The organism is Rappaport israeli, from assembly GCF_001888055.1.
Classification (GTDB): Bacteria; Pseudomonadota; Gammaproteobacteria; order Cardiobacteriales; family Cardiobacteriaceae; genus Rappaport; species Rappaport israeli.
The window spans coordinates 115343-286678 of the sequence record NZ_LXHZ01000022.1; the positions used below are offsets into that span (position 1 = coordinate 115343).

Genomic DNA, 171336 nt, shown 5'->3' on the forward strand with positions numbered 1-171336 from the left:
CTATCAGCCTCACCCGACGTCGCGGACGTCCATATCGACAGCCCGCGCGCGGGGCTAGTGCGTGTATCTGTGATTGCCAAAGATGGACAAGCAGACGCAACGCTGGTTGACACCGTGCGCGCGCATCTCATGCGCGACGATATCCGCGTGCTGACAGACACTCTCGACGTGCGCGCAGCAAGTGTGCAACGCGTTGACGTCTCTGCCACTATTTATTTGCTACCAGACGCAGCGGTAATCGACGTGGCACAAATTGAGACGAGGTTGCGCGAGGCGGTCGGCACCCAACTCGGCCTTGGTCGAGATCTGACCCGCTCATGGCTGATTAGTACCTTGCATACGCAAGGCGTGCAAAACGTGGTGCTACACGCACCAAGCAACGATATTGTCATCGACAATGATCAAGCAGCCGCCATCGGCGACGTCAATATAACCTTTGCCGAGCGAGGGTATTGATGAGTTTACTACCACCCAACAGCACCGAGCTTGAGCGCAAACTATCATTTACTCTACAAGGCGCGACGGTCGCGCAAGATGCCGACATCATCCGCGGACGTAAATTTGATCCGCCAGACAGCTGGCTGGATTTGCTGATTTGGGAGTATGGCCTCGGCGAGCTCAGTCCTTATATACAAGATAAGCGTCAGTTGATTGATGACGGTTTGCGTTGGAGTCGCATACGTGGCACGCCCGAGTCGCTACACATGGCGCTCAGCTGGGGTGGCTTGCGAGCGCGAATTGTTGAAAGTACGCCGTCGGCTGAGCGTAACGACGTCCTCGCCCAGCAAAATTATGTGCCATACAAGCATTTTGCCGAGTATGACCTCATTACCGACACACTGCCTAGCGTTGTAGACATTTGCAATTATGCTCACTTGGCTATCCTAGCCCAACCTGTGCGCTCGAGATTGTGGCGACTGGTCCACGGTTACGACAGAGGCGTTTTAAAGCTCAGCGATAGTGCGCTCGACGATGCATTTTTAGACGATGACTCAGGCGTGTACCCTACCCGGGCACAACTACCATGTTTGCCTACAGATGAGCAACAGGGGCAAATACCCAAACTGTCATTTAGGCAATTTTTTTCGGCGCGCGTTGAGCGAGCGCAAACAGACGTGATCATGGGGATGAGCATTACTTATGCCTATCACATCACTGCTTGGCAATCACACATGCCCTATCTCGACGACCTACCCGGCCCAAACGAGGTATGGACAGCGATAACCGGCGCAAGCACGCCATCAGCAGCAGCAATTTATTACGGGCAAGTTTGGGCAGACCAGCCGTGGACAAACGCGCAAGACTGGACAAACACACGCATAATGATAACCAAAGGACAACATTAATATGGCTATACTCACAACAAGCGGACGCGCGGCACTAGCAACCGCCGTTAAAAATAGTACATTGCATCTAGCATGGGGCCGCGGTGATGCAAGCTGGGATACATCACAACCGCGCGAGCCACGCGCCGCGACTGCGCTCACCGACGAAATCGGTAGACGCAAAATCACGCTCGCGCAATACTGCCGTCCTTTAGCCGATGGCAATATCGTCACACTTGGCGCACGGTTTGTACGCTCAGAGACACCAACACCAAACTTGCACGTTCGTGCTGAGTTTGATTTTAACGACGGTCTCGGCGAAACCATCAGAGAGCTCGGTGTATTTATCGACACACAAACTCGCGACGACTTACCCGCAGGGCAAACCTATTTAACGCCCAGTGACTTAACATCCCCAGGCATTTTGCTCACACTCGACTACATCACCGCTAATCAACGTGGCGTCGGCGCGCGCATTGCCTTTGATTTTGTCATTACATTTTAAGAGGATGACATGAGTAACATAAATTTAGCCAATTACTACAACCGCCACACCGCAGACAACCAAGACGAGACCCTACTCTTTAGAGCTGGACTCGGACTACAATCAGCGGAGCTCAACGAGCTGCAAGCGATACGCGAGCAACAAATCAAGCGCATTGCCGACCAATTTATGGTCGACGGCAGTATCCAATCTGGCGGCGCAATCGTCATCGACCAAGACACGGGGGCGACCACCTGCGCGACATCAGAGATTTACCTGCGCGGACGGGTACGCGACGTGCCTGAGCGTCAATTTACCATCCCAACAGATGGCAGTGTGCAAATCGGCGTGTGGCTGACTGAGAGCGTCATTACCGAGCTTGACGACCCAGGGTTACGCGATCCGGCAGAGGGCACGCGCAATTATGATGAGCCAGGCGCCGCGCGCCTGCGTATCAGCGCCGAATGGGGTCTCTCAACTGACAACCATACTGGCAACTTTTACCGCGTTTATGACGTGGAAAACGCGGTGCTTAAAATCAAATCTGCACCGCCAGATATGAGCGGATTTAACAACGCATTAGCCCGCTATGATCGCGACAACAACGGTGGGCACTACGTAATCAATGGTCTTGACGTCATCTATAACAGTCACGATGACAACGACGAAACGTATTCCTTGCGCGAGGGCAAGGCGCATGTGTTTGGCTATGAGATTGAGCTACCGACATCACTGCGCCTACGTTTCCCTCTCGACCCCGATTTGCAAACCGTGCTATCCGAGCCTCATCAATTTAGCGATGCCGGCAATGGCAAAATGCGCGTCAATGTTGACCGTGCCCCAATACATGAGATCCGCAAAATTGACATCACCAAGCAAAAAACTGAATCCATCTTGCACGGCAGTTACTCTGGCGTTGCCGATGCATTGCCAGATGCATCTGTCATCGAGATTGTCAGTGTCGAGCAAAGTGGCACAAGCTACCAAAAAACAACTGATTGGGTATTTAGCAGCGGCATGCTCGACTGGTCACCAAGTGGCGATGAGCCTGCCCCCGGTAGCACTTATAGCGTCACCTATAAATACATCACTCAAGTTGAGCCAATTGATGCAGACGAGCGCGGATTTAGCGTCGAGGGCGCAGTTGACGGCTCGTTAATTTTAATTGATTACCAATGGCGCTTACCGCGCGTTGACACCGTCACGATTGACCGCGAGGGCACGATTACGCGTATAAAAGGCATGCCCAGACGCTTTAACCCAAAAGCAATACCAGCCTCATCGGGGCAACTTGAGCTCGCGCAGTTATGGCACACATGGTTTACCGATAGACCAACTAAAGTCATTAATACCGCTATTACCGCGGTAAGTATGGGCACATTGCAGGACATGCGCCACGACATATTTGATCTATATGATTTGGTCGCGATTGAGCGTCTTAAATCCGACGCCATTGCGACAGCGCCAAGTGCGACTCGCGGCGTATTTGTCGACCCATTTTTAAACGACAATATGCGCGATCTCGGGCAATCGCAAAGCGCTAGCATTGTTGATGGCGAGCTAATGTTACCCATCGCCGCTGACGTTAAATTGCTCGACGAGCATCGCGCGCCCGTAACGCTACCATATCAAAAGGTATTACTCATCGAGCAAACAGCGCGCACAGGCAGACTCAAAATCAATCCTTACGCGGCATTTGACCCAATCCCTGCCACGGTTGAGCTTATGCCACCGGTAGACGTGTGGACCAAAACCAATACTGTTAATCATGCAGACGTGACACGCGTTTTTGGCAGTGGTGCACGCACACGCATTAGCGAGCATATCGAGCGGCGCACAACCGGCACAAAAACCGCCGAATACCTACGCCCAATCACCATTAAATTTAGGATTGAGGGATTTAAGCCCGACGAGCCACTGCCAAAAGTCATATTTGACGGCATCGAGCTCGCTGTCGAACCCACCTCATAATTAAGGAGGCATTATGATTACAGCAGATCACAGCGGTATCGTACGCGGACAATTTACCCTGCCAAGCGACATACCTGCAGGCACAAAACGCGTTGAATTTATCGGCAACCGAGGCAGCAGAGGCCTTGCACAATTTACCGGACGAGGCGAAATCACCATTGAGGAGCGTCGTCGCGTGCGCGTTATCCAGCGCTACGACCCATTAGCACAGACGTTTACCCTGCTAAATGAGGGACGACATATCGCGGCGGTCGGGCTTTGGTTTGAGGATATTGGCGCGCAGCCTGTCACGATACAAATAAGAGAGGTTAGCAACGGCGTCCCAACGGGCATCGTACTCGCCGAAAAGCGCATTGATGCCAGCGACATTGCCAGCGCTGGCTCGGAAACCATTATTGATTTTGTCACGCCTTTGTATCTAGACGCGCTACAAGAGTTTGCCATCGTCGTTTTGACCGACGACAACGCCCACAGCTTGGCCATCGCGAGGTGGGGCAATACGATGCGCGCGCCCAGCGCTACGTCACAGAGCAAGGCTACACGGTTGGCGTGTTGCTCTCATCGTCAAACGCAAGTACATGGACACCACACAATAACGCCGACCTCGCATTTAGGATTTACGCCGCCGAATTTAGCACAAGCACGCACACATTAGAGCTCAACACGGTAAGTACGACTAATGCGTCTGACGCATATTTAATGGCGGACGTTGAGCGGACAGGCGCAGAGACAGACGTCATCTTTACCTTAACCGACGCCGATGACAATAGCTACCGCTTACAAGATAACCAAACAGCCAGATTAGATGCACGCACCGACGACGACATCAAGACAAAAGTTACGCTGACAGGTAGTCGCAAACGATCGCCACTGCTTTACCCAGGCGTATTAATCGCGCTCGGCAATTTGCAAGAGACCGCCACTTATATCAGTAGGAGCGTCGTTGCAGGCAGTGGCGAGGCCATCGTTACATTAGAGAGCAACACGCCGTCGGGTAGTAGTGTCAAAGTAGAGATTGAGATTGACGGCAACTACCAGACCTGCACCCCCACAAACGGCGAGCCCATTGGCGATGGCTGGGTGCGTAATGAGTACAAACGAACCATTACTGGCGGCGACAGCGTGCGTTGTCGCATCACACTGACTGGGACAATACACGCCCGTCCGCGAGCGCGCCAGCTACGCATGATCACAACTTAGGAGGCATTATGATTGACGAGCGCACCCCACATAACAACTTACCTTTACCCAATCAACAAAATTTATTGAGTGAGGACGTCGAGCGTATCCGCACAGCGATTGGTGGCATTGATGAGGCATTACACAGCGCACAACAAACGTTAACCGATGCGTTGACAGAGGCGGCACAAGAGCGCGAGCAAGCCCTCGAAACATTTAGCGACACTATTGCCAAAAAGCAACGCAAAACCTATATTTTAGCATTGGCGGGGTTATAAAAATGAACACGTTACAATCCGCTGCCGCCGCCGCCGCATTGAGCGTTGATCTCGCAACCGTCAGCACCGACAGACTCATCGAGCTGTGTTTGCTCTATCGTGCTGCACCAGATGCGTTGGTGACCTTCCCCGCCGCCTTGCAAGCAGAGATTGAGCGGCGATTTACGCGCGAAGAAATCGCGCAAGAAGACGTCATGTTTAGCGTATTACAGCATTTTAGCAATCAATTTAAGTCGCCCATACCTTATGCACATCAACAGTTTATGAATTTGCTGGCGCAAACCAATCGCCACGTTTGGTTTGTGGATAACCGAGATTTTTATAGGACTGCTATTAATAATCCAACCATCGCACAATGGCTACTTACACGCCTCGACATATTAACTGTTTGCATCAATGACCCGGATATTGGTCTCAGCGAGATAGCCGACAGCGAGGTCATGACAACAGCCATTGTCACGCATACAGACGCCTACACGATTTGGCAAGAGGCGCGGGATTTATGGCGCATCTGGCCTCAGCACAGCGTTGGCATGACGGTCATTGCTAAATCTGAGCAAATTATGACTTGGGTATCATCATCCGCGACAGCAATGCAAGCCGTCGCCGCGTCCGCGACAGCAATGCAAGCAGTTGCCGCATCTGATACAGCAATGCAAGCTGTTGCCGCATCTGATACAGCAATGCAAGCAGTTGCCGCATCTGATACAGCGATGCAAGCAGTTATTGCGTCTGATACAGCAATGCAAGCAGTTGCCGCATCTGATACAGCGATGCAAGCAGTTATTGCGTCTGATACAGCAATGCAAGCTGTTGCTGGGTCAGGCGAGGCACTTGCATCTATTATTAATACCGCGGCCGCTCGTAACAAATTGATAGCGCATAACTCAAGGCTACAAGCATACAAAACGCAAATTTTTAATACTGTTAAAGCGACTTGGACACGTAAAAAAACATATAAGACAAAGGCAAATTACCAAGTAGATGCCGCAAGTGGCGTAGTTAGGGCACCAGCAGGGCTGGTTTTTGCTGTACTTGGTGGCCACAGTAGCAGGTATCCTGCGAACACGACCATGCGACACCCAAATGGGGCTATTGTAGCAGTTAATAATAGACACCTTGGCGATGATACTAACTCTATAACAAATAATTTAGACGGGGTGAGCTTTAATGGCGCGCAATTTAACGCTACAGCTCATTACGGTCGCTTATATATCGAGCTATGGGCGCCACAATAGGAGGATTTATGAGTTATCACATTATTAATAACAAAAACGAGATTGTCGGCTGGTCAGCGGATGAGTTTGACCCTGGCGGAGACCTGCGCTTAGTGCCAGAAGGAGAGCCTATTGAGCCGCTGAGCCTAGACGCCCTCAAAGCCGAGCGCGTTGAGGTTATCAAAACCGAGGCTCGCGAACGCATCGAGGCACTAGCTTGGCGCATCGAGCGCGCCAAAGAGCGCGATTTAATTGGTGCAGAGGGTGAGACAATTGCTGAGGTCTATGCCGAGCGCGAGGCAATTAGACAGGCGAGCGCGCGAGCTGAGGCAGATTTAATGACGCTCACCGAGGCCGAGAAAATCAGTGCTTTTACGTGGGATGTGCTTGAGCAAGACTATATCAAACCGAGCAAAATCACCAAGCTCGCGTTCGTGCGCAGATTTAGCGACGAGGAATATCACGCATTAGCACAAGCACGGTCGCAAAATCCCCAGCTCGCAGGCTGGTGGGAAAAGCTTAATTTTGCACTTAATATCAACTTAGCAGATCAAGAAACCATCACAGGCATCTATTTTTTAGAAAAAATGGGACTGATTGGCAAAGGCAGAGCCGCGCAAATATTAGCAATAGACAGCTCAGGCTAACGCCAATCGGCGTTACTAGTCGCGCGACTGCAAAAAACCAACCCCACCCGAAGAAGTTAAACCCAAGCGCCGACGCAAGTCGGCAGAGGCAAAAAAATGAATACCGAAAATACTATTTATATTGCATTTTATAAAGGCAAAGCACGTAAAAACGATCCAATCAAGGTCAAACTAGCGCATATGATGGACTTTCTGATCCGCGTCATTACCCGCTCGCCCTACTCGCACTGCGAAGTCGCAATACCCGATACCACGCGCAAAGGTGTCTACCATTGTTATAGCTCGTCGATAAGAGATAAGGGCGTACGTGACAAATGGATGTACTTACCAAATTACCGCTGGGATCTCGTCAAAGTCGATGCTGACGCGGCAAAGATCCGCGAACGCTTTGCGCGCACGCAAAAAGCTGGCTATGACTACGCTGGTCCGTTTTCATTCCTATTGCCAGTTATCCATCACAACCCTAAAAAATGGTTTTGCTCAGAGTTGTGCGCGTGGCTAATCAACTTGCCCAACTCGCGCCGCTACTCGCCTGCAAGCCTGCACAAACACTTAACCACAGGAGCCAAACATGCCTGATTATTTACACGGCGTCCGCGTCATCGAGCAAACCGACGGCGCGCGCCCAATCCGCACCATTGCCACCAGTATCATCGGCTTAATCGCGACCGCAGACGACGCCGACGCATCGCTATATCCACTCAATGAGCCAGTGCTACTCACAGACTTGGCTACCGCTATCGGCAAAGCTGGGCAATCTGGCACCCTTGCCAAAGCCCTCAATGCGATTTATCGACAAGCCAATGCGATGACCGTCGTCGTACGCGTTAGCGAGGATACAGACACCGACGCGCAAGACGCTAACGTCATCGGCGCATATACAGACGGCAAGTACACTGGCCTCAAAGCCCTGCTCACAGCACAAAGCAAACTGCGCGTCACCCCGCGCATACTCGGCGCCCCAGGGCTGGACTCACAAGCCGTCACCACCGAGATGGTCAGCATTGCTAAAAAATTGCGTGCGTTTGCTTATGCGCACGCCGTCGGTGATAGCAAAGAGAGTGCGGCGACATACGAGCAAAACTTTGCCGACCGCGAATTGATGTTGATATATGGCGACTGGCAGGGTTGGGACGAAACGCAGTCAGCGGTAAGCAATATTGACAGCGTCGCCACAGCTCTGGGATTGCGCGCAAAACTCGATAATGACATTGGCTGGCATAAGACGTTGTCAAACGTTGCTGTGTCAGGCGTCATGGGGATTGACCGCGACATCACGTTTAACATCAGCGATCCAAGCAATGATGCCAACTATCTCAACAGCAAAAACGTCACCGCGCTGGTGCATAGCGACGGCTATCGCTACTGGGGCAACCGTAGCGCTAGTGATGACCCCGCCTTTGCATTTGAGAGTTATGTTCGCACCGCGCAAGTCATCGCCGATACTATGGAGGAGGCGCATAACTGGGCAATTGATAAACCGCTTAGCCCAGGCCTTGCCAGCGATATCATTGCAGGCGTCAACGCCAAGTTGCGCGAGCTCACCGCGCGCGGATACTTGCTCGGCGGACAAGCGTGGTTTGACTCATCACTCAATCCCAAAGAGACGCTACGCGACGGCAAATTGACTATCAGTTACGACTACACGCCAGTGCCGCCGCTCGAACAGCTCGAATTTATCCAAAAAATCACCGACGTTTATCTAGTCGACTTTGCCCGCCGAATTGAAGCTGGCACCCATTTTTAAGGAGCGATTATGTTACCCAAACTCATTAAAGACGCGATTTTATCGGTCGACGGCCACGGCTACGCTGGTCGCATTAAGTCTATCCAATGGCCAAAGCTCGCGCGCAAATTTGAAGAGTACCGTGCAGGCGGTATGCACGGCCCCGTCGAGGTCGATCTCGGCGGCGAGAAAATGGAGATGGAGTTTGAGCTCGACGAGCAATCGGCTGAATTACTGCGCCTATGGGGTGCGTGTAGCGCGACCGCCGTGCGCTTTAGGATCAACGCCAGCGCGGAGAGCGACAATCCAGATTGCAATGGCAACGCCATCGAAGTGGTTTGCCTCGGACGCCTTCGCGAAATTGACCCAGGTCAATACCAGCCAGGTGAAATCCAAACCGCGAAATACGGCGTCGCAGTGACAACGCTCACCTATCGCCTAGACGGTGAGACGCTAATCGACATCGACAACGCCAACAATATTTTAGTTGTCAATGGCGTTGATCTGCTAGAGAAGCGCCGCGAACACCTGCGCATGTAATTAACAAAAGGAGCCAATTATGAACAAAACCATCACCCTAAACACGCCACTCAAATCAGGCAATAAAACCATCAGCGAATTTGAACTGCGCGAGCCCAAAGCGGGCGAGCTACGCAACATCAAGCTATTTGACGTTATGCAGATGGACAGTGCCGCTTATATTGAGCTACTGCCGCGCATCACCACCCCTACCTTGACCAAGGCGCAGGTCGCAGACATGAGCCTCGCCGACTTAATGCAAACCATGACAGCAGTCGCGGAATGGTTTGCGGGAAAGCCGAGCGACACGCAGGAGGATATCCCGCAGACGTAATGCAAGCCTGGGCAGATATCAATATTGTGTTTGGCGGCGGTTGGCCGCCAAGCGAAATGGACAATATGACCCTAGATGAGCTTGTGAGCTGGTGGTATATCGCACGCCAACGCCATAAAATGGATAATAGTTAATGTCAGATCTCAATATTAATGTACAACTGCGCGCGTTTGACCGCATGAGCAGGCAATTTGCAAATATCCGCCAAGCTAGCGACAAACTAACCCGCAAATTTGATCAGGCGCGAGGTAAATTAGGTGCGTTAAACCAGCATTTAAAAGACGTTGAGGCAATGCGCAAGCACCGCGCCGCACTGGCGCAGAACGGGCAAGCGCTGACCGAAATGCGCGAGCGCGCCCGACGCTCACGCACCAGATTATACGATTAGGAACCACTATGTTAATGATTTATGGTTTATTTGTGTTTAGCGTTGATACCGCCCCATTTGACCGTATCGAGCGCGACACAAGCTGGCGATGGCCAAGCAATAACCGCACCGGCGCAGATATCGTCTATCAATACACTGGGCGCGGCGAGGACACGATAAGCTTAAGCGGTGTATTAATGCCCGAGATAAGCGGCGGACCCGTTAATTTAGATATGCTACGGCGCATGGGCGATCGTGGCGAGCCTTACTTATTGATGGGCGGCAATGGCGATATTTATGGTTACTATATTATTGAGCAATTGCGCGAGGGCAGGTCATATTTACTCGCCGATGGCACCGCACAAAAAATAGAGTTTACCTTAACGCTCAAGCGCTACGCTGGCAATGAGCAATTTGGGTTGCTCGCCCCACTATTACCACTGCTCACGAGGCTATTTTAATGACGCTACTTACCAGCTGACAATCAATGGTAACCCCATCGAGCTACGCAACCGCTTGCTCAATATGCAAGTCGTCGACAAAGATGGCATGGAGGCCGACCAACTCACACTTGATATTGACGACGCCGACGGCAGCGTCGAAATCCCAAGCAAAGGCGTGGTTGTGGGCGTGACATTTGGCTATAACTGGCACTCGCGCTATATCGGCACATTTGTCGTTGACGAGGTTAGCCACCACGGGCCACCAGACGTCTTGACTATCCGTGCGAGTAGCGCAGATTTCCGCCGGTCCTTGCTTGAGGAGCGCGAGATCAGCTATCACGCCACCACCCTTGGCGCCATCATTGGATCAGTCGCTGCGCGCAATACACTTGAGTCCGCTATAAACGGTGATTTAGCATCAATAACTATTGAGCATTTAGACCAAACCAACGAGTCCGATGCTAATCTCATCTCACGCTTAGCTGTCGAGCATGACGCGGTCGGCACCGTCAAAGACGGGCGCCTTGTTTTTATCCCGCGCGCCAGTGGTAAAACCGCCAACGGCCAGGCACTGCCCGTAGTCACTATCGAGCGCAGCGCAGGCGACACGCACGAGTACAGCGATGCAGACCGCGACGAACGCGTCACGGGCGTCATTGCTTATTATCAAGACAAAAAAAAAGGTCGACGCAAAAAAGTCACGGTTGGCAGTGATGGTTACTGTCGCCACTTAAAACAAACATACAACAGCGAAAAAGAGGCGCGCGAAGCCGCCGCAGGCAAATTTAAACGCATCCAAACGCGCTCGCGCAAGCTCACCATCAACCTCGCCATCGGTCGCCCCGAGCTTATCGCAGAGCTGCCCATCATCACCCGTGGTTACAAGCCACAAATTGACCAAATACACTGGTTTGCCGCCGAAATCACCCACACGCTCAACGAAAAAGGCTTAACAACATCGATACGATGCGAAGAAATGCAAAAATAATGAGATTAGCCCTTAAAGTATTCAGCACGCGCGCTAATGACAGCGGATTATGGTCTGATAAGTTAATTGAGCGGCAATTGGACCACAGACCACGCGACGACGCTGGCGTCTATGACAAATCGGAGCAGATTGACGACAGACGCAGACTAATGGCCGGGTACGGGCAAACCTAAATTCGACTGGTCATCCGTGGATTGGCGCGATAATAACCGCGCCATCGCCGAGCAGCTCGGCCAATATATTATCTAAGTTTTATCAATAACATCAGGAAATTTAACACGAGCGTTAGCTTCCTCTTTATCTGCTAAATCACCATGCCACCATAGCGCAAATCCTATATACATCATTGAAAAAAGCACCAACATTGGCGTTAACGCATAGTATAAAAATAGTCTGTTTTTAACTTTAGATATATGTTTTTTGTCATCAGGTGATAATTCCTCGCCTGACTGATATTCTGTTTCCATCACGTTTTTAGATTCGGCGTCATAATGCATATCACGGTTTGCTGGATACGTGAAGGTGACTAAAAAAGCGCAGGCTAGAAAAAAAACAAATAAAAATTTATACCAAAGAGCATTCTTGCGCTTCTGAATATAATCTTTGCGCCGATAAACTACCAGCTCCTGTATCAACCCAACATCCTCCGATGTCATGTGATTTGAGATGATGATTTGATGAATCCCGCCCGAGATTGTTGAGTTATTTATATCGCCGACTTTATTGCCATATCCGTCTACCGTAATATTTCACCAGTATCTAAATCAACCAGACGTTGAATATTGCGTAGCTTAAATGTACGCATATCATCCGCTTTTTCGCACCATGATTGGAGTATCGTGTCACCGCGTTTATTTGTTTCCGTGTACAGCAGCTTAATCGTCCGCTCGGTGATGTTGCCGTGGAAATCCTCATACACCATCTGGTAGCGATGTCCAACCTCTAACGCTCCATTCAGATGCTCGTATGAAACGCGTTCAACATCATCGTCCAACAAGCCCTCAGCACGCAATTCTGCTTCCGCGATGCGATACTGCTCCTTCATCCATTCACTAGGTTCATCTGGCGTCTACTTAGGCGCAAATAGTGAGCCAATAATTGCCAATGCAACAAGCACAGCAAGCAGCGCCACCCACCAAGCTAAGATGCCTTCTGTCCATAAAATAACCCCTGCAACGATAACCAAAATGGAAATAACGCCACCGATAGTTTCTATCGTTTTATTTTTATTGTCGCGCTTTCCACCTGATGGGCTGTGTTGCTGATGGCTAACTGGTTTGGTTTTGTTTGAATGACTAGGCGACTCCGCGCTATATTTATTACTGCTAAGATGGACTTCATCTATGTATTGTCTTGCTTCGGTCTTGATGAGCACAATGCGTCGAATCACAAACCAGACGACCCATGGGATAACGATAAAAGCACCAGCAATAGCGATTATTGACTTTATGCTAATTTGTCCTTCTTCCATTGGAGGTGCAATTAACAATGCAAATACAACAAATAATGTCCACAACCACAGAATAAAATAAAGAGCTTTTTTAACGGCATTCATTTATCGTTTCCATTTTGTTTTATGCCGCCAATAAATGATCCTGAAATATTACCAATGCTATTTCCACCTTGTTTGATTTGACTATCACGGGTCATTAGTACGTTCAGCGCCGCATTGCGAACCAATAGTGGCGCGTTTTGCCACAGCTCGAGTAGTTCGCTCTGTTCTTGAGTCAGCCCGTTTTGCTGGCGACTTCCTGTCAACAATTCAATGATATTTTGCTTGAGGCGCAACTTTTCTCTAGGTTGCTCGCTAGATTGTTCGATCATAAACAAATCAAATACCGCCTGCCGATATGCTGGACTGGCTTTTTCAAAAAAATCTAATAAGTTGAGTTGATTATGATCCAAGTCAGTCCCGTCACGTTCACCAGTGATGAGGTATTTGATATCTGCGCCCATTCTGGAAATCTTCATCAAATATTCAGAATCTGGCCGTCTTTCTTCTTTTTCGTAGCTTCGTTGCGTTTTTCGTGTGACTCCCAATTCTGATGCAAGCCCTTCTTGTGTGAGGTTTTTTTTAACTCTAAACGCTTTTAACCGCTCTCCAAAAGACACTTTATTTACCCTTTTTCTTGACGGGTACAAAATTACCCTTTATAGTTACTCTCACGCTTACTAGTAAGCATAAATTTAAAGGCGGTGCAGTCGCCAGTCGCCAAACTTCAGACTGCACCTTTTGCGCTTAACGTAGCGCTAACTGTGAGGATTATATATGAATCTTAAAGATTTAACACCCCCACCGCCACGCATGGCACCGCCTGTGATGGTGCGCGTGACCGAACTTGACCGCGAGCAACTCAAGCAACTTGCCGATAAATACAATTTACCTATGTCGCGCATCGCTTACTTTGCTATTCGTCAACTCCTTAACGAGGAGTTTGACAGGGGTGGCGCACAATGAACAGCATAAAAGATTGTGACGCAACTAAAACGTTGCAACGCCATTTGCTCTGCATTGAGCCCAAGCAACTAGCAAGCGAGCTGGGCATTGATCAATCCGCTGTTTCGCGTATCCGCAACGGCGAGCGTGGTTTAAAAACTGATGAAATCATCAAGGTCCTGTCGATGCAGTCGTCTGCATTTGCGCGAGGACTATTGATTACGCCCGCAGGCGCGATGACTGTGTCACGCGATGAGCTCATCGCACTGCGCTCGCTTGCACGTAAATATTTGGCGTCAGAAGACGCAGGCGGTGACGCATGAAAATGACTCATCAACATTTGCTCTACCGTATGCGTCGGATAAGGAAAATATTGGCGATTATCTGTATGTATGGATTATTAGCATTAATCGCGATTGATGTTTTTGCCCCACAAGGTCAGTTGGCCTCGGTCAAGGTCGTTGTTGAACAGGGAGGTGGAAAATGAATTTAAACTATACTTTAGCCCTACCACCTACGCTTAAATCGCTGTCCGATGCTATTAAATTAACAAAATCACAATTCCGCCATCTAATGCCGGGATGGATTTATGTCCCATATACCATCGAATTATCAGATGAGAGTAATGCAAGATTTGCGCTAGTAAAGAGAAATATAGTTGGAAAATCTTGGGAAAAAATACCCACAATTGCAATTGAGTTTACCAGTAATACTTGCAAAGTATCAGCAGATGACTGCTACACCGATGATGATATAGCAAAGGCCCTAGACGCTTTTATTACTGCAATGGGCGATCTAATACAACGAGGTCATGATGAAGATTAAGCGTTTGCCCTGCCCTGCCTGTGGCGCGCCAACGCGTATACACGGCAGTCGTGCACAGCATCAACGATTACGGCGTGCTTATGCGCAATGCACTAATTATATGTGTAGCGCTAGTTGGTTGTTACAAATAGAAGTTACACGTGTAGCAAGCCCTAGTTCCGATTTATTTAAGACAACAATCCGCCCGAGCGTCCCTCAAAGCGACCCTTATGATTTAGCTAAAGATATGGCGCAGGAGTTTGTGTCAAGGGGTAATCCGAAGTGGACGCGAGATGAAACGTTGGCACAATGCGTCCAATATTTGCTCACGCACATTGACCTAATTAGTCGATCATCTGCTGAGATGATATCAGCGCAGGCTATCGCAAACTACGAGAGTCGTTTTATCAATCAATGGCATATTAATATTGATAATAGTACGAGTAATGTGCTGATTGTTAATCGTCATCCAACACCAAATGAACAGTTAAATGGACGTGGACACGAACAGCGTGTGATTAGTTTGCGCGAATTGGTTGAGTTTATCAATGCGCGTGATCAACAAGACGAGCAGGGTGATTTGATATGAGTATGCGCCCTGAGTTACTTAATCGTGTCGTCCCTCGCATCCTTGACGATTATGCTTTTAAAACAAGCGAGGATGGGCAATGGTTTAATCAAGGGAAATGCCCCGCTTGCAACAAGCGCAGCCTGTTTACCGCCGCTGATAATCCGTGGGTATTGCGTTGTGGGCGCGAGAATAAGTGCGGCGCGCAATACAGCATCCGTGACTTATACCCAGACGAGTTTGGTCAGTTTGATCAGCGCCACCCTGCCACATCATCAAACCCAATGGCGACTGCTGACGCATATATGAGCGAGGCGCGCGGATTGGACGTGGTGCACATGCGCAAGCATCAATACTACACCCAAGATAGCTGGTGGAGCAGGCAAGCAAATGCAGGCACAGCGACGGTTCGCTTTGCTATCCCCGGCACAGATGGCAGTTACATGGAGCGGTTTGTCGATCCAGTCGAGATAACAAATGCCGACGGCACCCGCGAAATCCGCAAGCAGAATTTTAGCGGTCCGCATCGAGGTTTGTGGTGGCAACCGCCAGAAATGCCAATCAACGCTGGCGATGAGGTGTGGATTGTCGAAGCGATCATCGATGCAATCAGCTTGTGGCAAAACGGCATTAAAGCCGTCGCGATTTTGTCTTGCTCAAATTACCCCTCAAAGTCATTAACAAAGCTCATACAAGCTAAACATGTTAAGTGGGTTTGGGCGCTGGATAATGACGATGCCGGCAAGCGCGTTATTAAAAAGTTTGTCAAACGCATGCGCGGAGATAACTTGCAATGCAATAGCGCTATTGCGCCACAAAAATCAAAATGCGATTGGAATGACCTGCACCGCCTCGGCCGACTACACAAAGACGACCTTAAAGACTATAAGTATTATGGTGCATTGCTGATTGCAAACTCGGCGCTAGACAAAGCGGCATTGATGTTTGCTCGCCGGCAAACCCCGTTTTTTGTCGTGGATTTTGACAACCGCTTGTATTGGTTTACGATTGAGCAAAAAGCAATAGCTGAGGCGCGCGACGATATCCACCAAAGCGATCTGAACCCACGCGATGAAGAGGAAATGCTGGCGCTGATCGCGAAAGACGCAGGCAAATTACAGCAAATCGCCAACGTTAGACCAGAATTCCTCTATTTCCAGCGCAACGAAATTACGGATGAGAGCTGGTTTTTTTGTCGCATTAATTTTCCCGATGGCCGTCCGCCAGTCAACCTGCCATTTACCCCAGGCCAAGTCACCGCTTGCGCCGAATTTAAAAAGCGCCTTGCCAGCGCCGAGGGCGCATGGTGGTCGGGTGAAGCAAAGCATTTGGATTGGATTGGCAGCCGATGGCTACAGAATCTCAAAAAGATAAACACGATTGAGTATATCGGTTATAGCCGAGAGCACAAAGCCTACATCTTGCCCGATTTTGCCGTCAAAGCAGGCAAAGTCTATCCCAAAAACAAAGATGATTATTTTGATCTACCGCGCGACTCTATTAAGACCCTGGCACAGGATAAGACGATAAAAATAGAGATGACTAACCAAAACTACCGCCAAGATTGGGCACAACTGGTGTGGCGCGCTTTTGGCACCGACGGCATTATCGCTTGCGTGTATTGGTTTGGCTCGCTCTTTGCCGAGCATTTGCGCCACACCCAAAGCTCTTATCCATTCCTAGAAATTATCGGCGAGCCCGGCGCGGGCAAGTCCACGCTCATCGAGTTTATTTGGAAAATATGGGGCCGTGAAGATTACGAGGGCATTGACCCGAATAAAAATACCTTTGCAGGCAACCAACGCAAGATGACGCAATACGCCGCCATGCCGACCGTATTTATTGAAGCCGACCGCGACGAGGACTCACATAGCAAAAAATTTGATTGGGAAGAGGTCAAGCCTTATTACAACGGTCGCGGATTGCGTGTTCGCGGGATGAAAAACTCGGGCAACGAAACCTACGAGCCCCCTTTCCGTGGCACCCTCGTCATCGCTCAAAATGAGCCCGTCAATGCGAGCGACGCCGTGCTTGAGCGTATTGTGCAACTACGGTTTAGCAAAGCAAACCACAATCATGACTCAAGAATGGCTATAGATGAGATGATGACCCTTGAGCCAAGCCAGCTCAGTTATTTTGTCACTCTCTCATGTCAGCGCGAGCAACAAATTATTGACCACGTCACGACAAGACAACATCTACATCAAGACTATTTGCTCAACAATACAGACATACAGACTTTACGTTTAGCCAAAAACCATGCACAACTAATCGCCCTCGCTGAAGCGTTTGCAGATTTAGTTGGGCTCTCAAGCGATCAGCGAGCACAGACTTGCAATGCATTGGCACATGCTTGCGCCGACCGACAATTGGCCATAGCCAAGGACCACCCAATCGTTGCCGAGTTTTGGGATATTTTTGATTATTTAGATAGTCAAGGCAATAACCCAGATGGCTCACCCAGACCATTACTTAATCATAGCCGCAACCCCAACGAAATAGCGGTCAATCTAAACGAATTTGTAGAGCAAGCAGGCATTGCAAAACAACAAATGCCGTTATTACGCGATTTAAAACGACTGCTAAAAACCTCAAAAAATCGCAAATTTATCGAATCAAGTCGGACGGTTTGCTCAGCAATAGATAGCAATAAATACGGCAAACCAAAAACACCCAGATGTTGGATATTCCAGCGCGCAGCAGGAGAAACAATATGACCATAGAACAATATCTAATAGATATAAAAAGCGCCCTTGAGCGCAGTATCCAGCGCGATGACGATCTCTGGACGACTGACGATGTTGCCGCTTACCTAAAAATGAGCAAGCGCAGCGTACAGAGCATCATGAAACACCCCAATTTCCCAAAAGCAATCCGCCTACCAACAGGCGATAACGGCAGCAAACCGCGCTGGATCGCAGGCGAAATACGCCAATTTTGTAAACGATTTAAAACACAGTAGGAAATACCCATGTTTAATTCAAATATAATTTTAAATGCAACTCAAAGAGCGTGGTTTAAAAGCGCAACCATAGAAGAAAAGCGCGCGTTTGTCGTAAAGGGCAAAGCATCATACGGCGAACTATTTAATTCCAATACCAGGAAAATATCATTTTGCCCAAGAATTAGAGGCGTGATTTTTGGAGGTGAATATACTTCCCCCAATAAAGCGATTACCGCAGCTCAAGAATTGCTCGCTGAAATGAAAGAAATGCCACTCGCTGATATCGATGAATCGTCCCTTGGTATCAGTACGGTTAATCAAGAACTTGCAGCATCAATAGAAGACCAATCCAATTTCAGCGTCGATGCAATTATTCATCTTGCCACGCTGGTTAATGACCGCCCTGCTTGGACAAATTCAGTCTCAGAGTTTATTGAATCAGCAATAGATGAAGGCTCTCATCTCTACGATTACCTTGCTAGCCATAAATTAAAGCACGTACAGCATTTTCATAAAAACCTAGTCAGTATAGATGAAGATGCTGACGAACTTTCTCAAATAATCATTGAGACAGGAACAGCGGGGTGGTTGGTCAATGGCCAATACATAGGCTCGGGTTATAGACAAATACGCTGGTTCTACGGTGAAACATACGAAGAAGCACTTGCCGAAGCAAGAGCATGGGCAGAATCTAAAGGTGCTGATGAGGATAAAACGAAATGATTGTATTAGACACCGAAACAACAGGGCTAGATAACGATGCAGAAATTGTCGAAATAGCCATTATCGACAGTTGGGGTACCCCTTTATTAAACACCCTAGTTAAACCAAAAACGCCCATTACCCCAGAAGTCACCGCAATAAATGGCATAACCAATGAGATGCTAAAAGACGCACCGTGCTGGGAAGTTATACGTCCTTTAGTCAAAACTATTTTTGAAGATAATTGCTTTGACTTACCACAGGATAAATCCGAATTCCACAAAGCGTATGCATATAACGCCAAGTTTGATCAACGAATGTTGATACAAAGTGGATGGGAAGGCAAGCCACCCGAAATAATTTGCGCAATGGAACGCGCTATCCACCACCTAAAAATTGATCAATCCAACTGCTAGACAGCAAAAGCGCACAGCAGCCAGCACGACAGCAAACAGCCGCGACCACGAGCAATGCCTACGCTGAAGCAAGCGGAGGCACAATGCGCAGTAAATACGATAATTTTGACGACGATCAAATCCCTTTTTAAAAGCCATATAAGTGTGCAGGCATTGCAAAAGAAGTGAGGGACGATGAGTAAGAACAATATTGAGCAGCAAATTATCAAAAAAGTAATCGATATATTTTTCCACCTTTGGGGTGAAAGACGTACCGCAAGCTTTCCAAGCTGCCGAGCATCAGTTTGTAACAACGAAGGCAGTTATTGCGTGTGGGCATCAAACACGAAAGGAACTGATTTTGAGGTTTTAGATGACAGCGAAGTAAGAGCACTAATCAGCGGCGTTGAGAATGGTTCTGTAGTGCAAAAGATTACGGATTTATACAACTGTGTTTCTCATGGGGTGTGGTAATGATTGAAGATTTAGAGCAGAAATATGAGCAAGAAAAATAGACAACAGTGGTTGCTCAACAAAGCACGCGGGCAACAATGCACCGCGCAGTAAAAACAATAATTTTGACGACGATCAAATCCCTTTTTAAAAGCCATATATGCCGATAAGGACGCGTTAAGCAGTGAGTGACGCGATGGAAAAAACCACTGCTACAAATGATTGTTAACCTATCAACAAGGCATTTGTCGTTGCCTCACGAGACGAGGCCCTTTTTTATTACCATTTTGGCTTTGATCTCACTGCATTAACTAATTCACTTGCATGCGGATTAAAATATATCATCAAAGACCGTGGGTCACGATGCCCGATTATTTTGCCAAGCGCCAAAGGGTCCATGCCTTCCAACTGCGCCATCCGCGAGCAAGCTTCGTGGCGCGCATCATGAAACCGTAGGTCAGTAATTTGTGCCAATTGTAGTGCCCGACGGAATAATGTCCCCGCGCTGGATTGGTTATAGGGAAATACTCGCTCGCCCTCTTTTGCCGTTTGCATTTGCTCAATTAATTCAACTGCACGCTCAGTAAGCGGCACATGCCGATCATCGCCATTTTTTGTAACTGGTAAATACACATAACCATCTTGCAAATTAACGTTGTCCCAAGTCAAACCATAGATTTCGCCCTGCCTCATACCAGTTTCGATTGCCAATAAAAATGCAACCGCCACAGCTTGCTGCGCTTTGCTAACTGATTTCTCTGGTGAGTATCCAAGCGCGTCACAAATCCGCATGATCTCATCATTGCTAATGCGACGATTACGCCCTTTGGGCTCTTTTGGTTTGCGCGCATCATTAACAGGGTTGGTTAAGCAATAACGCCAGCGGACGCATTCTCTAAATACCGAACGTAATATGGTGAGCTCTCGTAGGATTGATCCATCAGCTAACCCTTGATCCTTTCGTAATTTAATCCAGTGCTCGATATCATCGGAGGTAATTAAATCAACATAATCATCAGCAATAGCATCTCGCTGAAGTTTAGCTATTCTCATTTGTTCCCAGCGTTGGCCTTTGTGTTGTGGCGCAATCTCGTGGCTATATCGCTCTAACGCTTCCGCGAGCGTCCGCTTGATAACATGTTGCCCACTTTTGAGCAGTGCTTTTTGTTCGAGCTCAAATCTTTGCGCCTCAATTTTTGTCGAAAAAGATTTGTAAATCCCAGGCATCCCTTTGCGCCTGATCTCAACATGCCATTTACCATTTTTAGATACTATTGCCACAATGCATCCATCCGTAAAACCATCCGTAATTTATCCGTAAAAATTTGGATATCGTTGCGTTATTCTGCATGGTTTTGCAAAAAATGCAAAGGCTAATGGCTTGTTTTTCTACTTGTTTCGCGTTGTTGCGTTATTTTGCAAACTTGAGATGGTGCCCGGGGCCGGACTCGAACCGGCACGGATGTTTAGTCCGAGGGATTTTAAGTCCCTTGCGTCTACCAATTTCGCCACCCGGGCATTGAAAGAGAGCGCGCATAATATCCTTATTAAGGAGGCGCGTCAATTATTTTTTAAACTTTTTTATTTTTGTCTCCATTGAGCTTGCTGTGCGATTAATTTTGCATGCACTGGCGCATAGGTATACCGATTATACAACACGCAGAGAAAGGCAAAGGCAAGGCATAAAAAAACCTAAGCAAAGAGTAAGTATAAAGGGCGACAAACCGATATTGAGCAGTACAGACGCATTATCCCGACTTCTTAACTCTAACTCACAACGCACCCATGGACTATCAGCCATTTTGAGTTGCTTGCCTTTTTCATAAAACCTTAATAAACGTGAACTATCACGACTGCCGATATAAAGGGTGCGTCCTTTACTGGTTTCGTTAAACCAATCATCGCCTTCTTTGCGTAATTTTGGACGAGTATAGGCATTGGTAAATCCGCCTTCATAATAGGTTTTTAAAGCATCATCAACACTAAAGCGACCATCTAAAAAATCATGAGCAATATCTACACGAGTATAACGAAAGCGATACATTTGCTTTAGAAGACTAAAAGCATATAAACGGTGTTCCCAGCCATCTTTTGCTGCTGCTAAGCCTGTAGCGGTTAATTCTACGCAGATGGTGTCTGAGTTGCTTTTATTAATGATGCCGCCTAAACACACATAACTATAGCAGTTTTCTAAATCCCCTAAGTTAAAAGAATCACTGTAGAAATTTGCGCTTTTATGGCGATTATGCGAGCAAGCAAAGCCAAATATCTCATGCAAATAAGGATTAAGTGCATTGATATAGTCTTCACTATAGTCAAAATCCTGTGCATCTAATTCTGTTAAAGCGTGAAGGGTGTGTTTGTCAAACACAAAGATTAATTGATCAATAAATGCTTTATTGCCTTCGGTTGGAGTTCTAAACAATTGTTCAACTAATTTGCCATTACGAATAACGGGCAAAGAGACTTTTTTGGAGACAAATGCCTTCACGTCAAATTGAGGCAAATGATTACTGTCACCCCCTGTTAGCGTGGGGGTGTCGCTAACGCCCCAGCGCTCAATAAATTGACGTTCAAATAAAGCGCGCACCGACGCAGCAGCGGCACGCCCTGCTTGCCTGCCTTCTGCTTGCGTCTTGGTGCGCGCGCTAGTCTTTGTTGAGTAGTTGAGTTGGTCTTTGGTTGATAGCGACATGAAAACCCCGTTGATTAGTAATCATCGGGGTTTAAGACTGATAAATCAGATTAAATCAAGATACTGTTGTAAATCCCCGATTAGGGATAATATATAAGTTTTCTTCCCTTAGAAATATACCCTAATTTCTGGAGCCAAAACAGTAATTCATCATACTGTTTAGAGGTTAAATCACCTTGTAATTGTTCAATAATTTTAGTTGCTTCATTCGCCCTTTGTTGTAACTACATGCTATTGATTCGATGTGTTGCGCTATCTGCATAAACATTTTTTAGTTGCGTAATCAGATTGGCTATTTTTTAATTTTCTGTTTTATGCCAATAGGTTGGCATTTGTTTTTCCGCCAATGCTTTTAGATGGTTCACTTCTTGTTTAAGATTTTGATGATAAGAGGGTTCTTGCAAAGAGCGTTGCAATATTGGATGTTCTGCAATTGTTTGCTCTAGCGTTTTTGCCACAGAAGCTAGTGCATTTAAAGTATCACTCACACCTGCCAATCCCTCTTTTTGACTGATTGGCCATAGTGGTTTTGCGATTTCTTGCAGGGATTGTGCCCATGCTACGGGCGTTTGCAATTTTGCCGCCACTTCAGCTACAGACCCATCTTGTTGGGCGGTGAGTGCCAATAGTGCCTGTACACGCGCCAAATCAATTTGTCCCTGATGATCTGTAATTAGGGTCTGCAGTTGTTGTAACTGCTCTCGCGATAGTTGCGGTAGTGTATTCGCGCCAGCCTGTTCTTGTGTGTAGACCTGTAGCGCGCCGTTATACGCCCCTAATAAGACCTCCAGTGCGGAAATTTCCTCTGCCGCTTGGCTTTTCGAGGCAAGTAGCGCCATCGCCATCACTCCCCATTTATAAAACCGTTTCATTATTGTCTCTCCTCTAATCCTAATTCCATTTGTAGCGCTTTAATCTTAGAAAAATCAGCATGTTCACTGTAATGCGTGCTTAAACGTTGCAATAATGCCTGTGCCTGCGCGCGCTCACCCAACTGCGTTGCCATTACCTGCGCCACTAATAAATAATTATTCACCACATCTTTATGCCCAGCAAAGCGCTTACTAAAGCCCTCCACCAAAATCAGCACTTCTTCTCCTTTTTGCTCTGTTGCAAGATATTGCCCTAACGGATAGACCGCATCCGCTGGAAAATGCGACTTTGCTTGCGCTTGAGGCAATTGTTTATACACACGATAGGCGGTATAAGCCTCATTTGATTCAAGCGCCTGCATCAGCTCAGCTTGCCACGTTTTAATATCCACCGCATCAGTCGCCTTTAACGCTTCAGGCACAATCCCATCCTTATGCGCATCAAAAATAGACATTTATTCCTCCATCATTATTTTTGTCTCATCTACAACAACCTCATCAGCGTACTTTAACATCCTCACTACCAAACAAACCGATTCCCGCCAATATGTTTTCCGTCTAACAAAATCTTGCATCCCACCGCGCAAAAATGCCATGCCGACCCCCAGCACCACCTCAACTTCACGCCCCTCCACCTCAAAACACAGCTTCGCCGTATACATTCTAGACCCCGCCTTATCCCCTAGTTTTTTATGATGCACCAGCGCCCCATTAATCCAAATCATCTCCTCACTGAGCAACTTCGTCCCTGAAAAATCCCAAGCATTTTCCACTACCACCTCAATCCCTTGCGCTCGCCCTACAAATTGCTGTTTTTTCATCTATCCTCCTAACTCACACTAAAACTCGTCCCACAGCCACACGTTGCCGTCGCCTTAGGATTATCAAAGACAAAAAACTCATTCAACCCCTGTTTTTTACATCCAAAACCAACCCTTCAATCAACGCCAAATCCTCAGACGCCACCACCACCACAAATCCCTCATACGCCTGCGACAAATCCCCCTCACCTACCGCGTCAACAAAATCCAATTGATAGGAAAACCCTGAACACCCCCGAACGCACCACCCCCACCTTCACCCCAATACCAAAACCGCGTTGCGCTAATTGCTTCTTCACGCGTGAGACTGCCTTATCTGTTAAAACAATCATCCTAACCTCCAAAATCATGCAAAAAATTCAACAACCGCGCCAACTCATCCTCGCGCGTCAAATGCGACAAACTCACACGCACCGACTGATGCGCTGCAACATCCAACCCCATTGCTCTAAGCACATGCGAGCCCTCCGAAGACGCCGCCTGACAAGCCGACCCTGCAGATAATGCCAACCCCACCTCCGACGCCCTCGCCAACACCTCAGACGCCGAGCGCCCCGTATTCACACTCACAATATTTTCCACCACATTCTCCCCCACATTCACCGCCATCGACTGAGGCAACCCTGCCACTAAAGTCTGATAAAGCGCCCCCCACGCGCGCCTGATTCTCCCCCAGCGCCTCAACCGCCAATCTTACCGCCAACTCTAACGCACGCACCAACATCACAGGCGACGTCCCCGAACGCAACCCTCGCTCCTGCCCCCCTCCATGCAACAACGCCTGCAAACGCATCTTAGGCAAACGTCGCACATAAAGCATCCCAATCCCTTGAGGCGCATACACCTTATGCCCAGAAAAACTCACCAAATCTGCTTGCCACCGCGCCATCGACACCGCCACCTTCCCAAGCGCCTGCGCCGCATCCACATGCACCTTTGCCCCATAGCGATGCGCCAACGCCACTACCTCCTCCACAGGCACAACCACCCCCGTCTCATTATTAACCGCCATCACACTCACCAACGACACCCGCTCATTAGACAACACCGCCTCAAACGCTGTCAAATCCACCTGCCCATTTTCCAATACAGGCAACACCGACACCCCGCACCCCATTTTTTGCCAAAATCCCCGCACAATCCAACACCGACTTATGCTCACTTTGTAGCGTCAGCAAATGCCCATTGCGCCGCTCGCTGTGCGCAAACGCCCCCTTTAGCGCCAAATTATTTGCCTCCGTCGCCCCACTTGTAAACACCAACTCGCGCGCATCCGCCTCAAGAAGCGTCGCCAACTGCTCCCGCGCCGATTGCAATGCCACCCGCGCCTGCAACCCCAAGCCATGCGAAGCATTCGCATTACCCAGCAAAGCGCCAGAAGTCATATCCAAAAATACCTGTTCCGCCACCAAAGGATGCACAGGCGTAGTCGCTGCATAATCAAAATACCCCCATTCTTGCATTATTCCTCCCCTCGCAAACGCCGATTCTCCGCCTCCAAACGCCCTACCCGCTCCTGCAAATCCTCCAACATCGCCAATATCGGGTCAACACATTCTGGCGACTGCGCATAAGCGCGAAACTCCTGTTGCGCCTTTTGCGCCTCCTTCTTATCACCCACCACCTGCGCTGGCACACCCACCACAGTCGCCTTTGCAGGCACATCCTTTACCACAACCGCATTAGACCCTACCCGCGCCCCATCTCCCACCATAATCGCGCCAATAACCTTCGCACCCGCCCCAATAATCACATCATTTCCAATTGTTGGATGACGCTTTTGTGCCTGCCAAGACGTCCCACCCAACGTAACCCCCTGATAAATACTCACATCATCGCCAAGCACCGCCGTCTCCCCAATCACCACCCCCATCCCATGGTCAACAAACAACCGCCGCCCTGCCACCACAGCAGGATGAATCTCCACCCCAGTCAACCAACGCGAACCCAACGCCAAAAATCGCGCCAACCAACGCAACCCACAACCCCACAACGCATGTTGCACCCGATAAGCCACCACCGCCCAAAAACCCGTATGCAACGACACAATCGAAAAAAACCCTTTTGTAGCAGGGTCTCGCACCGCCACCACCTTATAATCCTCACACACCAACCGCCACCAACGCATAAGCCCTCCCACTCAAATCCTTAAAAAATAACCCCCATTCCCCACGCCCACAAGCCCCAACAAACGCCCAACCGCTTTATTAAACCACCACATAATCAAGAGCAATACGATAAACGCCAAAACCGCCCCTATCTCCTTTCTTACAGCGCCAAAATGAATTAAAAAACGCGCCATTATAAGCCACAACCCATATTGCGCCCAAAGCCAACGCTTGCTAAACTAGCCTGCATTCAACCCCTTAATCTTAAACAGCAAAAGGAAATTATGTCTAAAGAAGAAAATATTGAAATGATGGGAACCGTTATCGACACCCTCCCAAACACCACTTTCCGCGTTGAGCTTGAAAATGGTCATGAAATTAACGCCCATATCTCAGGACGCATGCGCAAACATTACATCCGCATTCTCACAGGCGACAAAGTCAAAGTAGAAATGACTCCTTATGATTTAACCAAAGGTCGAATCGTCTTTCGCGAAAAATAATTTTTCATTGCGATAAAATCATATGCGCCACGCTCAATAGCGTGGCTTTTTTGCATATTCTTAACTGCGAATCAAACTACAAATTACCTTATCTTGCAACCGCTTACGCCCACCAAGTGCTTCAATCTCTAGTAAAAAAGCACACCCAATCACCTGCGCACCCAAAGACTCCAACAGCTCAATACACGCCTGCATTGTCCCGCCTGTTGCCAACACATCATCCACCATCATAATCCGCATACCCTGACGCACATCCTCGCGATGCACCTCTAACGTATCTTGCCCATATTCCAAATCATACGTCGTACGCGCCACCTTACGTGGCAACTTCCCTGGTTTACGCAACGGAATAAACCCAATTTTCAACCGCTGCGCCAACGCTGAAGCAAAAATAAAGCCACGCGCCTCAGGACATGCCAACGCATCAGGCACCTGCCCCTCACGCTCACAAAAACTCGCCAACTCTTCAATAGCCTCATTAAACGCCTGACCATTTGCCAACAACGGCGTAATATCTTTAAAAACAATCCCTTTTTTTGGATAATCTTGAATATCGCAAACCAAATCTTGCCATTTCATGCTAACACTCCTTACAAATTAAAAATTAACTTGGCAAATACGCCAAAAAAAATCCTAATAAAACAAATGCTCCAACCCAATTATGCCCCACAAATGCAGCAAAACACCGCTCTCTATCTAAATGCCGTGTTTGCCAAGCATAAAATGCCATCACCAACGCCCCTGCCAAAAGCCCTAAATAATACCAGCCATTTAATCCTGCTAACATCCCCGTAAGCCCCCAAAACCCCAACGCCAAAACTGCCAAGAGCGCCAAAAACAGCTGTTCACGCCCCATAACCCAAATAGCGCTTGATAAAATCCCAATTATTAAATCATCTTCTCGGTCAACCAGCGCATAATAAGTATCATAAAGTACCACCCAACACAGCGTCCCTAAAAACAAACTCACACTCGCACCCGTCAAATGCCCCAAAATTGCCGTATGCGCCAATAAAATCGGACTTGCAAACGCCACCCCTAACACCAACTGCGGCACCTTAAAAAAACGCTTACAAAAAGGATATAACAACACCACCCCAGCAAGCACCACCGCCAACACTACACTCTGCCAATTCAATAAACAGACCAACAAAAAACTCAATAACAACAACACCACCGCCAAAACAAGCGCTTCAGCAACACAAACCTCCCCTGTTGCCAGCGGACGCCCAGCAGTTCGTCGAACCCGCCCATCAAAATGACGGTCTGCCAAATCATTACACACACACCCAGCCGAACGCATCAAAAAAGTTCCCAATAAAATAATCGCGCATACTCGCGCAGGCGGCTGCCCTTGCCCTGCCAACAATACACCCCACAAACCGCTCCACGCCAACAACACCGTCCCCACAGGACGCTCCAAACGCATCAAGCGCGCATACACCCACAACCGCTGCCAAGAAAAAAACCGCATAAAACCAGTCCAGAAAGTAGAAAACAAAGCAATGTTCCAATAGAATAACGCGATATTCATTTAATTTAAACTTTCATTTATAGGCGAACCATTCTATGAGTCAATACGTCTTTACCATGAACCGCGTCGGCAAAGTAGTGCCACCGGGCAAACACATTTTAAAAGATATCTCCCTCTCTTTTTTCCACGGCGCCAAAATTGGCATTCTTGGATTAAATGGTGCAGGTAAATCCACCCTCCTACGCATTATGGCAGGGGTAGACACTGATATTATTGGCGAAGCCAGAGCACAACCTAACCTTGATATTGGCTATCTCGCGCAAGAGCCTGTCCTTGACCCAGATAAGACCGTACGGGAAGTTATCGAAGAAGCGATGAGCGATTTAAAAAGCGTGCAAGAAGAGTTAGACGCCGTCTATGCCGCCTATGCCGACCCTGACGCTGATTTTGACGCCCTTGCTGCCAAACAAGCTGAACTTGAAAATAAACTTGCTGCCGCAGATGGGCATGATATGCAACGACGCATGGAAATTGCCGCCGACGCGCTACGCCTCCCCCCGTGGACACAAAAAATAGCCACACTTTCTGGTGGGGAAAAACGGCGCGTTGCCCTTTGTCGTCTTCTTTTATCCAATCCCGACATGTTATTACTTGATGAGCCTACCAACCATCTAGATGCTGAATCTGTTGCATGGCTTGAGCGCTATCTCGCTGAATTTAGCGGTACAGTCGTTGCCGTAACCCACGACCGCTACTTTTTAGATAACGTTGCAGGCTGGATACTCGAACTTGACCGTGGGGAAGGCATTCCTTGGCAAGGCAACTACTCCTCATGGCTTGAGCAAAAAGAAAAGCGCCTTGCTACTGAAGAAAAACAAGAGAGCGCCCACCGTCGCGCGCTCAAACAAGAACTGGAATGGGTGCGCAACAACCCCAAAGGTCGTCAAAGCAAAAACAAAGCTCGACTCCAGCGCTTTGATGAACTCTCTAGTCGCGAATTCCAAAAACGCAGCGAAACCCAAGAAATCTACATTCCACCGGGTGAGCGCCTAGGCGATAAAGTTGCTATTGCTGAGAACATCAGCAAAGGCTATGAGCATAAAATGCTTTACGAAGACCTCAACTTTAACATCCCTGCTGGCGCAATCGTTGGCATCATCGGGCCCAATGGCGCAGGAAAATCCACCCTGTTCAATCTATTAACAGGACGCGACACACCCGATAGCGGACAAATTGATATTGGAGAAACCGTGCAATTTGCCTTTGTTGACCAATCGCGCGAAGGACTAGACCCCAGCAAAACCGTTTGGGAAGAAGTTTCAGATGGGCTAGACAACATCACCGTTGGCAATTACACCATCCCCTCACGCGCCTATATTGGACGCTTTAACTTCAAAGGCGCCGACCAGCAAAAACGCGTTGGCGACCTTTCTGGTGGTGAGCGCAATCGCCTACATCTTGCCAAACTCCTCAAAAGCGGAGGCAACGTCTTACTCTTAGACGAACCAACCAACGACCTTGACATCGAAACCTTGCGCGCATTAGAAGAAGCCATTCTCGCTTTCCCTGGCAGCGCGCTTATCATCTCGCACGACCGCTGGTTTTTAGACCGCGTTGCCACCCACATTCTCGCTTTTGAAGGCGATTCCAAAGTTAATTTCTTCCATGGTACTTATTCCGAATACGAAGCAGACCGTAAAAAACGCCTTGGTGAAGAAGCCGACCAACCCACGCGCCTCAAATACAAGCGCATTCAATAACCCAACCCCGCCTACTTAGCTAGGCGGTTTTTTTAACTAAATCAGGATAAATCCATGCTCATCGTAACTGGACTGTCTGGCGCAGGAAAAAGCGTTGCTTTAAAAACCTTAGAAGATTTAGGTTATTACTGCGTTGACAACCTCCCTGCCATCTTATTAGACAATTTTGTACGCGAGTTTGCCAACCATGCCTCTTATCCCATTGCTGTCGCTATTGACGCACGCAGCACGGATAACCCCACCGCTTTAGCCGAAAGCATACAACAATTAAAAATCATCCGCCCCATTGAAACCCTCTTCCTAAACGCCAGCGACAGCATCTTAAATCAACGTTATAACGAATCGCGTCGCCCTCACCCCAAAAATCACACCACCCCCCTACCTCAAAGCATCGCCCAAGAGCGCCAACTCCTCACCCCTCTACTGAACACCGCTGACCTTATCATCGACACCAGCACCTACAACGCCCAATACCTCAAAGCACAACTCCAGCGCGTTTACTCCAATCAAAATCTAATCACCCTAACCCTGCAATCTTTTGGCTTTAAAAACGGGTTACCTATCAACGCTGATTATCTTTTTGACGTCCGCTTTCTACCCAACCCTCACTGGCACCCCGAACTACGCCCCTATAGTGGCAGCGAAACCCCTATCATCAAATTTTTAAACCAATACCCACAGACCCACGAATTTATTCAAGACACAACCCAGTTTCTGCAAAAATGGTTGCCCCAATTTCTTAAGCAAAACGACCGTAGTTACCTAACCATCGCCATAGGGTGTACTGGCGGACAACATCGCAGCGTTTATATCAGCGAACAACTCGCCCAAACCCTTAAACCCCACCTTCCCCCAACTCCAGCTCGAACACCGCGACCGCATCCCCTATCAACCCAACCCCTAACGACACAGTGAGCATAGAGTAACTTTAGGACAATATTTTTAATTAGCAACCCAATCTAGCGACATGGAGCCTTGTCAAAAATTATTATAAAAGTGCTATAATCCCCGCTTTTGACCTCACCGCTTAACAACTGCATGACCCAACACACCACCCCCATTCCCACCCGCTGGATTGGTCCTATCCATATCCACGGCAACACCGTCAACGAAGCTGTACAAGTTCCCCTTGCAACCTATGAAACCCCCGCTTTGGCCATCTACCGCCCGTGGGGCAAAAATCTCTCGCCTTTGTGATGGCATCCGCGTTACCCTCATAGACGAACGCATGACCCGCTCTGTTGTTCTACAAGCTCAGCACGCCCAACATGCCCTTGAAACCTATCAACGCCTGCAAACACAACTGCCACAACTGCAACATCTCGTCAGCCAAACCAGCCGCTTTGCAACCCTTGATAAACTCCACGCGCAAATTCTTGGCAATCTTCTCTTTTTGCGCTTAGAGTGTTTAACAGGCGACGCTTCAGGGCATAACATGGTTACCAAAGCCGCTGATGCTATCTTAAAATGGATTATAGAAAGCGATGAAACCCTCCAATACGCCAGCATCTCAGCCAACCTTTGCGTGGATAAAAAAGTAAGCGCCATCAATGGCATATTAGGGCGTGGTAAAAACGTTATTGCCGAAATCACCATCCCCGAAACCATTCTCAGCAAACACCTACGCACCACCGCCGCCAAAATGGTCGACCTCAACACACATAAAAATCACCTTGGAAGCAATCTTGCTGGCAGCATTCGTAGCGCCAACGCGCATTTTGCCAATATGTTGCTCGCCTTTTACCTTGCCACAGGACAAGATGCCGCTAATATCATTGAAGGCTCTCAAGGCATTGTTCACTGCCAAAATCAAGAAGGACAATTATATTTCTCCTGCACCCTTCCAAACCTCATTGTCGGCAGTGTCGGCAATGGCAAAGGACAGCACCTCAGCACCATCGAACAACACCTGCAAACCCTCGGTTGTCGCGAAGAGCGCCCAATAGGAGACAACGCCCGCCGTCTTGCCGCCATTTGCGCTGCAACCGTCTTATGTGGTGAGCTCTCTTTACTTGCTGCACAAACCAATCCAGGTGAACTCATGCGCTCTCATCTTGCTATGGAACGACACTCATGAACGACCTTATCGCCCAACGTAAACAACAACACCTCGATATTCTCGCCAACGACCCACAAGTTGAACGCCACGCTAGCGGTTTTGAGCGCATTCGCCTAACCCACCGCGCCCTTCCCGACCTCAACCTCGACGACATCGACACGCGGTGCGAATTTCTAGGCAAAACCCTCTCCTTCCCGCTGATTATCTCCTCTATGACAGGCGGGGGCGATGAGCAACAACATCTTATTAACCAACGCCTTGCTCAAGCTGCAGAGTTTTGTGGCGTAGGCATGGCGGTAGGCTCACAACGTATTATGTTTGGTCATAAAAAAGCCCAACAAAGTTTTGAACTACGCCCTCATGCCCCTGAAACCGTTTTACTCGCCAACCTAGGCGCTGTACAACTCAACAAAGGCTTTACCTTAGAGCATTGCCAAAGCGCTGTGGATATTCTTGAAGCAGACGGACTTTATTTGCATCTAAACCCCCTACAAGAGGCCATCCAACCCGAAGGCGACACCGACTTCAAGCACCTACATCATCTCATTAGCGCAACTTGCAAAAATCTTAGCGTTCCCGTCTTGCTTAAAGAAGTGGGCTGTGGACTTTCTCCTGCTGATATCGCGCTGGGCAAACAAGCTGGCGTTCATTATTTTGATGTGGCAGGACGTGGCGGAACCTCATGGAGTCGCATCGAACACCACCGCCGCGCCAACCCAGACGACACCCTAGGACTGCTCTTTCAAGATTGGGGACTCACCACCGTTGAAGCCCTCACTCTCGCCCAACAAACCCATCCTGATATCACCCTTATCGCTAGTGGCGGTATTAGAAATGGCATTGATATCGCCAAAGCCGTTATCCTCGGTGCACAAGTTTGTGGGATGGCCGCGCCACTTCTCAAGCCCGCGCAACAATCCACCCAAGCCGTCATTCACGCCATTGACACCTTACAAAGACAATATCAAACCGCATTATTTCTCCTAGGTTGTCAAAACCATCAAGACATCCACAACAACCGCACCCTCCTCCTAACTCCCTAAAGTACAAAATTATCATGAATATAGGCATCGACCAACTCCATTTTCACATCCCAAACTATTATCTTGACCTCGCCGTTCTCGCGGAGCATAACGGCGTTGATTTAAGCAAATACCACAAAGGCATCGGGCAAGAAAAAATGAGCGTAGCCAGCCACGATGAAGACATCGTAACCCTTGCCGCCAATGCCGCCGCCCCCCTACTCGCTGATTTAGAACAACGCAACAGCATCGACACCCTCTTATTTGCCACAGAAAGCGGTATTGACCAATCCAAAGCCGCAGGACTCTATCTCCACTCCCTTTTAGACCTACCAAGCAATTGCCGTATTCTCGAAGTTAAACAAGCCTGCTACAGCGCCACCGCCTCCCTACAGCTTGCCTGCGACCACATCGCCCGCCAGCCCAATAAAAAAGTCCTCGTTATTGCCAGCGATATAGCACGTTACGACCTCGGCACCCCCGCCGAAGCCACACAAGGCGCAGGCGCAGTCGCCCTACTAATTAGCGCCAATCCACGACTGGTTAGCATTGACCCCATTAGTGGTAAATACAGCGAAGACGTTATGGATTTTTGGCGTCCCAACTACCGAAAAACCGCCCTAGTAGATGGCAAATACTCCGCCCAAATGTATCTCAAAGCTTTAAAACACGCTTGGCAAGACTACCAAGATCAAGGCGGCTATCCCTTTAATCATTTCAGCCATTTTTGCTACCACCTCCCCTTTAGCAAAATGGGCGTCAAAGCGCATCAACAACTCGCCAAGCACAGCCAAAACCCCATTAACCCAGACCAAATCGAAGACGGCATGCGCTATAATCGCCTCATCGGCAACAGCTACACCGCCTCCCTCTATTTTGCGCTAAGCTCCCTATTAGACCACCGCGACGACCTCGCCAAGCAAAACATCGCATTTTTTAGCTATGGCTCAGGGTGTGTAGGTGAATTTTTCAGCGGACAAGTACAACCCAACTACCAACAACACCGCCACCGCCAAAGCCACCAACACCAACTCACCCACCGCCAAAGTCTCGACTACGCCACCTACCAACACTATTGGCACAACCCAGAACCAAGCGACGGCAGCACCATTGAGCTCCCCCAGCAAAACCACGCGCGCTATCGCCTTGCAAAACTCAGCCAACACAAACGCCACTATCAAAAAAATCCATGATTATTCGTGCCCAAGCACCAGGGAAAATCATTCTTAGTGGCGAACATTCCGTCGTCTACGGCGCCCCAGCCATTGTCGCTGCCGTAAGCGAATACACCCAAATCAGCTTCACCCCTCATCATCACAGCCACAGCATCAACACCGCCTTCCAAGGAATCTCCAAAGGCAAACCCTATCCATTAAAAGCGCTCAAAACCCTTAAAAGCAAACTCGACCAACGCTTTGAACAATTCATTCGTGGCGAACGCCCCGTCAACCACATCCTCCATCGCCCCGACGACCTCGCCATTTACACCCTCGCCACACTCCTCCAACATCTCCCCGCCCTAGGCACCAATCAACACCGCCCCACCGCAGGACGACTTAACAGCCACAGCACCCTCCCTCTTGGCGCAGGCATGGGCTCTTCCGCCGCCGCCATTGCCGCCACCCTTGTGCTATACGAACACATGCTCAACCTCCCACTCACCCCCAAACAACGCTTTGAGCATGTTCGATTTTGTGAGCGCCTCCAACACGGCAAAGGCAGCACCATTGACGCCACCGCCAGCGTTTATGGTGGTCTGCATTCCCTTCACAACCAACAGCCCACCCCCATCAACACGCCCCTCACCCAGCATTGGTATTGGGTCTTACACGGCATACCGCAAAGCTCAACAGGCGAATGCGTCCACCACGTGCGCAAACACCACAGCCACGACACCCCCCTCTGGCAAGCCTTTACCGACTGCAGCCAAAACCTACTCAACGCCCTAGAAAAGCAAAGCGACCCACAAGAAAGCCTAAGAGAAAACCATCAACTGCTTAATCGTATTGGCGTCGTCCCCCAAAGCGCCAATCACTTTCTAGACAGCCTAAACACCCATGGTGGCAGCGGCAAACTCAGTGGCGCAGGCAGCATCCGTGGCGAACAGGCAGGAATCCTCCTCATCTATCATCCCGACGCGCAACAATTCACCCACTTCATGCAACACCACCACCCAACGCTGCCCTACAAACCCCTAAAACTCACCTTTAATGGCGCACATATCCTCCCACACCCCTCCGCCCCCCCACAGCAACCATGAACACATTTCACTTCTCAGCACCCGCTAACATCATGCTTTGTGGCGAACATTCCGTCGTCTACGGCGCCCCAGCCATCGTTGCCGCCATTAACCAACGCCTCCACCTCCACCTCACCCCACGCAGCGACCGCGAAATCCACATTGACAGCAACCTTGCCCACTACCACAGCACGCTTGACACCCTCCCCACCCCACCCCAAACTCCACCCCCTACTCACCATCTTACGCCACGCACGCGACCAAAAAACCCTCACCCACGGACTGCATCTGCGCATCTACTCACAAATCAACCCCACCCTAGGACTTGGCTCATCAGCAGCCCTCACCATCGCCCTTACCGCCGCTCTAAACCGCCTACACAGCCCCAACCTCAACCTCACACACATTCACCAACAAGCCCTAGAACACACCCGACGCATCCAAACCCTTGCCAGTGGTGCAGACCTTGCCGCCAGCCTTCATGGCACCCTACACGCCTATCAAATCAACCCTACCCGCATTGACCCCCTTCCCATTAACCAACCCTTCCAATTAAGCTTACGTTACAGCGGCTACAAAACCCCCACCGCCGAAGTACTGGCAAAAATCGCGCACAACATGCAACAACAGCCCGAACATCATCAACACCTCTACCAACAAATGGCGCACACCACCCAAACCGCCATCAACGCCCTTAAAACCCACCAACCCCAAACGCTCTACCGCGCTCTCAATCACTACCAAACCCTATTAGTAGCCCTAGGCGTGAGCGACCCCACCCTAGAGCGCCTCATAAAAGAAGCCACCCCCCAAAGCTACGCCAGTAAAATTTCAGGCTCAGGACTAGGGGACTGCATCGTAAGCCTTAGCGCCACAAACGCCCCACCTCCCACACACCACATCCCCATCTCCCTTGCGCCACAAGGACTCATCCACCACACCCCCTAACAAACAGGACACATCATGACAGACCCCCTCATTGAGCAATACTTCGCACAAATCCTTCCCGAAACCCTCACCCCAATCCAAAGCGCCAGCGCCTACGCCCCCTGCAACATCGCCCTCTGCAAATATTGGGGCAAACGCCAATACAGCCTCAACCTCCCCAACAACAGCAGCCTCTCTATCTCGCTCGCCCACCACGGCACCCACACACAAATCCAACACAGCCCCGACGGCCAAGACCACATCCTCCTAAACCAACAAGAACAACCCCTAAATACCCCCTTCAGCCAACGCCTACTCACCTTCTGCAATCACTTTCGCCGTAACCAACCCCTTCCTCTACTCATTCACACCACCAACAACATCCCCACCGCCGCAGGACTTGCCTCCAGCGCCTCAGGCTTTGCCGCGCTCACCCTCGCCCTCAATCACTTCTTCCAACTCAACCTTACCACTAGAACACTCTCCGTCGTCGCGCGCATCGGTAGCGGTAGCGCCAGCCGCTCCCTATGGCATGGCTTTGTCTATTGGTTCAAAGGCTCACACCCCCTAGGCAATGACAGCTACGCCACCCCCATAGAATACTCATGGCCAGACCTGCGCATCGCCCTACTACAACTTGACCAACGCCCCAAACGCATAAGTTCCCGCAACGGCATGAATCACACCGTAGACACCAGCCCCTACTACAGCGCTTGGGCAGAACTTGCCGAAAAAGACATCAGCGCCCTATATCAAGCCATCAACGAACAAAACTTCCCCCGCTTTGGACAAATAGCCGAAGACAACGCGCTTGCCATGCACGCCAGCATGCACGCCGCACGTCCAAGCCTCATCTACTGGCAACCACAAACCCTAAGCCAACTCCACCACATCCACCACCTCCGCCAACAAGGACTCCCCGTCTACGCCACCATCGACGCTGGCGCAAACGTTAAAATCCTCTTCCTTGCACAACATCAACACGCCATCGAAACCGAACTCAACCCCAGCGCCATCATCAACCCCTTTTCCCCCAACAATCCCAAAATCCCCCTTTCTCTTTAATCCAATCCAAAAAAAAGCGGGGCAACTCCCCGCTAATTCAAGCCACAATTTATCCCCAAAGCAGTGAAATCCCTAACCTCGCGCATCCCCCCCTATCTCAATAATAACCACCTTCATCCAACGCGCCCCATAAATTACCACCCCCCTTATTTCAACCGCTCTTTAAGCGGCAAACGACAGGACTCATTCTCACAAACAGCATCATCCATCGCCTCCTTGCCCGCAAGCAAGCACTTTTGCCATTGGCAACCGTGCGGTTTGATATAAAAGGCGCACCGCTCCCATTCCTTTATGCATCTTCTTGTTATCATCTTGCACATAAAGATACGTCATCGCCTCCAACTCACTCACCCCAAAACCAGCAAGCTCATTAACCGCCTGCGATACAGCAACAATACGAATCTCATCTGGATTCTTAGCCTTTGTATGCCTTGCCAAAGCATAACAAATCGCGCATTTATCATCGTAATACATCGTAATCATCCTCTGCTCCAGATTTTAAAATCGGCTTTATTCCCCAATAACCATCCCCAACTAAAAAACCGCCACAATAAAAAAGCACCACCAGAAACCCAGTGATGCCCAAAAATACCCACCAAAAAACCTACTGACGCACAAACTGCGCATTAAAAGACACAGGCACTTGTTGCACAATAGAAGACAACGCCATCACCTTCACCAATTCCGCAACCCCATCTTTCATATTCACCGCTGACGTATCTACTATCACAGGAGACAAAGTACTGACCATCAACTTATCTTCCGCCACCTTCTGAATCGCTAGATCCGCCTGCAAATCAACCTGTTCACCATGAAGTTCCAACATCAAAGGCTGTTGCAACTTTAACACCTCCCCCACTGCCAACTGCTCAAGCGCTTTCACATCTAAAGTTGCACTCACTTTCGCCTGTGTAAATTTATCGGTTTGAAACACCCAATCGCGCAACCGCTCATCACGAATCTCAACATTGGTTTGCACACTATTTAAATCAATCTCTAATACAAAATTGCCCGACTCATCCAATCGCGCCTGAGAATTTTGAAAAGACGATTGCTCAGTAATACTCGCATTTTCTTGATTCACTTTTGTCGTTAAAAACGTAATCGCATTGTCATTAGACACCCATTGCGCTGCCTGCGCCCAAGAAGAAGACAGCAACACTGCCGATAAAATCATTTTTTTCATACTCACTCCTTAAAAATAAAACAATAAAAAAGCGCTTATCTCCAAGCGCCCAAACAGTTTAATCTAATCAGCATAACTTACTATTAAAGCCTGTAGAATATCCTCATCTGCCACCCCAGAAATCACCTCACAACGCCCAAACGCCACCATCAACACCAAACGCAATCGCCCACTAGCCACTTTCTTATCCAAATACATCAGCGACAAAATCTCCTCTGCCGCTAAATCCCTAGGCAAAGAATCTGGCAACCCCACATCCTGCAATAATGCCCGCAAACGCCCAACCTCTTCTACTGACACATATCCCAACAAACGCGACAACTCCGCTGCCAAACGCATCCCAATCGCCACCGCCTCACCATGCTTAAATCGCTCATAGCGCGTTAGCGTTTCAATGGCATGCGCAAAAGTATGCCCCAAATTCAACAAAGCCCGCGCCCCCGCCTCGCGCTCATCACTCGCCACAATCGCCGCCTTATGCCTACAACAGCGCGCAATCATCTCAATTAACCCCTCCGCCTGCTGTTGGACAATCGCTGACCGATTCCTTTCAAGCCAGGCAAAAAAATCCACATCCCCGATTAATGCATACTTAATCGCTTCTGCCAATCCTGCGCTAAACTCGCGCTTAGGCAAAGAGCGCAACGTCGCCACATCAATCATCACCGCCTGCGGTTGATAAAACGCCCCAATCATATTTTTCCCCAGCGGATGATTTACCCCCGTCTTCCCCCCCACAGACGAATCCACCTGCGCCAATAACGTCGTGGGCACCTGCACAAAAGGCACCCCCCGCTGATAACATGCCGCGGCAAAACCTGCCACATCCCCAACAATCCCCCCGCCAAGCGCCATAATTGTTGCATCACGATTAAAGCGCGCCTGCATCAACGCATCGCAAATCTGCATAATCGCCGCCATTGATTTAAACTGCTCCCCATCCTCAAGATAAACCGTCAACACCTGCTTATCAGGAAAATTTGCCAACAATGCCTCTAAATACAGCGCCCCCACCGCTTGATTAGTTACCACGCACAACTGCTGCCCACGCACCAAACCCGCCCACGCCTCACCTCGACTTAACAACCCCTCTGCCATCACAATCGGATAGCCTCGATTCTGTTGCGCCTCAAACTCCAACGACAACCGCACCAAATCCCCCATAAGTCCTCCTAAAAATTAACGTCCCAAAAGAACTGCCACAGAATCCTGCGACACAAACCCATCTGCCAACACCCCATTATCCAATTGCCACTGACGAAACGCCTCACGCGTCCGCCGTCCCAACACCCCATCAACCCCACCGACCTCATAGCCAAGCGCCGTCAAACGAGATTGCAACAATTCCACCTGCGCACGCGAAAGCCCCAACGCCTGCCGAGGCCATTTCGCCACAATCCCCCCACCACCGCCAATCCTATCTGCCAACAAACCAACCGCCAACGCATAACTAGACGACTGATTGTAAACCTTAATCACCTCATAATTATCCAACAATAAAAACACCGCACCTTGATGCCCAGCAGGCAACCACAACCGCGCCATCACCGCCCCATCCAAATCCTCATGCTCAACCGCCCTCACCCCCAAAGCACGCCAACGCGCCAACGGCAACCGCGCCTCCACCAACGCAAAATCAAATCCCGACGGCAAACGCACCTCCATCCCCCAAGGCAACCCAGCCTCCCACCCCGACTGTTGTAAATAAGACGCCGTTGACGCCAACGCATCCAATACATCCCAAGGGTCGCGCCGACCATCGCCATTCCCATCCACCCCATAGCGCACAAACGTCGCTGGAATAAACTGCGTATGCCCCCATCCCCGCCAGCCCACGACCCCTCCACCGCCAAATCATGCCAATCTTCCTGCCCAGCCAACGTCAACAACGCCAACAACTGCTCCTCAGCAAACTGCGCACGTCGACCATCATAAGCCAGCGTCGCCAACGCCGAGGGCAAATGCACCTTCCCCCATCGCCCCCCCAAATCCCGACTCCAACCCCCAAATCGCCAACACCACCTCCGCGGGCACACCAGAGCGCGCCTCAAGCCCTCGTAAAAAATCAGCATACTCACCCAACAGCTGCCGCCCCTTCCTAATCCGCGCCTCAGACACCGCCGAATCCAAATACTCCCACACCATCTTAGAAAACTCAGGTTGCCCACGATCTAGCGCCACCACCTTCTCACGATAATTGGCTTGTGCCAACAACGCCTCCACCAACGGCGGAGCAAACCCAAGCGCCACCGCCCGCGCGTAAAACCCCTCCTTCCACTGCGCAAAACTCCCTGCCTTAACCAAAGGCTCCGCCCCCTTCTTTGCCTCAGTCAACGCCTGCTCTTTTACCACTGCCACATCCGCCCCCAACGGCGAACTCACACTCGGATTAGACAACACCGACGAACACCCCATTATTGTTACCCCAGAAATCACCAACCCAAACCACTGACCCAACTGCATCGCCTTTCTCCTAAATAATTAATTACTCTAAATCCAACGCCCGAATCAACGCCGATGTATCCAAGCGCCCCAACCCCTTTCCTTGCAACGCTTGATAACGTACAAGCACCGCCCTATTCAAAAGCGCCACCGCCCCCACCCGCACACTCTCATCCAAAGCATAACCCAAATCCTTCACCATCCAATCCAGCGCAAAACCAAAATCAAACTCCCCTACCAACATCGAACGCGCCCGATGACTCAACTGCCACGACCCAGCCGCACCCCCCTCAATCGCCGAAATCACCGCCTCATCAGGCGAAAGCGCCAACCGCCCACCATACTGCGCCACCCAACTACGCGCCTTCTCCACATGACGATTAAACACACACCTCAAACCCCGCCTGATGCACATGCCCAGCCATAGGAAAGCCCATCACCCCCCAAACCCAAAAACGCCACCTGCATCATCCACCCCCTAATATTAAACGATTAAACAAATCCAACCATCAAACCATTACCTCAACGCAAACTGCTCATAACAGCGCAACGCCATCGGCGCAACCATATCCAACAAAGTCTTCTCACGTGAAGCCTTAGACAACAACGACAACTTCTGCGTCGCTGTCATATTCTCCGCCGCCCCACGACTTGCGCAAGCACACACCTGCGCCTCCACCTCAGACACTGCCAAATCCTGCGCTTCCAACGTCTTTTTTGCAAACTGCCAAATCTCCTGCTTCTCCAAATAACGATGACACGCCCCATCTAACCAAGATGCCGTCAAAGAAGGCGACAACGCCTCCTGCTTCTCCATCCCACCAGCACACCCCCACAACCCCAACATCAAACCCAAACCAAAACCAAAACCAAAACCCAAATTCTTACGCATATTTCCTCCTAGATAAATTCATACCTTAAAAATGAAAAACAATGTATCACATATCCAAACACTTCTCCCTAACCATAAAGCCTGCCATACCTCTCAATAAATCGCGCGCGCTTATCCAAATCAATCTCCTTCATCTGCTTAGGCTCAGACACCTCCACACTCAAAGGACATCCAACACGCTCACCAGAAACAGCCATTGCCGCCAAACGCGCTGCCCCTAAAGCGGCGCCAACAGGGGATTGCCTATAATAATGCAATGACTTACCACAAATATTTGCCAACAACTGACGCCAAAATGCACTTTTTGCCCCACCCCCAACCAATACCACCTCACGCGCCACAACGCCCGTCTGTTCAAGCGCCTCTATGCCATCAAGCAAAGCAAAACTCACCCCTTCTATCACCGCTCTTGCCAAAGTAGCTGAATTATCCTCATGCCCCAACCCTAAAAATGCCCCTCGTGCATATACATTATTATGAGGCGTGCGCTCCCCACTCAAATAAGGCAAAAAGACCACCTGAGAATCCTCACGCGCTTGACTCGCTGCTGCAAATAACTGCGCCACATTCGTAAAACCCAACGCCTTCACAGCCCAATCTATTGCAGATGCCGCACTCAAACTAACCGACATCAAATGCCAACGCTCAGGCAATGCATGGCAAAAACTATGTACCGCCTGCGCCGTATTGGTTAAAAAACCATCACTCACCACAAAATACACTCCCGACGTTCCTAAAGACAACATCGCCTGCCCCGCCTCATATAATCCCAAACCCACTGCTGAGGCGGCATTATCCCCACCGCCAGCGACCACAGCCACTGATTTCATTTTCCATTGCCGCGCCCATTTATCGCGTAAATAGCCCGTGATTTCATTGCCCTCAAATAATTTTGGCATCTGTGATTGTTCTAACTCACAGACGCTCAACATCTTGTCACTCCAACGACGTTTTCCCACCTCCAACCACATCGTCCCCGAAGCATCAGATACATCAGTGGCATATTCTCCCGTCAAGCATAACCGCAAATAATCTTTAGGCAACAACACCTTCGCCACCTGTTTAAAGATTAGACGATGATGCTCTGCCAACCATTTAAGCTTTGGCGCGGTAAAACCTGCCATCATCAAATTCCCCGTAATCTGGCGAGACTCTGGCACCTCTTTCTCTAATTGAACGCATTGCGCCTCACATCTACCATCATTCCATAAAATGGCTGGGAACAGCACCCTATCCTGCCGATCCAACACGGTTGCCCCATGCATTTGCCCACTCAACCCAATCGCTTGCACCGCACTCAAATCATACAAATAAGCCAATTCATCCATTGCCGCCTCTGTTGCCTGCCACCAATCAGAAGGATTTTGTTGTACCCATAATGGTTTAGGGCGCTCAATTGCTAAAGCGCGTGAAGTTGTCGCCAGTAGCTGTTGCGCCTCATCAAGCAACGCAACTTTAACGCTTGAAGTCCCCAAATCTATGCCGATATACATCTTTTCTCCTTATTTTAGGGGTAAATCCTTATTTGTATGCCTACGAGTGGCGCGCTGTATGTGTTCTAATAATTGTGCTGTTTTAAATGGTTTATGCAAAATCATAAACTCTTGCGCCTGTTTGGTGATATTGGTTTGATTGCCCGTCATCAATACAATTGCAATATGCGGATAATGCTCACGCACATAATGCGCAAGCGCTATGCCATCAATCTCAAGCAACCCAATATCAGACAATAAACACATAACCTTGCTTGCTGAATTTGCTAAATACACCATCGCCTCTTCTGCGCTAGACACTGCCACCACGCAATAATACTCTAGTTGCAATTGCTCAATTAATGTTGCCCTTAAAACAGCGTTATCTTCAACCAATAACAGCGTTTGTTTAGACATAAAAGTAATAGATGGATTTGGTAAAGACACAGAAGCAGGCGTTAACGCCCGAGCCAAAGGCAGTTGTAAATACACACTTGTCCCCACCCCCACACTAGACTCTATTTTAATTCGCCCCTTAGACTGGCGAATAAATCCATAAACCATTGACAACCCCAACCCACTGCCTTTATCAGTCTTTTTGGTGGTGAAAAAAAGGCTCAAATACCTGTTTTTTAGTCTGCTCATCAATCCCGCAACCATTATCAATTACCGCAATTTCAATCATTTGTTCTTGGCGATATTGCCGTTGCACTAATTTCTGTTGCGTTTGCAACACAATAACCCCACCCCCTTCTAATGCATCTTTAGCATTGACAATTAAATTAACCAACGCCGTCTGCAATTGATTTCGGTCAATATAGGCAGGCGGTAGGTTTTGCTCTAATTGCAATTTTAATTCAATATTTTGCGCTAAATTGTGTTTTAACAAATCCGCCACCTCGCTCACAAGCGCATTCACTGACAATGAAACGGGTTGTAATGGCTGTTTACGCGCATAGGCCAACAACCGCTGAATCAATACCGCGCTATTTTCCGCCGCTTTTAATGCTCGCTTTAGGCGATTAGCCTGTGCCTGCGGCAATAAGGTGGCATCAATCAAATCTAAATTGCCCATAATAACAAGCAAGAAATTATTAAAATCATGCGCAATACCGCCTGTTAAATGCCCAATACTGCGCATTTTTTGACTATGCGCCAAATCCATTTCAAGTTTTTTTCGCTGGGTGCGGTCAATTAAAAATGCCACCAAACCGCCATCTTGCAATCGACTAATCCGCCATTCTAAAATTTGCCCTGCGAATGCTAGCTCTAATGGCTCCTGCTCTAGACGTATTTCCTGCAAACATTGTGTATTTATCATCAAATCACTGCCATAAACTTTAGCGCCCTGCGTATGCAAATATTCTGCCAACTGTGATAAATCCCACTGGGACTGCATCGCAGTTGTTACTTTTAATAGACGTAAAAATTGCTTATTGCAAGAATATAAATTCATCTGCGCATCAAAAATCGCCAAACCATCGCGCATCGCTAAATAAGTTTGCGATAACAAATTATTCTTAACTTTTAATAGCGCATCAGTTTGTTCAAGAGTAAGCAATTGCTGATAAAACAACTGAAAAGCACGCGCCAACTCACCAATTTCATCTTGATATTGACGCTGTGGCACGCGCACTTGGTGATTGCCTCTCGCCAACTCAGTAAGCGCATAGGTAATCGAATACAATCTCTTGCCAATAATGGAATCAATATACCCCCCTAACACCATAATTAAGGCAATAGTAAAGATTGCTAGCAGCGCAATCACTTTTTGATAATCACGCAAATCTTGTTGCACTTGTTCTGAATGTGCCTGCACTATCGCCATCTCTTGCTGCGCCAAAATAGTGTAGCGCTCTTCTATCATTTTTGATAAGGCGTTAATTTTATAAATTAAATAATGTATTCGTTGAGACTGTTCTGCCAATACATTTGCTTGAGTAATGATTTGCTCAACAACTGTTTTCCCTTTTTGCCATTCTTCCATAAGCGCCCCTTGCGCTTTGGACGGCTCTAATGCCTCAAATAATCTGACGATTGTTGCAAAATCTTGCGCTGACAAAGCGCCTTGCATGGTTTGCTCAATTAAACGCTCCAACTGTAAAAATTGTAAATCCTCTTCCTCTGTTAGCTGAGCATGATGTGCTAAACGCTGCATATGGCGTAAATGCAAGATGGTTTGATTGAACTGGCTGAGTATCGTGGTATGCGTGATATGTCGCTGATGTGCCTGCCAAAGTAACTCTTTAACGCTTTGCTCTAATACTTGTAAAAACTGCGCCAGTTCTAAAAATTGCTCAGCAGGATTAGCGAGCGCGTGTTGGTGCGCGCTTTTTAATAACTCATGAATTTGGGAGAGATAATCTTCTAATTGTCGAGCCGATTCTTGATATTCCAGCGCTCGCGCGCTCTGACTAAGGCGCAATGCATAAGCAGAAATCTGTGTTGTTTTTACACCCAAAGTCATTGCAAATAGCATTTGTTGCTGGGTTTTTTGTTTTAAATCCGCCAAAGATTGATAAGTATGATTTAAACCAAACCATGCGCTAGCACTAATCAAACCAACCAAGAAAATTGCAAGGCATACAAATCCAACCAAACGCGCTCTAACACTACCGCGCATCTCCAACCAAGCATTTAAACGCTTCACTTAAATTCCATATCTAAAAAACACCATTGTAAAAACAACTGCGTACAAAATGATGACAATTATGAACAAAATGCCATCATCTTAGATTTATATAACTATGCTTTGATTAACCTAGAAACAAAATCACTCAGGGATAACCAATGAGTCAATCAAAAAAGCAAGCGCCATTATTAAAGATTGAGTCCGTTAGTAAAAAGTTTGGTGATTTTTATGCTTTGAAAGAGGTGAATTTAGAGTGCTATGCAGGAGAAATTCATGCACTTATGGGGGAAAATGGCGCGGGAAAATCTACTTTAATGAAAATTTTAGCAGGCGTTTACACCGCCTCTGCAGGACAAATCTCTATCGCAGGTCAAATTTGTCCTCTAAATTCACCCAAAGCAGCTATTGACGCTGGCATTAGTTTGATTTATCAAGAAATTCATCTCTCACCCAACCTCACGGTAGCGGAAAATATCTTTCTTGGAAGAGAAATTAAAAGCCTTTTTTCAATCAAACACAAACAAATGCTGCAAGAAACCCAACAAGTCTTAACACGATTAGGCGCACAATTTTCCCCCACGCAAAAAGTCTCTTCTTTAAGCATCGCCGAACAACAACAAGTTGAAATTGCTCGCGCATTACATCGCAAAAGTCGCATTTTAATTATGGATGAACCAACGGCGGCACTGTCTTCACGCGAAACCGAACAATTATTTGAGGTCATCAAAAAACTACGCCAAGAAGGTTTAGCGATTATCTATATTAGCCATCGTATGGCAGAAATTTATGAACTTGCTAATCGTGTAAGCGTATTGCGCGATGGCAGTTATATTGGCTCACTTACTAAAGAAGAAATTAACCCACAAACATTAGTGCAAATGATGGTTGGGCGTACATTAGATGATTTATTTCAAAAAGAGCAAGTTTCTGTTGGCGCTGAGGTCCTACGCGTTGAACAACTTGGTGATGGCGAGAAGGTAAAAGAAATTTCCTTAGTTGTCCGTGCAGGTGAGATTGTTGGACTGGCAGGCTTAGTAGGGGCTGGACGTTCTGAATTTGCGCATTTGCTTTTTGGAATCCGCCAGCCCAAATATGGCGCAATATATCTTAATGGGCAAAAATTTAATCCAAGCTCTCCTCGCCATGCGATTGCTCAAAATATCGCTTTATTACCAGAAAATCGTAAAGAAGAAGGACTGTTTTTAGAGCTCAATATTGCTAAAAATGCCGCTATGGCAACGCTTGAACGCGATGCAACGCTGGGAGTCATTCAACCTAAACAGATACAAAAACAAGCCGAACAAGCCATCTCAAAGCTCAATATTCGTGTCCCTAATGCTTTTGTCAGTCTAAGTGGTTTATCAGGCGGCAATCAGCAAAAAGTTCTGTTATCCCGTTGGATGGCAATTAATCCTAAGCTATTTATTTTAGATGAACCTACGCGCGGTGTAGACGTAGGCGCGAAAAGTGAGATTTATAAAATCATCACGCAGATGGCTAAACAAGGGGTTGCTATTTTAATGATTTCTAGCGAATTGCCCGAAATTATCGGTATGAGCGATAGAGTGTATGTCATGCAAGAAGGCACTATTGCTGGCGAACTAACTCAACAACAAATGAATCAAGAAAATATTATGGCGCTGGCATGTGGCGCTATGGTTTAACAAGGAGATATCCATGCAGTCTGTTTCAAAACCAACCTTTAAAAAAGCGCTATTGACCGACTCATTGCAAGCAATGGGTATTTTGCCAATTTTATTATTGATAATTATAGTTTTTTCTATTATTGCGCCTAACTTTATGAGTGAAGCCAATTTGATGAATATTGCGCGTCAGGCGTCTATTAATATTGTTCTAGCAGCAGGGATGACTTTTGTGATTTTAACAGGCGGTATTGATTTATCCGTTGGCTCTATTTTAGGCGTTACTGCGATTGTTACGCTCATTAGTTCCCTACAACCCGAATTGGCGGGTTTTTCTATAGCCATAGCGTTATTTACGGGTTTAGCAATGGGTATATTTAATGGCGCATTGGTTGCTTATGCTGGGTTACCACCTTTTATCGTAACTCTTGGAACTTATACCGCCCTACGTGGCATGGCTTATTTAGTTGCCGATGGCACAACCGTCATTAATTCTGATATTAACTTTGCATGGATTGGTAATGGCTATTTAGGCTCAGTCCCTTGGCTAGTTATTATTGCTTTTGCCGTGATTGCGCTGTGTTGGTTTATCTTACGTCGCACAACATTAGGGATACACATTTACGCTGTTGGCGGCAACTTACAAGCAGCGCGCTTAACAGGCATTCGTGTTTCATTAGTGCTTATTTTTGTATATGCCGTCAGTGGCTTATTATCTGCATTGGGTGGCGTTATGATGGCTTCTAGGCTTTATAGCGCCAATGGCAATTTAGGCACTGGTTATGAATTAGATGCCATCGCTGCCGTTATTTTAGGCGGAACAAGCTTTGTTGGTGGCATTGGCACTATCACTGGCACACTTATCGGCGCTTTAATCATCGCAACCTTAAACAACGGTATGACCTTAATGGGTGTGTCTTATTTTTGGCAATTGGTTATCAAAGGAGGCGTTATCATCATCGCTGTTTTAATTGATAAATATCGCACTAAACATCACTAATTTTAATAATCTTATCAAGAAGGAGAAACATCATGAACTTAAAACCCCTAGCTTTAGCCCTACTAATGGCAGCTCCATTGGTTCAGAGTAAAGATTTACAATCTATCGGCATTACTGTGGGAGATTTAGCCAATCCTTTTTTTGTGCAAATTGCTAAAGGAGCGGAGTTAAAAGCAAAAGAATTAGGAGGCGATAATGTCAATGTTACCGCCGTATCTAGTGGCTATGATTTAGGTCAACAAGTAGCGCAAATTGATAATTTTATCGCTGCCAAAACGGATTTAATTATCCTAAATGCTGCCGATTCTAAAGGTATTGGGCCTGCGGTTAAACGTGCGCGTGATGCAGGTATTGTCGTAGTTGCGGTTGATGTTGCCGCTGATGGCGCTAATGCAACCGTTACCTCCAACAACTATCAAGCTGGTGAAATTGCCTGCCAAACCATAGCTGAGCGTCTTAACCATAAAGGCAACGTTGTCATTATCAATGGTCCGCCCGTTTCTGCTGTACAAGACCGCGTTCAAGGATGCATGGATACTCTTGAAAAAGATAATGATATTAAAGTGTTATCACACAATCAAAATGCCAAAGGCAGTCGTGAAGGCGGTCTAGAGGTTATGACCGCTTTACTCACCGCACATCCTAAAATTGATGCCGTCTTTGCTATTAATGACCCATCAGCTATTGGGGCTGACCTAGCCGCCAAACAAGCCCAACGCAATGAATTCTTTATAATGGGTGTAGATGGTTCACCCGATGGCGAAGAGGCTTTAAAACGTGAAAGTAGCTTATTTATCGGCACTCCAGCACAAGACCCACAAGTTATGGCATCACAAGCAGTTAGCATCGGCTATGATATTTTACAAGGCAAAGAAGCGCCCAGTGAAGTAGTGCTTATTCCTGTCAAGTTAATTGACCGCGATAATGTCAGCGATTATCAAGGCTGGACAGTAAAATAACTTTTAAGTATTCACCTAGAATGAATTATAAAATTCTAATTTTAAGAAAAAGTTATTAAACCAAGATAGGGGGTAGTGCTAATTATCACGAACCCATAACGTTATAATCAATGAAATATCCCCTATCTATTTAAAATAAATACTCTCTTTTATTGCCATCAATATACTTAAATTCGAACATTCCAATTGAAATTAGATGAGCGATAAACCATCTAATTAACAAGTTAATTATAAAAATAATAAATAAAATAGATGGCTTTAAGCTTATCACAGGTTCTATCCCACCACTTCTACCGCACAAGCAAATAAATAACCTTCACCGCGTACGGTTTGGATAAAACTAGGCGCTTTAGGATTGATTTCAATTTTCTTACGCAAACGCATAATCAACACATCAATCGTACGATCAAAAATCTCCAATGTATCGCTATGGGTTAATGCTAATAACTGTTGACGGGATAACACTTTTTGCGCATTTTGCAATAAAGCGCGCAATAACACATACTCTCCATGCGTAAGTTCGACTTCCTGTTTTAAAGGATTGTATAAGCGGTTATTTTGTGTATTTAAAAACCACTGTCTAAAAGCAAATCCTTGTGTAAATGCTAAAGAAGGCACTGATTGCAAACGACGTAATGCCGCCTTAACTCTTGCCACTACCATGCGTGGATAAAAAGGCTTGCCAATATAATCATCTGCTCCCATTTCTAAACCTACTATCGCATCTAAATCCGAACCCAAACCGCTTAACATAATAATTGGCGCATCTGTCAAAGATTTAAGTTGCTGCAATAGCGTCAAGCCATTGATATCTGGCAAAATCAAATCTAATAAAATTAACGCCATCTCCTGTGAATCTTTTATCTTATGGAGTGCTTGCTCACCACTATGCGCCAAAATAGTGGTGTAATTATGCTCACTAAGAATATCTACCAATAACTCACAAACCTGTAAATCATCATCAACGATTAATATAGATTCTTTCATGCAATCCCTCATCCTTAAATTGTTATTAGCGTATAATATAACTACATTATTTTAATCATAACATAGGAGGTCGCATGCGCATCGGTATTGATTTAGGCGGTACAAAAATAGAAATTATTGCCTTATCCAATCAAGGCGAAGAATTATTTAGAAAACGCATTCCTACTCCTAAAGGTTCTTATTCACAAACTCTAACCGCCATACAAACGCTCATTCATGACGCTGAAAGTCATACCAAACAACAAGGGAGCATTGGGATTGGTATCCCAGGCACGCTTTCTCCTTTTAGCGGTAAGGTTAAAAATGCCAACTCTGTTTGGTTAAATGGACAACCTTTTGATAAAGATTTACAACAATTGCTAAAACGCCCCATACGCATTGCTAATGATGCCAATTGTATGGCGGTTTCTGAAGCTACCGATGGTGCAGGTCAAAATAAAAATATCGTCCTTGCTTTAATTTTAGGCACAGGGTGCGGTTCAGGGATTGTTCTTCATGGAAAAGTGCACAATGGCGCTAATGGTATTGCTGGAGAATGGGGACACAATCCGCTACCATGGCAAGATGCCGAAGAACAACACATCGCCCAAACCAATCCTTGCTACTGTGGCAAAAGAGGTTGTATTGAGCAATTTATTTCTGGCACAGGACTTTGTGATGATTATCAACGCCGCACTGGCGAGCGCTTAGCAGGAAATGAAATCGCTCAACTTGCCCTATTAGGCAATCCCATTGCTGAACAAACCTTGCAAGCCTATGAACGTCGCCTAGCCAAATCACTTGCCAGTTATACGAATATTCTCGATCCTGATGTGATTATTCTTGCAGGTGGTGTGTGTAATATTGATAGACTCTGTCAAACCATCCCCCTTTTAATGCCACAATATATTTTTGGCAAAGAATTCCATACCCCAATCAAAAAGGCTCATCATGGTGATTCTAGTGGCGTCCGTGGCGCGGCATGGCTATGGGGCATTGATGAATATCCCTACAACTAAACCTTTAACGCACACCATCAAAATAGAGATTAATTTATGATAGGAATAACTTTAATTATTTATTTTTAGCGCCATTTTTTTGATGATTTATACTAAATGGCGGACTCATCCCTTTTTAGCATCCATGACGATTGATACAGATACATGCCAATGATGGCTGGTGGTAACTAATTTTTCTGCCCCCTAACAAGGACATCGCACACAAACCGCCTTAACTTTTATTATGGCAGTAGTTTATGTTACGCATTTATCTATTTTTTTGCTCTTAGCTATAAAAACACCATGAATATACTCATTGCTCCTGATTCTTTTAAAGAAAGCCTGAGCGCCCTAGAAGTTGCGCAAGCCATCGCCACAGGTTTTAAAAAAGTCTTTCCCGACGCACAGTATCAACTATTACCAATGGCAGATGGTGGAGAAGGTACCGTGCAATCTATCATTGATGCCACCCAAGGCAAACGAATCTATAACACCGTTACCGACCCTCTAGGAAATCCAACTCAAGCTTTTTGGGGGATAACGGGAGATGGTAAAAGTGCCATTATCGAAATAGCACAAGCCTCAGGATTACATCTTGTGCCAAATGCGCAGCGCAATCCGCTTATTACCACCAGTTACGGCACGGGAGAACTTATTAAAGCCGCTTTAGATGAAGGGGTGCAACATATTATTTTAGGCATAGGCGGTAGTGCGACTAATGATGCTGGCGTTGGTCTATTGCAAGCTTTAGGCGCCCAATTTTTCGACGAACAAAACCAAAAACTTGATTATGGTGGCGCAGCATTAACCAAATTATCACGCATAAATCTCGGCAAACTCCATCCACGTTTACAACAAGTCCACATTGACGTAGCTTGTGATGTCAACAATCCATTATGTGGAGCGCAAGGCGCTTCAGCAATATTCGCACCGCAAAAAGGAGCCACAGAAGCACAAGTTAAACAACTTGACCGCGCCCTACTGCATTTTGCCCAAAAAGTACAACAACAATTTAATATCGATATCCAAACCCCAAAAGGAGCAGGTGCGGCAGGCGGTATGGGAAGCGGATTATTATTATTGCCTCACGCTACGCTCAAATCAGGCGTAACAATTGTTGCCGAAGCTCTAAATTTAGCCAAAAAAATCTCACAAGCAGATTTAATCATTACAGGTGAAGGTCGCATGGATGCACAAAGCATACAAGGCAAAACCCCCATCGGAGTAGCACAAATTGCCAAAACGGCAGGTAAACCCGTTATCGCTATTGTAGGCAGCCTACGCGCAGACTATTCCGCTGTATATAAGCATGGCATTGACGCTGTTTTTCCTATTATTACTCAAATAGATACCCCTGAAAACACCTTACAACAAGCGCACAATAACTTAAAATCTAGCGCAGAAAATATAGCGAGATTATGGCAACTTAAATCTTAAATTTATCATCAAGCCATCTCCTAAAACTTAAAAACGCAAACAGTTTGCACAACAAATACAACCTAGAACTATAACCACGCAATTCATTAATCAGTTTATGAAATTGCATAAGAGAAACAGACTCACCCCATAAATTCCATATATTTTTATTTATCAATGAGTTAATCATTAAGTGAAACAGATAATTTCTTTTTAACCATTCAATCCCACGCAGAGCATGGGTTTGAGGCATTGTTGGTATTTCTCCGCACCATAATAATAAATACCAACAAAAAGTCTTGCATACAGGAGAAGCTCAGTGCGCCCCCATGAGGTGAAAACCAAGCAATAACAAGGGTTTTAAAGACACAAAAAAAAGCACCATGACGGTGCTTGATGTTAGGTGTGGCGGAGAGAGAGGGATTCGAACCCTCGATAGGGCTATAAACCTATACTCCTTAGCAGGGGAGCGCCTTCAGCCACTCGGCCATCTCTCCAAAGAACGCGTATTATATTGAAAAAATTTTTATACGTAAAGTCTAATTTTCATATTTCTGCTGCTGCAATTTTTGATAAATCTCCTCACGATGCACTACGACTTCTTCAGGCGCTTTTATCCCAATACGTACTTGGTTTCCTTTAACCGCTAAAACGGTCACTTCAATATTATCATCGATAATAATACTTTCGCCTATTCGTCTAGTTAATATCAACATATTACATCCTTGCCATTTAAGCTAATAATTTTATAGCAATTTTTGAAAATACCGCTATAAATTTAGGCAATTTTTATAGGGAAATTAAATTCATTTTCAAAAATTTTTCATTATAAAAATAATACTTATTTTTGTTAGCTTTATTTCACCTTATCCAGTGCAAAAGCATCATGCAAGGTGCGCACGGCTAATTCTAAATATTTTTCATCAATTCCAACGGATATTTTTATCTCAGAGGTGCTAATCATGCGAATATTTACGCCTTCTTTGGCTAGGGCTTTAAACATGGTACTTGCCACTGCAGCATGAGAACGCATTCCTACACCGACAACGGACACTTTAGCAATATCTGAGCCTTCAATAATCACACCTTGTACATCATACAAATGCTGTTTAAGAATTTCTATCGTTTGCTCATATTCCGTACGCGGCACAGTAAAGGTAAAATCTGTTTTACCATTTTCGCCGATATTTTGAATAATCATATCCACGTTAATATTAGCATCGCCCACGGGGCCTAGAATTTTATACGCCACCCCTGGCTCATCAGGAACATCAATCACATTAATTTGCGCCTCATCCCGACTAAAGGCAATACCTGTAATAATAGCTGCTTCCATAATCTCTTCCTCTAATGAAATTAACGTTCCTTCGCCGTCTTCAAAACTTGATAACACTCTAAGCGGTACTTTATATTTTCCTGCAAATTCTACCGAACGAATTTGCAAAACTTTTGACCCTAGACTTGCCATTTCTAACATTTCTTCAAACGTAATGCGGTCAAGTTTGCGTGCCTTAGGTTCCATGCGCGGGTCGGTGGTATATACGCCATCAACATCGGTATAAATTTGGCATTCATCGGCTTTTAACGCCGCTGCTACTGCTACTGCTGTTGTATCTGAACCACCGCGACCAAGTGTTGTAATATTCCCATCTTCATCAACCCCTTGAAATCCTGCAATAATCACCACCTTACCAAGCGCAATCATTGCTCTAATTTTTTCATCATCAATATGGGTAATACGTGCTTTAGTATAGGATCTATCGGTTTGAATTTTCACCTGTGAGCCTGTGTAAGATAGCGCAGGATAGCCACGTTTATTGAGCGCCATCGCCAACAAAGCGATTGACACCTGCTCCCCTGTTGAAAGCAACATATCCAACTCTCGCGGTGTTGGGCGTTCTGAGATAGCCTTAGCCAAACCAAGCAAACGGTTAGTTTCGCCACTCATTGCAGAAACCACCACCACCACATCATCGCCTTGCTTGCGCGCACGAATTACTCTTTCTGCCACATTTTCTATGCGCTCCACCGAACCCATAGAAGTGCCACCATATTTTTGTACAATTAAAGCCACATCTATTCCTTTATTTTGTCTTGTAAAATCGAACTCACCGCCTGCAAAGCTTTGGGTAAGGCTTGTACATTTTTACCACCTGCTTGTGCAAAATCAGGGCGTCCCCCACCTTTACCATCAATTATTTTTGCCAAATGTGAAATGAATTCACCAGCATGCAAACCCAGCGTATTTTTTGCCACACTGACCACTAAACGCGCGGTTTGCCCATCTGCACTACCAATAACCACCATATTCACCTGATATTTATCACGCATTTGGTCGGCAACATCGCGCAATGTCGCATTATCTAGCCCATCTTTTTCTACAGCGATAAAGCGATAATCGCCCACTGTTTGGATAGCCACCTGCTCGCCATCTTGCCCAGAAGCCAACTGACGTTTTAATTGCTGCAACTCTTTTTCCAGCCCACGTACCTGCTGTTGCAAACCTTGAATCCTTTCGGGCAACTGCTTTATATCACTTCGCAACAGCGCCGTTGCTTCATGCAAATACGCCTCATTTTGTTGCCACTGCGCCAAAGCGCTCAATCCTGCTACTGCTTCTACTCGTCGAATTCCAGCAGACACGGAACTCTGCGCCATAATCTTCACCAAACCAATTTCACCGGTGCGCCCCACATGCGTCCCCCCACATAATTCCACCGAATAATCCTTCTCCCCCATTGAAACCACACGAACAACATCGCCATACTTCTCACCAAATAGCGCCATTGCACCTTTTTCTTTCGCTTCATCAATAGGCATTTGCTCAATTTCCACCACAGTATTTCCCAACACCGCCTGATTAATTGCCTGCTCAATTTCCTGCAACTGCTCAGGTGTTAGCATCGCATCATGTGAAAAATCAAAGCGCGTCATATGCTCATTAAGCAACGAACCTTTTTGCTGAACATGCTCACCCAGCGTCTCTCTAAGCGCCTTATGCAATAAATGCGTTGCCGAATGATGGCGTTTAATCGCCTGACGCCTTGCCTCATCCACCTCAGCCCACACCTTCGCATCAACGCCCAGCTCACCCTCAATTAACACCCCAAAATGCAAAAACACATCCCCTTGCTTTTGCGTATCCCTAACTCCAAACAGCCCAGAATCAGCACGAATCCAACCCGTATCTCCCACCTGACCCCCAGACTCTCCATAAAATGGCGTTTTATCCAACACCACCACAGCCTCATCCCCCACAGCCAGCTGCTCAACCGCCTCTGTGCCCATAAACAACTGCGTTATCTGAGAAGAGCAAGACAACGCCTCATAGCCTACAAACGCTGTTTTACCCGCCACCGACAACGCCACATCTGCTTTAAATCGTCCTGCAGATTGAGCACTCTCTCGTTGCAAGCGCATCGCCTCCTCATAGCCCTGCAAATCCAACGACAACCCACGCTCACGCGCAATATCTGCCGTCAAATCCACTGGAAAGCCATAAGTGTCGTATAATTTAAAAACCGTTTGCCCATCAATTACCGACCCAGACAACTCCGCCAACGCCTTCTCAAGCATTCCCATACCATCATCTAACGTCTTAGCAAAACGCTCCTCCTCCTTCAAAATTGCCTGCGCCACCTGTTGTTGCGCCTGCACCAATTCAGGATACGCCTCGCCCATCTGCGCCACCACCTCATCGACCAAACGATAGAAAAACGCCCCACTTTGCCCTAACTTATGCCCATGACGAATCGCTCTTCGCATAATCCGACGCAACACATAGCCGCGCCCCTCATTACTTGGCAACACCCCATCGACCATCAAAAAACCGTCGAACGAATATGATCAGCAATCACCTTCAGCGAATTTTCCTGCAAATTCTCACAACCCGTCGCCTGAGCCGCCGCCTTAATCAACGCTTGAAACACATCAATCTCATAATTGCTGTGCACCCCTTGAAGCACCGCAGCAATCCGCTCCAACCCCATTCCAGTATCAATTGAAGGCTTAGGCAATGGCTTTAAATTACCCTGAGCATCGCGCTCAAATTGCATAAAAACAATATTCCAAATCTCAATAAAGCGATCCCCATCTTCTTCTGCCGAACCAGGCGGGCCACCCCAAATATGCTCCCCATGGTCATAAAAAATCTCCGTACATGGCCCACAAGGACCTGTCTCCCCCATCGCCCAAAAATTATCCGACTCATAACGCGCCTTACCCGCCTTATCCCCAATACGAATAATCTTATCCTCCGAAAGCCCCACCACATCGCGCCAAATCGCATACGCCTCATCATCCTCCTGATAAACCGTAACCAGTAACTTATCAGCTGGCAACGCAAACACCTGTGTTAACAAATTCCATGCCAATACAATCGCACGCTCTTTGAAGTAATCCCCAAAACTAAAATTACCCAGCATTTCAAAAAACGTATGATGTCGCGCGGTATAACCCACATTCTCCAAATCATTATGCTTACCCCCAGCCCGCACACAACGTTGCGAACTCGTCGCACGCACATAATCGCGTCGCTCATTTCCTACAAACACATCCTTAAACGGCACCATCCCTGCATTAGTAAACAACAACGTCGGGTCATTACCTGGCACCAAAGAAGCCGAATGCACAATCTTATGCCCATTGCCTGCAAAATAATTTAAAAAAGCGCTACGAATCTGCGCACTTGATTTAGGAATTGTTAACGTCATTATTTATCACCGCATTAATATCATCAAAAGAAAAACCCCGTTGCAACAAAAAACGCTGGCGCTTAGCGCGCTCCTTCGCATCCATTGCTTGAGCATCATACTTACGCTTATAGATCGCATCAGCCACCGCCCGCCAATCTACAGCATCCAACAAATCCGCACACAGCGCCTGCGCAATATTATGTTGTTTTAACTCATATTCAACCTTAATTCGCCCCTGCCCACGCTCAACCTTTGCGCGCACAAACTGCTCTGCAAAACGCTCATCACTCTGCCAACCCTTTTGCGAATATTCAGCCAGCACCTCCGCCACCAAATCCTGCCCAAACATCTGCCCAAACTTATGACAAAGTTCCGCCTGACTGTATTCTCGTCGCGCCAAAGCCGCCAATAACTTTGCCTCAAGCGCTCGCCTTGCATCCACTTGCATCAACCAGCCTCATCCGCGCAATTATTCCGCCTCAAACTCAGAAAACTCCTCATCAGAAGAAGGCAAAAAACCCGTTGAATCATGATTAATATACTGCTCACGCAATTGCGCCTCAATACGCGTTGCCACATCAGGATTCTCTTCTAAAAATACGCGCACCTTCTCCTTACCCTGTCCAATTTTCTCCCCATTGTAGCTATACCACGCGCCTGATTTATCAATCAATCCCGCATCCACGCCCAAACTAATAATCTCTCCACTACGCGAAATACCGCTACCGTATAAAATCTCAAATTCCGCCTGTTTAAATGGCGGTGAAACCTTATTTTTCACCACTTTAACGCGCGTTTGATTCCCTAAAATCTCCTCACCATCTTTGACCGCCCCCGTCCGACGAATATCCAAACGAACCGAAGCATAAAATTTTAGCGCATTCCCCCCCGTCGTCGTCTCAGGCGAGCCAAACATCACGCCAATCTTCATCCGAATTTGGTTAATAAAAATCACCAACGTATTGGCTTTCTTAATATTTGCCGTCAACTTACGCAACGCCTGACTCATCAAACGTGCCTGCAAACCCATATGAGAATCCCCATATCCCCCTCAATCTCCGCCTTAGGCGTTAACGCCGCCACCGAATCCACCACAATCACATTAAACGCCCCACTGCGCACCAACGCATCACAAATCTCTAACGCCTGCTCACCCGTATCAGGCTGCGTAACATATAAATCCTCCGTATTGACGCCTAATTTTTTAGCATAAATCGGGTCAAGCGCATGCTCAGCATCAATAAACGCCGCCGTACCGCCATTTTTTTGCGCCTGCGCAATCACCTCTAGCGTCAGCGTTGTTTTACCAGAAGACTCAGGGCCATAAATCTCCACAATACGCCCCAACGGCAACCCACCAATCCCCAAAGCAATATCCAACCCCAATGAACCCGTTGAAATCGCAGGAATATTTGTTTGCGCAGGCTGATCCCCCAAACGCATCACCGTCCCCTTTCCATACTGTTTATCCAACTGCGCCAATACCGCACTCAACGCCTTCTTTTGGTCATCATTCATAATCACTATTCCCAAGGAAAATTATTTTTTAGAATCGCGCAACCCCTCTAAGGCACGCAAAGTGTTGGCAATCATAACATCATCAGGCGCATCTTTCAGCGCATTTTTCAATTCCAGCGCCGCCAAATCCAGATACACATTCACCAAATTCAAACGCGCATTTTGATGCTCAGGATGACGCAACAACAACTCCCGCAACACCGCCTCCGCCGCAGGCAAATCCTCTCTCGCCGCATAAATCACCGCCAACGCATTATAAGCCTGAGGATAATCAGGAAAATTACTCCGCATCATCAAAAACCACCGCTCCGCCTCCTGCGCGCGCCCAAGTTGCATCAACACCATCCCCTTCAAATACACCGCCCGCACATCGTCAGGCGCCAACACCAAACGCGCATTTAATTGCGCCAGCGCCCCTTGCGCATCACCTCCTACCGCCATCGCCTCCACCGCCGCATAACCAGACCAAGGTGCAACTGCCCCCACAACTCCAGATTTCTCCACAGCCCCCTGTTGGCTCAAAGCCACCTCAGGCGTCAAATATTCCTCCCCACCCCCCATAGGCAACAACGCCACAGGAACCTCCTGCGCACCCACCACTACCATCCCTAGAAAAATCATCCACCCTAAAAAAACCCTACACACCACAAACACCTCCACATAAACAAAACCAAACATTATACCCCCCAACCCCCAAAGCAAAACCACAACCAAATTATTGTCAGCGCCTAATTCGCGTGATAGGCTTAAGCCCTTTTCCCCAAATCTATAGAGAAAAGCAAACATGAACATCATCCTACTTGGCGCACCGGGTTCAGGCAAAGGCACCCAATCACAAAACCTCAGCACCCTTTACAACCTCAACCACCTCTCCACAGGCGACCTCCTACGCGCCGAAATCACCGCCAACACCCCATTAGGACAACAAGCCAAAACCATCATGGACAGTGGCAACCTTGTTTCTGACGACATCGTCATCGCCATGATTGCCAACCACCTCAACCAACAAGGCACATTATTTGACGGCTTCCCACGCACCCTCAACCAAGCACAAGCGCTTGATACCCTACTTGCCACCCACAACAACAGCCAAATCGACTACGTCATCGAACTTGACGTCGACCAAGAAGAAATCATCCAACGCATGCTCGCACGCGGACGCGCTGATGACAACGAACACACCATCCGCAACCGCCTAAACGTCTACAACCAACAAACCAAACCCCTAATCGACTACTACCAACAACAAAACAAACACCATAAAATTGATGGAAGTGGCGCAATAGAAGACATCACCGCCCGCATACAAACCATTATAGAGCCCACCTCATGAGCGGCAGCAGCATCGGCAAACTCCTAACCCTCACCACCTTTGGCGAAAGCCACGGCGTAGCCATAGGAGGCATTCTTGATGGTTGCCCTGCAGGCATCCCAATCGACCCAAACTACATCCAAAGCGAACTTGACCGCCGCAAACCTGGCACCTCTCGCCACGTTACCCCCCGCCAAGAAAGCGACCAAATCGAACTCCTCTCAGGCATATTTAACGGCAAAACCACAGGCACCCCCATAGGCCTACTCATTAAAAACCGCGACCAACGCTCACAAGACTACCAAAACATCGCCCAAGCCTACCGCCCTGGACATGCCGACTACACCTACCAAGCCAAATACGGCCATCGCGACCATCGTGGCGGTGGACGCGCCTCCGCACGTGAAACCGCCATCCGCGTAGCAGGCGGCGCCATTGCTAAAATTATCCTCCAAACCCACTGCCAAATCCAAATCCGCAGCTACCTCTCCCAACTTGGCGAACACCCCCTAGAATTTCACAGCTGGGAACACGTCTCACAAAACCCCTTCAACTGCCCCAACCAACACCAAGTCCCCCTCCTCGACCGCTACCTCTACGACATCCGCAAATCAGGCGACTCCATAGGTGCAGAAATCACCTGCATCGCCGAAAACATCCCCACAGGACTTGGCGACCCCATCTTTGACCGCCTAGATGCCGACCTAGCCAAAGCCCTCATGAGCATCAACGCCGTCAAAGGCGTATCCATCGGCGATGGCTTTGACGTCATCCAACAAAAAGGCAGCCAACACCGCGACGAACGCACCACAGCAGAAGGCTTTCTCAGCAACCACGCAGGCGGCATCCTAGGCGGCATAAGTAGCGGACAACCCATCATCACCAAAACCGCCTTCAAACCCACCTCCAGCATCCTCATCTCAGGACGCACCACCACAACCGACCACCAAGACACAGAAATCATCACCAAAGGACGCCACGACCCCTGCGTCGCCCTACGCGCCTGCCCAATCGTTGAAGCCATGGTTGCACTCACCCTATGCGACCACTGGTTACGACAACGCGCCCAAAACCACCCCCAACCCCTAACCCCATTGCGCCGACTCATCCTCATCCCCGCCCAAGACCTCCCCAGCCAAAACGTCTATGGGCGCGACCTCCCCATACACCACTACCGCCACCATCTAGGACTCACCCAACAACACCTCTATTGGGACGCCACAGCAGGACTCCACCCCACCGCCTTTAGCGCCATAGCAGGCAGCATCCAACACCCCTACCATCTCTACCTCCACCTCCCCCACCCACTACCCCAACGGCGACCCAGACCACCAACGCATGCTCGACTACGGACGCCCCCATCCACCTAGCCCAACCCAACTTCAACCAACGCCTCCGCCGCCTCATCACCCAGCACCCCCAACACCCCCACCCTCACACCCCCCAAACCCAAAACATCGACCTCAGCCCAAAAAACAAATCCTACTTGGCAAACGCGGACGGGGCAAATCCACCCAACTCGCGCTAAAAATCCAGCAATTCGCCAAGCAAAACATCCAACCCCAACTCCTCGTAACCACCTTCAAAGCCCATCGCCAACGCATCCTACAACTCCTCCCCCAAAACCCTCCCCCTCCTACTCCTCCCCCCCCGATGAAGCCTGCCGCCGCCTCCCCAAAGCCCAACACCTCATCATAGACGAAGCCGCCACACTCCCTGCACAACAACTCCACACCCTCACCCAACACTACCCCCATTTCACCCTAGCCACCAGCGAAGACGGCTACGAAGGCAGCGCCCGCCACTTCAGCCTCCACACCCTCCCAGCACTACAAAAACAACATCCCACCCTCATCATCACCCCCCTTTACAACGCCCAGCGCCACCCTGAAAACGACCCCCTAGAACAACTCATCGAACAAACCTTCTTCCCCCAGCGCCCCCCCTAAACGCCCCCACCCACCAACACCCCCCCAACCATCAAACACATCAACCCCCAAACCCTCGCCACCAACGAACCCCTCCTCCGCCAAATTACCCCTCCTCCACCAATCCCACTATCGCACCCGCCCCGACGACCTCAAACGCCTCCTCGACCTCCCCGACCAACACCTCCTCATCGCCCACCACTCCCAAACCCACACCCCCATAGGACTCCTCCACATCCTCATCGAACACCCCCCTCCCCCCCCGACCTCATCCCCCCAAATCATCCACAACCAACGCCGCCCTCAAGGACGCCTCCTTATGCAACAACTCCTCCTCCACACCCCAACAACCCCACCACGCCCACCACCCCATAGCCCGCATCCAACGCCTCGTCATACACCCCACCCATCGCCGCAAACACATCGCCAGCCAACTCATCACCCACGCCCGCCACCACATCCCCCACCAACTCGGCGTCAGCTACGCCCACACACCCGAACTCCACCAATTTTGGACAAACAAAACTTCCACACCCACCACATCAGCGCCAAAGCCAACCCCCGCACCAACAAACACAACATCATCCAACTGCAAGCGCCCTAAAAATCCAGTATCATAGCCCCACAAACCACAACAAAACTAGGAGAACCCATGAGCCAACAAACAGACATCCTTATCGTAGGCGCAGGACCAGCAGGACTAAGCATCAGCCGCGCCCTAGCCAACAGCACCCTCCGCCTTACCATCATTGACCCACAAAGCGCCGAAACCCTCGCTAACCCCCCATTTGACGGACGCGAAATCGCCCTCACCCACCCCTCCAAAAACCTCCTAGAAACCCTTGACATCTGGCAACGCATCCCAAAAGACCAAATCCACCCCCTCCGCCAAGCCAAAGTACAAAACGGCAACACCCCACCACAACTCCACTTCCCCACCCCCAAAAACCAACCGCAGCGGCCAACCCATCGACACCCTAGGCTATCTCGTCAGCAACCACCTCATCCGCCAAAGCGCCTACCAAGCCTGCCAACACCAACAAAACCTCCATTGGCACCTACAAGATAAAGTCATCCACGCCACCAGCACCGCCCAACAAGCCAGCGTAACCCTAGAAAGTGGCAAAACCCTCCACGCCAAACTCCTCATAGCCGCCGACAGCCGCCTCTCACAAGTCCGCCGCAGCCTAGGCATTGCCACCGACCTCCACGACTTCGGCCGCACCGTCATCGTCTTTCGCCTAAGCCACACCCAAACCAACCAACACACCGCCCAAGAATGCTTCTTCTACGGCTCCACCCTCGCCCTCCTCCCCCTCACCCCCCACCTCACCAACTGCGTCATCACCCTCGACAGCCGCCACGCCGCCACAATCCAAAACCTCACACCAGACCAACTCGCCCAACACGTCAGCGAACAAATCAACCACCGACTTGGACAAATGACCCTCGCCAGCACCATCCACCACTACCCACTACTAGGCGTTCACGCCCGCCAATTCCACGCCCAACGCAGCGCCCTCATAGGAGACGCCGCCTGCGGCATGCACCCAGTTACCGCCCACGGCTTCAACCTAGGACTCCAAAGCCAAGCCATCCTCAGCCGCCTCATCCTACGCCAACACGCCCAAGGCAAAGACATTGGACACCCAACCCTCCTAAACCAATACAACCGCCAACACCAACGCAACACCCGCCCCCTCTATCACGGCACCAACCTCCTAGTAAAACTCTTCACCAACGACACCCCCCCCGCCCAACACCTCCGCCACACCCTCCTAAACCTCAGCAACCACCTCTCCCCCCTAAAAAACTCATCACCCACCAACTCACAGGATAACCCCCACAATTACCGTTTACTAAAAACCCACCCAACCAACCAAACAATCCGCTAAACTACCCAACCGCGCCCACAAAAGCGCACCCAAACACAAGGAGCAAACCCATGAAACATAAACTACTCACCCTACTAACCCTAACCACCCTAAGCCTCACCAGCCAAGCCGCCATCCAAAACGGCAAAGCCTACGGCAACTGGCAAGGCGTCTGCGAAAACAACCAATGCGGCGTCTTACAAACCCAAAACAACACCCAAGGCGAACCCGTTGGACAAATCCTCATCAGCAAAACCCCCGATAACAGCATCATCGCCCAATTCACCCTCCCCCTAGGCGTCAACCTACTCGCAGGCATCGGACTCGCAGTAGACCACAACCAAATCGGCGTAACCCCCTACATCTTCTGCGACCCAACAGGTTGCCACAGCATCCTCCCCCTAGACCTCGACACACAAAACAAACTCAAAGCAGGCAAAAGCCTACAAGTCGCCGCCTTCCTAGGAGAAAGCCAACAAACCCTTAATTTTTCATTAATCGGCGCAACAGACGCTCTAAACAACCTATAATCCGAAAAAAACCAGCCCCCATGGCTGGTTCCCCCCAAACCACAACAACACACAACCAAACCCCACAACATGACCACACCAACCTACCATTTTGACGGCATACTCTTTGACTGCGACTCCACCCTAAGCAGCATCGAAGGCATCGACGAACTCGCAGCCCTAAACAACCAAAAACAAACCATCGCCCAACTAACCAACCAAGCCATGAACGGCGACCTCCCCCTACAAGCCATCTACGAAAAACGCCTCCAACACATCCAACCCACCCAACAACAAATCCAACAAATCGCCCAACAATACCTAAAAACCATCACCCAAGGCGCAGAAACACTCATCGCCACATTACAACGCCACAACATCCTAGTTGGCATCATCAGCGGAGGACTCTACGACGCCATCCTCCCACTAGCCCAACACCTCAACATCCCCACACAACACCTCCACGCCGTACACCTCAACTACACCCCCGAGGACACTACCACAGCATCCAACCCACCCCCTCACCACCACCAACGGCAAACACACCATCGCCCAACAATGGAAACAACAAAACCACCTTAACCGCATTGCCCTCATAGGAGACGGCATAAGCGACATCGCCGCTAAAGGCGCCGCAGACACCATCATAGGCTACGGCGGCATCATCGACCGCCCACAAGTCCGCCAACACGCCGACCACCACCACACAGACCCAAACCTCCTAAGCCTCCTCCCCTACCTACAAAACCCCAACAACATCTAAAAAATAACCTAAAATCATAAAAAACACCCAAACCACCAACCCAAAAAAAACAAAAAAAATTTGGCTCTTTAAAAACATGAAACAAAACAAAAGGGTTAAAAACCACGTTAAAAATTTGGGTCAAACCAACAAAAAACGGTTTAAATCCTTGTAAATAAAAACCAATCAGGCGTTGGGCTTGGTTAACCGTGGCATACACGGCTTAGAAATGCTTAGTTTTGCTGGATAGGGGCGGGTTCGCGTTAACCGTGGCATACACGGCTTAGAAAACAAGTAATAGAGACTGTGCCACTGACGAAGTTGTTAACCGTGGCATACACGGCTTAGAAAATAGTGTTCCTTTCACCCAACGCAACTGGGATGTTAACCGTGGCATACACGGCTTAGAAAGTGTACGTGTCTCGCCTTCGGTGATTACATCATGTTAACCGTGGCATACACGGCTTAGAAACTCTAACGCGCAGGGGTCGACGCGCTTATGCAGTTAACCGTGGCATACACGGCTTAGAAAACGTCAACGACGCGATTTTCGCGCTCAATGCTGTTAACCGTGGCATACACGGCTTAGAAATCGTCAGGGTCTATAATTCCACTAAATCCAAAGTTAACCGTGGCATACACGGCTTAGAAATTACCATCTTTCGCTGCGCTACCAGCCGAACTGTTAACCGTGGCATACACGGCTTAGAAATGTAGCGTTATAGAGCTGATGATAGACTCGCAGTTAACCGTGGCATACACGGCTTAGAAATCAGGAGCGCTCCACAACCCAGCGCGCGCCATGTTAACCGTGGCATACACGGCTTAGAAAGAAAATAAAATTACTGTCGGAAACTGGATATCGTTAACCGTGGCATACACGGCTTAGAAATTCCCATTAACACAAGTTGCTATAACGACTCCGTTAACCGTGGCATACACGGCTTAGAAAACAAAATAAAATGATTGTTGAGGCAGTGCGCTTGTTAACCGTGGCATACACGGCTTAGAAACAATGGAAGTAAATACAATTATTGCAGGTACAGTTAACCGTGGCATACACGGCTTAGAAAATCTATATCTCTCACGAGAAGGGAGAATTAAGGTTAACCGTGGCATACACGGCTTAGAAAAAGCCAAGCGTGAGAACACACAAGCTCAGAAAGTTAACCGTGGCATACACGGCTTAGAAATTCCGTTGAGTTGGGTTAGAGTGGAGGCTCAAGTTAAACGTGGCATACACGGCTTAGAAACAATTCTCACAGCATTGTGCTGCGAGAATATAGTTAACCGTGGCATACACGGCTTAGAAAACCAGCCGAACTGCCGCCCTTGTCATCTTTCGGTTAACCGTGGCATACACGGCTTAGAAAATCTCCACGGTATTGTGTTTTTCTCAGAAGATGTTAACCGTGGCATACACGGCTTAGAAAATGATACTTACAGATGATGGCGCTATTACCGAGTTAACCGTGGCATACACGGCTTAGAAATGAAAAGGTTCTGCGCGCTCAAGTCAATGCACGTTAACCGTGGCATACACGGCTTAGAAATACTGCCATCTTAAGCCGCTCGCAAAGCTACCAAGTACCCCAAGCCGACCCTGCGCAAGCTCGAGATTGGCTCATCACGCAAGACATAGACAGCGCAGAAGCCGAACAACTCTTAGCCCTCTATCGCAACAACCCCTTCCTTGCCTACGCACAACGCGAACAAGGCGCCGCCTTCCTGCGCCCCCAACCGCTACCAAGCCGCGCACAGCCAAGGCGCCACCCCCTATCAAGACCAAGAACAAATTGTCGCCCGCGAAGAACAAGGCTTTGAATTCATGATGAACGCCCTGCGTCTGAAAGACGGCGTCGCGCGTGCATACCTTCCACAACGTACCGCGCTGCAACACAGCGACCTCGCCCCCGTTCTCGAAACCCTCATCGCCAAAAAACTCATTGCCGACGACCCGCAGACATACCGCTGCACCGCGCAAGGCTATGCTTTTCTTAACGATGTGCTGACCGCCTTTTTATAAACAACCATTAAAAATACTTGTCCGTTTTTCGGTTGTAGCAACAGCAATCCCTATCTACAATAGCGCGCATCATATATTTGTAATGAAAAATGAAAAACTTAAGCCACGAAAGAATGTACCGAGCCATTTTAAATAAAGACAGCGCATTTGAAGGTATCTTTTTTACCGCCGTCAAAACCACCGGCATTTTTTGCCGCCCCTCCTGCACCGCCCGCAAACCCAAGCGCGAAAACGTAGAATTTTTTGCCACCAGCAAAGAATGCATCTTAAAAGGCTACCGCCCCTGCAAAGTATGCCGCCCCTAGAACATCTGCACCAAACCCCGCCCGAAATCCAAAACCTTCTTGATGAATTAGCCCACAATCCCGGTTTAAAATTAAAAGACGATGATTTACAGCACAGGGGAATTGAGCCTAAATTCATTCGCCGCTGGTTTTTAAAAAATCACGGCATGACATTTCACGCCTTTTGCCGCCTGCACCGCATCAACTCGGCATTTAAAAAAATCCAATCAGGCGAAGCCATTGCCCACACCGCCTTTGATGCGGGATTTGATTCATTAAGCGGATTTTCAGAATCCTTTAAAAAAATATTCGGCGTATCGCCTAAGCAAGGCAAACAGCAAAACATCATTGATTTAAAACGCATAGAAACACCGCTCGGTACCATGATCGCTTGCGCCAGCAATCAAGGCATTTGCTTATTGGAATTTAGCGATCGAAAAATGCTGGAAACCGAATTAAAAAACATCGCTAAACGCCAAAATGCACTCATTATTCAAGGCAACAATCCCTTCTTTCAGCCATTAGAAAAACAATTAAACGAATATTTTGCCAAACAACGCAGAAAATTTAGCGTACCCCTGCATTTTATCGGCACGGATTTTCAGCAACAAGTTTGGCATATCTTGCAAAGCATACCCTATGGCGAAACCCGTTCTTACGGCGAACAAGCCAAATTATTAGGCAAACCCAAAGCCGTTCGAGCGGTTGCCAATGCTAACGGCATGAACAGCATTTCCATATTAGTACCCTGCCACCGCGTCATTGGCGCCAACGGCGAATTAACCGGCTATGGCGGCGGACTATGGCGAAAACAGTATTTGCTTGATTTGGAAACATCAGAGGGCATTCAGAAATCTGTGTCAGTTCAATCAAAGGCTCATCACCTTATCTAAGCGTCCGGGGAAATGGATAGACAACTGCATCATAGCAGGCAATAAGAATATCTTCTACGCCACGATTGTGTAAATCCGTCAGCACAGACAGCCAATAATTGGCGCCCTCACTTTCAGAGCAGTAAAGTCCAATAAGCTCTTTATACCCCTCGGTATTGAGGGCTAACAGTTAAAGCTTCGTTAAAGTCAAAGTGTTGCATAATGTCATTCCTTGTTTTCTGGATAGTTTATGGGAGTGACACAGTTTTTTGAACACTACCTCTTTATCATTTTTTTAAAACTAATGGGATGTTATATTCGCTACAATCTCTATATAGCACACATAGTAAAGTAAATACTTTTACAATAAATAGTTACTATTAAATAGTTGTGTTAATTATTCGTACTGCTAGAATGACAGGTCGTTATCTATAAAACTAACCAGAGAAAATGATGAATAAACTTTTATCTATATTATTGACCTCTTTTTTGTTATACGGCTGCGATAACATTGAAACTCCATTCAAGAAAAGTAACGATAAATCCAATATTGACAAAGAAAGTCATATCGGTGTACTTATGAGTAATGCGATCGACAACCCTTTCTTTTCTAAAGCTTTTCAAGCCTTTCAAGCTTACGGCAATGACCACGAGAATATCAAAATTATCTCTAATGATGCACATGATAATCAGCAAAGTCAGTTTGAAGCTCTAGATAAAATGATTGCCTCAGGCGTTCAAGCTATCATTATTAACATGGTAGACACCACACAAAGTTCTGTTGTAATAGATAAAGCAAAATCAGCTGGAATACCTGTCGTATTTTTTAATCGTAATCCTGGGGAGAATATTTTATCAACTTACAACAAAGCTTTATTCATTGGAAGTGATGACGTTCAAGGGGGGTATTACAAGGATTAGATGTATTAAATAAATGGAAAACCCACTCTAATTGGGATAAAAATAACAACCGCTCTATTGAATATGCCATGCTTATGGGTATTCCCACCAACCCTGGCGCACAGGCAAGAACAAAATGGTCAACAAGTACAATGAAAAGCTATCCTCAACTCGGTGTGCCCATAAAAGAAGTAACCACTGAAACAGCAATGTTTAAAGAAGATCTTGCAACTGATATTGTTACTGATTGGATTAATGATGGCACCATTAATAACATTGAGGTCATTTTAGCGAATAATGACACAATGGCAATTGGCGCAATTAAGGCTTTAGAAGAGGCTCAACTGTCCATTCCTGTATTCGGTATTGATGCTATTCCAGCTGCATTAGAAATGTTAGAACAAGGTCGTTTATCAGGAACTGTTATTAATGACGCTACTGAGCAAGCAGAAGTTTCTATTTTAAGCGCCATTAATTTAGCTTACGACCAACCCACTACTCAAGGTTTAGATTATCATGTGGAATATCAAACCATTCTCGTGCCTTACAAATCATTAAATGATTAATTATCAGGGACTTAATCATGAAGAAATCAAGAAATCAAGAAATCAAGAAATCAAGAAATCAAGAAATCAAGAAATCAAGAAATCAAGAAATCAAGAAAAATAGAACAAAAATTAAAAAAAACAAGCCTAACCTAAGATTAGATAGCTTTAAGAAATATCGTGCTATTATTACTTCTGTTATTCTTTTTTTGATTTTTAACATTTCTATATTAGCTCTAAACTATTATCAGTCCTTGAGAATTGATGAATCTACCACTAAAATAAATTTATCAGCACAACAATCAGGACTACTTGAAGATATTGCTAAAAATATTATCGATATTGACCTGATAACTGAACGCTACGTAAATGAGAACAACTCATTACAATTAGAAGATATCAACGAAAAAATCTTCAAACAAATTGACTCACTGATACGCTCTTCTGATTTGTTTGGGCAAACATTAGAAGCATTTCAACGTGGTAAAGATATCAATATAAGCGATGGAAGCACGGTATATATAGAGCCTATTCAAATTGAAAGCGCAATTAAAAGCTTACAACGAATTCAAGATGTTTGGTCGCCTTACAATGGTCTACTTAATAACTTTTTTAATGACTATAATGCTGGAAATATTCAACTAGATAACATTCAATTTGCTGCCGACTATGCACGTATTTATACCACACGGCTTCTAAATGAAAATGATGATATCACTAATGCATTGCAAGATAATTCTAACGCTCAAACCAACTTAGTTCGTCTTATTCAAATTGTTGGGATAATTATTGCAATATCGATTTTCTTCTTTATTGTTTTCCGTGCATTGAGACAATTACTGCGTTCAGATGCAGAGCTTGCGAAATCGCGTCGTGAAACTACTGAAATCATGAATTCTATTCAAGAAGGATTATTCTTGATAGACCGTGACTATATTATTGGTGAACAACAGTCCAAACAGTTAGGTCATATTTTCCCTGTTAAGGATATTTCAGGTAAAAAACTTGATGAAGTATTAGAAGGCGTTGTTCCAGAAAAAAATATTGAAAATACAAAACGCTTTATAAATCAATTATTCAATCGAAAAGTACATGGAGACTTGATTAATGATTTGAATCCATTGCGTCGTGTAATGATTCAAAGAAAAAATGAAAATGGCTCTACAGAAACAATTTATTTGAGCTTCCAATTTGTCCGCTCATACGAAGGCAAGAAAATACATAATGTTTTGGTTAGCATTACTGACGTTACTTTAGCTGTTGAGTTGGAACAACGTCTAGAGAAAGAAAAAGAACAATCAGAAATGCAATTTAAAATGTTAGTTAAATTGTTACGCATAGAACCTACTATTTTGGATGGTTTAATGCGCAATGCATCTAAAATGGCAGAGCGTATCAATGATATTCTACGCGATAAAAAATGGAGCCAATCGGCATTAAAGCAAAAAGTTAATGATATTTTCCGTGAAGTACATAGCTTTAAAGGAGAGGCTTCTGCATTAGAGTTAGAAGGTTTTGTTGATATTGCTGAATCTATCGAAAATCAACTAAAAGCTCTACGTGAAAGAAATCAGTTAAGTGGGAATGACTTTTTAGGAATTGCTCTTTCTCTAGAGCAATTTTATAACCTAAATCAAGATATTGAGAACATGCGTAGTCGCTTGGTTAATCTTAATATGCAATTAGATTCTAATAGATCAGAAAATATCTCTGAATATTTTAAAAATTTTGCAGATAAAATTGCGCAAAGAAATCAAAAAGAAGTTCAATTGCAAGTTTTAGGATTTGATGATGTGTCATTAGATAATGAGACTCTTGATAAAATCAAAGAAGTTACTATTCAACTTCTTCGTAATGCGATTGTTCATGGTTGTGAATTGCCAGAAGTTCGTCAAAGATTAGGCAAACCTGCTTATGGCCGAGTAAGAATCAGACTAATAAAGAAAAATGATTTTTATGAGATTATTGTTGAAGATGATGGTGGTGGCATTCTTATTGAGGAAATTCGCAAAAAGTTAGTTAAAGAAGGTTTGTATACGCAGGAACAGGCTAATAATTTACAGCAACGCGATTTGTATCAGGCTATCTTTACCTCTGGCTTATCTACAGCAAAAGAAAGCAATGAAGATGCCGGTAGAGGTGTAGGCATGGATGTTGTAAAAGATAGAATCCAGCAGTTGCATGGAAAAATAAATATCCGCTCTGAAGTTGGAAAATATAGTCAATTTATTATTCGCTTTCCTGCTTAATTCATAATTTTATATTGGAGTATTCTTATGTATCGTTTGATGGTTGTTGATGATTCTACGATTATACGTAACAAAATTAGTCGCACTTCCACTGGTAATCAACAAAATCGCTTTAAAATTGTTTGCACTGCCACAAATGGGCAAGAAGCGATTGAGCAGTGTAAAAAATATTTGCCAGATATTGCCACAATGGATATTACCATGCCAGGCATGGACGGTTTAGAAACTATTCCCAAGCTACTCGAAATAAAACCTGATTTACAAATTTTGGTGGTCTCCGCCCTATCTGATGAAAGTACAGGACTTAAAGCGCTAGAATTGGGCGCTAGTGGATTTGTGATTAAACCTTTTACAGAAATTGAATTACAAAGGGCTCTAGAGTCTATTATAGATTTTATCGAAGAGGGTAATGATGAAGACTAAATTGTGACAAATTAAAACTCAAAAACCGTACTCTCCTATATAAGGGAAGTACGGTTTTATTTTAAGAAATAAAAATGAATAAAATTTCAAGTAACTTTATGGATTTGATCTTTGCTCAATACTTACCACAATATTAGCTGTATATTCTTTCCAAATTATTGGAATAACAAATGAGCGTGTTGTTTTAGGTAAGTAGACTTCATCAGGCTGTCCTTTAACTACTAATGGTGTAGAAATTACAAATTCTTCTCCATATTCTGCACGAGCATTTCCAGAAATGGTATTAGCAATTTCACCAATTAAATCCATCATTGTTTCTTCTGATTTATCAGGTTCTTTAATAGTTAAAAGAAGATTATGTAATAGAACTCTTGGCGCAGAAAAATATACGCTTCCTCGATAAGGTCCTGAAATACCAATAATTCCCGTATAATCATAAACTGAAGGTTTATTCCCTTCTATTAAGTAAGGAGAACCTACCTTAACACCAATATTATTCACTTCGTTAAAATATTTATTTACGCTATCAATAAATATTTGAATTCTCTTCTCTTCTAACATACTAATACCTCCACGTAACATGACACCTAATTAAGTATATAAATACGTAAAAACAGCTGTCAATAAAATTGACAACTCATATATGAAATAATAATAAATATTATTTTTGTGAGAATATAATAGCGCGTTCAAATAGTCAATTTACTCTGATTCTAATTTCTCACTTCGTTTACCAACATGTGAGCGCGTGTTGGGATTGTTATCATCTAGGAGTGGGTCATCATATTCATCTCCAATAGTGGTTCTATTTCCAGCCACCCATGGAATGGTTGTTCCTTGAATAATAATAGAAAACACAACTACTGCGTAGGTCATTAATAAAATGGTTTCACGATAGGCGCTATTTGGCAAAGTTAGTGCTAAAGCAATGGATAATCCACCACGTAACCCACCCCAAGTTAGGATGCGTACGGAACGTGGTGAAAAAAAGTAGCGCCGACTTAATAGCGCAACAGGAATTAATACACTAATCCAGCGCCCAAATAAAACAACGATAATGGCAAATATCCCTAATAATAGGCGGTGACTATCCATTGGAATAACGAGCAATAAAATTCCAATCATCACAAATAAGGTGCTATTTAATACTTCGTCAACCACTTCCCAGAAAGTATACATGGATTCTAGGGCTTTATGCGTCATCCCTTTGTAGCACAAATGCCCAAATACAATCCCTACAATCACTACAGCGATGGCGGCTGAAACTTCTATCCATTCTGCAAATTGAAAAGTGCCAAATACAAGCGCTAAAGTCAGCATGATTTCAATATGATAATCACGCGTCATGCGCATTAAAAGATACGCTCCCACACCAGCAACCGCTCCTAAAGCAATCCCACCAAACACATTACGCGCAAAAAAGAGTGAAACTTCTGCAAAGCTCATTGTTTCGGCATTGACCGCCAACGAGAAAAAGAATGTAAAGACCACCAAACCAATCCCATCATTAAACAATGATTCACCACAAACATCCATATCCAATCCTTTAGAGACACCAATAGAGCGCAAAATTGCGAGCACCGCGATTGGGTCAGTAGGAGAAATAAGCGCTGCAAAAGCAAAGCAATACATCAATGGTAACTCTACAGAACTCAACAAATGAATGGCGTAGTACATACCATAGCCAACCAAAAGGGTAGAAATTAAAACCCCACAAATTGCCAAGACAGTAATTGGAATCAGTCGCGGTTTTAAATCTTTAAACTCAATATTCATTGAACCCGCAAACAATAAAGCGCCTAACATGCCTTGGATTAAAGTATCGCTAAAATCAACTTGCATCACCAATGGCGTAACCCAATCATGCTCAATTAATCCTAAATATTTCGCCAGCAAAATACATAGAGAAAAGACCAATGCAATCAACATCACCCCAATTGTGCGATGCAATTTTATAAAACGGTCATTTATTACAGCGAAAATAGCGGTAATGACCAATACAATAGCCATTAAATTAAAAGCGCTCACACATTACCCCAAAGGAAGTTGAAAGAAAACGCGTCATTATACGCGTTTTACAACACTATCAATGGCTTATCCTATAATTTAGACCTGCTTTTTATCCTACCCATTATCCTACCCGTGATATAGTGCGCGATTTTTGTATATTTTATTTGTATCTTTCAAATGAAGAGATTGTCCATGAAATTAACCATTATTAGACTCTTCAGTAGCCTGCTGCTAATACTTCTAATGCCCTTAGCTTTAGCGCAAGGGTTTGGTTTTGACCAATCACAAATTGCTAGTGAGCTAGAAGGAGATTTTAATGAGGCGTATTACCCTATTAAAACGCTTAATGCTGGTCTACCCAAGCTCAATCCGCCAGCCAACCGACAATCCCCACAAGCATTAATTATTTTTTTTGAACAAGCCATTGCCGAACAAGATTATCTACGCGCCGCCCATGCGCTCAATCTTAATCTTATCAACCCAGAAGACCAACCCGAACAAGGTGCCAAACTTGCAAAAAAACTCGCATTTTTATTAGAAAATGGCAAAGTCATTAATTATAAAACCCTTTCTGATCGCCCCGATGCACTTATTGAATCCATCCCCGGAACCAGCCAATCCAATGCTGGAAAACCCCAACGCTCTATTAAGTTAGGCGAATTAGACCGCCAACACTACAAACAAACGATTCGCCTACAGCGCGTGCGCGTTAAAGAACTAGCCCCCATATGGGTTTTTTCTGCCAATACTGTCGATAGTATTGAACAGCTTTATCAAATTCATGCCCCCACCAAACTCGAACAAGCCTTACCTCAATGGATTAAAATAGAGCTTTTTTCTATCACCCTATGGGAATATATTCTCGTTGCCATCCTATTAGCGCTTGGTATTTTAATTGGGCGTTTAATTAGCTTAATCACCGAAAAAATAGCTGGTTATCTAAAAGAGGGCATTATTCAAAATCTAATTCGCACCCTCACGCGCCCCATCACTTTTACCATCGCCCTAGGGTTGCTCTATGGCATCACTTCTGGACTTATCATTGGCAACAAAGCTATCGCCTCCAGCCTACGCCCCATCATGTGGATAAGTTTTGTTATTGCCGCCATCTGGCTTGGCACTCATATTATTAATTTCTTTGCTGATCGCTACAAAAGTTTACAAATCACCCCTCTTGATGACGACCAAAGCAGCCAACATCGCTGTCGCATGACCTACCTCTCTATCGGCAGACGCGTCTTCACATTCAGCTTAATTTTAATTGGCATCGTCATTATGTTGTCTGAATTTATCAACATCAAACTTGTTGGCGCCAGTCTACTCACCTCTGCTGGCGTGTTAAGTATTATTTTAGGCGTTGCTGCCCAGCCCTTGCTAGCAAACATAGTCGCTGGCATACAAGTTGCAATTACCCGCCCCATTAGTATCGGAGATACCATTGTTATACACGACGAATGGGTAGTCGTTGAAGAACTCACCTACACCTACGCCATCTTGCTTACTTGGGATGAAAGACGCCTCATCGTCCCCATGCGTGATTTTGTAACCGAACCCCTCATCAACTGGTCACACACCAACCAACATATGCGCCATCCCGTTTTCTTATATGTCGATTACAGCATTGACCTAGAAGCTTTAAAAAAACACTTCATTGAACAAGCCAAAGCCCACGAAAACTGGTGTCAGAAAGTCGAACCCGACCTTCTCATCCTAGAATATCATCCCACCTATTTAAAACTCCGCGGACAAGTCAGCGCCAACACGCCCAACCTAGCTTGGGCCATGGCAAAAGACCTTCGAGAAATCATGCTCACCTACCTACAACAAAACGCCCCCGATGCCCTACCTCGTGAGCGTATCAGCACTCTTAACCCCTCTAATGCTTCATTCCCACCCCATTTAAACACCTCACAATAAAATCCTCCATGCTAGACTATGCCCCTTCTACATGTAAAATCACATACATTAAAACCCTCTATAAATTCTAAGGAGAAACCAACATGCATAACCACGCCGTATTTAACCTAGGCTTTCGCCTCTTTTTTCTATCCGCCACCTTTCTATCAGTCTGCACCATGACGATTTGGTTATTTCTCTTTGGGTTAGGCTTCCCCCTACATCTAACCGCACTCCCCCCACTCTATTGGCATGGACACGAAATGATATTTGGCTACGCATGGCAGTTGTTGCAGGATTCTTACTCACCGCCGTACAAAACTGGACGGGCATCGCCATGCCCCACGGAAAATCCCTCTTATTCATCTGGTTACCATGGTTTAGCGCTCGCCTCATCTTCACCCTATACCCCAACGCCCACATCCTCGCCGAATGTCTAGACACCTTATTTTTAATTCTTCTTATTCATCCCATCGCCCGCGCCATCTTCCAAGTCAAACAATACCGACAAATGGGCATCCTCTCCAAACTTTGTCTATTACTTATTGCCAACCTACTTTACCTCAGCGGCTCTCTCAACTGGCTCAACCAAGGACACCATTTAGCACTTCAACTCGGGTTCTTTTTAATCCTCTCACTTGTCCTTACCATCGGTCGTCGCATACTCCCCTTTTTCATAGAAAAAGGCGTTGGTTATCCCGTCACCCTTAAAAATTCCGCATTAAAAGACAAACTTTCTCTCATAACCTTCCTCTTGTTTTTTCTCACTGAAATATTTACCCCATGGCATACCTTCGCCAGTTTTCTCGCACTTAGTGCTGCCCTCACCCAAACTTGGCGACTCATCGGCTGGTATACCCAAGGCATTTGGAAAAAACCTCTTCTCTGGAGCCTTTATCTTGGCATGATTACCATCATCATTGGATTAACCTTATACTTCTTACGCCTCTTTTTCCCCATCACCAACTCACTCGCACTCCACGCCCTAGCCGTAGGTGGCATTGGCATCATCTCACTATCTATGATAGGACGGGTAAGTCTAGGACACACTGGGCGCAACATTCACCAACCTTCCAAATGGCTCATTTTTGCCTATACATCCTCTTCGCTGCATTTTTCTTTCGCGTTCTTATGCCATTAATCCTCCCCCAAAAATATCTTATCTGGATTATTCATGCGCAAGTTTGCTGGATTATTGCATTTTTAGCGCTCATCAAACCCTACCTACATATCTGGACAACTCCTAGACCCGACGGTAAACACGGCTAAAAACAACACTTGCAAAACCAAACCAACCCCACTATAATCCGCCCACCCTAGGCGCGTAGCTCAGTTGGTTAGAGCACCACCTTGACATGGTGGGGGTCGTTGGTTCGAGTCCAATCGTGCCTACCAAATACTTTAAAACCCACACGAGTGGGTTTTTATGTGTGATAATTTTAAAACGCATAGAATCGTTACTATAATTACACTTTAAACATCAAACATACTCCCATCACACTGGTATAATTCAAAACGATCGTTTTATTCAGTACGATTTTTTTTCCACTATCAAGAGAGGTTTTTATGAAAAAACTAGCTATTTTACTTCCTTTTGCTTTATTAACTGCTTGCGCTCCAGCAACTAACAATCAATCCAACGTGACCAATACTCAACATGAGCACACAACCCACCAACACAACCAAATGCAAAACAACGTAGTAGCACAAGCTCCCGTAGCATCTAATACTGTTGAACGTGCTTATGCTTGTGAAGGCAATGGACAAATCATTTCTAGAGCAAATGAAAATTCAGCGCGCATCTCTGCAACCATTCCACAACTGAATCTAATCAACCAAGAAATTGAACTTGAAATCACACGTTCAGGCAGTGGCGTACTTTATGTCAACAAACAAAATCCAGAAAATGTCATCCAGTGGTTCTTGAAAGGTGACCAATATGGTTTATTTGAAGTAAGCTTTGCAGATGGACGCAATCTAACCATCAATTGCGACGCTATTTAATGTAACCTAGCCCTTTTAAAGCAAAAAGCCCGTTTTAAACGGGCTTTTTTATAACCATATTACGGGGTAACACCAAAAACTAGCCACAAAAAAATCCCCGAACTTAGAGCTCAGGGATTTCTGCAGCAATCGCTATTAATCTTATCTAAATCTTTTTAAAATTTCATCAGGTACATAACGTAACCATTCATTGTCGCTGCGACGTACCAATAAAGTAGCAATTACGCCTGCGACTACGATACCCGTTACAGCAGCGCCAGTGATTAACCAATGATTTTCCACTGGACAATCATCTACCATATTGCGTACTTTACGAGCACCACGGCGCACGTAGTTTTGTGCATCGTCTGCAACATCCTCACCAAATTCACGCGCATCCTGTGCTTTCTCTTTAATGAACTTATCCATTTCTTTACTGCTACTCTCAAGAGATTTGCGCATTTCAGCCAATTCAGCTTCCAATTTTTCTACACGATCAGACATTTATTTCTCCTTAATATAAATCATCTAAAACAAAAAAACCTGCAACACTATACCAATTCACATAAATGACCAAGATAACATATTGGTCATTTATTTATAACCAATTATTATAAAAAAATATTTTTATTATTTTGACCCTAAGTTCATTGATTTAAGTCCATCTAATCTAATTGAGGAGATAAGAAAATAAACAGATAATTTGCTATGATTGGCAAAATTTTGCTCAATATTTCTCACGGAGTGCTCTATGCGCCAATTTTTAGCGTTTGTTTTATTATGGTTTATGCTGTTGCTTAGCCCAACACTGACTGCACAAACTCAATCACAAGCCATAGATAACAGCCAAGCTTTTGCCACTTTAGCTGATATTATCGACAACCCAGAACAACGCAAAGAACTTGTCCACATCTTACGCGAGCTAAGTCAATCCTCTAACGAACCAAATGCAGAAGATGAAAATAACGAGCAAACTACACCCTCCAGCACTATAGTGCCAGATGGTGAAGATGCCTTTAAAAGTGTTACCGAAGGAACCAAAGCAGCCGTCGCCTCCGCAGTCTCTTTACCTAGCAAACTAGCATTTCATACCAGCGAGATTGCCGCTCAGGTTGGCGAAAGTTTAACCAATGCTTGGCAATCTCTTATCGATATTACCCAAGGCAAAGACCTTCGTTTAAAATATCTCAACAAAGATATTTTTAAAACGGTTCTTATTAATTTAGCCATTATCATCGCTACAACCATCGTTTTATTTCAAACATTGTGCCGCCTATCCCGACCCCTTAAAAAGCGCCTAAGCTTTTGGGTGCAAAGTAGCGATAGTTATAAACCCATCATCCGAAATATTTTAGCTGTTGTTTTAACTGCACTGATGGATGCTTTATTGCTTGGCTTAACCTATTTAATTGCCAACTCGGTTGCCATTTACGTTATTGGGGAGTTTGGAGCGCCCTCAGTACAAATGGCTCTAGTTATCAACGCCTTCTTAATGATTGAAGCAATAAAAATCGCCACTCGGCTCGCTTTTTACCCCTACTATACTGGACTGCGCCTACTACCTAGCAAAAATGAAACAGCGCACTATTGGTATCGTTGGCTCGCCAACATGATAAACATCATTGGCTATGGCTATCTTGTCTGCGTTCCTCTTGTTAACCTTAATCTTTCTAAAGCATTAGGAAAAGCCTTATTGAGCATTATTGCTATTAGCGCTTTTATTTATGGCGCAACATTTGTTTGGCGCAACCGTCATCGCGTTTCACAAGCACTCATTAAAGTCAGCAGTAATGAGCACAAACAAACCTTAATTATTACCACCTTCCTTCGTATGCTTAGCCATATTTGGCATTGGTTAGCCATTGGCTATTTTATGGTCTTATTGATTGTCACACTTTTACAGCCCGAACGTGCGCTCCCATTTATTATGCATGCAACCATTGTAACCATTGCCTCTATTGGCGGTGGATTACTTCTCTCAACCTTACTAACGCAATTAATTGGACACCGCATTGAACTGTCCAGCGAGTTCAACCGCAAACTCCCAGGCATTGAAGCACGTCTAAATGCTTATATCCCTGTATTTTTACGCATCATCCGCCTAGTGCTTACTATTTTTGTAGTGCTTATAGCACTATCAGCATGGGGCATTTTTGACTTAAGCGCTTGGCTGCAATCTGATGCAGGGTCAATTTTTATCAGTCGCTGGGCAAGCGTCTTTATCATTATAATCATGGCATTTTTACTTTGGTTGATTGTCTCAGGCATTATCGAACATCGCCTAAGCGAAAACACCGGTTCAGGACGACCAACCGCTCGCGCACAAACCCTCTTATCATTATTTAAAAATGCATTAGCCATCAGCATCATCGCAGTTACTACTATGATAGTCCTCTCAGAAATTGGTATTAATATTGGGCCTTTAATTGCTGGTGCGGGGGTATTAGGTTTAGCAATTGGTTTTGGCGCTCAAACTCTTGTGCATGATGTTATTACTGGAATTTTCATCCAAATTGAAAACGCCATGAACACCGATGATATTGTCGATATCAATGGCACCATGGGAACCGTTGAAAATATCTCTATTCGCTCTGTTGGGCTACGCGATACCTCTGGAACCTACCATCTTATCCCCTTCTCAAGCGTAAGTATGATCTCTAACTACAACCGCGGCTACGCCTATCACCTAGAAGAATACGGCATCGCCTACCGTGAAGATATTGATGAAGCTATTGAAGTGCTCAAACAAGCCTTTGAAGAACTCAGCCAAAATGATAAAAAACGCGTCATACTAGAGCCAATGACCATTGCAGGAGTTACCAAGTTAGACAACAGCTCAGTAAATATCCGCATCAGCATCAAAACCGTTGCAGGAGAACAATGGCGCATAGGACGAGCCTTTAACCGTCTTGTGAAAATTCATTTTGACCGCGCAGGCATTGAAATGCCCTTCCCACACCTCACCATGTATTTTGGACAAGGCAAACAAGGCGAAGCAGCACCAGCCAACCTACGCCTTATGCGCCAAAGTTTTGATATAGACGGCAGTCCAAAACCTATCACGCAAAAAAACCTCTTTCATAAACAACCCTCTTTATCGCAACAACGCCCTAAGCCCCTTTTAGAATCAGATAAAGACAATCCAGAGACAACACAATCTCCAGACAAGAAAGAAAACAATATTGGTAATGTTTCAGAAATTCGTGTTGCTCCCAAACCACCTAAATCAGATTAACCTGCAAAACGAGCAAACCAGTAATTTAAATTAACTACAAAAACCAATTATTTAGAGAAAAAGCGCAAAAATTTAAAACATAATTTGCAATTTATTCTTGCCTTTTAAGTCTAAACATCCTAAAATGCGCGCTTGCTTAAGCAGTTCGGAGTATAGCGCAGTTTGGTAGCGCACTTGGTTTGGGACCAAGGGGTCGGGGGTTCGAGTCCCTCTACTCCGACCATTTTAGGCTTTATCTTGTGCCCGTAGCTCAACTGGATAGAGCAACGGCCTTCTAAGCCGTAGGTTACAGGTTCGAGTCCTGTCGGGTGCGCCAATAACTTGCATGGCATAAACCCTATCGGTATTAAAACTATGGTGGGTGTAGCTCAGTTGGTCAGAGCGCTGGATTGTGATTCCGGAGGTCGTGGGTTCGAACCCCATCATCCACCCCATTTAAATATCCTCTTTATCTTATTTTTCGAAATATTCTTAATTTCTAATCACTTATCGCCAATTAATTCATAGTTAATAATTATCTCCTCTACTGCTTTCTCCTTAAATATAACTCTCATCGCATACCACTCTTTAAATGGGAAGGTTTTAAGTCTTTTAATTAACATTTTGACTTATCTGTAATTTTTTAATTCTATTCTCTATTTATCTAGTTTACAAACCCAATAATCAAACATGCCAGCTTACTATCTCCAATTATCTGCGGACATAAAAAAGACCCAACAAGTTGGGTCTTTAAAAAACTTAAAAACCTAAAATCACTTGGTTTTTAAGTACTCTAGCATTGTATCAACATCACTGCATTCAAAAGGATCAGATTCACAATTATCTTGTTTGCCTTGCTCACTAAATACTTGCTTGATTTCTCCATTATCAACGAATATAGCATACCGCCAGCTTCTCTCACCAAAGCCTAAATTTTCTTTTTTAACCAACATACCCATTTCACGAGAAAAATCACCGTTTCCATCTGGAAGCATTTTTACTTTCTCAATATTTTGATGTTGCGCCCATTGATACATAGTAAAAGCATCATTTACACTTAAGCAATAAACCTCATCAACCCCTTGAGCCTTTAATTCATCATATTTTGCCTCAAAGCCTGGCAAATGTGTGCTTGAACAAGTTGGAGTGAAGGCTCCAGGAAGTGCAAAAAGTACAATTTTTTTGCCTGAAAAAATCTCACTACTTTTGACGTCCTGCCAACGGAATGGATTTTCTCCGCCAACTGATTCATCACGTACACGGGTTTTAAAAGTAACTTCTGGAACTTTTTTACCGATTAAATCATTCATTTTCTAACTCCTGTTTGATAGATTGAACCAAAAAGCTAGCATTATAAGCAAAACCGATTATCTATTCAATCCAAATCTATATCCACCATTGTTCATATTTAAGGGAAGGGGAGTTTTTGAAAACTGAGAAAGAAATTTTATAAAAAATTTTTAACTTTTCTCATCTTTAGTACGATATAGCAAGAAAAAATATTTATTTGCAGCTATAATCTGTGGCTTTCATTAATAGAGTCGTTTTTATGCGTGAGAATTTAGAACCACAACCTTTTGATTTACTCATTTTTGGTGGCACAGGCGATTTAGCCACGCGCAAACTTCTTCCCTCGCTTTTCAAGGCGCACGAGGCGCAAACACTACATCCTGATGGCAAAATTTGGGGAATCTCACGTCAGTCACTTTCACAAGATGATTATCGCAACCTAGCCAATCAACAAGCGCGCCAATTTATTACTGATATTGAAAAAGTCGATGAAGAAGTTTGGCAGGATTTTTGCAAACGCTTGGATTACATCCAATTAGATGCTAAAAATGCAGAAGATTTCAAAAAACTTGCTGAAAAAATCCCTCCCCAATGCCCACGGGTAACGATTAGTTATTTAGCAACTTCGCCTAATTTATTCGAAGACATTTGCCGTGGTTTAGATGCTGTTGGGTTAAATCATGCTTGCGCTCGTGTCGTCTTAGAAAAACCTTTAGGTACAGATTTAAAATCAAATATTGCCATTAATGAATCCGTTGCTAATTATTTTGATGAGTCGCAAATTTTTCGCATTGACCACTATCAAGGCAAAGAGTCTGTGCAAAATCTTTTAATGATGCGCTTTGCTAATATTTGGTTTGAACCACTTTGGCGACGCGAATGGATTTCTCATGTGCAAATTACCATTGCTGAATCGGTTGGTATTGAAGGCAGAGGGGCTTTTTACGACCATATCGGCGCGCTAAGAGATATGGTGCAAAATCATATCATTCAACTTATTTGTTCCATTGCGATGGAAGCCCCTTCTAGTATGGATGCCGATGCCATCCGTGATGAAAAACTTAAAGTCATTAATTCTTTAAAACCTTTCTCCGAAGCTGATGTCTCACTTTATACCGTGCGTGGTCAATACAAAAGTGGTGTTATTGATGGCAAGAAGGTCAAAGGATTTCATGAAGAAGATAATATTGCACCCAATAGCCAAACTGAGACTTTCGTTGCAATTAAAACCGAAATTGAAAACTGGCGCTGGGCAGGCGTGCCTTTTTTCCTTCGTACTGGGAAAAGAATGCAAGAACGACTCGCTGAAATTGTTATCCAATTTAGAGATGTTCCCCATCAACTCTTTCCACGGGTGGCAGGAAATTATGCACCCAATCAACTAGTTATACGCTTACAACCTGAAGACAGCATGACCTTACATCTATTTGCCAAACGCCTAGGCAATAATATGGTCGCGCGACCTGCTTCACTAAATCTAGATTTCTTTAAAGCTTTTGAGGGACGGCGTACCAGCGCTTATGAACGCCTATTATTAGATGCTATTGATGGCGACCAAACACTTTTTGTAAGACGGGATGAACAAGAAGCCGCTTGGCGTTGGGTCGCACCTATCATGAAAGTTTGGGATGAAAGTGAAGAACCCCCAAAACAATACACTGCTGGCACATGGGGACCTGCTAGTGCTAGTGCATTACTTGCCAGAGATGGTGTCGTTTGGCACGAGGAGCAATAATATGGAACTTATACAATTTAATAGTCATAAAGAGCGCGCGCAAGCGCTTGCAGAACAAGTAAAAGAAGACATCCAAAAACTACTGCGGCAAAAAGATATGGTTACGCTAGCCGTCTCTGGAGCAGTACGCCAAAAGATTTCTTTATTGCTTTGTCCAAGCAATCACTCGATTGGTCGCGTATTATCATCATGCTGGTTGATGAGCGCGTTGTTCCTAGCCATGATGAAGATAGTAACTCCAAACTCGTACACGATTATCTCTTACAAAATGATGCCGAAGGGGCGGTCTTTTGGTCTTATTTAGATGAAGATAATATTGATGATGAAGATGCGCTACAGCAATATGCCAATCGTCGCTTTGCCCAGCCAGACCTAGTCGTTCTTGGTATGGGTGAAGATGGGCATACCGCCTCCATCTTCCCTGAATCCCCACAATTTGACACGATACTCAGCGCGCCAAAAGGCATCATGCTGGTTGACCCAAAAACAGCCAACCATATGCGCCTAAGCCTAACTCTAAGCGCTATTTTAAATGCACAAACCATCTATGTTGAAATTGCTGGGCAATATAAAAACGAAGTATTGCACCAAGCCAAAGAAGGCAAGAATCCGCAATATCCTATCAGCTATGTACTAGACCAAAGCCAAACCCCTGTTTATGTCTACACAGCCTCTTAAACTCGTAGCAGATATTGGCGGGACTAATGCACGCTTTGCTCTATATGACGCCAAAAGTGGCGAACTCAACGCACCGCAAACATTAGCCACCGCCAATTATCCTAGTCTTGAACAGGCCATCTGCGCCTATCTTTCACAGACTCAAACACAGATTGATGAAGCAGCCATTGCCATCGCCACGCCCGTTTTAGGCGATAAAATCAAAATGACCAATCATCACTGGCAATTTTCTATCAGCGCCTTAAAGAAAACCTTAAATCTTAAGCATTTACAAGTTATCAATGACTTTGTAGCGCAAGCGCTTGCTATTTTAGACCTAAAAGACCATGAAATTCTCCCACTAGTCAATATAACGGCGCAAGCAGATGCTCATGCGCCAAAAGCGGTTATTGGACCGGGTACAGGTTTAGGCGTATCTGCGCTTATTTCACATCATGGAGATTGGCAAGCCCTTGCCAGTGAAGGCGGACATACCAGCTTTGCCCCGCGCAACGAACTTGAATATCAAATACTGCGCTATGCACAAACCCTCCACGGAGACCATATTTCCGCGGAACGGTTCATCAGTGGCGCAGGGCTTACCCTTATTGATAGCGCCCTCGCTCATCTTGAGCAAAAAACCCGCAAGCGCACCCCTGAAGAAATCACGCGCAACCTCCCCAACGATTCAACGGCTAGACAAACCGTCGACCTCTTTTGCCAAATTCTTGCCAGCGTCGCTTCCGACCTAGTGCTTACCTTAGGCGCGCGAGGAGGCGTTTATTTATGCGGCGGCATACTCCCCAAAATCCAAACCTACCTACAAACCCACAACCCTCTGCAATCACGGTTTAACGACAAAGGACGTTTTAGCGACTATCTTGCCAACGTTCCTGTCTATCTTGTCACCGCTCAAGAGCCTGGATTACGCGGCGCAACGGTTGTACTAAAACAGCACTCATGACACTTTGGATAGACGCCGACGCCTGCCCCGTCGTCGTAAAAGAACTCATCTGTCGCACCAGTATCCGCACCCAAATCCCTGCCATTTTTGTTGCCAACCATGGCATTACCCTACCCAAATCTGCATTTATTCGCCTTATCCTAGTAGCCAACAGTTTTGATGCCGCCGACCGCCATATCCTTGCCCACATTCAAACCAACGACCTACTCATTACCGCCGACCTTCTTTTAGCCGCCAGCGCCATCGAAATAGGCGCGCATGTTCTCACACCACACGGAAAACATCACCACAGCGATAACATCCACAATCTCATCGCCACCCGCACCCTTATAGACAGCCTACGCGCCAGCAATCCCCACGATCCACCCGCCCACAGCAAACAAAAACCCTACACCAACAAAGACAAGCATCAATTTGCCAACCAACTCGACTCCCTACTACGCCAATTCAACCCCTAATTGGGCAAGCGCATATCCCCCACCTTAATCCACCCCCAGCGTCGCAATACCATCGCCACTGCCACCGCAATCCCTGCTGGCAAAATAAACATCAACAATCCAATCGCCCCCCATAGCATTGGCACACTCAGCACCCCACCAGAGGCCTCCAACACCCCAAAAATTCCTACCAAACCAGCGGTTCCCATTCCTGCGCCACTTGGTGTACATAACAATCCAAATCCTACCGTCGCCAACGGCCCCACCACCGCACTCGCCACCACTGCTGGTAATAAAATCAAAGGATTACGCACCACATTGGGAATTTGCAACATACTCGTTCCCAGCCCCTGCGCCACTAATCCCCCCCAACCATTTTCTTTAAAACTCGCACAAGCAAACCCCACCATATGCGCTGCACACCCCACCACCGCCGCCCCCCCAGCAAGTCCTTGCAAACCAATAGCAATTGCAATCGCCGCGCTACTGGTTGGCAACGTCAACAACACCCCCATCACCACCGCAATCACCACCCCCATTAAAAATGGTTGCAACTGCGCCGCCTCATTAATCGCCGTACCCATCCAAGCCACCAACGCCACAAATGGCGGACACAACAACCAGCACGCCAACAACGCCCCCAAAGCCACCACAAGCGGCACCAATAAAATATCTAAACGCGTTTTCCCACTCACCCACAACGCCAAACGATACGCCACAACACTGGCCAAATACGCCCCTATAGGATTGCCTGATGTTGGCAAAACATAGTTAAAAGACCGCCCATCTAACGACTGCGACAGAAAAAACTCTCCTGCCATCAGCGCCTCACTATGCGCCCCCATCATCCCAGCCAGCGTACACCCCAACACCACCAACGTTGGCGCTTTTAAATAATACGCAATCCCAGCCCCAATCCCTGCCCCCATCAACATCCCAGCCAAACGCCCCACATCCACTAACAACGACCAATCCAGCCACCGCCCGATTTGACTCAAAATCAGCCCCGCAATCAACGTAACAAACAAGCCATAAGCCATCCCCGTCAGTGAATCAATCGCATATTTTTTTACAACCGCACGCACTTGCGCCATCCTCCACCTCCCACAATCCAATAAAAAAGAGTCCTCATAAGCTCAAACCTACGAGGACAATCTCTAACCTAACAATCCGCTTTTATGACTTCTTATCTGCCTGAGGCGCCAAACACTGATGCAAAAAGCCCATCATCGTCTGTTGCATTTCCAAACGATTTGCCTCCTTGGCAAAACCATGCCCCTCATCATATTTCACCATATAAGGCACCTCCACCCCACGAGCACGCAGATTTTCCACAATTTGGTCTGCCTCATTAATATTCACCCGTGGGTCATTCGCTCCCTGCACCACAAACAACGGCTTAGTAATTTTATCTGCATTTTGCAACGGCGACACCTCATTCATAATTGCCTGTTGCTTCTCATCGGTTGGGTCATACCAAATCGTGTATAACATCTTACGCGCAGACTCCCAATAAGGCGGAATACTATTCATGAATGTAAACAAATTCGACACCCCCACATAATCCACCCCACAGGCATATAAATCGGGCGTCTTAATCAACCCACGCAACACCGCAAATCCACCATGACTTGCGCCATAAATCGCAATCCGCTCAGGGTCAGCCCAGCCTTGCTCAATGATATACGCCACCCCATCTTCCACATCATCCATCGTCTTGCGCCCCACCTCACCAAGACCCGAATTAAAAAATTCCTTCCCATACCCCCCAGAAATACGGAAATTCACCTGCAACACCCCATAGCCATGGCTAGTAAACAGTTGCACCTGCGGATCAAATCCCCAACTATCGCGCACCCCTTGAGGCCCCCCATGCACATACACCACCACAGGCACTTTCTCCTCCTCTTTTGCCTGCACAGGACGACTAAAATATCCATGCAACGTCAACCCATCACGCGACTCAAACTCAATCGGCATCATCTCCGACATATCCTCGCGCTTTAAATGAGAAAACAACTGCGTCAACTGCGTTAATTTTTTCGTCTCACTATCATATAAATAATAGCTCCCTGGCTCTTTATCACTTGCAACCACCACAATCATCTGACGCTCATCATCATCTCTATCGACAATAGTAATCTTATTTTCCGAACCCAGCTGATTTTCCAAATCCTTCATCCACCCAGCGAACGTCTCACTTTTTATAATTATCTGCGGTTTTGCGCCATTGTAGAAAATCGCATCCAATTCATAATTGCGTTTGCGCGATAAACTCACCGACCCCATATCATAGACTTCATCACGGAAAATCTCTTCAATTACCTTATTTTCTTTTAAATCATAACGATAGATACGAGATTTATCGCTATCCTCACTACTGACCACATAAGCATCATCAGGATTATCACTGCGCTCATCAAACGCTAAAACATCAAACGTCTCACCAAAAGGCACATGCTTAATCTTTTTAAACTCCCCATCAATTTTGTAGTAAAAATCCGCATCCTGCCCATTAACTATCCGCGTAAGCATACGCAAATCGCCTCTTTTATCGAATAAAAACCCTTCGATAGGCTCCTCACTTTGCGGATTATCATATAACTTCTCCATCTCACCTGAGACCACATTCAACAAATAAGGCTCAAACAACTGCGCATCTTCCTTGTTCATTTGAATAATAATACGCGCCTTATCCTCTTTTAGCCCATTAATAATCGTCGCGCGCACATTTTCAAACGGCGTTAAATCGCGAGGCGCTTGCTCATCCAACCCAATGGCATAGATATGATAATTTTCATCCCCGCCATTATCCTGCATAAACACCAAATGGTCTTCATTTACCCAGCCATAGGCACGAATTACATCCTCACCCTCAGTGATAAACAAACGCTCCTCACCTGTTTTTATATCGCGCAACCAAATATCTCGCTTACCCTGCGCATTGCGCTTACGCCAACTCAAATACTTCCCATCGGGTGAAATTTGATAACTACTTACCTCAGGCAACGTAAAAAAATCCGCCACTTGATACGGCGCATCTGATTTTGCCAATTGCGCAATCTTAGCCAGCGCTTCATCAGAAGATGGCAACACCGTATTTCCAGGCAACATTTTCCCCTGAACCGCCTCACCACCAGAATGCATCTCCCCTGAATCCTCAGCAAAAGCCACCCCACCACAGACCATCAACGCGCTAAACAACAAACTCTTTTTCATCTTAAATTCTCCCTTCAACACTAAAAACCGCAAAGCTTAACCCACACCATGGCGCAAATAAAGTTACCCCCTTTTAAAAACCCAGCCCCCCACCTAACACACGATACACATCCACCCTGTTTTGCCATAAAAGCAACTGCGCCTGCAAAAGCGCCTGCTCTGCCTGCTCCACAGCCAACGCACGTTCTAACAACGACACCGCACTCCCCACACCACGCTCTAAGCGCACCCCCTCCAAACGCTGACCCTCCAACGCCGCCTCATATTGCCTTTTCACCGCCTCATATTGCGCCAACAACACCTGACGCGCGGAAAGCGCCTCCGCCACCTCATAAAACGCACTTTGCACCGTCTGTTGATAATGCACCAACGCCAACTCACGCTTTACCTGCGCTCCCTGAAAATACGCCCGCCGCTGACCGCCATCAAAAATCGGCAAAGACAACGACGGCGCCAAACGCCACACCACACTCTCAGGCGCTACCAAACTTTGTAACTCCCCACTTGCCAAACCTGCACTACCCGTTAAGCGAATACTTGGATAAAAAGCCGCCCGCGCCTGCATCACATCCGCCTCCGCCGCCTGCAACTGATACTCCGCCTCCCGAATATCAGGACGTCGCTCCAACACCTTCGAAGGCAACCCCGCTGGCAGTGGCGCCAACACCACCGCTCCATCAATGCCCCTTGAGGTTTTACATCAACTGGTTCACCTACCAATCTCATCAACACATTTTCCGCCTGCACCACCTGCCCACGCGCTTGAGCCAAACTCGCCTCAAGTTGCGCCACCCTCGCCTGAGCATTCACCATTACCCTAGCATCCACCAACCCAGCTGCCATCTGCACCGCCCCCAAACGCGCCAACTCCTTTTGCTTTGCCAACTGACGTTGCGCCAGCGCCAACTGATACTGCGCCAAGCTCAAGCGATAAAACCCCTTCGCCACCGATGCAACCACCCCAATCTGCGCACTATCGCGCGCCTCACGCGTTGCTAAATACTGATTTAACACCGCCTCCTGCTGCGCCTGCACCCGTCCAAAAAATCCAACTCAAACCCAGCCACCCCAACCCACACTATACTGCTCAGCCACCCTCGCACGCCCTGACGGACTCAACGACTGCGCCACCCGTTGCGCCGATATCTCAGAATTCAACGCCAACTTAGGCACTCCCTGTGCCACACTAATTTGATACTGCGACGCCACCAAAGCCACATTCAACGCCGCCTGACGCAAATCATGATTATGCACCAACGCCCTCTCAATCAGCGCCTGCAAATCTGGCTCTACAAAAAATTCTCGCCATGACAGATCAGCCACCCCAGCCCCATCAGCATCCGCACCAGCCTCCAGCGCCAACGCCACCCACTCAGGCGCAACTGCCACCTCAGAACGAACAAACTCAGACGACGGCGCACATCCCACCAAACCCAACACCATCGACACCCCCACCCCAAACCAAAACCCCTTCGCCATAAAACACCCCCAACTAAAAGCACAAAATGCCAAAAAATCGCCATTATGCCACAACCCACCCCCTCAACATTGCCCCAATAATCCCATCCCTTCTCATAAAAACTCCCCCCAACACCCTGATTGAGTATAATTAAGCCTCTGTCCCTTTAATAAAAAGAGCCCTGATGCCTTTTCTTAATCGCGCAAACACCATCGCCCCCTTAAACTACAATCGCTGGCTTATCCCACCTGCTGCACTTGCCATCCATCTTTCGATTGGACAAATTTATGCCTACAGTGTTTTTAACCAACCCCTTACACGCATCATAGGCATTCAACAACCCAGCGAAGGCGATTGGAGTCTCGCCACCATTGGCTGGATTTTTAGCATCGCGCTGGCAGTGTTAGGAGCTTCAGCAGCCCTATTTGGCAAATGGCTAGAACGGGTTGGCCCACGCAAAGCCATGTTCTATTCTGCCTGTTGTTTTGCGGGAGGATTTTTTCTCTCTGCATTAGGCATACATTTTCATCAAATCATGCTCATTTATTTAGGCAATGGTGTTTTAGGAGGCATCGGTCTAGGGTTAGGCTATATTTCCCCTGTTTCTACTCTCATCAAATGGTTTCCTGACCGTCCAGGTATGGCAACAGGGCTTGCCATCATGGGCTTTGGAGGGGGCGCCATACTCGCCTCACCATTAAGCATTGCCTTACTAGAACATTTTGCCACCCCAACCTCTGTTGGCTTAGTCCCCACCTTCCTCACCCTTGGAACGTTGTATTTTATTTTCATGATGTTTGGCGTGCTCACCATCAAAATCCCTGCCCCAGATTGGCAACCGCAAGGCTATCTCCCCAAACCCAACCAACGCATGATTTCCAACACCAGCCTCAGCGCCAACCAAGCCTTTAGCACCCCACAATTTTGGTTATTATTTGGTGTTTTATGCCTAAACATTACCGCAGGCATTGGGGTTTTAGGGCAAGCCTCCGTCATGATACAAGAAATGTTCTCCACACAATCTGTTGGTGCAGACAAAGCGGTCACTATAGCCGCAGCTGCTGGATTTGTTGGACTACTAAGCCTTTTTAATATGGGCGGACGCTTTTTCTGGTCAAGCCTTTCAGACAAAATCGGACGCAAAAACACCTACAACCTCTTTTTTATCCTAGGGGCTATTTTTTATTGCCTCATTCCCACCCTCGGCGCCTCTGGCAATCTCAGCCTATTTATTATTGGCTTTTGCTTTATTTTATCCATGTATGGTGGCGGATTTGCCACCATACCTGCTTATCTTCGTGATTTATTTGGCACTTTTGAAGTAGGCGCCATTCATGGACGCATTTTATTAGCTTGGTCCACCGCAGCTATTATCGGGCCCGTTCTCGTCAACTATCTGCGCCAAATACAAATTAACAATGGCATTGCCCCCTCACAAGCCTATAGCATCACCATGTACATCATGGCAGGCTTATTATTAATCGGACTTATCTTAAATCTCCTCGTTAAACCCATCTCCTGCAAATTCGCTCCCCCTCTTACTCAAACACCCACCCAACCTATCTCCACAGAACCCCCGCCGCTAAAACCCAGCAACATTTCTAAATCCCTAATCTTGCGCTGGATCATTGTTAGCATTCCGCTTATTTATGGCGTTGTCATGATTTTTGCAAAAATCCTCAATCTATTTCATCTCTAACCCACACCAACCGCCAGCGCACTTTTGTCTAAACGCCTGCAATGCGCTATCATAAACCCCTTTTTGACAATACCTCATAGCCATGTCCACCTATAAAAATCTCTACTGGCACGAACTCAAAGGCACACTGCGTCTTGGTTTTCCGCTTATTTTCTCGCAACTCCTTGGCTACGCCCAACAAGTCATCGATACCCTCATGGCAGGACGCCACAACGCCCTCACCCTTGCCGCCGTCTCCCTTGCTGGACAATTATTCACCCTTGTTTATTTACTCATGATTGGCATAGGCATCGCCATTTCCGCCAGCGTCTCGCGCTATCATGGACGCCAAGACCCCATGCGCATTCGTCGCTCATTCCAGCAAGGGCAATGGCTCATGTTATTTTTAGCACTGCTGAGCATTGTATTAATTATCGCTATGGCCTACGTCCCCAGCCTAATTGGGAGTGCAGAGGATATCGCTCAAGAAGCCAAACGCTATCTCCTCACGCTTGCCCTAGGGGCTGGACTGTATGTTCTTGCCCTCACGCCACGTTATTTTTTAGAAGGCATGTCCTATCCGCGCACCAATATTCTAATCACCCTCGCGCTATTACCCTTAAACGTTTTTCTAAACTGGGCATTTTTAAGCGGTTGGAGCATTTTCCCTGCGCTAGGTGCTCAAGGCATGGCGCTTGCCACCGCCATCTGCTACAGCCTCTACGCATTCCTGCTATTCTGGCAACTGATTATCAACCCCCAATTTCGCGCCCTTCGTCTTTTCCAGCGCTTTGCCCCACCCAATTGGTTTGAGCTTAAAACGCTTATCCGCATAGGCGTTCCCATCTCGCTAGCCATTATCATGGAAGCAGCTCTATTTATCGCTATTGGACTCATTGCCAGCCGTAGTAATGCCATTCTCACAGGCGCTAATCAAATCGCGCTGAACTACGCAGGCGTGATGTTTATGATTCCTCTTGGGCTTGCCTCGGCGCTCACCGTGCGCGTAGGCAACGCCATTGGACAAAACAACCTCACAATCGCCCGCATTAGAAGCTTAGGGGGCATCGCACTCTCAGCATTTGTTATGTTATTTTCAGGCGCACTCATGCTTTTTTTCGCCAAAGAAATTGCCAGCCTATATAGCGATAACAGCGAAGTGATTGATATTGCTTCCCACATCCTTATCATTGTTGCCATTTTTCAAATTTTTGACGGCATTCAAATCACCGCCGCAGGCGTCCTACGCGGTTTACACGATACCAATATCGCCATGCTTTACGCCCTTATTGGCTATTGGATTTTAGGGTTTCCGCTTGGACTCTATTTTGCCTACGTTTTAGGCTATGGATTGTATGGACTATGGGCAGGCGTTGCCATCGGCCTAATCGTCAATGCCTTCTTAAGCACGCGTCGCGTCTTACAAAAAACCCGCCCCACCGCATCTTAATCTTGCAACTTTCGCCCTAAAAAGCGCTGGGTAACCACCCCTGCAGTCATTGTGCCACTCACATTTACCAGCGTACGCATCATATCAATCAGTGGCTCAATCGAAATAACCAACCCCACTAACACCAAAGGCATATCCAATAGCGACAACACAATAATAGCGGCAAAGGTCGCGCCACCGCCCACCCCCGCCACAGCAAAAGAGACCAACGCAACCACAATCACCAACATCAGCACAAATATCACCGACCATGCATCCATCGCAAGAGAGGGCATAATCATCCCCGCCAATACCGCTGGAAACACCCCAGCACAGCCATTTTGCCCAATCATCGCGCCAAAAGAAGCGGAAAAATCCGCAATAGAGGGATGGACTTTCAAGCGCTTAATTTGCGCCTCGATATTAAGCGGAGTCGTTACCGCCGAACTACGGGATATAAAAGCAAACCTCAACACAGGCATAATCTTCTTAAAATGCCTTATAGGCGAACGCCCAGTAATCACCACCGCCAGCGCATGCACCCCCAACATCAGAGCCAACGCCACATAAGAGGCGATAAAAAACTTCACCAACTGCCAAATTACCCCGCCATTTGCCGATAAGCCCACCTGTATCATCAACGCCAAAACCCATATGGCGTTAAGCGAATTATTATACGCACCAACGCCATCACCCACACCTGCAACCCCTCAATAACTTGCACAATCTGCGCGCCCGTCTCAGGGTCTTTTTTCACCACCGCCAACGCTGCCAAAGCAAAAAACATCGCCACAATCATCAGCGATATCATCACCATATCCGTCAAACCTGACAATGCTGAGGCGATAAGCTTAGGGAAAACCATAAATACCAGCGAGCGCAACGTCCAATCCCCTTCCTCTAAACGCCAATTTATCCAATATTGCTCAAGGGCTAATCTCTGCTCTACTCTCACAATCGCGCTTGCATCCAAATCAAATAAATTCGCCACCATTACACCATCAAGGGCAGCAATAGCGGTCATTGCCATCAAAATCGCAATCACCCAAAACGCAATCGCCCTATCGGTACTGGCTTTTCCCACTCGCACAATCGCCGATAAAACCGAGACAACCGCCAAAGGCATCGCAATCATCTTCAGCAAACCCGCATAGCCATAACCCACTAAATGCACCCATGGCAATAATCCTTTAACGCAGCCCTGAAAAAACGACAACACCCACGCATAGCTCATCCCCAACACCAGCCCTAAAAGCACACTCTGACTTAACGACCTACCCGCCCGCTGAAACCGCCACACCACATACAGCAACAACACAAACCCTACCAACCATAACCCCAACATCCGCCTCTCCTTTCATTCTCAAACGCGCCAATTACAAAATATGCGCAAAATACTATCCCAAACCCATCTCTAATCTCTAAAACAAATGGCGCATAGCGCCTGTTCTTGATTAATCCGAATCCATAAAATCACCCCATAAATCGGCAATCCCACCAACATCACCGTCCACGCATGACACAACAAACCAATCCCAATCAATTCAGGAATAATATTGAGAAAATAATTTGGATGCTTCACCACACGAAACAGCCACGAGCGATTGATTTGATGTTGCGGATGAATATAGATTTTAAGCGTCCACAATCCTCCAAGCGTGCGAATCACCCAATAAAGCGCTAATAACGCCAGCACCGTCAAACCAGCCCCCAGCGCTGAAATGCCATCAAACTGCGCACCGCTTAACTGCGCCTCCACCAGCGCCAATACATAATAAGCAATATGCGCCATCGCCAACACTTTAGAATTACGCGCCCCATATTGTTTAGCCCCCACCGCCAACAACTGTTTTTCATGCCGAATCGAAACCGCCAAAGACAGCAAACGCAACATAAAAAACACTACAAAAAATCCTATAATCATTACTCATCTCCAAAAAAAAACGGCATTGTAGACAAAAACCGCAACATTGCCATCTTCTCACTAACGATACGCCCCTTTTCCCCGCATTTTTTCAAACCCCACAATCACCACAGTGCCTAAAATCATCAACCCCAACACCGCCAACGCATGCGCCTCCCTCTCATAAGCCATCGGCAACACATTTTCTCCCGCTACCTTCCATGGCCACAATTTCGCCAACGACCCAAAAATAAATCCCGTCAACAGCGCCACCGTCAACGCATGATAGCGACTAAATAACCACTTCAATATCCGAGATATGCTCAACAATCCACACACCGCCCCCAGCGCAAACACCGCCAACACTTTCATATCCAGCGTACTAATGGCAGAAAGCAAAACATCATAAGCGCCAATTAACAACAAAATAAATGCCCCTGAAATCCCTGGCAAAATCATCGCGCAAACCGCCAAGGCGCCCGCAATAAACAAAAACCCATACCCTTGCCCAGCATCTGCTACGCCCGTGGAGGTCGTAATCCACCAAGCGCCCCAACGCCCCCAGCCCAGCAAAGGCGAAAATTTGCACATCAAAGCGCCCCACCTCACGCCCAAGCGCCCAAACACTTGCCGCCACCAAACCAAAAAAGAACCCCCATAAATGCAAAGGATAATGCAATAACAACCCCTTAATCACATGCGACAAACTCACCACACTCAATAAAATCCCTATAAAAAGCGCCAATAAAAACCCACCATCCATATACCGCCACGCCGCCCGCCCCCCCTGAGAGCGCCAAATTCGCCATGCCTGCACATTTATCCGACTAATCGCCGTAATCAAACGCTCATAAATCCCCATGATAAAAGCCATCGTCCCCCCAGACACCCCTGGGACGATATCCGCCGCCCCCATCACCATTCCCTTTAGCACAATCTGCAAATACGCTTTAGCCATTTTTTCCTCCATTAAGCTCCCACAGTTGCCCATAAATGCGCTACACTACGCCCTCATTTCCACCCCTTATGAATTGCATGACAGATTTCTCACGCATCCAAAATCTAAACGGTGCACACATTATCGAAGCGCACGAATTTCCCTTATTTCAATTCACCGCACTCTATCAAAAATTCACCGTTCCCAGTGAACGCATTAGCGCTGAGTCCATTATTGTTCCATTGGAAGTCATCGACATAAGCCACGAAGAATTACTCAATTTAATCATCGCCTCAGGATACGTTGCAGATGATGCCGACATTACCTTTCGCATCAACGAAGCCAGTGGCTATTTTTACGCCTATTTTAATTTCATCAACGAAGCGCTTTAATTCCAGCGTGGCTCAGTCAATTTGCTTATCGCCTCAATCTCTTGTTTAGGCAAACGCGCCAAACACTGCGCCACCGTCCCATACTCCCCAAGGCACAACGTTTTATCAAGCGTTGCCAACGGCTGTAACACAAACGCGCGTTCATGCATTCTAGGGTGAGGCAAAGTAAGCGTTGGTGTCTTTAAAATATGCCCTTCAAACACCAACAAATCCAAATCAATCACTCGCGGGCCGTTCTTAAATAGCCTTACCCGCCCCAAGCGTAACTCCAGCGCCAGCAACGCCTGCAACAATGCCTGAGGCGTTTGCTTACAGCGATAACGAATCACGGCATTAATAAAATCATCTTGCGCCTCAAAGCCTACGGGTGGCGTTTGATATAAAGGGGAAGCCGCCTCTTCTTCCATCCCCTCTAAATCCGCCACTTGAGCGCGAGCACGTAATAACTGTTCAACAGGTTGCTCTTGATTACTGCCAAAGGCAATCCAAACGCGGTTCATCGTCTGCGTCTATGCCGTTGGTAAGGGCGACGCGTATCTTGCAAAGCTGCTGCCTGCGCTATAAGCGCTACCGCCTGAGAATCCTCTTGCACACGTTGCCAAAACTCCGCCCAAGCCTCTACTGGCTCGCCTGCGCTTTGTCGTACCAATAAAAAATCATACGCCGCGCGAAAGCGTCGATGCTGTAAAACATTAATCATCTTCTCATCATTTAACATCGATTTTTTAAATCTGCGTCCTTGCTGAGCGTAACGCTCAAATAATAATTGCAAACGCGCCTGCAACGCCCAAATATCTCGAATCATAGTTTTAAAACGCATCGGAATCGCCACACGTTCACTCGCTGCAATCAATACCAAATCAATCGCCTCATACATTGCGCTATGCCAACTGCCCCGCTCTTTTAACAACCCCTGATATTGCAACTGATAAATCGGCCACAAAATTGCCGCCAATAAAAATGCCACTGTTACCGACTGACCATTTGCAATACGCTCATCCGTATTGCGCAAAGCAGTCTCCACCATCTGCTGACTATAGCGCGCAAAATCTACATTAGGATGAGCAAAAGAGGTTTGCGTATCTGGGAATAACACCGCAAATAAATCATAGCGCTGTAAGGATTCAAAACATCTCAGACCATAACCGCCTAAAAATAGTTTTTGCACCTCATCAAATAACCTAGCTGATGGTACCGCTTTTAACAACTCACGTTTTTCTCTAATAGCACGCTCTGCCTCACCTTCTAGCGCCATCGACAATTTCGCGGCAAATCTTGCTGCACGCAACATCCGCACAGGATCTTCCGTATAGCGCTGTTGCGCCTGCCCAATTAAAGCAATTCGCCCAGCTTTGATATCCTCCATAGCGCCTAAATAATCAATAATTTTCTGTGCGCGCGCATCATAATAAAGCGCATTAATCGTAAAATCGCGCCGAATCACATCCTCTTCAATCGTGCCATAATGATTATCTTCCAGTACATTCCCATAGCGATTACTGACCACCTCCTCCTGCGCCTGCGCACGAAACGTCGCCACCTCAATCACATCACGATAAAAATAAATATGCGCCAAGCGAAAACGTCGCCCAATCAGACGACAATTACGAAACAACCCCTTCACCTGCTCAGGGCGAGCATTTGTTGCAATATCAAAATCCTTAGGCATCAACCCCAACAATAAATCGCGCACACAACCACCCACCAAATACGCCTCAAATCCCGCGTCATTTAACGTTTCTAAAACCTCCAACGCCCGCTCATCTAATTGTTCTAACTTAATTCCATACGCCTGAGCATCATAAAAACTAGGCGTTAATTTTGCGGCTTCTTCCATGCCGACCTCACCAGTTTGTTATGCATTTAACCTACGTTGCATAAATTACGCTTGGCCTTTTTGAGCGCCGCAATAGAATCATCACACACATTTTTATCTCTATTGACAGCCTCTTATCCACTTTGTTCTACCATTCCATAAAAACTCTCAAGCCTTTCAAATCAACTGACAGATACTCCTCACAGCATCTGATTTATCTAGAATTTAAGGAATAGTCTATTCGCCCAGATTTGCGAAAAGCCAATTAGTCGCACATCTTCAGCGCTTTTTTAAACACTCAACCACCTAAGCTCATCAACCTATTAATGATAACGTCGCCATGTTTTTGGGTCTTGATGATCTCCTGCCTTTTGCCATACACCGAGCTTCTCCTTTTGCGCTTGTTGTTGAGCCTGCTTATAGCGTTTTTGCGTCTTACTATCGGCATAAGCAACAGCATATCCTTCGCGCACCATCTGCTCATTAATATTTCTTTCTTTGACATACAACTCACCCAACATCCGCTGATAAAAATCCAAACCATAGAACTTAATCCGCACCTTATCAGGCAACGCCATCGCAAGCGCCTTCTTAGCCCGTTCACCATAAGGCGCTTGCTTCATCTCAGGCGCATCAATGCCATACAAACGCACCATAATGCGCTCCTGCTCGCACAGCGCCTTAATCGAATCTCCATCAACAACCACAATATCCCCACACACCGCCTCCTTTTGCGCCAAAAGCGCCTCTGAAGCGCGCTGTGTAGATTGCTTAGGCGTTTTTTCATTCGACACACAAGACACCGCAGCTATTCCCATCGCCGTCAATAGCAAAATAGCAGGATAACCCTCTAAATAACGTTTTAATCCTGTTTGTTTTTGCAATTGATTCAATTGGCGATAAAAGCGCTTAGTATCTTTAAGAAAACGTTCTGCTTGTTTAAAATTATCTGATTTCAATGGTTTTATTATTCAGTCGAGTTTAATTTAATGCCATGCAAAAAAGCGCGCTTGTTGTAACGCATTACAGTCATCATGCTTATTTTTGCAAAATTTCAGCAAAACTATTTTAAAGCCATCTCCATAGCAAGGCATAGCTCAAAGTACTACAGAAAAACGCCGATAAATCGGCGCTTTGCAAATCGCTGTTGCATAAAAGCATTTTTTACGCAACACACTTATAACGACTCATCCACGCGCTCACGCAATTCCTTACCAGCACGAAAATACGGGATAGACTTAGCAGGAACATCCACCGCCTCGCCTGTTTTTGGATTACGCCCAACACGTTTGTCACGATGATGTAAAGAAAAACTGCCAAATCCTCTAATTTCAACCCTATCGCCTTTTTCAAGACTTTGACAAATACGCTCTATCATCAACTTCACCGCGCCTTCTACTTCTTGGGCGCGCAATTGAGGATATTTCATCGCCAAGCGTTCAATGAGTTCAGATTTTGTCATGTAACACTCCTTTTAGAATAGATTGCCGTCATAAAGACGGCAATCGTAACCTATTTGCTTGCAAATAGTCCCAGGCTCTTTTTTAGGATTATTCTTTTTCCACGTTATCTAACTGCTCTTTAAAGATATCACCTAAAGAAGTACCGCTATTAGATTCTTTACGCGTGTAATCTTTGATAACCGCTTTTTCTTCTGCAACTTCTTTGGCACGCTTAGACAACTGAATCGTTTTATTTTTACGGTCTACATTAATCACGTTTGCCTCAACCTCATCGCCAACACTTAGCAAAGTGGTTAAATCTTCAACGCGTTCAATAGCCGCTTCATTTGCGCGCAAAATACCCGTAATATCTTCTGCTAACTGTACAACAGCTTGTTGCTCATCTACCTCAACCACAGTTCCTTTAACCGTAGTACCACGACCATTAGTGGTTACAAAAGTTGCAAATGCATCTTGTGATAATTGCTTAATTCCTAAAGAAATGCGCTCACGCTCAGCATCGATTGCTAAAATAACTGCTTCAACTTCCTGACCTTTTTGGAAATCACGCACAGCTTCCTCGCCTGAATCATCCCATGACAAATCAGACAAGTGAATTAAACCATCAATGCCACCATCTAAGCCGATAAATACGCCAAAGTCAGTAATGGATTTAATTTGACCTTCGACTTTATCGCCTTTGTTGTAGCGTTTTTCAAACTCTTCCCAAGGGTTAGATTGACATTGTTTCATGCCTAAAGAAATACGACGGCGCTCACTATCAATATCCAAAATCATCACGTCAACTTCTTGACCAACTGCTACAAATTTACGTGGATTAACGTTTTTATTTGTCCAGTCCATTTCAGAAACATGCACCAAACCTTCAACGCCATCTTCAATCTCAACAAAAGCACCATAATCAGCAATATTGGTCACTTTACCGCTGGCTTTGCTATTTACTGGATAACGCTCAGTAATATCTGCCCAAGGATCATCGCCTAATTGTTTTAAGCCAAGGGAAACTCTTGCGCGCTCGCGGTCAAATTTCAATACTTTTACTTCTACCTCATCGCCAATATTAACAACCTCTGAAGGGTATTTAATGCGTTTCCAAGCCATATCGGTAATATGCAGCAAGCCATCAACGCCCCCTAAGTCTAAGAACGCGCCGTAGTCGGTTAAATTCTTAACCGTTGCCTTAACAATATCGCCTTCTTGTAAGTTTTTGAGGATTTCTTCGCGCTCTGCTTTGTATTCATGCTCTAGCACTGCGCGACGTGAGACAACAATATTATTGCGTTTTTGGTCAAGTTTGATGATTTTAAACTCGATTTCTTTCCCTTCAATGAAGCCTGCATCTTTAACGGGGCGCACATCAACCAATGAACCAGGAAGAAAAGCTTTCACGCCTTCAACGTCCACAGTAAATCCGCCTTTAACGCGACTAGAGACCAAGCCAGTAATCGTTGCTTCTTCGCTGAATTTTTTCTCCAGCTCACCCCAAGTGCGAATGCGTTGAGCTTTTTCATGCGAAATGCGCGTTTCGCCAAAGCCATCTTCTAACGCTTCTAAGGCAACTTCAACCTCATCGCCAACGCTAACGGTTAGCTCTCCCTTATCGTTAGTAAACTGTTCAACAGGGATTAAGCCTTCAGATTTTAAACCTGCGTTTAAAATAACGAAATCTTTTCCAATTTCAATGACTTCTGCGGTAATAATAGAACCTGGCTTTAGTTCGGTTTGTTCAATACTTTTTTCAAATAAGTCGGCAAATGATTCTGACATGGATAATACTCTAGTGTGTTTTTACACGATTAAATTAATTGTTTCTCTGTCAAAAGCGCTAATACTTTTTCCAGAACCTGTGACGCGCTGTAATCTTGCGTGTCAATAATTACCGCATCGGCTGCAGGCTTATGCGGTGAAACCTTGCGCTGTGCATCGCGTGCATCGCGTTCGGTAATCTCTTGTTTGAGGGCGCGTAAACTATCACACTCCTCTTTTTTATTCAACTGTTTAAAGCGCCGTTGCGCGCGCACTTCTGCGCTAGCGGTTAGATAAATTTTTAAATCTGCCTGCGGAAAGACCACTGTTCCCATATCGCGCCCATCGGCAACAAGAGCCAAAGGCATTGCAAATTGGCGCTGAAATTCAAGCAAAGAGGTGCGCACTTCGGCATAAGCGGCAATTTTGGAGGCAATATTGGCGCAATATTCACTGCGAATCTCTTCGCCTACACTTTGCCCATTTAACAATAGGCGATAGGTTTTATCTTGATACTCAAACTCTAGTTGCATGGTTTCAAGCAATGCGGCGACTGTTTGAGGGTCGGCATTTTCTTTGCCAGATTTAAGCGCTTCTAGCGCTAATGCGCGATATAAAGCCCCACTGTCTAAATACGCCCAATTTAATTTTTGTGCCAACGCCTGACACAATGTTCCCTTGCCCACGCCACTGGTCCATCTACCGTTACTACGGTGCGTTTAGTCGACTTCATAGGCGCTTACCTGCATTCCTACTCTTTGTGCTAACTGGCGAAATGAGGGAAACGAAGTTGCAACATTGGCACAATCTGCAATCACAATCTCTGCCTTGGCGCGAATTGCCGCAACAGCAAAACTCATTGCAATACGATGATCACCCACACTATCGACCTCCCCGCCTTGACAATATTCTCCCCCTTCGATTTCCAGCCAATCCTCTGCGCTATTACACCGCACGCCCAAATGCGCCAACCCTGTTGCCATTGCCGCCAAGCGGTCACTTTCTTTTACGCGCAACTCGCCAATCTCTCTAGCGGTGGTTTTTCCTTTGGCAAAACTGGCGGCCACAAAGATAATTGGAAACTCATCAATTGCAATAGGCACGTAGTGGGTGGGAATATCAATGCCGTGTAACTGTGAGGCGCGCACCCGAATATCTGCAACAGGCTCACCGCCAACCTCGCGCCTATTTATTAACTCAATCTTTGCGCCCATCGCCTTTAAAATATCAATCACAGCAGCACGTGTTGGATTAATCCCTACCTGTAAAATTAAAATATCTGCCTTCGGTGCGATTAATGCCGCCACTATAAAAAACGCCGCGGACGACACATCCCCTGGCACGGTGATAGAAGTCGCGCGCAAGGTTTGCCCCCCTTGAATCGACAACGTATTCCCCGCTTGTTCAACTTGCACCCCAAACCCACGCAACATGCGCTCACTGTGATCACGACTTGCGCCACATTCCACAATCTGCGTTATACCATCGGCATATAATCCTGCTAACAACAACGCTGATTTTAATTGTGCGCTCGCCACAGGCAGGGTGTAGTGGATTGGTTTAAGCGCTAGGCGCGCCCCTGCTTTGCTCTGACCTGTAATAGAAATCGGTGCAGTTCCTGCTTCAGATAATGTCATTTCTGCGCCCATTTGTCGCAAAGGCGTGGCGACACGTTGCATAGGGCGCTTCATCAACGACGCATCGCCAACCAATACACTATTAAACGTCTGACCTGCCAACACACCAGACATCAAGCGCATGCTTGTGCCTGAATTTCCCACATCCAGCGCTTTTTCTGGCGCTTGCAAGCCAAACAATCCCTGCCCATGAATAATCACCTCGCCTGCGCTTTTATGCTCAATGGGCACTCCCATTTGTGCAAAAGCGCGCAAAGTCGCCAAACAATCCTCTCCTTCTAAAAATCCTGATACCTGTGTAATGCCTTCTGCCAAAGCGCCCAGCATAATCGAACGGTGAGAAATTGACTTATCCCCAGCAACGGTAATCTCCCCAGCCAAACTAGAAACCGGATTGCTCCGCCAATAAACCATCATAAAGGCAACTCCTGTTGATAATGAACATCTCGCGCTAATTTGGCGCGCGTAAAAATCGTTTCAATTTCTGCTGCCTCTCCCAGGGACAACAACTGCTCAAACGCCTGCAAGCGTTGACGATACTGCGCCAACAAATCCTGCAACACCACCGCATTATGCACACACACATCTCGCCACATTATCGGTGAACTTGAGGCAATGCGCGTAAAATCGCGAAAACCACCCGCAGCGTAAGTAAAAATCTCATCATGATGCAAATCTTGATTAAGCATATCCACCAATAAAAATGCCAACACATGCGGCAAATGACTGGTTGCCCCCAACACCTCATCATGATCAGCAATAGACAAATACGACACCACCGCTCCTGCAGCATGCCATAACCGACTCACCACACCAAGCGCTGCATCATCTGTTTGCGCCAGCGTTGTGATAATAACCTTATGGCGGACAAACAGCGCCCCATCAGCAGCTTCCACACCGCTTTTCTCTCGCCCAGCGATGGGGTGCGCTGGCACAAACCAACTCGGCACTTCTCCATAAGCCTGCACCATCGCCTCCAACACAGATGATTTTGTACTCCCCACATCCGTTACCACCGCGCCTGCTTTCAAACTCACCGCCTTTAACTGGCGACACACCGCAAACAACGCATCTACTGGCGTTGCCAATACAATCACATCCGCTTGCGCAAGTGATTCCATCTCCCCTAGCGCATCAATCACCCCAAGCTCTAGCGCTTGATATAAATTTGAGCGCACCGCATCAACCCCAATAATCCTATCCACCACCCCAGCCGCTTTTAATGCCAGCGCCAACGACCCCCCAATCAATCCCACACCCACAATTGCCACCACCCCCAAAGACGCCAAACCCGCTTCACCCTCAACCTCAGCCATAATACCGCCCCAATCCAAGCAAAAACGCCATTTTACCCATCAAAAGCCTTTGCGACTAGATAAAAACCACCTCACAAAACCAATCCATACCAACCCTAGCCTCAACCATACAAAAAAAGCGCTGCCAGCCAAGCCAACAGCGCAATGAATAAATCACGAAAAACTATTTATTTTATTATCTTTTTAAAGCCATGGCAGTGACCACCACACGCTAAAAAGAGTCTCCTAACAAAATAAACAAACTCACCGCATGATTAATCTTTATGCTCATCATTTACAAAAGAAAAAGTCGCGGTATAGCTAATTCTATCCGCTTTAGCCTTTTCAGCTTCAGAGGGTTCGACTTTATAGCTGGCGGCAATAACATTTAATCCTTGATTGCGCACAGCAATTTTTGCCTTTCCTTCAGCGTTAGTCTTTGCAACAACTGTTTCACTATCGCCCACATAATCCCCAATAATGTCTACCCCTTCAACTGGTTGACCTTGATAGTAAACTATCACTTCCACTTCATCTCCCATATGGCTTTCTAGCGCCTCAACCTGAGGCAAAACCACTAATGGCAAGCTAGACAAATCAGCAAGCGCTGGTAAATGATGCGTATGCCCAACCACCCCTATCGCTGTTTTAACAGAATGACTCGCCGATTCAGCTTCTTTCACTTCATTTTTAGGTTGATTAACCCATTTGCCGTCTTTTTGTTTTGTCCAATAGCCGTTATCCATCACCAACGCCACACTAGCAAAACCTTCTTTAGCAAAACGGACATTCTGCCCTGTTTTCTCCACTTTTACATCAACCGCTTTACCATCCTCATCAAACGCTTGTACAAACGTTACTTTCTCAGGATTGTATGCCTCATCGCTTGCACCATGCCCATACACCACCGTTGGCACGTCTAATCGTTGCGCAATCCAAGCGCCATGCGACCAAGCCAAAGGCGCTGTTAATGCGAGTACCGCCGTTAATATTACTTTCTTTTGCATTGTTTTCTCCTGTAATTGCTGGAGCGCGAATTTTATAACATCACAATACTAAATGCAAGTAAAAATGATTCTCAATAAAGAACCTAGCGCTATTAATAATCTTCTAACGCTTTTGGATAGCTGCCCAACACTCGAAACAAACTTGCTTGTGCGCGCATTTCTGCAAACAAATCTTGCAACTGTGATTGATGCCCTTCTAAATCAATAAAAAACACATACTGCCATTTATCTTGTTTATTAGGGCGCGATTCAATGCGCGTCATATTCACACCATAACGTTCAATGGGCTGCAATAATTTATACAGCAATCCTGGTCGATTATTAGCAGATACCAAAATGCTTGTTTTATCATGCCCTGATATCCCCACCTCTTGTTTACCCAACACCAAAAATCGCGTGGTATTGTGCAACTCATCTTCAATGCGCGATAACAAAATAGGCAATTGATAATAATCAGCAGCCGTTTTTCCAGCAATCGCGGCAGCATTGGGTTCATTGGTTGCGCGCCTTGCTGCCTCGGCATTGCTATTTACCGTAATCAACGTTGCATCAGCCAAATGCTCTGCCAACCAACCGCGACACTGCGCCAATGATTGCGCATGCGAATAAACCACCTTAATATCATTTAAATCAGTGGCATGCGTGAGCAAATATTGCTCAATCGGCATTTGCACCTCACTACAAATAGTCAGCGGCGAATGCATCAAGCGGTCTAATGTATGCGTAACCATGCCCTCTGTCGAATTCTCCACTGGCACAACACCATATTGGCATTCATCATTCTCCACCGCCAAAAACACCTCACCAATACTGCGTTTAGGTAAGGTCATCACCGCTTGCCCAAATTGTTTTAACGCTGCTGCTTGTGTAAATGTTCCCTCAGGGCCTAGATAAGCAACATTTAACGGCAATTCTAACGCTAAGCATAGCGACATAATCTCGCGAAATAAGCGCATCACCTGCGCATCTGGCAATGGACCCTCATTAAGCGCTTTAATCCGTTCTAATACCTGTCGCTCACGCTCAGGGCGATAAAAATACCTTGTTTACCTTCGCTTGCTATTTTCGCCTCACCAACCGCCTGCGCACAGCGCGCACGTTGTGAGAGCTTTTGCAAAATTTCTGCATCAAGCGCATCAATTTGTTGGCGCAACTGCGTTAAATCTGCCATTGTTTTTATCCCCTCTCATCATCGCTTGCCTGTCCCATCTCCTCAGCCTCATCAGTCTCATTTTCTTCATTGACCACCTTTGCCACCGCAATAACTTTTTCCGCCTCATTTGTGCGAATTAAGCGCACCCCTTGCGTATTGCGTCCTAACGTTGGAATACCCTCAACGGCGGTACGAATCATCGTCCCGTTATCAGTAACCAGCATAATTTCCTCCCCTGCGCTTACCTGCATCGCCGATACCGCCGCGCCATTGCGTTCAGAGCATACAATCGACATCACCCTTTAATGCCTCGCCCTTTTGAACCATATTGCTCACTACTGGTGCGTTTGCCGTAGCCATTTTCCGTGATGGTTAAAATATCGCCCTCTGCCTCTAATACGCACAAAGCAATCACACGCTGTCCTGCTTCCAGCATCATTCCGCGCACACCTGCCGCACCGCGCCCCATACTGCGCACATTCTCCTCATGAAAACGCACCGCCTTACCCGCATCAGAAAACAACATAATATCCTGCGCGCCATTGGTAATCGCCACATCCACCAGCTCATCTTCTTCTCGCAAATCAATCGCGATAATCCCATTACTGCGCGGACGTGAATATTCTGACAACGCCGTTTTTTTCACCGTCCCGCCTTTAGTTGCAAGCAGCAAAAAGCGGTCATCTGGATAATCGCGCACCGTCAACACCGCATTTAAGCGCTCATCTTTTTCAAAAGGCAATAGATTCACCACAGGCTTACCTTTTGCATTGCGCCCTGCCTGTGGCAATTCGTAGACCTTCAACCAATACACCTTCCCTTTATTGGAAAAACACAACATCGTATCGTGAGTATTGGCTACAAGCAGTTGTTCGACAAAATCCTCTTCTTTAACCGCCGTAACCGAACGACCCTTTCCACCGCGACGTTGCGCCTCATAATCTGATAAGGGTTGTGCTTTAATATAACCCTCATGCGATAGCGTAATCACGCGGTCTTCTTCAGCGATTAAGTCCTCCAAACTCAAATTCACATGACGGTCTAAAATCTGTGTTCGTCGTTGATCATTAAACTGCGCCCGAACCTCACGCAACTCCTCACAAATCACCTCAATCAAACGCTCAGGAATCTGCAAAATCTGCAAAAAGCCCTCAATATCCCCAATAATCGCTTGATATTCGCTTAGAATTTTCTCCTGCTCCAATCCTGTTAAACGATGCAAACGCAAATCCAAAATCGCCTGCGCCTGCTCAGGCGATAAATGATAAGAATCACCATGCATGCCATAACGTTGCGACAATCCCTCAGGACGAGAATTCTCCGCACCAGCGCGTGCAAGCATATCCGCGACCTGCCCAACCGTCCATGCTTGCGCCAAAAGCGCCTCCTTCGCCTGAGCAGGGCCAGCAGATGCCTTAATCAACTCAATCACCGCATCAATATTTACCAGCGCAATCGCCAAGCCTTCCAAAATATGCGCACGCTCGCGCGCCTTACGTAATTCATAAATGGTGCGCCTTGTAACCACCTCACGACGATGGGCAATAAATACATTCAACGTCTCTTTTAACGACAATAACTTCGGCTGACCACCTACCAACGCCACCATATTAATGCCAAAAACTGATTGAAGCGCCGTCATCTGGAATAAATTATTAAGCACCACCTCAGCCACCTCACCACGGCGCAATTCAATCACCATGCGAATGCCATCTTTATCCGATTCATCCCTTAGCGCCGTAATGCCTTCAATCCGCTTATCCTTAACCAACTCCCCGATTTTAATCAGCAACTGCGCCTTATTCACCTGATAAGGCAGTTCATCTACAATAATCGACTGCTTTTGATTGGACTCATCTGTTTCAATATGGGTTTTAGCGCGCATATAAATTCGCCCACGCCCCGTCTCATACGCCTCACGAATCCCTTTTGCGCCATTAATCATCGCACCAGTAGGAAAATCAGGCCCGGGAAGAAAACGCATCAACGCATCAACTTTCGCCTCAGGATGTTCAATTAAATGCAAACAGGCATCAATCGTCTCCCCAATATTATGAGGCGGAATATTAGTTGCCATTCCCACAGCAATCCCCGACCCACCATTAACCAACAACTGCGGATATTGTGTTGGCAACACCGTTGGTTCTTGCAAGCGCCCATCATAGTTAGGAATAAAATCCACCGTTTCTTTTTCGATATCTACTAACAACGCATGCGCAATTTTTGACATCCGCGCCTCGGTATAGCGCATTGCAGCCGCCGCATCGCCATCAATCGAACCAAAGTTCCCCTGCCCATCAATTAACATATAACGCATTGAAAAAGGTTGCGCCATCCGCACCACCGTCGCATAAATCGCACTATCGCCATGCGGATGATATTTTCCCATCACATCCCCAACAATCCCTGCCGATTTTGTATAAGAGCGATTCCAAACATTCCCATTTTTGTGCATCGAATACAACACCCGACGATGCACAGGCTTCAAACCATCACGCGCATCAGGTAACGCCCGCCCAATAATGACACTCATCGCATAATCAAGATACGAATTGCGCATCTCATCTACTAAATTAACGGGTAATACTTCTTTAGCAAAATCGCTCATTAGACAACCTTTATTCCATTCTTATGAAAGACAATCGCAACACCTTATTGATATTGATTAATCAAAGCGCCACGCCAATCGCCAAAACACCATCAGCCTTTAAACGCCAACATCACCAGCATAAAGACTAACAAAACAACCGCGCAGTTTACCACAGACCACACAAGAGCGCGTCTGTATCATTTTTACCACAAGCTAGTCCTTAATAGGGTTCTTAGTACACTTTTCCTTTGCATTTTTGCAACAAAGCGCATATCATGCGCGATGGATAGGTGTAAACCTGTTCGAGGATATGTTGCTAAGACAACTAATCAAAGCAATATATCCAACGAGCTTTTCAACGAACTTGCAAGTTTTGTTTATTGGAGAATCATAAATGAAATTAAACAAACTAATTGCAGCGACTATCATCGCGACTAGCGCTTCAGCAGCCTTTGCATTATCGGCTGATGAAGATTTAACTACCCGTTATGACATTGTTGTTAAAAACAATTTCGGCGAGTGTGTTCAAGTTAACCGCAACATCGTCTCACCTGAGTGTCATGACGTACAAGCACCAGTTGCACAAGAGCCTGTACAAGCACCACAAACTCAAACTGTGATGCAATCTGACGTGATTACTTTAGCAGCTGATACCTACTTTGATTTTGACAAATCCACCCTAAAAGCAGAAGCAAACAAGCCATCCAACAATTAGCTAGTGAACTCAATCAACGTGGCGCTGAAGTTAAAGAAATCACCATCGTTGGTCATACAGACTCTGTAGGAAGTGAAAAATACAACCAAGGATTATCAGAGCGTCGCGCGCGTTCAGTAGGCGACTACATGTTAGAAAACGGCGTCCCTGCTTCACTAATCAAAGCTTATGGTCAAGGTGAATCACAACCTGTTGCAACCAACAAAACCGCAGCTGGTCGTGCGCAAAACCGTCGCGTAGAAATTACTGTTGACGGACAAGTAACTGTTCCTGTAGAAAAAGTTGTTCGTTAATCAATCCTAGATTAATTCGCCGCCTAATCTAAACCCTGCCTCAGCAGGGTTTCTTATTTTCAAAGTCCTTAATCCTTAATCCTCATCAGAATACTTATAAAAATAAAAAAACAGGTCAATCCGACTCCCACTAAACAGCCATGACAGGCAATGGTTACAATCTACAAGCTCTCCAATATTTTTTTATGCGCTGTCTTTGAATAAGTTTGACACAAAAAAGCGCTTTATATCGCGATAAATCTTAATATGCTTGGATGGCTTTTAAAGCTTCGTTAAAGTCAAAGTGTTGCATAATGTCATTCCTTGTTTTCTGGATAGTTTATGGGAGTGACACAGTTTTTTGAACACTACCTAATTTTGTCGGATTACTTACCTGATAGCAGAGACTGTTAATTATTGATATTACGGGCGTAATTTATTGTCTCCTTCGGAATATGCCCAACCTATAACAGCAAAAGTGTCAATAAACCAAAGCAACGCAAATTTCATCAAAAAACGCCCTGATTAGGGCGTTTATACTGAATGCTTCAAACAATCAAAGACTGCGGATAAAAATAATGCTCGATTAGTTAAAGCGCTACAAATCAAAAGCCGCTTCGATAAGCTTTTGTGTGTACTGCGTTTGTGGTTGGTAAAAAATCTGCTCCGCACTTCCGCGCTCAACGACTTGCCCACTTTTCATCACCAACACTTCATCACTCATTGCCCGCACAACTGATAAATCATGACTAATAAATAAATACGACAAGCCATAACGTTGCTGTAAACCACGCAATAATTCTACTACTTTCACCTGAATTGAGCGGTCTAGCGCTGAGGTCGGCTCGTCTAGTAAAATAAACTTTGGCTCTAAAATCAATGCCCGCGCAACGGCAATTCGTTGGCGCTGTCCACCAGAAAATTCATGCGGATAGCGATTAATCATATCAGGTGAGAGCGCTACTTCCTCAAGCATCTGTGCGACTTTTTCTATACGTTGTAGTTTGGATAATTGTGGACGGTGCACCAACAACCCCTCTGCAATAATCTCACCAATGGTCAAACGTGGTGAGAGTGAGCCAAAGGGGTCTTGAAAGACCACTTGCATCTGCGCTTTTTGCAACTGACGCTCACGCGCATTCATTGTTTCAAGCGCCTTGCCTTCAAATTTTACCTCTCCTTCATAAGACAACATCTGCATAATCGCCTTACCCAAGGTTGATTTCCCCGAACCACTTTCACCAACAATCCCAATAGTTTGCCCATCCTTAACCGTCAAAGAAATATCATTGACTGCCGTAAATGTTTTACGCACTTTGCCAAAAAATGAGCGTTCAATGACAAAATCTACGCGAATATTATTCGCCTCTAACAATACTGGCGCTTGCGCTGATACGGGTTGTTTCATCCCTTTGGGCGTTGCATTAAGCAACATACGGGTGTAATCATGTTGCGGGTGAGTAAAGACCGTTTCAATCTGCCCCTCTTCAACAATCTCACCCAAACGCATCACACAGACCGTCTGCGAATAATGCTTTGCCAAACCTAAATCATGGGTGATGAAAATAATCGCCATCCCCATTTGTTGTTGCAAATCATGCAATAAATCTAAAATCTCGGCTTGAATGGTTACATCTAACGCAGTTGTAGGCTCATCAGCAATCAATAAATCTGGCTCATTAATCAGCGCCATTGCAATCATAATGCGTTGCAACTGACCGCCTGAAAATTCATGCGGATAAGCACGCATCCGCTTTTCTACATTACTAATCCCTACTCGCTCTAATAGTTGTTGCGCTTTTAATCTGGCCTGTGCTTTTGTTGCACTCGCATCATGCGTTAACACCGCCTCCATCAATTGCTCACCAATGCGCATAAAAGGATTTAAAGACGTCATCGGCTCTTGGAAAATCATCCCAATGCGCTTACCGCGCAAATCCTGCAACTGTTTATCACTACAGTTTAAAATCGATACCCCATCAAATAAAATTTCCGACGCCTCACCATAGCGCGTAATATTTTCAGGCAAAAGCCGAACCAGAGACATTGCTGTAACCGACTTACCCGAACCACTTTCGCCCACCAATGCCATCGTCTCGCCTTTGCGCACGCTAAAATTAATACCGCGTACCGCATGAAACTCACCATGATTTAAGCGAAAAAATACCGATAAATTCTTAACCTGCAATAATGTTTCTTGAGTCATCTTAGCGGTCCTTCGGGTCTAAGGCGTCGCGCAAACCGTCGCCAATAAAATTAAAACAAAACAGCATCATAGCCAAAATACTTGCGGGGAAAATCAGCGCCCAAGGAGAGGTTTCCATCTGTTGCGCCCCTTCAGAAATCAACACCCCTAAACTTGTCATCGGCTCTTGAACGCCAAGCCCTAGGAAACTTAAAAAACTCTCTGTCAAAATCACCACAGGAATCGTCAAAGTAACATAAACCATCACTGTCCCAAGCGTATTTGGGACAATATGGCGCTTAATAATGCTAAACGACGACACCCCAAGCGCTTGCGCTGCCACAACAAATTCTTTATGGCGCAAACTCATTGCCTGACCGCGCACAATCCGCGCCATCGTCAGCCATTCAATCGCCCCAATAGCAGCAAACATCAATACAATATTGCGCCCAAAAAACACCATCAACAAAATCACAAAAAACATAAACGGCATCGCATATAAAATATCGACAAAACGCATCATCAAATTATCCACACGTCCACCCACATAACCTGCAATAGCGCCATAAAGCACCCCGATTATTAAACTGACCGTTGTTGCACTTAATCCCACCAACAACGAAATGCGCACGCCATACATCGTTCGCACGAATAAATCTCGTCCATTGACATCCGTTCCAAACCAATGCCCATCTTCCAGCTTGGGCCTTGTTGAAACGCACTCCAATCCACCTCATCTAAACCAAATGGGCGAAAATAAGGCGCAAATACCGCCATTAACGCAATAAACGCCAATAGCAACATCGACAACACCGCCGCCTTATTAGCAAATAACCGCTTTGCCGCTCGCGCCCATAAACTTTCACCTTTTGGCGCCTGCGCCACCATTTCAGAGTCTATTTTTGTCGTCATTACGCCAACCTCACTTTCGGGTCTAAAAATGCATACGCTAAATCTACCAACAAATTAAACAGCACAATCAAAAAGCCATAGAACACGACTACGCCCATCACCAACGTATAATCACGATTTAGCGCCCCTTGAACAAAATAGCGCCCCACGCCAGGAATTTGGAAAATCTGCTCAATCACCACTGAACCCGTCAACACCGCCGCCGCCGCTGGTCCTAAATACGACACAATCGGCATCAATGCTGGTTTTAAGCAATGCTTTAACACCACCTGAGAGGCGCTCAATCCTTTTGCTCTTGCCGTGCGCACATGCCCTGCACGCAACACCTCAATCATCGACCCTCGCATCAATCGCGACACATACGCAATCTGCGGTAATGTTAACGTCAACACAGGCAACACCATCTGCTGCCAACTCTCACCCCACCCCCCTGAAGGCAAAATTGTTCGCCCCCACAGGTATAAGGCAATACCGCAAATAACAAAATCATCAACGGCGCCATCACAAACGTTGGCACAGTAATCCCAGCCATCGCCATAGTCATCACTGAATAATCCACCACACTATTTTGCCTAAGCGCCGCCACAATCCCTAAAAAACTGCCAATAATTACCGCCAGCACAATAGAAGTAAACCCTAATTTCATCGATTCAGGAAACCCATAGCCAATCAACTCCGTAACCGTGCGGTCTTTATATTGAAAAGACGGGCCAAAATCACCTTGCACGATATTCCCCAAATAGCGCACAAACTGCTTAGGCAACGGTTCATCTAAATGATACATCCGATTTAAATTGGCTTGAATTTCAGGTGGCAACGTCCGCTCACTATCAAATGGCCCCCCAGGAGCAACCCGAATCATAAAAAATGCCAACGTGATAATAATCAACAACGTCGGAATGGCAATCAACAGTCTTTTAATCACATAACGCAACATGCACAATCCCTCTGTGGGTAAAAAATATAAGAACTTACTAACCTTTCGTTAATAGAAGCAACCATATCATAATTACAAAGCACTAGAATCACAACCATAAATGTGCCATGATAACTCGCGTTAACCTTCACGTAAGGTTAATAACTTCTCAATAATCATCAGGAGAAACTATGTCTTTTAAACAAAATCATATCACCGCAGCTATTTGCGCTGCCCTACTAACTTGCAGTTTTAGCGCACAAGCTGAAATGGTATTTAGAAAAGGCAACGGTGCCGAACCGCAAAGCCTCGACCCACAAATTGCTGAAGGCGTTCCCTCTTCTAATATCTTACGCGATTTATTTGAAGGACTGACCAGTGAAGACGCTGCTGCTAATGTTATTCCAGGACTAGCAGAAAGCTGGGATATTTCCGAAGATGGATTAACCTACACCTTCCATTTGCGTGATGCGCTTTGGAGCGATGGACAAGCTATCACCGCTGAAGATGTTATTTATGCTTGGCAACGCGCTGTTGACCCAGCAGTTGGCTCAAACTACTCTTTTATCCTTTACCCTATTAAAAACGCAGAAGCCATTACCAAAGGCGAAGTTGCAGTAACTGAATTAGGCGCACGCGCCCTTGACGATAAAACTGTAGAAGTAACGCTTGAAGGACCAACGCCTTATTTCATTGGACTACTGACCCATGCAACCGCCTATCCAGTGCCCAAACACGTTATAGAACAACATGGCGACCAATGGACACGCAAAGAAAATCTTGTTTCAAGTGGTGCGTTCAAAATAAGCGAATGGATTCCACAATCTAAAATTGAACTCAACAAATCCGACACTTATTGGGATAAAGCTGTTGTCAAGCTCGATAAAGTCATTTATTACCCCACTGAAGACGAAAACAGCGAACTTAAACGCTACCGCTCAGGTGAGCTAGATTTAACCAATACTGTTCCATCATCACAACTCAAATGGGTTAAAGACAATCTTGCAGATGAACTAAAAATCGTCCCAACTCTTGGTGTGGAGTATTACGGTTTTAACTTGAGCAAAGAGCCTTTTAAAGACAATCTCAAATTACGCGAGGCACTCAATCTTGCCATCGACCGCAAAATACTTACCGAAAAAATCCTTGGTGCTGAGCAAATCCCAGCCTACAGCATTGTTGTCCCTGGAATTAATGGCTATGAAGGCTACAAACCTGAGTGGTCAACATTAGATGATAAAGCACGTATTGAAAAAGCTAGAGCGCTTTATGCTGAAGCTGGCTATAGCAAAGACAAGCCATTAAAAGTTAAATTGTTATACAACACTAGTGATGGTCATAAAACCAATGCCAACGCCATTCGTGCAATGTGGAAAGAAGTGCTCGGGGTAGATACTGAAACCAATAATGAAGAATGGAAAGTCTTTTTAAATACGCGTAAACAAAGAAATACCGAAGTCTTCCGTGCAGGCTGGCAGGGCGATTATAACGACCCAAATACTTTCTTAGATTTATTTGCCAGCAGTTCAGAGCTTAACGACCTTAGTTTGAAAATCCAGAATTTGACGCATTACTCAAAAAAGCTGGGCAGGAACTAGACGCTGAAAAACGTGCGCAGATATTACAACAAGCGGAAAAACTCTTCACTGACAGCTACGCTATCATCCCGCTTTATTTCAAATCAGGTGTGCGGTTAGTCAAACCAAATGTAAAAGGCTTTGAGGCAAATGTTATGCAGCATAACCCCTCTAAATACATTTCTGTAGAGTAAGATAACCTTCAAACAATGCGCCTTTCGGGGCGCATTTTTATTTTAATTATTCTGTGTTATTTCATGCTCTATGCAAAACCTAGTCTCACTCGTGCGCACTTGTTTATACCCTAAATTATTCGTTATCATAGCGCCTAAAATACAACTTTAAAAACTTATGGATACACACAACGCCCTTTCTTTTAAAACCCGCATGACCAGTTTTACTACCGTCAGCGTTAATCCTCAAAATCTCTTAGAATTAGAACTTGCGCTAAGCAAGAAAATGCAAGCTGCACCCAAAGATTTTTTCAGACAGTGCCTTTTGTAGCCGACTTACAACAAGCCACTCACCTAACATCTGATACCTTAGAACAACTCAAACAAACTTTTCAGCACCACGGTTTATTGCTTGTTGGACTAACCAACCATAATCTTGACCCAGACCTACTACTTAAAACAGGATTGGCACATATCGCTACCAGCGTAGCGCCTATACAAGCGCCTCAAAATAACCCTATCTCCAACGACACATCTCAAACCCGCCCAGCCCTCTCCAGTCTTTTAGAAAATCTTTCTAGTAAAACCAAAGTATTAAAACATCACATCCGCTCAGGGCAACGCATTTACGCACCTGAAGGCGATTTGGTGATAATTGGTTTAGTTGGTGCTGGGGCAGAAGTTATCGCAGATGGCAATATTTTTATTTTAGGCGCATTACGCGGACGCGCTTTTGCAGGCGCTAAAGGTGAAAATGATGCTTTTATTTACTGCAATGAGCTTAACGCTGAACTAATTTCCATTGCAGGCAACTATCAGACCATGGAACAACTTGACCTGCATAAGGGCAAAACCAACTGCCTTATCACCCTAGAAAAAGATGAAACCATGACTATAAAAGCTTTATAATCACAAGCTTTTAACACAAGCAACAATTTTTACATTATTTAGGAAATATCTATGAGCAAAGTCATTGTCGTAACCTCAGGAAAAGGTGGCGTAGGCAAAACCACCACCAGCGCTAGCTTGGCCACTGGTCTTGCCCTTAAAGGACATAAAACCGTTGTCATTGATTTTGATGTTGGTTTACGAAATCTTGATTTAATTATGGGTGTAGAACGTCGTGTTGTTTATGATTTTGTTAATGTTATCAATGGAGAAGCTAATCTTGGTCAAGCGCTAATCCGCGATAAAAGTGTTGAAAATCTCTACATTTTACCCGCCTCGCAAACACGCGATAAAGACGCGCTCACCGAGGAAGGCGTGGGAAAAGTCATTGATGATTTAAAAAGCATGGGCTTTGAATTTATCATCTGTGATTCCCCAGCTGGTATTGAGCGTGGCGCATTAATGGCGCTTTATTTTGCCGACGAAGCGATTGTTACCACCAATCCAGAAGTTTCTTCAGTGCGAGATTCTGACCGCATCTTAGGCATTTTGGCCAGTAAATCTAAACGCGCCGAACAAGGGCTTGAACCCGTTAAGGAGCATCTAGTCATTACACGTTACAGCCCAAGTCGCGTTAAAATGGGAGAAATGTTAAGTGTTGAAGACATTATAGAGTTGCTTAAGGTCAAACTGCTTGCCGTCATACCAGAATCTGAGGCAGTCTTGGCATCCTCCAATAAAGGTACGCCTGTTATTCTTGCCAGCGAAACTCAAGCTGGGCAAGCCTACTCCGATATGATTGAGCGCTTACTAGGCAAAGATATCCCGCATCGATTTTTGGATGTTCGCCGCAAAGGATTCTTCTCAAAACTATTGGGGAGCTAAGCATGAGCCTTTTTAATCTCTTTCGCAGTAAGCCAAACTCGGCGCAAAAAGCTAAAGAACGACTCCAAATTATCATTGCTCACCAACGCGATGGGCGTGAGTCTGATAAAAATGAGCAACCTGCTTTTATGGAGGAAATGAAAGCCGAAATTTTAAAAGTCGTGCGCCGATATATTCAAATTGAACCTGAAGACGTTAGCACCGATTTAACGCGCAACGGCAACACTGAAGTCTTGGGACTCACCATTAATCTAGCGGATAAATCTCAGCAAAAAACAACAATAATCCGAGCTCTTCGGATAATCCACCCCATAATCAAGCGCCAAAAAATAATGCCTGAGCATGAACCTATAAACGTACGCCTTGACCAATGGTTATGGGCGGCACGTTTTTATAAACAACGTCCACTGGCGGTTAGCGCTATTAAAAATCAGCGTGTGTTAGTCAACGGACAACGTGCAAAACCTGCGCGCTTAGTGGATATTGGCGATACTCTCACCATAGAGAAATCTGCCGAACAAACATATACCGTTGTCGTTGAAGGCTTAGCGCATAAACGCGTAAATGCTAAAATTGCTCAAACTCTTTATCGCGAAACGCCCGAAAGCCAAGAAAAACGCGCCCTACTACAAACTCAACAACAACTTGCCAAAGCCTTAGTCAGTTTTCCTGATAAAAAACCCGATAAGCGCGCGCGTCAAAAAATTCGTGCCATACGCCATGGCAACTTTTAATTCTATGAACCATCCCCATTTTTAATGGACTAACCTAATTTAAGTGAACCATGCGAGGTAATTTATGAGCGCAGATTTTGATTTAATTTGTATTGGTGGCGGTAGTGGCGGCATTGCCAGCGCTCGACGCGCCGCTGAATATGGCGCAAAAGTCGCCGTTGTTGAAGCGCAACGCTTAGGCGGTACTTGCGTTAATGTGGGTTGTGTTCCCAAAAAACTTTTTTGGTATGCCGCAAACGTTGCAGAAAGTTTATATAATGCAGATAAATATGGATTTGCCGTAAGCGGTGAACAGCCTGAATTTAACTGGGGGCAATTTAAAAAAGACCGTGATGCCTATATTAATCGCCTAAATGATATTTATACCAATAATCTAGAAAAAAGTAACGTTACGCTTATTCGTGGGCATGCGCGCTTTATTGACCCAAATACCATCTCAGTAGGTGAAAAAACCTATACAGCCAAGCATTTTATTATCGCAACAGGGGGCAGACCTTTTGTTCAGCCTACACTAGAAGGACGTGAACACGCCATTACTTCAGATGATTTCTTTGCACTTGAAACCCAACCTAAGCGCATGCTTATTGCTGGCGGAGGTTATGTTGCCTGTGAAGTTTCTGGCGTTATGCAAGCGCTTGGCAGTCAAATTGATTTAGTCGTACGCCAGCCCAGAGTATTAAAAAGCCTTGATGAAGACATTACCACCACTTTAGACAATGCCATGCAAGAACAAGGCATTAATCGCCATTATGGGCAAACCATTACCCGTATTGAGAAAATTTCTGATGGTTATTGCGTTTATCTAAGTGGCGGTCAAAGCATTGAAACAGATTGCGTTTTACTGGCAACAGGGCGCATTCCTAATACTGACGATATCGGATTAGAAACTATTCATTTAGAGCGTAAAGAAAACGGAATTATTCCTGTTGATGCCTATCAAAACACCAATATTGCCAACATCTACGCCATTGGGGATGTTACTGGGCAAGTAGATTTAACCCCTGTTGCCATTGCCGCAGGTAGAAAACTTGTTGCCCGTCTATTTAATGATCAACCCGATGCCAAGCTTGATATGGACAATATTCCAACTGTGCTCTTTACTCATCCGCCTATTGGTAGCGTGGGCTATACCGAACAACAGGCGCAAGCTGAATTTGGTGAAAGTGTTAAAGTTTATAAAGCACAGTTTACACCTATGGCGCGTACTTTCTCCCATCACAAACCCAAAACCCTGATGAAACTGATTTGCAAAGGCAAAGAAGAGCGGGTTATTGGCATTCAAATGATTGGGGATGGTGTGGATGAGATGCTACAAGGCTTTGCTGTAGCGGTTAAAATGGGCGCCGCCAAAGCGGACTTTGACGATACTGTCGCCATTCATCCAACCAGCAGTGAAGAATTAGTAACTTTGCGCTAAGCGCTTTAATCTCCATAAAAAAATACCGCTTATCACAAGATAGGCGGTTTTTTTATGCCTTTAAAATAAAGCCGATAACCTCAAGCAAACCAAGCGCACGATAACAAAATAATACATTTAATCATTTACGCTTAAATCTCTTTCCATAAATTGCCTTTTATTTTAAGAAGTCTCCCTACCTTAATTAAATAACTGGCGATGTAATTTTTCTAAAATTTGGTAGTCTTCCTGCAAAATAAGCGCTTTTTGCGCTAACTCCAGCGCGCGCTTTGCTTGATGCTTTGCCTCAGCGCGCACGCCTTTTTCATAACCGCGTTGATAAATTCCTGCTAACACTTTTTGCAAGCATACCCCTACTTCAATATTATTCGCGCCATCTCGGGCAATAGGGGCAATGGGATGGGCAATTAAATCAGCTTCCTCTAAAGCAACCATACTTAAATTAGCATAGCGCGGAGATTGCTCCTCATTTTTTTCAGGCTCAATTAATAACTCGGCAATCACTGCTAAAATTTGAATCGCCGTCCCAGGGTCATTCACACTTGGGGAAAGCGCCCGTTGCGCCACCTCACTTAACACAATCAATCCAAAACGCGCATCTTGTTCATAGGTGCGCATACGCCCTAAAATAAATGCCTCTAACACCTTTTGTTGACGCTCATTATCCAAATCCTGCCCATACACCTCGACCAAACACTCTCCCCCATAAAGCAATTTTCCAGGGCGATGCTGAATATGAAAATGCACCTCATATTCTTGAGCAAGTTCTTGTAACTGCTTAAAATCAATATGCACTAAATAGCCCACCTTATGCCCACAAATGCGCGTTTTAACCGCGCCTTTTGGAGGGCTTGCGCAGGCACCATAATAATAATCTTGCCGATAATCTTTAAGCGCATTAAGCGCTGCAACACGGATTTTATCAATCGTAGTGCTTAAGCGCCCTAGAAGCGACAACGTATGCACCCAGCGAATCAGCGTTATAATTAAATACAGCAAAATTAAAATAGTGGCAGCGAATAATACAAAACGTCCATTTTGGTCATAATAGCCCAACCCCGTCGCCGTTTTTGCCACTGCCGCATAGATAAAGGAAGAAATAAAACTCGCAATCGCCATCCGCGCATCTTTATCCGCCATCACTAATTTACTTGCTCTTGGCGTGGCATTATTTGAAGCAGAGGCAAATGCCGCTACCATAATAGAAAGCGAAAACGTACTTACCGCCAACATGCTAGTCGCGATAATATCAAGCAAATCATCCAGCGTTGTCGCATCAATATTTGGCAACAAATCAAGCGGTAGAAAATATTTTGCAACAAACCCTAACGTTGCAAACACAATGGCAAATAACGCCCCCAATGCTGGCTGTACCCACAATGTTTTCTCAGGACTTTTTATATATAACCAAAAACGATAAAACATCGCCCCATCCTCACCAAATAAAACGCGCAATTTTAACGCAAAATGCGCCCAATTTTGTCAATTTACGCCCCCACTTATACCAATCTTTCAACTGCTCTTTCATACCCCCCTATCAGGATTTACAACCGCCTCTTAATTTAATTTACAATAGTGCCTTTTACTCTTTGCAAGGGGCTTAATCATGTTACGGTTGCTATTGACTTACTTGTTTATTATCACGCCCATTTGGGCGCAACAAACCACTGCGCCAACACTTACCGAAGAAGAGATCAGCTCTCCTGAGCAAGCGATCGCGGTTTCACCGATTGCCAAAGATGACGAAATTCAAAAACGCATCAGCAAAATTCTCTCTGCAACTGGCTGGTATGAGAATTCCAGCGTACGCGTTGATGATGGCATTGTGTTTTTAGATGGACAAACCGACAGCGACGAACATCGCCAATGGGCGCGAAACCTTGCCAGCAAAACTCAAGACGTCGTTGCCGTCGTTAATCGCATTCAAGTCAGCAATACCCCCAATTGGAGCATGAAACCTGCACTTTCTGAACTTGAACGCCTGTTATATAAATTTATCGCCTCATTACCCCTTATCTTACTCACCGTCATCGTGCTCCCTGTTGCATGGCAAATCGCTAAATATATCCACCGCTTCTCCAGCACTCTCTTTAACCGCCAACTTGCCTCACCCTACTTGCCGATATTCTTGCCAAAGCCATCGCCGTACCCAGTTTTTTATTAGGCGTTTATATTGTTTTACAAGTTGCGGGATTAACCAGCATTGCGCTATCTATCATGGGCGGAGCTGGGGTCGTGGGGATTGTGATAGGTTTTGCTTTTCGAGATATTGCCGAGAATTTCCTAGCCAGTTTACTCTTAAGCCTAAGACGCCCCTTCACCCGCGGGGATTTAATCAAAGTTGCGGATAAACTTGGCATCGTACAAAGCATGAACACCCGCACCACCGTATTACTCTCCAGCGAAGGGAACCTCATTCAAATCCCTAATTCCATGGTGTTTAAAAACATCATTCATAACTACACCGCCTCCTCCTCCCAACGCGATATCATCGACCTTGGCATTGGCTACGACGCCTCAATTAGTGACACACAAAGCATCATCTTAGACCTTCTCAGTGAACATGAAGCGCTCATGCAAGACCCCAAACCACTCGTTTTGGTTGACAATCTAGGCGCTGCTACCGTCAACCTTAAAATTTACTACTGGTTTGATGGCAAAACCCTCGACCGTCTCAAATTACGCTCCTCTATCCTTCGACTGCTCAAACGTCGCCTCATGGAAGAAGGCATTAGCCTACCAGATGATGCACGCGAAATTATTTTCCCAAATGGTGTGCCCGTCTACCTGCAAAATCAATCCAATTTAGAAACCCCTACAATCAGCACCACAAGCACCCTAGCCTCCCATGAACCAGCCAAAGAAGTCAGCAGCACCGTAACCGCCTCAGAAGGCAACCTCACCAACGAACGCCAAGAAATCGAAGCCACCGCTGAAGTTGATTTAAACCAAGACTGCAAAAACCTCCTTTCCAATCCCTAATCATGACTCAAATTCAAGCAAATCAAATCAAACTAGAACCCAGCTGGAAAACCCGCCTACTCCCGCAATTCCAGCAACCCTATTTTGAAAAAATCAAACACACCCTGCAACAAACCCAAGCCCAAGGCATTCCCACCTACCCACCCAACCGCCTTATCTTTAATGCCTTTTGGCAAACCCCTTTTGAGCAAGTCAAAGTCGTCCTCCTAGGACAAGACCCCTATCATCAACCTAATCAAGCCATGGGCTTATCTTTTTCCGTGCCCAAAGACATCCGCCCACCGCCCTCCCTACGCAACATCTATAAAGAACTCGCCCGCAGTATCCCCCATTTCACCCCACCCAATCACGGAGACCTAAGCGCATGGGCAACCCAAGGCATTTTACTCCTTAACGCCAGCCTCACCGTCGAACACGGCAAAGCCGCTAGCCACAGCCGTATTGGCTGGCAACACTTCACAGACGCCGTCATTAGCCTCCTCAACCAAGAGAAAACCGGCATTATTTTCCTTCTCTGGGGCAATTTCGCCAAAAGCAAAGCCTCACTCATTAACGCCAACCGCCATCACATCCTAACCGCCGTACACCCTTCCCCACTAGCAGGCGGTAAATTTCATGGGTGCAACCACTTTGCTCTAACCAACCAACTACTCATCCAACAAGGCAAAACCCCTATCAACTGGCAACTTTAACCCCACAAAAAACCCCTTAACGAACAAACGATTAAGGGGTTTTAGGCTAGACGCTGTACAATCAAAAAGACCATCTAAACAGATTCACATAAAAACAAATCCCAAAATTAGAAAACCCTTCCAAAAAACAGCGTATCTTATTATTCTTCAATCAGAGTTACCATAATCACGCTATCTTCCAACGCCTCACCTTGAATAAAATTCTTGCCATTAAATAACAACACCTCACCTGCTTTTAAAGCATATTGCTCTGTTTCATTTATAGTAATAGCCAAAGAGCCTTGCAACACAGTAAAAACAATATCATCGCCTTCGTGGTTATGGGAGGGAATCGTATCTCCCTTACTCAACACCTTACGCATCACCTTTGCATGAGCATTTTCAAAAACCTTCCCTTTCGCCAGCGGTTCAATCACTCGCGCCACTTGCTCCTGAGCAAATCCTACTGTGGATAAAGAAAGCACCGACAATAACAACATATTCTTCACTTTAAACATTTTTTTCTCCATCAATAAAACAATTGCGATAAGCCACAACACCCTCGCCACGCCACTATAACACAAATAATAATACAAATAACAATTATTTCTATTTCAAAAATACTTCCCTTCTTTAGCCACAAAAAAACCCCTTAACCGCCAAGGTTGTTAAGGGGTCTTTGCGCCTTAAGCGCTTAGCATAAGCGCATTTTACAAAGCGCCAACACCTTGATTGATACTCCAAGATTGCGTACGACCTTTTGCCTCAGTGTAGTTATAATCGCTCACCCGTCCTGTTCTAAGGTCAATCAACACTTCTAGAAATTGACTCTCTTCACGCGCTGTTACGGCATTCCCACCAAACAAACCACCCGCCATAGCGCCTAAACCAGAAGCCAACACTTGACCACTTCCCCCACCAATTTGACCCCCTACCAAGCCACCTAATGCTGCACCACCAATGCCAGCTGCTTCTTTTTTAATGCTATCATCATTGCGATAGCCATAAGTCAAACGCTTAATATTAGCCTTTTGATTTAATTCAACTGTAACAGGCTCACCAAACATCGCGCGAATCTGTTGCTCTGTCGTTACCCCACGCTGAATTTGATTAATCGCGTTATAGTCCAAGCGCGTTCCTGTTGCAATACAACCAGTTAGAAACACCAACATCGCACAAATCATGGCAAACTGTTTTCCAAAAAAACGAACATTCATATAAAAACTCCAAAATCCAACTAAAATAAATAAATAAATGATAATCCAGTTTCGCGCCGCAAAACTTTGCGCATTATAGCAATATCATTAAACTGCGTTTATTTTTTTCCAAGCGACTTTATACAAGGATTTCTATGAACCCATTTTTTCAAAGCAGACGATTTATCGTCTTGTTAGCCTTACTCATGGGCATTACCGCACTAAGCATTGATGCCATCTTGCCCGCCTTTCCAGAAATCAGCCAAACCTTTGGACTAACCGAAGGAGATGAAAACCGCATTCAGCTCATGGTAATTGTATTCATGCTTGGATTTTCGCTGACACAATTATTATTTGGCGTGCTTGCTGATGTATTTGGGCGCAAAATTATCCTCACCACAGGCTCATTATTTATATTCTTGCCAGCATCCTTGCAATTTTTGCCACAAACTATGAAACCTTACTGATTGCGCGATTATTCCAAGGCATTGGTGTTGGCGCTCCTCGTGTTCTCACGCTTGCCATTGTGCGCGACGTTGTCTCAGGTCGTGCCATGTCACGGCTAATGTCATTAATTATGATGGTATTTCTTATTATTCCCATCATTGCGCCCATGCTTGGACAATGGATTATAAGCCTAGGGGATTGGGTCGCTTTATTTATTTTTTTCGCTCTAATCGCAACCCTAGCTTGTGCTTGGGAACTCATCGAACTCCCAGAAACCCTACCAACCGAACGACGCAACCGCTTTAGCATTAAATCCGTTGCAAACGCCATCAAAACCTGCCTTAGCGACAGCATCACCCTACTTTATCTACTCATCCTAGGCTGCCTATTTGGCATGCTCGTGTTATACATCAGCCAATTTGAACCCATATTCCAAGACGGCGTTTATCATTTAGGGGAAAACTTTGTTTATATCTTCGCCTGCATTGCCCTTAGCATGGTTGCCTCCTCCATCGCCAACTCCCGCCTTGTTCTACACAAAGGACTACGCAGCATGGTTAAAATCGCGCTTACCATCATGGTTATTTCCGACAGCGCCCTCCTTATAGCCGCCCTACTCACCCATGGCAAACCGCCACTATTTTTAGTAATCGCCCTGTTTATGCTCCATTTTTTAGGCTTTAGCACCCTAATGCCCAATTTCAACAGCCTAATCATAGAGCTCTATAAAAACATCGCAGGCACCGCCTCTGCTTTAATTGGCAGCGTGATGACCATTATTGGCATAGGCATTGCCCATATTGTCGGACAACAGTTTAATGAAACCCTCTACCGATAAGCCTTGCCTACTTCATCCTCGCCATAATAATCGCCATCAGCACCTATTGGATATTCACCCATAGCGAAGAACAACCTGACTAACCCCTATGCACCACACAAAATAGCGATACAAACCAAATCAATAAAAGCCAAATATTATGCAATAGGCGCTCGGATTAACGCCCATCTAATCCTCCACCGCCTATTGCTTTTCCTCCAACGGCTTAATCTTCAAACCCAGCGACATGATATTGCCCTTATCATCCATCTGTTTTACCGTAAACACCGCCCGCTCATCAAAAGCCACCTTATCCCCCGACCACCCAATTGCGCTCCTCCTGCGCACGAATAAACGCCAACACCGTCATCTCGCGCACCTCAGAATCCAAGCCAGCAGAATCCAACATCGATAAATGCTTAATACGCACATGAGGAGAGACCACCCACTGCCCATAAAACTCACTCTCTGATTTTGCTTTAATCACACTATCACCAAACAAGCGCGCCAAACGTTCCACATGTTCCCCACGCACCGCAAACCACACCCCATCGCCCACCGCCAAGCGCGTCTCAGGCGACATCGTAACCACCTCATCGGCATGCACAAACGCCAACACCTTCACCTCATGAGCATTAATCTTCTGCGCAATAGCTTCAGGGTGTAGCCCAATAACAAACGCATTCTGCGCCACCACAAACTCAAAAATCTCCACACTCGCCTGCTCATTAAGCCACAAACGGTGTTGACTCTTAGCGCTTGGCGTCTCAGGCAAAATCACCCCACACCAGCGCGCCACAAAGGCAACGCTGACCCCTGCACCAACAACGACAAAACCACCACCGCAAACGCCAAATCAAACAACAACACCGACTGCGACACCCCCATCATCACAGGAATAATCGCCAATGTAATTGGCACCGCCCCACGCAACCCCACCCAAGAAATAAATAAAATCTCATTCAAACGAAATCCAAAAGGCAACAACCCCGACACCACCGCCAAAGGACGCGCCACCAACACCAAAAACGCCGCCACCGCCAAACCATAATGCCAAATCCCCAACACATCGCTCGGCGTAACCAAAAGCCCCAACATCACAAACAACGTCGCCTGACTCAACCACGCCAACCCATCCATCACATTAAACACATGCCCCGTCGCCCGACTCTGATAATTACCCACCAAAACCCCAGCCAAATACACCGCCAAAAACCCACTCCCCCCGAGCAAATTTGTTAACGCAAAAACCGCAAACCCACCAGATAAAATCAACAACGCATACATCGCATCAGCCAAACGCACCCGCCCCAACAACTTACTCAACACCCACCCCCCCATAAACCCAAACGCCAACCCAAGCCCCAACTGACGCACCAACAACCCCGCAAATGAACCCAAAGACTGCGCCTGCGGTTGCAAATTAAGCGCAATAAACGCCGTAACCAACAAAATCGCCATAGGATCATTAACCCCAGATTCAATCTCCAACGTTGCCTGCACCCGCTCATTTAACCGAATACCACTATGGCGCAACAACGAAAACACCGCCGCCGCATCTGTCGACCCCACAATCGCAGCCATCAACATCCCCCAAGCGCCAATCCACCCCCAGCAACCACATCACAAAACACCCAAGCGTCCCCACCGTCGCCATCACCCCCCACGTCGCCATCACACTCGCTGGCTTAAGCGCCACCCGAAACGTCGAAATTGCCGTCCTCAACCCCCCATCCAACAAAATCACCGCCAACGCCGCCTGCCCCACCATATTGGCAAAACCAAAAGATGAAAACTGCAACCCCAAAATCCCATCCTCACCCGCCAACATTCCAATCAACAAAAACCCCAATAACAACGGCATACCAATCCGCGCTGACAACGAACTCGCCAACACACTAGCAAACAACAACACCGCACAAAACAACAAAACCACATTAATCAACTGCATCGCATCCCCAAAAAAACACTAGAAAACCAAACATTGTAACAACCCAACACACAAAAAAGCGTGAGAAAAGATTATATCCTTACAAAGACAATTAAAAAATCATTCCCACTATCTAAAGCTCAATAAATGCGCTACCTTTACCCTTTTGCTCATTAACCAACAAGGACAACCTCATGCACAAAACCGACGACCTACGCATCCAACAAATCAAAGAACTCCTCCCCCCATCGCCCTACTCGAAAAATACCCCGCCAGCGAACAAGCCAGCCAAACCACCTACCAAGCGCGAAAAGCCATCCATAACCTCCTAAACCAGCACGATAACCGCCTACTCGTCATCATCGGGCCTTGCTCTATTCACGACATCCAAGCCGCGAAAGAATACGCCGCACGCCTGCTACCCCTACGCCAAAAACACCAGCACAGCCTAGAAATCATCATGCGCGTCTACTTTGAAAAACCGCGCACCACCACAGGCTGGAAAGGACTGCTAAACGACCCTCACCTAAACGACACCTTCGCCATCAACGACGGCCTACGCATCGCCCGAAAACTCCTACTAGACATCACCGAAAGCGGACTCCCCGTCGCCGTAGAATATCTCGACATGATCACCCCACAATACATCGCCGACCTCGTATCATGGGGCGCCATTGGCGCACGCACCACAGAAAGCCAAGTTCACCGCCAACTCGCCTCAGGACTCTCCTGCCCAGTTGGCTTTAAAAATGCCACCAACGGCAGCATTCAAATCGCCATCGACGCCATCACCAGCGCCCGCGCCCCCCACTCCTTCCTTTCTGTAACAAAATTTGGACACTCCGCTATCGTCCAAACCACCGGAAACGAAGACACCCACATCATCCTACGCGGCGGCGACAAACCCAACTACAGCGCCGAACACATCCAAAACGTTGAACAACACCTACAAAAAGCCAGCCTCCCCCAAAACATCATGGTCGATTTTAGCCACGCCAACAGCCTCAAAGACCACAGCAAACAAAAAATCGTCGCCCAAGACATCTGCGCCCAAATCCAAAATGGCAACCGCTCCATCTTTGGCGTCATGATAGAAAGCCACCTCATCGAAGGCAAACAAACCCACACCCCCAACCAACCACTCACCTACGGACAAAGCATCACCGACGGTTGCATCGGCTGGGAAGAAACCCAAACCATGCTACAAACCCTCGCAGACGCCGCCGCCACTCGCCTCAAATAACCCACAACCCCTCACAAAAAAAGCCCAACAAAACAGTTGGGCTTAACGCTTTTAATCTCTTAAAAAAATCTAAAGATTATCAAAAAAATCTTTCACTGAATCTAAAAATCCACGCTCTTTTGGCGCATGGCGCTTACCCCCATCCTTTAAAGAACGTTCAAACTCCTCCAGCAACTGTTTTTGATGCTTAGACAAATTAATAGGCGTTTCCACCACAACTTTACAAAATAAATTGCCAGTTGAATGACTGCGCACCGATTTAACGCCCTTACCGCGCAATCTAAAAGTTTTATGCGTTTGTGTTTCTTCTGGAATATTAAGCGCCACCTTACCATCTAGCGTCGGCACTTCTATTTCTCCGCCCAAACAAGCAGTTGCAATACTAATAGGCATCTCACAATACAAATCATCGCCATCGCGAGTAAAAATTGCATGTTTACGCACACGGATTTCAATAAACAAATCCCCTGCAGGCGCGCCCATCTCACCAGCCTCGCCCTTACCTTGCAAACGAACACGATCTCCAGTATCCACGCCAGCAGGAATGCTAACATCCAACACCCGTTGCTCATGCACACGCCCAGCGCCATGGCATTTTTCACAAGGATTTTCAATAATTTCACCCTTACCATTACAAGTTGGGCACACCTGCGCAATTGAGAAAAACCCTTGTTGCATGCGCACCTGTCCACTGCCTTGGCAAGTGCTACAAGTATGTTTGGTTGATTTTTCTGTCGCCCCACTGCCATTACAATTATCACAGACCACAAAAGTTGGGATGCGGATTGTTTTCTCCACTCCGCTCACCGCCTCTTCTAGCGACAAATCCAACTCATACGCCAAATCCCGACCACGATTTTGTCGATTAGCATTTGTGCGCCCAGCTCCACCGCCACCGAAAATATCGCCAAACATATCGCCAAAAATATCACTAAAGCTCGCGCCAGCGCCCCCACCGCCAAAGCCACCAAAACCGCCTGCGCCACCATTACCTTTTGCCGCATCAAAACCAAAGCGGTCGTATGTTGCGCGTTTTTGGTCATCACTTAAAATATCGTATGCTGCTTTTGCCTCTTTAAACTTCTCTTCCGCCTCTTTATCATCAGGATTGCGGTCGGGATGAAGTTTCATGGCGAGTTTACGAAATGCCTTTTTGATGTCTTCTTTAGAAGCGGTTTTCTCCACTCCTAAAATTTTATATAAATCTTTATTTTGATTAGCCATACTATTCCCATAAAAAAAGGGCGACGTATGCCGCCCTCAGTAAAAAGAAAAATTAGCTGTTTTTGTCGTCGTCTTTCACTTCTTTAAAATCCGCGTCAACAACGCCATCATCGCCATTGGCTTGCTCTTCACCTGCGCTACCAGCTTGCGCTTGCTCTGCCTGTTTGGCATAAGCTTTTTGCATTACAGGAGAAGAGGCTTCCAAAAGGGCTTCTGTTTTCGCTTTAATTTCTTCAAGATTATCGTCTTTGATAGCAGCGCGTAATGCCTCAACTGCCTCATCCACTTTAGCGCGTTCCTCAGCACTCACCTCGCCTTCGCCTAATTCCTGCATTGATTTCTCAACGCTATGAATCATCGCCTCAGCAGAGTTTTTAGCGCTCACTTTTTCTTGGAATAATTTATCTTCCTCAGCGTGCGCCTCAGCATCTTTTACCATGCGCTCTACTTCCTCATCCGACAAACCAGAGCTTGCTTTAATCACAATCGATTGCTCCTTGCCAGTCTCATTATCTTTTGCAGAGACATTTAAAATCCCGTTTGCATCAATATCAAACGTTACCTTAATTTGTGGCATACCGCGTGGTGCAGGGCGAATATCTGTCAAATCAAAACGACCTAATGATTTATTCGCGCTCGCCTGCTGACGCTCACCTTGTAAAATATGAATCGTAACCGCAGTTTGATTATCCTCAGCAGTAGAGAAAATCTGCTCAGCATTGGTTGGGATTGTGGTGTTTTTCTCAATGAGTTTAGTCATCACCCCGCCCATCGTTTCAATGCCCAACGACAACGGCGTCACATCTAACAACAACACATCTTTTACATCCCCACCTAAAACCCCGCCTTGAATCGCAGCTCCCAAAGCAACCGCCTCATCAGGGTTAATATCTTTACGTGGTTCTTTACCAAAGAAGTTTTTCACCACTTCTTGCACTTTTGGCATCCGCGTTTGACCGCCAACCAAAATCACATCATTAATATCACTACTGCTTAACCCCGCATCTTTTAAAGACTGACGGCAAGGCTCTAGCGTACGCTCAATTAATTCCTCTACCAAAGACTCTAATTTTGCGCGAGTTAATTTTAAATTCAAATGTTTAGGGCCAGAAGCATCGGCTGTAATATACGGCAAATTAATTTCAGTTTGCTGACTAGACGATAGCTCAATTTTTGCTTTTTCCGCCGCCTCTTTCAAACGCTGTAAGGCAAGCGAATCATTGGATAAATCCATACCGCTATCTTTTTTAAATTCAGCGACTAAATAATCAATAACGCGCGCATCAAAATCCTCACCGCCTAAGAAAGTATCCCCATTGGTTGCTAATACTTCAAACTGACGGTCGCCATCTAAATCCGCCATTTCAATAATTGAAATATCGAACGTACCGCCCCCTAAGTCATAGACAGCAATTTTGGCATCTTCTGCTTTTCTATCCATACCATAGGCTAGCGCCGCCGCGGTTGGCTCATTAATAATCCGACGAACATTCAAACCTGCGATTTTGCCCGCATCTTTGGTCGCCTGACGCTGACTATCGTTAAAATACGCAGGAACAGTAATCACCGCTTCTGTTACTTTCTCACCCAAATAATCTTCAGCAGTTTTTTTCATTTTCTGCAAAATACGCGCTGAGACTTCAGGAGCCGCCATCTTCTTCCCATTAACCTCAACCCACGCATCCCCATTATCGGCTTTAACGATGTTATAAGGCACTAATTTAATATCTTTTTGCACCTCACTTTCATCAAAACGACGACCAATTAACCGCTTAATCGCATAAATTGTATTTTTAGGATTGGTTACTGCCTGACGTTTTGCAGGCAACCCAACCAACACCTCGCCTTCATCTGCAAAAGCGACAATAGAAGGCGTTGTCCGTCCCCCTTCCGTATTTTCAATCACCCGTGGCTTATCGCCATCCATGATGGCAACACAAGAATTTGTAGTCCCTAAATCAATCCCAATAATCTTACTCATAAAGTCCTCTCCAAAAGTTCAAATAATTACTAAACACATTAATGGGGCAAAGGCGGATTTTTTCAAGCCAATCCGCAAATTTTTATGATACTGCTTTAGCCACCACCACTTGCGCAGGACGAATCACCCGCCCATTTAATTCATAACCTCTTTGCGCCACCGTCATCACAGTATTTGGCGTGGCTTGAGCATTTTCCACCATGCTAATCGCCTCATGTTTTTCAGGGTCAAAACGCTCGCCAAGAGCAACAATTTCAACCACACCATGGCGCGCCAGCGTTTCCTCAAATAATTTAAGCGTCATTTGTGAGCCTGAAATAAATTGTTCAAGCGTCGCTTCCTCGTTTTTCTGCGCTGATTCAATGCCCAAATGCAAAGAATCCATCACTGGCAATAAGTCCTTAATTAAGCGCTCTGTTGCAAATTTATGGGCGCTTTGCAATTCTCGCTCCTGACGCTTACGCAAATTGTCATTATCTGCCCGCTCGCGCAACACCTGCGCCTTAAGCGCCTCAACTTGCGCCAGCATCTCCTCATTTTGCGCGTGTTCTGGCTGTGTTATGCCTTCTTCTTGCTCGCCAACCTCATTTTCTGACTCTAACGCTTCAGCCTCTAACTGCTCATCTTGTTGCGCATTCTTTTGATTCTCATGGTCTTGCATAAAACACTCCTAATTTAAATAAAATGAACGCCTAGGAGATGAGGGCAACTGCTGTTTTTTCAAGCCAACCCCTTAAAAATCAGGCAAAAAGGGTTTAAAAATAAATCCAACCTTGTTGATAAAGCGTCCTATTTTTACCAACAAGACGCGCTAAATTTCGACAAAACCACAGAATCAATCCTATTATTTCCCCAAATAATGCTATTTGTTCAATCCTTTTAATCCCAATGCCCACAGAATCCCCACGAAAAATCCCGCCAAATGCGCCATATTCGCAACCGCGCCTAAAATGCCAGTAAACCCTAAAACCATCATCCCCACAAATACCATCAACAAATTCCTATCCACTACCTTTTTATAGCGCACAACCACAAGCGCGCGCTCCCCCACATAGCCCACCAACGCATAACACACCCCCCGACAATCCACCAAAAAAACGCTCCATAGACCCAAAACGCCACCACATTACTCACCAAAGCGCTCACCAGCAATAGCCCAAGCAAACGCCCCCACCCCTCAAAACGCTCCACCGCCCCACCCACTACAATCCACCACAGCACATTAAACGCCAAATGCAAAATAGTTGACCCCCACATAGGAAAATGCAAAAAAATCGGCGTAAACAAGCGCCACCACTGCCCCTCTGCCACCAACGACCATTGCAATACAAACAACTGCGTCCATTCATTCTGTCCAGCTTGCGTAAGCAACGTCGCAAGACAACACAGTCCCGCCACCAAATAAGTCAGCCATCCTGCACGTGCCAGCACCACATTTTTCACCATATTCCCACCTTATCTCGCTAAAAGCGCGCATTGTAAATGATTCGCACATAAACGAGCGCACCTTAATTAGTTCATCACAAACCTCTAACCTAAACGCCCCTATTCCCTAGCGGTTTAACGCCATTAAATTATTGCTTTTGCGCCTTAATATTCTGATATATTACAATAAATAGTTTTTTATATTAACAACCTCATAATCCCATCGGAGAGTCGCATGTCTTCTTATTCTCTTTTCCCACAAACGGCTAAAATTCGCCCCTCTTTAAGCCAGCACTACCGCGCTGATGAACAGCAGATGGTGCAAAACCTGATTGAACAAGCCAATACCGACTCCCACGCTCAAGCCATTCAAACACTGACCAAAGATTTAGTGCATAAAGTCCGTAGCGCACGCAAAACAGCCAGCAGTGTTGATGCGCTTATGCATGAATTTTCGCTCTCCAGTCAAGAAGGGATTGCGCTAATGTGTTTAGCCGAAGCCTTATTGCGGATTCCTGATAAAACCACCGCCGATAAACTCATTCGCGACAAAATCTCTCAAGGCGATTGGCGCGCACATATTGGCAATAGTCCGTCCATGTTTGTTAATGCCGCGGCGTGGGGACTGCTTATTAGCGGTAAGGTTGTCTCCACCCATAGCGAAAACGGTTTATCTTCTGCCTTATCCCGCCTAATCACTAAAGGGGGCGAACCGCTTATCCGTCGGGGGGTGGATATGGCGATGCGCTTATTAGGCAAACAATTTGTTACTGGTCAAACAATAGAGCAAGCACTTAAAAATAGTGAAGAGCGTTGCGCTCAGGGATTTCGCTACAGCTACGATATGTTAGGGGAAGCAGCTTTTACCGAAGAAGATGCCCAGCGTTATTATCAGGATTATATTCGCGCCATTCATGCTGTTGGTCAGATTTCACAAGGTTTAGGGGTTTATGAATCCTCAGGCGTATCAGTTAAATTATCAGCTATTCATCCGCGCTATAGTTTGGCGCAACATGCGCGCGTTATGGAGGAATTATATCCTCGTTTAAAAGAACTTTTCTTGCTCGCTAAACGCTACAATATTGGTCTTAATATTGATGCAGAAGAAGCTGAGCGCCTAGAAATCTCTCTGGATTTGATGCATCGATTACTCAATGATGCGGATTTAGCAGGTTTTGATGGCATTGGTTTTGTCGTACAGTCCTATCAAAAACGGTGTGCCTTTGTAATTGATGAATTAATTGACCAAGCGCGCGCCAATCAACGCAAAATCATGATACGACTGGTTAAAGGCGCCTATTGGATAGTGAAATAAAGCGCACGCAAAGCGATGGTCTTCAAGACTACCCTGTTTTTACGCGCAAAATGCATACCGATTTAAACTACATTGTTTGCGCAAAAAAACTACTGACCGCTCAAGATGTGATTTATCCGCAATTTGCCACTCATAACGCGCAAACTCTCGCAACCATTTATCATCTTGCTCAAGGCAAAAACTTTGAATTTCAATGCCTACACGGTATGGGGGAAACGCTTTATGATGAAGTGGTTGGCAAAGAGCGGTTAAATGTACCTTGTCGGATTTATGCCCCCGTTGGTTCTTATCAAACCTTATTGGCGTATTTAGTACGGCGCTTATTAGAAAATGGCGCTAATAGCTCATTTGTTAATCAAATTGTCGATGAGAACATTAGTATCGATACGCTTGCAAAAGACCCTGTGGATATCGCAAAAGCCACCAACGCCACCATGCACCCCAGCATTCCTCTGCCGATTAATCTTTTTGGCGATAAACGACAAAACTCCAAAGGCTATGATTTAACCGATACCACCGCTTTATATGATTTAGAACAAGCGCTTAATGCATTAGCCAATCATACTTATACCGCCAAACCACAATTAGCCCAAAACATCGACAACGCGCCCAGCGCTCAATCATGGCGAGAGATAAGAAACCCTGCCAACAGGCAAGAAATTGTAGGCAAAGTGCGCGATGCTAGCGCAGAAGAAGTCGAACAAGCCTTTACAAGCGCGCATAATTTTAAACATCAGTGGCAACATACTTCCCCGCTATCGCGCGCTGAAATGTTGGAAAAAATGGCGGATTTAATGGAAGAAAATTTGCCTAAACTATTTGATTTGGCAATCCGTGAAGCGGGAAAAACTCTTAATAATGCCATTGCAGAAGTGCGCGAAGCAGTTGATTTTTGTCGCTATTATGCCCAAGAGGTGCGCAATAACCCTGAAGGATATAACCATCCACGTGGCATTATCGTCGCGATTAGTCCTTGGAATTTCCCCTTGGCGATTTTTGTCGGTGAAGTATCAGCGGCATTGGTAGCAGGCAATGTGGTCTTAGCCAAACCCGCTGAGCAAACCTCTTTAATGGCAGATTATGCGGTAACGCTATTTCATCAAGCAGGCATTCCTAAAGCGGCTTTGCAATGTTTAGTCGGCAGCGGAAAAATAATTGGGCAGGCGTTGGTCAGTGATGCGCGTGTTGATGGGGTTATTTTTACTGGCTCGACCGATACAGCAAAAAGCATCTACAAAAATTTACAGCAATCTATCGAACAAACCCCCACCCCAGATCATTCTATTGCCAACAGCGCTCATCCAATCAATGCTTTTACTAAACGCGAAATTAAACCACTGATTGCCGAAACAGGGGGGCAAAACGCATGATTGTTGACAGTTCAGCCCTGCCAGAACAAGTGGTTGCCGATGTCTTAAATTCGGCATTTGATTCAGCAGGACAACGTTGCTCAGCATTACGCGTTTTATACATACAACGCGATGTCGCAGACAATTTACTTACCATGCTTAAAGACGCAATGGCAGAACTTACGGTTGGCAATCCCCAAAAAATCTCTACAGATGTTGGACCTGTCATTGACAAAACCGCACAAAATCGCCTACTGGAGCATATCGATGCGCTGAAAAAAACCGCTCAATCTTACTATCAAGTCCCTATTTGTCCTGAGCTAGCGCAACAAGGAACCTTTGTCGCGCCCACTTTGCTCGAAATAGATAGCATAAAACAGTTAAAACACGAAGTTTTTGGCCCTGTGTTGCATGTTATCCGTTTTGATGCCCAACAATTACCAGAGATAATGGCAGAGATTAATTCAACTGGTTTTGGCTTAACCAGTGGACTTCATAGCCGTATTGATGAAACCGTTGAACTATGGCTAAAGCGCATTCATGCTGGTAATTTATACGTCAACCGTAATATTGTTGGCGCAGTCGTCGGTGTGCAACCTTTTGGAGGCATGGGCTTGTCAGGAACAGGACCTAAAGCAGGCGGCCCACTTTATTTGCAACGCCTATCTTGGCGGCATCAATGGCATCTTGAAGGATTAGAGGGCAGCGCCACAACAATAAACACAACAGAGCTAGAAACTGGCATCCGCGCCACCCTTTCTAATCCAGCACAACAAGATGCACTTAACTTAATGCAAACGCTCGCCCAACAATCCCCTCTTGGCAAAGTATTTCACATGCAAAGCATCACAGGAGAGAAAAACTACCTGACATTAGAAGCGCGCCCCTTAATCGCCATTGGTAACGGCGCTTTGGAAAAACAAATTCAAGCCCTTATCGCCATTGTGATTTGTGGCAGTCGCGCGGTTGTAGAAAAAGACAGCGCATTGGGCAAACAAGCGCAAGCCTTTGGTGAGTTAGTGCAAGTCGTATCAGATTTTAATCAGGTTGATTCTTTAAGTCTTCTTATCGTGCTAGACCCGATAAGCCAAGCTCAAAAACAACATTTTGCTGAGCGTAAAGGGGCAATCCTCACCTATATTGAAACCCTAGAACTCGCGCTATCCCTTCTGCCTTTAGTGCATGAAAAAGCCATCAGCATCAACACCGCCGCCGCAGGAGGAAATGCCAGCTTAATGGCAGAAATTTGATTTAACTCATGCCTGAAAATTTCTAGCGAAAATCCCCATACCATGCGAACACGGGGGACATGCTAGCCATTTTGCGCGCTAAATTGATAAGCCTAACAGCGCACATGATTTAACGATTTAACGATTTGACGATTTGACATCTTAAATCATTACAATCTAAGACAAAAAATACCGCATCAGCTTTTACTGATGCGGTATTGCATTTAAGCAGGACTTTTAATGTGCGCTATTTTCAGTTAAAGGTTTGCCATTTACAAGCATGCCTTGACCTTTATTCTCCACCACCACACTAAACACATCCCCTTTTTTCTCCACATAAGGCGCACCCATCATCTCAACCATATAAGAAAGATCTGAAGCATCAGTCAAGGCAACTGGCACTTTTATCTCTGCATAATAGAAAACATCTTTATCTAATAATTGTTTCCACTGCGCATCATCGCTTGCTTTACAAGCATTCGCCCATGCTTTAGTGTCTGCGCCTTTGCGCAAACTCGCTTCAATTTTCAAATACGCATCCCCTTTATCAGTGCGCACAGCAAAAGTCTCAGCCAAACTGGTGTTATTTTTCACCAAATCATCAACAATCTCTAACATCGCTTGGCAATTGCCCTCTGACCACGCGTGCTGACCTTGGTTATATAATTGCCCTAGATTAGTCACTGATTCCAATAAATTTTTTGAGAAATTGCTAACCTTGTAGTCAAAATCAATGCCTTTAAACTGGAATTTGTTATCTGTTAACTGGTTAAAGCTTTTGCTGTCGGCTTTAACAACAAATTTCCCCATTTCACTGTATAACTTGCCATTTTTTTGCACATCACGATCAAAAGTAACACTATCGATTTTTAGCGCTTCTTTTAACTTTTCATCTGAAAAAATCGTTAAGTCTTTTACCACAAAGTGGCTTTTGCCAATATGTTGATCTAGCGCTTCCTCATATTTTAACTTGCCTTCTCCGCTAATATTTTCAATGTTTAGCGTAAATCCCTTAAAAGGACTGGCTAAACTAATGGGCGAACTATTTAGGCTTAGCTTTCCTTTTTCAGTCAGCTCATAATCAACTGTAAAAGGCTCTAATACCAAAACTGTTTCCACTGAATCAATTTTCGGATATTCATCTAACGCTTTCTGCTGCTCGGTCGTTAACTGCGCTAACGCATCATAGTCAATCACCGTTTTTAAACGCTCAACTAAGAGTTTATGCATGGCAAAGTGGGTTTTGCCTACCCCTCTAATAAAGGTGTCATCATGCGCTTGAGTATCAACCTCTAGGCCTTCAAAAACAATCTTTCCACCTTCTGCCTCTTCGCTGGTAAAAGGTGCCAAGGCGATATATTGCTTAAATTGTTTATCCGCTAATAAATCAGTGCGAACAGTAAGATTTTTATTGAGGTTTTTAAGATAGAGAATCACTTCGTTGTCATTCTCTATTTCACCCAGCATTTTTATCTGCTCATCACTTAACGAGATTTCTGTATCAATACGCGCAAGAATATCTTGTTGATTTAAGGCATCACTATAATCAATGTGGTTATTGGCATAAATAACAATGGGCTCAACTGCTTGCTCATCGCCTCTTAGGCGAATGGTGAGCTGGTCCATTGACTGAGCGGTTTGGTTAGTAGGATTAAAATCTAATTTACCAACCACTAAATCAATGCTTTCAATAGAGGCATCTTGCTTTAGCACTTGATCAATATATTCTTTAGTTTGCATATCGATATGCTCAAGGCGCTGACTAATAAGCGCCTGCTTCGCCTCAGGCTTCATATTAATGGCTGCTTGAGTGCTTACAGTTGTGAGCGTGAACAGTGCCGTAAGAATAGCGCTATTTAAAATTGTTTTTGGCATAAGACCCTCTGTTTGTGTGATAAAAATTAAAAGACTGGCGATTGTATCACAAAGAAAATAACTCACTATATCATTTCAATATAGTAGGGAAGTGAAAAGGTAAAGGCGCCTGCACCATGAGATACTCACCATCAGGCTTGGGAATCTTTAAATTACTGGCATGCAACCGCAAGGCGACCTCAACAGGATTCGGATGATACAAATCATCACCAATAATCGGATGCCCTAGTGTAGCAAGATGCACGCGCAACTGATGGCTGCGTCCCGTTATAGGGTTAGTCGCACAAGCGTTTGTGCGTGCACAATATCTGTTTGCACCACTTGATAATGCGTTAGCGCTGGTTTACCGCGTATCGCGCAAACGATTTGACGCGGACGATTCTCCCAATCGGCAATCAGCGGCCAATCCATACTGCCTTGGGTGGGCGCAATGATACCGCTGGTAATAGCATAGTAGGTTTTTTCCACCAAACGCTGTTCAAACTGAATTTTATAATGGCGCTCGGCAGCTTTATGTTTAGCAATCAACAAAATGCCAGAAGTCGCCATATCAAGACGATGAATAGCGCGCGCGCCTAATGCAAACTGCTGACGCACCCGCGTTTCAACGCTATCAAATTTTTCCTCGCCTCTTCCTGGAACAGACAGCAACCCCGACGGCTTATTCACCACCACGAGGTCGCTGTCTTGATAAAGTACGTCTAATGACGCAATCAATGATTCATACTCAAATTTAATCAACGCTTAATGGGCAGCTAGACCACACGCGCCTACTAAACATTAAACGTTATTTTAGCCATCATCTTGCGCTGAAGTCTCATTTTGGGCTTGGAACTCTTTAGCAAGCTCCTGCATTTTTTGCTGATACATCAGTTCAAAATTGACAGGCTGTAGGAATAAAGATGGGAAGCCAGCGCGCACAATCGACGCACCCACCGCCTCACGCGCATAAGGATAAAGGGTTGTTGGGCAATAAACATTCAATGCGTGATGCAAATGCGCTTTTTCCAAACCGCTAATCTCAAAAACCCCACTTTGCGCCACATCGACAATATAAATTGTCTTACCCAACTGCGCATCATTTGCATTAATGGTTAAACGCAATTTCACTTCAAAAAAATCATCGGGCAATTCTTTAACCTCATGCCCAATATTTAAACTCACCTCAGGATTTAAATCCTCTTTAAAAATCTCAGGCGCACTTGGCACCTCCACCGACAAATCGCCTACAAAGATTTTGCGCAATTCTAATACAATCGTTTTTTGCTCATCACTCATAACATACTCCTATAGATTAGAAAAAATACAACGCGCCATTGTAACAGCTTAAATGATAAAACTCAGCGAAACACCAACCACAACACCATCGCCAATAGCACCCGATACACCACATAAGGCAACATCCCCACCCGAGCCAATAACGCCAAAAACACTCGCACACACACATACGCCGACCCCGCAGAGACCATAAACGAAATCCCAGCCATCAAAGGATCAAGCGCCACCTCACCCCCGCATCAACTCAACCGCTTTTAGCCCCCCCGCCAAAACAATAATTGGAATAGACATCAAAAACGAAAAGCGCGCTGCGCTCTCCCGTGAAAACCCAAGCGCCAATCCCATCGTTAACGTCACCCCTGAGCGCGACACCCCAGGAATTAACGCCAACGCCTGCGCCAAACCAAACCACAGCGCCTGCATAAACGACATCTGCGTAAGCGTTCGACGCCCTGAAAAACAATCCGCCAGCCCTAACAACACCCCAAATACCAACGTAATCCCTGCAATCATCAAAGGACTACGCAAATAAATATCCACATAATTTCCCAACAACAGCCCCACCAACCCTGCAGGAATAGTCGCCACAATTAAAAAATTCCCCAACCGCGCATATTCTCGCGCCCCCTCTGACATTGCTTGATTTGCAAACTGCCCAAACCAACACCGCACAATCGCCCACACATCCGCACGAAAATGCCACACAATCGCCGCCAGCGTCCCCACATGCACCATCACATCAAACGCCAACCCTTGGTCCTCCCAGCCCAGCAATCGAGGCAACAAAATCAAATGCGCCGAACTCGATACTGGCAAAAACTCCGTAATCCCCTGCACCAACGCCAACACCACCGCCTCTAAAACACCCATAACGCCCCTTGTGATTGCCTGAAAAGCGCGCTATTGTACTCCCCACCTACCGCCACATCACAATATTTTCTTGATTATGATCACCACCCACCGCCTCATCCTCTACATCCGCCCACACTGCCACCTTTGCCAACACGCACAACAAATCCTAAGCCAACTCACCCAACCCTTTGAGCTTATTAACATCGACCAACACCCCGAACTAACCCAACAATACAACACCCTCATCCCTGTACTCTATGCCCCAGAATACGACCGCGAACTCCTCTACCCCTTCACCCTTGAGCAATGCCAACAATGGCTTAACCAACTCAACGTAAGCAAAAATTAACTTTCCCACCCCATCCCCTATCTACAATGGCGCACAAATTCACACCTAAAACACCCTATGAATCCCTATTTTGACGCCCAACTCATCCAAAAATACAGCATCAGCGGACCACGCTACACCTCCTACCCCACCGCCGTACAATTCCACGAACGCTTTGACGAAACCACCTACCGCCATCACCTCATACAAAGCAACGAAAGTCAGCGCCCCCTCTCTCTTTATTTACACATCCCCTTTTGCCAAAGCGTTTGTTACTACTGTGCCTGCAACAAAATCATCACCAAAAACCCCAAACAAGCCAGCCAATATCTAGATTACCTCGCACGCGATATCGCCTTACAAACCCAATCCCTTGACGCCAAGCGCCCTGTCGTCCAACTGCATTTTGGCGGTGGCACCCCCACCTTCATCAGCCCAGACGAACACAGCCAACTCTTTCACCTCCTCCACCAACATTTCCAGTTTGCCGACCAAGCCACTGGCGAATACAGCATCGAAGTTGACCCTCGCACCGTTGACTACTCCTATCTATCCCACCTACGCCAGCTTGGACTAAACCGCATCAGCTTCGGCATTCAAGACTTCGACCCCGAAGTACAACAAGCCGTCAATCGCATCCAACCCCTAAAAGAAGTTGAAAAAATCTTCGACGCCGCCCGCGCCCTTCACTACCACTCCATCTCCGTTGACCTCATCTACGGACTGCCTTTACAAACCCCAGAAAAATTTGCTCAAACCGTCGCTGAAGTCATCCGCCTTTCTCCAGAGCGCATTGCTGTTTTTAACTACGCCCACCTGCCCCATCTTTTTGGGGCACAAAAACAACTGCAAAGCCAACACCTCCCCGATAGCGCCACCAAACTCAAAATCTTAGAAAACACCATTCACCAACTCACCCAAGCTGGCTATGAATTCATCGGACTCGACCATTTCGCCAAACCCAGCGACGCCCTTGTCCAACACCAAAAAAACGGCACCTTATACAGAAACTTCCAAGGCTACTCCACCTTCTCCAACTGCGACCTCTTAGGCTTTGGCATTAGCGCCATCTCCATGGTAGGCAACAGCTACAGCCAATATCACAAAGCGCGCAACAAATACTACCAAGCACTCGATACGCAACAACTGCCCATCCTACGCGGCATCACCCTAACAGAAGACGACCTCCTGCGTCGCCACGTCATCACCGAAATCATGTGCAACCTCACGCTAGATTTAACCCAAATCAGCGCCCAATTTAACCTCAACGCTAAAGAACACTTTGCCCAAGAATGGCAACGCCTAGAACCTATGGCAGAAGATAAGCTCATTGAACTCACCCCCACCCAACTCCACGTCAAACCGCTAGGGCGACTCCTTATCCGCAATATCGCCATGGTCTTTGATGCCTACCTCCATGCAAACGACCATAACCGCTATTCTAAAGTCATCTAACTTTCATCTTTTTTCTATAACCAGAGCCCTTATTTGCTGCAAAAAAGCAATAAATTTATCATGTTAAGCGCTCGTTTAGGAACGACGCACAACCAAAAACAAAAGCTTGCCAAAATCCATTTTCGTATAAAACTACGCTTTAATAAGCGCATCAATTACGACACAAAGGCTTAATCATGATAAAACGAAATATTTTATTTTTAGTTACAGGTATGACTCCGCAAATCATCACCGAAACGCTTTGGGCGTTGGCTTGCGACCCAGACCGAGAAACGCCTTGGATTCCTGATGAAATTCACGTTTTGACCACCGCTGATGGTTCAGACCAAATTCGGGCGCGCTTATTTGATGAAGGAATTTTTACTAAAATAAAAAATGATTATCCTGTTTTGGCAAATGTGCAATTTACCATTCAACATTTGCATTTAATTAAAGATAATGGCACTGATCTAAAAGATTTAAAAACACCACTCGATAATGAACTTGCAGCCAACGCCATTTGTGCCCAAATTCAAGCATTTACCCAAGATGAACATACCGCCTTACACGTTTCTATTGCTGGTGGGCGTAAAACGATGGGATTTTATGCAGGGTATGCATTATCGCTTTATGGTCGCCATCAAGACCGCTTATCGCACGTATTGGTGGAGAGTGATTTTGAAAGTACAAGCAATTTTTATTACCCCACGCCAAGTGATTATTTTGTAACACAAAGAAATACCGACAAACGCCTAAATGCCAAAGATGCTCAAATTTGGCTGGCAGAAATTCCTTTTGTGCGAATGCAAAATGCCATTAACAATCGCCATCAGCTTAAAAGTGATGCCAGCTTTAGTGAAGTGGTTGATAAAATCAATCAATCCTATGAAAAACCGTCTTTAACCATTGATTTACGTAATAAAGTTAAAACCATTACCATAAATCACAAATACCAGTTGAAATTAGAGCCAAAAGAATTCGCTTTTTTATACTGGTTTGCTGATTTACGCAAAAATAATAAAGCAGGTGTTCAGGCACCGAAAAAGAATAAAAAAGACGAATATGTAAAAAGATACGCACAATATATTGATGATATCACTATGGAATATAATGAATACTATAAAAAGATAAAATTCAAAGACGTATTTTCTTATGATGACGATAGTTTAATTTACCTATATAAAAATAATTTTGAAATTATCAAATCTAATCTTAAGTCCTGTATAGAAAAACAGCTTGGTATAGAATTAGCCAGCAAATTTGAAATTGTACAAGATAAAAGAAATGCACCTTTTTATCTAAATCTAGACCCTGCTTCTATTGAAATTATCAACTAAGGATGCGTTATGTTACGAGACCCAAGTAATCAAGAAAAAATATCCATCAGTATTGATGACTTGCCAGAAATTGCAACCACGCCTTGGCACACCCTACATTGTGAACTGGTTACGCCGATGTATGGCGGTGGGGTGGTATCGGCAACGGTGGATAACAAAATGCCCATTCGTGCGATGAGTATTCGTGGGGCGTTGCGGTTTTGGTGGCGAGTTTTGGCCAAGCATAAATGGCGGCTAGATGATATCCGAAAAGCCGAGACCAACCTTTGGGGCGGTATAGATAGTGGTGGCGATGAGGGTAAGGCGAGTAAGGTGCTGCTTAAAATTGATAAAATGCCAACTGCCCATAAAGATAAGTTAATTAAGTATGATGATAGACTTTTAAGAAATCTTAAATATGTGCTTTTTACCGCTTGCATGAGTAACGCCGAAAACCACCAAACCAATCCACATAAACTGCTTAATTCTGACGGCATTACTTGGGAGATGTCCTTTGCTTTTTTGCCGACGACTAGCGAAGAGCAAAAACAGCAGGTGATAGAAACCTTGCAATGGTGGGCAAATTTTGGTGGGCTGGGTTTTCGTTCTCGTAAAGGATTGGGGGCGGTACACGTGAGCGGTTGCCTGATTATCCGCAAATTTGTGAGATTTTGAGCGATAAAGAGGTGGCATTGGCAAATTGTCAATTGGTGCAAAAGCAAGCAACAACCAACCCCCTAGCCGCTTTAGAAACCGCGGTACAAAAATTATCCGATTTTCGCCAACAAGCAGGTGTAGGGCGTAACGAGCCGTCAGAGCAAGCTCGCAGAGAGAACAAACCCGCTGGACGCAGCCGCTGGCCTGAGCCTGATGCGTTAAGACGCATACAAAAAAATTTGCAATTTAACCCAAGACATCAGCCAGAACACCCAGCAGGCAATATTTTCCCCAGAGCGGTGTTCGGCTTGCCTATTTTATTTCATTCTTATCAAGAAAAAGCGGTTAATGCCACGGTTGAGCCCAGTATTGGTGAGCGTTTGGCAAGTCCTTTACTGTTGCGTCCTACTTATGCAGGAAAAGACAGCAAAGGCAATAAGCTTTGGAAAGCAACGGCGTTGGTTTTACCTTATAAGGATATTTTGCAGATGAAAGTTGTATTAAACAACAATACATATCCCATTTGGCAAGTGGATGAGGCAACCGACATCAAACCGATTGCCGACAATGGCGGTGGTGACCCCCTGCAGGCATTTTTGCATTATTTTGCCCAATAAAATTTGCCAATAAAAACCAATAACAAGGAATAATAATGACTGAGTATTTGATTACCTTTTCAGTTGGACCTGTGCAGACGATGATTGCAGCGGCTCGCCGTAGCCGTGATTTGTGGAGCGGTTCTTGGCTGTTGTCTGAGCTTGCCAAAGCCTGTGCTAAAAGCCTAAAGACACAAGGGGCAGATTTGATTTTTCCGTTTGTTCAAGACGAAGCGTTGTTAAAAGAAAATTCTACCTTTTCGGTGGGCAATAAAATCCAAGCGGTGGTTAAGGTGGACAATCAAGATGCGTTACCAATAATCATTAACAACGCCAAAACCGCCACGCAAGCACGTTTTCGCCGTGAAGCCGAGCGAGTGTTTGAGGATTTGGGGCATTATAAAAATCAACTTCGCCAAGAGATTTGGAATAAACAAATTGACGATTATCTGGAGATTCAAGTAGCGTGGGCAAAAATTGCTGACAATGCTAATGGTTATCAGCAAGCGGTGGAAAAAGTGGGCAAGGTGCTTGCCAGTCGTAAGGCAACCCGTGATTTTAATGCCAACATCAATTGTCCCTATGATAATGATTATATGTTGCTCAAATCGTCGCTGGACGGTATGCGTGAGACGGTATTGCAAGAAAAAGAGCGATTAAAAATTGGTTTACGGCAAAAACTGTCCTTATCACAAGCAGAACAATTGGATTTGATTGGTGTGGTGAAACGCTTGGGATTTGATGAAAAAGCCGAGCAATTTACCCCTTTTAGTCGCATTACCGCCCACGCTTGGCTTAATGACGTATTCAATGACAATGCCAAGGCATTGGCGGATATTGAAGCTTGTTATAAGGAGCTGGTTAAATTAGGGGTTACCACACGGGTTACAGGCAATGACAAAACTTATGCCAATTTTGCCTATGATGCCCAACTGCTTTATCCGTCAAGGCTTGAGCGTACCATTATTGAAAACAATGATCTTAAAAAGGAAGATGCCAACCAAGCCTTGTTAATTGAAAATGCTTTGAAAGCGTTACAAACCGCTTTGCGTCCGCTGTGGCGACAATACGGCGAGCCTTGCCCTTATGGGGTGCTGTTGCAGGCGGACGGCGACCGTATGGGTGAGCTGTTGGATAAGGCAACAACCCAAGAGCAACACCAAGCCATTACCGAAGCCTTATCTAAGTTTGCCAGTCAAGTGGCGGATACGATGAAAAAGTACAGCGGACATTGCATTTATGCTGGCGGTGATGACGTGTTGGGCTTTGTGCCACTCAATCAAGCGGTTGACTGTAGCGAGGCGTTGCAAGTTTTATTTAAAGATAAATTATCCCAAGTGGCAAATGAATTAAAAGCAGAAAATCCGCCCACGTTGTCGGTGGGGTTGGCAATTTGTCATTTGATGACGCCATTTGGGGTAATTCGTGAGCTGGCATTGGCGGCAGAAAAGCACGCCAAAGGCGACCATATCGACAAAACAGACGATAAAGAGCAACGCCGTAATGCGTTAGGGGTGCTGTTGTCGGTGCGTGGCGGTTCACAGATTAAGTTGCGTTATCGCTGGGACGATGAACAAGGCTTGGCAGAATTTAAAAAAAGCTCAAAAATGGTATCAAAATAAAGCCTTGCCCAAAGGGGTGGCGTATGACATTCGGGGCATTGTTTTACGCACCAAACATTTGGGCGTTGACCCTAATGGTGATAATCAAGGCGATGATAAGCGTTTACGTGCCAATATTCAGTTGGCGGAATTAACACGCCTGCTTAAACAGGCGCGTACCGAAAAGGGCAAAGAAATTGACAGCGGTATTATTGACGCTTTAAAAAAACGTGGCGAGCAAATCGGTTTGGATAAACTGGCGGATGAGCTGATTGTTGCTCGTTGGCTTGTGGCAAAAACACAAAAAGACTTGGGAGAAGGCTAATGCACAGTTATTTAATTCATTCACTTGCTCCGTTGGTGTTTGGTTCTGGCAAGCCTTTTACCGCCCAAGCGTCTGCCAAAGATGTTAATTTTCCCTTGCCCAGTGCAGGGGCAGGGTTAATTCGTTCTTTAAGCATCGCCCAAGGTAAAAGTAATCTTGATAAAAATCGCTGTGGTTTAAAAGATAAAGACTATCAAGCGTTATTAAACATCAAAAGCTGTGGCGTGTATTTGGTGCGTTATGGTGATGATGCGTTGGCGACTGGCAATGTGGACAAGGTAGAGATGTTGCTCCCCAAACCTGCCAACAGCTTATATATTGAAGATGAAACTGGCGAGATGAAGCTTATCCGCCTTGCTCCGCAAGCCTTTGACGAGGATTGTGGCAGTGATTTGCCTGCTGGTTTGTTGTATGTACAAACGGTGGATAAAAATGGGCAACCGCTTACGGTTAAAGGTAAGCCCAAAGCTGGGGCGAATTTTTGGACGCTAAGCGATGTCAAACGTTGGCAACAAGGCGAAAACTTGGATTATAAAACGGTCAACGCCAATGGTTTGGCAAGCATTCCCACCGACACACGCACCCAAGTCGCCATAGACGATGACAGTCGAACAAGCGATGACGGCAAATTATTTCAAACCGCCAGCTATGATTTGGGCTATCAAGCTCGCCAAACGGATGCCATTGCCAAGCGTGGATTTGATGACAAGCGGTTGGGTTTTGTGGTGCTAAGCGAGCAAGAGTTATCAAGCGATTGGGCGACGTTTGGTGGAGAACGGCGGTTGTCGCAATTTTTGCCATTAACAGGCAAGTGCTTGCCCAAACCCACAGAAGGCGATGTGGATGAAATCAACAAAGCAGGCGGTTTTTCGCTGACCTTTATCACCCCTGTGATTTTTAACAATGGCTATTGCCCTGCTTGGCTTAATAACAATGAGCAAGAGCAAGAGCAAGACCAAGCGAAGCAAAACCAAACCGAGCAAGCTCAAACCATACAAGGCAAATTACCCAATAGCACGCTTAGCGTACAATTGCTTGCCGCCGCCATTGAGCGTTGGCAACCTGTTTCTGGTTGGGACAGTCTGCTGTGGAAACCCAAAGCCAATCGTAAGGCGGTAGCTGCAGGGTCGGTGTATTGGTTTAAACTGCTTGAGCCAATGGACTTAATTACACTTAAACGGTTGCATCAATCGCTGGCGGATAATGATTATGACCAAAATGACGGTTTTGGCTTGGCGTTGGTTGCCCCTTATGCCCCATCAAATAACCATTGATTTGATTAAACCACCAAACCAATTAAACTTAAAAACCCAAGGATTTATTATGCAAAACGTTATTTTTCACCTACAAAATCTCTCTGTCCTACATGTTGGCACAGGTCAAGGCGTGGGCGTGGTAGATTTGCCCATTGCTCGTGCCAAAGCCACCAATTTGCCCATTGTACCCGGTTCTGGATTAAAGGGCGTGTTGCGTGATGAATGGGCAGACAAAATTGGCAAAGAAAACATCAACACCTTATTTGGCAAAACCGACAACTTTGGCAAAACCGACAACGCCGACCACGCCAGTGCCATTGCTTTTGGCGATGCCCAGTTGTTGCTATTGCCCATTCGCTCATTTGCTGGCACGGTTGCTTATGCCACTTGCCCTTTTATTTTGCGTCAATACAAAAGAGATTTAAGGCTGGATTTAAAGGTTGATAACCTTGATAAAACCGCCTATGTGACAAATGACAGTGCGTTATTGATTGGCGATAAAATTGCCTTAGAAGATTTGGACATTAACGCCAAAGCCAACCCTATGGCTGAACAATGGGCAACCCAAATCACCGAACAGTTGTACCCCCAAAGCGTTGCCGATAATGAAGACTGGCAAACAGCCGTTAAAAGCCGTTTTGTGATTTTGCCTGACAGTGTGTTTTCGTTTTTGGCAGACACCGCCACCGAGATTCGCACTCGCATTCGCATTGACCGTGCCACACGAGTGGTTAAAAATGGGGCGTTGTGGACAGAAGAAAATCTGCCTGCCGATAGCGTACTGTGGGGCGTGATTGGGGTGAGCGATGCACGAGACAAAAGCGGTAAAAAAGCCGATGAACTGTTATCTTTATTACCCCAAGCGGAAACGTCATTACAAATTGGCGGTAAGCACACGGTTGGGCGTGGCTTGTGTCGTTTGTTGATTGGTGAGGGCAAATAATATGAAAATCCGTTCTAAAGACCATGCCGAAAAAGCCTATCCATTGGTTAATGCCATAAAAAATACCGACATAGAAACCCAATACCGCACCCTTGCTTTAAATTTTCCCACAATGATTTTGCAATCTGGCTTGGTGCAAGCGGTGGGGTTTTTAAGAGCTAAAGGTGAAAAAGAACATCTAACTCTGGCAGAGCATATCAGCCAACTTTTGGGGTATCAGGCGGTGGAGCGATTGCACGATGAACTGTTGCAATCAGACATCACCAAGTATCAGCTACTCACTCGTAACGCCATTGAAGCGGCAAGCTGGCTTAAACGCTATACCCAAGCCTTGCTGAAGAAAGAAGGAGAGTCATAATGAAGCTGATGCGTGAAAATTTACGCCCTTTATTTAAACAGACCCAAACCGCCCACGCAGGGTTATTGATACAACGTGGCTTAAGCGAATGGCAAGACGGCGAAAAAACAATTAAACAAGAGTTGATTAAAAAAATCACCGCCGTACAAGCGGATGAATTGTACTTTTTGGCATTCAAACGCTGGCTAAAACACACCACCCCCACCAGCGACAATGCCCATTTTGTGGGGATTGGGGCAAGCATTGCAGGCAGATTATTTACAGGCTTGCCATTGGGCGGCACGCTAGAAACAGGCGTTAGCACCCACCACAGCTATGGCGTGCCAATGATTGCAGGCTCTAGCATCAAAGGGGCAGTAAGAGCCTACACCGAGCGGTTATTCGCCAAACGCAATGACAATGGCGAGATTGATTTTGAAAAACGACGCGACAAAAACGACAACGAAACCTTACATTATCAATTTGATGACGACAAAAAAGCCATAATTGACGTGCTATTTGGAGCAGATGATGACAACCCCAACGCAGGCTATTTGATATGGCACGATGCGTGGTGGATACCACCAGCCACCAGCGAAGGCAAATTGTCCACAGGCGAGCAAAACAGACCCTTTGCCCCTGAGGTGGTTACTGTGCATCATCAAAATTATTATAACGGTTCGCTAACAGAAGCCCTAGATATTGAAAATCCCATTCCCAATCAACAACTGGCGATACAAGGCGGATTTTATTTTGTGATTGAAGGCGTGTCAGCGTGGGCAAAATACGCTGGCACACTATTAAAACAAACCATTAACGAACAAGGCTTGGGGGCAAAATCCAGCAGCGGTTATGGCTATTTTGTGGTGGATGATAAACGGCTTGCCCCTTATCAAAAAGCCCTTGAAAAGCAACAAGAACAAGAGCAATTTCAACAGCTACAAGCACAAATGCAAAACCTAAGCCCCAATCAAAGGCTCATTGAAGAATTTAAACATCATCTGGACAATAATCCAGACAAATGGGAGAAAAAATCCCCCACAATGTCTTATAAACCCCTAATTAACGACAAACATTATGAATTTGCAGACATTTATAAAGAAGCGATGACTTGGGACGATAAACAAGATATACAAGCCGTTTATGATATGTTTTTGGCATATTTGCCCAGATTTTTGGGCGGAAAAATTAACCAAAATAAAAACTGGAAAAAAAGAATAAACGAATTACAAGAAAAAATAGACAGCTAAACCGCAAGCTTGCCATTTGCCTGTTTCTTTCATTTAGCTGGCATAATGCCCTCAAGGTCAAAACAAAAAGCGTTTATTATCAATATTTCCATAATATGGCGTATCTAGGAAAAATAGGTTAAAGACTATTGAATTGGCTTAAATCTTAAAATTGTAGATTGGTAGATTTATTCTTAATGGGAGAAAACGATGGCAACATTAATTAGTTTTTTGGGCGTGGGTAATAAGCAAAAAGGCTATCGCACCGCCAATTATCAGTTCAATGATGGGCAGATTTTTAATAATACACAATATATTGGTTTAACATTGGTAGAAAAAATCAAGCTGCAAAGACTATTTTTTTGGGTACATCAAGCAGTATGTGGGACGTATTTTTGGAAAATGCAGGCGAAACAATGACTGATGAATGGCTTGGTTTATCTGAAGCGGTTAGCAGTAATCAGGTAACGCAAGAGCAATTAGAACCGTTTTCACATTATTTATCAGAGAAGCTAAATACACAAGTTCACTGTATTTTAATTCCTTTTGCTAAAAATGAGCAGGAGCAAATTGAAATCTTATCGGTACTGTCTGACCATTTAAGCGACAATGAACAAGTGGTTTTAGACGTAACGCACGGTTTTAGGCATTTGCCAATGTTATCACTGGTGGCGGCAAGATTTTTGAAAAAAATCAAACAAGTAGATGTGTCTCAAGTTTATTATGGGGCGTTTGACATGGCTGCCAAAAAAGATACAGAAACTGATGATGACAAAAAACGCCTGTTTTAGAGCTTGAAAGTCTGCTTGTGATGCTTGATTGGGTGGATGGCTTGACAACCTTTGATAAAGATGGCGATTATGGCGTATTCGCCCCCTTGCTACAAAAAGAGGGCTTGTCTGAAAACGATAGCAGATTGCTACAAGAAGCTATCTTTTTTGAGCGTAACAATAACTCCAGTCAAGCCAAACAAAAGCTGTCTACTGTTTTTAATCAAATTGATGACATCAATACCGCTATTTTTAAATTGTTTAAACCGCAATTGATTAAACGCTTGGACTGGTTTAAAAAAGGCAATCGTGGCACACAAGAACAAAAATTGGCGTATGAATATTTGGCACGTCAAGATTATTTAAGAGCGGTTATTTTTGCCCAAGAAGGAATGATATCTGAGCAAACAATACAAGATAAAAACGATCCAAATTCTTATGATGATAGAGAGTTGGTCAGACAAACATTAAAAGAAAATGAACAACAATTCCGCTTTTTAAATATGATTCGTAACGCCTTGGCTCACGGTCTGGGAAGAGATGCCAATAAAGACTTAAAACGCATACTTGGTGATGAATCAGCGATGAAGCAAAGCCTAAAACAAAGATTTAATAATCTTATCAAATAGTTATTGATAAAGAACCCAACACTATAACCGCTCTCTTATTTTTGTTAGAATGTGCAGTTTTATTGTGTCTACTTTTGTAGGCGCATCATCATTCACCCAATTATTTTGAAAGACTCATGAATCATTATGTTTTAGTTTTAAACTGTGGCTCTTCTAGCCTGAAATTTTCTGTTGTTAATCCTGATAATGGCGATGAACCTTTTAAAGGCATCGCCGAGCGCTTAAATACCAATGAGACAGGTAGTCTCACTATTAAAACCGCAAACAGTAAACAACAAACCGACCTAACACCCAGCACCCACGAACAAGCTCTGCTTGAAATTGTGCAAGCTCTAAAAAATCAAGGGTTGGCTGAGAGCATTAGTGCGGTTGGGCATCGTGTGGTACATGGTGGGGAATATTTTTCACAATCAGTGGTCATTGATGACAGCGTGCGCGATAAAATCGCCGACTGTATTCGCTTGGCGCCATTACATAATCCCGCGCATGTTACAGGAATTGACGCGGCGCGTAAGGCTTTCCCTAATCTTACTCAAGTTGCTGTTTTTGATACGGCTTTTCATCAACAAATGCCTGAAAAAGCGTATCTCTACGCCCTTCCCTATGAACTTTATCAGCGCCATGGTATTCGTCGCTATGGGTTTCATGGCACATCCTTTCGTTATATCAGCGCTCAACTGCCACAATGTTTAGGCATTGAGAAACCCAAGGCGGTTGTTTGTCATCTAGGCAATGGTGGCTCGCTTGCCGCTATTGATGGTGACCATTCTTTAGATACCACCATGGGGCTTACTCCTTTAGAAGGACTTGTACACGGCACTCGTTCAGGCGATATTGACCCCGCTATTCCCACCCTCCTCTGCCAACAAAATGGCATGACCCCTGATAGCGTCTCTGATTTGTTATGGAAGCAATCAGGACTTTTGGGACTTTCTGGCATTTCAAATGATTGTCGCACGCTTGAGGAAGCCCTTGAGCAAGGCAATGAAGCTGCTCAGCGCGCTATGCACGTTTATTGCTACCGCCTTGCTAAATTAATTGCAGCGCAAGTCGTTGCTTTAGGCGGATTGGACGCACTTGTATTTACTGGTGGCATTGGAGAAAACTCCTCTTATGTACGCTCTCAAGCGGTTAAAGCGCTTGGCTTCTTGGGACTACATATTGACGCTAGCAAAAATGACGCAACCATTCGCGGTAAGCAAGAGAATATCGCCAGTGCTGAGAGTCTTCCTATTTGGGTTATTCCAACCAATGAAGAATGGCTGATTGCCCATGATGCCCATCAACTTGCACAAGGAAAAACACTATGAGCAAACCCATTTTAATTGTTAGCACCCATCCTGGTGCTGGTCTAACCTCTACTGTTCTTGGACTGTATCACGCCCTAGACCGCCAAGGCTCAAAAGTGGCTTTTCATAAGCCCATCCTTCAGTTAAATAACGAACACGACACTCAAGATTACAGCGAAATCTTACTCAGCAAACATTGTCGTGCCGCACAAGACCCAAGCCTGCGCATTCATCCTGAACGGGTACAAAAAGCCATCGACAAAGATAAACTTGATGAGTTGATGGAAGAGATTATCGATAATTTTAACAACGCCAAAGGGGATGCTGATATCGTTATCATGGAAGGGCTACTAGAAAACGCCAGCACCCCCTACGCACATGATGTTAATAAACGTATTGCCCGCGCGCTCTCTGCTGATGTCATCTTATTATCAAGTGCGCGTGTGCCCAACCTTCAGCGTTTAGAAAATCGTCTTGAATATGCCATTAATCAATTTGGTGGGCGTGAAAAAGAAATCGTATTAGGCGCTATCATCAACCATGTCGATGATGAAAACGCCCTCACCACCGAACAAATCATCACCTCTAAAATCTTTGGGCGGCAATTCCAACTTTTCGGCGCAATTCCTGCCAATAAAACACTCTCCGCTCCACGCGTCATTGATTTACAAAAACATCTCAACGCAAACATCGTCCTAGAAGGCGAAATGCATAAACGCCGCGTGCATGAATATGTTATGTTTGCGCGCACTGTCCCCAACGCGGTACACCTCCTGCGCCCCAACTATTGCATATTTTCTCCTTGCGACCGCGTCGATACCCTCATGGCAGTTACCATCGCCGCCAAATCAGGCGCAAATCTTGGTTGCCTTATCCTAACCGGTGAAACCAACACCTCCGACACCATCATGAAGCTTTGCCGCCCTCTACTTGAAGAAAGCAAACTTCCCATCCTTCATGTCGCCATTAGCAGCTGGAAAACAGGACTGGCCATGGAAGGATTTAACCGCTACATCCCTGATGATGACGATGAGCGCGTACAAAATACCAAAGAATATTTTGCCGAACACATCAAAAGCGACTGGGTCGATGCTTATCTTAAGCGCCAACGACAAAGCGCCATCTCACCTGCCGCGTTTCGTTATGGCATCGTCCAACGGGCTATCGCTGCACAAAAAACCATCGTTCTTCCAGAAGGCAACGAACCCCGCACCGTCGTCGCCGCCAGCCTTTGCGCCGCGCGCGGTATGGCAAAATGCATTCTTCTCGCCAACCCTGAAGAAGTACGCCACATAGCAGAACAGCAAGGCGTCAGCCTAGGGGATAACATTGAAATCATTGACCCCGACACCATCCGCGAACGCTACATCCCGCGCCTAATCGAATTGCGCAAACATAAAGGCATGAACGAAACACTGGCACGCACCCAACTCGAAGACAACGTCATGCTCGCCACCATGATGCTTGAAGCAGACGTCGTCGATGGACTCGTCTCAGGCGCAGTCCACACCACCGCCAACACCATCCGCCCACCATTACAAATCATCAAAACAGCAGAAGGTGCCCAAGTAGTCTCCTCCGTCTTCTTTATGTGCCTACCCGACCAAGTGCTCGTATATGGCGACTGCGCCATCATCCCCAACCCCAGCGAAGACGAACTGGCACAAATAGCCATCCAATCGCATGATTCAGCCAAAGCATTTGGCATCGAACCGCGTGTTGCAATGATTTCCTACTCAACAGGCACCTCAGGCAGTGGCGCAGACGTAGAAAAAGTCAAAACCGCCACCGAAAAAGTTCGCCAACTGCGCCCTGATATTCTAGTGGATGGACCCTTACAATACGACGCCGCAGCCATTGAATCCGTTGGCAAAAAGAAAGCGCCCGACAGCCCAGTAGCTGGACGCGCCACCGTCTTCATCTTCCCAGACCTCAACACAGGAAACACCACCTACAAAGCAGTCCAACGTTCTGCAAATGCCATATCAATGGGGCCTGTTCTACAAGGCATGCGCAAACCCGTCAACGACCTCTCACGCGGCGCATTAGTAGATGATATTGTTTACACCATCGCCATCACCGCCGTTCAAGCGGCACAAAACGATGCCAAACAAACCCAAACCCCACATAACCCCTAAATTTTGCTAAAATAATTTAGCCTAATTTAGGTCAATCTAGCGCAAGGTCCTATACCCTGCGCCTAAACCAAAACATCAAAACAAAGAGGTCCATCATGGGTATCAGTCCAATTCAACTCCTTATCGTACTTGCCATCGTCGTTTTAATCTTTGGTGGCAAACGCCTACGCAGCCTAGGCTCAGATTTAGGACACGCCATCAAAGGCTTTAAAGAAGTTACCAAAGAAGACAAACCAAAAGACACCCAACCCAATAATCACATCCACCACCACAAAAATGACCAACAAGGCAACATTATCGACATTGACACCAAAAACGAACACGACAAAACCAACCCCCCACATAAACCAAATACACCATGTTTGATATTGGATTTTGGGAACTCACCCTAATTGCCATAATAGGCATTATCGTCATAGGACCCCAGCGCCTTCCCGAAGTTGTGCGCACAATAGCCATAGCACTACGCAAAATCCGCCATAGCATCTACAACGTCAAAGCCGACATTAGCCGCGAACTCGATTTAGACAACCTCCGCCAAACCTTCCAAGACACCCAAATCCAAGACCACATTCAAAAACTCAACCAATCCATCCTCGAACAACACCCCAACCCCCTAGACGACCCAGAACTCACCACCCCAGTTGAAGACATCCAACACAACCTCAAAGAAAACATCCACCAACTCCGCACCTTCCTAAACGCCACTCCAGAACAAGAACAACAACAAGCCCACGAACAAGCCGACACCGGCATAGAACCCGACCCTAAAAACCCCACCACCACAAGCGACGACCCACCCCACCCATGAACCAAATCCCCAACCAAACCTCAAATAACGACCAAGAAATGCCACTAGTCGACCATCTTGTCGAACTTCGCACCCGCCTTATTCGCATTATTTTAGCGCTTGCCATCACCTTCCTCCTACTCCTCCCCTTTAGCAGCGACCTCTACACCCTTTTTGCCCGCCCCGTCCTAATGAACCTCCTTCCAGGACAAAGCATGCTAGCAAAAGATGCCATCGACATCTTCCTAACCCCCATCAAAGTCAGCCTCTTTATCGCCGCACTCCTTACCATGCCATGGACGCTATACCAAATTTGGGCATTTATCGCTCCCGCCATGTACAAACATGAAAAACGCCTCATGCTCCCCATTCTCATTAGCAGCACCGCCCTATTTTACCTAGGCGTCCTCTTCGCCTACCTCGTCATCCTCCCCATCCTCTTTCATTTTCTAGGCAACATCCAACTAAATGGCGTTGCCTTCATGCCAGATATCACCAACTACCTCTCCATCAGCCTCACCCTATTTATCGCCTTTGGCATCGTCTTTGAAACCCCCATTGCCACCATTATTCTCGTCCTACTCGACATCATCAGCATTGAAACCCTCAAAGCCAAACGCCCCTACATCATCCTTGCCGCCTTCGTTATTGGCATGGTTCTAACCCCTCCAGACATTCTCTCACAAACCCTCCTCGCCCTTCCTCTTCTCATCTTATTTGAACTTGGACTATTGATCGCCGCCCGATTAAAAAAACCACCCTCCCAGACCCTTTAATTTAGCCATAAAAATTTAACCTTTAAAAACAAAAGATTAAAAACAGCGTAAAAATTTTGGGTCAAACCAACAAAACCGCCTTAACTCCTTGTAAATAAAATAAATCACGCGTACAATCTCTAGTGAACCGTGGCATACACGGCTTAGAAATGATAAGCGTTTGTATAGCGTCTATGACAGCGGTGAACCGTGGCATACACGGCTTAGAAAATCAGGAGTAACCCTCATAACCCTGTCAAGGTGTGAACCGTGGCATACACGGCTTAGAAATGCTGGATGTAAGGCTGTTAAGCGCGCGAGGCGTGAACCGTGGCATACACGGCTTAGAAAACGTGTATGCCACGGTTAACCAAGCCCAACGCCGTGAACCGTGGCATACACGGCTTAGAAAATATGAAATTGATATTAAATGCGAAATTCAAGGTGAACCGTGGCATACACGGCTTAGAAATAATAGCACAGCAAAACGAGTAATGTTTGGGTGTGAACCGTGGCATACACGGCTTAGAAAACCTTTCGCATCGCTATCAGATGAACTGCCCTGTGAACCGTGGCATACACGGCTTAGAAAGTTTCGGGTATTTCTTGTTCGCAAGAATTTTCGTGAACCGTGGCATACACGGCTTAGAAAGCTATGGCTTGATTGTGTTGTCTGTAAGCATCGTGAACCGTGGCATACACGGCTTAGAAAGCGACATCGTTACCTTATCGTTTAAAGAGAGGGTGAACCGTGGCATACACGGCTTAGAAATTTTTATATCAACCATGGCGACGGCGGAGCTAGTGAACCGTGGCATACACGGCTTAGAAATTTTGGCAGCAGTACCGGCCGCAAGATAATCTGTGAACCGTGGCATACACGGCTTAGAAACTAGGTTTGTGGTTAAAGTTTAGAAATAACTTGTGAACCGTGGCATACACGGCTTAGAAATTACAGCTGGACGCTTTCACGTATTGCGCAAAGTGAACCGTGGCATACACGGCTTAGAAATTAGCGATAACGCACAGCAAGCCATTGAGCAAGTGAACCGTGGCATACACGGCTTAGAAAAGTCAGGCGGTCGGTTTTGTAAGACCAAAGGCGTGAACCGTGGCATACACGGCTTAGAAATTAGGAATAACAATATCCCGACTTCTTAACTCGTGAACCGTGGCATACACGGCTTAGAAATCACGAGGAGACAAATGTTTAGTAATCGGTTCGTGAACCGTGGCATACACGGCTTAGAAATCTTCATATGATTCATAAAAAACATCAGAATATGTGAACCGTGGCATACACGGCTTAGAAAAATCATTCTTGCAACAAATGCTAACGCAATTGGTGAACCGTGGCATACACGGCTTAGAAACCTGTAAGTAAGCCAAAGCGACGATGAAATAAGTGAACCGTGGCATACACGGCTTAGAAACAGTGCGTATCAATCAAAGGCTTGATATGAGCGTGAACCGTGGCATACACGGCTTAGAAAAAAACCAATTCACTGACATTGAGCTTTTGATGGTGAACCGTGGCATACACGGCTTAGAAACGATCAGCGTCAGATGGTCGGTCAACGATATAGTGAACCGTGGCATACACGGCTTAGAAAATTTAATGCGCTAATAGCCCCACCAATTGCACGTGAACCGTGGCATACACGGCTTAGAAAAATGACGCGGTTGTTAGTGCACAAACCTTTACGTGAACCGTGGCATACACGGCTTAGAAATTGAACATCGTATGCAAGATTGCGCCGGTCATGTGAACCGTGGCATACACGGCTTAGAAATTATGAATACGGCATCATGTGCCAAGATACTGTGAACCGTGGCATACACGGCTTAGAAAATCACGCTAGGCGGAACGTGGGTTTGGCTTGCGTGAACCGTGGCATACACGGCTTAGAAAACACCGCCGTTTTCTTCTACGCTTTGCATGGCGTGAACCGTGGCATACACGGCTTAGAAAATGCAGGCGGAATATCGCGCGCTGCTTGCACGGTGAACCGTGGCATACACGGCTTAGAAATGCTCGTTTGCTGCTTTTAAATCACGCTCTAAGTGAACCGTGGCATACACGGCTTAGAAAAAAGCGCTACACCATGTCCACGCTGCTCAAAGGTGAACCGTGGCATACACGGCTTAGAAACTTCAAAAAAGAGTAGTCAAAACAAAGAGAGGGTGAACCGTGGCATACACGGCTTAGAAAATTTTATGCTACTATCAGTTGCGAATAACTTCGTGAACCGTGGCATACACGGCTTAGAAAATCACTATCGCGTGTTTGCATCCCAGACAACAGTGAACCGTGGCATACACGGCTTAGAAATAATGCGGAAGGGTTTTTCAGCGTGTCGGAAATGTGAACCGTGGCATACACGGCTTAGAAATTACAGTTGGATGCTTTCACGCATTGCGCAAAGTGAACCGTGGCATACACGGCTTAGAAAATGCAGGCGGAATATCGCGCGCTGCTTGCACGGTGAACCGTGGCATACACGGCTTAGAAATGCTCGTTTGCTGCTTTTAAATCACGCTCTAAGTGAACCGTGGCATACACGGCTTAGAAATATCCCGCATAGCGAACAGCAGAGTATGCTACGTGAACCGTGGCATACACGGCTTAGAAAACAACGAATTCTGCATCATGATTAGAATCATCGTGAACCGTGGCATACACGGCTTAGAAATGCTGAGAGAGTTATTGCAATCTGGCGAGCTAGTGAACCGTGGCATACACGGCTTAGAAAAAGCAGGGCTGTCGACAATAACTTCAGCATAACGTGAACCGTGGCATACACGGCTTAGAAACTGAGTAATGCTGATACAGACATGCCTGTTAAGTGAACCGTGGCATACACGGCTTAGAAAACAAACAGACGATGCCAATGACTACTTTGAACGTGAACCGTGGCATACACGGCTTAGAAATCTTTTTGACATTCGTCAATTACGACAATTGAGTGAACCGTGGCATACACGGCTTAGAAATTGAGCGTGCGTTATCCCCCTCGGTATGAAAGTGAACCGTGGCATACACGGCTTAGAAATTGTCGCGCGCTCAAAGAATGCGAACGCCGGGGTGAACCGTGGCATACACGGCTTAGAAATCATCTCTCTCGAATGCTATCATGTACACATCGTGAACCGTGGCATACACGGCTTAGAAAGCTTTAAAACATGCTGAGCAAAATAAGCATCTTCAACTTTTAAAGTTTAAAATCACAAAAAACCCACCAGAAGGTGGTTTTTTTAATCTATATTAATAGGTTAAGGAAATTATTTTACTGCGCTGTCAGCTTTTTTAATAATTGCTTCTGCTTCTTGTTTTAAAGTTGTTTCATTTTGATTAGCGTCAGTTGCCAGATTATTTTCAACAACGGCAGTATTTGCATTAGCAACTGCTGCATTTGCGCTATTTAAATGCGCGTCTGCCTGTGCACCAGTTACGGTTGTCTCTTTTTGTGCCATTTCTACGGCATGATCAAAACCTTTTTCTTTTGTATCAGTTTTGACTTCCGCCATGGCATGGTTTGTAGCGTTTTCAACTTTTGCTGCTGCCGTATCAACTTTAGAACCCACCTCTTCAGCCGTATTGCTCATTGTATTACCTGCATTTTCAAGCGCAGCATCGACTTTTCCACCAGCAGTTTCTAGCGCCTTACCTGCTTCTTGCGCTAAGTCTTTTGTACCTTCAACTACTTTTTCGCCCGCCTCAGCTATTTCATGTCCAGCTTTATCTAATGCGTTATCTGTTTTCTCTACAGCATGACCGGTAGTCTCTTTAACATCCGTTGCCACAGCACTCGCTGCTTCCTGAGTCTCTTTTTGAGCCTCATCGCTACAAGCTACCAATCCAGCTGAAACCAATACTGTCAACATGAGAGAATGTAATTTCATTTTATTTTTCCTTAACTAGTTGAATATTAAATTAAATGGATAATCGCGCCAAAGAATACCACCGAACCATATTTCAATAAATAATCTTTTTGTAACAAAAACGCCCTTAATAAGGCGCAAAACAAACTAAACCATCCATAAAAACAAAATTGCTTTAAATCAATCTCTCACCATTAGAGAGATAACTCACAAAATCGACTGCGTCGGTTTATCCACCTGTGCTTATATCTTACAAATGAAGGGCAAGGCTCTATACTGCCTCCCTTCTCTATGCATCTATTAGTATTTATTACAGATATTCTTATCAATTTACTTGACTAACAGCCCTACCTTTAATCGCTCTTGGTAAAATCAAGGCGCTATTCTTTTAATTCTTAAACAACCATAATTTATTTCCCCTAAACGTATAAATTTTGTTAGATTATCAACCATCATTTATTCAACAAAGAGCGAGCCTTTATGAACAGAGCCGACAACCTCCAAACTCTTAGAAATACTCAAAATTGGGACGTTATTGTTATTGGTGGCGGCGCTAGTGGATTAGGTGCTGCGGTTGATGCTGCCAGCCGTGGATTTTCTACTCTACTTCTTGAAGCGCATGATTTTGCCAAAGCCACTTCTAGCCGTAGTACCAAACTGGCACACGGTGGCGTGCGCTATCTTGCTCAAGGACATATCGACCTTGTGATTGAGGCGCTCCATGAGCGCGGTTTGCTTGCCAAAAATGCCTCTCATCTAGTTAAAAATCAAACCTTTATCATCCTAACTATCAATGGTGGGAAGGATATTATTACCAAATAGGGCTATCGATTTATGACTGGCTTGCGCGCAAATTACGCTTAGGCAAAACCAAGCGCTTAAATAAAACCCAAACCCTCGCCCAGCTTCCTACTTTAAAAGCGGATGGTTTAGCCAGTGGCATTCGCTATTATGACGGGCAATTTGACGATGCCCGCTTGGCAATCAACCTTGCCCAAACCTTACAAGACCAAGGCGGATGTGCGCTAAACTATGTAAAAGTTATTGACCTAATTAAAGATGACAAACAGCGCATCAGTGGCGTTGTCGCTGAAGATAGTCTAAGCGGTGAGCGCTTTAACTTACATTGCAAAGCAGTTGTAAACGCCACAGGTGTTTTCACCGACAGCATCATGCAATTAGATAAACCTAGCGATAAAGCCTTTGTCGTTCCCAGTCAAGGGATACATCTTGTCCTTGCGCGCGACTTTTTACAAAGCGAACACGCGCTCATGATTCCCAAAACAGACGATGGACGCGTCCTCTTCGCCGTTCCTTGGCATGGCAAAGTAATTATCGGCACGACTGACGTACGGGTTGAACGACCTGAGCTTGAGCCCAAGCCCCTTGCACAAGAAATCGATTTCATCTTACAAACCGCTGCTAACTATCTCACCAAAGCGCCGACTAAAGCGGATGTTCTAAGCGTCTTTGCAGGATTGCGCCCCCTTGCCGCACCTGAAAAAGAAGGACAAAAAAGCAAAGAAGTTTCGCGCAGCCATAAAGTTCACGTCTCAGATAGCGGACTGGTTACCATCATTGGCGGAAAATGGACGACTTATCGCAAAATGGCAGAAGACACCATCGATAAAGCCATTGAAAACAGCGACCTTCCCAACAAAGCCTGTGTCAGTGAAACACTCGCCATCCACGGCAACCGACCCACCAACGAACAAGACCGCCAAAATCATCTCTATCTATACGGCAGCGACGCGCCTGCCATCGAACAATTAAGCGCTGAAAATCCTGATTATAAACAGCGCCTACATCCAAAATACCCCTACACTCTTGCCGAAGTTGTTTGGGCAATCCGCGAAGAAATGGCGCAAAATGTTGAAGACATTCTCGCTCGCCGTGTCAGACTATTATTTTTAGATGCGCGCGCTGCCATTGAAAGTGCACAGTCCGTCGCTCGCCTTATCGCTAGTGAGCATAACCATCCCCAAGAATGGATAGATACGCAAATCCAAAATTTCACCACCCTAGCTAAGGGTTATTTACTCACCGAAAACTAAAAACTTAAAAAACCACTTAACCACCACAAAAGGAGTATTTTTATGAGCAAAAACTATATCTTATCCTTAGACCAAGGCACGACTTCTTCGCGCGCCATTCTCGTTAACCACAGAGGTGAAATTGTCACTATCGCACAAAAAGACTTCAGCCAAATTTTCCCCCAGTCTGGCTGGGTTGAGCACGATGCCAACGAAATTTGGAGCTCACAAGTTAGCGTTGCGGCTGAAGCCATCGCCAAAGCAGGATTTAACGGACACGATATCGCCGCCATTGGAATCACCAACCAACGCGAAACCACCATTATTTGGGATAAAGACAGTGGCGAACCTATCTACAACGCCATTGTCTGGCAAGACCGCCGTACCGCCAAATATTGCGACAAACTGCGTGAACAAGGGCATGAACAAACCATCCAACAAAAAACAGGCTTACGCTTGATGCCTATTTTTCCGCCAGCAAAATCAAATGGATATTGGATAACGTTGACGGTGCGCGGGATAAAGCACAGGCAGGAAAACTCTGTTTTGGCACCGTAGATACTTGGCTAGTTTATAAACTCACGCGTGGCAAACTCTTTGTTACTGACGTAACCAATGCCAGTCGCACTCTACTATTTAACATCCACACCCTCAATTGGGACGATGAACTACTGGAGCTTTTTGATATTCCCAAAGCCATGCTGCCAGAAGTTAAATCCAGCAGCGAAATCTACGGACAAACCGCCACCACCTTATTTTCCAGCAAAATCCCCATTGCTGGTATTGCAGGCGACCAGCAAGCCGCCTTATTCGGACAACTCTGCCTAGACAAAGGCATGATTAAAACCACCTACGGCACAGGCTGTTTTTCACTCATGAATACAGGAGATGAAGCCGTTAACTCTAAGCACAACCTCCTCACCACCATTGCTTGGCAACGAAATGGCAAAACCACCTACGCCCTAGAAGGAAGCGTTTTTGTAGGCGGTGCTGCCGTGCAATGGTTACGCGACGGCGTACGCATTATTCGCACCTCAGAATCTATCAACAGCCTTGCTAAAACTGTAGAAGATAACGGTGGCGTATACTTTGTCCCTGCCTTAACTGGATTAGCCGCCCCTTATTGGGATGCCTATGCACGCGGACTTCTCATAGGCATAAGCCGAGGCACTACAGACGCGCATATTGCCCGCGCCACCTTAGAAGGCATTGCCTACCAAGTTTATGACCTCATCAAAGCCATGGAAGCCGATGCAGGCGAACAAAGCATTGAATGTCGCGTAGATGGCGGCGCTAGCGCCAGCGACCTCCTCATGCAATTTCAAGCGGACCTGCTTAATTTTGAGCTTATCCGCCCACAACAACTTGAAACCACCGCACTCGGTGCAGCCTACCTCGCTGGACTCGCCGTTGGCTTTTGGGAAGATGAAAAAGCCCTGCAACAACTATGGGATACAGATAAAACCTTTTCCCCACAAATGCCCTCCGAACAAGTCAAGCATCATCTACACTACTGGCATAAAGCCGTCCGTTGCGCCCAGAATTGGCTAGAAGAAGAGGATGACAAGAAAGAGAAAGAGAAAGAGAAAGAGAAACAAGAATAAAGCACTCAAGCGCTTGTCTAGTTTCAGTAAGATTTATCACTAAAAATAATCAAGCGCATTTTTTCTCACAAACCACATAATCATAATAATACCAATACAACACCCCCAAAGGAGGAACAAATGCAATCTATTTTCATCGCCGAACTCATTGGCACCATGCTCATGATATTGCTAGGCAACGGCGTAGTCGCCAACGTCGTATTAAGCAAAACCAAAGGACAAGAAAGCGGGTGGATGGTCATCACAACCGCATGGGCATTAGCCGTATTTGTAGGAGTTGTTGTTGCAGGACCTTATAGTGGCGCGCATCTTAATCCTGCGGTTACTCTTGGCTTAGCGCTTACAGGCGGCACCCCATGGCAACAAGTTCCAATTTATATTATTGGAGAATTTCTAGGTGCAGCACTTGGCGCGGCGCTTGTTTGGCTAAGCTATAAAGACCATTTTAATGCCACCACAGACGAAGCGACCAAACTCGCCTGCTTTGCCACCGCACCTGCCATAGCCAATAAAACCAATAATTTTATAAGCGAAGTCATTGGCACATTTGTTTTAATCTTTGTGATTTTCTTTATTGCCGAACCCAGCCTCGAATCCGCCAGCTTAGCTGAGGCAAAAATAGGTTTAGGCTCCTTGGGGGCTTTACCTGTCGCTTTCTTGGTATGGGTCATTGGACTTTCTCTAGGCGGCACAACTGGCTATGCCATCAATCCTGCGCGCGACCTAGCGCCAAGAATAGTCCACTTTCTTTTGCCAATTAAAGGCGACAGCGATTGGTCCTATGCATGGATTCCTGCCCTAGCGCCTTTAGTGGGTGCTACGCTCGCTGCCGTTATTTATCACTTACTACAATAAACCTCTATGGGCGCACGTTGAAATACTCGTGCGCCTTTTGATTTAGCGCCTCAATTTCATTAAGCAAGCGCTTTATCTCCCCCTCATCTTGCGCCTCAATGCTGGCTTGCAGCTCCGCCAATTTCAAGCGTAATTGTTGCATTCCTAGCATAAAATCCTCACGCATCGACTCCTGCATAATGCCCCCCAATGCCTGCGCCTGCCCAGCGTAAGCCAATAATTCCGCTGCAATCTTATTTTTATCTTCCATTGCAATCGACTTTTGCAAAGCATCAAATTTCACTTGCATAATGCTCATCGTCTCCGCCAAGTCCACCTGTGGCGCAATAATTTCAGGCTCAGGCAACGCGCTTTGAGGCGTATTCACCGAAACCGCCACCGTTGGTGCTTTAGTAATCACAAAGGATTGCGATTCTAGCGCCACGCCATCTTGCTCAATTGTTGTATCCACCACAGTTGCCACATTCGTTGCCGTAACTGTTGATGGCGGACGAGGTTCATTTCTATCACTCACACCTGGTTTATCCACCCATTCTTCCTGCACCTCCTGCACCTGAGCCAAAACCTGTGGCAACACCACCGCCGCCAACATCATCACTAAATATTTACGCATAATGCCTCCTGTTTATTTATAAAAGAATCAAAAAGATATCACAAGAATCGCAATTTATGGTCTTAAATTTCCCTTAACTACATTTAAAACAACCCTGTAATTTTGCCATCTGCATCAACATCAATTTTCTCCGCCGCAGGATGCTTAGGTAGCCCAGGCATGCGCATAATATCGCCCGTAAACACCACCAAAAACCCTGCCCCAGCTGATACCGACACATCGCGCACCGTCAACGTAAAATCTTTAGGACAGCCTAATTTTGTCGGGTCATCGCTTAATGACAAAGGCGTTTTTGCCATACAAATTGGCAACTGCGCAAAACCCAATGTTGCCAGTTGAGCCATCGCCTTACGCGCCTTATCTGCATAAACCACCGTTTTCGCGCCATAAATATTACACGCCACCAGCTCAATTTTCTCTTCAATCGATTGGGACAACTCATAAGTATAATCAAGCGCGCTTTCTTGCCTATCCATCGTCTCTAATACCGCCAGCGCCAGCGCCTCACCGCCCTCAGCTCCTTTTGCCCAAACCTCCGTCAGCGCGAAATTCGCCCCCAACTCACGACAATAATTCTCAATAAATTCAATTTCTTTTGTGCTATCTTGGGCAAATCGATTCAAAGCCACCACCACAGGCAAGCCTAGCGCACGCAAATTCTCAATATGCTTACCCAAATTTGCCACCCCTTCCTGCAGGGCAGACAAATTTTCCTCAGCCAGCGTCGATTTATCCACACCGCCGTTATACTTTAGCGCGCGCACCGTCGCCACCACCACCGCACAATCTGGCGCAATCTCTGCCGCGCGACATTTAATATTGCAAAACTTCTCTGCGCCCAAATCCGCACCAAAACCCGCCTCAGTAACCGCAAAATCCCCCAAATGCAATGCTAATTTTGTTGCCAACACACTATTACAACCATGCGCAATATTGGCAAAAGGCCCACCATGCACAAACGCTGGCGACCCCGCCAACGTCTGCACCAAATTTGGCTTAAAAGCCTCCTTCAGCAAGGCGGTCATCGCGCCATGCGCTTTTAAATCACGCGCATATACTGGCGCATTCTCCGTGTTATAACCAATCACAATATCACCCAAACGCCGCTTTAACTCCTCTAGCGACTGCGACAAACAAAAAATCGCCATCACCTCAGACGCCACCGTAATATCAAACCCATCAGCGCGCAAAGTTCCATCACTCACCTCCCCACCGCCACTAATAATATGGCGCAACTGGCGGTCATTCATATCAAGCACTCGCCGCCAGCGAATCCGTTTTAAATGCAAATTCAGCGTATTCCCATGATGAATATGATTGTCAATTAACGCTGCCAATAAATTATTCGCACAGCCAATGGCATGCAAATCTCCCGTAAAATGCAGATTAATATCCACCATCGGCGCCACCTGCGCATAACCCCCCGCCCGTTGCCCCACCCTTAACCCCAAACACAGGACCCAAAGACGGCTCACGAATCGCCACCACCGTCTGCCGCCCCAAGCGATTAAGCGCATCTGCCAAACCGATTGTAACCGTTGTTTTCCCCTCCCCAGCAGGAGTTGGATTAATCGCACTTACCAAAATTAACTTTCCAGCGCGTTTTGGCCTTGCCAACGTCGCCTCCGCATCCACCTTAGCCTTATACGCACCATAGCGCTCCAAAGCAGACAACGGCAGACCAATTTTTTCTGCAATCACCTCAATTGGTTGTAAAACCGCCTGCTCAGCAATCTGTGCATCAGTTAACAACGACATACCCATCCCTCCCTATAAAAAATAAAAAACATGCAAAAATATCGTCGCATTATGGCAAAATTATTCAACGGTCTAAAATTTTATCCTCATTCAATCAACCACAGAATCGCCATAAAACGGCTCACAGGATTGCCCGTCAATCATCAACAAATGATATATTACGACCTCGCTCACCTGCGCCAACAACGCCCACACATTGGCAAACAAACCCCATACAGGAACCCCCTAAGGAACACACATGCAAAACTATCTCTACACCCACAGCCTCCAACAAGCTCAAGCGGATAACCTCATTATCATCGACATCCGCCGCCTAGAAGAAATTAGCGCGCGCCCCCTCCCGCAAGCCCAGCTCACCATTGAAATGACCGACCTACTCGCCAACCCAAGCCAACACCTCGACCCCAACAAACGCTACCTACTCGTCTGCGCTGCAGGAATCCGTAGCAACAAAAGCGCCGCCGAACTCCATCAACAAGGCTATACAAACGTCCTCTCCTACCCAAGCGCTTGGTAAGTGCGCTAAATCATTCACCGCCCCCAAACACCCCAAACCATGACCTACGACGTCCTCATTATTGGCGCAGGCGCTAGCGGAAGCTACTGCGCCATCCATGCCGCCCAACACAACCTCCGCATCGCACTCATCGAACAAAACAAAAGCATTGGCAATAAAATCCGCGTCTCAGGAGGTGGACGTTGCAACCTCACCAACCTCTACATCAGCCCCGACGCCTACCACAGCAGCAACCCAAAATTCTGCCACAGCGCCCTAACCCGCCACAGCCAATGGGACTTCCTCAACTGGTGCCAAAACGCCCGCCTAAGCGTTGAAGAAAAAACCCTCGGACAACTGTTTTGCCAACAAAAAAGTCGCGGACTCATCGACGCCCTCCAACACCAACTCCAGCATCCCCCAAATCACCCTCCACACCCAAAGCCCCGTACAAGCGCTAAGCTATCATCCCCCACACCCCCCACCCCCCTACCAC

Annotated in this window: 163 protein-coding genes, 6 tRNA genes, 24 pseudogenes and 2 CRISPR repeat arrays (1 of these 195 running past the window's edge); of the genes and pseudogenes, 106 read left to right on the forward strand and 87 right to left on the reverse strand. The window is 46.0% G+C overall.

Annotation, left to right across the window (positions count from 1 at the left end; all coding sequences use genetic code 11):
- The 17 genes from A5N84_RS05925 to A5N84_RS06000 all read left to right on the forward strand — a co-directional run.
- Positions 1 to 456, forward strand: the 3' portion of a protein-coding gene (locus A5N84_RS05925) for a baseplate assembly protein (RefSeq protein ID WP_158008659.1). The gene continues 330 nt to the left of window position 1, outside the view; 456 of the gene's 786 nt are visible here — the last part of the coding sequence; the start codon falls outside the window, past its left edge; its stop codon occupies positions 454 to 456.
- Positions 456 to 1346: a phage tail protein gene (locus A5N84_RS05930; protein WP_072281632.1), complete on the forward strand. Its 891-nt coding sequence runs from the start codon at positions 456 to 458 to the stop codon at positions 1344 to 1346. Before A5N84_RS05925 ends, A5N84_RS05930 begins: the two co-directional genes overlap by 1 nt.
- Before the next feature lies 1 nt (position 1347).
- A complete protein-coding gene (locus A5N84_RS05935; RefSeq protein WP_072281633.1) occupies positions 1348 to 1830 on the forward strand; it encodes a hypothetical protein in 483 nt (160 codons plus the stop codon).
- A gap of 9 nt (positions 1831 to 1839) precedes the next feature.
- On the forward strand, positions 1840 to 3780 hold the full coding sequence (locus A5N84_RS05940; RefSeq protein WP_078055603.1) for a DUF4815 domain-containing protein: 1941 nt from the start codon (positions 1840 to 1842) through the stop codon (positions 3778 to 3780).
- A gap of 13 nt (positions 3781 to 3793) precedes the next feature.
- Positions 3794 to 4435 (forward strand): hypothetical protein, encoded by a 642-nt coding sequence (locus tag A5N84_RS11830; protein WP_233119990.1) that lies wholly within the window; start codon positions 3794 to 3796, stop codon positions 4433 to 4435.
- A gap of 44 nt (positions 4436 to 4479) precedes the next feature.
- On the forward strand, positions 4480 to 4980 hold the full coding sequence (locus tag A5N84_RS11835) for a hypothetical protein (protein WP_233119991.1): 501 nt from the start codon (positions 4480 to 4482) through the stop codon (positions 4978 to 4980).
- Positions 4981 to 4988: 8 nt separating this feature from the next.
- Entirely contained in the window at positions 4989 to 5237 is a 249-nt protein-coding gene (locus A5N84_RS05950; RefSeq protein WP_072281634.1) for a hypothetical protein, read from the forward strand.
- Positions 5238 to 5239: 2 nt separating this feature from the next.
- Positions 5240 to 6475, forward strand: a complete 1236-nt coding sequence (locus A5N84_RS05955; RefSeq protein ID WP_072281635.1) for a hypothetical protein — start codon at positions 5240 to 5242, stop codon at positions 6473 to 6475.
- A gap of 8 nt (positions 6476 to 6483) precedes the next feature.
- Positions 6484 to 7101, forward strand: a complete 618-nt coding sequence (locus A5N84_RS10760) for a hypothetical protein (RefSeq protein ID WP_072281636.1) — start codon at positions 6484 to 6486, stop codon at positions 7099 to 7101.
- A gap of 96 nt (positions 7102 to 7197) precedes the next feature.
- Positions 7198 to 7680 (forward strand): hypothetical protein, encoded by a 483-nt coding sequence (locus A5N84_RS05965; RefSeq protein ID WP_072281637.1) that lies wholly within the window; start codon positions 7198 to 7200, stop codon positions 7678 to 7680.
- On the forward strand, positions 7673 to 8848 hold the full coding sequence (locus A5N84_RS05970) for a phage tail sheath protein (RefSeq protein WP_072281638.1): 1176 nt from the start codon (positions 7673 to 7675) through the stop codon (positions 8846 to 8848). The genes A5N84_RS05965 and A5N84_RS05970 overlap by 8 nt, the downstream gene beginning before the upstream one ends.
- Before the next feature lie 9 nt (positions 8849 to 8857).
- Entirely contained in the window at positions 8858 to 9367 is a 510-nt protein-coding gene (locus A5N84_RS05975) for a phage major tail tube protein (RefSeq protein WP_072281639.1), read from the forward strand.
- Positions 9368 to 9386: 19 nt separating this feature from the next.
- A complete protein-coding gene (locus A5N84_RS05980; RefSeq protein WP_198923826.1) occupies positions 9387 to 9680 on the forward strand; it encodes a phage tail assembly protein in 294 nt (97 codons plus the stop codon).
- Positions 9680 to 9814: a GpE family phage tail protein gene (locus A5N84_RS09550; protein ID WP_143324854.1), complete on the forward strand. Its 135-nt coding sequence runs from the start codon at positions 9680 to 9682 to the stop codon at positions 9812 to 9814. Before A5N84_RS05980 ends, A5N84_RS09550 begins: the two co-directional genes overlap by 1 nt.
- Positions 9814 to 10068 carry a hypothetical protein gene (locus A5N84_RS05990; protein WP_072281641.1) on the forward strand — a complete coding sequence of 85 codons (255 nt, stop codon included), beginning with the start codon at positions 9814 to 9816 and terminating at the stop codon, positions 10066 to 10068. Before A5N84_RS09550 ends, A5N84_RS05990 begins: the two co-directional genes overlap by 1 nt.
- Positions 10069 to 10082: 14 nt before the next feature.
- Positions 10083 to 10508 (forward strand): phage tail protein, encoded by a 426-nt coding sequence (locus tag A5N84_RS05995; RefSeq protein ID WP_233119992.1) that lies wholly within the window; start codon positions 10083 to 10085, stop codon positions 10506 to 10508.
- Complete coding sequence (locus tag A5N84_RS06000) at positions 10453 to 11478, forward strand: contractile injection system protein, VgrG/Pvc8 family (protein ID WP_078055605.1); 1026 nt, start codon at positions 10453 to 10455, stop codon at positions 11476 to 11478. Before A5N84_RS05995 ends, A5N84_RS06000 begins: the two co-directional genes overlap by 56 nt.
- 245 nt (positions 11479 to 11723) lie before the next feature.
- On the opposite strand, the gene A5N84_RS06005 is transcribed toward A5N84_RS06000, so the two are convergent.
- From A5N84_RS06005 to A5N84_RS06020, 4 genes are all read right to left on the reverse strand, one after another.
- A complete protein-coding gene (locus A5N84_RS06005) occupies positions 11724 to 12113 on the reverse strand; it encodes a hypothetical protein (RefSeq protein WP_158008660.1) in 390 nt (129 codons plus the stop codon).
- Positions 12114 to 12214: 101 nt separating this feature from the next.
- Positions 12215 to 12523 (reverse strand): WYL domain-containing protein, encoded by a 309-nt coding sequence (locus A5N84_RS06010; protein ID WP_072281644.1) that lies wholly within the window; start codon positions 12521 to 12523, stop codon positions 12215 to 12217.
- A gap of 24 nt (positions 12524 to 12547) precedes the next feature.
- Positions 12548 to 13033, reverse strand: a complete 486-nt coding sequence (locus A5N84_RS06015) for a hypothetical protein (RefSeq protein ID WP_072281645.1) — start codon at positions 13031 to 13033, stop codon at positions 12548 to 12550.
- A complete protein-coding gene (locus A5N84_RS06020) occupies positions 13030 to 13590 on the reverse strand; it encodes a helix-turn-helix domain-containing protein (RefSeq protein WP_072281646.1) in 561 nt (186 codons plus the stop codon). The genes A5N84_RS06015 and A5N84_RS06020 overlap by 4 nt, the downstream gene beginning before the upstream one ends.
- A gap of 157 nt (positions 13591 to 13747) precedes the next feature.
- Here A5N84_RS06020 and A5N84_RS06025 point away from each other — a divergent pair, with 157 nt between their 5' ends.
- From A5N84_RS06025 to A5N84_RS06065, 10 genes are all read left to right on the forward strand, one after another.
- Positions 13748 to 13936, forward strand: coding sequence for a hypothetical protein (locus tag A5N84_RS06025; protein WP_072281647.1), 189 nt, complete (start codon positions 13748 to 13750; stop codon positions 13934 to 13936).
- On the forward strand, positions 13933 to 14238 hold the full coding sequence (locus A5N84_RS06030) for a helix-turn-helix domain-containing protein (protein ID WP_072281648.1): 306 nt from the start codon (positions 13933 to 13935) through the stop codon (positions 14236 to 14238). Before A5N84_RS06025 ends, A5N84_RS06030 begins: the two co-directional genes overlap by 4 nt.
- On the forward strand, positions 14235 to 14402 hold the full coding sequence (locus A5N84_RS10285; RefSeq protein ID WP_158008661.1) for a hypothetical protein: 168 nt from the start codon (positions 14235 to 14237) through the stop codon (positions 14400 to 14402). Before A5N84_RS06030 ends, A5N84_RS10285 begins: the two co-directional genes overlap by 4 nt.
- Positions 14399 to 14740: a hypothetical protein gene (locus A5N84_RS06035; protein ID WP_072281649.1), complete on the forward strand. Its 342-nt coding sequence runs from the start codon at positions 14399 to 14401 to the stop codon at positions 14738 to 14740. Before A5N84_RS10285 ends, A5N84_RS06035 begins: the two co-directional genes overlap by 4 nt.
- Positions 14730 to 15308 (forward strand): ogr/Delta-like zinc finger family protein, encoded by a 579-nt coding sequence (locus A5N84_RS06040; protein WP_072281650.1) that lies wholly within the window; start codon positions 14730 to 14732, stop codon positions 15306 to 15308. The genes A5N84_RS06035 and A5N84_RS06040 overlap by 11 nt, the downstream gene beginning before the upstream one ends.
- The gene (locus tag A5N84_RS06045) at positions 15305 to 18004 is read left to right on the forward strand and encodes a toprim domain-containing protein (RefSeq protein ID WP_078055608.1); all 2700 of its coding nucleotides are present in this window, start codon (positions 15305 to 15307) and stop codon (positions 18002 to 18004) included. Before A5N84_RS06040 ends, A5N84_RS06045 begins: the two co-directional genes overlap by 4 nt.
- Positions 18001 to 18249, forward strand: a complete 249-nt coding sequence (locus tag A5N84_RS06050) for a helix-turn-helix transcriptional regulator (protein ID WP_072281651.1) — start codon at positions 18001 to 18003, stop codon at positions 18247 to 18249. The genes A5N84_RS06045 and A5N84_RS06050 overlap by 4 nt, the downstream gene beginning before the upstream one ends.
- Before the next feature lie 9 nt (positions 18250 to 18258).
- Positions 18259 to 18954 (forward strand): hypothetical protein, encoded by a 696-nt coding sequence (locus A5N84_RS06055; protein ID WP_072281652.1) that lies wholly within the window; start codon positions 18259 to 18261, stop codon positions 18952 to 18954.
- Positions 18951 to 19349, forward strand: coding sequence for a 3'-5' exonuclease (locus A5N84_RS06060; protein WP_072281653.1), 399 nt, complete (start codon positions 18951 to 18953; stop codon positions 19347 to 19349). Before A5N84_RS06055 ends, A5N84_RS06060 begins: the two co-directional genes overlap by 4 nt.
- Before the next feature lie 174 nt (positions 19350 to 19523).
- Positions 19524 to 19802: a hypothetical protein gene (locus tag A5N84_RS06065; protein ID WP_072281654.1), complete on the forward strand. Its 279-nt coding sequence runs from the start codon at positions 19524 to 19526 to the stop codon at positions 19800 to 19802.
- A 258-nt stretch (positions 19803 to 20060) separates the two neighbouring features.
- On the opposite strand, the gene A5N84_RS06070 is transcribed toward A5N84_RS06065, so the two are convergent.
- The 12 genes from A5N84_RS06070 to cysE all read right to left on the reverse strand — a co-directional run bounded on the left by A5N84_RS06070 (position 20061) and on the right by cysE (position 26297).
- Positions 20061 to 21008, reverse strand: a complete 948-nt coding sequence (locus A5N84_RS06070; RefSeq protein WP_072281655.1) for a tyrosine-type recombinase/integrase — start codon at positions 21006 to 21008, stop codon at positions 20061 to 20063.
- A gap of 203 nt (positions 21009 to 21211) precedes the next feature.
- Positions 21212 to 21299 (reverse strand) — tRNA-Leu (locus tag A5N84_RS06075).
- Positions 21300 to 21429: 130 nt separating this feature from the next.
- Entirely contained in the window at positions 21430 to 22476 is a 1047-nt protein-coding gene (locus A5N84_RS06080) for a replication initiation factor domain-containing protein (RefSeq protein WP_072281656.1), read from the reverse strand.
- 299 nt (positions 22477 to 22775) lie between these two features.
- Entirely contained in the window at positions 22776 to 23348 is a 573-nt protein-coding gene (locus A5N84_RS06085; RefSeq protein ID WP_072281657.1) for a hypothetical protein, read from the reverse strand.
- Positions 23348 to 23803, reverse strand: coding sequence for a tetratricopeptide repeat protein (locus A5N84_RS06090; protein WP_072281658.1), 456 nt, complete (start codon positions 23801 to 23803; stop codon positions 23348 to 23350). Before A5N84_RS06090 ends, A5N84_RS06085 begins: the two co-directional genes overlap by 1 nt.
- Positions 23804 to 24169, reverse strand: a complete 366-nt coding sequence (locus A5N84_RS06095) for a hypothetical protein (protein WP_072281659.1) — start codon at positions 24167 to 24169, stop codon at positions 23804 to 23806. It lies immediately after the preceding gene.
- Positions 24170 to 24251: 82 nt separating this feature from the next.
- On the reverse strand, positions 24252 to 24380 hold the full coding sequence (locus tag A5N84_RS12740; protein WP_269844305.1) for a hypothetical protein: 129 nt from the start codon (positions 24378 to 24380) through the stop codon (positions 24252 to 24254).
- A complete protein-coding gene (locus tag A5N84_RS12745) occupies positions 24367 to 24501 on the reverse strand; it encodes a hypothetical protein (RefSeq protein ID WP_269844306.1) in 135 nt (44 codons plus the stop codon). The genes A5N84_RS12740 and A5N84_RS12745 overlap by 14 nt, the downstream gene beginning before the upstream one ends.
- 1 nt (position 24502) lies before the next feature.
- Positions 24503 to 24751, reverse strand: coding sequence for a hypothetical protein (locus tag A5N84_RS11840; protein WP_233119993.1), 249 nt, complete (start codon positions 24749 to 24751; stop codon positions 24503 to 24505).
- Entirely contained in the window at positions 24708 to 25274 is a 567-nt protein-coding gene (locus A5N84_RS11845) for an aminotransferase class V-fold PLP-dependent enzyme (protein WP_233119994.1), read from the reverse strand. Before A5N84_RS11845 ends, A5N84_RS11840 begins: the two co-directional genes overlap by 44 nt.
- Positions 25222 to 25632 (reverse strand): aminotransferase class V-fold PLP-dependent enzyme, encoded by a 411-nt coding sequence (locus A5N84_RS11850; RefSeq protein WP_233119995.1) that lies wholly within the window; start codon positions 25630 to 25632, stop codon positions 25222 to 25224. The genes A5N84_RS11845 and A5N84_RS11850 overlap by 53 nt, the downstream gene beginning before the upstream one ends.
- On the reverse strand, positions 25632 to 26297 hold the full coding sequence (gene cysE, locus A5N84_RS06110; protein ID WP_072281660.1) for a serine O-acetyltransferase: 666 nt from the start codon (positions 26295 to 26297) through the stop codon (positions 25632 to 25634). The genes A5N84_RS11850 and cysE overlap by 1 nt, the downstream gene beginning before the upstream one ends.
- 264 nt (positions 26298 to 26561) lie before the next feature.
- Between cysE and infA the strand changes: the two genes are divergently transcribed.
- Positions 26562 to 26780: a translation initiation factor IF-1 gene (gene infA / locus A5N84_RS06115; RefSeq protein ID WP_072281760.1), complete on the forward strand. Its 219-nt coding sequence runs from the start codon at positions 26562 to 26564 to the stop codon at positions 26778 to 26780.
- Between the two features lie 60 nt (positions 26781 to 26840).
- On the opposite strand, the gene A5N84_RS06120 is transcribed toward infA, so the two are convergent.
- Both A5N84_RS06120 and A5N84_RS06125 read right to left on the reverse strand, forming a co-directional pair.
- On the reverse strand, positions 26841 to 27359 hold the full coding sequence (locus tag A5N84_RS06120) for an adenine phosphoribosyltransferase (RefSeq protein WP_072281661.1): 519 nt from the start codon (positions 27357 to 27359) through the stop codon (positions 26841 to 26843).
- Between the two features lie 25 nt (positions 27360 to 27384).
- On the reverse strand, positions 27385 to 28254 hold the full coding sequence (locus tag A5N84_RS06125) for a 4-hydroxybenzoate octaprenyltransferase (protein ID WP_072281761.1): 870 nt from the start codon (positions 28252 to 28254) through the stop codon (positions 27385 to 27387).
- Positions 28255 to 28349: 95 nt separating this feature from the next.
- On the opposite strand from A5N84_RS06125, the gene ettA reads away from it, so the two are divergent.
- The 6 genes and pseudogenes from ettA to A5N84_RS06155 all read left to right on the forward strand — a co-directional run bounded on the left by ettA (position 28350) and on the right by A5N84_RS06155 (position 35355).
- On the forward strand, positions 28350 to 30014 hold the full coding sequence (ettA, locus tag A5N84_RS06130; RefSeq protein ID WP_072281662.1) for an energy-dependent translational throttle protein EttA: 1665 nt from the start codon (positions 28350 to 28352) through the stop codon (positions 30012 to 30014).
- A gap of 54 nt (positions 30015 to 30068) precedes the next feature.
- Positions 30069 to 30929 carry an RNase adapter RapZ gene (gene rapZ, locus A5N84_RS06135; RefSeq protein ID WP_072281663.1) on the forward strand — a complete coding sequence of 287 codons (861 nt, stop codon included), beginning with the start codon at positions 30069 to 30071 and terminating at the stop codon, positions 30927 to 30929.
- Positions 30930 to 31052: 123 nt separating this feature from the next.
- Positions 31053 to 32091, forward strand: a pseudogene (locus tag A5N84_RS06140) (hydroxymethylglutaryl-CoA reductase).
- Positions 32088 to 33116: a type 2 isopentenyl-diphosphate Delta-isomerase gene (fni, locus tag A5N84_RS06145; RefSeq protein ID WP_072281664.1), complete on the forward strand. Its 1029-nt coding sequence runs from the start codon at positions 32088 to 32090 to the stop codon at positions 33114 to 33116. Before A5N84_RS06140 ends, fni begins: the two are co-directional and overlap by 4 nt.
- A 14-nt stretch (positions 33117 to 33130) precedes the next feature.
- Positions 33131 to 34288 carry a hydroxymethylglutaryl-CoA synthase gene (locus A5N84_RS06150; RefSeq protein WP_072281665.1) on the forward strand — a complete coding sequence of 386 codons (1158 nt, stop codon included), beginning with the start codon at positions 33131 to 33133 and terminating at the stop codon, positions 34286 to 34288.
- Positions 34285 to 35355 (forward strand): mevalonate kinase family protein, encoded by a 1071-nt coding sequence (locus A5N84_RS06155; protein WP_072281666.1) that lies wholly within the window; start codon positions 34285 to 34287, stop codon positions 35353 to 35355. Before A5N84_RS06150 ends, A5N84_RS06155 begins: the two co-directional genes overlap by 4 nt.
- A 14-nt stretch (positions 35356 to 35369) precedes the next feature.
- Here A5N84_RS06155 and A5N84_RS12750 read toward each other — a convergent pair whose 3' ends face one another.
- Positions 35370 to 35495, reverse strand: a complete 126-nt coding sequence (locus A5N84_RS12750; protein WP_269844307.1) for a hypothetical protein — start codon at positions 35493 to 35495, stop codon at positions 35370 to 35372.
- 13 nt (positions 35496 to 35508) lie between these two features.
- On the opposite strand from A5N84_RS12750, the gene A5N84_RS06160 reads away from it, so the two are divergent.
- Together A5N84_RS06160 and mvaD are read left to right on the forward strand one after the other, a co-directional pair.
- Entirely contained in the window at positions 35509 to 36282 is a 774-nt protein-coding gene (locus tag A5N84_RS06160) for a mevalonate kinase family protein (protein WP_158008662.1), read from the forward strand.
- Positions 36283 to 36297: 15 nt separating this feature from the next.
- Positions 36298 to 37326: a diphosphomevalonate decarboxylase gene (mvaD, locus tag A5N84_RS06165; protein ID WP_072281668.1), complete on the forward strand. Its 1029-nt coding sequence runs from the start codon at positions 36298 to 36300 to the stop codon at positions 37324 to 37326.
- Between the two features lie 201 nt (positions 37327 to 37527).
- Here mvaD and A5N84_RS06170 read toward each other — a convergent pair whose 3' ends face one another.
- The 11 genes and pseudogenes from A5N84_RS06170 to A5N84_RS06205 form a co-directional block, all read right to left on the reverse strand.
- The gene (locus A5N84_RS06170) at positions 37528 to 37809 is read right to left on the reverse strand and encodes a DCC1-like thiol-disulfide oxidoreductase family protein (protein WP_072281669.1); all 282 of its coding nucleotides are present in this window, start codon (positions 37807 to 37809) and stop codon (positions 37528 to 37530) included.
- A 121-nt stretch (positions 37810 to 37930) separates the two neighbouring features.
- Positions 37931 to 38512 carry a YceI family protein gene (locus tag A5N84_RS06175; RefSeq protein ID WP_072281670.1) on the reverse strand — a complete coding sequence of 194 codons (582 nt, stop codon included), beginning with the start codon at positions 38510 to 38512 and terminating at the stop codon, positions 37931 to 37933.
- Between the two features lie 63 nt (positions 38513 to 38575).
- Positions 38576 to 39676, reverse strand: a complete 1101-nt coding sequence (gene aroB / locus A5N84_RS06180; protein WP_072281671.1) for a 3-dehydroquinate synthase — start codon at positions 39674 to 39676, stop codon at positions 38576 to 38578.
- Between the two features lie 15 nt (positions 39677 to 39691).
- A complete protein-coding gene (locus A5N84_RS11860) occupies positions 39692 to 40300 on the reverse strand; it encodes a lytic murein transglycosylase (RefSeq protein WP_158008663.1) in 609 nt (202 codons plus the stop codon).
- A 92-nt stretch (positions 40301 to 40392) separates the two neighbouring features.
- Positions 40393 to 40479 (reverse strand): annotated as a pseudogene (locus A5N84_RS13445) (lytic murein transglycosylase); the annotation flags it as partial.
- Entirely contained in the window at positions 40442 to 40975 is a 534-nt protein-coding gene (locus A5N84_RS09565) for a lytic murein transglycosylase (protein ID WP_078055612.1), read from the reverse strand. The pseudogene A5N84_RS13445 and the gene A5N84_RS09565, both read right to left, overlap by 38 nt.
- Before the next feature lie 22 nt (positions 40976 to 40997).
- Entirely contained in the window at positions 40998 to 41342 is a 345-nt protein-coding gene (locus A5N84_RS06190) for an NAD-binding protein (RefSeq protein ID WP_072281672.1), read from the reverse strand.
- 129 nt (positions 41343 to 41471) lie between these two features.
- Positions 41472 to 41846, reverse strand: coding sequence for a hypothetical protein (locus tag A5N84_RS06195; protein ID WP_072281673.1), 375 nt, complete (start codon positions 41844 to 41846; stop codon positions 41472 to 41474).
- Between the two features lie 68 nt (positions 41847 to 41914).
- On the reverse strand, positions 41915 to 43339 hold the full coding sequence (gene xylB / locus A5N84_RS06200) for a xylulokinase (protein WP_072281674.1): 1425 nt from the start codon (positions 43337 to 43339) through the stop codon (positions 41915 to 41917).
- Between the two features lie 9 nt (positions 43340 to 43348).
- Positions 43349 to 43939: a response regulator gene (locus tag A5N84_RS09570; RefSeq protein WP_158008665.1), complete on the reverse strand. Its 591-nt coding sequence runs from the start codon at positions 43937 to 43939 to the stop codon at positions 43349 to 43351.
- Positions 43908 to 45968 (reverse strand): PAS-domain containing protein, encoded by a 2061-nt coding sequence (locus A5N84_RS06205; protein WP_078055615.1) that lies wholly within the window; start codon positions 45966 to 45968, stop codon positions 43908 to 43910. Before A5N84_RS06205 ends, A5N84_RS09570 begins: the two co-directional genes overlap by 32 nt.
- 140 nt (positions 45969 to 46108) lie before the next feature.
- On the opposite strand from A5N84_RS06205, the gene A5N84_RS06210 reads away from it, so the two are divergent.
- Genes A5N84_RS06210 through A5N84_RS06220 form a run of 3 tightly spaced genes read left to right on the forward strand, consistent with a single transcriptional unit; the run spans position 46109 to position 49552 of the window.
- On the forward strand, positions 46109 to 47614 hold the full coding sequence (locus A5N84_RS06210) for a sugar ABC transporter ATP-binding protein (protein WP_072281675.1): 1506 nt from the start codon (positions 46109 to 46111) through the stop codon (positions 47612 to 47614).
- 13 nt (positions 47615 to 47627) lie between these two features.
- Entirely contained in the window at positions 47628 to 48593 is a 966-nt protein-coding gene (locus A5N84_RS06215; RefSeq protein WP_072281676.1) for an ABC transporter permease subunit, read from the forward strand.
- Positions 48594 to 48625: 32 nt separating this feature from the next.
- Positions 48626 to 49552 (forward strand): ABC transporter substrate-binding protein, encoded by a 927-nt coding sequence (locus A5N84_RS06220; protein ID WP_072281677.1) that lies wholly within the window; start codon positions 48626 to 48628, stop codon positions 49550 to 49552.
- 276 nt (positions 49553 to 49828) lie between these two features.
- Here the strand turns inward: A5N84_RS06220 and A5N84_RS06225 are convergent, their stop codons facing one another.
- The gene (locus tag A5N84_RS06225; RefSeq protein ID WP_072281678.1) at positions 49829 to 50539 is read right to left on the reverse strand and encodes a response regulator; all 711 of its coding nucleotides are present in this window, start codon (positions 50537 to 50539) and stop codon (positions 49829 to 49831) included.
- A gap of 74 nt (positions 50540 to 50613) precedes the next feature.
- On the opposite strand from A5N84_RS06225, the gene mak reads away from it, so the two are divergent.
- Together mak and A5N84_RS06235 are read left to right on the forward strand one after the other, a co-directional pair.
- Positions 50614 to 51537 carry a fructokinase gene (gene mak / locus A5N84_RS06230; protein ID WP_072281679.1) on the forward strand — a complete coding sequence of 308 codons (924 nt, stop codon included), beginning with the start codon at positions 50614 to 50616 and terminating at the stop codon, positions 51535 to 51537.
- 282 nt (positions 51538 to 51819) lie between these two features.
- Entirely contained in the window at positions 51820 to 52953 is a 1134-nt protein-coding gene (locus tag A5N84_RS06235; protein WP_072281680.1) for a glycerate kinase, read from the forward strand.
- Positions 52954 to 53338: 385 nt separating this feature from the next.
- Here the strand turns inward: A5N84_RS06235 and A5N84_RS06245 are convergent.
- The 7 genes and pseudogenes from A5N84_RS06245 to A5N84_RS06275 form a co-directional block, all read right to left on the reverse strand.
- Positions 53339 to 53429: transfer RNA gene (locus A5N84_RS06245), tRNA-OTHER, on the reverse strand.
- 42 nt (positions 53430 to 53471) lie between these two features.
- Positions 53472 to 53648: a carbon storage regulator CsrA gene (gene csrA / locus A5N84_RS06250; RefSeq protein WP_072281682.1), complete on the reverse strand. Its 177-nt coding sequence runs from the start codon at positions 53646 to 53648 to the stop codon at positions 53472 to 53474.
- Positions 53649 to 53788: 140 nt separating this feature from the next.
- Positions 53789 to 55006 carry an aspartate kinase gene (locus A5N84_RS06255; RefSeq protein ID WP_072281683.1) on the reverse strand — a complete coding sequence of 406 codons (1218 nt, stop codon included), beginning with the start codon at positions 55004 to 55006 and terminating at the stop codon, positions 53789 to 53791.
- Positions 55007 to 55008: 2 nt separating this feature from the next.
- Positions 55009 to 57644, reverse strand: a pseudogene (alaS, locus tag A5N84_RS06260) (alanine--tRNA ligase).
- Positions 57625 to 58074, reverse strand: coding sequence for a regulatory protein RecX (locus tag A5N84_RS06265; protein WP_072281684.1), 450 nt, complete (start codon positions 58072 to 58074; stop codon positions 57625 to 57627). Before A5N84_RS06265 ends, alaS begins: the two are co-directional and overlap by 20 nt.
- A 21-nt stretch (positions 58075 to 58095) precedes the next feature.
- Positions 58096 to 59144, reverse strand: a pseudogene (gene recA / locus A5N84_RS13070) (recombinase RecA).
- Positions 59145 to 59165: 21 nt separating this feature from the next.
- Positions 59166 to 59822, reverse strand: coding sequence for a tetratricopeptide repeat protein (locus tag A5N84_RS06275; protein WP_158008666.1), 657 nt, complete (start codon positions 59820 to 59822; stop codon positions 59166 to 59168).
- Positions 59823 to 59928: 106 nt separating this feature from the next.
- Between A5N84_RS06275 and A5N84_RS06280 the strand changes: the two genes are divergently transcribed.
- From A5N84_RS06280 to A5N84_RS13450, 4 genes and pseudogenes are all read left to right on the forward strand, one after another.
- Entirely contained in the window at positions 59929 to 60477 is a 549-nt protein-coding gene (locus tag A5N84_RS06280; protein WP_072281686.1) for an adenylate kinase, read from the forward strand.
- Positions 60474 to 61529, forward strand: a pseudogene (aroC, locus tag A5N84_RS06285) (chorismate synthase); the annotation flags it as partial. The gene A5N84_RS06280 and the pseudogene aroC, both read left to right, overlap by 4 nt.
- 265 nt (positions 61530 to 61794) lie before the next feature.
- Positions 61795 to 62154 (forward strand): hypothetical protein, encoded by a 360-nt coding sequence (locus tag A5N84_RS11880; protein ID WP_233120000.1) that lies wholly within the window; start codon positions 61795 to 61797, stop codon positions 62152 to 62154.
- On the forward strand, positions 62151 to 62405 hold the full coding sequence (locus tag A5N84_RS13450; protein WP_408633845.1) for a hypothetical protein: 255 nt from the start codon (positions 62151 to 62153) through the stop codon (positions 62403 to 62405). The genes A5N84_RS11880 and A5N84_RS13450 overlap by 4 nt, the downstream gene beginning before the upstream one ends.
- On the opposite strand, the gene A5N84_RS12770 is transcribed toward A5N84_RS13450, so the two are convergent.
- The 3 genes from A5N84_RS12770 to A5N84_RS11890 all read right to left on the reverse strand — a co-directional run bounded on the left by A5N84_RS12770 (position 62358) and on the right by A5N84_RS11890 (position 63012).
- The gene (locus A5N84_RS12770; protein WP_269844310.1) at positions 62358 to 62489 is read right to left on the reverse strand and encodes a hypothetical protein; all 132 of its coding nucleotides are present in this window, start codon (positions 62487 to 62489) and stop codon (positions 62358 to 62360) included. The genes A5N84_RS13450 and A5N84_RS12770 overlap by 48 nt on opposite strands.
- 1 nt (position 62490) lies before the next feature.
- Entirely contained in the window at positions 62491 to 62619 is a 129-nt protein-coding gene (locus A5N84_RS12775) for a hypothetical protein (protein ID WP_269844311.1), read from the reverse strand.
- Positions 62620 to 62865: 246 nt separating this feature from the next.
- Positions 62866 to 63012 (reverse strand): hypothetical protein, encoded by a 147-nt coding sequence (locus A5N84_RS11890; RefSeq protein ID WP_233120002.1) that lies wholly within the window; start codon positions 63010 to 63012, stop codon positions 62866 to 62868.
- A gap of 24 nt (positions 63013 to 63036) precedes the next feature.
- On the opposite strand from A5N84_RS11890, the pseudogene ubiM reads away from it, so the two are divergent.
- The 5 genes and pseudogenes from ubiM (at position 63037) to A5N84_RS12785 (ending at position 68712) form a co-directional block, all read left to right on the forward strand.
- Positions 63037 to 64224: pseudogene (gene ubiM, locus A5N84_RS13455) on the forward strand (5-demethoxyubiquinol-8 5-hydroxylase UbiM).
- 105 nt (positions 64225 to 64329) lie between these two features.
- Positions 64330 to 64788: an invasion associated locus B family protein gene (locus tag A5N84_RS06305; protein ID WP_072281688.1), complete on the forward strand. Its 459-nt coding sequence runs from the start codon at positions 64330 to 64332 to the stop codon at positions 64786 to 64788.
- A 69-nt stretch (positions 64789 to 64857) separates the two neighbouring features.
- On the forward strand, positions 64858 to 65349 hold the full coding sequence (locus tag A5N84_RS06310; RefSeq protein WP_078055618.1) for an HAD family hydrolase: 492 nt from the start codon (positions 64858 to 64860) through the stop codon (positions 65347 to 65349).
- 362 nt (positions 65350 to 65711) lie between these two features.
- Positions 65712 to 67062: direct repeats of the CRISPR family, unit length 28 nt; unit sequence GTTAACCGTGGCATACACGGCTTAGAAA.
- 140 nt (positions 67063 to 67202) lie between these two features.
- A complete protein-coding gene (locus A5N84_RS11895) occupies positions 67203 to 67535 on the forward strand; it encodes a hypothetical protein (RefSeq protein ID WP_072281689.1) in 333 nt (110 codons plus the stop codon).
- A gap of 89 nt (positions 67536 to 67624) precedes the next feature.
- Positions 67625 to 68712 (forward strand): annotated as a pseudogene (locus A5N84_RS12785) (bifunctional transcriptional activator/DNA repair enzyme AdaA).
- 1 nt (position 68713) lies between these two features.
- Here the strand turns inward: A5N84_RS12785 and A5N84_RS09985 are convergent.
- Positions 68714 to 68881, reverse strand: a pseudogene (locus A5N84_RS09985) (transposase); the annotation flags it as partial.
- Between the two features lie 263 nt (positions 68882 to 69144).
- On the opposite strand from A5N84_RS09985, the pseudogene A5N84_RS11910 reads away from it, so the two are divergent.
- The 3 genes and pseudogenes from A5N84_RS11910 (at position 69145) to A5N84_RS06345 (ending at position 72808) form a co-directional block, all read left to right on the forward strand.
- Positions 69145 to 70157: pseudogene (locus A5N84_RS11910) on the forward strand (galactose ABC transporter substrate-binding protein).
- Positions 70158 to 70174: 17 nt separating this feature from the next.
- A complete protein-coding gene (locus A5N84_RS06340; RefSeq protein ID WP_072281692.1) occupies positions 70175 to 72385 on the forward strand; it encodes an ATP-binding protein in 2211 nt (736 codons plus the stop codon).
- Between the two features lie 27 nt (positions 72386 to 72412).
- Positions 72413 to 72808: a response regulator transcription factor gene (locus A5N84_RS06345; RefSeq protein ID WP_072281693.1), complete on the forward strand. Its 396-nt coding sequence runs from the start codon at positions 72413 to 72415 to the stop codon at positions 72806 to 72808.
- Positions 72809 to 72904: 96 nt separating this feature from the next.
- Here the strand turns inward: A5N84_RS06345 and A5N84_RS06350 are convergent, their stop codons facing one another.
- Together A5N84_RS06350 and A5N84_RS06355 are read right to left on the reverse strand one after the other, a co-directional pair.
- A complete protein-coding gene (locus A5N84_RS06350) occupies positions 72905 to 73369 on the reverse strand; it encodes a chemotaxis protein CheX (protein ID WP_072281694.1) in 465 nt (154 codons plus the stop codon).
- Positions 73370 to 73510: 141 nt separating this feature from the next.
- A complete protein-coding gene (locus A5N84_RS06355) occupies positions 73511 to 74836 on the reverse strand; it encodes a cation:proton antiporter (protein WP_078055619.1) in 1326 nt (441 codons plus the stop codon).
- Between the two features lie 174 nt (positions 74837 to 75010).
- Between A5N84_RS06355 and A5N84_RS06360 the strand changes: the two genes are divergently transcribed.
- From A5N84_RS06360 to A5N84_RS06375, 4 genes and pseudogenes are all read left to right on the forward strand, one after another.
- Entirely contained in the window at positions 75011 to 76735 is a 1725-nt protein-coding gene (locus tag A5N84_RS06360) for a mechanosensitive ion channel family protein (RefSeq protein ID WP_158008667.1), read from the forward strand.
- An 83-nt stretch (positions 76736 to 76818) separates the two neighbouring features.
- Positions 76819 to 77983 (forward strand): annotated as a pseudogene (locus A5N84_RS06365) (NnrS family protein).
- A 49-nt stretch (positions 77984 to 78032) separates the two neighbouring features.
- Positions 78033 to 78109, forward strand: a tRNA-Val gene (locus A5N84_RS06370).
- A 171-nt stretch (positions 78110 to 78280) separates the two neighbouring features.
- A complete protein-coding gene (locus A5N84_RS06375) occupies positions 78281 to 78718 on the forward strand; it encodes an MliC family protein (protein ID WP_072281696.1) in 438 nt (145 codons plus the stop codon).
- Between the two features lie 141 nt (positions 78719 to 78859).
- On the opposite strand, the gene A5N84_RS06380 is transcribed toward A5N84_RS06375, so the two are convergent.
- Positions 78860 to 79201 carry a hypothetical protein gene (locus A5N84_RS06380; RefSeq protein ID WP_072281697.1) on the reverse strand — a complete coding sequence of 114 codons (342 nt, stop codon included), beginning with the start codon at positions 79199 to 79201 and terminating at the stop codon, positions 78860 to 78862.
- 247 nt (positions 79202 to 79448) lie between these two features.
- Here A5N84_RS06380 and A5N84_RS06385 point away from each other — a divergent pair, with 247 nt between their 5' ends.
- The 4 genes from A5N84_RS06385 (at position 79449) to A5N84_RS06400 (ending at position 82366) form a co-directional block, all read left to right on the forward strand.
- The gene (locus A5N84_RS06385) at positions 79449 to 81932 is read left to right on the forward strand and encodes a mechanosensitive ion channel domain-containing protein (RefSeq protein WP_072281698.1); all 2484 of its coding nucleotides are present in this window, start codon (positions 79449 to 79451) and stop codon (positions 81930 to 81932) included.
- Between the two features lie 146 nt (positions 81933 to 82078).
- Positions 82079 to 82155, forward strand: a tRNA-Pro gene (locus tag A5N84_RS06390).
- A gap of 16 nt (positions 82156 to 82171) precedes the next feature.
- Positions 82172 to 82248 (forward strand) — tRNA-Arg (locus A5N84_RS06395).
- Positions 82249 to 82289: 41 nt separating this feature from the next.
- Positions 82290 to 82366: transfer RNA gene (locus tag A5N84_RS06400), tRNA-His, on the forward strand.
- 318 nt (positions 82367 to 82684) lie between these two features.
- On the opposite strand, the gene A5N84_RS06405 is transcribed toward A5N84_RS06400, so the two are convergent.
- Positions 82685 to 83221: a peroxiredoxin gene (locus A5N84_RS06405; protein ID WP_072281699.1), complete on the reverse strand. Its 537-nt coding sequence runs from the start codon at positions 83219 to 83221 to the stop codon at positions 82685 to 82687.
- 239 nt (positions 83222 to 83460) lie between these two features.
- Between A5N84_RS06405 and zwf the strand changes: the two genes are divergently transcribed.
- The 4 genes and pseudogenes from zwf (at position 83461) to A5N84_RS06425 (ending at position 87015) form a co-directional block, all read left to right on the forward strand.
- Positions 83461 to 84936, forward strand: coding sequence for a glucose-6-phosphate dehydrogenase (gene zwf, locus A5N84_RS06410; RefSeq protein ID WP_072281700.1), 1476 nt, complete (start codon positions 83461 to 83463; stop codon positions 84934 to 84936).
- A gap of 135 nt (positions 84937 to 85071) precedes the next feature.
- Positions 85072 to 85614, forward strand: a pseudogene (pgl, locus tag A5N84_RS06415) (6-phosphogluconolactonase); the annotation flags it as partial.
- Complete coding sequence (gene glk, locus A5N84_RS06420) at positions 85595 to 86557, forward strand: glucokinase (protein WP_072281701.1); 963 nt, start codon at positions 85595 to 85597, stop codon at positions 86555 to 86557. The pseudogene pgl and the gene glk, both read left to right, overlap by 20 nt.
- Complete coding sequence (locus A5N84_RS06425; protein ID WP_072281702.1) at positions 86554 to 87015, forward strand: YaiI/YqxD family protein; 462 nt, start codon at positions 86554 to 86556, stop codon at positions 87013 to 87015. The genes glk and A5N84_RS06425 overlap by 4 nt, the downstream gene beginning before the upstream one ends.
- Here A5N84_RS06425 and A5N84_RS06430 read toward each other — a convergent pair.
- The 5 genes from A5N84_RS06430 to A5N84_RS06450 all read right to left on the reverse strand — a co-directional run bounded on the left by A5N84_RS06430 (position 87012) and on the right by A5N84_RS06450 (position 91692).
- Complete coding sequence (locus A5N84_RS06430; RefSeq protein WP_072281703.1) at positions 87012 to 88088, reverse strand: PTS transporter subunit IIC; 1077 nt, start codon at positions 88086 to 88088, stop codon at positions 87012 to 87014. The two genes, A5N84_RS06425 and A5N84_RS06430, sit on opposite strands and share 4 nt — an antisense overlap.
- Before the next feature lie 82 nt (positions 88089 to 88170).
- Positions 88171 to 90213, reverse strand: coding sequence for a S9 family peptidase (locus tag A5N84_RS06435; protein ID WP_072281704.1), 2043 nt, complete (start codon positions 90211 to 90213; stop codon positions 88171 to 88173).
- A gap of 73 nt (positions 90214 to 90286) precedes the next feature.
- Positions 90287 to 90880: a TolC family protein gene (locus A5N84_RS06440; RefSeq protein ID WP_158008669.1), complete on the reverse strand. Its 594-nt coding sequence runs from the start codon at positions 90878 to 90880 to the stop codon at positions 90287 to 90289.
- Positions 90778 to 91248: a TolC family protein gene (locus A5N84_RS06445; protein ID WP_072281706.1), complete on the reverse strand. Its 471-nt coding sequence runs from the start codon at positions 91246 to 91248 to the stop codon at positions 90778 to 90780. Before A5N84_RS06445 ends, A5N84_RS06440 begins: the two co-directional genes overlap by 103 nt.
- Positions 91249 to 91266: 18 nt before the next feature.
- The gene (locus A5N84_RS06450; protein ID WP_143324858.1) at positions 91267 to 91692 is read right to left on the reverse strand and encodes an efflux transporter outer membrane subunit; all 426 of its coding nucleotides are present in this window, start codon (positions 91690 to 91692) and stop codon (positions 91267 to 91269) included.
- 164 nt (positions 91693 to 91856) lie between these two features.
- Between A5N84_RS06450 and A5N84_RS06455 the strand changes: the two genes are divergently transcribed.
- Positions 91857 to 93371 (forward strand): OFA family MFS transporter, encoded by a 1515-nt coding sequence (locus A5N84_RS06455; protein WP_072281708.1) that lies wholly within the window; start codon positions 91857 to 91859, stop codon positions 93369 to 93371.
- 82 nt (positions 93372 to 93453) lie between these two features.
- Positions 93454 to 94800, forward strand: coding sequence for an MATE family efflux transporter (locus A5N84_RS06460; protein ID WP_072281709.1), 1347 nt, complete (start codon positions 93454 to 93456; stop codon positions 94798 to 94800).
- Here the strand turns inward: A5N84_RS06460 and A5N84_RS13460 are convergent.
- From A5N84_RS13460 to A5N84_RS11915, 4 genes and pseudogenes are all read right to left on the reverse strand, one after another.
- A pseudogene (locus A5N84_RS13460) lies at positions 94797 to 96124 on the reverse strand (cation:dicarboxylate symporter family transporter). The gene A5N84_RS06460 and the pseudogene A5N84_RS13460 sit on opposite strands and share 4 nt — an antisense overlap.
- Before the next feature lie 69 nt (positions 96125 to 96193).
- Positions 96194 to 96703, reverse strand: a complete 510-nt coding sequence (locus A5N84_RS06470) for an isoprenylcysteine carboxyl methyltransferase family protein (RefSeq protein WP_072281710.1) — start codon at positions 96701 to 96703, stop codon at positions 96194 to 96196.
- 60 nt (positions 96704 to 96763) lie between these two features.
- A complete protein-coding gene (locus A5N84_RS10785; RefSeq protein ID WP_408633841.1) occupies positions 96764 to 97174 on the reverse strand; it encodes a DUF368 domain-containing protein in 411 nt (136 codons plus the stop codon).
- Positions 97086 to 97640, reverse strand: a complete 555-nt coding sequence (locus A5N84_RS11915; protein ID WP_198923832.1) for a DUF368 domain-containing protein — start codon at positions 97638 to 97640, stop codon at positions 97086 to 97088. The genes A5N84_RS10785 and A5N84_RS11915 overlap by 89 nt, the downstream gene beginning before the upstream one ends.
- 77 nt (positions 97641 to 97717) lie before the next feature.
- On the opposite strand from A5N84_RS11915, the gene A5N84_RS06480 reads away from it, so the two are divergent.
- Positions 97718 to 98011: a hypothetical protein gene (locus tag A5N84_RS06480; protein ID WP_072281711.1), complete on the forward strand. Its 294-nt coding sequence runs from the start codon at positions 97718 to 97720 to the stop codon at positions 98009 to 98011.
- Here the strand turns inward: A5N84_RS06480 and folK are convergent.
- From folK to gyrA, 10 genes and pseudogenes are all read right to left on the reverse strand, one after another.
- The gene (gene folK / locus A5N84_RS06485) at positions 98008 to 98511 is read right to left on the reverse strand and encodes a 2-amino-4-hydroxy-6-hydroxymethyldihydropteridine diphosphokinase (RefSeq protein ID WP_072281712.1); all 504 of its coding nucleotides are present in this window, start codon (positions 98509 to 98511) and stop codon (positions 98008 to 98010) included. The two genes, A5N84_RS06480 and folK, sit on opposite strands and share 4 nt — an antisense overlap.
- Positions 98508 to 99848: a polynucleotide adenylyltransferase PcnB gene (gene pcnB / locus A5N84_RS06490; protein ID WP_072281713.1), complete on the reverse strand. Its 1341-nt coding sequence runs from the start codon at positions 99846 to 99848 to the stop codon at positions 98508 to 98510. The genes folK and pcnB overlap by 4 nt, the downstream gene beginning before the upstream one ends.
- A 302-nt stretch (positions 99849 to 100150) precedes the next feature.
- Positions 100151 to 100786: a thermonuclease family protein gene (locus tag A5N84_RS06495; RefSeq protein WP_078055623.1), complete on the reverse strand. Its 636-nt coding sequence runs from the start codon at positions 100784 to 100786 to the stop codon at positions 100151 to 100153.
- 218 nt (positions 100787 to 101004) lie between these two features.
- Positions 101005 to 101289 carry an integration host factor subunit beta gene (locus A5N84_RS06500; RefSeq protein ID WP_072281714.1) on the reverse strand — a complete coding sequence of 95 codons (285 nt, stop codon included), beginning with the start codon at positions 101287 to 101289 and terminating at the stop codon, positions 101005 to 101007.
- Positions 101290 to 101377: 88 nt separating this feature from the next.
- On the reverse strand, positions 101378 to 103057 hold the full coding sequence (gene rpsA, locus A5N84_RS06505) for a 30S ribosomal protein S1 (protein ID WP_072281715.1): 1680 nt from the start codon (positions 103055 to 103057) through the stop codon (positions 101378 to 101380).
- A 29-nt stretch (positions 103058 to 103086) separates the two neighbouring features.
- Positions 103087 to 103769: pseudogene (gene cmk, locus A5N84_RS06510) on the reverse strand ((d)CMP kinase).
- A pseudogene (locus A5N84_RS13465) lies at positions 103756 to 105989 on the reverse strand (bifunctional prephenate dehydrogenase/3-phosphoshikimate 1-carboxyvinyltransferase). Before A5N84_RS13465 ends, cmk begins: the two co-directional pseudogenes overlap by 14 nt.
- A 254-nt stretch (positions 105990 to 106243) precedes the next feature.
- Positions 106244 to 106975: a DUF4198 domain-containing protein gene (locus tag A5N84_RS06525; protein ID WP_072281717.1), complete on the reverse strand. Its 732-nt coding sequence runs from the start codon at positions 106973 to 106975 to the stop codon at positions 106244 to 106246.
- Between the two features lie 92 nt (positions 106976 to 107067).
- Positions 107068 to 108146: pseudogene (gene pheA / locus A5N84_RS06530) on the reverse strand (prephenate dehydratase).
- Between the two features lie 5 nt (positions 108147 to 108151).
- Positions 108152 to 110736, reverse strand: a pseudogene (gyrA, locus tag A5N84_RS06535) (DNA gyrase subunit A).
- A 376-nt stretch (positions 110737 to 111112) separates the two neighbouring features.
- Here gyrA and A5N84_RS11930 point away from each other — a divergent pair.
- Together A5N84_RS11930 and A5N84_RS11935 are read left to right on the forward strand one after the other, a co-directional pair.
- On the forward strand, positions 111113 to 111433 hold the full coding sequence (locus A5N84_RS11930) for a hypothetical protein (protein WP_233120008.1): 321 nt from the start codon (positions 111113 to 111115) through the stop codon (positions 111431 to 111433).
- Positions 111421 to 111726: an OmpA family protein gene (locus A5N84_RS11935; RefSeq protein WP_233120024.1), complete on the forward strand. Its 306-nt coding sequence runs from the start codon at positions 111421 to 111423 to the stop codon at positions 111724 to 111726. Before A5N84_RS11930 ends, A5N84_RS11935 begins: the two co-directional genes overlap by 13 nt.
- A gap of 577 nt (positions 111727 to 112303) precedes the next feature.
- Here A5N84_RS11935 and A5N84_RS06545 read toward each other — a convergent pair.
- The 3 genes and pseudogenes from A5N84_RS06545 to oppB form a co-directional block, all read right to left on the reverse strand.
- Positions 112304 to 113911, reverse strand: a complete 1608-nt coding sequence (locus tag A5N84_RS06545) for an ABC transporter ATP-binding protein (RefSeq protein ID WP_072281718.1) — start codon at positions 113909 to 113911, stop codon at positions 112304 to 112306.
- A 1-nt stretch (position 113912) separates the two neighbouring features.
- A pseudogene (locus A5N84_RS06550) lies at positions 113913 to 114802 on the reverse strand (ABC transporter permease subunit).
- Positions 114802 to 115739, reverse strand: a pseudogene (gene oppB / locus A5N84_RS13470) (oligopeptide ABC transporter permease OppB). Before oppB ends, A5N84_RS06550 begins: the two co-directional pseudogenes overlap by 1 nt.
- A 170-nt stretch (positions 115740 to 115909) precedes the next feature.
- Between oppB and A5N84_RS06560 the strand changes: the two are divergent.
- The 5 genes from A5N84_RS06560 to gorA all read left to right on the forward strand — a co-directional run bounded on the left by A5N84_RS06560 (position 115910) and on the right by gorA (position 121392).
- Positions 115910 to 117316, forward strand: coding sequence for a peptide ABC transporter substrate-binding protein (locus A5N84_RS06560; RefSeq protein ID WP_233120013.1), 1407 nt, complete (start codon positions 115910 to 115912; stop codon positions 117314 to 117316).
- Positions 117317 to 117729: 413 nt separating this feature from the next.
- Positions 117730 to 118377 carry a septum site-determining protein MinC gene (gene minC / locus A5N84_RS06565; RefSeq protein ID WP_078055624.1) on the forward strand — a complete coding sequence of 216 codons (648 nt, stop codon included), beginning with the start codon at positions 117730 to 117732 and terminating at the stop codon, positions 118375 to 118377.
- A gap of 51 nt (positions 118378 to 118428) precedes the next feature.
- Positions 118429 to 119241 (forward strand): septum site-determining protein MinD, encoded by an 813-nt coding sequence (minD, locus tag A5N84_RS06570; RefSeq protein ID WP_072281720.1) that lies wholly within the window; start codon positions 118429 to 118431, stop codon positions 119239 to 119241.
- Between the two features lie 2 nt (positions 119242 to 119243).
- Complete coding sequence (minE, locus tag A5N84_RS11955) at positions 119244 to 119975, forward strand: cell division topological specificity factor MinE (RefSeq protein ID WP_078055625.1); 732 nt, start codon at positions 119244 to 119246, stop codon at positions 119973 to 119975.
- A gap of 64 nt (positions 119976 to 120039) precedes the next feature.
- Positions 120040 to 121392 (forward strand): glutathione-disulfide reductase, encoded by a 1353-nt coding sequence (gene gorA / locus A5N84_RS06585; RefSeq protein ID WP_072281721.1) that lies wholly within the window; start codon positions 120040 to 120042, stop codon positions 121390 to 121392.
- Between the two features lie 180 nt (positions 121393 to 121572).
- On the opposite strand, the gene A5N84_RS06590 is transcribed toward gorA, so the two are convergent.
- Entirely contained in the window at positions 121573 to 122817 is a 1245-nt protein-coding gene (locus A5N84_RS06590; RefSeq protein WP_072281765.1) for a DUF2254 domain-containing protein, read from the reverse strand.
- Between the two features lie 181 nt (positions 122818 to 122998).
- On the opposite strand from A5N84_RS06590, the gene A5N84_RS09585 reads away from it, so the two are divergent.
- From A5N84_RS09585 to ung, 3 genes are all read left to right on the forward strand, one after another.
- The gene (locus A5N84_RS09585) at positions 122999 to 123556 is read left to right on the forward strand and encodes a BON domain-containing protein (RefSeq protein WP_078055627.1); all 558 of its coding nucleotides are present in this window, start codon (positions 122999 to 123001) and stop codon (positions 123554 to 123556) included.
- 71 nt (positions 123557 to 123627) lie between these two features.
- Positions 123628 to 124374, forward strand: a complete 747-nt coding sequence (locus A5N84_RS09590) for a mechanosensitive ion channel family protein (RefSeq protein ID WP_332882146.1) — start codon at positions 123628 to 123630, stop codon at positions 124372 to 124374.
- Positions 124375 to 124376: 2 nt separating this feature from the next.
- Positions 124377 to 125066 carry a uracil-DNA glycosylase gene (gene ung / locus A5N84_RS06600; protein WP_072281722.1) on the forward strand — a complete coding sequence of 230 codons (690 nt, stop codon included), beginning with the start codon at positions 124377 to 124379 and terminating at the stop codon, positions 125064 to 125066.
- A gap of 140 nt (positions 125067 to 125206) precedes the next feature.
- Here the strand turns inward: ung and A5N84_RS06605 are convergent, their stop codons facing one another.
- Both A5N84_RS06605 and A5N84_RS06610 read right to left on the reverse strand, forming a co-directional pair.
- Entirely contained in the window at positions 125207 to 125563 is a 357-nt protein-coding gene (locus A5N84_RS06605) for a cupin domain-containing protein (RefSeq protein WP_198923833.1), read from the reverse strand.
- Positions 125564 to 125755: 192 nt separating this feature from the next.
- Entirely contained in the window at positions 125756 to 126262 is a 507-nt protein-coding gene (locus tag A5N84_RS06610; RefSeq protein ID WP_072281723.1) for a hypothetical protein, read from the reverse strand.
- Positions 126263 to 126396: 134 nt separating this feature from the next.
- Here A5N84_RS06610 and A5N84_RS13075 point away from each other — a divergent pair, with 134 nt between their 5' ends.
- A complete protein-coding gene (locus tag A5N84_RS13075) occupies positions 126397 to 126708 on the forward strand; it encodes an MFS transporter (RefSeq protein WP_072281724.1) in 312 nt (103 codons plus the stop codon).
- Positions 126705 to 127526: an MFS transporter gene (locus tag A5N84_RS06620; protein ID WP_332882148.1), complete on the forward strand. Its 822-nt coding sequence runs from the start codon at positions 126705 to 126707 to the stop codon at positions 127524 to 127526. Before A5N84_RS13075 ends, A5N84_RS06620 begins: the two co-directional genes overlap by 4 nt.
- Before the next feature lie 289 nt (positions 127527 to 127815).
- Here the strand turns inward: A5N84_RS06620 and A5N84_RS10815 are convergent, their stop codons facing one another.
- Genes A5N84_RS10815 through A5N84_RS12790 form a run of 3 tightly spaced genes read right to left on the reverse strand, consistent with a single transcriptional unit; the run spans position 127816 to position 129456 of the window.
- A complete protein-coding gene (locus tag A5N84_RS10815) occupies positions 127816 to 128304 on the reverse strand; it encodes a cation:proton antiporter family protein (protein ID WP_198923834.1) in 489 nt (162 codons plus the stop codon).
- Entirely contained in the window at positions 128283 to 129089 is an 807-nt protein-coding gene (locus tag A5N84_RS10820) for a potassium/proton antiporter (protein WP_198923835.1), read from the reverse strand. Before A5N84_RS10820 ends, A5N84_RS10815 begins: the two co-directional genes overlap by 22 nt.
- Positions 129031 to 129456, reverse strand: a complete 426-nt coding sequence (locus tag A5N84_RS12790; RefSeq protein ID WP_198923836.1) for a cation:proton antiporter domain-containing protein — start codon at positions 129454 to 129456, stop codon at positions 129031 to 129033. Before A5N84_RS12790 ends, A5N84_RS10820 begins: the two co-directional genes overlap by 59 nt.
- A 173-nt stretch (positions 129457 to 129629) precedes the next feature.
- Between A5N84_RS12790 and aroG the strand changes: the two are divergent.
- Positions 129630 to 130678: pseudogene (aroG, locus tag A5N84_RS06630) on the forward strand (3-deoxy-7-phosphoheptulonate synthase AroG).
- A 69-nt stretch (positions 130679 to 130747) separates the two neighbouring features.
- On the opposite strand, the gene dnaJ reads toward aroG, so the two are convergent.
- The 5 genes from dnaJ to A5N84_RS12800 form a co-directional block, all read right to left on the reverse strand.
- On the reverse strand, positions 130748 to 131902 hold the full coding sequence (dnaJ, locus tag A5N84_RS06635) for a molecular chaperone DnaJ (RefSeq protein WP_072281726.1): 1155 nt from the start codon (positions 131900 to 131902) through the stop codon (positions 130748 to 130750).
- A 52-nt stretch (positions 131903 to 131954) separates the two neighbouring features.
- Positions 131955 to 133883, reverse strand: a complete 1929-nt coding sequence (dnaK, locus tag A5N84_RS06640; protein ID WP_072281727.1) for a molecular chaperone DnaK — start codon at positions 133881 to 133883, stop codon at positions 131955 to 131957.
- An 82-nt stretch (positions 133884 to 133965) separates the two neighbouring features.
- Entirely contained in the window at positions 133966 to 134544 is a 579-nt protein-coding gene (grpE, locus tag A5N84_RS06645) for a nucleotide exchange factor GrpE (RefSeq protein WP_072281728.1), read from the reverse strand.
- A gap of 201 nt (positions 134545 to 134745) precedes the next feature.
- Positions 134746 to 134880, reverse strand: a complete 135-nt coding sequence (locus tag A5N84_RS13475) for a hypothetical protein (protein WP_408633843.1) — start codon at positions 134878 to 134880, stop codon at positions 134746 to 134748.
- An 11-nt stretch (positions 134881 to 134891) separates the two neighbouring features.
- Positions 134892 to 135329 carry a rhomboid family intramembrane serine protease gene (locus A5N84_RS12800; RefSeq protein ID WP_072281730.1) on the reverse strand — a complete coding sequence of 146 codons (438 nt, stop codon included), beginning with the start codon at positions 135327 to 135329 and terminating at the stop codon, positions 134892 to 134894.
- A gap of 214 nt (positions 135330 to 135543) precedes the next feature.
- Here A5N84_RS12800 and putA point away from each other — a divergent pair.
- Positions 135544 to 139222, forward strand: a pseudogene (gene putA / locus A5N84_RS13480) (bifunctional proline dehydrogenase/L-glutamate gamma-semialdehyde dehydrogenase PutA).
- 216 nt (positions 139223 to 139438) lie between these two features.
- Here putA and A5N84_RS06665 read toward each other — a convergent pair.
- The 5 genes and pseudogenes from A5N84_RS06665 to A5N84_RS06680 form a co-directional block, all read right to left on the reverse strand.
- Positions 139439 to 141076: a hypothetical protein gene (locus A5N84_RS06665; RefSeq protein ID WP_072281731.1), complete on the reverse strand. Its 1638-nt coding sequence runs from the start codon at positions 141074 to 141076 to the stop codon at positions 139439 to 139441.
- 70 nt (positions 141077 to 141146) lie between these two features.
- The gene (locus A5N84_RS10835; RefSeq protein WP_198923838.1) at positions 141147 to 141320 is read right to left on the reverse strand and encodes an RluA family pseudouridine synthase; all 174 of its coding nucleotides are present in this window, start codon (positions 141318 to 141320) and stop codon (positions 141147 to 141149) included.
- Between the two features lie 23 nt (positions 141321 to 141343).
- Entirely contained in the window at positions 141344 to 141817 is a 474-nt protein-coding gene (locus A5N84_RS06670; RefSeq protein WP_198923839.1) for a pseudouridine synthase, read from the reverse strand.
- Between the two features lie 51 nt (positions 141818 to 141868).
- Positions 141869 to 142354, reverse strand: coding sequence for a protein-export chaperone SecB (gene secB, locus A5N84_RS06675; protein ID WP_072281732.1), 486 nt, complete (start codon positions 142352 to 142354; stop codon positions 141869 to 141871).
- Positions 142355 to 142416: 62 nt separating this feature from the next.
- Positions 142417 to 143224, reverse strand: a pseudogene (locus A5N84_RS06680) (undecaprenyl-diphosphate phosphatase).
- A gap of 76 nt (positions 143225 to 143300) precedes the next feature.
- Here A5N84_RS06680 and A5N84_RS06685 point away from each other — a divergent pair.
- The 19 genes from A5N84_RS06685 (at position 143301) to tatC (ending at position 159620) form a co-directional block, all read left to right on the forward strand.
- A complete protein-coding gene (locus A5N84_RS06685; protein WP_072281733.1) occupies positions 143301 to 143555 on the forward strand; it encodes a glutaredoxin family protein in 255 nt (84 codons plus the stop codon).
- A gap of 57 nt (positions 143556 to 143612) precedes the next feature.
- Entirely contained in the window at positions 143613 to 144989 is a 1377-nt protein-coding gene (gene hemN, locus A5N84_RS06690) for an oxygen-independent coproporphyrinogen III oxidase (RefSeq protein ID WP_072281734.1), read from the forward strand.
- 176 nt (positions 144990 to 145165) lie between these two features.
- The gene (gene csm6 / locus A5N84_RS06695) at positions 145166 to 146305 is read left to right on the forward strand and encodes a CRISPR-associated ring nuclease Csm6 (protein WP_072281735.1); all 1140 of its coding nucleotides are present in this window, start codon (positions 145166 to 145168) and stop codon (positions 146303 to 146305) included.
- Between the two features lie 9 nt (positions 146306 to 146314).
- Positions 146315 to 146959: a type III-B CRISPR module RAMP protein Cmr1 gene (gene cmr1 / locus A5N84_RS06700; RefSeq protein WP_072281736.1), complete on the forward strand. Its 645-nt coding sequence runs from the start codon at positions 146315 to 146317 to the stop codon at positions 146957 to 146959.
- Positions 146960 to 146976: 17 nt separating this feature from the next.
- Positions 146977 to 147558, forward strand: coding sequence for a hypothetical protein (locus A5N84_RS06705; RefSeq protein WP_158008671.1), 582 nt, complete (start codon positions 146977 to 146979; stop codon positions 147556 to 147558).
- Positions 147559 to 147593: 35 nt separating this feature from the next.
- On the forward strand, positions 147594 to 149159 hold the full coding sequence (cas10, locus tag A5N84_RS06710; RefSeq protein WP_198923843.1) for a type III-B CRISPR-associated protein Cas10/Cmr2: 1566 nt from the start codon (positions 147594 to 147596) through the stop codon (positions 149157 to 149159).
- Positions 149107 to 149463 carry a hypothetical protein gene (locus A5N84_RS10845; RefSeq protein WP_198923844.1) on the forward strand — a complete coding sequence of 119 codons (357 nt, stop codon included), beginning with the start codon at positions 149107 to 149109 and terminating at the stop codon, positions 149461 to 149463. Before cas10 ends, A5N84_RS10845 begins: the two co-directional genes overlap by 53 nt.
- On the forward strand, positions 149463 to 150737 hold the full coding sequence (locus A5N84_RS06715) for a type III-B CRISPR module-associated Cmr3 family protein (RefSeq protein ID WP_072281738.1): 1275 nt from the start codon (positions 149463 to 149465) through the stop codon (positions 150735 to 150737). The genes A5N84_RS10845 and A5N84_RS06715 overlap by 1 nt, the downstream gene beginning before the upstream one ends.
- Before the next feature lie 49 nt (positions 150738 to 150786).
- A complete protein-coding gene (gene cmr4, locus A5N84_RS06720; protein WP_072281767.1) occupies positions 150787 to 151662 on the forward strand; it encodes a type III-B CRISPR module RAMP protein Cmr4 in 876 nt (291 codons plus the stop codon).
- A gap of 1 nt (position 151663) precedes the next feature.
- Positions 151664 to 152020, forward strand: coding sequence for a type III-B CRISPR module-associated protein Cmr5 (cmr5, locus tag A5N84_RS06725; RefSeq protein WP_072281739.1), 357 nt, complete (start codon positions 151664 to 151666; stop codon positions 152018 to 152020).
- Positions 152020 to 153249: a type III-B CRISPR module RAMP protein Cmr6 gene (gene cmr6, locus A5N84_RS06730; RefSeq protein WP_072281740.1), complete on the forward strand. Its 1230-nt coding sequence runs from the start codon at positions 152020 to 152022 to the stop codon at positions 153247 to 153249. Before cmr5 ends, cmr6 begins: the two co-directional genes overlap by 1 nt.
- Before the next feature lie 189 nt (positions 153250 to 153438).
- Positions 153439 to 153648: a hypothetical protein gene (locus A5N84_RS10850; protein WP_198923845.1), complete on the forward strand. Its 210-nt coding sequence runs from the start codon at positions 153439 to 153441 to the stop codon at positions 153646 to 153648.
- Entirely contained in the window at positions 153609 to 154019 is a 411-nt protein-coding gene (gene csx2, locus A5N84_RS12820; protein WP_269844315.1) for a TIGR02221 family CRISPR-associated protein, read from the forward strand. The genes A5N84_RS10850 and csx2 overlap by 40 nt, the downstream gene beginning before the upstream one ends.
- A gap of 20 nt (positions 154020 to 154039) precedes the next feature.
- A complete protein-coding gene (locus tag A5N84_RS12825; protein ID WP_198923847.1) occupies positions 154040 to 154627 on the forward strand; it encodes a TM1812 family CRISPR-associated protein in 588 nt (195 codons plus the stop codon).
- A gap of 116 nt (positions 154628 to 154743) precedes the next feature.
- Positions 154744 to 155937 (forward strand): acetate/propionate family kinase, encoded by a 1194-nt coding sequence (locus tag A5N84_RS06740; RefSeq protein ID WP_072281741.1) that lies wholly within the window; start codon positions 154744 to 154746, stop codon positions 155935 to 155937.
- A complete protein-coding gene (gene pta / locus A5N84_RS06745) occupies positions 155934 to 158054 on the forward strand; it encodes a phosphate acetyltransferase (RefSeq protein WP_072281742.1) in 2121 nt (706 codons plus the stop codon). Before A5N84_RS06740 ends, pta begins: the two co-directional genes overlap by 4 nt.
- A gap of 95 nt (positions 158055 to 158149) precedes the next feature.
- Complete coding sequence (gene tatA / locus A5N84_RS12830; protein ID WP_072281768.1) at positions 158150 to 158446, forward strand: twin-arginine translocase TatA/TatE family subunit; 297 nt, start codon at positions 158150 to 158152, stop codon at positions 158444 to 158446.
- A complete protein-coding gene (gene tatB, locus A5N84_RS06755) occupies positions 158413 to 158865 on the forward strand; it encodes a Sec-independent protein translocase protein TatB (protein WP_072281743.1) in 453 nt (150 codons plus the stop codon). Before tatA ends, tatB begins: the two co-directional genes overlap by 34 nt.
- The gene (tatC, locus tag A5N84_RS06760; protein WP_072281744.1) at positions 158862 to 159620 is read left to right on the forward strand and encodes a twin-arginine translocase subunit TatC; all 759 of its coding nucleotides are present in this window, start codon (positions 158862 to 158864) and stop codon (positions 159618 to 159620) included. Before tatB ends, tatC begins: the two co-directional genes overlap by 4 nt.
- A gap of 122 nt (positions 159621 to 159742) precedes the next feature.
- A CRISPR array of direct repeats spans positions 159743 to 162772; the repeat unit is 28 nt; unit sequence GTGAACCGTGGCATACACGGCTTAGAAA.
- A 109-nt stretch (positions 162773 to 162881) separates the two neighbouring features.
- On the opposite strand, the gene A5N84_RS06765 is transcribed toward tatC, so the two are convergent.
- Positions 162882 to 163502 carry a hypothetical protein gene (locus A5N84_RS06765; protein WP_072281745.1) on the reverse strand — a complete coding sequence of 207 codons (621 nt, stop codon included), beginning with the start codon at positions 163500 to 163502 and terminating at the stop codon, positions 162882 to 162884.
- A gap of 459 nt (positions 163503 to 163961) precedes the next feature.
- Here A5N84_RS06765 and A5N84_RS12840 point away from each other — a divergent pair.
- The 3 genes and pseudogenes from A5N84_RS12840 to A5N84_RS06780 all read left to right on the forward strand — a co-directional run bounded on the left by A5N84_RS12840 (position 163962) and on the right by A5N84_RS06780 (position 167973).
- Positions 163962 to 165535 (forward strand): annotated as a pseudogene (locus tag A5N84_RS12840) (glycerol-3-phosphate dehydrogenase/oxidase).
- 42 nt (positions 165536 to 165577) lie between these two features.
- Positions 165578 to 167118 (forward strand): annotated as a pseudogene (gene glpK / locus A5N84_RS06775) (glycerol kinase GlpK).
- A gap of 120 nt (positions 167119 to 167238) precedes the next feature.
- On the forward strand, positions 167239 to 167973 hold the full coding sequence (locus tag A5N84_RS06780) for an MIP/aquaporin family protein (RefSeq protein ID WP_072281746.1): 735 nt from the start codon (positions 167239 to 167241) through the stop codon (positions 167971 to 167973).
- Positions 167974 to 167977: 4 nt separating this feature from the next.
- Here the strand turns inward: A5N84_RS06780 and A5N84_RS06785 are convergent, their stop codons facing one another.
- Together A5N84_RS06785 and A5N84_RS06790 are read right to left on the reverse strand one after the other, a co-directional pair.
- The gene (locus A5N84_RS06785; RefSeq protein ID WP_072281747.1) at positions 167978 to 168586 is read right to left on the reverse strand and encodes a cytochrome b562; all 609 of its coding nucleotides are present in this window, start codon (positions 168584 to 168586) and stop codon (positions 167978 to 167980) included.
- Positions 168587 to 168669: 83 nt separating this feature from the next.
- A pseudogene (locus A5N84_RS06790) lies at positions 168670 to 170344 on the reverse strand (formate--tetrahydrofolate ligase).
- 238 nt (positions 170345 to 170582) lie between these two features.
- On the opposite strand from A5N84_RS06790, the gene A5N84_RS06795 reads away from it, so the two are divergent.
- Entirely contained in the window at positions 170583 to 170861 is a 279-nt protein-coding gene (locus tag A5N84_RS06795) for a rhodanese-like domain-containing protein (RefSeq protein WP_072281748.1), read from the forward strand.
- A gap of 39 nt (positions 170862 to 170900) precedes the next feature.
- The coding region (locus A5N84_RS06800) for an FAD-dependent oxidoreductase (RefSeq protein WP_143324861.1) at positions 170901 to 171336 on the forward strand (436 nt) is incomplete at its 3' end.

What these genes read in the sequence shown, in the direction of transcription:
- A5N84_RS05930 (WP_072281632.1), top strand. Translation starts at nt 456, where the DNA reads ATGAGTTTACTACCACCCAACAGCACCGAGCTTGAGCGCAAACTATCA.
- A5N84_RS05935 (WP_072281633.1), top strand. Translation starts at nt 1,348, where the DNA reads ATGGCTATACTCACAACAAGCGGACGCGCGGCACTAGCAACCGCCGTT.
- A5N84_RS05940 (WP_078055603.1), top strand. Translation starts at nt 1,840, where the DNA reads ATGAGTAACATAAATTTAGCCAATTACTACAACCGCCACACCGCAGAC.
- A5N84_RS11830 (WP_233119990.1), top strand. Translation starts at nt 3,794, where the DNA reads ATGATTACAGCAGATCACAGCGGTATCGTACGCGGACAATTTACCCTG.
- A5N84_RS11835 (WP_233119991.1), top strand. Translation starts at nt 4,480, where the DNA reads ATGGCGGACGTTGAGCGGACAGGCGCAGAGACAGACGTCATCTTTACC.
- A5N84_RS05950 (WP_072281634.1), top strand. Translation starts at nt 4,989, where the DNA reads ATGATTGACGAGCGCACCCCACATAACAACTTACCTTTACCCAATCAA.
- A5N84_RS05955 (WP_072281635.1), top strand. Translation starts at nt 5,240, where the DNA reads ATGAACACGTTACAATCCGCTGCCGCCGCCGCCGCATTGAGCGTTGAT.
- A5N84_RS10760 (WP_072281636.1), top strand. Translation starts at nt 6,484, where the DNA reads ATGAGTTATCACATTATTAATAACAAAAACGAGATTGTCGGCTGGTCA.
- A5N84_RS05965 (WP_072281637.1), top strand. Translation starts at nt 7,198, where the DNA reads ATGAATACCGAAAATACTATTTATATTGCATTTTATAAAGGCAAAGCA.
- A5N84_RS05970 (WP_072281638.1), top strand. Translation starts at nt 7,673, where the DNA reads ATGCCTGATTATTTACACGGCGTCCGCGTCATCGAGCAAACCGACGGC.
- A5N84_RS05975 (WP_072281639.1), top strand. Translation starts at nt 8,858, where the DNA reads ATGTTACCCAAACTCATTAAAGACGCGATTTTATCGGTCGACGGCCAC.
- A5N84_RS05980 (WP_198923826.1), top strand. Translation starts at nt 9,387, where the DNA reads ATGAACAAAACCATCACCCTAAACACGCCACTCAAATCAGGCAATAAA.
- A5N84_RS09550 (WP_143324854.1), top strand. Translation starts at nt 9,680, where the DNA reads ATGCAAGCCTGGGCAGATATCAATATTGTGTTTGGCGGCGGTTGGCCG.
- A5N84_RS05990 (WP_072281641.1), top strand. Translation starts at nt 9,814, where the DNA reads ATGTCAGATCTCAATATTAATGTACAACTGCGCGCGTTTGACCGCATG.
- A5N84_RS05995 (WP_233119992.1), top strand. Translation starts at nt 10,083, where the DNA reads ATGATTTATGGTTTATTTGTGTTTAGCGTTGATACCGCCCCATTTGAC.
- A5N84_RS06000 (WP_078055605.1), top strand. Translation starts at nt 10,453, where the DNA reads ATGAGCAATTTGGGTTGCTCGCCCCACTATTACCACTGCTCACGAGGC.
- A5N84_RS06010 (WP_072281644.1), bottom strand. Translation starts at nt 12,523, where the DNA reads ATGAAGGAGCAGTATCGCATCGCGGAAGCAGAATTGCGTGCTGAGGGC.
- A5N84_RS06015 (WP_072281645.1), bottom strand. Translation starts at nt 13,033, where the DNA reads ATGAATGCCGTTAAAAAAGCTCTTTATTTTATTCTGTGGTTGTGGACA.
- A5N84_RS06025 (WP_072281647.1), top strand. Translation starts at nt 13,748, where the DNA reads ATGAATCTTAAAGATTTAACACCCCCACCGCCACGCATGGCACCGCCT.
- A5N84_RS06030 (WP_072281648.1), top strand. Translation starts at nt 13,933, where the DNA reads ATGAACAGCATAAAAGATTGTGACGCAACTAAAACGTTGCAACGCCAT.
- A5N84_RS10285 (WP_158008661.1), top strand. Translation starts at nt 14,235, where the DNA reads ATGAAAATGACTCATCAACATTTGCTCTACCGTATGCGTCGGATAAGG.
- A5N84_RS06035 (WP_072281649.1), top strand. Translation starts at nt 14,399, where the DNA reads ATGAATTTAAACTATACTTTAGCCCTACCACCTACGCTTAAATCGCTG.
- A5N84_RS06040 (WP_072281650.1), top strand. Translation starts at nt 14,730, where the DNA reads ATGAAGATTAAGCGTTTGCCCTGCCCTGCCTGTGGCGCGCCAACGCGT.
- A5N84_RS06045 (WP_078055608.1), top strand. Translation starts at nt 15,305, where the DNA reads ATGAGTATGCGCCCTGAGTTACTTAATCGTGTCGTCCCTCGCATCCTT.
- A5N84_RS06050 (WP_072281651.1), top strand. Translation starts at nt 18,001, where the DNA reads ATGACCATAGAACAATATCTAATAGATATAAAAAGCGCCCTTGAGCGC.
- A5N84_RS06055 (WP_072281652.1), top strand. Translation starts at nt 18,259, where the DNA reads ATGTTTAATTCAAATATAATTTTAAATGCAACTCAAAGAGCGTGGTTT.
- A5N84_RS06060 (WP_072281653.1), top strand. Translation starts at nt 18,951, where the DNA reads ATGATTGTATTAGACACCGAAACAACAGGGCTAGATAACGATGCAGAA.
- A5N84_RS06065 (WP_072281654.1), top strand. Translation starts at nt 19,524, where the DNA reads ATGAGTAAGAACAATATTGAGCAGCAAATTATCAAAAAAGTAATCGAT.
- A5N84_RS06070 (WP_072281655.1), bottom strand. Translation starts at nt 21,008, where the DNA reads ATGCCTGGGATTTACAAATCTTTTTCGACAAAAATTGAGGCGCAAAGA.
- A5N84_RS06080 (WP_072281656.1), bottom strand. Translation starts at nt 22,476, where the DNA reads ATGTCGCTATCAACCAAAGACCAACTCAACTACTCAACAAAGACTAGC.
- A5N84_RS06085 (WP_072281657.1), bottom strand. Translation starts at nt 23,348, where the DNA reads ATGAAACGGTTTTATAAATGGGGAGTGATGGCGATGGCGCTACTTGCC.
- A5N84_RS06090 (WP_072281658.1), bottom strand. Translation starts at nt 23,803, where the DNA reads ATGTCTATTTTTGATGCGCATAAGGATGGGATTGTGCCTGAAGCGTTA.
- A5N84_RS06095 (WP_072281659.1), bottom strand. Translation starts at nt 24,169, where the DNA reads ATGAAAAAACAGCAATTTGTAGGGCGAGCGCAAGGGATTGAGGTGGTA.
- A5N84_RS12745 (WP_269844306.1), bottom strand. Translation starts at nt 24,501, where the DNA reads ATGATTGTTTTAACAGATAAGGCAGTCTCACGCGTGAAGAAGCAATTA.
- A5N84_RS11850 (WP_233119995.1), bottom strand. Translation starts at nt 25,632, where the DNA reads ATGCAAGAATGGGGGTATTTTGATTATGCAGCGACTACGCCTGTGCAT.
- cysE (WP_072281660.1), bottom strand. Translation starts at nt 26,297, where the DNA reads ATGCGTTGGTGGCGGTTGGTGTGTGAGGATTATAAGGTGGTGGCGGTG.
- infA (WP_072281760.1), top strand. Translation starts at nt 26,562, where the DNA reads ATGTCTAAAGAAGAAAATATTGAAATGATGGGAACCGTTATCGACACC.
- A5N84_RS06120 (WP_072281661.1), bottom strand. Translation starts at nt 27,359, where the DNA reads ATGAAATGGCAAGATTTGGTTTGCGATATTCAAGATTATCCAAAAAAA.
- A5N84_RS06125 (WP_072281761.1), bottom strand. Translation starts at nt 28,254, where the DNA reads ATGCGGTTTTTTTCTTGGCAGCGGTTGTGGGTGTATGCGCGCTTGATG.
- ettA (WP_072281662.1), top strand. Translation starts at nt 28,350, where the DNA reads ATGAGTCAATACGTCTTTACCATGAACCGCGTCGGCAAAGTAGTGCCA.
- rapZ (WP_072281663.1), top strand. Translation starts at nt 30,069, where the DNA reads ATGCTCATCGTAACTGGACTGTCTGGCGCAGGAAAAAGCGTTGCTTTA.
- fni (WP_072281664.1), top strand. Translation starts at nt 32,088, where the DNA reads ATGAACGACCTTATCGCCCAACGTAAACAACAACACCTCGATATTCTC.
- A5N84_RS06150 (WP_072281665.1), top strand. Translation starts at nt 33,131, where the DNA reads ATGAATATAGGCATCGACCAACTCCATTTTCACATCCCAAACTATTAT.
- A5N84_RS06155 (WP_072281666.1), top strand. Translation starts at nt 34,285, where the DNA reads ATGATTATTCGTGCCCAAGCACCAGGGAAAATCATTCTTAGTGGCGAA.
- mvaD (WP_072281668.1), top strand. Translation starts at nt 36,298, where the DNA reads ATGACAGACCCCCTCATTGAGCAATACTTCGCACAAATCCTTCCCGAA.
- A5N84_RS06170 (WP_072281669.1), bottom strand. Translation starts at nt 37,809, where the DNA reads ATGATTACGATGTATTACGATGATAAATGCGCGATTTGTTATGCTTTG.
- A5N84_RS06175 (WP_072281670.1), bottom strand. Translation starts at nt 38,512, where the DNA reads ATGAAAAAAATGATTTTATCGGCAGTGTTGCTGTCTTCTTCTTGGGCG.
- aroB (WP_072281671.1), bottom strand. Translation starts at nt 39,676, where the DNA reads ATGGGGGATTTGGTGCGGTTGTCGTTGGAGTTTGAGGCGCAACAGAAT.
- A5N84_RS09565 (WP_078055612.1), bottom strand. Translation starts at nt 40,975, where the DNA reads ATGCAGTTGGGTCAGTGGTTTGGGTTGGTGATTTCTGGGGTAACAATA.
- A5N84_RS06195 (WP_072281673.1), bottom strand. Translation starts at nt 41,846, where the DNA reads ATGCGTAAGAATTTGGGTTTTGGTTTTGGTTTTGGTTTGGGTTTGATG.
- xylB (WP_072281674.1), bottom strand. Translation starts at nt 43,339, where the DNA reads ATGTATATCGGCATAGATTTGGGGACTTCAAGCGTTAAAGTTGCGTTG.
- A5N84_RS06210 (WP_072281675.1), top strand. Translation starts at nt 46,109, where the DNA reads ATGAGTCAATCAAAAAAGCAAGCGCCATTATTAAAGATTGAGTCCGTT.
- A5N84_RS06215 (WP_072281676.1), top strand. Translation starts at nt 47,628, where the DNA reads ATGCAGTCTGTTTCAAAACCAACCTTTAAAAAAGCGCTATTGACCGAC.
- A5N84_RS06220 (WP_072281677.1), top strand. Translation starts at nt 48,626, where the DNA reads ATGAACTTAAAACCCCTAGCTTTAGCCCTACTAATGGCAGCTCCATTG.
- A5N84_RS06225 (WP_072281678.1), bottom strand. Translation starts at nt 50,539, where the DNA reads ATGAAAGAATCTATATTAATCGTTGATGATGATTTACAGGTTTGTGAG.
- mak (WP_072281679.1), top strand. Translation starts at nt 50,614, where the DNA reads ATGCGCATCGGTATTGATTTAGGCGGTACAAAAATAGAAATTATTGCC.
- A5N84_RS06235 (WP_072281680.1), top strand. Translation starts at nt 51,820, where the DNA reads ATGAATATACTCATTGCTCCTGATTCTTTTAAAGAAAGCCTGAGCGCC.
- csrA (WP_072281682.1), bottom strand. Translation starts at nt 53,648, where the DNA reads ATGTTGATATTAACTAGACGAATAGGCGAAAGTATTATTATCGATGAT.
- A5N84_RS06265 (WP_072281684.1), bottom strand. Translation starts at nt 58,074, where the DNA reads ATGCAAGTGGATGCAAGGCGAGCGCTTGAGGCAAAGTTATTGGCGGCT.
- A5N84_RS06275 (WP_158008666.1), bottom strand. Translation starts at nt 59,822, where the DNA reads ATGTTTGGTTTTGTTTATGTGGAGGTGTTTGTGGTGTGTAGGGTTTTT.
- A5N84_RS06280 (WP_072281686.1), top strand. Translation starts at nt 59,929, where the DNA reads ATGAACATCATCCTACTTGGCGCACCGGGTTCAGGCAAAGGCACCCAA.
- A5N84_RS11880 (WP_233120000.1), top strand. Translation starts at nt 61,795, where the DNA reads ATGCTCGACTACGGACGCCCCCATCCACCTAGCCCAACCCAACTTCAA.
- A5N84_RS06305 (WP_072281688.1), top strand. Translation starts at nt 64,330, where the DNA reads ATGAAACATAAACTACTCACCCTACTAACCCTAACCACCCTAAGCCTC.
- A5N84_RS06310 (WP_078055618.1), top strand. Translation starts at nt 64,858, where the DNA reads ATGACCACACCAACCTACCATTTTGACGGCATACTCTTTGACTGCGAC.
- A5N84_RS06340 (WP_072281692.1), top strand. Translation starts at nt 70,175, where the DNA reads ATGAAGAAATCAAGAAATCAAGAAATCAAGAAATCAAGAAATCAAGAA.
- A5N84_RS06345 (WP_072281693.1), top strand. Translation starts at nt 72,413, where the DNA reads ATGTATCGTTTGATGGTTGTTGATGATTCTACGATTATACGTAACAAA.
- A5N84_RS06350 (WP_072281694.1), bottom strand. Translation starts at nt 73,369, where the DNA reads ATGTTAGAAGAGAAGAGAATTCAAATATTTATTGATAGCGTAAATAAA.
- A5N84_RS06360 (WP_158008667.1), top strand. Translation starts at nt 75,011, where the DNA reads ATGAAATTAACCATTATTAGACTCTTCAGTAGCCTGCTGCTAATACTT.
- A5N84_RS06375 (WP_072281696.1), top strand. Translation starts at nt 78,281, where the DNA reads ATGAAAAAACTAGCTATTTTACTTCCTTTTGCTTTATTAACTGCTTGC.
- A5N84_RS06380 (WP_072281697.1), bottom strand. Translation starts at nt 79,201, where the DNA reads ATGTCTGATCGTGTAGAAAAATTGGAAGCTGAATTGGCTGAAATGCGC.
- A5N84_RS06385 (WP_072281698.1), top strand. Translation starts at nt 79,449, where the DNA reads ATGCGCCAATTTTTAGCGTTTGTTTTATTATGGTTTATGCTGTTGCTT.
- A5N84_RS06405 (WP_072281699.1), bottom strand. Translation starts at nt 83,221, where the DNA reads ATGAATGATTTAATCGGTAAAAAAGTTCCAGAAGTTACTTTTAAAACC.
- zwf (WP_072281700.1), top strand. Translation starts at nt 83,461, where the DNA reads ATGCGTGAGAATTTAGAACCACAACCTTTTGATTTACTCATTTTTGGT.
- glk (WP_072281701.1), top strand. Translation starts at nt 85,595, where the DNA reads ATGTCTACACAGCCTCTTAAACTCGTAGCAGATATTGGCGGGACTAAT.
- A5N84_RS06425 (WP_072281702.1), top strand. Translation starts at nt 86,554, where the DNA reads ATGACACTTTGGATAGACGCCGACGCCTGCCCCGTCGTCGTAAAAGAA.
- A5N84_RS06430 (WP_072281703.1), bottom strand. Translation starts at nt 88,088, where the DNA reads ATGGCGCAAGTGCGTGCGGTTGTAAAAAAATATGCGATTGATTCACTG.
- A5N84_RS06435 (WP_072281704.1), bottom strand. Translation starts at nt 90,213, where the DNA reads ATGAAAAAGAGTTTGTTGTTTAGCGCGTTGATGGTCTGTGGTGGGGTG.
- A5N84_RS06450 (WP_143324858.1), bottom strand. Translation starts at nt 91,692, where the DNA reads ATGGCGAAGGGGTTTTGGTTTGGGGTGGGGGTGTCGATGGTGTTGGGT.
- A5N84_RS06455 (WP_072281708.1), top strand. Translation starts at nt 91,857, where the DNA reads ATGCCTTTTCTTAATCGCGCAAACACCATCGCCCCCTTAAACTACAAT.
- A5N84_RS06460 (WP_072281709.1), top strand. Translation starts at nt 93,454, where the DNA reads ATGTCCACCTATAAAAATCTCTACTGGCACGAACTCAAAGGCACACTG.
- A5N84_RS06470 (WP_072281710.1), bottom strand. Translation starts at nt 96,703, where the DNA reads ATGATTATAGGATTTTTTGTAGTGTTTTTTATGTTGCGTTTGCTGTCT.
- A5N84_RS11915 (WP_198923832.1), bottom strand. Translation starts at nt 97,640, where the DNA reads ATGGCTAAAGCGTATTTGCAGATTGTGCTAAAGGGAATGGTGATGGGG.
- A5N84_RS06480 (WP_072281711.1), top strand. Translation starts at nt 97,718, where the DNA reads ATGACAGATTTCTCACGCATCCAAAATCTAAACGGTGCACACATTATC.
- folK (WP_072281712.1), bottom strand. Translation starts at nt 98,511, where the DNA reads ATGAACCGCGTTTGGATTGCCTTTGGCAGTAATCAAGAGCAACCTGTT.
- pcnB (WP_072281713.1), bottom strand. Translation starts at nt 99,848, where the DNA reads ATGGAAGAAGCCGCAAAATTAACGCCTAGTTTTTATGATGCTCAGGCG.
- A5N84_RS06500 (WP_072281714.1), bottom strand. Translation starts at nt 101,289, where the DNA reads ATGACAAAATCTGAACTCATTGAACGCTTGGCGATGAAATATCCTCAA.
- rpsA (WP_072281715.1), bottom strand. Translation starts at nt 103,057, where the DNA reads ATGTCAGAATCATTTGCCGACTTATTTGAAAAAAGTATTGAACAAACC.
- A5N84_RS06525 (WP_072281717.1), bottom strand. Translation starts at nt 106,975, where the DNA reads ATGCAAAAGAAAGTAATATTAACGGCGGTACTCGCATTAACAGCGCCT.
- A5N84_RS11930 (WP_233120008.1), top strand. Translation starts at nt 111,113, where the DNA reads ATGAAATTAAACAAACTAATTGCAGCGACTATCATCGCGACTAGCGCT.
- A5N84_RS06545 (WP_072281718.1), bottom strand. Translation starts at nt 113,911, where the DNA reads ATGACTCAAGAAACATTATTGCAGGTTAAGAATTTATCGGTATTTTTT.
- A5N84_RS06560 (WP_233120013.1), top strand. Translation starts at nt 115,910, where the DNA reads ATGTCTTTTAAACAAAATCATATCACCGCAGCTATTTGCGCTGCCCTA.
- minD (WP_072281720.1), top strand. Translation starts at nt 118,429, where the DNA reads ATGAGCAAAGTCATTGTCGTAACCTCAGGAAAAGGTGGCGTAGGCAAA.
- minE (WP_078055625.1), top strand. Translation starts at nt 119,244, where the DNA reads ATGAGCCTTTTTAATCTCTTTCGCAGTAAGCCAAACTCGGCGCAAAAA.
- gorA (WP_072281721.1), top strand. Translation starts at nt 120,040, where the DNA reads ATGAGCGCAGATTTTGATTTAATTTGTATTGGTGGCGGTAGTGGCGGC.
- A5N84_RS06590 (WP_072281765.1), bottom strand. Translation starts at nt 122,817, where the DNA reads ATGTTTTATCGTTTTTGGTTATATATAAAAAGTCCTGAGAAAACATTG.
- A5N84_RS09585 (WP_078055627.1), top strand. Translation starts at nt 122,999, where the DNA reads ATGTTACGGTTGCTATTGACTTACTTGTTTATTATCACGCCCATTTGG.
- ung (WP_072281722.1), top strand. Translation starts at nt 124,377, where the DNA reads ATGACTCAAATTCAAGCAAATCAAATCAAACTAGAACCCAGCTGGAAA.
- A5N84_RS06605 (WP_198923833.1), bottom strand. Translation starts at nt 125,563, where the DNA reads ATGTTTAAAGTGAAGAATATGTTGTTATTGTCGGTGCTTTCTTTATCC.
- A5N84_RS06610 (WP_072281723.1), bottom strand. Translation starts at nt 126,262, where the DNA reads ATGAATGTTCGTTTTTTTGGAAAACAGTTTGCCATGATTTGTGCGATG.
- A5N84_RS13075 (WP_072281724.1), top strand. Translation starts at nt 126,397, where the DNA reads ATGAACCCATTTTTTCAAAGCAGACGATTTATCGTCTTGTTAGCCTTA.
- A5N84_RS10820 (WP_198923835.1), bottom strand. Translation starts at nt 129,089, where the DNA reads ATGGCTGCGATTGTGGGGTCGACAGATGCGGCGGCGGTGTTTTCGTTG.
- A5N84_RS12790 (WP_198923836.1), bottom strand. Translation starts at nt 129,456, where the DNA reads ATGCAGTTGATTAATGTGGTTTTGTTGTTTTGTGCGGTGTTGTTGTTT.
- dnaJ (WP_072281726.1), bottom strand. Translation starts at nt 131,902, where the DNA reads ATGGCTAATCAAAATAAAGATTTATATAAAATTTTAGGAGTGGAGAAA.
- dnaK (WP_072281727.1), bottom strand. Translation starts at nt 133,883, where the DNA reads ATGAGTAAGATTATTGGGATTGATTTAGGGACTACAAATTCTTGTGTT.
- grpE (WP_072281728.1), bottom strand. Translation starts at nt 134,544, where the DNA reads ATGCAAGACCATGAGAATCAAAAGAATGCGCAACAAGATGAGCAGTTA.
- A5N84_RS12800 (WP_072281730.1), bottom strand. Translation starts at nt 135,329, where the DNA reads ATGGTGAAAAATGTGGTGCTGGCACGTGCAGGATGGCTGACTTATTTG.
- A5N84_RS06665 (WP_072281731.1), bottom strand. Translation starts at nt 141,076, where the DNA reads ATGCCAAAAACAATTTTAAATAGCGCTATTCTTACGGCACTGTTCACG.
- secB (WP_072281732.1), bottom strand. Translation starts at nt 142,354, where the DNA reads ATGAGTGATGAGCAAAAAACGATTGTATTAGAATTGCGCAAAATCTTT.
- A5N84_RS06685 (WP_072281733.1), top strand. Translation starts at nt 143,301, where the DNA reads ATGATCACCACCCACCGCCTCATCCTCTACATCCGCCCACACTGCCAC.
- hemN (WP_072281734.1), top strand. Translation starts at nt 143,613, where the DNA reads ATGAATCCCTATTTTGACGCCCAACTCATCCAAAAATACAGCATCAGC.
- csm6 (WP_072281735.1), top strand. Translation starts at nt 145,166, where the DNA reads ATGATAAAACGAAATATTTTATTTTTAGTTACAGGTATGACTCCGCAA.
- cmr1 (WP_072281736.1), top strand. Translation starts at nt 146,315, where the DNA reads ATGTTACGAGACCCAAGTAATCAAGAAAAAATATCCATCAGTATTGAT.
- cas10 (WP_198923843.1), top strand. Translation starts at nt 147,594, where the DNA reads ATGACTGAGTATTTGATTACCTTTTCAGTTGGACCTGTGCAGACGATG.
- A5N84_RS10845 (WP_198923844.1), top strand. Translation starts at nt 149,107, where the DNA reads ATGAACAAGGCTTGGCAGAATTTAAAAAAAGCTCAAAAATGGTATCAA.
- A5N84_RS06715 (WP_072281738.1), top strand. Translation starts at nt 149,463, where the DNA reads ATGCACAGTTATTTAATTCATTCACTTGCTCCGTTGGTGTTTGGTTCT.
- cmr4 (WP_072281767.1), top strand. Translation starts at nt 150,787, where the DNA reads ATGCAAAACGTTATTTTTCACCTACAAAATCTCTCTGTCCTACATGTT.
- cmr5 (WP_072281739.1), top strand. Translation starts at nt 151,664, where the DNA reads ATGAAAATCCGTTCTAAAGACCATGCCGAAAAAGCCTATCCATTGGTT.
- cmr6 (WP_072281740.1), top strand. Translation starts at nt 152,020, where the DNA reads ATGAAGCTGATGCGTGAAAATTTACGCCCTTTATTTAAACAGACCCAA.
- A5N84_RS10850 (WP_198923845.1), top strand. Translation starts at nt 153,439, where the DNA reads ATGGCAACATTAATTAGTTTTTTGGGCGTGGGTAATAAGCAAAAAGGC.
- csx2 (WP_269844315.1), top strand. Translation starts at nt 153,609, where the DNA reads ATGTGGGACGTATTTTTGGAAAATGCAGGCGAAACAATGACTGATGAA.
- A5N84_RS12825 (WP_198923847.1), top strand. Translation starts at nt 154,040, where the DNA reads ATGCTTGATTGGGTGGATGGCTTGACAACCTTTGATAAAGATGGCGAT.
- A5N84_RS06740 (WP_072281741.1), top strand. Translation starts at nt 154,744, where the DNA reads ATGAATCATTATGTTTTAGTTTTAAACTGTGGCTCTTCTAGCCTGAAA.
- pta (WP_072281742.1), top strand. Translation starts at nt 155,934, where the DNA reads ATGAGCAAACCCATTTTAATTGTTAGCACCCATCCTGGTGCTGGTCTA.
- tatA (WP_072281768.1), top strand. Translation starts at nt 158,150, where the DNA reads ATGGGTATCAGTCCAATTCAACTCCTTATCGTACTTGCCATCGTCGTT.
- tatB (WP_072281743.1), top strand. Translation starts at nt 158,413, where the DNA reads ATGTTTGATATTGGATTTTGGGAACTCACCCTAATTGCCATAATAGGC.
- tatC (WP_072281744.1), top strand. Translation starts at nt 158,862, where the DNA reads ATGAACCAAATCCCCAACCAAACCTCAAATAACGACCAAGAAATGCCA.
- A5N84_RS06765 (WP_072281745.1), bottom strand. Translation starts at nt 163,502, where the DNA reads ATGAAATTACATTCTCTCATGTTGACAGTATTGGTTTCAGCTGGATTG.
- A5N84_RS06780 (WP_072281746.1), top strand. Translation starts at nt 167,239, where the DNA reads ATGCAATCTATTTTCATCGCCGAACTCATTGGCACCATGCTCATGATA.
- A5N84_RS06785 (WP_072281747.1), bottom strand. Translation starts at nt 168,586, where the DNA reads ATGCGTAAATATTTAGTGATGATGTTGGCGGCGGTGGTGTTGCCACAG.
- A5N84_RS06795 (WP_072281748.1), top strand. Translation starts at nt 170,583, where the DNA reads ATGCAAAACTATCTCTACACCCACAGCCTCCAACAAGCTCAAGCGGAT.